General features: G+C 63.7%; 193 protein-coding genes, 1 tRNA gene, 1 pseudogene and 1 riboswitch (2 of these 196 cut by a window edge). Of the genes and pseudogenes, 90 read left to right on the plus strand and 105 right to left on the minus strand.

The window, feature by feature from the left end:
* Positions 1-911, minus strand: partial view of an NAD-dependent DNA ligase LigB gene (gene ligB, locus OU800_RS02050; protein ID WP_268180791.1) — the 5' portion only. Its footprint begins 832 nt before the window's first position; only the first 911 of its 1743 coding nucleotides appear in the window; it begins with the start codon at positions 909-911; the stop codon falls past the left edge of the window.
* A gap of 97 nt (positions 912-1008) precedes the next feature.
* On the opposite strand from ligB, the gene OU800_RS02055 reads away from it, so the two are divergent.
* Complete coding sequence (locus tag OU800_RS02055; RefSeq protein WP_268180793.1) at positions 1009-1227, plus strand: hypothetical protein; 219 nt, start codon at positions 1009-1011, stop codon at positions 1225-1227.
* A 248-nt stretch (positions 1228-1475) separates the two neighbouring features.
* Here the strand turns inward: OU800_RS02055 and metK are convergent, their stop codons facing one another.
* From metK to OU800_RS02070, 3 genes are all read right to left on the minus strand, one after another.
* Positions 1476-2666, minus strand: coding sequence for a methionine adenosyltransferase (gene metK, locus OU800_RS02060; RefSeq protein WP_268180795.1), 1191 nt, complete (start codon positions 2664-2666; stop codon positions 1476-1478).
* The gene (locus OU800_RS02065) at positions 2663-3670 is read right to left on the minus strand and encodes an ArsR/SmtB family transcription factor (RefSeq protein ID WP_268180797.1); all 1008 of its coding nucleotides are present in this window, start codon (positions 3668-3670) and stop codon (positions 2663-2665) included. Before OU800_RS02065 ends, metK begins: the two co-directional genes overlap by 4 nt.
* Before the next feature lie 74 nt (positions 3671-3744).
* Positions 3745-4626: a LysR family transcriptional regulator gene (locus OU800_RS02070; RefSeq protein WP_268180799.1), complete on the minus strand. Its 882-nt coding sequence runs from the start codon at positions 4624-4626 to the stop codon at positions 3745-3747.
* A 111-nt stretch (positions 4627-4737) separates the two neighbouring features.
* Here OU800_RS02070 and OU800_RS02075 point away from each other — a divergent pair, with 111 nt between their 5' ends.
* From OU800_RS02075 to fba, 7 genes are all read left to right on the plus strand, one after another.
* Positions 4738-5892 carry a TDT family transporter gene (locus OU800_RS02075; protein ID WP_268180801.1) on the plus strand — a complete coding sequence of 385 codons (1155 nt, stop codon included), beginning with the start codon at positions 4738-4740 and terminating at the stop codon, positions 5890-5892.
* A gap of 110 nt (positions 5893-6002) precedes the next feature.
* Positions 6003-8003 carry a transketolase gene (gene tkt / locus OU800_RS02080; RefSeq protein ID WP_268180803.1) on the plus strand — a complete coding sequence of 667 codons (2001 nt, stop codon included), beginning with the start codon at positions 6003-6005 and terminating at the stop codon, positions 8001-8003.
* An 85-nt stretch (positions 8004-8088) separates the two neighbouring features.
* The gene (gene epd, locus OU800_RS02085) at positions 8089-9135 is read left to right on the plus strand and encodes an erythrose-4-phosphate dehydrogenase (protein ID WP_268180805.1); all 1047 of its coding nucleotides are present in this window, start codon (positions 8089-8091) and stop codon (positions 9133-9135) included.
* 11 nt (positions 9136-9146) lie between these two features.
* On the plus strand, positions 9147-10307 hold the full coding sequence (locus tag OU800_RS02090; protein ID WP_268180807.1) for a phosphoglycerate kinase: 1161 nt from the start codon (positions 9147-9149) through the stop codon (positions 10305-10307).
* Between the two features lie 99 nt (positions 10308-10406).
* Entirely contained in the window at positions 10407-10592 is a 186-nt protein-coding gene (locus OU800_RS02095) for a hypothetical protein (protein WP_268180809.1), read from the plus strand.
* Between the two features lie 25 nt (positions 10593-10617).
* Positions 10618-10929, plus strand: a complete 312-nt coding sequence (locus OU800_RS02100; protein WP_442964753.1) for an MliC family protein — start codon at positions 10618-10620, stop codon at positions 10927-10929.
* A gap of 167 nt (positions 10930-11096) precedes the next feature.
* A complete protein-coding gene (gene fba / locus OU800_RS02105; RefSeq protein ID WP_268180811.1) occupies positions 11097-12161 on the plus strand; it encodes a class II fructose-bisphosphate aldolase in 1065 nt (354 codons plus the stop codon).
* Positions 12162-12247: 86 nt separating this feature from the next.
* Here the strand turns inward: fba and OU800_RS02110 are convergent, their stop codons facing one another.
* Positions 12248-12931, minus strand: coding sequence for a polysaccharide lyase family 7 protein (locus tag OU800_RS02110; protein WP_268180813.1), 684 nt, complete (start codon positions 12929-12931; stop codon positions 12248-12250).
* Between the two features lie 358 nt (positions 12932-13289).
* Here OU800_RS02110 and OU800_RS02115 point away from each other — a divergent pair, with 358 nt between their 5' ends.
* The 3 genes from OU800_RS02115 to OU800_RS02125 are packed head-to-tail and all read left to right on the plus strand — an operon-like array spanning position 13290 to position 15418.
* Positions 13290-13766 carry a hypothetical protein gene (locus OU800_RS02115; protein ID WP_268180814.1) on the plus strand — a complete coding sequence of 159 codons (477 nt, stop codon included), beginning with the start codon at positions 13290-13292 and terminating at the stop codon, positions 13764-13766.
* Between the two features lie 13 nt (positions 13767-13779).
* Positions 13780-14880, plus strand: coding sequence for a PQQ-dependent sugar dehydrogenase (locus OU800_RS02120; RefSeq protein ID WP_268180815.1), 1101 nt, complete (start codon positions 13780-13782; stop codon positions 14878-14880).
* A gap of 46 nt (positions 14881-14926) precedes the next feature.
* Entirely contained in the window at positions 14927-15418 is a 492-nt protein-coding gene (locus OU800_RS02125; protein WP_268180817.1) for a YgjP-like metallopeptidase domain-containing protein, read from the plus strand.
* 76 nt (positions 15419-15494) lie between these two features.
* On the opposite strand, the gene OU800_RS02130 is transcribed toward OU800_RS02125, so the two are convergent.
* The 4 genes from OU800_RS02130 to yccS all read right to left on the minus strand — a co-directional run bounded on the left by OU800_RS02130 (position 15495) and on the right by yccS (position 20417).
* A complete protein-coding gene (locus OU800_RS02130; protein WP_268180819.1) occupies positions 15495-15728 on the minus strand; it encodes a DUF2789 domain-containing protein in 234 nt (77 codons plus the stop codon).
* A gap of 61 nt (positions 15729-15789) precedes the next feature.
* Positions 15790-16272: a GreA/GreB family elongation factor gene (locus tag OU800_RS02135; protein ID WP_268180821.1), complete on the minus strand. Its 483-nt coding sequence runs from the start codon at positions 16270-16272 to the stop codon at positions 15790-15792.
* Between the two features lie 62 nt (positions 16273-16334).
* On the minus strand, positions 16335-18041 hold the full coding sequence (locus OU800_RS02140) for a diguanylate cyclase (protein WP_268180823.1): 1707 nt from the start codon (positions 18039-18041) through the stop codon (positions 16335-16337).
* Positions 18042-18239: 198 nt separating this feature from the next.
* Positions 18240-20417, minus strand: a complete 2178-nt coding sequence (yccS, locus tag OU800_RS02145; RefSeq protein WP_268180825.1) for a YccS family putative transporter — start codon at positions 20415-20417, stop codon at positions 18240-18242.
* Between the two features lie 1045 nt (positions 20418-21462).
* On the opposite strand from yccS, the gene OU800_RS02150 reads away from it, so the two are divergent.
* Positions 21463-22197, plus strand: coding sequence for a glutathione S-transferase family protein (locus OU800_RS02150; RefSeq protein WP_268180827.1), 735 nt, complete (start codon positions 21463-21465; stop codon positions 22195-22197).
* 27 nt (positions 22198-22224) lie between these two features.
* Here the strand turns inward: OU800_RS02150 and OU800_RS02155 are convergent, their stop codons facing one another.
* Together OU800_RS02155 and OU800_RS02160 are read right to left on the minus strand one after the other, a co-directional pair.
* Positions 22225-24036: an SLC13 family permease gene (locus OU800_RS02155; RefSeq protein WP_268180829.1), complete on the minus strand. Its 1812-nt coding sequence runs from the start codon at positions 24034-24036 to the stop codon at positions 22225-22227.
* A gap of 111 nt (positions 24037-24147) precedes the next feature.
* Positions 24148-25284, minus strand: a complete 1137-nt coding sequence (locus OU800_RS02160; protein WP_268184168.1) for an NAD(P)/FAD-dependent oxidoreductase — start codon at positions 25282-25284, stop codon at positions 24148-24150.
* 225 nt (positions 25285-25509) lie between these two features.
* On the opposite strand from OU800_RS02160, the gene OU800_RS02165 reads away from it, so the two are divergent.
* Complete coding sequence (locus OU800_RS02165) at positions 25510-26247, plus strand: substrate-binding periplasmic protein (protein WP_268184170.1); 738 nt, start codon at positions 25510-25512, stop codon at positions 26245-26247.
* A 294-nt stretch (positions 26248-26541) separates the two neighbouring features.
* Here OU800_RS02165 and OU800_RS02170 read toward each other — a convergent pair whose 3' ends face one another.
* From OU800_RS02170 to OU800_RS02220, 11 genes are all read right to left on the minus strand, one after another.
* A complete protein-coding gene (locus tag OU800_RS02170) occupies positions 26542-27777 on the minus strand; it encodes a diguanylate cyclase domain-containing protein (RefSeq protein WP_268180830.1) in 1236 nt (411 codons plus the stop codon).
* A gap of 346 nt (positions 27778-28123) precedes the next feature.
* Positions 28124-29497, minus strand: coding sequence for an ATP-dependent RNA helicase DbpA (dbpA, locus tag OU800_RS02175; RefSeq protein WP_268180832.1), 1374 nt, complete (start codon positions 29495-29497; stop codon positions 28124-28126).
* Positions 29498-29547: 50 nt separating this feature from the next.
* Positions 29548-30963 carry a multidrug transporter subunit MdtD gene (mdtD, locus tag OU800_RS02180; RefSeq protein ID WP_268180834.1) on the minus strand — a complete coding sequence of 472 codons (1416 nt, stop codon included), beginning with the start codon at positions 30961-30963 and terminating at the stop codon, positions 29548-29550.
* Between the two features lie 175 nt (positions 30964-31138).
* Positions 31139-32830: a choline dehydrogenase gene (gene betA, locus OU800_RS02185; protein WP_268180836.1), complete on the minus strand. Its 1692-nt coding sequence runs from the start codon at positions 32828-32830 to the stop codon at positions 31139-31141.
* A gap of 95 nt (positions 32831-32925) precedes the next feature.
* The gene (gene betB / locus OU800_RS02190) at positions 32926-34398 is read right to left on the minus strand and encodes a betaine-aldehyde dehydrogenase (protein ID WP_268180838.1); all 1473 of its coding nucleotides are present in this window, start codon (positions 34396-34398) and stop codon (positions 32926-32928) included.
* Positions 34399-34659: 261 nt separating this feature from the next.
* Positions 34660-35250, minus strand: a complete 591-nt coding sequence (gene betI, locus OU800_RS02195; protein WP_268180840.1) for a transcriptional regulator BetI — start codon at positions 35248-35250, stop codon at positions 34660-34662.
* 135 nt (positions 35251-35385) lie between these two features.
* The gene (locus OU800_RS02200) at positions 35386-36237 is read right to left on the minus strand and encodes a glycine betaine ABC transporter substrate-binding protein (RefSeq protein WP_268180842.1); all 852 of its coding nucleotides are present in this window, start codon (positions 36235-36237) and stop codon (positions 35386-35388) included.
* Positions 36238-36447: 210 nt separating this feature from the next.
* Positions 36448-37392 (minus strand): choline ABC transporter substrate-binding protein, encoded by a 945-nt coding sequence (locus OU800_RS02205; RefSeq protein ID WP_268180843.1) that lies wholly within the window; start codon positions 37390-37392, stop codon positions 36448-36450.
* A 28-nt stretch (positions 37393-37420) separates the two neighbouring features.
* On the minus strand, positions 37421-38305 hold the full coding sequence (locus OU800_RS02210; RefSeq protein WP_268180844.1) for an ABC transporter permease: 885 nt from the start codon (positions 38303-38305) through the stop codon (positions 37421-37423).
* Positions 38298-39503 (minus strand): quaternary amine ABC transporter ATP-binding protein, encoded by a 1206-nt coding sequence (locus tag OU800_RS02215; protein ID WP_268180845.1) that lies wholly within the window; start codon positions 39501-39503, stop codon positions 38298-38300. Before OU800_RS02215 ends, OU800_RS02210 begins: the two co-directional genes overlap by 8 nt.
* Before the next feature lie 943 nt (positions 39504-40446).
* Positions 40447-41343, minus strand: coding sequence for a glycine betaine ABC transporter substrate-binding protein (locus tag OU800_RS02220; RefSeq protein ID WP_268180846.1), 897 nt, complete (start codon positions 41341-41343; stop codon positions 40447-40449).
* 671 nt (positions 41344-42014) lie between these two features.
* Here OU800_RS02220 and OU800_RS02225 point away from each other — a divergent pair.
* Entirely contained in the window at positions 42015-43106 is a 1092-nt protein-coding gene (locus OU800_RS02225) for a GlxA family transcriptional regulator (protein ID WP_268180848.1), read from the plus strand.
* A gap of 157 nt (positions 43107-43263) precedes the next feature.
* On the opposite strand, the gene OU800_RS02230 is transcribed toward OU800_RS02225, so the two are convergent.
* The 7 genes from OU800_RS02230 to OU800_RS02260 all read right to left on the minus strand — a co-directional run bounded on the left by OU800_RS02230 (position 43264) and on the right by OU800_RS02260 (position 51698).
* Positions 43264-43515 carry a hypothetical protein gene (locus tag OU800_RS02230; RefSeq protein ID WP_268180850.1) on the minus strand — a complete coding sequence of 84 codons (252 nt, stop codon included), beginning with the start codon at positions 43513-43515 and terminating at the stop codon, positions 43264-43266.
* A gap of 163 nt (positions 43516-43678) precedes the next feature.
* Entirely contained in the window at positions 43679-44452 is a 774-nt protein-coding gene (gene etfB, locus OU800_RS02235; protein ID WP_268180851.1) for an electron transfer flavoprotein subunit beta, read from the minus strand.
* A gap of 74 nt (positions 44453-44526) precedes the next feature.
* The gene (gene etfA / locus OU800_RS02240) at positions 44527-45759 is read right to left on the minus strand and encodes an electron transfer flavoprotein subunit alpha (RefSeq protein ID WP_268180852.1); all 1233 of its coding nucleotides are present in this window, start codon (positions 45757-45759) and stop codon (positions 44527-44529) included.
* Between the two features lie 37 nt (positions 45760-45796).
* A complete protein-coding gene (gene dgcB, locus OU800_RS02245) occupies positions 45797-47758 on the minus strand; it encodes a dimethylglycine demethylation protein DgcB (RefSeq protein ID WP_268180853.1) in 1962 nt (653 codons plus the stop codon).
* 101 nt (positions 47759-47859) lie between these two features.
* Positions 47860-49920 carry a dimethylglycine demethylation protein DgcA gene (gene dgcA, locus OU800_RS02250; RefSeq protein ID WP_268180854.1) on the minus strand — a complete coding sequence of 687 codons (2061 nt, stop codon included), beginning with the start codon at positions 49918-49920 and terminating at the stop codon, positions 47860-47862.
* Positions 49921-50020: 100 nt separating this feature from the next.
* A complete protein-coding gene (locus OU800_RS02255; protein ID WP_268180855.1) occupies positions 50021-50551 on the minus strand; it encodes a 4-vinyl reductase in 531 nt (176 codons plus the stop codon).
* A gap of 169 nt (positions 50552-50720) precedes the next feature.
* Complete coding sequence (locus tag OU800_RS02260; RefSeq protein ID WP_013713683.1) at positions 50721-51698, minus strand: dipeptidase; 978 nt, start codon at positions 51696-51698, stop codon at positions 50721-50723.
* A gap of 488 nt (positions 51699-52186) precedes the next feature.
* Between OU800_RS02260 and OU800_RS02265 the strand changes: the two genes are divergently transcribed.
* The 4 genes from OU800_RS02265 to OU800_RS02280 are packed head-to-tail and all read left to right on the plus strand — an operon-like array spanning position 52187 to position 57313.
* Positions 52187-52669, plus strand: a complete 483-nt coding sequence (locus tag OU800_RS02265) for a formate dehydrogenase subunit gamma (protein ID WP_268180856.1) — start codon at positions 52187-52189, stop codon at positions 52667-52669.
* The gene (locus tag OU800_RS02270; RefSeq protein WP_268180857.1) at positions 52663-54222 is read left to right on the plus strand and encodes a formate dehydrogenase beta subunit; all 1560 of its coding nucleotides are present in this window, start codon (positions 52663-52665) and stop codon (positions 54220-54222) included. Before OU800_RS02265 ends, OU800_RS02270 begins: the two co-directional genes overlap by 7 nt.
* Complete coding sequence (gene fdhF / locus OU800_RS02275; protein WP_268180858.1) at positions 54219-57095, plus strand: formate dehydrogenase subunit alpha; 2877 nt, start codon at positions 54219-54221, stop codon at positions 57093-57095. Before OU800_RS02270 ends, fdhF begins: the two co-directional genes overlap by 4 nt.
* Positions 57092-57313: a formate dehydrogenase subunit delta gene (locus OU800_RS02280; RefSeq protein WP_268180859.1), complete on the plus strand. Its 222-nt coding sequence runs from the start codon at positions 57092-57094 to the stop codon at positions 57311-57313. Before fdhF ends, OU800_RS02280 begins: the two co-directional genes overlap by 4 nt.
* A gap of 34 nt (positions 57314-57347) precedes the next feature.
* On the opposite strand, the gene OU800_RS02285 is transcribed toward OU800_RS02280, so the two are convergent.
* Positions 57348-58298, minus strand: coding sequence for a GlxA family transcriptional regulator (locus OU800_RS02285; protein ID WP_268180860.1), 951 nt, complete (start codon positions 58296-58298; stop codon positions 57348-57350).
* Between the two features lie 276 nt (positions 58299-58574).
* Here OU800_RS02285 and choX point away from each other — a divergent pair, with 276 nt between their 5' ends.
* The 4 genes from choX to OU800_RS02305 all read left to right on the plus strand — a co-directional run bounded on the left by choX (position 58575) and on the right by OU800_RS02305 (position 62171).
* On the plus strand, positions 58575-59507 hold the full coding sequence (choX, locus tag OU800_RS02290) for a choline ABC transporter substrate-binding protein (RefSeq protein ID WP_268180861.1): 933 nt from the start codon (positions 58575-58577) through the stop codon (positions 59505-59507).
* 96 nt (positions 59508-59603) lie between these two features.
* Entirely contained in the window at positions 59604-60488 is an 885-nt protein-coding gene (locus OU800_RS02295) for a 3-keto-5-aminohexanoate cleavage protein (protein WP_268180862.1), read from the plus strand.
* A gap of 118 nt (positions 60489-60606) precedes the next feature.
* Positions 60607-61572, plus strand: coding sequence for an L-carnitine dehydrogenase (locus OU800_RS02300; RefSeq protein WP_268180863.1), 966 nt, complete (start codon positions 60607-60609; stop codon positions 61570-61572).
* A gap of 122 nt (positions 61573-61694) precedes the next feature.
* Complete coding sequence (locus OU800_RS02305) at positions 61695-62171, plus strand: thioesterase family protein (RefSeq protein ID WP_268180864.1); 477 nt, start codon at positions 61695-61697, stop codon at positions 62169-62171.
* Positions 62172-62174: 3 nt separating this feature from the next.
* On the opposite strand, the gene OU800_RS02310 is transcribed toward OU800_RS02305, so the two are convergent.
* On the minus strand, positions 62175-62570 hold the full coding sequence (locus OU800_RS02310) for a YkgJ family cysteine cluster protein (RefSeq protein WP_268180865.1): 396 nt from the start codon (positions 62568-62570) through the stop codon (positions 62175-62177).
* Positions 62571-62796: 226 nt separating this feature from the next.
* On the opposite strand from OU800_RS02310, the gene OU800_RS02315 reads away from it, so the two are divergent.
* The 7 genes from OU800_RS02315 to OU800_RS02345 all read left to right on the plus strand — a co-directional run bounded on the left by OU800_RS02315 (position 62797) and on the right by OU800_RS02345 (position 72190).
* Complete coding sequence (locus OU800_RS02315) at positions 62797-66405, plus strand: DUF2339 domain-containing protein (RefSeq protein ID WP_268180866.1); 3609 nt, start codon at positions 62797-62799, stop codon at positions 66403-66405.
* Positions 66402-67751 carry a DUF3999 domain-containing protein gene (locus OU800_RS02320; protein ID WP_268180867.1) on the plus strand — a complete coding sequence of 450 codons (1350 nt, stop codon included), beginning with the start codon at positions 66402-66404 and terminating at the stop codon, positions 67749-67751. Before OU800_RS02315 ends, OU800_RS02320 begins: the two co-directional genes overlap by 4 nt.
* A gap of 217 nt (positions 67752-67968) precedes the next feature.
* Positions 67969-69669 (plus strand): histidine kinase N-terminal 7TM domain-containing diguanylate cyclase, encoded by a 1701-nt coding sequence (locus OU800_RS02325; RefSeq protein WP_268180868.1) that lies wholly within the window; start codon positions 67969-67971, stop codon positions 69667-69669.
* 34 nt (positions 69670-69703) lie between these two features.
* Positions 69704-70714: a class 1 fructose-bisphosphatase gene (locus OU800_RS02330; RefSeq protein ID WP_268180869.1), complete on the plus strand. Its 1011-nt coding sequence runs from the start codon at positions 69704-69706 to the stop codon at positions 70712-70714.
* Positions 70714-71316 carry a DUF924 family protein gene (locus OU800_RS02335; protein ID WP_268180870.1) on the plus strand — a complete coding sequence of 201 codons (603 nt, stop codon included), beginning with the start codon at positions 70714-70716 and terminating at the stop codon, positions 71314-71316. The genes OU800_RS02330 and OU800_RS02335 overlap by 1 nt, the downstream gene beginning before the upstream one ends.
* A gap of 68 nt (positions 71317-71384) precedes the next feature.
* Complete coding sequence (gene bamE, locus OU800_RS02340; RefSeq protein WP_268180871.1) at positions 71385-71636, plus strand: outer membrane protein assembly factor BamE domain-containing protein; 252 nt, start codon at positions 71385-71387, stop codon at positions 71634-71636.
* Between the two features lie 11 nt (positions 71637-71647).
* On the plus strand, positions 71648-72190 hold the full coding sequence (locus tag OU800_RS02345; RefSeq protein WP_268180872.1) for a lipocalin family protein: 543 nt from the start codon (positions 71648-71650) through the stop codon (positions 72188-72190).
* Positions 72191-72250: 60 nt separating this feature from the next.
* Here the strand turns inward: OU800_RS02345 and OU800_RS02350 are convergent, their stop codons facing one another.
* The gene (locus tag OU800_RS02350) at positions 72251-72688 is read right to left on the minus strand and encodes a hypothetical protein (RefSeq protein WP_268180873.1); all 438 of its coding nucleotides are present in this window, start codon (positions 72686-72688) and stop codon (positions 72251-72253) included.
* Between the two features lie 79 nt (positions 72689-72767).
* Between OU800_RS02350 and pip the strand changes: the two genes are divergently transcribed.
* Positions 72768-73739: a prolyl aminopeptidase gene (pip, locus tag OU800_RS02355; RefSeq protein ID WP_268180874.1), complete on the plus strand. Its 972-nt coding sequence runs from the start codon at positions 72768-72770 to the stop codon at positions 73737-73739.
* Positions 73736-74173 carry a D-aminoacyl-tRNA deacylase gene (gene dtd / locus OU800_RS02360; RefSeq protein WP_268180875.1) on the plus strand — a complete coding sequence of 146 codons (438 nt, stop codon included), beginning with the start codon at positions 73736-73738 and terminating at the stop codon, positions 74171-74173. Before pip ends, dtd begins: the two co-directional genes overlap by 4 nt.
* 6 nt (positions 74174-74179) lie before the next feature.
* Here the strand turns inward: dtd and OU800_RS02365 are convergent, their stop codons facing one another.
* The 9 genes from OU800_RS02365 to ubiE form a co-directional block, all read right to left on the minus strand.
* Complete coding sequence (locus tag OU800_RS02365; RefSeq protein ID WP_268180876.1) at positions 74180-74890, minus strand: 16S rRNA (uracil(1498)-N(3))-methyltransferase; 711 nt, start codon at positions 74888-74890, stop codon at positions 74180-74182.
* Entirely contained in the window at positions 74887-75681 is a 795-nt protein-coding gene (gene tatC / locus OU800_RS02370) for a twin-arginine translocase subunit TatC (RefSeq protein ID WP_268180877.1), read from the minus strand. Before tatC ends, OU800_RS02365 begins: the two co-directional genes overlap by 4 nt.
* The gene (gene tatB / locus OU800_RS02375; protein ID WP_268180878.1) at positions 75678-76016 is read right to left on the minus strand and encodes a Sec-independent protein translocase protein TatB; all 339 of its coding nucleotides are present in this window, start codon (positions 76014-76016) and stop codon (positions 75678-75680) included. The genes tatC and tatB overlap by 4 nt, the downstream gene beginning before the upstream one ends.
* A gap of 3 nt (positions 76017-76019) precedes the next feature.
* Positions 76020-76253, minus strand: a complete 234-nt coding sequence (gene tatA, locus OU800_RS02380; RefSeq protein WP_268180879.1) for a twin-arginine translocase TatA/TatE family subunit — start codon at positions 76251-76253, stop codon at positions 76020-76022.
* A 22-nt stretch (positions 76254-76275) separates the two neighbouring features.
* A complete protein-coding gene (locus OU800_RS02385) occupies positions 76276-76611 on the minus strand; it encodes a phosphoribosyl-ATP diphosphatase (RefSeq protein WP_268180880.1) in 336 nt (111 codons plus the stop codon).
* Positions 76604-77002, minus strand: coding sequence for a phosphoribosyl-AMP cyclohydrolase (gene hisI, locus OU800_RS02390; RefSeq protein ID WP_268180881.1), 399 nt, complete (start codon positions 77000-77002; stop codon positions 76604-76606). The genes OU800_RS02385 and hisI overlap by 8 nt, the downstream gene beginning before the upstream one ends.
* Before the next feature lie 70 nt (positions 77003-77072).
* Positions 77073-78656 (minus strand): ubiquinone biosynthesis regulatory protein kinase UbiB, encoded by a 1584-nt coding sequence (gene ubiB / locus OU800_RS02395; protein WP_268180883.1) that lies wholly within the window; start codon positions 78654-78656, stop codon positions 77073-77075.
* Positions 78653-79270 (minus strand): ubiquinone biosynthesis accessory factor UbiJ, encoded by a 618-nt coding sequence (locus OU800_RS02400; RefSeq protein ID WP_268180885.1) that lies wholly within the window; start codon positions 79268-79270, stop codon positions 78653-78655. Before OU800_RS02400 ends, ubiB begins: the two co-directional genes overlap by 4 nt.
* Positions 79270-80040 carry a bifunctional demethylmenaquinone methyltransferase/2-methoxy-6-polyprenyl-1,4-benzoquinol methylase UbiE gene (gene ubiE, locus OU800_RS02405; protein WP_268180887.1) on the minus strand — a complete coding sequence of 257 codons (771 nt, stop codon included), beginning with the start codon at positions 80038-80040 and terminating at the stop codon, positions 79270-79272. The genes OU800_RS02400 and ubiE overlap by 1 nt, the downstream gene beginning before the upstream one ends.
* A 147-nt stretch (positions 80041-80187) precedes the next feature.
* On the opposite strand from ubiE, the gene OU800_RS02410 reads away from it, so the two are divergent.
* From OU800_RS02410 to OU800_RS02420, 3 genes are all read left to right on the plus strand, one after another.
* The gene (locus OU800_RS02410) at positions 80188-80463 is read left to right on the plus strand and encodes a polyhydroxyalkanoic acid system family protein (RefSeq protein WP_268180888.1); all 276 of its coding nucleotides are present in this window, start codon (positions 80188-80190) and stop codon (positions 80461-80463) included.
* A gap of 228 nt (positions 80464-80691) precedes the next feature.
* Positions 80692-81138, plus strand: coding sequence for a phasin family protein (locus OU800_RS02415; RefSeq protein WP_268180889.1), 447 nt, complete (start codon positions 80692-80694; stop codon positions 81136-81138).
* Between the two features lie 10 nt (positions 81139-81148).
* On the plus strand, positions 81149-81997 hold the full coding sequence (locus OU800_RS02420) for a phasin family protein (RefSeq protein ID WP_268180890.1): 849 nt from the start codon (positions 81149-81151) through the stop codon (positions 81995-81997).
* A gap of 90 nt (positions 81998-82087) precedes the next feature.
* On the opposite strand, the gene OU800_RS02425 is transcribed toward OU800_RS02420, so the two are convergent.
* The 10 genes from OU800_RS02425 to OU800_RS02470 form a co-directional block, all read right to left on the minus strand.
* Positions 82088-82702: a TetR/AcrR family transcriptional regulator gene (locus tag OU800_RS02425; RefSeq protein WP_268180892.1), complete on the minus strand. Its 615-nt coding sequence runs from the start codon at positions 82700-82702 to the stop codon at positions 82088-82090.
* A 69-nt stretch (positions 82703-82771) separates the two neighbouring features.
* Complete coding sequence (phaC, locus tag OU800_RS02430) at positions 82772-84454, minus strand: class II poly(R)-hydroxyalkanoic acid synthase (protein ID WP_268180894.1); 1683 nt, start codon at positions 84452-84454, stop codon at positions 82772-82774.
* A 220-nt stretch (positions 84455-84674) separates the two neighbouring features.
* Positions 84675-85529, minus strand: a complete 855-nt coding sequence (phaZ, locus tag OU800_RS02435; RefSeq protein ID WP_268180896.1) for a poly(3-hydroxyalkanoate) depolymerase — start codon at positions 85527-85529, stop codon at positions 84675-84677.
* 153 nt (positions 85530-85682) lie between these two features.
* Positions 85683-87362, minus strand: a complete 1680-nt coding sequence (phaC, locus tag OU800_RS02440; protein WP_268180898.1) for a class II poly(R)-hydroxyalkanoic acid synthase — start codon at positions 87360-87362, stop codon at positions 85683-85685.
* 292 nt (positions 87363-87654) lie between these two features.
* Complete coding sequence (locus OU800_RS02445) at positions 87655-88026, minus strand: DUF971 domain-containing protein (protein ID WP_268180899.1); 372 nt, start codon at positions 88024-88026, stop codon at positions 87655-87657.
* Positions 88027-88109: 83 nt separating this feature from the next.
* The gene (gene hslU, locus OU800_RS02450) at positions 88110-89450 is read right to left on the minus strand and encodes an HslU--HslV peptidase ATPase subunit (protein ID WP_268180901.1); all 1341 of its coding nucleotides are present in this window, start codon (positions 89448-89450) and stop codon (positions 88110-88112) included.
* 48 nt (positions 89451-89498) lie between these two features.
* Positions 89499-90029 (minus strand): ATP-dependent protease subunit HslV, encoded by a 531-nt coding sequence (gene hslV, locus OU800_RS02455; RefSeq protein ID WP_024306625.1) that lies wholly within the window; start codon positions 90027-90029, stop codon positions 89499-89501.
* A gap of 395 nt (positions 90030-90424) precedes the next feature.
* Positions 90425-91105, minus strand: a complete 681-nt coding sequence (locus tag OU800_RS02460) for an SPOR domain-containing protein (RefSeq protein WP_268180903.1) — start codon at positions 91103-91105, stop codon at positions 90425-90427.
* Between the two features lie 6 nt (positions 91106-91111).
* Positions 91112-92851, minus strand: coding sequence for an arginine--tRNA ligase (argS, locus tag OU800_RS02465; protein ID WP_268180905.1), 1740 nt, complete (start codon positions 92849-92851; stop codon positions 91112-91114).
* A gap of 132 nt (positions 92852-92983) precedes the next feature.
* The gene (locus OU800_RS02470) at positions 92984-95203 is read right to left on the minus strand and encodes a primosomal protein N' (RefSeq protein WP_268180907.1); all 2220 of its coding nucleotides are present in this window, start codon (positions 95201-95203) and stop codon (positions 92984-92986) included.
* Positions 95204-95363: 160 nt separating this feature from the next.
* Between OU800_RS02470 and rpmE the strand changes: the two genes are divergently transcribed.
* The 4 genes from rpmE (at position 95364) to OU800_RS02490 (ending at position 99207) form a co-directional block, all read left to right on the plus strand.
* Positions 95364-95576, plus strand: a complete 213-nt coding sequence (rpmE, locus tag OU800_RS02475; protein WP_003459015.1) for a 50S ribosomal protein L31 — start codon at positions 95364-95366, stop codon at positions 95574-95576.
* A 26-nt stretch (positions 95577-95602) separates the two neighbouring features.
* Positions 95603-96403 carry a thermonuclease family protein gene (locus OU800_RS02480; RefSeq protein WP_268180910.1) on the plus strand — a complete coding sequence of 267 codons (801 nt, stop codon included), beginning with the start codon at positions 95603-95605 and terminating at the stop codon, positions 96401-96403.
* Positions 96403-97836, plus strand: coding sequence for a M48 family metalloprotease (locus OU800_RS02485; RefSeq protein WP_442964754.1), 1434 nt, complete (start codon positions 96403-96405; stop codon positions 97834-97836). Before OU800_RS02480 ends, OU800_RS02485 begins: the two co-directional genes overlap by 1 nt.
* Before the next feature lie 102 nt (positions 97837-97938).
* Positions 97939-99207 (plus strand): malic enzyme-like NAD(P)-binding protein, encoded by a 1269-nt coding sequence (locus tag OU800_RS02490; RefSeq protein WP_268180915.1) that lies wholly within the window; start codon positions 97939-97941, stop codon positions 99205-99207.
* 60 nt (positions 99208-99267) lie between these two features.
* On the opposite strand, the gene OU800_RS02495 is transcribed toward OU800_RS02490, so the two are convergent.
* Positions 99268-101679, minus strand: a complete 2412-nt coding sequence (locus OU800_RS02495; RefSeq protein ID WP_268180917.1) for a penicillin-binding protein 1A — start codon at positions 101677-101679, stop codon at positions 99268-99270.
* A gap of 181 nt (positions 101680-101860) precedes the next feature.
* Here OU800_RS02495 and OU800_RS02500 point away from each other — a divergent pair, with 181 nt between their 5' ends.
* The 11 genes from OU800_RS02500 to hemE all read left to right on the plus strand — a co-directional run bounded on the left by OU800_RS02500 (position 101861) and on the right by hemE (position 117601).
* Entirely contained in the window at positions 101861-102925 is a 1065-nt protein-coding gene (locus tag OU800_RS02500) for a pilus assembly protein PilM (protein WP_268180919.1), read from the plus strand.
* The gene (gene pilN / locus OU800_RS02505) at positions 102925-103497 is read left to right on the plus strand and encodes a type 4a pilus biogenesis protein PilN (RefSeq protein WP_268180921.1); all 573 of its coding nucleotides are present in this window, start codon (positions 102925-102927) and stop codon (positions 103495-103497) included. Before OU800_RS02500 ends, pilN begins: the two co-directional genes overlap by 1 nt.
* A complete protein-coding gene (pilO, locus tag OU800_RS02510; RefSeq protein ID WP_268180922.1) occupies positions 103494-104114 on the plus strand; it encodes a type 4a pilus biogenesis protein PilO in 621 nt (206 codons plus the stop codon). The genes pilN and pilO overlap by 4 nt, the downstream gene beginning before the upstream one ends.
* The gene (gene pilP, locus OU800_RS02515) at positions 104114-104638 is read left to right on the plus strand and encodes a type 4a pilus biogenesis lipoprotein PilP (protein ID WP_268180924.1); all 525 of its coding nucleotides are present in this window, start codon (positions 104114-104116) and stop codon (positions 104636-104638) included. Before pilO ends, pilP begins: the two co-directional genes overlap by 1 nt.
* A 57-nt stretch (positions 104639-104695) precedes the next feature.
* Positions 104696-106816: a type IV pilus secretin PilQ gene (gene pilQ / locus OU800_RS02520; RefSeq protein ID WP_268180926.1), complete on the plus strand. Its 2121-nt coding sequence runs from the start codon at positions 104696-104698 to the stop codon at positions 106814-106816.
* Between the two features lie 5 nt (positions 106817-106821).
* Positions 106822-107340: a shikimate kinase AroK gene (gene aroK / locus OU800_RS02525; RefSeq protein WP_268180928.1), complete on the plus strand. Its 519-nt coding sequence runs from the start codon at positions 106822-106824 to the stop codon at positions 107338-107340.
* A 51-nt stretch (positions 107341-107391) separates the two neighbouring features.
* Entirely contained in the window at positions 107392-108495 is a 1104-nt protein-coding gene (gene aroB, locus OU800_RS02530; protein ID WP_268180930.1) for a 3-dehydroquinate synthase, read from the plus strand.
* Positions 108496-108505: 10 nt separating this feature from the next.
* Complete coding sequence (locus tag OU800_RS02535) at positions 108506-110074, plus strand: AAA family ATPase (RefSeq protein WP_268180932.1); 1569 nt, start codon at positions 108506-108508, stop codon at positions 110072-110074.
* A gap of 357 nt (positions 110075-110431) precedes the next feature.
* Positions 110432-114880: a glutamate synthase large subunit gene (gene gltB, locus OU800_RS02540; RefSeq protein WP_268180934.1), complete on the plus strand. Its 4449-nt coding sequence runs from the start codon at positions 110432-110434 to the stop codon at positions 114878-114880.
* A 118-nt stretch (positions 114881-114998) separates the two neighbouring features.
* Positions 114999-116417 (plus strand): FAD-dependent oxidoreductase, encoded by a 1419-nt coding sequence (locus tag OU800_RS02545; protein ID WP_268180936.1) that lies wholly within the window; start codon positions 114999-115001, stop codon positions 116415-116417.
* A 119-nt stretch (positions 116418-116536) separates the two neighbouring features.
* Positions 116537-117601 (plus strand): uroporphyrinogen decarboxylase, encoded by a 1065-nt coding sequence (gene hemE / locus OU800_RS02550; RefSeq protein ID WP_268180938.1) that lies wholly within the window; start codon positions 116537-116539, stop codon positions 117599-117601.
* 34 nt (positions 117602-117635) lie between these two features.
* Here hemE and OU800_RS02555 read toward each other — a convergent pair whose 3' ends face one another.
* Positions 117636-118067, minus strand: coding sequence for a hypothetical protein (locus OU800_RS02555; RefSeq protein ID WP_268180940.1), 432 nt, complete (start codon positions 118065-118067; stop codon positions 117636-117638).
* 163 nt (positions 118068-118230) lie between these two features.
* Here OU800_RS02555 and OU800_RS02560 point away from each other — a divergent pair, with 163 nt between their 5' ends.
* Positions 118231-119001 carry a ParA family protein gene (locus tag OU800_RS02560; RefSeq protein WP_268180942.1) on the plus strand — a complete coding sequence of 257 codons (771 nt, stop codon included), beginning with the start codon at positions 118231-118233 and terminating at the stop codon, positions 118999-119001.
* A 65-nt stretch (positions 119002-119066) separates the two neighbouring features.
* Here the strand turns inward: OU800_RS02560 and OU800_RS02565 are convergent, their stop codons facing one another.
* From OU800_RS02565 to OU800_RS02610, 10 genes are all read right to left on the minus strand, one after another.
* On the minus strand, positions 119067-119864 hold the full coding sequence (locus OU800_RS02565) for a universal stress protein (protein ID WP_268180944.1): 798 nt from the start codon (positions 119862-119864) through the stop codon (positions 119067-119069).
* Positions 119865-119986: 122 nt separating this feature from the next.
* Complete coding sequence (locus OU800_RS02570; protein WP_268180946.1) at positions 119987-120430, minus strand: PaaI family thioesterase; 444 nt, start codon at positions 120428-120430, stop codon at positions 119987-119989.
* Between the two features lie 173 nt (positions 120431-120603).
* The gene (trxC, locus tag OU800_RS02575) at positions 120604-121038 is read right to left on the minus strand and encodes a thioredoxin TrxC (RefSeq protein ID WP_268180948.1); all 435 of its coding nucleotides are present in this window, start codon (positions 121036-121038) and stop codon (positions 120604-120606) included.
* Between the two features lie 322 nt (positions 121039-121360).
* Positions 121361-122638 (minus strand): bifunctional O-acetylhomoserine aminocarboxypropyltransferase/cysteine synthase, encoded by a 1278-nt coding sequence (locus tag OU800_RS02580; protein WP_268180950.1) that lies wholly within the window; start codon positions 122636-122638, stop codon positions 121361-121363.
* A gap of 124 nt (positions 122639-122762) precedes the next feature.
* Positions 122763-124553, minus strand: coding sequence for an SLC13 family permease (locus OU800_RS02585; RefSeq protein WP_268180952.1), 1791 nt, complete (start codon positions 124551-124553; stop codon positions 122763-122765).
* 181 nt (positions 124554-124734) lie between these two features.
* Complete coding sequence (gene selO, locus OU800_RS02590) at positions 124735-126198, minus strand: protein adenylyltransferase SelO (protein WP_268180954.1); 1464 nt, start codon at positions 126196-126198, stop codon at positions 124735-124737.
* Positions 126199-126216: 18 nt separating this feature from the next.
* A complete protein-coding gene (gene mscK, locus OU800_RS02595) occupies positions 126217-129564 on the minus strand; it encodes a mechanosensitive channel MscK (protein ID WP_268180955.1) in 3348 nt (1115 codons plus the stop codon).
* A gap of 103 nt (positions 129565-129667) precedes the next feature.
* Positions 129668-131413 carry a potassium/proton antiporter gene (locus OU800_RS02600; RefSeq protein ID WP_268180956.1) on the minus strand — a complete coding sequence of 582 codons (1746 nt, stop codon included), beginning with the start codon at positions 131411-131413 and terminating at the stop codon, positions 129668-129670.
* Positions 131414-131602: 189 nt separating this feature from the next.
* The gene (locus OU800_RS02605) at positions 131603-133408 is read right to left on the minus strand and encodes an acyl-CoA dehydrogenase (RefSeq protein ID WP_268180958.1); all 1806 of its coding nucleotides are present in this window, start codon (positions 133406-133408) and stop codon (positions 131603-131605) included.
* A 98-nt stretch (positions 133409-133506) separates the two neighbouring features.
* Positions 133507-134547, minus strand: a complete 1041-nt coding sequence (locus tag OU800_RS02610) for an NAD(P)H-dependent flavin oxidoreductase (RefSeq protein ID WP_268180960.1) — start codon at positions 134545-134547, stop codon at positions 133507-133509.
* Positions 134548-134669: 122 nt separating this feature from the next.
* On the opposite strand from OU800_RS02610, the gene OU800_RS02615 reads away from it, so the two are divergent.
* The gene (locus tag OU800_RS02615; protein ID WP_268180962.1) at positions 134670-135524 is read left to right on the plus strand and encodes a 23S rRNA (adenine(2030)-N(6))-methyltransferase RlmJ; all 855 of its coding nucleotides are present in this window, start codon (positions 134670-134672) and stop codon (positions 135522-135524) included.
* Between the two features lie 83 nt (positions 135525-135607).
* On the opposite strand, the gene OU800_RS02620 is transcribed toward OU800_RS02615, so the two are convergent.
* From OU800_RS02620 to OU800_RS02635, 4 genes are all read right to left on the minus strand, one after another.
* A complete protein-coding gene (locus OU800_RS02620; protein ID WP_268180963.1) occupies positions 135608-136861 on the minus strand; it encodes an HD-GYP domain-containing protein in 1254 nt (417 codons plus the stop codon).
* 87 nt (positions 136862-136948) lie between these two features.
* Positions 136949-137146 (minus strand): putative motility protein, encoded by a 198-nt coding sequence (locus OU800_RS02625; protein WP_268180965.1) that lies wholly within the window; start codon positions 137144-137146, stop codon positions 136949-136951.
* Positions 137147-137156: 10 nt separating this feature from the next.
* Positions 137157-137816: a peptide-methionine (S)-S-oxide reductase MsrA gene (gene msrA / locus OU800_RS02630; protein ID WP_268180966.1), complete on the minus strand. Its 660-nt coding sequence runs from the start codon at positions 137814-137816 to the stop codon at positions 137157-137159.
* A 51-nt stretch (positions 137817-137867) separates the two neighbouring features.
* Entirely contained in the window at positions 137868-140579 is a 2712-nt protein-coding gene (locus OU800_RS02635; RefSeq protein WP_268184172.1) for a putative bifunctional diguanylate cyclase/phosphodiesterase, read from the minus strand.
* 165 nt (positions 140580-140744) lie between these two features.
* On the opposite strand from OU800_RS02635, the gene OU800_RS02640 reads away from it, so the two are divergent.
* Entirely contained in the window at positions 140745-141245 is a 501-nt protein-coding gene (locus OU800_RS02640; RefSeq protein WP_268180968.1) for a hypothetical protein, read from the plus strand.
* Between the two features lie 95 nt (positions 141246-141340).
* Here OU800_RS02640 and aceF read toward each other — a convergent pair whose 3' ends face one another.
* Entirely contained in the window at positions 141341-143314 is a 1974-nt protein-coding gene (aceF, locus tag OU800_RS02645) for a dihydrolipoyllysine-residue acetyltransferase (protein WP_268180970.1), read from the minus strand.
* Between the two features lie 11 nt (positions 143315-143325).
* Entirely contained in the window at positions 143326-145971 is a 2646-nt protein-coding gene (gene aceE, locus OU800_RS02650; RefSeq protein WP_268180972.1) for a pyruvate dehydrogenase (acetyl-transferring), homodimeric type, read from the minus strand.
* 269 nt (positions 145972-146240) lie between these two features.
* On the opposite strand from aceE, the gene glnE reads away from it, so the two are divergent.
* The 16 genes from glnE (at position 146241) to OU800_RS02730 (ending at position 165242) form a co-directional block, all read left to right on the plus strand.
* Positions 146241-149183: a bifunctional [glutamate--ammonia ligase]-adenylyl-L-tyrosine phosphorylase/[glutamate--ammonia-ligase] adenylyltransferase gene (gene glnE, locus OU800_RS02655; RefSeq protein ID WP_268180973.1), complete on the plus strand. Its 2943-nt coding sequence runs from the start codon at positions 146241-146243 to the stop codon at positions 149181-149183.
* A gap of 60 nt (positions 149184-149243) precedes the next feature.
* Positions 149244-150167, plus strand: coding sequence for a branched-chain amino acid transaminase (locus OU800_RS02660; protein WP_268180975.1), 924 nt, complete (start codon positions 149244-149246; stop codon positions 150165-150167).
* An 84-nt stretch (positions 150168-150251) separates the two neighbouring features.
* A complete protein-coding gene (gene waaF / locus OU800_RS02665; RefSeq protein WP_268180976.1) occupies positions 150252-151295 on the plus strand; it encodes a lipopolysaccharide heptosyltransferase II in 1044 nt (347 codons plus the stop codon).
* Positions 151296-151297: 2 nt separating this feature from the next.
* Entirely contained in the window at positions 151298-152302 is a 1005-nt protein-coding gene (waaC, locus tag OU800_RS02670; RefSeq protein ID WP_268180978.1) for a lipopolysaccharide heptosyltransferase I, read from the plus strand.
* 9 nt (positions 152303-152311) lie between these two features.
* A complete protein-coding gene (locus tag OU800_RS02675) occupies positions 152312-153436 on the plus strand; it encodes a glycosyltransferase family 4 protein (protein WP_268180980.1) in 1125 nt (374 codons plus the stop codon).
* On the plus strand, positions 153433-154239 hold the full coding sequence (rfaP, locus tag OU800_RS02680) for a lipopolysaccharide core heptose(I) kinase RfaP (protein WP_268180982.1): 807 nt from the start codon (positions 153433-153435) through the stop codon (positions 154237-154239). Before OU800_RS02675 ends, rfaP begins: the two co-directional genes overlap by 4 nt.
* Complete coding sequence (locus tag OU800_RS02685; RefSeq protein ID WP_268180984.1) at positions 154240-155205, plus strand: glycosyltransferase family 9 protein; 966 nt, start codon at positions 154240-154242, stop codon at positions 155203-155205.
* Entirely contained in the window at positions 155202-155936 is a 735-nt protein-coding gene (locus OU800_RS02690) for a lipopolysaccharide kinase InaA family protein (RefSeq protein ID WP_268180986.1), read from the plus strand. The genes OU800_RS02685 and OU800_RS02690 overlap by 4 nt, the downstream gene beginning before the upstream one ends.
* Entirely contained in the window at positions 155933-156676 is a 744-nt protein-coding gene (locus OU800_RS02695) for a lipopolysaccharide kinase InaA family protein (RefSeq protein WP_268180988.1), read from the plus strand. Before OU800_RS02690 ends, OU800_RS02695 begins: the two co-directional genes overlap by 4 nt.
* Positions 156676-158121, plus strand: a complete 1446-nt coding sequence (locus OU800_RS02700) for a lipopolysaccharide kinase InaA family protein (RefSeq protein ID WP_268180990.1) — start codon at positions 156676-156678, stop codon at positions 158119-158121. Before OU800_RS02695 ends, OU800_RS02700 begins: the two co-directional genes overlap by 1 nt.
* A 12-nt stretch (positions 158122-158133) precedes the next feature.
* Positions 158134-159888, plus strand: a complete 1755-nt coding sequence (locus tag OU800_RS02705; RefSeq protein WP_268180991.1) for a carbamoyltransferase family protein — start codon at positions 158134-158136, stop codon at positions 159886-159888.
* Positions 159875-161005, plus strand: coding sequence for a glycosyltransferase (locus OU800_RS02710; protein ID WP_268180992.1), 1131 nt, complete (start codon positions 159875-159877; stop codon positions 161003-161005). Before OU800_RS02705 ends, OU800_RS02710 begins: the two co-directional genes overlap by 14 nt.
* Complete coding sequence (locus tag OU800_RS02715) at positions 161005-162051, plus strand: hypothetical protein (protein ID WP_268180993.1); 1047 nt, start codon at positions 161005-161007, stop codon at positions 162049-162051. The genes OU800_RS02710 and OU800_RS02715 overlap by 1 nt, the downstream gene beginning before the upstream one ends.
* A gap of 31 nt (positions 162052-162082) precedes the next feature.
* On the plus strand, positions 162083-163033 hold the full coding sequence (locus OU800_RS02720) for a glycosyltransferase (protein WP_268180994.1): 951 nt from the start codon (positions 162083-162085) through the stop codon (positions 163031-163033).
* An 82-nt stretch (positions 163034-163115) separates the two neighbouring features.
* Complete coding sequence (locus OU800_RS02725; protein ID WP_330221400.1) at positions 163116-164021, plus strand: glycosyltransferase family 2 protein; 906 nt, start codon at positions 163116-163118, stop codon at positions 164019-164021.
* Positions 164022-164057: 36 nt separating this feature from the next.
* Positions 164058-165242 (plus strand): O-antigen ligase family protein, encoded by a 1185-nt coding sequence (locus tag OU800_RS02730; RefSeq protein ID WP_268180995.1) that lies wholly within the window; start codon positions 164058-164060, stop codon positions 165240-165242.
* Here the strand turns inward: OU800_RS02730 and OU800_RS02735 are convergent.
* Together OU800_RS02735 and OU800_RS02740 are read right to left on the minus strand one after the other, a co-directional pair.
* Positions 165239-165853 carry a lipopolysaccharide kinase InaA family protein gene (locus OU800_RS02735; RefSeq protein WP_268180996.1) on the minus strand — a complete coding sequence of 205 codons (615 nt, stop codon included), beginning with the start codon at positions 165851-165853 and terminating at the stop codon, positions 165239-165241. The two genes, OU800_RS02730 and OU800_RS02735, sit on opposite strands and share 4 nt — an antisense overlap.
* 38 nt (positions 165854-165891) lie before the next feature.
* On the minus strand, positions 165892-166947 hold the full coding sequence (locus OU800_RS02740) for a hypothetical protein (protein ID WP_268180997.1): 1056 nt from the start codon (positions 166945-166947) through the stop codon (positions 165892-165894).
* 266 nt (positions 166948-167213) lie between these two features.
* Between OU800_RS02740 and msbA the strand changes: the two genes are divergently transcribed.
* The 6 genes from msbA to OU800_RS02770 all read left to right on the plus strand — a co-directional run bounded on the left by msbA (position 167214) and on the right by OU800_RS02770 (position 175459).
* Complete coding sequence (gene msbA / locus OU800_RS02745) at positions 167214-169043, plus strand: lipid A export permease/ATP-binding protein MsbA (RefSeq protein WP_268180999.1); 1830 nt, start codon at positions 167214-167216, stop codon at positions 169041-169043.
* On the plus strand, positions 169043-169939 hold the full coding sequence (locus OU800_RS02750; protein WP_268181000.1) for a GNAT family N-acetyltransferase: 897 nt from the start codon (positions 169043-169045) through the stop codon (positions 169937-169939). The genes msbA and OU800_RS02750 overlap by 1 nt, the downstream gene beginning before the upstream one ends.
* A 4-nt stretch (positions 169940-169943) precedes the next feature.
* Entirely contained in the window at positions 169944-171326 is a 1383-nt protein-coding gene (locus OU800_RS02755; RefSeq protein WP_268181002.1) for a PIG-L deacetylase family protein, read from the plus strand.
* Between the two features lie 61 nt (positions 171327-171387).
* A complete protein-coding gene (gene hldE / locus OU800_RS02760) occupies positions 171388-172809 on the plus strand; it encodes a bifunctional D-glycero-beta-D-manno-heptose-7-phosphate kinase/D-glycero-beta-D-manno-heptose 1-phosphate adenylyltransferase HldE (protein ID WP_268181004.1) in 1422 nt (473 codons plus the stop codon).
* Positions 172810-172953: 144 nt separating this feature from the next.
* A complete protein-coding gene (locus OU800_RS02765) occupies positions 172954-174234 on the plus strand; it encodes an acyl-CoA dehydrogenase family protein (RefSeq protein WP_268181005.1) in 1281 nt (426 codons plus the stop codon).
* Between the two features lie 13 nt (positions 174235-174247).
* Positions 174248-175459: an acyl-CoA dehydrogenase family protein gene (locus OU800_RS02770; RefSeq protein WP_268181007.1), complete on the plus strand. Its 1212-nt coding sequence runs from the start codon at positions 174248-174250 to the stop codon at positions 175457-175459.
* A gap of 330 nt (positions 175460-175789) precedes the next feature.
* Here OU800_RS02770 and OU800_RS02775 read toward each other — a convergent pair whose 3' ends face one another.
* The 10 genes from OU800_RS02775 to thiC all read right to left on the minus strand — a co-directional run bounded on the left by OU800_RS02775 (position 175790) and on the right by thiC (position 187142).
* On the minus strand, positions 175790-176509 hold the full coding sequence (locus OU800_RS02775; protein ID WP_268181009.1) for a PqiC family protein: 720 nt from the start codon (positions 176507-176509) through the stop codon (positions 175790-175792).
* 164 nt (positions 176510-176673) lie between these two features.
* Positions 176674-178923 (minus strand): DNA topoisomerase IV subunit A, encoded by a 2250-nt coding sequence (gene parC, locus OU800_RS02780; protein WP_268181011.1) that lies wholly within the window; start codon positions 178921-178923, stop codon positions 176674-176676.
* A 7-nt stretch (positions 178924-178930) separates the two neighbouring features.
* A complete protein-coding gene (locus tag OU800_RS02785; RefSeq protein ID WP_442964755.1) occupies positions 178931-179416 on the minus strand; it encodes a retropepsin-like aspartic protease family protein in 486 nt (161 codons plus the stop codon).
* Between the two features lie 35 nt (positions 179417-179451).
* Positions 179452-180435 (minus strand): esterase-like activity of phytase family protein, encoded by a 984-nt coding sequence (locus tag OU800_RS02790; RefSeq protein WP_268181015.1) that lies wholly within the window; start codon positions 180433-180435, stop codon positions 179452-179454.
* Positions 180435-182333, minus strand: a complete 1899-nt coding sequence (gene parE / locus OU800_RS02795) for a DNA topoisomerase IV subunit B (protein WP_268181017.1) — start codon at positions 182331-182333, stop codon at positions 180435-180437. Before parE ends, OU800_RS02790 begins: the two co-directional genes overlap by 1 nt.
* 15 nt (positions 182334-182348) lie before the next feature.
* A complete protein-coding gene (locus OU800_RS02800; RefSeq protein ID WP_268181018.1) occupies positions 182349-182960 on the minus strand; it encodes a YqiA/YcfP family alpha/beta fold hydrolase in 612 nt (203 codons plus the stop codon).
* 119 nt (positions 182961-183079) lie between these two features.
* Entirely contained in the window at positions 183080-183895 is an 816-nt protein-coding gene (gene cpdA / locus OU800_RS02805; protein ID WP_268181020.1) for a 3',5'-cyclic-AMP phosphodiesterase, read from the minus strand.
* Positions 183896-184104: 209 nt separating this feature from the next.
* On the minus strand, positions 184105-184557 hold the full coding sequence (locus OU800_RS02810; protein ID WP_268181022.1) for a DUF1249 domain-containing protein: 453 nt from the start codon (positions 184555-184557) through the stop codon (positions 184105-184107).
* Complete coding sequence (locus tag OU800_RS02815; RefSeq protein ID WP_268181023.1) at positions 184548-185147, minus strand: NUDIX domain-containing protein; 600 nt, start codon at positions 185145-185147, stop codon at positions 184548-184550. The genes OU800_RS02810 and OU800_RS02815 overlap by 10 nt, the downstream gene beginning before the upstream one ends.
* Before the next feature lie 96 nt (positions 185148-185243).
* Positions 185244-187142 carry a phosphomethylpyrimidine synthase ThiC gene (thiC, locus tag OU800_RS02820; protein ID WP_268181025.1) on the minus strand — a complete coding sequence of 633 codons (1899 nt, stop codon included), beginning with the start codon at positions 187140-187142 and terminating at the stop codon, positions 185244-185246.
* A gap of 99 nt (positions 187143-187241) precedes the next feature.
* A riboswitch (TPP riboswitch) is annotated at positions 187242-187348 on the minus strand.
* Positions 187349-187566: 218 nt separating this feature from the next.
* Here thiC and OU800_RS02825 point away from each other — a divergent pair.
* Positions 187567-189009 (plus strand): TolC family outer membrane protein, encoded by a 1443-nt coding sequence (locus OU800_RS02825; RefSeq protein ID WP_268181027.1) that lies wholly within the window; start codon positions 187567-187569, stop codon positions 189007-189009.
* A 142-nt stretch (positions 189010-189151) separates the two neighbouring features.
* Here OU800_RS02825 and waaA read toward each other — a convergent pair whose 3' ends face one another.
* Together waaA and OU800_RS02835 are read right to left on the minus strand one after the other, a co-directional pair.
* Positions 189152-190417 (minus strand): lipid IV(A) 3-deoxy-D-manno-octulosonic acid transferase, encoded by a 1266-nt coding sequence (gene waaA / locus OU800_RS02830; RefSeq protein ID WP_268181028.1) that lies wholly within the window; start codon positions 190415-190417, stop codon positions 189152-189154.
* Positions 190418-190460: 43 nt separating this feature from the next.
* Entirely contained in the window at positions 190461-191348 is an 888-nt protein-coding gene (locus OU800_RS02835) for a LysR family transcriptional regulator (protein ID WP_268181030.1), read from the minus strand.
* An 85-nt stretch (positions 191349-191433) separates the two neighbouring features.
* Between OU800_RS02835 and OU800_RS02840 the strand changes: the two genes are divergently transcribed.
* From OU800_RS02840 to OU800_RS02855, 4 genes and pseudogenes are all read left to right on the plus strand, one after another.
* Complete coding sequence (locus OU800_RS02840; protein WP_268181032.1) at positions 191434-191766, plus strand: DMT family transporter; 333 nt, start codon at positions 191434-191436, stop codon at positions 191764-191766.
* 79 nt (positions 191767-191845) lie between these two features.
* Positions 191846-193021, plus strand: a complete 1176-nt coding sequence (locus OU800_RS02845) for an NAD(P)/FAD-dependent oxidoreductase (RefSeq protein WP_268181034.1) — start codon at positions 191846-191848, stop codon at positions 193019-193021.
* Positions 193018-193824, plus strand: a complete 807-nt coding sequence (locus OU800_RS02850; RefSeq protein ID WP_268181036.1) for an aldo/keto reductase — start codon at positions 193018-193020, stop codon at positions 193822-193824. The genes OU800_RS02845 and OU800_RS02850 overlap by 4 nt, the downstream gene beginning before the upstream one ends.
* Positions 193825-193949: 125 nt before the next feature.
* Positions 193950-194923 (plus strand): annotated as a pseudogene (locus tag OU800_RS02855) (metal ABC transporter ATPase).
* On the opposite strand, the gene OU800_RS02860 reads toward OU800_RS02855, so the two are convergent.
* Entirely contained in the window at positions 194863-196383 is a 1521-nt protein-coding gene (locus OU800_RS02860; protein WP_268181040.1) for an AhpA/YtjB family protein, read from the minus strand. The pseudogene OU800_RS02855 and the gene OU800_RS02860 sit on opposite strands and share 61 nt — an antisense overlap.
* 174 nt (positions 196384-196557) lie before the next feature.
* Here OU800_RS02860 and serB point away from each other — a divergent pair, with 174 nt between their 5' ends.
* Positions 196558-197772 (plus strand): phosphoserine phosphatase SerB, encoded by a 1215-nt coding sequence (serB, locus tag OU800_RS02865; RefSeq protein ID WP_268181042.1) that lies wholly within the window; start codon positions 196558-196560, stop codon positions 197770-197772.
* Here serB and OU800_RS02870 read toward each other — a convergent pair.
* The 7 genes from OU800_RS02870 to rpsU form a co-directional block, all read right to left on the minus strand.
* Positions 197763-198158, minus strand: coding sequence for a DUF7079 family protein (locus OU800_RS02870; protein WP_442964756.1), 396 nt, complete (start codon positions 198156-198158; stop codon positions 197763-197765). The two genes, serB and OU800_RS02870, sit on opposite strands and share 10 nt — an antisense overlap.
* On the minus strand, positions 198155-198937 hold the full coding sequence (locus OU800_RS02875; protein ID WP_268181045.1) for a hypothetical protein: 783 nt from the start codon (positions 198935-198937) through the stop codon (positions 198155-198157). Before OU800_RS02875 ends, OU800_RS02870 begins: the two co-directional genes overlap by 4 nt.
* On the minus strand, positions 198934-199491 hold the full coding sequence (locus OU800_RS02880; protein WP_268181046.1) for a PAAR domain-containing protein: 558 nt from the start codon (positions 199489-199491) through the stop codon (positions 198934-198936). The genes OU800_RS02875 and OU800_RS02880 overlap by 4 nt, the downstream gene beginning before the upstream one ends.
* A 220-nt stretch (positions 199492-199711) precedes the next feature.
* Positions 199712-199788, minus strand: a tRNA-Ile gene (locus tag OU800_RS02885).
* A 112-nt stretch (positions 199789-199900) separates the two neighbouring features.
* On the minus strand, positions 199901-201754 hold the full coding sequence (gene rpoD / locus OU800_RS02890; protein WP_268181048.1) for an RNA polymerase sigma factor RpoD: 1854 nt from the start codon (positions 201752-201754) through the stop codon (positions 199901-199903).
* A gap of 67 nt (positions 201755-201821) precedes the next feature.
* Complete coding sequence (dnaG, locus tag OU800_RS02895) at positions 201822-203810, minus strand: DNA primase (RefSeq protein ID WP_268181049.1); 1989 nt, start codon at positions 203808-203810, stop codon at positions 201822-201824.
* A gap of 131 nt (positions 203811-203941) precedes the next feature.
* Positions 203942-204157 carry a 30S ribosomal protein S21 gene (gene rpsU / locus OU800_RS02900; protein ID WP_003290642.1) on the minus strand — a complete coding sequence of 72 codons (216 nt, stop codon included), beginning with the start codon at positions 204155-204157 and terminating at the stop codon, positions 203942-203944.
* Between the two features lie 204 nt (positions 204158-204361).
* On the opposite strand from rpsU, the gene tsaD reads away from it, so the two are divergent.
* Positions 204362-205393, plus strand: coding sequence for a tRNA (adenosine(37)-N6)-threonylcarbamoyltransferase complex transferase subunit TsaD (gene tsaD / locus OU800_RS02905; RefSeq protein ID WP_268181050.1), 1032 nt, complete (start codon positions 204362-204364; stop codon positions 205391-205393).
* Between the two features lie 56 nt (positions 205394-205449).
* On the opposite strand, the gene plsY is transcribed toward tsaD, so the two are convergent.
* Entirely contained in the window at positions 205450-206019 is a 570-nt protein-coding gene (gene plsY / locus OU800_RS02910) for a glycerol-3-phosphate 1-O-acyltransferase PlsY (protein ID WP_268181052.1), read from the minus strand.
* 74 nt (positions 206020-206093) lie between these two features.
* On the opposite strand from plsY, the gene folB reads away from it, so the two are divergent.
* Positions 206094-206450 carry a dihydroneopterin aldolase gene (gene folB, locus OU800_RS02915; RefSeq protein ID WP_268181054.1) on the plus strand — a complete coding sequence of 119 codons (357 nt, stop codon included), beginning with the start codon at positions 206094-206096 and terminating at the stop codon, positions 206448-206450.
* Positions 206441-206974 (plus strand): 2-amino-4-hydroxy-6-hydroxymethyldihydropteridine diphosphokinase, encoded by a 534-nt coding sequence (gene folK / locus OU800_RS02920; RefSeq protein WP_268181056.1) that lies wholly within the window; start codon positions 206441-206443, stop codon positions 206972-206974. Before folB ends, folK begins: the two co-directional genes overlap by 10 nt.
* Before the next feature lie 140 nt (positions 206975-207114).
* Here the strand turns inward: folK and OU800_RS02925 are convergent, their stop codons facing one another.
* The 12 genes from OU800_RS02925 to OU800_RS02980 form a co-directional block, all read right to left on the minus strand.
* Positions 207115-208344, minus strand: a complete 1230-nt coding sequence (locus OU800_RS02925) for a multifunctional CCA addition/repair protein (protein WP_268181057.1) — start codon at positions 208342-208344, stop codon at positions 207115-207117.
* 105 nt (positions 208345-208449) lie between these two features.
* Positions 208450-208956 carry a hypothetical protein gene (locus OU800_RS02930; RefSeq protein WP_268181059.1) on the minus strand — a complete coding sequence of 169 codons (507 nt, stop codon included), beginning with the start codon at positions 208954-208956 and terminating at the stop codon, positions 208450-208452.
* Positions 208957-209018: 62 nt separating this feature from the next.
* Entirely contained in the window at positions 209019-210584 is a 1566-nt protein-coding gene (locus OU800_RS02935) for a SpoVR family protein (protein ID WP_268181061.1), read from the minus strand.
* Between the two features lie 9 nt (positions 210585-210593).
* On the minus strand, positions 210594-211865 hold the full coding sequence (locus tag OU800_RS02940; protein ID WP_268181062.1) for a YeaH/YhbH family protein: 1272 nt from the start codon (positions 211863-211865) through the stop codon (positions 210594-210596).
* Between the two features lie 109 nt (positions 211866-211974).
* Complete coding sequence (locus OU800_RS02945) at positions 211975-213897, minus strand: PrkA family serine protein kinase (protein WP_268181064.1); 1923 nt, start codon at positions 213895-213897, stop codon at positions 211975-211977.
* A 289-nt stretch (positions 213898-214186) separates the two neighbouring features.
* Positions 214187-214516 (minus strand): thiosulfate sulfurtransferase GlpE, encoded by a 330-nt coding sequence (gene glpE / locus OU800_RS02950; protein WP_268181065.1) that lies wholly within the window; start codon positions 214514-214516, stop codon positions 214187-214189.
* Between the two features lie 23 nt (positions 214517-214539).
* Positions 214540-215358: a symmetrical bis(5'-nucleosyl)-tetraphosphatase gene (locus tag OU800_RS02955; RefSeq protein ID WP_268181067.1), complete on the minus strand. Its 819-nt coding sequence runs from the start codon at positions 215356-215358 to the stop codon at positions 214540-214542.
* On the minus strand, positions 215358-215738 hold the full coding sequence (apaG, locus tag OU800_RS02960) for a Co2+/Mg2+ efflux protein ApaG (protein WP_268181069.1): 381 nt from the start codon (positions 215736-215738) through the stop codon (positions 215358-215360). The genes OU800_RS02955 and apaG overlap by 1 nt, the downstream gene beginning before the upstream one ends.
* A 29-nt stretch (positions 215739-215767) precedes the next feature.
* Positions 215768-216577: a 16S rRNA (adenine(1518)-N(6)/adenine(1519)-N(6))-dimethyltransferase RsmA gene (gene rsmA, locus OU800_RS02965; RefSeq protein WP_268181071.1), complete on the minus strand. Its 810-nt coding sequence runs from the start codon at positions 216575-216577 to the stop codon at positions 215768-215770.
* A 173-nt stretch (positions 216578-216750) separates the two neighbouring features.
* On the minus strand, positions 216751-217761 hold the full coding sequence (gene pdxA, locus OU800_RS02970; protein WP_268181073.1) for a 4-hydroxythreonine-4-phosphate dehydrogenase PdxA: 1011 nt from the start codon (positions 217759-217761) through the stop codon (positions 216751-216753).
* A gap of 150 nt (positions 217762-217911) precedes the next feature.
* Positions 217912-219204 (minus strand): peptidylprolyl isomerase SurA, encoded by a 1293-nt coding sequence (surA, locus tag OU800_RS02975; protein WP_268181075.1) that lies wholly within the window; start codon positions 219202-219204, stop codon positions 217912-217914.
* The gene (locus tag OU800_RS02980) at positions 219185-221950 is read right to left on the minus strand and encodes an LPS-assembly protein LptD (protein WP_268181076.1); all 2766 of its coding nucleotides are present in this window, start codon (positions 221948-221950) and stop codon (positions 219185-219187) included. Before OU800_RS02980 ends, surA begins: the two co-directional genes overlap by 20 nt.
* 124 nt (positions 221951-222074) lie before the next feature.
* Between OU800_RS02980 and OU800_RS02985 the strand changes: the two genes are divergently transcribed.
* The 3 genes from OU800_RS02985 to OU800_RS02995 are packed head-to-tail and all read left to right on the plus strand — an operon-like array spanning position 222075 to position 224530.
* On the plus strand, positions 222075-223100 hold the full coding sequence (locus tag OU800_RS02985; RefSeq protein WP_268181078.1) for an aminoglycoside phosphotransferase family protein: 1026 nt from the start codon (positions 222075-222077) through the stop codon (positions 223098-223100).
* Positions 223097-223768 (plus strand): N-acetylmuramate alpha-1-phosphate uridylyltransferase MurU, encoded by a 672-nt coding sequence (gene murU / locus OU800_RS02990; RefSeq protein WP_268181080.1) that lies wholly within the window; start codon positions 223097-223099, stop codon positions 223766-223768. The genes OU800_RS02985 and murU overlap by 4 nt, the downstream gene beginning before the upstream one ends.
* Positions 223769-224530 (plus strand): DnaJ domain-containing protein, encoded by a 762-nt coding sequence (locus OU800_RS02995; RefSeq protein WP_268181082.1) that lies wholly within the window; start codon positions 223769-223771, stop codon positions 224528-224530. It begins immediately after the preceding gene.
* Positions 224531-224715: 185 nt separating this feature from the next.
* Here the strand turns inward: OU800_RS02995 and OU800_RS03000 are convergent, their stop codons facing one another.
* Entirely contained in the window at positions 224716-225705 is a 990-nt protein-coding gene (locus tag OU800_RS03000) for an alpha/beta hydrolase family protein (RefSeq protein WP_268181084.1), read from the minus strand.
* 116 nt (positions 225706-225821) lie between these two features.
* On the opposite strand from OU800_RS03000, the gene OU800_RS03005 reads away from it, so the two are divergent.
* The 4 genes from OU800_RS03005 to OU800_RS03020 form a co-directional block, all read left to right on the plus strand.
* Entirely contained in the window at positions 225822-228215 is a 2394-nt protein-coding gene (locus tag OU800_RS03005; protein ID WP_268181086.1) for a PAS domain-containing sensor histidine kinase, read from the plus strand.
* A 233-nt stretch (positions 228216-228448) separates the two neighbouring features.
* Complete coding sequence (locus OU800_RS03010; protein WP_268181088.1) at positions 228449-229078, plus strand: response regulator; 630 nt, start codon at positions 228449-228451, stop codon at positions 229076-229078.
* A gap of 246 nt (positions 229079-229324) precedes the next feature.
* A complete protein-coding gene (locus tag OU800_RS03015) occupies positions 229325-230422 on the plus strand; it encodes an ABC transporter ATP-binding protein (RefSeq protein ID WP_268181089.1) in 1098 nt (365 codons plus the stop codon).
* A gap of 53 nt (positions 230423-230475) precedes the next feature.
* Positions 230476-230686: the 5' end (the start) of an ABC transporter substrate-binding protein gene (locus OU800_RS03020; RefSeq protein ID WP_268181091.1), read on the plus strand. It continues 821 nt past the right edge of the window; the window shows 211 of its 1032 coding nt (coding positions 1-211); its start codon is at positions 230476-230478; its stop codon lies off the right edge, out of view.

Here is a 230686-nt window from a genome sequence, read left to right on the forward strand (position 1 = left end):
CAGGCCACCGCCCAGTGCGGCGGTGCAGCCTGCCAGCGCTGACCGCTTGGCCGCTGGCCCTGGCGCAGCACCACGCCATCGCTGGCGAAGGGCAGGGCGCTGCGATACCAGTGCTGGCGCCAGCGCCTGGCCTGTGCCAGGTCGGCGAGTGGCTGGGTGTAGCGACTGCTGTCGGCAAAGCCCAGACGCTGCAGGCCGGCCAGGCGCTGTGGCATGTCTGGCGGGCCATCCGGCCAGTCCCAGACGAACAGGCCGACCTGGGCGGCCTCATCAGGGGTGATGCTTTGCCGTGCCATCAGGCCGGCGACCTTGCCACGTGCCCCCGCGCTGCCGTCACGTGCCTGTTGGTGGCCGTCCAGGCGCCAGTACAGCTCACCCTGCAAGGTGGCATCCAGCGCTTGTGGTAGATCTTCAGGAATGGCGGGTAACTGCCGAGCACGGGCCGTCCAGTCCTGCCCGCTGTGTCCGTTGCCACGGCTGATGGCCTGCTGCAGACGTCCTTGCAGGTAGACCAGGGTGACGGCGACGCCGTCGACCTTGGGCTGGATCCACAGGTCGTCGCGACCGACTATCCATTGGCCGATGGCGGCTTCGTCGAGCTTGCGCAGGCCGGTCTGGGCAAAGGGATGGGCCAGCTCGGTAACGGCGCCGGTCAGGGCGCTGGCGGGATCCTGCTGAGGGGTGCCAAAGCAGCTCTGCCAGTCGCTCAGGCGAGCAAGCGCCTGGTCGTACAGCTCATCGGCCACCGGGCTGTGGCCGTGATTGTGGTAGGCGTCGTCCCAGGTGGCGATCTGGGTTTGCAGCGTGGCCAGCTCGTTGGCGGCCCTGGCTTCAGGCCAGTCGGGGCAGGGGGAATTGGCGTGGCACCAGAGAGGAGCGGCCAGGATGAAGAGTGCGAGCGGATTGCGCATGGTTCCTCCGTGAACCTTGGGGAGCTTTTTGGCTAGTCAGCGGGCTGCTATTGTCTCGCGTCATTTTTACTCTTTTACTCTAGCCAAGGAGCGGTAAATGGTCATCGTCGGATTCTTCATCGCCTTGGGAGCCTGGGTCTGGTCGGTGGCGCGTGGCATCCAAGTGTCCTTGATCTGCGTCGTGCTCAACTTCATGTTCCCGCCTGTCTCGCAGGGTATCTTCGCTCTGTATGAGCCGCCCATGCGTGCTCCGTTGCTGTTCATGGCGATTGGGTTGGGGATGATGTACCTCGGCGGCGGCCTCAAGATTTCCTGAGGCTCTGTGCGAAGTGCCTGCGCCCGGCGATGCTTCGTTAAAAACGGGCTGGAGCGCCAGCCCGGTCAAATGCTCATTTACAGCTCGTAAACTCGAATGCGAGCCCAGTCTGTTCCTCACCCGTTTTTGCGGGGCCGCCATCGGTATCGCCTGACCTTCGCTCGACGACTTTTCGTACAGAGCCTGAGGCGTATAAGCGCAAAAGCCCCGCACAGCTCGCGCTGGCGGGGCTTTTTTGCGGGCGGCGGTTACAGGCCGGCGGCTGCGCGCAGGGCTTCGACCTTATCGGTCTTCTCCCAGGTGAAGGTGGTGAAGCTGTCGTCGCCGACGGTCTTCTGTACCGGGTTGCGGCCGAAGTGGCCATAGGCGGCGGTGTCGCGGTACATCGGGTGGAGCAGGTCGAGCATCTTGGTGATGGCGTAGGGGCGCAGGTCGAACACCTCGCGTACCAGCTTGATGATCTTGTCTTCGGCGATCTTGTGGGTGCCAAAGGTGTTGATCGAGATGGAGGTGGGCTGGGCCACGCCGATGGCGTAGGACACCTGGATCTCGCAGCGCTCGGCCAGGCCGGCGGCAACGATGTTCTTGGCCACGTAGCGGCCGGCATAGGCGGCGCTGCGGTCGACCTTGGACGGATCCTTGCCGGAGAAGGCACCGCCGCCGTGACGGGCCATGCCGCCGTAGCTGTCGACGATGATCTTGCGCCCGGTCAGGCCGCAGTCGCCTACCGGGCCGCCGATGACGAAGTTGCCGGTCGGGTTGATGTGGAACTGGGTGTCCTTGTGCAGCAGCTCGGCCGGCAGGCTGTGCTTGATGATCAGCTCCATCACGGCTTCACGCAGGTCTTTCAGCGACACGTCCGGGTTGTGCTGGGTGGACAGCACCACGGCGTCGATGCCGGCGACCTTGCCATTCTCGTAGCGGCAGGTGACCTGGGATTTGGCATCCGGGCGCAGCCAGGGCAGCAGGCCGGACTTGCGCGCCTCGGCCTGGCGCTCGACCAGGGCGTGGGAGAAGCGGATCGGCGCCGGCATCAGCACGTCGGTTTCGTTGCTGGCGTAGCCGAACATCAGGCCCTGGTCGCCGGCGCCCTGGTCTTCCGGCTTGGAGCGGTCGACGCCCTGGGCGATGTCCACCGATTGCTTGCCGATGATGTTGATGACGCCGCAGGTGGCGCCGTCGAAGCCGACATCGCTGCTGGTGTAGCCGATGTCGTTGATCACGTCACGGACGATCTGCTCCAGGTCGACCCAGGCGCTGGTGGTCACTTCCCCGGCGACGATGGCCACACCGGTCTTGACCAGGGTTTCCACGGCCACGCGGGCGTGCTTGTCCTGGGTGATGATGGCGTCGAGCACCGCATCGGAAATCTGGTCGGCGATCTTGTCCGGATGCCCTTCGGACACGGACTCGGAGGTGAACAGGGAGTATTCGCTCATGGGTGGGTTCCTTGTGTGCCGTAACGTGGAGCGCTTCGCTCGCCAGGCTGGGCGAAGTGCCGTAACTGAATCTGAAAACCGTTCTTCAGACCGATATAGAGGCTTTCCCCGGGGATCAGCCCGGCGGCGCTGGCCCAGCGCGACAGGTCGTCCTGCTCGAAGCCTAGCCAAAGATCGCCGCAGGCTTCGCGCGCCCAGCTCTGGTCGTGGCTGCACAGCTCGCTGATCAACAGGCTGCCGCCGGGTTCGACGTGCCGCGCCAGTTGCCGGAAGGCTTCGGCCGGGGTGGCGAAATGGTGCAGCACCATGTTCAGCACCACGCAGTCGGCGCGGCTCGGCTGCGCCTCGTCGAGGGCATCGGCCAGGCGCAGTTCGACGTTGCTCAGGCCTTCGGCCTGGCAGCGCTGGCGCGCCAGCTCAAGCATCGCCTCGCTGTTGTCCAGCGCGGTGACGCGGGCAAAGCGCCGGGCCAGCTCGGGCAGGAAGGCGCCATCGCCGGGACCGATTTCCAGGGCGCTGGCCGAGGCCGGCAGGTGCAGGGCGTCGAGCAGGGTGAGCAGGCTGTCGCGGTACTGCGGCAAGCCGGCGATCAGATCCTGCTGGGCCTGGAAGTTGTCTGCGATGCGGGCGAAGAAGTCGCGGCTGACCGCTGCGCGATGACGATGTACGGCAGCGATGCGCGCCTGCAGGGCATCGGCCAGCGGCAGGCCGTCGATCTCTTCCAGCAGTGCAACGTGCAGCGCACCTACAGGCAGCGCGCGGCGATAGAAGATGGCATTGCCTTCACGGCGGGTGGCCACCAGGCCGGCCTGGGCCAGTACCTTGAGGTGATGGCTCATGCCTGACTGGCCCATGGCGAAGATCTGCGCCAGCTCCAGCACGCCGAACGAATCGTTGCTCAGCACGCGCAGCACATTCAGGCGCAGCGGATCGCCGCCGGCCTTGCACAGGGCGGCGAGCGTGTCGCAGGGGTCGAATGCCAACTCGGGTGCGCGTAAGGTCATGGAGGCGCAGTCTAGTCGGTCATTTTTCATACAGCAAGGCCAATATCAAAAAGTTTTGATATTGGCCTTGCTGGCTAGTCGAGCGCCTCGCTCAACGCCAGGAAGGCTGCGGGGGCGGGGCTGAGGCTGGCACCCTGGCGCCACAGCACGTGCAGCTCGCGCTCGATCTGTAGATCCTGCACTGGCAGGTGATGCAGCTCGCCACTGGCCAGTTCGCGCTCCACCACCCGCTGTGACAGCCAGGCGATGCCCTGGCCGTCGGCGAGCAGGCGCTTGAGCGTCTCGGTGCTGCCGATGGCCATGCCGGCGCAAGGTTCCAGGCCGTGGTCGCGGTAGGCCTGTTCGATGCTGTTGCGCGCCCCGGAGCCGGGTTCGCGCATATACAGCGGGTAGGCCTGCAACTGCGCGGCGTCGAGCCGGTCGAGGCAGGCCAGCGGGTGACTCGGGGCGACCACCGGCAGCAGGGCATCGCGGGCCAGCAGGCGATGGGCGTAGGCCTCCTGGGCGAAGGGGCCTTCGACGAAGCCGAGGCTGATGCGGCCCTCGTCCAGTTGCCGGGTCACCACGTCGGTGTTGCTCACCTCCAGGCTGATGAAGATGTGCGGATGCTCGCGGCGAAAGCGGCTGATCAAGGGCGGTAGCAGGTAGGCGCCCAGGGTGGCGCTGGCGCCCATGTGCAATTCCCCTTGTTCCACCTGGGCGAAGTCGCGCAGGTCGCGCTCGGCGGCGCTTTCCAGGGTGAAGATGCGTTGTGCGTAGTCCAGCAGGCGCAGGCCACCTTCGGTCAGTTGTACGCCGCGCGGCAGGCGGTCGAACAGGCGCAGGTCGAGGCTGGCTTCGAGGTCGCGAATCTCCCGCGTCACCGCTGGCTGGCTGATGTGCAGGCGCTCGGCGCCAGCGCTGATGCTGCCGGCCTCGGCCACGGCGAGAAAGACCTTGAGGTGATGAAGGTTCATGCTGCTCTTGTATAAATGAAAGGCATGCTTTGGATGCTGAATATGTATTTTAAATATGGCAAGGCGCTTCTTAACCTGTGCGCGTCATCCATGCCACGGGATCACCCGACCATGCCGCGCCCTTTCAGCCGTTTGCCAGAGCCATTGGCCTTCATTCGCCACTTCACGCCCAACTGGTTCGCCGCGACCATGGGCACGGGTGTGCTGGCGCTGGTCATCGCTCACTTGCCCTGGCAGTTACCGGGGCTGTTCTTGCTGGCCGAGGGCTTGTGGTTGTTCGGTGTGTTGCAGTTCGCCCTGTTCAGCTTGCTGTTCGTGATGCGCCTGGTGCTGTTCCGCGACACCCTGTGGCCCATGCTGCTGCATCCGGTGCAGTCGATGTTCCTGGGCGCCATTCCCATGGGGCTGGCGGTGTTGGTCAAGGGGCTGCTGCTGTTTGGTGTGCCGCGCTGGGGCGAGGGTGTCTACGCGCTGGCCCATCTGCTGTGGTGGCTGGATGCGGCGCTGGCGCTGCTCGGCGCATTGCTGGTGCCCTATCTGATGTTCACCCGACAGGATCATGCGCTGGAAAAACTCACTGCCGTCTGGCTGCTACCCATAGTCGCTCCGGAGGTGGCGGCCAGCACGGCCGGTGCCCTGGCGCCCCATCTGCCCGTCGAGGCCGCGCGGCAGTTGCTGGTCGCCGGCTTCGTGCTCTGGGGGCTGTCGCTGTCGCTGGTGTTTCCCCTGATCACCCTGGTGCTGCTGCGCCTGGCCCTGCACAAACTGCCGGATACCGATTTCGCCGCCACTAGCTGGCTGCCGTTGGGGCCTGTGGCCACGGGCTGCCTGGGCCTGCTGAGCCTAGGGCAGGCAGCGCCTGCTGCCTTCGCCGGCACCGCCTTGGCTGGCGCCGCCGAACTGGCTCAGAATTTCGGCCTGGTCGGTGGCCTGGCGCTATGGGGCGCCGGGCTGTGGTGGTTGGTGATCGCCATTCTGTTCACCCGCCACTACATTCGCGACAACATGCCGTTCAACCTGGGCTGGTGGGGCTTCATCTTCCCTCTGGGTGTGTTCACCCTGGCCACCTTCGAGCTGCAGCACCTGACCGGGCTGGCCATGTTCGGGCTGATCGGCCTGGTACTGGCGGTACAGCTTGCGGCGGTCTGGTCGCTGGTGTTCAGCCGCACCCTGGCCGGGGTCTGGCACGGTGAGCTGTTCCGGGCGCCTTGTCTGGGCAATCCGGCAAGCCCGGCGGTGAGCGTATTGAGCGAGCAAGCCGGTTGATTCGCCTTCTGCGACTATCTGTCATTGCTCCAGGGGGGCCGGCTGGGCGAAAATGACCGCCTTTTTCGCCCCCATCATTCGTGAAGCAGCCCCCGTAGGAGATTTCAGCGATGCCCAGCCGTCGTGAGCGAGCCAATGCCATTCGTGCCCTCAGCATGGATGCCGTGCAGAAAGCCAACAGCGGCCACCCCGGTGCCCCCATGGGCATGGCGGACATCGCCGAGGTGCTGTGGCGCGACTACCTCAAGCACAATCCGAGCAATCCGAGCTTCGCCGACCGTGACCGCTTCGTGCTGTCCAACGGTCATGGCTCGATGCTGATCTATTCGCTGCTGCACCTGACCGGCTACGACCTGTCCATCGACGACCTGAAGAACTTCCGTCAACTGCACAGCAAGACGCCGGGCCATCCGGAATACGGCTACACCCCGGGCGTGGAGACCACCACCGGCCCGCTCGGCCAGGGCATCGCCAACGCCGTCGGCTTCGCCATCGCCGAAAAGGTGCTGGGCGCGCAGTTCAACCGCGAAGGCCACGACATCGTCGACCATCACACCTACGTGTTCCTCGGCGACGGCTGCATGATGGAAGGCATCAGCCATGAGGTCTGCTCCCTGGCCGGCACCCTGGGCCTGGGCAAGCTGATCGCCTTCTACGACGACAACGGCATCTCCATCGACGGCGAGGTCGAGGGCTGGTTCACCGACGACACCCCGCAGCGCTTCGAGGCTTATGGCTGGCAGGTGATCCGCAATGTCGACGGGCACGACGCCGAAGAGATCAAGATCGCCATCGAGACCGCGCGCAAGACCCTGGATCAGCCCACCCTGATCTGCTGCAAGACCACAATCGGCTTCGGTTCGCCGAACAAGCAGGGCAAGGAAGAGTGCCACGGCGCGCCGCTGGGCAATGACGAGATCGCCCTGACCCGCGCCGCGCTGGGCTGGAACCATGGCCCGTTCGAGATTCCCGCCGAGATCTACGCCGAGTGGGACGCCAAGGCTGCCGGCGCTGCCGCCGAAGCCGCCTGGAACGACAAGTTTGCCGTTTACGCCGCCGCCTTCCCCGAGCTGGCTGCCGAGTTCAAACGCCGCATCGCCGGCGAGCTGCCGGCCGACTTCGCCGAGAAGGCCGCCGCCTACGTGCGTGAAGTGGCCGAGAAGGGCGAGACCATCGCCAGCCGCAAGGCCAGCCAGAACACCCTCAACGCATTTGGCCCGCTGCTGCCGGAATTCCTCGGCGGTTCGGCGGATCTCGCCGGCTCCAACCTGACCCTGTGGAAGGGTTGCAAGGGCGTTTCGGAAGCGGACGCTGCCGGTAACTACCTGTTCTACGGTGTGCGCGAGTTCGGCATGAGCGCCATCATGAACGGTATCGCCCTGCACGGCGGCTTCGTGCCTTACGGCGCCACCTTCCTGATCTTCATGGAATACGCGCGCAACGCCGTGCGCATGTCCGCGCTGATGAAGAAGCGCGTGCTCTACGTGTTCACCCACGACTCCATTGGCCTCGGCGAGGATGGCCCGACCCACCAGCCGATCGAGCAACTGGCCAGCCTGCGTGGCACGCCGAACCTCGACACCTGGCGTCCCTGCGACGCCGTGGAATCGGCCGTGGCCTGGAAGCATGCCATCGAGCGTGCAGATGGCCCCAGCGCCCTGGTGTTTAGCCGCCAGAACCTGCCGCACCAGAGCCGCGACGCCCAGCAACTGGCGGATGTGGCCCGTGGCGGCTACGTGCTCAAGGACAGCGCCGGCGAGCCGGAACTGATCCTGATTGCCACCGGCTCGGAAGTCGGCCTGGCCATGCAGGCAGCGGCCAAGCTGGAAGAGAAGGGGCGCAAGGTGCGCGTGGTGTCCATGCCGTCCACCAGCGTGTTCGACCAGCAGGACGCCGCCTACAAGCAGGCCGTGTTGCCGCTGGAAGTGGGGGCGCGCATCGCCATCGAAGCCTCGCACGCCGACTACTGGTACAAGTACGTCGGTCTGGAAGGGCGCATCATCGGCATGACCTCCTTCGGCGAGTCGGCGCCGGCTGCCGCGCTGTTCGAGGAGTTCGGCTTCACCGTCGACAACGTCGTTGCCACTGCCGAAGACCTGCTGGAGGACTGACGCCAGCCACGAGCTGCAAGCCGCAAGCAGGGATGTGCTCTGCCTGCGGCTGTTACTTGCAGCTTGAAGCTTGCGGCTTGCCGCTATGCCACGACGCCCCTATCGCGTTGCCCTCAACGGCTACGGCCGCATCGGTCGGTGCGTGCTGCGTGCCTTGCACGAGCGTGGCGCCGGGGCACGCCTGGAAATCGTTGCGCTGAACGATCTGGCCGACCAGGCCAGTCTCGAATACCTGACCCGCTTCGACTCCACCCACGGGCGCTTTCCCGGCGAGGTGAAGGTCGATGGCGACTGCCTGCACATCAACGGCGATTGCGTGAAGGTGTTGCGTCAGAGCGAGCCGGAAGCCATCGACTGGGCAGCGCTGAATATCGACCTGCTGCTGGAATGCTCCGGGCAGTACACCACGCGCGCCGAGGCCGAGCGTTTCATCGCCGCCGGTGCGCCGCGCGTATTGCTGTCGCAGCCGATGGCCAGCGAGGCGGATATCGACGCCACCATCGTCTACGGCGTCAACCAGAATTGCCTGACGGGCAGCGAGCGCCTGGTGTCGAATGCTTCCTGCACCACCAACTGCGGCGTGCCGCTGTTGAAACTTCTCGATGAGGTGGTGGGTCTGGAGTACGTCTCCATTACCACCATCCACTCGGCGATGAACGACCAACCGGTGATCGATGCCTACCACCACGAAGACCTGCGTCGCACGCGCTCGGCCTTCCAGTCGGTGATTCCGGTGTCCACCGGCCTGGCGCGCGGTATCGAGCGCCTGCTGCCGGAGCTGGCCGGGCGCATCCAGGCCAAGGCCATCCGCGTGCCGACGGTGAACGTCTCGTGTCTGGACATCACTCTGCAGACCGCCCGTGACACCAGTGCCGCCGAGATCAATCAGGTGCTGCGCCAGGCGGCGCAAAGCGGGCCGCTCAAGGGCCTGCTGGCTTACACTGAGCTGCCGCACGCCAGTTGCGATTTCAACCACGACCCGCATTCGGCCATCGTCGACGGCAGCCAGACCCGCGTGTCCGGCCCGCGTCTGGTCAACCTGTTGGCCTGGTTCGACAACGAGTGGGGCTTCGCCAACCGCATGCTCGATGTCGCTGAACATTTCTTACACAAAGCCAATCCAGCCCCTTGAAGGACTGAACTATGACCGTTCTGAAGATGACCGATCTCGACCTCGCCGGTAAGCGTGTGCTGATCCGCGAAGACCTCAACGTTCCGGTGAAGGACGGTGTGGTCAAGAGCGACGCGCGCATCCTCGCATCCTTGCCGACCATCAAGCTGGCGCTGGAAAAAGGCGCTGCGGTGCTGGTCTGCTCGCACCTGGGGCGCCCGGAAGAGGGCGTCTACAGCGAGGAAGACAGCCTGGCGCCGGTGGCGGCCTACCTGAGCAAGGCCCTCGGCCGCGACGTGCCGCTGGTCAAGGACTACCTTGGCGGTGTCGAGGTCAAGGCCGGCGAGCTGGTGTTGCTGGAGAACGTGCGCTTCAACAAGGGCGAGAAGAAGAACACTGACGAGCTGGCTCAGCAGTACGCCGCGCTGTGCGATGTGTTCGTCATGGACGCCTTCGGCACCGCCCACCGCGCCCAGGGCTCGACCCATGGCGTGGCCAAGTTCGCCAAGGTGGCCTGCGCCGGCCCGCTGCTGGCCGCCGAGCTGGATGCCCTGGGCAAGGCCCTGGACAAGCCGGCTCGCCCGATGTTGGCCATCGTCGCCGGTTCCAAGGTGTCCACCAAGCTGGACGTGCTCAACTCCCTGGCCGATATCTGCGACTCGCTGATCGTCGGCGGCGGCATCGCCAACACCTTCCTCGCCGCAGCCGGCCTGCCGGTGGGCAAGTCGCTGTACGAGGCCGACCTGGTCGACACCGCCAAGGCCATCGCCGCCAAGGTCAGCGTGCCGCTGCCGGTGGACGTGGTGGTGGCCAAGGCCTTCGCCGAGGACGCCGAAGCCACCGTCAAGGCAGTCAAGGACGTGGCCGAGGACGACATGATCCTCGACATCGGGCCGCAGACCGCCAAGCAGTTCGCCGAGATGCTCAAGGCTTCGCAGACCATCCTGTGGAACGGCCCGGTCGGCGTGTTCGAGTTCGACCAGTTCGGCAACGGCACCCAGGCCCTGGCCCAGGCCATCGCCGAAAGCCCGGCGTTCTCCATTGCCGGCGGTGGTGACACCCTGGCGGCCATCGACAAGTACGGCGTGGCCGAGCAGATCTCCTACATTTCCACGGGCGGTGGTGCCTTCCTCGAGTTCGTCGAAGGCAAGGTGCTGCCGGCGGTCGAGGTGCTGGAGCAGCGCGCCAAGTGACTAGTGAGGCGAAGGGCGCAGGTCTTTCGCCTCGTGCATAAAACCCTGGCGTGATCGAGTGGTCTGTTGAAACTGAACCCCCGAACAAGGAGTCATGTCATGGGCAAGCTAGCAGCGTTGGGATGCATCACCCTGGTACTGGCCGGTTGTGCCGGTGGCGCACGGGAGTCGGCCTGCGAGGTATTCAGCCCCGCGCAGATCGAAACCCCGGCCACGCAGAACGACCAGCAGATCGAACAGAACAGCGGCCAGCCGACGGGTGAGCCCGCAGAGCAGCGTTGCTGACAAGGAGTACTGAATGATTGCAAGACTGACGGCGCTGACCGCCATGACGCTGCTGCTGGGGGCGTGCAGCCAGCAGCAGACGGCGCCTGAGCAGTGGACCCGCTGGGTCTGCGACAGCCAGGCCGAGGTGTTCTGGCGCCTGGCTGACAGCGAGGGCGAGCAGGTCGATGTGCGCCTGGGTGGCGACGACGTCGTGCACCGCCTGAAGCTGGAGCCGGCTGCTTCCGGTGCGCTGTACAGTGACGGCAATCTGTCCTTCCACACCAAGGGTGACGAAGGGCTGGTGTACTGGACGGCCACTGACGACCTGATCGGCCGGGGCTGCAAGGCACAATAGAGTAGCTACCAGCTCCAAGCCTCAAGCTGCAAGAAAAGCGTGGGGTGCTGCTCGCGCTTCTACTTGTCGTTTGCAGCTTGTAGCTTGCGGCTGTTTTCCAGGCTTGAACCGAGCCTGCCCCTGCGGCAGGCTTGCATATCAAACAACCCATATCGGGAGCTTCAAAGATGGCACTTATCAGCATGCGCCAGATGCTCGACCACGCCGCTGAGTTCGGCTACGGCGTGCCGGCCTTCAACGTCAACAACCTCGAGCAGATGCGCGCGATCATGGAAGCCGCCGACAAGACCGATTCGCCGGTCATCGTCCAGGCTTCCGCCGGTGCCCGTAAGTACGCTGGCGCACCCTTCCTGCGCCACCTGATCCTTGCCGCGATCGAAGAATTCCCGCATATCCCGGTGTGCATGCACCAGGATCACGGTACCAGCCCGGACGTGTGCCAGCGCTCCATCCAACTGGGTTTTTCCTCGGTGATGATGGATGGCTCGCTGAAGGAAGACGGCAAGACTCCAGCCGATTACGACTACAACGTGCGCGTCACCCAGCAGACCGTGGCCTTCGCCCATGCCTGCGGCGTGTCCGTGGAAGGTGAGCTGGGTTGCCTGGGTAGCCTGGAAACCGGTATGGCCGGTGAAGAAGACGGCGTCGGCGCCGAAGGCGTGCTGGATCACAGCCAACTGCTGACCGACCCGGAAGAAGCCGCAGCCTTCGTCAAGGCCACCCAGGTCGACGCCCTGGCCATCGCCATCGGCACCAGCCATGGCGCCTACAAGTTCACCAAGCCGCCGACCGGCGACGTGCTCTCCATCGAGCGTATCAAGGAAATCCACAAGCGCATCCCCAACACCCACCTGGTGATGCACGGCTCCAGCTCGGTGCCGCAGGACTGGCTGGCGATCATCAACGAGTACGGTGGTGACATCAAGGAAACCTACGGCGTGCCGGTCGAAGAGATCGTCGAAGGCATCAAGCACGGCGTGCGCAAGGTCAACATCGACACCGACCTGCGTCTGGCCTCCACTGGCGCCATCCGTCGTTTCATGGCGCAGAACCCGGCCGAGTTCGACCCGCGCAAGTACTTCGCCAAAACCATCGAAGCCATGCGCGACATCTGCATCGCCCGCTACGAGGCCTTCGGCACCGCCGGCAATGCCTCGAAGATCAAGCCGATCTCCCTGGAAGGCATGTTCAAGCGTTACGCCAGCGGCGAACTGACCGCCAAGGTCAACTGATCGACTGCGGGCAGACGCCCGCCGCGTCCGCCCGAAAGCCGCGACTGCGCAAGCGTCGCGGCTTTTTCATGCCTGCCGTTTGCTCCTCAAGGTGCGCTGCTGACCAGCGCGCGATGCTCGATGCTTAGCTGATCGAAGCGCGCGGCCCCTGCTTCGGTCTCGTAGCCGGTGTTGTCCTGGGTGTAGACGCCGGCCTTGAAGTACAGCGGCTTGGCGGCCCAGGAGGTGTCCAGGTGGGTGCTCCAGCTCTTGTTGTTGAGCTGGATCGCCAGGGTGCCATCAGGCTTGAGGTTGATCGCATAGCTGAACGCCTGATTGAGCAGGATGCCACTGGCCACGGTCACCGTCTGGATTTCGGCGTCCGGCGTCATGCGCACCTTGGCGACGATATTGCCGGTAGCCGTCTTGGTCTTGTACTGGTACTCCAGCTTGAGCAGCGGCATCGAGCTCTTGTAGGCATGGATCTGGCCAATGACGATCTTGCCGGTGGACGGCACCTGGCTGACGCTCAGCGCGGCGCGCAGGAAGTGATCGGCGCCGGGGTAGGTCCAGTTGCGCAGGTTGCCGTCGGGGTAAGTCTCACGCAGCTCGCTGCGCGGGTACTTGGCGCTCTCGGTGGTGGTGCCGTTGACCGGTGACCAGAAGAAGATGGCGCCATCCTTGGATTGGAAATAGTGATCCTGATAACCACCGGCCAGTATGCGGGTCTCGATGGTGGTGGCGGGTACGCCGACTGGAATGCTGAGATTCCACATGGCGAGTTCGATCATACTCAAAGCTCCTGAAAGAGGAAACTTCAGTCGGGGGGCACATCTCGTCCAGGAGTCAGTAACGGCTTACTTGGCGTTCCAGCGGGTGACACGCGAGCTAGAAGGTGGCAGGGCTGCCTGTCACGAGCGCTGGCTGCGCTCGTGGCGCGCTTTATAACGGCAATTCTGGCCAATGCGTGAGCACCGTTCGTCGTTTTATTGGCGTCAATAAAAAGTCTCTTCTGAAGTGGAGAATCATCCTTATCTGGCCGTGCGTGAAGCGGCAACGAACCCTAGGTAAAACCCTGTAAAACACCCAGGCCGTGGCGAACGGCGGCCTACGCCATAATCCGGGCATTACCGCTCGGAACTGCCTTTCATGCACAGCCTGCCGCGCCTGCTGTCCGCCTTCGTCCTTGCCGTGTTGCTGGCTAGCAGCTTCGCCTCGATCTTTCAGACGCAAAGCAACCTCGCTGCCCTGCAGGCGCTGGGCGCACCGGTTCCGTTCGGTGTGCGCTTGGGTACCACCGGCCTGGATCTGCTCGGTTTTGCCCCCACCTTCGCACTGCTGGCCAGTGCCGGCTTCGTCATCGCCCTGCCGCTGGCGCTCTGGCTGGCGCGGCACTTGCGCCATCTGCGCTGGGTCATCTTTCTGGTGGCAGGCGCCAGTGCGATCTGGCTGGCGCTGGCCCTGGCCAATGCCCTGGCGCCGATGCCGACGTTGATCGCCGCCGACCGTGAACCCCTGGGCACTCTGGGGCTGATGGCCTGCGGCAGTGCCGGCGCGCTGCTCTTCGGTCAGCTCGCACGGCGCGCGCGCTACAGAACGCAGCCAACCCATTCCGATTCGCCGTGACAAGGTCGCTGCCATGTTGAAACCCTTTCTCGCCGCACTGGGCGCTGCACTCGTGCTCAGCCTTTCGGTGCAAGCCGAGGATTACCGTATCGAGACCCTTACCGAGGGGCTGGAGTACCCCTGGTCGCTGGCCTTCCTGCCGGATGGGCGCATGCTGGTCACCGAGCGGGTCGGGCGTCTACGCCTGATCGAGGCGGATGGTCGCCTGGCGCAGGACCCCATCGCCGGGCTGCCGGAGGCCTTCTTCGCGGCCCAGGCGGGGCTGATGGAGGTGGCGCTGGATCCGGACTATGCGGACAATCGCTGGCTGTACCTGAGTTACGCCCATGGTGATAGCGAGGCCAACAACACTCGGCTGGTTCGTGCGCGTCTGGTCGGCGACGAGCTGCAGGATCTCGAGGTACTGTTCACCGCGCAGCCGCTCAAGGCTGGCGCTGCTCACTATGGCGGGCGCATCGCCTTTCTCGCCGACAAGACTCTGGTGCTGACCCTGGGCGATGGCTTCGACTGGCGTGAGCAAGCGCAGAACCCGGGCAATCATCTGGGCAAGATCGTGCGCCTGAACCGCGACGGTAGCGTGCCGCCGGACAATCCGTTGCTGGCCCAGCGAGGCGCGGCAGCGGAGATCTACAGCCTCGGCCACCGCAACGTGCAGGGCATCGTCTTCGATGCCAAGAGCGGGCGGCTGTACAGCCATGAGCATGGCCCGCGCGGCGGCGACGAATTGAACCTGATCCAGGCCGGGCAGAATTATGGCTGGCCGCTGGCGACCTTCGGTGTCGACTACACCGGCGCGCGGGTCAGCCCCTATACCGAACTGCCGGGCCTGAGCGCGCCCTTGCTGCACTGGACGCCCTCGGTCGCACCGGCGAGCCTGACCCTTTACCACGGTGCGCTGTTCCCCGCCTGGCAGGGTGACCTGTTCGCCGCCACCCTGGCCGAACGCAGCGTGCGGCGTATCCGCGTACAGGACAACATGCTGGCCGGTGAGGAAATCCTCTTCGAGGAGTTGGGTGAGCGTATCCGCGATGTGCGCAGCGGGCCGGATGGCGCCCTCTACCTGCTTACCGACAATGCCGAGGGGCGGCTGCTACGGGTCGTACCGGCCGACTGAGGCGCGTTACACTGCAGGCTCGTTCCTTCAGCATGGATCCGTTTCGTTGAAATACCTTCAGGGCTACCCTGTGGCCATCCAGCAGCAGGTGCGCCAGTTGATCGCCGACGACCTTCTGGACGACTACCTGGCGCAGCGCTATCCGGGCCGTCACGAGGTGCAGAGCGACAAGGCGCTGTATGCCTACGTGATGGCACTCAAGCAGGAGCACTTGAAGAACGCGCCGGCCATCGACAAAGTGCTCTACGACAACCGCCTCGATCTCACCCATCGTGCCCTCGGGTTGCATACGGCGATTTCGCGGGTGCAGGGCGGCAAGCTCAAGGCGAAGAAGGAGATTCGCGTTGCCTCGCTGTTTCGTGATGCAGCGCCGGCCTTCCTGCAGATGATCGTGGTGCACGAGCTGGCTCACCTGAAGGAGGCCGAGCACAACAAGGCCTTCTACAAGCTCTGCGAGCACATGCTGCCGGGTTATGTGCAGATCGAGTTCGACCTGCGCATGTACCTGACCTGGCGCGAGATGACGGGCTCGGCCTGATAGCGTGCAAGAGCAAGGGCACGACGCGATCCGTAGGGTGCGCTATGCGCACCACGGACAGGCGCACCCTGCATGCTCAGCCGTGCAAGCGCAGGTTGAGCTGGTCGACCACCGGCGCCCAGTCGGCGTCTTCGAGAATTTCCTCGCGCAGTAGCGCGGCCTGGGCCGGCGTCCAGAACGGCGCCTCCGACAGCTTGCAGGCGTCTGGCAGCGGCGAATGGGTGCTGATGAAAGCATTGATGCTGGCGGCATCGTCAGGCAGGCCGAGCTGCTTGAACAGCGCAGGCAGGCTGTGGACGGGCTTTTCCATGGTAGTTTCTCCAAACGTAACGCTTATCCCTAAGTACCAACCCCGGTTCAGATAGTTCCGCTCAATCGACCGTCAATATCTCGAAGGCCTGCAGCCGCTGGCCCATCGACAGGGTAATTTCATCGCCAGGGTGTTTGCCGAGCAGCAGGCGCCCCAGCGGTGTGGCATTGCTCAGTACCTGAATGCTCTGCCCGGCGTGCTGCAGTTTCATGCTGGCGCCCTGCGGGCCGAGAAACAGCCACTGCTCGTGGCCGTCTTCGCTGGCCAGCAGAATCAATGCGCCCAGTTCGATGCCATGGGCGTCGTCGAACGGTCGTGGCCTTAGCTGGCGCCAGGTGATCAGGGTCTGGCGCAGTTCTTCGACGCGGCGCGCCTGGCCGCTGGCCAGGTAGGCGGCTTCCAGGCCGAGGGTGTCGTACTTGTTCTCGGCGACGTTCTCTTCGTGGGTTGCCGTTTCATGGGCGCTGAGCGCCGCCTGATGGGCCTGATCGAGGTCGGCTTGCAGGTGCTGCAAGACCTGCTGCAGGAGCTGGTGCTTGTCCATGGTCGGTGTCGCGAGCGGGAAAGCCGCGTTTATCCCAGGCCGGCGTGCCGCTGTCCAGCCCGTCAGGCCTGTTCCTGGCACAGGCGCACGCGATTGCGGCCCTCGGCCTTGGCCTGGTACATCGCCTTGTCGGCGCGGCGGATCAGGCGGGTGGCGTCGTCCGCACCATAGCTCAGGGCGATGCCGATGCTGGCACCGACGCGTACCGTGCGGCCTTCGATATGCATGGGCGTGTCCAGCCCTTCCAGCAAGCGCTTGGCCAGATCCTGTGCGTCTTCGGCCGACAGCACGCGTTCGCAGACGGCGACGAACTCATCGCCACCCAGGCGCGCCGGCAGATCCACCTCGCGCAGGTAGTGGCGCAGGCGTCGGGCGACCTCGGCCAGCACCAGATCGCCGAAGGCATGGCCGTGCTGGTCGTTGATGGGCTTGAAGCCATCGAGATCGATCAGCATGACTGCCAGCAACTCATGGCCGCGCAGGCTGCGTTGCAGGGCCTGATCGAGATGCTGCTGCAGGGCGTTGCGGTTGGCCAGGCCGGTCAACGGATCCAGCAGGGCCAGTTCGCTGAGGCGTCGGTTGGCATTCTCCAGCGCCTGGGTGCGCTCGTAAACGCGCTTTTCCAGGCTGCGCTCGTTCATCTGCAGGGAGGCTTCGCGTTGCCGTTTGAGCTCGATGAAGCGTGCCGCCAGGGCGAACGACAGCAGGATCATCTCCAGTGCGGAGCCGATCTGCATGGCATACAGGGTGAAGAAGTTCGAGGGCAGCAGGGCGAAGTTGCGCAGTGCCAGAGTCACTGCGCCGCCGAGCAGCATCAGCCAGGCCAGGGCGAACAGGCGTGCCCCTGGCACGCGGTAGCCGATGCAGACGAAGCTGGTGAGCAAGAGGGTCAGGGTCACGCTCAGGCCAGTCAGGGACATGGTCTGCAGGGCGCGTTGCACGGGCAGCAGCAGGGTGGCCAGGCAGGCCAGGGCGGTGGCTGCGCAGAGGATCTGCAGCACGCGGTCCCAGCGCGGCAGCCATTTGCGCGTATCCAGAAAGCTGCGAGCGAACACCGCTGCCAGCAGCGCCGCCAGGGTCAGGCTGAAGGGCAGCATGCGGTTGGTCCAGGGCGCGGCGTGCGGCCACAGGTATTGTGCGCCGAAGCCGTTGAGCGAAAGCACGGCTAGGGCGAAGACGGCCATGAACAGCACGTAGTTGAGGAAAGGCCGCTCGTGCAGGGCGAGAAACAGCAGCAGGTTGTACAGGGCCAGGGCAATCAGTACGCCGCAGTAGATGGCGTGCACCAGATAGCCGTTCTGGCTGTGCTGCTCGAAGTCGTGTTCCGACATCAGCCCACCACTGAGTGTCATGCTGCCGCGGGTGTCGACGCGCAGGTAGAGGGTGCGCTGCTCGCCCGGTTGCAGGGTGATCTCGAACACCGGGTAGCGATGGCCGATGGCGCGCTCGGGATAGGGCACGGTATCCCCGCTGCGCGCGTGCCGTACACCGTCAGTGCCGACATCGTAGAGGCGCACTTCGTCCAGCGAGGCGTAGTTCAGCTCCAGGCGCCAGTGGCGTATTTCATGGGCACTGGATTGCAACTCGAGGCGCAGCCAGATCACCCCAGGTACGTAGCCAAAGCCGAGATCATGACGCTCGCTGGCTGGGCGGAAGGGGGCAGTGGCGGCCTGTACGTCGGCCAGGCTGAGGTTGGCCTGTGGGTCGGCGAGGTAATAGGCGACCGCTTGCAGGTCGATGGGCGGGGTGTCATCGCCGAGGCGGGTCATGGCATGGGCGTCAGGCAGCAGCAGGCACAGAACCAGTAACGACCATAGCAGTGTCGGATATGCCGGAGGGCGGGCTGCAGACATCGGGATAAGGCCGAATCATTGACGTGCTCCGCATACTGGCAGAAAGCTGCCTTGTGTCGCTAGCGTGCAGCGAAAAAACGCTATGTGCCGGCTAAATGGCGCCAAGATTCGGCTTCAGCGCCGATTGCGTTCTTTCTGCAGATGGTTGCCTAGGGTGCGAAGTGGCCCTAGCTGGCGGCTGATCAGGGCCAGTTGCGTCTGCACCAGACGCTGGCGCTCGTCGGCGTCTTCCGGAATCTGCTCCAGTTCCTCGGCCAGGTGCTCTTCGCTGTCGCTATGGATGGCCAATGGTCGCTGGTCGCGCAGGCACGCAGCGATCTCGTCGAGGCTGCAGGCGATGCGTTCGGCGTGTTCCAGCAGGCGGGCCTGTTCGGTCTCGGGCAGGCGTTCGCCACGGTGCGCACCCAGTGCCGAGAGGTAGCTGAGCAGGGTGTGTGACAGTACCAGGAAGCGGAAGCCCAGGTCGGCGTCCTTACGAAAGTGCCCGGGCTCCATCAGCATATTGCCAAGGGTGGTGGACAGCGCGGCATCTGCATTGTGCGCATTACGCCGGGCCAGGCGGTAGCCGAGATCGTCGCGCTTGCCCTGAGCGTACTGGGTCATGATCTGGCGCAGGTAGGCGCTGTTGCAGCTCAGGGTGCCGGCGAGCATGCGCCCCAGGCGCCGGCCCTGCCAGTCCGGCAGGATCAGGAATACCGCCAGGCCGGCGATCAGACCGCCGAGCAGGGTATCGACCAGGCGTGGGATGAACAGGCTGTAGCCATTGCCGACCTGGTTGAAGCAGAACAGCACCAGCAGGGTGATGGCGGCGGTGGCCAGGGTATAGCGGGTGGCGCGGGTGGTGAAGAAGACCACCCCGGCGACCACCGCGAACAGTGCCTGCACGCGCGGATCGGGGAACAGGTCGAACAGCGCCCAGCCCAGGCCCAGGCCCAGCAGGGTACCGGCGATACGTTGCACCAGCTTGAGGCGGGTGGCGCCGTAGTTGGGCTGGCAGACGAACAGCGTGGTCAGCAGGATCCAGTAACCCTGCGCCGGGTGGATCAGATGCAGCAGGCCGTAGCCGGCGGCCAGGGCGATGGACAGGCGCAGGGCGTGGCGAAACAGCAGCGAGGTCGGGGTGAGCTGCTGGCCGATGCGCTCGACCACTTCGCGCAGCGAATGCGGCTCGCGGTCGAGCAGCGTATTGTCCTGCTCCTCGGCCAGGGCGTCGGGATTGCTGGCGTTGCTCAGCAACTGATCGAGCCTGGCCAGGTTGCCGGCCAGGGCGCCGAGCGAGCGCAGCAGGCTGCGCCAGGCCGGGTTGCTCTGCAGGTGCAGGTGATCGAGCGAGGCGTGCAGATCCTCCAGCGCCTGACTGCACAGCTCGCGGTACTCGAACGGCTGGCGCAGCTCGATGGCGCCGGCCAGGCGCTCGCAGGCCTCGCCATGCAGGCGCAGCAGGCGTTGGCAGCGAAACAGCACGTCACTGTGGAAGAAGGCTTCGGCCAGCTCGTTGTAGGGGTAGTGCGAGGAACTGGCGCGCTCGTGAATGTCCTGAGCGAGGAAGTACAGTTTGAGGTAGCGATTGACCTTCGGCCCGGGGCGGGCATTGCCGACCCGGTGCAAAATGATCTCCTTGGTCGCATTGAGCGCCGACACCACCCGGCCGTTCTGTTGCGCCAGGGCCAGGCGCCGGGGCTCCACGTCGAGCTGGCGCAGGGGCTCGAACAGCGCGGCCTTGAGCTTGAGATAGCGGCCCAGTTCGCGAAACAGGCGGGCCAGCGCCAGTTGCACCGGCTGGTGGGTGAACAGACCGTGCCAGATCACCGACAGCAGCCCGTACCAGGCCGCGCCGGCCACCAGCAGCAAGGGCTCCAGCCACAGGCCGGCGACGCCGCCGCGCTGTTCGACGCCGATCATGCTGTACACGGCGAGGATCAGCGTGCCCGAGCCAAGGGTGGCGAAGCGTTCGCCCAGGGCGCCGAGCATGACCAGGGCGAAGGTGGACAGCGCCAGGGCGATGACGAACAGCCAGGGATAGGGAAAGAGGAACTCCACCGCATAAGCCGCCGCACTGAAGCACAGCAGGGTCACCAGCACGGTGCCCAGGCGGCCTTGCCAGCTATCGTCGGTCTCGGTCAGGGCGCAGGCGATCACCCCGAGAAACAAGGGGATCAGGTCGTGGGTCCAGCCCTGCCACCAGCACAGCGCGAGGGCGCCGGCCAGGGCGATGAACACCCGCAGGCCACTGCTGAACTTGTCCAGTGCCCAGAGGCGACGAAGGGATTGGCGAAGGCTGGGGCGGGGCATACGAGGCCTTGTTTGAAACGATGCGAGCAGACTACCCGAGTCGGGCGCCTCTAAGAACTACCTGCGTAGTCATCGGGGCGTTTAAAACAGGCTCAAGATAGAGGCCCTCTAGGCAGTCAGGCTTGATATCGGATTGGCAAGTTTGTGTTGTCTTGTTGGCCTGTGTTGGTGTTCTGGACGCCGCTTCGGTGTTTGCTGGGGCTTCTTGTTTCGCCCCCTCGGGCGACTCGCTTTTCTTTGAAATGCGCAAAGAAAAGTAAGCAAAAGAAACGCACCCCCGCCATCCGGGTCTCGCTTCGCTCGACTCCCCTCACTCCGGCACCGCTCCGGGGTCGGCGTACATGGGCCATCCCTGGCCCATTACGCCTCTCGCGGCATCCATGCCGCTCGCTCCCTGCGCAATGCCTACGCTCGGCCTCCTGAAGGGGGAATTTGCGCGCCTGAACGTACATCGGTTCCGGGCATGCCCGGCTTGCTCTGGTAGCTGTGGAGCCGCGATTTGGCTGCCGAATTAAACTAAAACTTTCATTCGCATAGTTTCATTCGCTTGAACAGCTTGCCGGCTTGTAGCCGGCATTCAGGTCAGCCCTAAGGCTGACCCATGTTCAAGCACTCCACGCTACTTCTGGGTTACCGCAGGTTCAGGCGCGTGCAGAGCCCGCCCAGGAGGGCGAACGCAATCGTCGTGGAAGAGGTTGAGCGACATGGATGTCGCGAGAGCCGCGATGGGCCATGGATGGCCCTTCGCGGCGGGCCTCTGGAACGGCGATGGAGTGAGCGAACCCTCGCGCAGCGAGGGCCGGATGACCGGGCGGAGGGTTTTGGTTACTTTTGCCCGTCAAAAGTGACTCGCCCGGGAGGGCGAAACCAGAAACATCAGCAAAAACGCGGCAATTAGGAACAAGCACCCGAACAACCAACACGCCAACACAAACTTGCCCGTCCGCTATCAAGACTCCGAGCGTTTTGACTCACCGCGTTCGCCCTTTGGGAAAGCCTGGTCGAGGTGGTGATGGCGGCGTTGGTTGCACGATGAGCCTGCGCTATGTTCTTTGCCAAAGAAGAGCCGTTCGCGCTGGATATCGAGGAGAAGACCATGCGAGAGCTGTATGAACTGTGCGGTGCCGATCGCGAACTGCTGTTTTCCCCTTATTGCTGGCGGGTGCGCCTGGCCCTGGCGCACAAGGGGCTGGATTTCCACAGTCGGCCGATCCGCTTCGGCGAGAAGGCGCTGATCGAATTCTCCGGGCAGAAGCTGGTACCGGTACTGGTGGATGACGGCCAGTCGGTACATGACAGCCTGGCCATCTTCGCCTACCTGGATCAGCGCTACCCAGAGCGGCCACTGCTCGGCGATGGGCTGGCGGCCGAGCGCGCACGCCTGGTGGAGCGCCTGAGCTTTCACATGGTGCGCATACCGCTGCTGAAAATCCTGCTCCCGCGGATCGGGCAGGTGATCGACCCGGCTGACCGCGAGTATTTCCGCAGCAGCCGCGAACAGATGCTGGGCATGCGTCTGGAAGACTTTGCCGACCCGCAGGGCGGCGAACGGCTGTTCCGCGAAGGCGTTGCGTCGCTGGAAATGTGGCTGCGTGATCAGCCCTTCCTCGAAGGCCAGGCCCCCGGTGCTTGCGACTACCTGCTGGCCGGTATGCTGCTCTGGGCCTGGTGCCTGGGCGCGCAGCCCTGGGCCGAGGATTCGGCCTTGGCTGCCTGGTTCACGCGTATCCGCCAGGCCTATGAGCGCGAGCATGGCCCGATCAGGCGGGCCTCGTTCTGAGTGCAGCAGGCAAGGTAATGCGCCGCTTCAAAGCGGCCATACCCACAGCAACAGCGGCACGCTGACCAGCACCACGAGTATTTCCAGGGGCAGCCCCAGGCGCCAGTAATCACCGAAGCGGAAGCCGCCCGGGCTGAGAATCAGGGTGTTGTTCTGGTGGCCGATGGGCGTGAGGAACGAACAGGATGCGCCGATGGCCACCGCCATCAGCAGCGCATCCGGGCTGACGCCGAGTTGGTTGGCGGCGCTCAGGGCGATGGGGCACATCACTGCGGCGGTCGCCGCGTTGTTCATGAAATCCGACAGGGTCATGGTGACGATCAGCAGCAGGGTCAGGGTGATGGTGGCGTTGCCCTGTGCCAGGTTTTCCATCAGCACCCGTGCCAGCAGGTCGGCCGCGCCGGTGGTGGACATCGCCCCGGCCACCGGGATCAAGGCACCGAGCAGCACGATCACCGGCCAGTCGATGGATTCGTAAACAGCGCGCAACGGCACCAGGCGCAGCAGCATGTAGGCCAGTACCCCACAAGCGAAGGCGATCGCCGTGGACAGCAGGCCAAAGGCCGCGGCGACGATGGCCAGGATCATGATGCCGAGCGCGAGGTTGGCCTGGCGTGGGTCGGGAATGTTGATCGCGCGGGCGGCCAGCGGTACGCAATCGTAGTCGTTGGCGAACTCGCCGATATCCTCGGCGCTGCCCTGCATCAGCAGTACGTCGCCGCTCTGGAACGGGGTCGAGCGCAGGCGTTTGATCGAACGGTGACTCTGCCTGGAAATAGCCAGCAGGTTGATGGAATAGCGGCTGCGCAGGCGCGTGCTGCTGGCGGAGCGGCCGATCAGCGAGGAGTCGGGCTTGACCAGCAACTCCTGCATGGCGCGGTCTTCGCTGTGGCTGGCCTTCTTCTCGGTTTCGCCGTCCTTGTCTTCCTTCTGTTCGGCCTCCTTGGCTTCACGTTCGGCCTCCAGTAACAGATCCAGCTGGCCGAGCACTTCACCCAGCTCCTGCGGGTCGGCCTCGATCACCAGCACGTCGTCGGCCTGCAGTACGCGCCGTGGGTTGGGCGCGGTCAGGCGCAGCTTGTTGCGCACCATGGCCACCACCTGGGCGTCGGCCTCATCGAGCAGTTGTTCGATCTCGCGCAGGGTCTTGCCCTGGGCCTTGCCGCCTTCCTTGACGCGCGCCTCGGTCAGGTAATGGCCGGTGTCGAAGCTGGCGGCGTTGCCCACTTCGCGCCTGGGTACCAGACGCCAGCCCAGCAGACTGATGAATAGCACACCCGTCAGCGCCACGGCGACGCCGACCGGGCTGAAATCGAACATGGCAAAGGCGCCGCCGCCATGCTGGGCGCGGAAGCTGGACACGATCAGATTCGGCGGCGTGCCGATCAAGGTGGTCATCCCGCCGAGAATGGTGCCGAAGGCCAGTGGCATCAGCACGCGCCCCGGTGGCAACTCCAGGCGTGCGGCAATCTGCAGGGCAATGGGCATCAGCAGGGCTAGCGCGCCGACGTTGTTCATGAACGCCGAGAGCAGGGCGCCAAGGCTGGTCAGCGCAGCGATGGACAGCAGTTTGCCTGCGCCGCTGGGCAGCAGGCGCTGCGCCAGTCGGCTGACCGCGCCGGTGCGCTGCAGACCGTGACTGAGCACCAGCACGCAGGCGACGGTGATCACCGCCGGGTGGCCGAAACCGGCGAAGGCCTCGCGTTCGGGCACCAGGCCGGCGATGACGCAGGCCAGCAATGCGCCGAGCGCCACGACGTCATGACGCCAGCGCCCCCAGATGAACAAGCCCATGCTGGCAACGAGAATGAGGAATATCTGGCCTTGCTCGAAGGTCATGAGGCGGGGCGTCCTTGTTGTACGCAGCTTCGCGTCTGCTGTTCATAGCAGAGTCTGCGCCGCGTCGGCAGTTCCAGCTACGTTATCGGCTGGGGCGCACCATTTTCGGTTTCAGACGTATTGCGCGGCTGCGTAACCGGACGCCCAGGCCCACTGGAAGTTGAAGCCGCCCAGATGACCGGTGACGTCCAGCACCTCGCCGATGAAATACAGCCCAGGCACCTTGAGCGATTCCATGGTCTTGGATGACACCTCGTCGCTGTTCACCCCGCCCAGGGTGACCTCGGCGGTGCGGTAGCCCTCGGTGCCGGCTGGCACCAGTTGCCAGTCGCCCAGACGTTCGGCGATGGCCTTCAACTCGCCCGGGGTGTACTGCTTGAGCGGTTTGTTGGTGAACCAGGCGTCCACCAGCAGGGCCGCCATCTTTTTGGTGAACAGTTCGGCCAGCAGCGTTTTCAGCTCGCTGTTGCCGCGCTCGCGCTGCTGCGAGGCCAGCCACTCGGGCAGGTCGATATGCGGCAGCAGATCGATATGCACGGTATCGCCCGGTTGCCAGTAGGAGGAAATCTGCAGGATCGCCGGGCCGGAAAGACCGCGGTGGGTGAACAGGATGTTCTCCACGAAGCTCTGGCCATTGCAGCTCACCCGGCAGTCCTCCACCGAAGTGCCGGAGAGCTCCGTGCACAGCGCCTTGAGCTGCGGATCGGTAAGGGTGAAGGGCACCAGGCCTGCGCGGGTCGGCAGCACCTCGTGGCCGAACTGCCTGGCCACCTGGTAACCGAAACCGGTGGCGCCGAGGGTCGGAATCGACAGCCCGCCTGTGGCAATCACCAGCGACTGACAGTCGAGCTCGCCGATGTCGCTGCTCAGATGAAAGCCGTCTGCGGTTTTCTCGATGCCGTGCACCGCCGTGTTCAGGCGAAGCTCGGCGCCGGCCTCGGCACATTCGGCCAGCAGCAGTTCGAGGATGTCACTGGACTTGTTGTCGCAGAACAGTTGACCGAGTTTCTTCTCGTGATAGGGCACGCCGTGCTTGGCCACCAGACCGATGAAATCCCACTGGGTGAAGCGCGCCAATGCCGATTTGCAGAAGTGCGGATTGCCGGAGAGGAAGTTGCCCGGTTCGCAATACAGGTTGGTGAAGTTGCAGCGCCCGCCGCCGGACATGAGGATTTTCTTGCCCGCCTTGTTGGCATGATCCAGCACCAGCACGGAGCGCCCACGCGCCGCTGCGTTGGCGGCGCACATCAGGCCGGCGGCGCCGGCACCGATGATCAGTACGTCGGTTTGCAACGGATGGACTCCCCGAGGGTTCGATCTGGGCTAAAGTGCGCGCATCTTAACCTAGGGTCTGTTGCCGTTTCGACGCGGCCGTGCGTGAAACGGCAACAGCCCCTAGGCTGGATATGACTTGTGGCACAGCACCTGCTATGAGTTAAAGACCCTGCCATGGAAAAAGGAACCGCTCCGGACATGTTCAGCGTGCGTGCCCTGTTTCTGCTGGCGCTGCTGTCGCCACCGCTGGTCGCCGGTGAGTTGCTACGTCTGGTGGCCGACCCCTGGCCGCCATTCAACGATCACAGCTTGCCGCAAAATGGCCTGGCCAGTGATCTGGTGCAGCAGGCGCTGCACCAGGCCGGTTACCGCACGGTCTACAGCGAGGCACCCTGGCAGCGAGCCGTGCTGGGCCTCAAGCGTGGTGAGCACGATGTGCTGATCAATGCCTGGTTCAGCGACGAGCGCACCTTGTTCGGCCACTTCTCCCAGCCCTACCTGCTCAATCGTATTCGGCTGATCCAGCGCAAGGGGGCGAATATCGCCTTTACCCGGCTTGTCGACCTCTATCCCTATCGCATTGCCGTAGTGCGTGGCTATGCCTATTCGCCAGAGTTCGACCACGACGAGCATTTGCAACGCGTCGGCGTCAGTGGCTTCGAGAGTGCTGCGCGCATGTTGCATGCCGGGCGTGTGCAGCTAGCCCTGGAGGACGAATGGGTGGCGCGTTATCACCTGGGGCGTGAGTTGGCCCCCCTGCGCGATGAGCTGGAGTTTCTGCCCACACCATTGAGCGAGAACGGTCTGCGGATTCTGGTGCGCCTCAGCCACCCGCGGCATGCCGAGATCACCACGCGTTTCGATCAGGCGATCCAGGCCATGCAGGCCGACGGCCGTTACGCCGAAACCTTTCGCCGTCATGGTATGGGCCTCTGATCAGGGCACCTCTAAAAACGTAGGCGAGGTAGTCAGCGCAATACCGATGGCGGCCCCGCAAAAACGGCCGCAACGACCAGCGGGAGTAACAGCCGAAGGCTGGCCCGAAGGGCGAACGCAGTGAGTCAAAAAGCACTGGGCCCGCACTCGGGTTTACGTGTTGTAAATGAGCATTTTGATCGGACTCGCGCACGAGACTGTTTTTAACGCAGCGATGGCAACGCACGACTGCATGGATGCAGGAGGTATAGCGACGCAGGAAGCCAAAGCCGAGGTAGTTTTTAGAGGTGCCCATCAGTCGGTGACGGTGCGCGCCCGGCCAAGCTGCTTGGCTTTGTAAAGGCGCTGGTCGGCCTCGTGCAGCATGCTTTCCAGATCCTCGGTCGGGCCGTGATAAAGGCCGGCGCTGAAGGATAGCGGCGGTGCTTCCTTGGCATAGTGCAGGGCAGCGCAGCGCTGGCGTAATTGTTCGAGCATCTCGCAGAGCCTGGCCGTATCGAGCTGGCTGAGCAGGGCGAACTCCTCGCCACCCAGGCGCCCCGTGAGCGCATCGGGAAAGATACTGACGAAGGCCTTGGCGAACACCACCAGGGCGCTGTCGCCGCTGGCGTGGCCAAAGCCGTCGTTGATGTGCTTGAAGTGATCGATGTCGAGCATGGCCACGCTCAGAGGCTGCCCAGCCTGCTGTGCTTGCTGGATCATGCGCACGCCGCGCTCGTAGAAGGAGCGGCGATTGCGCAGGCCGGTGAGGGCATCGTACTCGGCGGCCTTCTTCAGGGCCTGCAGCAGGTCACGGCGCTCCAGAGTGTTCATCACCCGGCAGTTCAGCTCCTCGGGGCAGAACGGCTTGCGCAGGAAATCGTCGGCGCCATGCTTGATGAACTGCGCGCTGAGCGAGCCCTTGGGGTCGGCCGAGACGCCAATGATGATCAGCTCGCTGAGCCTGAGTTTCTGCCGCAGCATCTTCACCAGATCGAAACCGCTGACACCGGGCATGGCATGGTCGAGGATCAGCAGGTCGATGTCCGGCTGCTCGGCGAGCAGGCGCAGGGTCTCCTGGCCATCGGTGGCTTCGAGTATCTGGTAATGGTGCGGTTCGATGATATGGCGGATATAGCGACGCTGGGCGTTGGAATCGTCAGCAATGAGAATCTTGATATGGCTGTTGTGATCCAGCCGGTGCAGCAGACGGAAAGCGTACTCGTAGGAGTGCTGGCTTTCCTTGAGCACGTAGTCGACCACGCCTTTCATCAGCAGCTCGTCGCGGCGCTGCTCGTTGTAGCTGCCGCTGAGCACGATGCACGGCAGGCGGTAGCGCATCACCAGGTCGACGCTCTCGCCATCGGGGGCGTCCGGCAGGTGCAGGTCGACGATGGCGGCGAAGAACAGCCCAGCCGAGGTTTCCAGCATCACTTCGGCTTCGGCCAGCGAGGCACAGAAGACCGGCTCCAGATCCGGTTCGTGGCGGAACAGGTGGGCGAGGATCTTCAGTACCAGCGGGCTGTCCTCGATAACCAGGATATTGCGCATTGAGTGGATCCTGCCCCTTCTTGGCGTGGTGCTGGCCAGTGATTGTTACAGATTAGCAGGCCGTTGAAGAACGTAGGCGAGGCAGCCAGTGCAATACCGATGGCGGCCCCGCAAAAACGGCCGCAACGACCAGCGGGAGTAACAGCCGAAGGCTGGCCCGAAGGGCGAACGCAGTGAGTCAAAAAGCACTGGGCCCGCACTCGGGTTTACGAGTTGTAAATGAGCATTTTGATCGGACTCGCGCACGAGCCTGTTTTTAACGCAGCAATGGCAACGCACGACTGCATGGATGCAGGAGGTAGAGCGACGCAGGAAGCCAAAGCCGAGGTAGTTTTTCAACAGCCTGCTAGATCATGCGCACCCTGAGCGAGCGGCCTTTGATTTTGCCTTCTGTGAGGCGCTGCAAGGCTTTTTTCGCGGCGTCGCGTTGTACCGCGACATAGGCCTGGTGCTCGAACAGGGCGATCTTGCCCACCTGCTCGCCACTCAGGCCGGCGTCGCCGGTCAGCGCACCGAGAATGTCGCCGGGGCGCAGCTTGTCCTTGCGCCCGGCGCCGATGCACAGCATGTGCATCGGCGGCAGCAGGCTGACGGCGGGGTTGTCCGCTGGCAGCGGATACCAGGCCAGCGTCTGACCCTGCAGGGCTTCGATGGCTTGCGCGCGCCCTGCCTCGGCCGGTGCCACCAGGCTTACCGCCAGACCCTTCTCGCCCGCGCGACCGCTGCGGCCGATGCGATGGATATGCACCTCGGCGTCACGCGCCAGCTCGACGTTGATCACCAGTTCCAGCCCGGCAATATCCAGGCCACGGGCGGCCACGTCGGTAGCCACCAGCACGCTCAGGCTGCGCCCGGCGAACAGCGCCAGCACCTGGTCGCGCTCGCGCTGCTCCAGGTCACCATGCAGCGCGGCGGCGGAAATCTTCTCGGCTTCCAGGCGTTCCACCAGTTCGCTGCACTGCTGGCGCGTGGCGCAGAAGGCCACCGCCGGCTGCTTGCGAAAGTGCCGCAAGAGGGCCGCGACGGCGTCCAGGCGCTGTGCTGGGGCAATCTCGTAGAAGCGCTGCTCGATCTGCCCATCGTCGTGCAGAGCCTGCACTTCCACCCGTTCCGGGCTGCGCAGAAAGCGTGCGGCGAGCTGTTCGATGCTGGCTGGATAGGTGGCGGAGAACAGCAGGGTCTGGCGGCGCGCCGGGGTCTGCTCGATGATCTCGGCGATGCTGTCGATGAAGCCCATATCGAGCATGCGGTCGGCCTCGTCGAGCACCAGGGTGTTGAGGCCGTCCACCTTCAGCGTGCCCTTGCGCAGGTGTTCCTGCACCCGCCCGGGCGTGCCGACGATGACGTGGGCGCCATGCTCCAGCGAGCCGATCTGCGGGCCGAAGGGCACGCCACCGCAGAGGGTCAGCACCTTGATGTTGTCGGCGGCGCGGGCCAGGCGGCGTAACTCCTTGGCCACCTGGTCGGCCAGTTCGCGGGTCGGGCACAGCACCAGCGCCTGGCAGCCGAAATAACGCGGGTTGAGCGGGTGCAGCAGGCCGATGCCGAAGGCGGCGGTCTTGCCGCTGCCGGTCTTGGCCTGGGCGATCAGGTCGCGGCCCTTGAGGATCAGCGGCAGGCTGGCGGCCTGGATGGCGGTCATCTCGCTGTAGCCGAGGGCGGCGAGATTGGCCTGCATGGCGGCGGACAGGGGCAGGCTGGAAAAGGCGGTGGCGCTCACGACTGGGGTGTCCGGCTGGAAGGATTGGGGCGGCAGTGTAGCAGGCCGCCTCAGTCTTCCGGTGGCACCTCGACCAGACGGCTGCGCCGGCCATCCATCGGGTCGAGCTGGAGAAAGATCGCCGCCGCCAGCATCGACAGCAGCCCCACGCACAGGTAGGTGGCCTGGAAGGCCTGCTGTACCTCGCTCAATTCACGGCTGAAACCACTGAGCAGCGCAGCCGCCGAAGCCACCCCAAGGCCCATGGCCAATTGCACCACCACCGAGAGCAGGCTGTTGCCGCTGCTGGCTTCGTCGTTGCCCAGGTCGATCAGGGTGACGGTGTTCATCGCGGTGAACTGCAGCGAGTTGCAGGCACCGATCAGGCTCAGTTGCACGATCAGTTGCAGCATCGAGGTGTCCTTGTCGACCAGCGCCAGGCTGGCGATCAGGGCGCCGAGCAGCAGGGTGTTGCTGGTCAGGATGCGGCGATAGCCGAGGCGGTCTATCAACGGCTTGGCCAGGGGTTTGGCAGCCATGGCGGCCAGCGCCAGGGGAATCAGGCTCATGCCGGCCTGAGCCGGCGAGTAGCCCATGGCCACCTGCAGCAGCAGTGGGGTGAGAAACGGCAGGGCGCCGCTGCCCAGGCGGGCGAACAGGTTGCCGAGGATGCCGGTGGCAAAAGTACGGGTGGCGAACAGGTTGGGCGAGAACAGCGGCTCGGCGATGCGCGCCGCGCGCAGCCAGTACACCGCCAGGCAGGCCAGGCCGCCGACCAGCAGCAGGGTCACGCGCAGGGTGGGCAGGTTCAGCTCGCCGAGGCCTTCCAGGGCTATGGTGATCAGCAGCATGGCGGCGCCGAACAGCAGGAAGCCCTGGGTATCGAAGCGGCTGCGCTGTGAGCCGCGCAGATCCGGCATATAGTGCATGGCCGCCCAGCAGCCGAGCAGGCCGACCGGCAGGTTGATCAGGAAGATCCAGTGCCAGCTCGCCACCTCCACCAGCCAGCCACCCAGGGTGGGGCCGATCAGCGGACCGAGCAAGCCAGGCAGGGTGATGAAACTCATGATTCGCACCAGCTCGGTTCGCGGGTAGGCACGCAGCACCACCAGACGCCCCACCGGCATCATCAGGGCGCCGCCGAGGCCCTGGATGACCCGCGCGCCGACCAGCATGGCGAGCGAGTCGGACAGCGCACACAGCAGCGAGCCGAGGCTGAACAGGGCGATGGCGCCGTAAAAGATGCGCCGGGTGCCGAAGCGGTCTGCGATCCAGCCCGAGGCGGGGATCAGCAGGGCCACGGTGAGCATGTAGGCGATCACCACCGACTGCATGCGCAGCGGGTTCTCGCCGAGATCGGCGGCCATGGCCGGCAGGGCGGTATTGAGGATGGTGCCGTCCAGCGTCTGCATGAAGAAGGCGATGGCGACGATCCAGGGCAACAGGCGAGCGGTGCGTGGGTCGAGTTGAGGGAGGGTGGTCTGCATGAGGCGTCCGGCAGTGGTTGGCGACTATGGCCTGTGCGCCATTATCACGGGCAATGCTCTGCTTCGACGACGCCAGCGGGAATAAATTCGCTCCTACCGCCCCTGCCCCAGCGGCACGAGCCCTGCGTGTAGGAGCGAATTCATTCGCGATAGGGGGCACGTGCCCCCGCCACTGTCAGGCCGCCGAGACTTCTCGCTGCGGTTGCCCACGCACTGGTCGCTCGCCAGCGACGAAGTAGGGCGCGGTGCTGCGTGGCAGCGGCTGGCGCCCGCGAATCCGGTCGGCGATCTTCTCGGCCATCATGATGGTGGTGGCGTTGAGGTTGCCGGTGATGATCTCCGGCATGATCGAGGCATCCACCACGCGCAGGCCCTGCACACCGTGTACGCGACCCTGGCCGTCGACCACCGCCATGTCGTCCTCGCCCATCTTGCACGAGCAGGATGGGTGAAAGGCGGTTTCGGCGTGTTCGCGGATGAAGGCGTCCAGCTCGGCATCGCTCTGGCAGTCGATGCCGGGGCTGATCTCGCGCCCACGGTAAGGGTCGAGGGCTGGCTGCGCCATGATCTCGCGGGTGATGCGGATGGCGTCGCGGAATTCCTGCCAGTCCTGCTCATGGCTCATGTAGTTGAACAGAATGCTCGGGTGCTGGCGCGGGTTCTTGGACTTGAGCTGGATACGGCCTCGGCTGGGCGAGCGCATGGAGCCGACATGGGCCTGGAAGCCGTGCTCGTTCACCGCGTTGCTGCCGTTGTAGTTGATCGCCACCGGCAGGAAGTGGAACTGGATATTGGGCCAGGCGAACTCGGGGCGGGTGCGGATGAAACCACCGGCCTCGAACTGGTTGCTGGCGCCGATGCCGTTGCCGGCGAACAGCCACTGCGCGCCGATGCCGGGCTGGTTGAGCAGCTTGAGCGCCGGGTACAGCGACACCGGCTGGGTGCAGGCGTACTGCAGGTACATTTCCAGGTGATCCTGCAGGTTCTGGCCGACGCCGGGCAGCTCGTGCACCAGGGCGATGTCCAGCTCGCGCAGCAGTGCGGCGGGGCCGACGCCGGAGCGCTGGAGGATCTGCGGCGAGGCGATGGCGCCGGCACACAACAGCACTTCACGACGGGCGTGAGCGATGGTCGCGTCATTGGCCTTGCCGAGCAGGTAGCTCACCCCGCTGGCGCGCTTGCCGTCGAACAGGATGCGGTCGGTTGTGGCGTGGGTGACGATGGTCAGGTTGGGCCGCGCCCGCGCCTGATCCAGGTAGCCACGGGCGGTGCTGGCGCGGCGACCTTCCGGGGTCACGGTGCGATCCATCGGCCCGAAGCCTTCCTGCTGGTAGCCGTTGAGGTCATCCGTGCGCGGATAACCGGCCTGCACGCCAGCCTCGACCATGGCGTGGAACAGCGGATTGTTGCCGACCTTGGGCGTGGTCACGCTGACCGGGCCGTCGCCGCCGTGGTAGTCGTTGGGGCCGATGTCGCGGCTCTCGGCCTTGCGGAAGTACGGCAGGCAGTCGTGGTAGGTCCAGTCTTCCAGGCCCTTGGCCTTGGCCCAGTTGTCGAAATCCAGCGCGTTGCCACGGATGTAGCACATGCCGTTGATCAAGGATGAGCCGCCCAGGCCCTTGCCGCGCCCGCATTCCATGCGGCGGTTGTTCATGTAGGGCTCGGGGTCGGTTTCATAGGCCCAGTTGTAGCGCCGGCCCTGCAGCGGAAAGGCCAGGGCGGCGGGCATCTGGGTGCGGAAATCCAGGCGATAGTCAGGGCCACCGGCTTCCAGCAGCAATACGCTGACGTCTGCGTCCTCGGTCAGACGGGTGGCCAGGACATTACCGGCCGAGCCGGCACCGATGATGATGTAGTCGTATTCCATAAGAGCAGCACCCTCCGGGTGAAAGCGGCAAGCTTCAAGCTGCAAGTAGAAGCAAGTGCCGCTTTGGTTTTTCTTGCCGCTTGTGGCTGTTTTCGTCAGAACACCGAGGCGTAATCGCCCATCTCCAGTTGCACCGACTTGATGCGGGTGTAGTGGCCGAGGGTGACCAGGCCGTTTTCGCGGCCGACGCCGGACTGCTTGTAGCCGCCCACCGGCATCTCGGCTGGCGATTCGCCCCAGGTGTTGATCCAGCAGATGCCGGCTTCCAGCTTGTGGATCACCCGGTGTGCACGGTTCAGGTCACGGGTCACCACACCGGCGGCCAGGCCGTAGGTGGTGTCGTTGGCGCGGCGGATCACTTCCGCTTCGTCGTCGTAGATCAGAATGCTCATCACCGGGCCGAAGATCTCCTCGCGGGTAATGGTCATGTCGTCCCGGCAGTCGGTGAACACGGTCGGCGCTACGTAGGCGCCCTTGGCGTAGTCGCCCTCGGTAACGCGCGCGCCGCCGATCAGCAGGCGCGCGCCTTCGCTGCGGCCTTTTTCGATGTAACCGAGCACCCGCTCCATATGGGCGAAGCTCACCAGCGGGCCGAAATTGGTGGCGTCATCCAGCGGGTCGCCGAGGCGGATGCGTTTGACCCGCTCCAGCACCTTGCTCTCGAAACGCGCCTGCAGCATGCGCGGCACGAACACGCGGGTGCCGTTGGTGCACACCTGGCCGGAGCTGTAGAAATTGGCCATCAGCGCGATGTCGGCGGCGCGATCCAGGTCGGCGTCCTCGAAGATGATCAAGGGCGATTTGCCGCCCAGCTCCATGGTCACTTCCTTGAGACTGGAGCTGGAGGCGCTGGCCATCACCTTCTTGCCGGTGACGGTGCCGCCGGTGAAGGAAATCTTCTCGATGCCCGGATGCTCGGTCAGCCACTGGCCCACTTCGGCGCCGCTGCCGGTGAGCACGTTGAACACCCCGGCGGGCAGGCCAGCCTCGGTGTAGATCTCGGCCAGTTTCAGCGCGCTCAGCGAGGTGACCTCGCTGGGCTTGAAGATCATCGCGTTGCCGGCAGCCAGGGCCGGTGCGGATTTCCACAGGGCAATCTGGATCGGGTAGTTCCAGGCGCCGATGCCGGCGACCACGCCCAGCGGTTCGCGACGGGTGTAGGCGAAGGCGGTTTCGCGCAGCGGAATCTGCTCGCCCTCGATGGCCGGGATCAGGCCGGCGTAGTACTCCAGCACGTCGGCCCCGGTGACGATGTCGACGTAGCGGGTTTCGCTCAAGGGCTTGCCGGTGTCGAGGGTTTCCAGCTCGGCCAGCTCATCGTTGCGCGCACGGAGGATATCCACCGCCTTGCGCAGGATGCGTGAGCGCTGCATGGCGGTCATCGCCGCCCACACCTTCTGCCCCTCGGTAGCGCTGGCCACCGCGCGATCCACGTCTGCCTGGCTGGCGCATTGCACCTTGGCCAGCACCTCGCCGGTGGCCGGGTTGATGCTGTCGAAGGTGGCTCCACTGCTTGCGGCGACGTACTGGCCACCGATGTAGAGCTGCTGTTCGGCGAAACGGGGCATGGGTTGTCCTCTGCATTCGGTTATCTGCTTGGAGAGCAGCCTATTTTATTTAAGTTGAACGATCAATCAATAAAAACGACAGCCCACAGTCAATCGCGACATGGCGTGCGATCTGGGATGATTCGGCGCGCGGACGTCAGCGCCTGGGCGCAGGCATCGGAGATTGATACGAGAGGGAGAGCAGTCCGTAGGGTGCGCTGTGCGCACCGAGCGATCTAAATGATCAGAGAAAGGAGTTGTACGCGGTGCGCACAGCGCACCCTACGACGCCTTGGCCAACTGCAGGTCGAGATAGTCGTAGGCGATGCGGCGCGCCTGTTCGGTGTCGAAGGCTTCGCCGGACAGCGCGCCGCGTAGCCAGAGACCATCGATCAGCGAGGCCAGGCCACGGGCGGCAAGGCGCGCCTGATCCTGCGGCAGGGTACGACGGAACTGGCCGCAGAGATTGGAGTAAAGGCGATGATCGTTGACCCGCTGCAGGCGCCGTAGCGCTGGCTGGTGCATGCTGCTGGCCCAGAATGCCAGCCAGGTCTTCATCGCCGGGCCGCTGACCTGGCTGTCGTCGAAGTTGCCATCGATCATGGCGCGCAGATGGGCGCGCGGACTGTCCTCGACCAGCTCCTGGCGGCGTTCAGCCACGGCATCGCGCAGCGCTTGCATGAGGTGGCGCATGGTGGCTTCGAGCAGGCCGTTCTTGTCCTTGAAGTAGTGGCTGATGATGCCATTGGAGACACCGGCCAGACGGGCGATGTAGGCGATGCTGGCATCGGCCATGCCGACCTGGTCAACGGCTTCCAGGGTGGCGGCGATCAGTTGCGAACGACGAATGGGCTGCATGCCGACCTTGGGCATGGGGCTCTCCATGGGAAACAGGAGGGCGCAGTCTAGGCGGTTTTTGATCGCCTGATCAATTAAACGAGGCGCTTGTTCTGGCAGCAGAAACGACGAAGCGGGCCGCAGCCCGCTTCGTCTGGATACCGGATGACCTTATTTCAGCCAGCTTTCCACGCGCTCCGGGTTCTTGGCGATCCAGTCCTTGGCGGCCTGATCCGGCTTGGCGCCTTCGCGGATGGCGAGCATGACCGAGCCGACTTCCTCACCGCTCCAGGAGATCTTGCTGAGGAAGGCAGCAGCGTCGGCGGCCTTGGTCTTCAGGTCGGGGTTGGCCACGGTGTCGACATGCTCGTCGTCACCGAAGACCTTCTTCGGATCTTCGAGGAAGCGCAGTTTCCACTTGGCGAACATCCAGTGCGGAATCCAGCCGGTGACCACGATCGCCTTCTGGCCTTTCTCGGCGCGGGTCAGGGCGGTGGCCATGGCCGGGCCGGAACTCGGCATCAGCTTGATGCTGGACAGGTTGTATTGCTTGATGGCGTCTTCGGTGCGGCGCATCACGCCGGCACCGGCGTCGATGCCGGTGATCTTGCCGTCGAAGTCCTTGGCGTATTTCTCCAGGTCTTCGATGCTCTTGGCCTGCACGTAGTCCGGCACGATCAGGCCGATCTTGGCGCCCGCATAGTTGGTGCCGAGGATTTCCACCTTGTCCTTGAGCTTCTCGTAGTACTCGCCGTGGGTGGCCGGCAGCCAGGCGGAGAGGGTGACATCGAGGTCGCCGCGGGCCACGCCCTGCCACATGATGGCGGGTTCGACCGGCTTGAGCTCGACCTTGTAGCCGAGTTTGCTTTGCAGGATTTCACCGGCGACATAGGTGACGGCGACGCTATCGTCCCAGCCATTCACGTAACCGATCTTCAGAGTGGGTTTGTCGGCAGCCAGGGCGCTGCCCATGCCGATGGCCAGGGCTGCAGCGCCAAGGCAGAGGTGTTTGAGTACGCGCATATTGTTGATGCTCCGTCAGTTGAGTGGCAGTTGCAAAATCGTTGACTGGCTCGTTCTCATTGCGGGCCTTGCGAAACCCGGTTGCGCAGCAGTTTGTGGGTTCGCGGGCAAGGTCTCCCCCGTCACGGCCGGAAATCGGCCGCTAGCGTCAAGCGAGGAGGTTTCCGGGCTCGCACCCTGGGGTACGCGCCCGAATCGGGTCGTGGCTTCTTACAGCCCGACGTATTTCTTCACGGCGGCGATGCCATCCTGACCATCGAAGGTAGTCACGCCGCTCAGCCATTTGTCCAGCACCGCCGGGTTGGCCTTGATCCAGGCCTTGGCGACGTCCTGCGGATTTTCCTTCTCCAGTACCTTCTCCATCAGTTGGCTTTCCATTTCGACGGTGAACTGCAGGTTGTTCAGCAGTTTGCCGACGTTCTCGCAGCGTGCTTCGTAATCCGGCGGTACCACGGTGTAGACCTTGGCTGCGCCGTAATCGGGGCCGAACACGTCATCGCCACCGGCCAGGTAGGTGATGTCGTACTGGGTGTTCATCGGGTGCGGTGCCCAGCCAAGGAAGACCACCGGCTCCTTCTTCTTGATGGCGCGCGACACCTGTACCAGCATGCCGGCCTCGCTGGACTCGACCATGCGGAAGTCGCCGAGGCCGAACTGATTCTTCTTGATCATGCCGTCGATCAGCAGGTTGCCGTCGTTACCCGGCTCGATGGCGTAGATCTTGCCGCCCAGTTGATCCTTGAACTTGGCGATGTCCTCGAAGCTCTTGAGGCCAGCCTCGGCAGCGTAGGTGGGCACGGCCAGGGTGTACTTGGCCCCTTCGAGGTTGGCCTTGGGCAGTACCTTGACCCCGTCGTTCTTGAGGAAGGGCTCGATCACCGAGTCCATCGAGGGGGCCCAGTAACCGAGGAATACATCGACCTGGCCACTTTTCACGCCCGTAAAGGCGATGGGCACCGATGCCATGATCTTGCGCGGCTGATAGCCCAGGCCTTCGGTCAGGGTCATGGCCACGCCGGTGGTGGCGGCGATGTCGGCCCAGCCGATCTCGGCGAAACGCACCTGCTTGCAGCTCGCCGGCTCTGCGGCCATGGCGCCCTGCATCAGTGCGCACGACAGCAGGCCGATGGCGGCGGTGGTCTTGAACGATTTCATCTTGCGGTTCCCTGTGAAGTGAAACGAATTAGGTGGACTGGCGCTGCAGCTTGCCGCTGAACCAAGCGAACACGCCACGCTTGGCAGGCTGCTTGGTGCCGAAACTCTCGGTGATGCGGTCGAGGATGATCGCCAGCAACACCACGGCCATGCCGCTCTCGAAGCCTAGACCGATATCCAGACGCTGGATACTCGCCAGTACGTCGTTACCCAGACCGCCAGCACCGACCATGGAGGCGATGATCACCATGGACAGGGCCATCATGATGGTCTGGTTGACCCCGGCCATGATCGACGGCATGGCGTTGGGCAGTTGCACCTTGAACAGCAACTGGCGACTGGTGCAGCCGAAGGATTGGCCGGCCTCGACGATCTCCTTGTTCACCTGGCGAATCCCCAGGCTGGTCAGGCGCACGGCCGGCGGCATGGCGAAGATCACCGTGGCGATGATGCCGGGCACGCGGCCCAGGCCGAAGAGCATGGCGGCCGGGATCAGGTAGACGAACGCCGGCATGGTCTGCATGAAGTCGAGAATCGGCCGGATGATGGTGGCCACGCGCTCGCTGCGCGCGGCCCAGATGCCCAGGGGGATGCCCAGCAGCAGGCTGATCAACGTCGAGGAGAAGGTCAGCCCCAGGGTCACCACCGTCTGCTCCCAGAAACCGGTCATGACGATGAGGATGAACGCAACTGCGGTGAAGACCGCGAAGCGCACGCCAATGCGCCACAGGCCAAGGCCGACGAAAATGGCGATGAGCAACCAGGCTGGCGGCAGCATCAGCAGGCTTTCGATGCCTTCGGAGAAGCCACTGACTACCTTGCCGATGTTGTCGAACACACCGCTGTAGTTGTCCAGCAGGTGCTGGACGACGTCGTTGACCCAGCTACCCAGGTCGAGTTTGCTGTCATTCATAGGATTCTCCCTGCAGGCGGGTCAGCAGACGGCCCTTGCTGATGGCTCCGCAGTAATGACCTTCGGCGTCCACCACCGGGATCGGCCCTTCGTTGTCCACCAGGCGGCTGATGACGTCTTCCAGCGGCATGTCTTCGGGTACCGGGATGACCTGCTTGAGGGCGTCGTTCTCGAGTGGCCGGGGTTCGTCGCCATCGACCATCAGGGCGATCTTCTCCAGGCTGATGGAGCCCTGGAAGTGATTGTTCTCGTCGACGATGAAAGCATAGTGCTTGTCCAGTGCCTGCAATTCCTTGCAGATGCGCGTGGCATCCGGCGCCTTGCCGTTGTACACGTAGGTGGGCACGCTGTCGGCCTTGAGCTGGCCAGCAGTGAGGTAGCGGCTGGTGTCGACGGTATCGAAGAAGTTGCGCACGTATTCGTTGGCGGGCTTCTCGATCAGCTCCTGCGGGGTGCCGACCTGGATCAGCCGGCCGCCTTCCATGATGCCGATACGGCTACCGATGCGCATGGCCTCTTCGATGTCGTGGGAGACGAAGATGATGGTGCGGCGATGGGTCTTCTGCAGCTCCAGCAGCACGTCCTGCATCTCGCGGCGCTTGAGTGGGTCGAGAGCGGAGAAGGCCTCGTCCATGATGATCATCGACGGGTTCACCGCCAGGGCGCGCGCCAGGCCGACACGCTGCTGCATGCCACCGGAGAGTTCGTTCGGGTATTTGTGGGCGAAGGTGTCGAGGCCGACCTGCTTGAGCACTTCCATCGCGCGTTGCTCGCGTTCCTTGCGCCCGACGCCGGCCACTTCCAGGCCGAAGGCGGCATTGTCCAGCACACTGCGCGAGGGCATCAGGGCGAAGGACTGGAAGACCATGCTCATGTCGCGGCGGCGCAGATCGATCAATTGCGACTGCGGCAGCTTGGCCACGTTCTGCCCGTCGATGTAGACGTCGCCGGCGCTGGGCTCGACCAGGCGATTGATCAGGCGGATGAGTGTGGATTTACCAGAGCCGGACAGGCCCATGAGGACGAATATCTCGCCCTCTTCGACGCTGAACGACACGTCGCTGACACCAATCACCGCGCCTTTCTCGGCAAGGATCTTCTCCTTGCTCCAGCCTTCCTTGAGCAGGTCGATGGCTTCTTGTGGGTTGGAGCCGAAAACCTTGTACAGGTGCTCGACCACGATCTTTCCAGACTGCATGGGACGTTTCCCCTTCAGGCGATAGTCTTTCGGCGCCGGCACGGCTGGGCACGCGTCATCTGAGCGTAGAACAGCTATGACAGGCCTCTGATATCTGTGGGTGTTTTCTGAAAGTCGAGGTTGGCGAACGTTTCGCTGCGCTGGCGGGGAGCTGATACTCGAACACACGCGGTCGGCACGCTGGCGGCTGCTACTGCAGTCCGTCGCGCCGTTGAATCGTGTCGATGAGTGATGGTTGCCTTGCCGTGCTGCAAACCGCTTTCCAAACCCTCTGGCAGTGTTTCGAAATCCAGTCCCTTGGGGTTTCACGCTTCTTCCTGAAGCATGCGTACATCCGAAATTTCTTGTTGGGCTGGCGCCGCATGGGTGCTGGGCCAGCGCTTGTATTCTTCGGTCCAGGGTAGTGGGCCCTGGTCTGCTGCTCCTCTTCGGGAGTCGGCAGTGACGTAGTCGGCTGACTCAACGATATAGCCTTGGAGGCTGCGCAATTATCGAATTACGACTCTGACGTAGTGGGCGACGACATGACGCTGTTCACTGCGTATCTGCCTTTTCGCCGCTGAGGAGCCGTCGGCAGGCGACCGCTCCAGGACGCCGGATGCCTCTTGTACCTGAGACCGAATGAGTGGTTCTGATGAACACCTTAAAAACCTTAACAGATTTTTTTACCCCCAGGTCAAGCCTGGAAGCCCCGTGCGGCGCGGTTCGGAGGCCGCTAGTGGGGCTGCAGGCGCCGTCTCATGGGGGCTGCGCTTGTGTTGAAAAAAATTGACAGTGACACGCCGAAGAAGGTCATCTCGCCCCGGAAAAGTTCTGCCTCCAGTGCATTGTCAGGGTGGCGAGTTCAGGTGCCCGCTGACACGGCCCCAGTGAAAAACGGGCTCAGCAAAGGCGGCCTTCGTTCGCACTTGGGAGCGTGTTTGCCGTCTTGCAATGTCATTCATCAGGGCCGTCGCTGCACGCCTTCGAGCCAAGTGCTGACCATCGCGGGATTGTTCTCCAGCCACTCCTTGGCCACCCGGCGGCGGTTGGTATTGCCCTCCAACACGCCGCTCATCAACTGATTTTCCGCCGCGATGGTGAAGGTCATGTTGCGAAACAAGCGGGCCAGGTTCGGGCATTCGCTGCTGAAACCGCCACGCGCCACGGTGTTGACCTGAGCGGCCCCGTAGTTAGGGCCGAAATACTGGTCACCACCGGAAAGGTAGAACATGCGCAGGCGGTCGTTCATCGGGTGCGGCTCCCAGCCGAGGAACACGGCCGATTTGCCTAGCTGCTGGGCGCGTTCGACATGGTTGAGCATGCCTTTCTCGCTGCTTTCCACCAGGGTGAAACCACCCAGGCCGAAGACGTTGTCGCGGATCATATTCTTGACCATCTGGTTGCCCTCGTTACCGGGTTCGATGCCGAAGATCTGCCCGCTCAACTCGTCCTTGAAGCGCTGGATGTCGGCGAAATCATGCAGGCCGGCGTTGTAGGCCGGTTCCAGTACGGCGAGGGTGTAGCGAACGGTTGGCAGATTGGTGTGCAGCTTTTCGATGCGACCGCTTTGCAGGTGGGGTTCTATCAGCTGCGCCTGTGCCGGCATCCAGTTACCGAGAAATACATCGATCTGGCCGTCCGAAAGCGCCTGGTAGGTCTGCGGAAGGAGCATGCGCTTCACCCTGGTGCGATAGCCCAGGTCGTTGAGCACCAGGCGGGCGACGGCGGTGGTCATGGTGATATCGGTCCAGCCGACATCGGCGAAGGTGATCAGTTCGCAGCGCTCGGCTTCGGCGGCCTGCAGGTGAGCGACATACAGCAGAGCAAACGCGAACAACCAATGAGCGAATCTTTGCATGGAGCACTCCTGCCTGGTTCGAGAGGACGTGAGTCGAAGGCTGACTGCAAAGCAATTGATGGGCCGTCTGTCGGGCGAAAAACGACCTCCACATATCCAGGACAGACGTTCTGTATCGCTTGCGTGGAGTAATCGATCGAAGCGGGTGCAGTTCGGCTGGTTTGGCGTCGTCTGGCAGGGATGCCGGGCGGCTTGGGCTCGGGAGCCTGTCGTGGCTTGATGGTCGATCCGCCGCAGCGCAGCTCAGGCTGTCTAGACCGGGCCTTGCAGTGATGGCAGAACGCTCGCGCAGTTGAGTCTTACTGGGGCGAGTGGAGCTTTTTCCGCCAGTTTTTGGTGCGTGACGAATGCGCCTGCGCGCAGTGTGTAACACCATCTGTTACCGCTCATCCGTTACTGCCCCTGAGTGCCCATGCAGGGGATACCTTTGGCAGTGCTACCGAAATGCACAAGGCTCTCTGAAATGGGCCATTGCATGTCCGTGGCAGGCGTCTTTTCGACGCCTTGGAAAGCCCGAGTGGCGCGACTCTGATTTTTTATTGAAGGCATGATCAATTTAGGCACGAGCTTTGCCTGTTAGTCATGACTAGCTGGTCTAGAATCAGCGCCATAACAAAACAACGACCCGCCCCTGGCGGGTCGATACCGTGCTTAGCGTGAGGGCTACACCGATGTCGCAGTTCAGCCAAGGGGCGCAGCCCCAAAACCGTGTGCAATCCGTCGGCTTTCTGCTGCTGGACAATTTCACTCTGATCTCGCTCGCCTCGGCGGTAGAACCCCTGCGCATGGCCAACCAGCTTTCCGGCAAGGAGCTGTATCGCTGGCATACCCTCACCCACGATGGCCAGCCGGTGGTGGCCAGCGACGGTCTGCAGATCACTCCGGATGCCGCCATGAGCAACGCGCCGGCGCTGGATGCGGTGATCGTCTGTGGCGGCGTGGACATCCAGCATGCGGTCAAGCGTGAGCATGTCAGCTGGCTGCAGTTGCAGGCGCGTCAAGGCCGTCAACTGGGCGCAGTGTGCACCGGTAGCTGGGCGCTGGCCAAGGCCGGTCTGCTCGACGGTTACGACTGCAGCGTGCACTGGGAGTGTCTGGCCTCGATGCAGGAAGCCTTCCCGCGTGCGGCCATCACCACCCGTCTGTTCTCCATCGACCGCAATCGCAACACCTCGTCCGGCGGCACTGCGCCGATGGACATGATGCTGCATCTGATCGGCCAGCAGCATGGCCGCGAACTGGCCGCCGGCATCTCCGAGATGTTCATCTACGAGCGCATCCGCAACGAGCAGGATCACCAACGCGTGCCGCTCAAGCACATGCTTGGCAGCAACCAGCCGAAGCTGCAGGAGATCGTCGCGCTGATGGAGGCCAACCTCGAAGAGCCGATCGACCTCGACGAGCTGGCCTGCTTCGTCGACATCTCCCGGCGCCAGCTCGAGCGCTTGTTCCAGAAGTACCTGCACTGCTCGCCGTCGCGCTACTACCTCAAGCTGCGCTTGATCCGTGCGCGCCAACTGCTCAAGCAGACCAGCATGTCGATCATCGAAGTGGCTTCGGTGTGTGGCTTCGTCTCCACGCCGCACTTCTCCAAGTGCTACCGCGAATACTTCGGCATTCCGCCACGCGACGAGCGTGCCGGGCAGCAGGGCAACAATCTGGTGATGCTGCTGCCGATTCCCGAGCATCAGGTCAACTCCAGCGCCGTGCTGGCGCTCAGCCGTGCCCAGGGCGAGTCGACCTTTGCCAGTGTGCGGATCTGAGTCGAGCCGCAATGAAAACGGGGCGCCAGTGGCGCCCCGTTTGCTTTTGAGGTGAAACCCAGCTTGTAGCCCGGATACAATCCGGGGTAACGAGATCGGAGTCACCGGCTCTGCTCAGGCTCGTAGGGTGTGCTGCGCGCACCGAGAACACTATCGCTCAGGCAGGCTTGGGCACCAGCGCTGGCAGCAGATGACGGCTGATGGCCTCGCGCACGTTGGGCAGCAAGGTGGCGCTGCCGCCGAGCAGTTCTTCCACCAACTGGCGCAGGGCCATGGCGCGTTCGGCGCTGAGGCCGCTGACGGCGAGTTCGCAGGCCTGCTCCGGCGAGGTGCCCGGAGGAATGCTAAGGCCCAGCGCCACCAGGCGCTCGCGGAAGTCTTCCTGGTCGATCAGGTCGGCATGCATCATGGTCGTGGCTCCTTATGACAAGGCAAGCGTTTGAAAACCCAGGCGAGTCGACAGGGTATCCAGGATATTACGCGTTTCGTTCGCTCGGTGGTCGGCTCGAAGCCTTGGCTTCGAGCGAACCCCTGTTCTAGCCTGTCAGGACTGGCTGTCTTCCTGGCATCTGTTAGCGCAGCACGCCTTCTTCGACCAGCAACTTGAAGATGGCCTCCGCGCCTTCCTGCGGCGAGACGTCCTTGAGCACCTTGCCGCCGCCGCCACTGGCCTTGGCCGTGGCGGCTTTCATACGCTCAGCGCCGGTCTTGGCCTTGATCACCTTGAGGCGCTTGGGCCGTGGTTTGGCCGGTTGCAGGCTGGCCTCGGCCAGCAGCGGGTCGTCCACCACGGTTACCTCGTGCGCTTCGATCTGCCCGCGGCGGGCCGGGCCGAAGGCGCTCTGGCGGGCGACAGGGGCGGCGTTGTCGACACTGGCGACGCACGGCAGGCGTACCTTGAGGCGGCGCCGCTGACCACGTGGCAGGGCTTGCAGCACCTGGGCCACGCCGTTTTCCACCTTTTCCACCTCGGCCAGGCCGACCACCATGGGCCAGCCCAGGCGTTCGGCCAGGAGGAACGGCAACATGCCGGAGCCTTCGCCGGTTTCCGCCTGGCTGCCGGTGAGCACCAACTGGGTGCGACTGCCCTGCAGGTAGTCCACCAGCAGTGGCAGGGCGTCGGCCCCTTCGGGTTGTTCCAGTACGTCGAGCTGATCCAGGCCCATGCCCAGGTAGCCACGCAGGGCTTCGGCCTGCGGGTCGCCGGCGTGCAGCAGTTGCAGGTTCTGCCCGCTCAGGCGCAGGCCCAGCTCCACGGCGCGGGCGTCCTGTTCGGCACGACGCGGACGGCCCGAGGTCGGGTGGGCGCCGACCGAGATCAGGGCAACGATATTCAGATCAGTCATGGCTCCCCCGTAGCCCGGATGCAATCCGGGAGTGGGTGTTGAGGAGGGCGCGGTGCAGCCGCGCCGTGCAGGGTTCAGGCCGCTTCACGCTTGCCCTCCTGGCGCCAGGCGGCGACACGCTCCATCAGGGCCGCAAGGATGGCCGCCGAGTCGCCGATCACCGAGAGGTCGGCGCGTTTGATCATGTCGCAGCCGGGATCCATGTTCACCGCCACCACCTTGTCGCAGGCACCGATGCCTTGCAGGTGCTGGATGGCGCCGGAAATGCCGACGGCCAGGTAGACGCGGGCGGTGACCCAGGTGCCGGTGGCGCCAACCTGGCGATCACGCGGCATGAAGCCATCGTCCACCGCCACGCGCGAGGCGCCTTCGGTGGCGCCGAGGGCGACGGCGGCCTGGTGGAACAGGTTCCAGTCCTTCACACCGTTGCCGCCGGAGAGGATGAACTCGGCCTCGGCCATGGGAATCTGGGCCGGATCCACGGCCACCGGGCCGAGATCCTCGATGCGCGGCAGGCTGTGGGCGACTTTCGCCTCCAATTCCAGTGGCCGTACTTCGTGACGTGTCTCGCTGACCGGCTCGGCGCACTCGACTGCGGCGAGAATCAGCCGCGGCAGGGCACGCTGGATGTCCTGCTGGCCACTGCCGGCACGGCCGATGGCCTGCTCGCCGGCCACCTGCCAGACGCGCGTGGCCGGGCGTTCGCCAAGCTTGGCGGCCAGGCGCCGGCCCAGTTCGCCGCCACCGGTGCGGCTGTCGGGCAGCAGCCAGTGGCGCGGTGCCAGTTGGCTTTCCACGGCGCTCAAGGCCAGCACGCGGGTTTCCGGGGCGTAGCCGTCGAAGGCTTCGCCGCTGATACGTAGCAGGCGGTCGACGCCTGCCGTGTCGAAGGCGCTTTCCTTGTCCTCGCCGAACACCACGGCCACCACGGCACCGCTGGCGCCGGCCAGGTTGCGGGCCAGGCCGAGCAGATCCTTGTCATGGCTGGACAGGCGTCCGCCAACCATGTCCGGCACCACGCAGACGTGGAAGGCTGGTTGCTCGACCACGTGCAGCGGCAATTGCACCTCGGTGCTGGCACTGCTGCGCTTGCCGCCGGTGCCTTGCTGGGCGCCACTGCGGTCGATGCGCTTGAGCCCGGCCGGGCCGACGAAGCCGGCGGCGATGGCGTGTGGGTTCTTGCGGATGATGCCGTTGGGCCCCATCCAGCTGGTCTGGTTCTGGCTCTGCATGGCCGCGTGCAGCGGGTGCAGACGGTTGCGGGCGATCCACTCGGCACGAGGGTCGCGGCGGATGATATCGCTCATGCCTGGGCCTCCTGAATGGACTGGGAGCGTCGTTTCATCACTGCACCTCCGCCAGTTCGCGCTTGGTGGCCGGGCGCTTGGCTGGCACCTCGGTGGCTTCGATCAGCACCTCGGCCACCAGCTCGGCGATGTCCTTGATTTCCGGGCGCGGTGCGACCACGCCTTCGAGCATCGCGGTGCACTGCGGGCAGCCTACGGCCACCACCTCGGCGCCGGTTTCCTTGATGTCCACCATGCGCATGTCGGGAATCCGCTGCTTGCCGGGGATGTCGGTGATCGGTGCGCCGCCACCGCCGCCACAGCAGCGCGAACGGAAGCCCGAACGTTCCATCTCCTTGACCTCGATGCCGATGGCCTTGAGCACGGCGCGGGGCGCCTCGTACTCGCCGTTGTAACGGCCGAGGTAGCAGGGGTCGTGATAGGTCACGCTGGCGGCCTTGCTCTGGCCGAGATTCAGCGAACCCTTGCGCACCAGCTCGTCGATGAAGGTGCTGTGGTGCAGCACCTGATAGTGGCCGCCGAGGGCGCCGTACTCGTTCTTCAGCACATGGAAGCTGTGCGGGTCGCAGCTGACGATGCGCTTGAAGCGGTACTTGGCCAGGGTGGCGATATTGCGCTTGGCCAGGTGCTGGAAGGTCGCTTCGTCACCCAGACGGCGAGCCACGTCGCCGCTGTCGCGCTCTTCTAGGCCGAGTACGGCGAAGTCGACGTCAGCAGCCTTGAGGATCTTCACGAAGGCACGCAGAGTGCGCTGGTTGCGCATGTCGAAGGCGCCGTCGCCGACCCAGAACAGCACATCGGTTTCGCCCTTGTCGGCCAGCAACGGCAGGTTCAGGTCGGCGGCCCAGTTCAGGCGACCGCCGGGGTTGAAGCCGCCCGGGTTGTCGGTGGCGATCAGGTTGTCCAGCACCTCGGCACCCTTGTTCGGGGTGGCGCCCTTTTCCAGGGTGAGGTGACGGCGCATATCGACGATGGCATCGACGTGCTCGATCATCATCGGGCACTCCTCGACGCAGGCGCGGCAGGTGGTGCACGACCACAGGGTCTCGGCATCCACCAGGGCCTTGCCGTTCAGGTCGACGATCGGCTGATGCGGGCCGCCGCTGTGTTCGCCCAGCGGTTTGCCCGGGTAGGGGCTGCCGGCGAACTTGGCGTCATTGCCACCGGCCAGGCCGATGACCATGTCCTGGATCAGCTTCTTCGGGTTCAGCGGCTGGCCGGCGGCGAAGGCGGGGCACATGGCCTCGCACTTGCCGCACTGCACGCAGGCGTCGAAGCCGAGCAACTGGTTCCAGGTGAAGTCGGTGGGTTTTTCCACGCCCAGCGGGGCTTTCGGGTCATCCAGATCCAGCGCTTTCAGGCCAGTCGAGCGGCCACCGCCGAAGCGTTCGGCGCGGCGGTGCCAGGCCAGGTGCAGGGCGCCGGCGAAGGCGTGCTTCATCGGCCCGTCCCAGGTCATGCCGAAGAACAGCTCGGACACACCCCAGGCCACACCAACGGCGAGAATCGCCGCGAGCACCCAGCCACCGAAACCAACCGGCAGAATCCCGGCCACCGGCAAGGTGGCGATGAAGAAGCTGGCGGCGAACATCAGCAGGCTTTTCGGCAGGCGCATCCACGGGCCTTTCGACAGGCGCGATGGCGGGTCGAGGCGGCGCTTGGCGACGAACAGGGCGCCGACGAACATCAGCACGGTGGCCGCCAGCAAGGCGAAACCGAGGATGCGGTTATGCAGGCCGAAACCGTGCACGACGATGGCCAGCACGGCCGCCAGGACGAAACCGCCGGCGGTGGCCACGTGGGTCTTGGACATGTACTTGTCGCGCTCGACCACATGGTGCAGATCCACCAGATAGCGGCGCGGCATCTTCAGCAGGCCGCCTATCCAGTCGACCTTGGCAGGACGACCGCGACGCCACATGAAGAAGCGCTTGGCCGCGCCAATGACCGCAAGGGCCAGGGCGGCGAAGAGCAGGATTGGCAGAATGGTGTTTAGCATGAGAGCCCCCGAGGGGCAGCTACAAGCTTCAAGCTGCAAGCCTCAAGCTGAAAGCGACGGGCGCCTCTGCTTGCAGCTTGCAGCTTGCGGCTTACGGCTGCTTAAAAGTCCTTGCACAGGCGCAAGGCGTCGTAGATCGCCGCGTGGGTGTTGCGCTGGGCCACGCAGTCACCGATGCGGAACAGCAGGTAGCCGTCGCCCGACTCGGAGAGGCAGGGCTGCGGCTTGATCGCGAACAGCGCCTCGACGTCGATCTGACCCTTGTTGCGCGAACCGTCCTTGAGTGCGTAGTACAGCGATTCGTCAGGACGCACGCCGTTCTCCACCACCACCTGGTCGACCACCCGTTCTTCCTTGGCCCCGGTGTATTCGTTCTCCAGCACGGCGACCAGCTTGTCGCCTTCGCGGTAGACCTTCTCCAGCATCAGGTCGCCGGTCATGATCACTTCTTTCGGGTACAGGCTGCGGTAGTAGGTGGGGAAGGTGGTACCGCCCATGGCCACGCCCGGCTTGATGTCGTCGGTGACGATCTCCACCTGAGAACCCTTGTCGGCGAGGAAGTCGGCGACCGACATGCCGGTGAATTCGCAGATGGTGTCGTACACCAGCACGTTCTTGCCCGGTGCCACCTTGCCGGCCAGCACGTCCCAACTGCTCACCACCAGACCTTCGGCGGCGCCCCAGTGCTCGTTCTGCTCGATGAAGGAGTGACCCCCGTTGGCCAGCACCACGATGCCGGGCTTGAGGTCGAGGATGGTGGCTTCATCGGCCGCGGTGCCCAGGCGCAGGTCGACGCCCAGGCGCGCCAGTTCTAGCTGGTACCAGCGGGTGATACCGGCGATCTGGTCGCGTTGCGGCGCCTTGGAGGCCAGGGTGATCTGCCCGCCCAGTTGCTCCTGCTTCTCGAACAGGGTCACGTCGTGGCCACGTTCGGCGGCGACGCGAGCCGCTTCCATACCTGCAGGGCCACCGCCGACGATCACCACCTTGCGCTTGACGCCGGTGGTTTTCTCGATGATGTGCGGCACGCCCATGTATTCACGGCTGGTGGCGGCGTTCTGGATGCACAGCACGTCCAGGCCCTGGTACTGGCGGTCGATGCAGTAATTGGCGCCGACGCACTGCTTGATCTGGTCGATCTGGCCCATCTTGATCTTGGCGATCAGGTGCGGGTCGGCCATGTGGGCACGGGTCATGCCGACCATGTCCACGTAGCCGCCTTCGAGGATACGGGTGGCCTGGTTCGGGTCCTTGATGTTCTGCGCGTGCAGCACCGGTACCTTGACCACTTCCTTGATGCCGGCCGCCAGGTGCAGGAAGGGCTCCGGCGGGAAGCTCATGTTGGGGATGACGTTGGCCAGGGTGTTGTGGGTGTCGCAGCCCGAACCCACCACACCGATGAAGTCGAGCATGCCGGTGGCGTCGTAGTAGGCGGCGATCTGCTTCATGTCCTCGTGGGACAGGCCGTCCGGGTGGAACTCGTCACCGGTGATGCGCATGCCCACGCAGAAGTCGTCGCCGACTTCCTTGCGCACGGCCTTGAGCACTTCCAGGCCGAACTTCATGCGGCCCTCGAAGGTGCCGCCCCATTCGTCGGTACGCTTGTTCACGCGCGGTGACCAGAACTGGTCGATCAGGTGCTGGTGCACGGCGGACAGCTCGACGCCGTCCAGACCGCCTTCCTTGGCCCGGCGCGCAGCCTGGGCATAGTTGCCGATGATGCGCCAGATTTCCTCCACCTCGATGGTCTTGCAGGTGGCGCGGTGCACGGGTTCGCGGATGCCCGACGGCGACATCAGGGTCGGCCAGTTGAAGCCGTCCCAGCGCGAGCGGCGGCCCATGTGGGTAATCTGGATCATGATCTTGGCGCCGTGCTTGTGCATGGCGTCAGCGAGATTCTGGAAGTGCGGGATGATGCGGTCGGTGGACAGGTTGACCGAACTCCACCATTCCTGCGGGCTGTCGATGGCGACCACGGACGAACCGCCGCAGATGGCCAGGCCGATGCCGCCCTTGGCCTTCTCTTCGTAATACTTGACGTAGCGCTCGGTGGTCATGCCGCCGTCGGTGGCGTAGACCTCGGCGTGCGCAGTGGAGAGCACGCGGTTGCGGATGGTCAGTTTGCCGATCTGGATCGGCTGGAACATTGCTTCGAAAGCCATTGCGGCACCCTCACGGAAAAGCGGCCTGGGGCCTTTTGTCGAGAGGGGCTTCAGTGGCGATTGGGTCGCGGCTGAAGCCCTCGCGAATACCTTTTATTGTTTACAGCGGTTTGACGCGGAACAGGCCATGGTCGTGGCCTTCCTGCGAGGCACCGTAGACCTGCTCGGCCACGGTGCGGATGCTGCTGCCCTGGGCCTGCAGAATCTGATCCATGGCGCCGGCGAACCAGCCGGTGAACATGTAGTCGACCGGACGCCCGCACTTGCCGTAGACGTAGACGAAGGCCGAGTGATCCAGGCGCACTTCGCAGGTGCCGGCGTCGAGGTCGATGGACTGGATCTTGAACAGACCCCAGCCGCGCTGCGACAGACGCTTCATGTAGTGCTCGAACACCGCCACGCCGGACAGGCCATGGCACTCGGCTTCCTTCTCGCACCAGTGCCAGGCGGACTTGTAGCCAGCCTTGTAGAGAATCTCGGCGTATTTCTCGGCGCCGAGCACTTCCTCGATGCCGATATGGTTGTTGACGAAGAAATGCCGTGGCACGTAGAGCATCGGCAGGGCGTCGGTGGTCCATACGCCGGTTTCGTCGTCGACCAGGATGGGCATTTCGGGGGCGTGGGTGGCCATGTGTGCAAACTCCAGAATTCGTTGGTTTTTTTGCCCTCTCCCCAACCCTCTCCCGCAAGCGGGAGAGGGGGCTGTCCGTGCATGCATGACTTCAAATGCATGCCGGCCGCTTTGCTCCCCTCTCCCATTTATGGGAGAGGGGCCGGGGGAGAGGGGCTGTTAAAAAGGCTTACTCGCCCCAGACGTCGGCCAGTACGCGCACCCAGTTCTCGCCCATGATCTTGCGTACAACGCGCTCGGAATGGCCGCGTTTGAGCAGGGTCTCGGTGAGGTTGGGGAACTCGCCTACGGTACGGATACCCAGCGGGTTGATGATCTTGCCGAAGTTGGTCAGGCGACGGGCGTAGCCCTTGTCATGGGTCAGGTACTCGAAGAATTCCTTGCCGTGACCCTGGGTGAAGTCGGTACCGATGCCGATGGCGTCTTCACCGACGATGTTCATCACGTACTCGATGGCTTCGGCGTAGTCGTCGATGGTCGAGTCGATGCCCTTGGCCAGGAAGGGGGCGAACATGGTCACGCCGACGAAGCCGCCGTGGTCGGCGATGAACTTCAGCTCCTCGTCGGACTTGTTGCGCGGGTGCTCTTTCAGGCCGGAAGGCAGGCAGTGGGAGTAGGTCACCGGCTTCTTCGATTCGAGAATCACTTCCTCGGAAGTCTTCGAGCCGACATGCGACAGGTCGCACATGATGCCGACGCGGTTCATCTCGGCGACGATCTCGCGGCCGAAGCCGGACAGGCCGCCGTCACGCTCGTAGCAGCCGGTGCCGATCAGGTTCTGGGTGTTGTAGCACATCTGCACGATGCCCACGCCGAGCTGCTTGAACACCTCGACGTAGCCGATCTGGTCCTCGAACGCGTGGGCGTTCTGGAAGCCATAGATGATGCCGGTCTTGCCCAGCTCCTTGGCCTTGCGGATGTCGGCGGTGGTACGTACCGGCATCACCAGGTCGCTGTTCTCGCGGATCAGCTTGCTGCTGGCAGCAATGCTGTTGACGGTGGCCTGGAAACCCTCCCACACGGACACGGTGCAGTTGGCGGCGGTCAGGCCGCCTTTGCGCATGTCCTCGAAGAGTTCGCGGTTCCACTTGGCAATGATCAGACCGTCGATGACGATGCTGTCGGCGTGCAATTCGGCTGGGCTCATCAGGCTGTCCCCTTGGGTTCTGCTGCGCCGAATCGGCTGTCGGCGCTTTGGGGGGAGCATATCCCTGGGGATTTGGCCGCTATCGCGCAAAAACGACTGGGGGATTGCCGAAAACGTCAAGCCGGTCGCGGATGGACATGTGGGCTTCGGTACGTCGCTTTCGTGCCCGCTCAGGGTACGCAGGCTGCCTGTCATTTGGGCGAAGCGGGGCACCGAGGCGGTGAGTCGAAGCGCAAGGGTCTATAAAGAATGAAGGGGGCGCTGTTCGTCTGCGGCGTCGGTTTCAGTATGCATGGCGTCGCTGGAGTGCAATTTCTCTGGCGCGGGAATGGCAAGCTCCGCTAATGCCCAGGTACGTGCGCGCAGACGCCCGGCTTTGGCCTTTCTAGTTGGTGATCGCGCTGCTGCCGTGGCAAGCCGGATCGCCACAGCCGAAACCTCCAGGCTGCGATGACGCCACGCATGGCCTGTGACCGAGGAACGCTGTAATGCCTGATGAGACGCTTCACCTGCCTTTGATTCGAGGCGTGCTGGACGAACACAAGGACACCCCCGGTGCCCTGCTGCCCGTCCTGCATGCCATCCAGGAAGGCATCGGCTACGTACCCGATGTCGCCATCGCCGAAATCGCCCATGCCCTCAACCTGACCCAGGCCGAAGTGCGTGGGGTGATCAGCTTCTACCATGACTTCCGCACCAGTGAGCCGGCCAAGCACATCCTGCGCCTGTGTCTGGCCGAGTCGTGCCAGAGTCGCGGTGCCAAGCAACTGGCCGCACAGGTGCGCGAGCACCTCGGGCTGGATGACCACGGCACCAGCGAGGACGGCCAGATCAGCCTGCGCCCGGTCTATTGCCTGGGCGCCTGCGCCTGCTCGCCGGCGCTGGAACTGGACGGCCAACTGCATGCCCGGGTAACCCCCGAGCGCCTGCAGCAACTGGTCGAGGGCTGCCTGGAGAAAACGCCATGCTGAAGCTCTATGTACCTTGCGACTCCATCGCCCGCGCCGTGGGTGCCGATCAACTGGCCGACGCCCTGCGTGACGAGGCCGAACGTCGGCAACTGGCAGTCGAGATCCAACGCACCAGCTCGCGCGGCATGTACTGGCTGGAGCCCCTGCTGGAAGTCGACAGCGGCGAAGGCCGTCTCGGTTTCGGCCCGCTGAGCGCCGACCAGGCCGGTAGCCTGCTCGATGCGCTGCAAAGTGGTGGCAATCAGCATCCGAGCGCCGTCGGCCTGGTGGAGGAACTGCCCTTCATCAAGAGCCAGCAGCGGCTGATCTTCGCCCGCGCTGGCATCACTCGGCCCACCGCGCTGGACGATTACCGCGCCACTGGCGGCTTCGAGGGGCTGACCCGCGCCATCGGCATGGAGGGTGACGCCATCGTCGCCGAAGTGCTGGAGTCCGGCCTGCGTGGCCGTGGCGGCGCTGCCTTCCCGGCTGGCATCAAGTGGCGCACCGTGCGCGGCGCCCAGGCCGCGCAGAAATACGTGGTGTGCAACGCCGACGAAGGCGACTCCGGCACCTTCGCCGACCGCATGCTGATGGAAGGCGACCCCTTCGTGCTGATCGAGGGCATGGCGATCGCCGGCCTAGCGGTCGAAGCCACCATGGGTTACGTCTACGTGCGTTCCGAATACCCGCAGGCCGTGCAGGCGCTGCGCGAAGCCATCGAGGTCGCCCGCGCGGCCGGCTGGCTCGGCACCAACGTGGCCGGCAGTGGCCGCGCCTTCGACATGGAAGTGCGGGTCGGTGCCGGCGCCTACATCTGCGGTGAGGAAACCTCGCTGCTGGAATCGCTCGAAGGCAAGCGCGGCACCGTGCGCGCCAAGCCGCCGCTGCCGGCGTTGCAAGGCCTGTTCGGCCAGCCGACGCTGGTGCACAACGTGCTCACCCTGGCCTCGATGCCGGTGATCCTGGCGCGTGGCGCGGCGTTCTACCGCGACTTCGGCATGGGTCGCTCGCTGGGCACCATGCCCTTCCAACTGGCCGGCAACATCCGCCAGGGCGGCCTGGTGGAGCGCGCCTTCGGCCTGACCCTGCGCGAGCTGGTGGAAGAGTACGGCGGCGGTACCGCCAGCGGCCGGCCGATCAAGGCGGCGCAGGTCGGTGGCCCGCTGGGCGCCTGGGTGCCGCCGACGCAGTTCGACACCCCGCTGGACTACGAAGCCTTCGCCGCCATGGGCGCGATGCTCGGCCACGGCGGCGTGGTGCTGGCCGACGACAGCCTGGACATGGCGCAGATGGCGCGCTTCGCCCTGGAGTTCTGCGCCGAGGAATCCTGTGGCAAGTGCACGCCCTGCCGCATCGGCTCGACCCGTGGCGTCGAGGTGGTCGACCGCCTGCTGGCGGCGACCGACGACGCCGCGCGCGACGAGCAGGTGATCATCCTCAAGGATCTCTGCGACACCCTGACCCATGGCTCGCTGTGCGCACTCGGCGGCATGACCGCCTTCCCCGTCAGCAGTGCACTCAAGCACTTCCCTGGCGACTTCGGGCTCAAGACCTCGGAGGCAGAACAATGATCAGCTACTTCGACCCCGCCACTGACACCGACTTCGGCACCCCCGCCCGCGAGAGCGAGGTGCAGGTCAGCCTGAGCATCGACGGGCGCAGCATCAGCGTGCCAGCCGGCACCTCGGTGATGCGCGCCGCCGCCATGCTCGGCACCACCATTCCCAAGCTCTGTGCCACCGACAGCCTGGAAGCCTTCGGCTCCTGCCGCATGTGCCTGGTGGAGATCGACGGCATGCGCGGCTACCCGGCCTCCTGCACCACGCCGGTCAGCGAAGGCATGGTGGTGCGCACCCAGACCTCCAAGCTGGCGACCCTGCGCCGCAACGTGATGGAACTGTACATTTCCGACCACCCGCTGGACTGCCTGACCTGCTCGGCCAACGGCAACTGCGAACTGCAGACCGTCGCTGGCCAGGTCGGTTTGCGTGAGGTGCGTTACGGTTACGACGGCGCCAACCACCTGAGCGAAGCCAAGGACACCTCCAACCCCTACTTCGACTACGACCCGAGCAAGTGCATCGTCTGCAACCGCTGCGTGCGCGCCTGTGAGGAAACCCAGGGCACCTTCGCCCTGACCATCGAAGGCCGTGGCTTCGAGTCGCGCGTGGCGGCTGCCGGCGGCGACGACTTCCTCAGCTCCGAGTGCGTGTCCTGCGGTGCTTGCGTGCAGGCCTGCCCGACCGCCACGCTGATGGAAAAGAGCGTGGTCGAGAAGGGCCAGCCCGAGCGCAGCGTGATCACCACCTGCGCCTACTGTGGCGTCGGCTGCTCGTTCCGTGCCGAGATGAAGGGCAATGAACTGGTGCGCATGGTGCCGGACAAGAACGGCCAGGCCAACCATGGCCACTCCTGCGTCAAGGGCCGCTTCGCTTGGGGCTATGCCACCCACCCGGATCGCATCACCAAGCCGATGATCCGCAAGAGCATCCACGACCCCTGGCAGGAAGTTAGCTGGGACGAGGCGGTGACCTACGCCGCCAGCGAGTTCCGTCGTATCCAGCTCAAATACGGGCGCGATTCCATCGGCGGTATCACCTCCAGCCGTTGCACCAACGAAGAGGTCTACCTGGTGCAGAAACTGGTGCGTGCCGGCTTCGGCAACAACAACGTCGACACCTGCGCCCGCGTCTGCCACTCGCCGACCGGCTACGGCCTCAAGCAGACCCTGGGTGAGTCCGCCGGAACCCAGAGCTTCGACTCGGTGATGCAGGCCGACGTGATCCTGGTGATGGGTGCCAACCCCACCGACGCCCACCCGGTATTCGGCTCCCAGCTCAAGCGCCGCCTGCGCCAGGGGGCGCGGCTGATCGTCATCGACCCGCGCCGCATCGACCTGGTGGATTCGCCGCACGCCCGTGCCGACTACCACCTGGCACTGCGTCCGGGCACCAACGTGGCCATGCTCAATGCCCTGGCCCATGTCATCGTCACCGAGGGCCTGGTCAACCAGCCGTTCGTCGACGAGCGCTGCGAGGCGGCGGATTTCGCCCGCTGGAGTACCTTCGTCAGCCAGGCAGAGAACTCGCCGGAAGTGCTCGGGCCGATCTGCGGCGTCGACCCGCAACTGATCCGCGAGGCAGCACGCCTCTACGCCACCGGTGGCAACGCGGCCATCTACTACGGCCTGGGCGTCACCGAGCACAGCCAGGGCAGTACCACGGTCATGGGTATCGCCAACCTGGCCATGGCCACCGGCAACATCGGCCGCGAAGGTGTGGGCGTCAACCCGCTGCGCGGACAGAACAACGTGCAGGGCTCCTGCGACATGGGCTCCTTCCCGCACGAGCTGCCGGGCTACCGTCACGTGTCCAACAACGAGGTACGTGCCCAGTTCGAGCAGGCCTGGGGCGTGACCCTGCAGCCCGATCCGGGCCTGCGCATCCCCAACATGTTCGAGGCGGCGCTCGGCGGCACCTTCAAGGCGCTGTACTGCCAGGGCGAGGACATCGCCCAGAGCGACCCCAACACCCAGCACGTCACTGCTGCGCTGTCGGCGATGGAATGCGTGGTGGTGCAGGACATCTTCCTCAACGAAACCGCCAAGTTCGCCCACGTGTTCCTGCCGGGCAGCTCCTTCCTCGAGAAGGACGGTACCTTCACCAACGCCGAACGGCGCATCTCACGCGTGCGCAAGGTGATGGAGCCGCTGGCCGGCAAGTCCGACTGGGAAGCCACCATCGCCCTGGCCGAAGCGCTGGGCTACAAGATGGATTACCAGCACCCGTCGCAGATCATGGACGAGATCGCCAGCCTGACGCCCACCTTCACCCGCGTCAGCTACGACAAGCTGGATCGCCACGGCAGCCTGCAGTGGCCGTGCAACGACGAGGCGCCGGACGGCACGCCGACCATGCACATCGAAGAGTTCGTGCGTGGCAAGGGGCGTTTCATGCTCACTGGGTACGTGCCGACCGAGGAGAAGGTCAACAGCCGCTTCCCGCTGCTGCTCACCACCGGCCGCATCCTCAGCCAGTACAACGTCGGCGCGCAGACACGGCGTACCGATAACGTCGCCTGGCACGAGGAGGATCGCCTGGAGATCCACCCGACCGACGCCGAAAGCCGCGGCATCGCCGACGGTGATTGGGTCGGCGTGGGCAGCCGCTCCGGGCAGACCGTGCTGCGCGCCAAGGTCAGCGAGCGGGTGGCGCCGGGGGTGGTGTACACCACCTTCCACTTCCCCGAGTCCGGTGCCAACGTGATCACCACCGACAACTCCGACTGGGCGACCAACTGCCCCGAGTACAAGGTCACGGCGGTGGAAGTGACGCGGGTGTACCAGCCGTCGGAATGGCAGAAACGCTACCAGGCCTTCAGCGACGAGCAGCAGCGCCTGCTCAGCGAGCGCCGTAAACGAGAGAAAGCCGAGGTGCGTCGATGAGTGCGGAAAACCTGGTCAAGATGGCCAACCAGATCGCCCAGTTCTTCGCCACCGAGCCGGACCAGGAACAGGCGGTCAAGGGCGTTCAGCAGCACATTCAGAGCTTCTGGACGCCAGCGATGCGCATCGAGCTGATGGCCTGGCAACTGGAGCGCCGGGGGGAGAACCTGCACCCTCTGGTGCAGTCGGCACTTACCGAGATGGGCCGCTCGGCCTGATACCAGTGCGTGCCCGGTTCTGGGCACGCTTCTTTCAGCCGTGGGGCAGGCGTTCGTGCCTGTCCTCGCTCGGCGTCACGTCGAAATGCGCCTTGTAGCAGCGCGAGAAATAACTCGACGACTCGAAGCCGCAGGCCAGGCTCACCTCCAGCACGCTCAGATCGCTCTGCCGTAGCAACTGGCGCGCCTTGTCCAGGCGCAGGCCGAGGTAGAAGGCCGATGGTGTGGTATGCAGATGATGACGGAACAGCCGCTCCAGTTGGCGCAGGCTGATGCCGACCTTGTTGGCCAGGGCCTCACTGGACAGCGGTTGCTCGCACTCGCGCTCCATCTCGCCGATCACCCGTACCAGCTTCTTGTTGTGCAGGTCGTAGCGGCTGGCCACCTGCATGCGCTGGTGATCCAGGCGCGTGCGGATGCGGCCGACCACGAACTGCTCGGACACCTGCACCGCCAGTGATTCGCCGTGCGCCTGGCCGATCAGCCCCAGCATCAGATCCAGGCTGCTGGTGCCGCCGGCGCTGGTGATGCGCTTGCCATCGATCTCGAACAGCTCCTGGGTGACCAGCAGCGCCGGGTAGCGCTCGCGAAAGGCCTCGATGGCCTCCCAGTGCAGGGTTAGGCGCTGGTGCTGGAACAGCCCGGCCTCAGCCAGCACGAAGCTGCCGGTATCGATACCGCCGAGCACGGCCAGCTCGGCCTCGCGCCGCTGCAGCCAATGCGCCAGGTGGTGGTCGTAGTGCGCCAGCGGCTCGAAACCGGCCATCACGAACAGCGCATAGGTGTCATCCGGCAGTTGCAGCCTGTCGTCGACATTGAGCGACATGCCGTTGCTGGCCTGCACGGCGTTGCCGTCCTGGCTGAGCAGGCGCCAGCGATACAGCTCACCGCGAAAACGGTTGGCCACGCGCAGCGGCTCGATGGCCGACATCAGGCCCATCATCGAGAAGCCGGGTAATAGCAGAAAGCAGAAGGTCTGAGGCATACAAATACGACACCGTTGCAGGGGGCGGGTAGCCCGGATGCAATCCGGGAGCATGATTCCCGGATTGCATCCGGGCTACGCATACCGAGACATGGCTTTCATCTAAGCAGAAAGTCGGTATAGGTCAACGAATGGTCGAAAAAGTGCGAATCAGGCGTCGAGGCGAGGCGTAAGGTGTTTTTATCGCGGGACGAAAATCCCCGAGCACGGTGGGGGCTCTCAAGAGCCTCTAGAAGAACGAAATAAAACCGCTGTGACACGATGAGGAGCACCCAGATGAAAGGCCTTACCACGTTGGTCGTGTGCTGCACCCTGAGCCTGTTCAGTACCTCCCTGCTGGCCGACGACGCCAGTTGCAAGACAGTTCGCCTCGGCGCCGTCGGCTGGACCGATGTGGTCGCCACCACCGCCGTGGCCAGCGCCCTGCTGCAGGGCCTGGGCTATGAAACCAAGCAGACACAGGCGTCGCAGCAGATCATCTTCGCCGGTATCCAGAAAGGCCAGGTCGATGCCTTCCTCGGCTACTGGAAGCCGATCATGGACGACAACATCAAGCCCTTCCTCGACGCCGGTGCGGTCAAGGTCGCTGCCGAGCCGTCGCTGAGCGATGCCGTGGCGGTGCTCGCGGTGCCCAGCTACACCGCCGACAAGGGCCTGAAGACTCTGGCCGACATCGCCAGGTTCAAGGACGAGCTGGGTGGCAAGATCTACGGCATCGAAGCCGGCTCCGGCGCCAATACGGCGATCCAGAAGATGATCGACAGCAACCAGTTCGGCCTTGGCGGCTTCAAGCTGGTCGAGTCCAGCGAGGCCGGCATGCTCGCCGCCGTCGGCCGCGCCGTGCGCAATCAGAAGCCGGTGGTGTTCTTCGGTTGGAAGCCGCACCCGATGAACCTGTCGATGCCCATTACCTACCTGACCGGCACCGAGGACGTGTTCGGCCCCAACGATGGTGCCGCCACCGTGTCCACCGTCACCGCGCCGGACTATGCCCAGCGCTGCCCCAACGCCAACCGCCTGCTCACCGGCCTGCGCTTCACCAGCGAGCAGGAAGCCGTGCTGATGCAGCCGATCATGGAGCGCAAGGCACCCGCGCAGGTGGCGCGTGACTGGATCAAGGCCAACCCGCAGGTGGTCGAGGCCTGGCTCGATGGCGTGACCACCTTCGACGGCAAGCCGGCCAACGCGGCGCTGCTCGCCGGCAACTGACAGCGGGGCGCCGGGCGAGCCGGCGCCGACTCCCCCGATTCAAGGTCTGCGGCCACGCCGTCGGCCCCCGTTCGCCCCTGGAAAGGAAAGTCGAAGATGAATTACGAAGTGATCGTCACCTGCGCGGTGACCGGCGCCGGCGACACCGTTGGCAAGCACCCGGCGATTCCGGTCACCCCCAAGGAAATCGCCGCTGCTGCCATCGAGGCGGCCAGGGCCGGGGCCACCGTTGCCCACTGCCACGTGCGTGACCCGCACACCGGCAAGCCGAGCCGCGACGTGGCGCTGTATCGTGAAGTGGTCGAGCGCATTCGCGAGAGCGACACCGACGTGATCATCAACCTCACCGCCGGCATGGGTGGCGATCTGGAAATCGGCCGCGGCGAGCAGCCGCTGGAGTTCGGCGCCGGCACCGACCTGGTCGGGCCGCTCACCCGCCTGGCCCATGTCGAGGAGCTGCTGCCGGAAATCTGCACCCTGGACTGCGGCACGCTGAATTTCGGCGACGGCGACTTCATCTACGTCTCCACCCCGGCGCAACTGCGCGCTGGCGCCAAGCGCATCACCGAGCTGGGGGTGAAGGCCGAACTGGAGATTTTCGACACCGGTCACCTGTGGTTCGCCAAACAGATGATCAAGGAAGGTCTGCTGGACGACCCGCTGATCCAGCTATGCCTGGGTATTCCCTGGGGCGCACCGGCCGACACCACCACCATGAAGGCCATGGCCGACAACCTGCCGCCGGGCATCACCTGGGCCGGCTTCGGTATCGGCCGCATGCAGATGCCCATGGTGGCCCAGGCCATGCTGCTTGGCGGCCATGTGCGGGTCGGGCTGGAGGACAACATCTGGCTGGATCGCGGCGTGCACGCCAGCAACGGCCAGTTGGTCGAGCGCGCCATCGAGATCATCGAACGCCTCGGCGGCCGCGCCCTGACCCCGGCCGAGGGGCGGGAAAAGATGAAGCTCAAGCGTCGCTAGCGATTTTCTCTTCCCTTTATGGGAGAGGGCCCGTTCCCGTAGCCCGGATGAAATCCGGGGATTGGCAGGTGAAATTCTCCCGGATTGCCTCCGGGCCATAGTCAGCAAGGAACCCGAGATGAGCTTCGTTACCGATATCAAGACCTTCGCCGCCCTCGGCACCGGCGTGATCGGCGCCGGCTGGATCGCCCGCGCCCTGGCCCATGGCCTCGACGTCATCGCCTGGGACCCGGCCCCCGGCGCCGAGCAGGCGCTGCGCACGCGCCTGGCCAATGCCTGGCCGGCGCTGCAAGAACAGGGGCTGGCGCCCGGCGCCTCGCTTGAGCGCCTGCGCTTCGTCAGCAGCATCGAAGACTGCGTGCGTGATGCCGACTTCATTCAGGAGAGCGCCCCCGAGCGACTCGACCTCAAGTGCGAGCTGCACGCCAAGATCAGCGCCGCCGCACGCCCGGACGTGCTGATCGGCTCCAGCACCTCGGGCCTGCTGCCCAGCGAGTTCTACGCAGATGCCACGCATCCCGAGCGCTGCGTGGTCGGCCATCCGTTCAACCCGGTGTACCTGTTGCCGCTGGTGGAGGTGGTGGGCGGGGCGAAGACTTCGCCCGAGGCGGTGCAGGCGGCCATGCAGGTCTACGAGGGCCTGGGCATGCGCCCGCTGCACGTGCGTAAGGAGGTGCCGGGTTTCATCGCCGACCGCCTGCTCGAAGCGCTATGGCGTGAGGCGCTGCACCTGGTCAACGACGGCGTGGCCACCACCGGTGAGATCGACGATGCGATCCGCTTTGGCGCTGGCTTGCGCTGGTCGTTCATGGGCAGCTTCCTGACCTACACCCTGGCCGGCGGCCCGGCCGGCATGCGCCACTTCATGGCCCAGTTCGGCCCCGCGCTGAAGCTGCCCTGGACATACCTAGAGGCACCGGAGCTGACCGAAGGACTGATCGACGCGGTGGTCGAAGGCACGGCCGAGCAGCAGGGCGAGCGCAGCCTGTATGCCCTGGAGCGCTACCGTGACGACTGCCTGCTGGCGGTGCTGGAGGCGATCCGCCAGACCAAGGCCAGGCATGGTTTCGCCTTCGCCGAGTAACCGAGCCACTCCCGGTGCGCACGGCGCACCCTACGCGGAGATATCCAACGGCTCCGAACCGCCCCCCTCTCCCGCTTGCGGGAGAGGGGCTGGGGGAGAGGGGCATTTCAGGAGTCGCCTGTATGCCAGCCAAGCCGCTGACCAGCTACCAAACCACCATCTCCATCGACTGGGTCGACTACAACGGCCATCTGCGCGATGCCTTCTACCTGCTGATCTTCAGCCATGCCACCGATGCGCTGATGGATGCGCTGGGCCTGGACGAGGCCGGTCGAGCCCGTACCGGGCACACGTTGTACACCCTGGAGTGCCACCTCAACTTCCTGGCGGAGGTGAAGGAGGGCGAGCCGGTCGAGGTGCGCACCCAATTGCTGGCGCACGACACCAAGCGTTTGCATATCCATCATGGCCTGTATCGGCCGGGCGAAGACGCCAGCCTGGCGGAAAGTGAGCAGATGCTCATGAACATCGACAGCGCCGCCGGCCGTGGCGCGCCATTCGATGAACAGGTAGCGGCTAGCGTGGCGCAATTGGCCCGCGAGCATCAGGGGTTGGCGCAACCCGCCTGCGTGGGGCGGGTCATCGGCTTGCGGCGCTGAGCCTCACTTTGGCTTGTAGGCGCAGTACCCCGGCCGTGGGCCAACCTTGGGGTGATGACGGCAGGTGTCCGGGCGCTTCTCGTAGACGGTGCACAGGCGCGTCTTGCGGTCGAGGAACAGGCAGTCGTTGTTGGACATGCGCGTCAGGGTGAAGATGCCCGACTTCTGGTTGAAGCGCTCGACGATGCCATCCTTCTGCAGGCGCTTGGCGATGTTCTTCGGCGGTTCGCTACGCTCGAACTCGTCCACCAGTTCCAGGCGGATCAGGTCGTTCAGGCGCACTTCCACCGGCAGGGTGCAGCAGCTAGAGATGCAGCTATGGCACATGTCGGCCGTGTATTTGGCCCAGGTCTCCAGGCGGTCGATTTCTGCAGCGGCTATCAGGCGGGGCTTGAGCATGGTGGGCTTGGGGCGGTCTATGCCGCGTCGATCACGGGGCGGCGATGATAGCGGGCGCAGGGCGTTTGTGAAGCACCGGCTGGCGGTTGACCACTTTGCGTTGTGCCTGTGAACGGCTTGGCAGTCGTCTCTCTGGGTGTTGGTCGGTGCGACTCCTATACTGGGTGCCCGTCTCGGCCTGCTAGGAACGCGAGGCGACCTCTTTCTCAGGGTAGGGACATAACGCATGCAATGGATCTTCATGCTGGTCGGTTTGGTGCTCGGGGCGGGTGCCGGTGAATCGATCACCGGCGCGCTGCTCGGCGGTTTGCTCGGCCTCGTTCTGGGCCAGGCGCTACGCCTGCAAGGGCTGGAAGCTCAGAACGCGCAACTGGCCGCGCAGCTCAAGGGCTTCGCCGAGCGCTTCGAGCGCGGCACCCAGGCCATTCACGAGCGCCTGCTCAAGGTGGAGCAGGGCGAGCGCCGTGAGCCTGAACCCGAACCGGTTGCTGCGCCTGCCGAGCCCGCCGTCGATCTGGCCGCCGAATCGCAGTCCGAACCCGTCGTTACCGAAGAGCCCGTGCCGGAGTTGGATTGGACGCTGGAGCCGTTGCCGGAAGTCGAGACCCCAGCGCCTGCCGATGAGCCGGAACCGCTGGCTGCCCAGGTTGCACATCAGCCCCAGCCCGCCCCACAACAGAGCCCCTGGCGCGAGCAAGTGCCACGAGAACCGAATCTTATCGAGCGCGGTATCGCGGCGGCCAAGGCCTGGCTGCTGGGTGGCAACACCGTGCTGCGGGTCGGCGTGGTGCTGCTGTTTCTCGGCCTGGCCTTCCTCCTGCGTTACGCCACCGAAGGGGTCGAAGTGCCGGTGGAGCTGCGCTATATGGGCGTTGCCGCCAGTGCCCTGGCGTTGCTCGGTCTGGGCTGGTGGCTGCGTCTGCGCAACCGCGGTTATGCCCTGGTGCTGCAGGGTACCGGCATTGCCGTGCTGTACCTGACGGTATTCGCCGCCATGCGTCTGCATCCGTTGCTCGATCCCGGCATGGCCCTCGGCCTGCTGGTGGCTGTGACGGCGTTCTCGGCCATTCTCGCCGTGCAGCAGAATGCCCTCGGCCTGGCCGCTGCGGCGGCGTTGGGCGGTTTCGCCGCGCCGATCCTCACCTCCACCGGCAGCGGCAACCATGTCGCGCTGTTTTCCTACTTCGCCCTGCTCAACGCCGGCATCTTTGCCATCGCCTGGTTCAAGGCCTGGCGCTTGCTCAACCTGATCGGTTTCGTCGGTACCTTCGGCATCGGCTTTGCCTGGGGGATGCGCTCCTACACGCCGGAGCTGCTGTGGAGCACCGAGCCGTTCCTGCTGTTGTTCTTGCTGATGTACGTGGCCATCGGCCTGCTGTTCGCCCGCCGCACCCTGCGCGACGCGGCGGATGCACCCGAGGCGCGTGACGAGTTGCTGCGCTGGTCTGTGCGACGGGGTGATTACGTCGATGCCACCACGCTGTTCGGCCCACCGCTGGTGGGCTTCGGCCTGCAGGTGGCGTTGGTGCGGCATGTCGAGTTCGCCGCTGCCTTCAGTGCTCTGGGTCTCGGGTTGTTCTATCTGCTGCTGGCGCGAGTGCTCAAGGCACGCGCAGGCGAACGCGCGCTGTTGCTGGTGGAAACCTGCCTGGCACTCGGCGTGGTATTCGCCAGCCTGGCCATCCCGCTCGGCCTCGATGCGCGCTGGACCAGTGCCGCCTGGGCCGTGGAAGGCGCCGGCATCTTCTGGCTTGGCCTGCGCCAGGGGCGGCCGCTGGCGCGTGCGTTCGCCCTGTTGCTGCAGGTGGGGGCGGCGCTGGCTTTCATGGTTGGTCTGGATTTCGGCTACGACAGCCTGTTCGACGGCTCGCCGCTGGGCGCACTGATGCTCGGTATGGCCTTGCTGTTCAGCTACTGGCAACTGCGTCAGGCGCCGCAGTTCGCCAGCGCCTGGGAAAACCGATTGCTGCCCTGGCTGGGGCTGGTCGGGTTGGCGTTTCTCTATCTGATCGCTCCGCTGCTGTTCCAGGCGCCCGGTACCACGATTGCCTGGGCGCTGGCCGGGTTGGCGACACTGTTCGTCGGGTTGCGCCTGGCCGCGCCGAGCTTCGTCTATTGCGCCTTCGCCATCCAGCTCCTGGGCGGGCTGCTGTTTCTCGGCCAGATGGCGCTGGATTCGCTGTTCGGCCGTGGTGGTTTCAGCGCCGGCTGGTTCGGCCTGCTGGCGGCGTCGATGGTTGGCCTGGCGCTGATCGCCGGCATGCTGCTGGCGGCGCGTGATCCGCAGATTCGCCAGAATCGCCGCCTGCTCGGCGCCTTGTCGATGGTGATGCTGGTGGGCCTGGTGTTCATCAACCTGGCTGTGTTGTTCGTGCTGCCCTGGGTGGCGGCTGCCGCCGTGTGGGGCGGTACGGGCCTGCTGATTCTCTGGCTGGCGCTTTACCTGCAGCAGCGTGCGGCTTTCCTGTTCAGCCTGGTGCTGCAGGTTTTCGCCGGGCTGGCCTTCCTTGCGGCCGGGCCATTACTGCTGGCGGGTATCAGTGGCGAGGGGCTGTCGCCGTTGGCGCATACCGGCTTCTGGACGCCCGCGGTGCTTGGTCTGGCCGCGCAGATTGGCGCCTGGCGCCTGCACCGCCTGGCGCGCAGCGGGCGCGAGACGGGGATCGATGGCGTCAGCCTGCAGCGCCTGGGCCAGTTGCTGTTGGCTTGGGGCGCCAGTTGGTGGGCGTTGGCTGTGAGCAGCGAAGTGCTGCGCTTCGTGGCGCCGGAGCTGCAGGCCAGCGCGTTGCTACTGCTGGCGGCAGTGTCGGCTCTGATCTGGATGCTGCTGGCCCTGCGCAGCCGCTGGCGCGAGCTGGCAGTGCTGTGCAGCCTGCTGGCGCCCGTGGCAGGGGCGATTCTGGCCTATGCCTGGCATCTGTACTACCACCCGCTGGCGAACCTTGGCTGGCTGGGTTGGGCTGCCGTGCTGGCCGTGCACCTGCTGGTATTGAAGCGACTCACTGATGTGCTGCCGAGCACCGCGGCCAGTGTCGCCCATGTGCTTGGCTGCTGGTTGCTGATTGGCGTGCTGGCGCTGGAGCTGCGCTATCTGCTGCTGAGCCTGGCCGAACACTACAACGCCTGGCGCTGGTTGGGTTGGGCGCTGCTGCCGACCGCCTATCTGTGGACGATGGCGCAGGCCCGCCGGCTACCTTGGCCGGTGGCCAGCTTCGAGCGTGAATACCGGCTGTGGGCGGCGGCACCGCCGGCGGCGCTGATGCTCGCCTGGTTCTGGCTGGCCAATGCCAACAGCGCCGGTGACAGCGATCCGCTGCCTTACCTGCCGCTGTTCAATCCACTGGAACTCGGCCTGTTACTGTGCCTTGGTGCGCTGCTGGCCTGGGGCCGCTTCGCCCTGCCACATTTTGGTCTGCAGCCGAGTCGCGCGCTGCAGGCGGTGCAGGTCGTGGCCGGGGCGTCGCTGTTCGCCCTGCTTACGGTGATGGTGATGCGTACCGCCCACCATTGGGGCGGCGTGCCCTGGCAGCGTTCCGCACTGTTCGACTCGATGCTGGTGCAGGCCGGGTTGTCCATCGTCTGGACGCTGATCGCCCTGGCGCTGATGCTCTTCGGCCACCTGCGTGCACGCCGCGAGATGTGGCTGGTCGGTGCAGCGCTGATCGCCCTGGTGGTGGCCAAGCTGTTCTTCGTCGAGCTGGGCAATCGCGGTGGCCTGGAGCGCATCGTGTCGTTCATCGGTGTTGGCGTACTGCTGCTGGTGGTGGGCTATTTCGCGCCGCTGCCGCCACGTGGTCATGAGCAAACCACCCGGAACGAGGAGTCGCTATCGTGAGAGTCGTCATCGCCCTGTTGACCCTGCTGGCCATGACCGGCGCAGGGCAGGCCCAGGAGCGTCAGGAGGATTATCGGCAGAGGCTGCCGTTGAGCCTGAGCGGTGAAGGCCCCTGGTATCGGCTGCAATTACCTATCAGCGTGTATTTCGCCGCCCGCCATGCCGACCTACGCGATGTACGCGTGTTCGATGGCCAGGGGCAGGCGCAGGCCTACGCCTTGCTGCCTGGGCAGGCGCACACGCAGGAGCGATTGCAGGAACATGGCGTGCGCTGGTTCCCCCTGTATGCCGAGGATGAGCCCGGCGTCGCGCCGCGGTTACGGGTGCAGCGCAGCAGCGACGGTACATTGATCGAGCTGAGCGATCAGGCACCGACAGCGGCCGAGCGGCAACTGCGTGGCTGGCTGCTCGACGCCAGCAGCATCGAGGCGCCCTTGGTACGCTTGAGTTTGAGCTGGAGTGGTGCCGAAGAAGGTTTTCAGCGCTTCAGCATCGAGGCCAGCGATGATCTGCAGCACTGGCGCAGTTGGGGGGAAGGGCAGGTGGCACGGCTGAGCTTTGCCGGCGAGCGCATCGACCAGCGCCAGGTCGAGCTGCCGGGGCAACGCGCCCGCTATCTGCGTATGCTCTGGCAGAGCCCGCGGCAGGCGCCCACGCTGGACGTGGTGACCCTGCGCAGCCGCCAGCAGGCCAACCAGGCTGCGCCATTGTCATGGTCATCGGTGCTGCCGGCACGGGCCCTGGGCAAGGATCAGTACCAGTGGCAATTGCCCCAGGCCATGCCATTGGAGCGCTTGCGAATGACCCTGGATGCCCCCAATACCCTGGCGCCAGTGCGTTTCGAGGGGCGTGCCAGTGAGCAGGCGGGCTGGCAGCCCCTGGCCACCGGGCTGTTCTATCGCTTGAGCGATGGTGCCCGTGAGCTACGCCAGGACGAGCTGGCATTGCCAGGCTGGCCGGTCAGCCAGTTGCGCCTGCAGGTGGATGCCCGTGGCGGTGGGCTGGGCCAGCAGCCACCAAGGTTGCAGATTGCCCTGCGCGCCAGCGAGTTGGTGTTCCTGGCCCGTGGCGAGCCGCCGTTTACCCTGGCTGTGGGTAACGCCGAGGCCAGCTCGGCCGCCTTGCCGCTAACCACGCTGATTCCGGGTTACCGCCCCGAGCGCCTGGCGACGCTGGGCACGGCCGAGGCCGACGACAGCCACGCAGCCGTGTCGGAGACGGCCAGCCAGGCCGATGTCCACGCGGGCGACCTGCGCCGCTGGGGGCTTTGGGGTCTGCTCCTGGCAGGGGTCGCTCTGCTGGCGGGCATGGCCTTCAGTCTGCTCAGGCGTGCGCCCGATAGCTGAACTGTCGATGGCAAACAGCACCTGCCTGGCCGGCGCTTTTGCAGTATCTTAGGCGGCGTTCGCGATCATGCTTGCAGGTCGTCGCTACAGGCGCTGATCCGGGAACCCGTTCCGGGCATTTCGCCCCTTATCCTTCGGTCTGGAAAGCCAGCTTGTCCACGTTGATTCGCACCGTCGCTCGCACCGCTGGCCGCTGCCATTTCGCAGAGGTGCGCTGATGTACGCCTGCATGACCTCGGGCTGGTCGCCTTCACCCCCCGTTCTGGTCACCTCGCTGGTGTGCTTCGGCGTCATCCTGCTGGCGCACTGGATGAGTCGCCAGCGCGATTTTCCTGGGCGCGACAGTTTCATCCTGCTGCACCTTTCCAGCCTCTGGTGGATGGCCTGCGCATCGCTGGAACTGAGCATGATGGCCGCCGATTGCAAGATGTTCTGGGCCTCTGTTGCCTGGCTGGGGATTCTCTTCACGCCCACCTTCTGGGCGGTGTTCCTCTGGCAGTACGTCAACAGCGTGCGCCGGCCGATGCCGCGCCTGGGCATGCTGGCGCTGAGCCTGGTGCCGCTGCTGGTATGGGGCGCGGCATTGAGCAACCCCTGGCATGGCCTGTTCTACCTCGCCGACAGCGCCCCCATCGACGATACGCCAGGCGCGCCGGTGCGCTACGTGCACGGCCCGCTGTTCTATGCCACCGCCGCCTACGTCTACCTGCTGATGGCCTTCTGCATGGGCGTGGTGGTGCGCGCGGCGCTACTCAGCAAGGGCCTGCATCGCCGTCATTATCTGGGCTTCGTGCTGGTCACCGCCGCGCCTTGGGCGGCCAATATCGCCTACGTGGTGTTCGGCTGGACGGTCTTCGGCATCGACCCCACCTCGTTCTGCTTCGCCTTCACCCTGGTCGCCTTCGCCTGGCTGATCGTCGGTGCGCGCCTGTTCGACCTATTGCCGGTGGCACGCCATCTGCTGCTGGAGGCGCTGATCGACCCGGTGCTGGTGATCGACCCGCGCGGGCGGGTAATCGAGGCCAACCCGGCCGCGCTGAAACTGGCTAGCCTGACACAGGGTTGGCAGGGCCGGTCTCTGGCCGACTGGCCCGTGTTCGGCAGTGACCTGCATCATCTGCTGCAAGCGCAGGGCAACGAGGCCGGCGAGCAGATGCTGACCCTGACCAGCGCCGCACGCTATTACGAAGTGCGGGTGCGCGGCATCGAGCGCATCACCCGCCATGGCCCTGTGCTGCTGGGGCGCATGCTCTACGTGCGCGATGTGACCCAGCGCCACCTGGCCAAGCTCAAGCTGGCCGAGGCACTGGCGCTGAGCGAGGAGCGCCTGCGCACCATCTCGCTGCTGCACGAACAACTGCGCGAACAGGCCCTGTGCGACCCCCTGACCGGCCTCTACAACCGCCGCTACCTGGACGAGTTCTTCGACCGTGAACACGCCCGGGTGCAGCGCGAGAACCTGCCCCTGGCGCTGGCGCTGATCGACCTCGATCACTTCAAGCGTCTCAATGACGAATGTGGTCACCTGGTTGGCGACGACGTACTCAAGGCTGTCGCCCAGCATCTGCTGGAGAACCTGCGCAGCACCGACGCGGTCTTTCGCATTGGTGGCGAGGAGTTCCTGCTGATCATGCCAGGGGTCGATAGCAGCGAGGCTCGCTCGCGTCTGCAGGCGCTCTGCGCGCAACTGGCCAGCCGAGCGCTGCCCACCCGGGGCGGCGATCAGCGTGTCACCCTGTCTGCCGGCTTGGCGCACTGGCCATTGCAGGGGCAGCGTCTGGACGAGCTGTTGCAGGTGGCCGATGCGGCCTTGTACGAGGCCAAGCGCAGCGGGCGCAACCGGGTCTGCTGCCAGTTGTCGAGCAGCGAATCCCACCATCCATCCCAGCAGGCAGCATTGCCCGGCGACTCGGGTTAAACTGCGCGGGTTTTTTCCCTTTCCGGAGCCATCCATGTCCCGTGTCACCCTCAGCCGCTACCTGATCGAGCAGACTCGCAGCCACAACACCCCGGCCGACCTGCGTTTCCTTATCGAAGTCGTGGCGCGGGCCTGCAAGGCGATCAGCCACCAGGTTTCCAAGGGGGCCCTCGGCGGCGTACTGGGCAGCCTGGACAGCGAGAACGTGCAGGGTGAGGTGCAGAAGAAGCTCGACGTGATCTCCAACGAGATCCTCCTCGAAGCCAACGAGTGGGGCGGCCACCTGGCCGGCATGGCCTCCGAGGAAATGGACAACGCCTACCAGATTCCCGGCAAGTATCCGAAAGGTGCCTACCTGCTGGTGTTTGACCCGCTGGACGGCTCCAGCAACATCGACGTCAACGTCTCGGTGGGTACCATCTTCTCCGTGCTGCGCTGCCCGGATAATCTGCAAGGCGAAAGCGGCGACCTGGGCGAAGAAGCCTTCCTGCAGCCGGGCACCGAGCAGGTCTGTGCCGGTTATGCCATCTACGGCCCGCAGACCATGCTGATGCTGACCCTGGGTAATGGTGTCAAAGGCTTTACCCTGGATCGCGAGTTGGGCAGCTTCGTGCTCACCCACGACAACATCAAGGTGCCGGAATCCACCAAGGAATTCGCCATCAACATGTCCAACCAGCGCCACTGGGAAGCGCCAGTGCAGCGTTACGTCTCCGAACTGCTGGCCGGCGAAACCGGCCCGCTGGGGCGCAACTACAACATGCGCTGGATCGCCTCGATGGTGGCTGACGTGCACCGTATCCTCACCCGTGGCGGCATCTTCATGTACCCGTGGGATGCCCGTGAGCCGGACAAACCGGGCAAGCTGCGCCTGATGTACGAGGCCAACCCGATGTCGATGATCATCGAACAGGCCGGTGGTGCCGCCACCGATGGCAGCCAGCGCATCCTCGATATTCAGCCCACTTCCCTGCACCAGCGGGTGCCGGTTTTCCTCGGCTCCAAGGAAGAAGTGCTGCGCATCACCGCCTACCATCGCAGCTAATGAACGCTTGGCAGCCGCTGCTCGACTGGTGGTTCGGTGCTGCTGATGCCCCGGCCAGCGAGGTGGCGGCAGCGCGCCGAGGCCTGTGGTTCGGCAAGCGCGACAGCCAGGATCGTGAGGCCAGCGAGCGCTTCGGCGCCTGGGTCGAGCTGGCGCTGGCCGGTGAGCTGCACGGCTGGGACGAGAATCCGCAGGGCTGGCTGGCGCAGTTGATCCTGCTCGACCAGCTCCCACGCATGATCTTTCGCGACACGCCACGGGCCTTTGCCGGCGACGCCCTGGCCCGCCCCTTGTTGCAGGCCGGGCTGGCGCAAGGCTGGGATGGCAGGCTGGCGCCGATCCAGCGGGTGTTCGCCTATCTGGTGTTCGAGCATGCCGAAGACTTGCATCTGCAGCAGCGCGCGGTCGGGCTGTTCCGCGCCCTCCTGGAACAGGCCGAGGGAGCGGAGCAGGCCACCTTCGCGGATTTTCTCGATTATGCCGAGCGCCATCTGCGTGTGATCGAGCGTTTTGGCCGCTTCCCCCATCGCAATGCCATTCTCGGTCGCCCCTCCACGGACGCGGAACTGGCTTTCCTGCGGGAACCCGGTTCGAGTTTCTAACTCCAAGCGGGCAAGTCGTCTTCGGCTATGCCAAGCTTGCTGGCATCTTCCCATCAGGAGTTTCACTCATGTCCAAGCGTGCTTTCGTCTTGCTCACCTGCTGTCTGCTCGCTGCCTGCAACAAGATCAATCAGGAAAACTACGCCAAGCTCGAGGCCGGCATGAGCAAGGCCGAGGTGGAAAGCCTTCTCGGTGCGCCCGGGGAGTGCGCCGGGGCGCTGGGAATGACTAGCTGCACCTGGGGCGACGACAAGGCCTATATCAGCGTCCAGTACGCCGGAGACAAGGTGATGATGTTCTCCGGCAAGGGGCTCAAGTAACAGGAGATCTCATGCGTTCCATCCTCATTGCCGGCGCCATGCTGGCCCTCGTCGGCTGCGCCAATTCCGGCACCGGCCCGGCGGCCGTCGAGCCACCCGAAACCGTGCAGGTCGACCTGCAGCGCTACCAGGGCACCTGGTACGAGCTGGCGCGGCTGCCGATGTTCTTCCAGCGCAATTGCGTGCAGTCCGAGGCGCACTATGGCCTGCGCGACGATGGCGGCATCGACGTCACCAACCGCTGCCGCGACAAGGACGGCGAGTGGATCGAAGCCAAGGGCACGGCCGAGCCGCAGGTTCCGGGCCGTACCGACAAGCTCTGGGTACGTTTCGACAACTGGGTCAGCAAGATCCTGCCGATCAAGGGCGATTACTGGGTGCTGTACCACGACGATGACTACCGCGTGGCGCTGGTCGGCCACCCGGAGCGCAAGTACCTGTGGTTGCTGTCACGCACCCCCGAAGTGGATCAGGCGACTCGCGACAAACTGCTCAGCGTGGCCCGCGAGCAGGGCTACGACACCTCGGAGCTGATCTGGCGCAAGGCCGATTGAGAGCTGGGTAGCCCGGATGCAATCCGGGAACGATCCCCGGATTGCATCCGGGCTACGTGGTCACTCCCAATTCAGACGCGCCAGCTTCCATTCGCCGTCATCGAGCCACCATTCCAGCCTCGCCGAGTAGTGCCGCGCGCTGTCTGGGATCAAACCTTCCGCACCGGTCAGGCCGACCTGCGCCTCGGTGTGGCCCTTGCTGCTCATGGCCGGGTCGATCCAGCTATTCTTGCCCAGGGCGATCACCTTGACGTTCTTGTGACGCAGGAATAGCAGGGTCATGGTGCGCTTGGCCCAGTCGCGGTCGAGTTCCTGCTGGGCCTTGAAGTCAGGGTGCAACTGCTCCAGCACCGCCCCGTTGCGCTTGGCTTCGAGGTTGTCCTGGAGCTGTTGAACGGCTGCTTCCAGGGCGGCTTGTGGGTCGTCTTTGGCGCCGCAGGCGACAAGCAAAAATGTGCAGAAAAGCAGCAGAGGGGCGAGTAGAAGTCTGGCTGACATGCTGAACGTCCTTTTCATGGTTATGATGCCTGGCAGAGTGCAATACGGTTGTCGCCGCCCACCTGCCAGGAGCCTAACCATGCAGACTTTGTATCCGGAGATCAAACCCTATGCCCGCCACGAGTTGGCGGTCGAGCCGCCTCATGTGCTCTACGTCGACGAGAGCGGCTCGGCGGACGGGTTGCCGGTGCTGTTCATCCATGGTGGCCCGGGCGCTGGTTGCGATGCCGCCAGCCGGCGTTATTTCGACCCCAATCTCTACCGCATCGTCACCTTCGACCAGCGCGGTTGTGGTCGCTCCACGCCACACGCCAGCCTGGAGAACAACACCACCCAGGCGCTGATCGCCGATATCGAGCGCATCCGCGAGCACCTGGGGATAGACCGCTTCGTGCTGTTCGGCGGCTCCTGGGGTTCGACCCTGGCGCTGGCCTACGCCCAGGCGCACCCGCAGCGCGTACTTGGCTTGATCCTGCGTGGCATCTTTCTGTGCCGGCCGCAGGAGTTTCACTGGTTCTACCAGGAGGGCGCCAGCCGCCTGTTTCCCGATTACTGGGAGGACTATGTGGCGCCCATTCCGGCGGAGGAGCGCGGCGACCTGATGCAGGCTTTCTACAAGCGCCTGACCGGCGCCGACCAGATTGCCCAGATGCACGCGGCCAAGGCCTGGTCGACCTGGGAAGGCCGCACGGCCACCCTACGCCCCAACCCGCAGGTGGTCGACCGTTTCAGCGAGGCGCACCGGGCGCTGTCCATCGCCCGGATCGAGTGTCACTACTTCGTCAACAACGCCTTCCTCGAACCCGACCAGTTGCTCCGCGATATGCCTAAGATTGCCCATCTGCCGGGCATCATCGTGCATGGCCGTTACGACGTGATCTGCCCCCTGGACAATGCCTGGGCGCTGCACCAGGCCTGGCCCAACAGCGAGCTGCAGATCATCCGCGATGCCGGCCACTCGGCAGCCGAGCCGGGCATCACCGATGCCCTGGTGCGCGCCGCCGAACAAATGGCCAGACGCCTGCTCGACCTGCCGCCGGAGGATGCATGAAGCTGCTGATCCAGCGCGTCAGTGCTGCCAGGGTTGAAGTCGAAGAGGAGGTGGTGGGCAGCATCGACCAGGGCCTGCTGGCGCTGGTCGGCATCGAGCCACAGGACGATCAGGCCAGCCTGACGCGCGCTCTGCACAAGCTGCTCAACTACCGGGTGTTCAGTGACGAAGCGGGCAAGATGAACCTTTCGCTCAAGGATGTTGGCGGCGGCCTGCTGCTGGTCTCGCAGTTCACCCTCGCGGCGGATACCAAAAGCGGCATGCGCCCCAGCTTCTCCAGTGCCGCGTCACCGGCGCAGGGGGCGGCGCTGTTCGACGGGTTGGTCGAGCTGGCGCGCGCTCAGCACCCGCAGGTTGCGACCGGGCGCTTTGGCGCCCATATGCAGGTGTATCTGGTCAATGACGGGCCGGTAACCTTCCTGCTGGAGGTGTAGGAGTGTTTAGAACAACCTGGCCAGCAACACCGGCACGGCGGTTTCCACTCTTAGAATGCGTTCACCGAGCTGCACCGGCTGCAGGCCTGCGGCTTCGCGCAGCAGTTCGACTTCATAGGGAATCCAGCCACCTTCCGGGCCGATGGCCAGGGTCACGGGCTCCTCGAGCGCGCGCGGGCAGGCCGGGTAGTCGCCGGGGTGACCGACCAGGCCGAGGGTGCCCGCCGCCAGCGCCGGCAGGCGATCCTCGACGAAGGGCTTGAAGCGTTTTTCGATGCTCACTTCGGGCAGAACGGTATCGCGCGCCTGCTCCAGGCCGAGGATCAACTGCTCGCGGATTTCCTCGGGGTGCAGGAAGGGCGTCTGCCAGAAGCTTTTCTCCACCCGGTAACTGTTGACCAGTACGAGGCGCGGCACGCCCATGCTGGCGATGGTCTGCAGGGTGCGCTTGAGCATCTTCGGGCGGGGCAGGGCGAGGATCAGGGTCAGCGGCAGCTTGGCCGGCGGCGCCTGGGTCAGTTCGACCGCCAGTTCGGCGCTGTCGGCATCCAGGCTGAGCAAGTGCCCTTCGCCCATCAGGCCACCAAGGCGACCGACCCGCAGGCGGTCGCCGGCCTCGGCCCGATGCACCTCATGCAGATGCTTGAGGCGCCGGCCACTGAGACGCACGCGATCGACGCCGATGAAGTCGGCGTCTTCCAGCAGCAGCAGGTTCACGATAGCGGCGCGGGTGGCTGGTCTTCGGGCTTGGCTTCTTCCTCGGCCTCTTGCTCATCGCGCTTGCGTTTGACCAGCGCGCCAGCCAGCAGGCCGCTCTCGAACAGCAACCACATGGGTACGGCCAGCAGCGTCTGCGAGAACACGTCCGGCGGTGTCAGCAGCATGCCGACCACGAAGCAGCCGACGATCACGTAGGGACGGCTCTTGCGCAGGGTGGCCACGTCGACCAGGCCGATCCAGATCACCAGGAAGGTGGCAATGGGAATCTCGAAGGCCACGCCGAAGGCGAAGAATAGGGTGAGGACGAAATCCAGGTACTGACCGATGTCGGTCATCATCGCCACCCCTTCCGGGGTCACGCTGGCGAAGAAGCCGAACATGATCGGGAACACCACGAAATAGGCGAAGGCCATGCCGGCGTAGAACAGGAAGATGCTGGAGATCAGCAGCGGCACGGCGATGCGCTTTTCATGGGTGTACAGCCCCGGCGCGATGAAGCCCCAGGCCTGGTGCAGGATTACCGGCATGCCGAGGAACAGTGCGCACATCAGCGTCAGTTTGAAGGGCGTGAGGAAGGGTGAGGCGACGCCCGTGGCGATCATCGTCGCGCCTGCCGGCAGGTAGGCGCGTAGCGGCGCCGCCACCAGGGCGTAGATGTCCTGGGCGAAGTAGAACAGGCCGGCGAAGATCAGCAGGATGATCACCACGCAGCGCAACAGGCGCGTGCGCAGTTCGGTCAGGTGGGAGACCAGGGGCATTTCCTGGTCGGCGTCCGTATGTCGGCTCATGGCTGGGGCGTCTTGTCCTGGGGCGGCTGAGGCGTGTCGGCAGAGGGCTGGCTGGCCTGTTGATCAGGCTTGTCGACCAGCGAGCCGGTCAACCCCTGTTTCATTGCCTGCATCTCCCGCTCCAGTTCGAGAATCCGCTCGTTGTGCAACTGACGGCGAATCTCGTCGGCGCCGATCTCCCGTTCCACTTCGGCCTTGATCGAGTGGAAGCTGCGCTTGATTCGCCCCACCCATAGGCCGGCCGTGCGCACGGCCCCTGGTAAACGCTCGGGGCCCAGTACCACCAGAGCAACCAGGCCGACCAGCAGCAGTTCGGTGAAACCGATGTCGAACATGGCTCAGTCTTTCTTCGCTGGCTCTTCGACCTTGCGTGCCTGGGCGTCGATGGTCTGGCCCTTGGCGTCTTCCACACCCGGCTTGTCGGCCTCGGCGTTGTCCATCGACTTGCGGAAGCCCTTGATCGCATCACCCAGATCCGAGCCTAGATTCTTCAGGCGCTTGGTGCCGAACAGCATGACCACGATAAGCAGGATGATCAGGAGTTGCCAGATGCTGATACCGCCGAAACCCATGATGAGTTCTCCGTTGTGAAAGTTATTCGGATTGCGGGCGCGCGGCTTTTTCCGCGTGACCGGAGAGGCCGAAACGGCGATCCAGTTCGTCCAGCACGGCCTGCGGGTGCTGGCCGAGGGCGGCGAGCATGACCAGGCTATGGAACCACAGGTCGGCGGTTTCGTAGATCAGATCCTTGCAGTCACCGCTGGTGGCGGCGTCCTTGGCGGCGAGGATAGTTTCCACCGACTCCTCGCCGACCTTTTCCAGAATCTTGTTCAGGCCCTTGTGATAGAGGCTGGCGACATAGGAGCTGTCGGGGGCTGCGCCCTTGCGCGCCTCCAGCACGTCGGCCAGGCGGCTCAGGGTGTCACTCATGGCTGTGTCCTGCATAGATGGCGTGCGGGTCTTTGAGTACGGCGTCGACGGTCTTCCAGGCACCGTTCTCGTATACCCGGTAGAAGCAGCTCTCGCGCCCGGTGTGGCAGGCGATGCCGCCCAGTTGCTCGACCAACAGCACGATGACATCGGCGTCGCAGTCCAGGCGCAGTTCGTGCAGTTTCTGCACATGGCCGGACTCCTCGCCCTTGCGCCACAGCTTGCCACGCGAACGTGACCAGTAGATGGCACGCTGTTCGTTGACGGTGAGGGCGAGGGATTCACGGTTCATCCAGGCCATCATCAGGATGCGGCCGGTCTGGTGATCCTGGGCGATGGCCGGCACCAGGCCGTCTTCGTTCCAGTGGATTTCGTCGAGCCAATCGTTCATCGGTGTTCCAATTCTGCCGGCGTTGCCGGGCTGTCGATTCGCCAAGTGTGCCAGTGCTACGACCTACTGGCTATCGGCGCAGTACCAGATAGAGACCGCCGCCGAGCATCAACCAGGCAGGCCAGGCGGCCAGCAGTGGCGCCAGGCCTTGCACGGCGCCGGCACCGATCAGCGCGGCGCCGAGCAGGCGTAGTGGCCATTGTGCGCTCTGCGCCGGCGCCTGGACAGTGGGGGCCTGTTGCAGACGCTCCAGGGTATCGCGGGCGATCTGCGACAGATGGGGCACCTGTTCGGCCTGTTGCTGCAGGTTGCGCAGCAGGTGCAGGGGGCTGACGCGCTCGCGCATCCAGCGTTCGAGGAAGGGCTGCGCGGTGCTCCACAGGTCGAGATCCGGGTAGAGCTGGCGACCGAGGCCTTCGATATTGAGCAGGGTCTTCTGCAGCAGCACGAGTTGCGGCTGCACTTCCATGTTGAAGCGTCGCGCGGTCTGGAACAGACGCAGCAGCAACTGGCCGAAGGAGATGTCCTTCAACGGCTTCTCGAAGATCGGCTCGCACACGGTACGAATCGCCGCCTCGAACTCGTTGACCTTGGTTTCCGCCGGCACCCAGCCCGAGTCGATATGCAGTTGCGCCACCTTGCGGTAGTCGCGCTTGAAGAAGGCGATCAGGTTGCGCGCCAGGTAGTCCTGATCCTCGTCGGTGAGGCTGCCGACGATGCCGCAGTCGATGGCGATGTACTGCGGGCTCCAGGGCGTGCGGGTGCTGACGAAGATGTTGCCGGGGTGCATGTCGGCATGGAAGAAGCTGTCGCGGAACACCTGGGTGAAGAAGATCTCCACGCCGCGCTCGGCCAGCAGCTTCATGTCGGTGCGCTGGTCGGCCAGGGTGGCCAGGTCGGTGACCGGGATGCCGTAGATGCGCTCCATCACCAGCACCTGGTGGCGGCACAGATCCCAGTACACCTGAGGCACGTAGAGCAGGGGCGAGCCCTCGAAGTTGCGCCGCAACTGGCTGGCGTTGGCCGCCTCGCGCAGCAGGTCGAGTTCGTCGTAGATGGTCTTCTCGTAGTCGCTGACCACTTCCACCGGGCGCAAGCGGCGGGCGTCGGCCGACACCTTCTCAGCGATGCGGGCGAGCAGGAACAGCCAGGCCAGATCCTGGCGGATCACCGGCTTGAGGCCGGGACGTACCACCTTGACCACCACTTCTTCGCCGCTTTTCAGCCGTGCAGCGTGCACCTGGGCCACCGAGGCCGAGGCCAGCGGCTGGCTGTCGAAGCGGGCGAAGACTTCGCTGACCGGCGCGCCGAGCTGACGCTCGATCAGGGCGATGGCCTGATCTTCGGGGAAGGGCGGCACACGATCCTGCAGATGCGCCAACTCGTCGGCGATATCCGGCGGCAGCAGGTCACGACGGGTAGAGAGCAACTGGCCGAACTTGATGAAGATCGGCCCCAGATCCTCCAGCGCCAGGCGCAGGCGTGCACCGCGTGAGAGGGCGAGTGGCTTGCGCGGCAGCCAGCGCCAGGGCAGCAGCCAGGACAGCGCGCGGAGCCACACCGGCAACGGCAGTTCGAGGAGCAATTCATCCAGTTGGTAGCGGATGACTACACGTTGGATACGGAGCAGGCGGCGAACGGCGAGCAGCTTCATGCGTCGGGCTTATGGGCAGAAGTGAGGCGCTCGATGCGTGCTTCCAGGCGGTCGAGGGCGAGTTTGAGTTGATCCAGCTCGGCGAAGCGCACATCGGCCTCACGCTGGCCGACCAGGGTGCGCGATTCTTCGGCCAGGTAGTCGGCCAGATCCTGCTTGAGGCTGGCGGCGCCGTTCGTGGCCAGGTTCACGCGGCTGCGCAGGTGGCCGGCGAGCAGGGTGGTGGCCAGCGGGCCGAGCCAGCGCGAGACTTCGTATTCCCAGTCCAGTTCCAGATCCTGAAGGATGCCAGCCAGTTGCATGAGCACGCCACTGTCGCCATCGAGCGAGGCTTCGGGGGCGTGCAGCACGGCGGTCTTGTCGCGGTTGAGGGCCAGGCGAGCCAGGCTGGCGGCTGGCGCCGTGAGCGTGCAGTCGGCGGGTGCGTGCCACTGGGATGCCAGTTGCAGACCTTCGCCGCTGGGCAGGATGAACAGCTCCAGTGTCGGGCTCTGGCACTGCACGGCGATGACCTTGCCGGCCAGTGCGTGCAGGCGTGGCAACGCCGTGCCGTCGAGGCGCAGGACGCGGTTTAGCCCCATTTCGACGCCGGCCAGCAAGCCCGTCATCAGCATCAGGGTTTGATGCCGCGGTGCAGGGCGACGATGCCGCCGGTCATGTTGTGGTAGGTGACGCGCTCGAAGCCGGCGTCGACCATCATCGCCTTGAGGGTTTCCTGATCCGGATGCATGCGGATCGACTCGGCGAGGTAGCGGTAGCTGTCGGCATCGTTGGTGATTAGCTTGCCAGCCAGCGGCATGAAGCTGAACGAGTAGGTGTCATAGACCTTGGCCAGCAGCGGGTTGCCGGGCTTGGAGAACTCCAGCACCAGCAGGCGGCCGCCGGGCTTGAGCACGCGCAGCATGGAGCGCAGGGCGTCTTCCTTGTGGGTGACATTGCGCAGGCCGAAGGCGATGGTGACCACATCGAAGTGGTTGTCGGGGAACGGCAGCTTCTCGGCATCGGCCTGGACGAACTGCACATTGCCGGCTACACCCTTGTCCAGCAGGCGATCACGACCAACCTTGAGCATGGAGTCGTTGATATCGGCCAGCACCACTTGCCCGGTCGGGCCGACGATGCTGGAGAACTTGCGGGTCAGGTCGCCCGTGCCGCCGGCGATATCCAGCACGCGATTGCCTGGACGCACACCGGAGAGTTCGATGGTGAAGCGCTTCCACAGGCGATGCAGGCCGCCGGAGAGCACGTCGTTCATCAGGTCGTACTTGGCCGCCACCGAGTGGAAGACTTCGGCCACCTTCTCCGCCTTCTGGCTTTCCGGCACGTCCTGGAAGCCGAAGTGGGTGGTGGGTTCATGCTCCTGGGCCTTGCGTGGATCGCTCATGTCGCTCTCACCGGGTAGAAAACCGTCCCATTCTAAAGCCGCCTGCCGCCTTTGTCTTGCCTGGGTGCCAGGTGGGTTGGCGGGCTGGTAGAGTGCTGTGACTTCATGCCGCAGCGTTGCGGCGCCTGCCTGTTTCAAGGAGTTGTCATGTCCCGCATTCGTGTCGAACGATCCCATACCCTCGGTCGCGAGGCCGCCCGCGAAAAGGCCGAGCGCCTGGCCGAGCGCCTGGCCAGCGAGTACGACGTGCGCTACCGCTGGAATGGCGACACCCTGGAGTTCAAACGCAGTGGCGCCGATGGCCAGATCGAGGTGGGCGAAGACAGCGTGCGTGTCGAGGTCAAGCTCGGCCTGTTGCTGTCGGCCATGGGCGGGATGATCCAGCGCGAGATCGAACAGGCATTGGACAAATCACTGGCTTAGCAGCAGCTACAAGCTGCAAGCCACAAGTTTCAAGTAAGAGCAAAAGCGATACGGAGTTGTTGATAGGCTTCGGGCGGCTTGCAGCTATTTTGGCTTTTAACTTGAAACTTGCGGCTTGAAGCTTGCCGTTGCTCTTAGTATGCGATTTCTAATTTTTCTTCATAGGCTGTGCTCAAGCCTGCACTCCGTGGGCGTTTCCGCTAACTGTCACAGCGCGTGAGGTGCACCATGTCGAAAGTTGCCGTGAAGAAAAAAACCCAAGCCGTGGTCGAAGACAAGCCGGGTCTGTTCGACGACGTGAAGGGCTATGCCCGCAAGATCTACCTCGCCGGCCTGGGGGCCTACGCCAAGGCGGGTAGTGAAGGCGCCGAGTACTTCAAGGAGCTGGTGAAGGCCGGCGAAAGCGTCGAGACCAAGGGCAAGAAACTGGTTGACGATCAGGTCGAAGCGGCCAACAGCCAGATCGAGTCGGTCAAGCAGTCGGTCAACAGTAACGTGACCAGCGTCAAGGGTAAGGTCGAAGTTCAGCTCGACAAGATCGAGAAGGCTTTCGATACTCGGGTGGCTGCTGCGCTCAATCGCATCGGCATTCCCTCCAAGCAGGATGTCGAGCTGCTCTCTGCTAAGTTGGACGAGCTGAGTGCGTTGCTCGAACACGTCGCGCGTACCAAGTAAGGAGATCAGGATGGCTGTTAAGAAGAAAACCGAAAAGCAGACCAGCTCCTGGATCGGCGAGGTCGAGAAATACTCGCGCCAGATCTGGTTGGCAGGCCTGGGCGCCTATTCCAAGATCAGCAAGGACGGCACCAAGCTGTTCGATACGCTGGTCAAGGACGGCGAGAAGGCCGAGAAACAGGCCAAGACCGAAGTCGATAAGCAGGTGGATGCGGTGAAAACCAGCGTCGGCTCCCGTGTCGACACTGCCAGATCCAAGGTCGACGAGGTCAAGGGCAAGGCCTTCGGCAAGTGGAGCGAGCTGGAAGAGGCGTTTGACAAGCGTCTGAACAATGCCATCTCGCGTTTGGGCGTGCCCAGCCGTAACGAAGTGAAGGCGCTCAATGACAAGGTTGACAGCCTGACCAAGCAACTGGAGAAGCTGACCGGCGTTTCCGCCAAGTCGGTGGCCAAGCCTGCGCCGAAAGCTGCCGCCAAACCGGCTGCCAAAGCGGCCCCGAAAGCTACTGCCAAGGCTGCTCCGAAGGCGGCAGCCAAGCCTGCGGCGAAGGCACCGGCCAAGACCGCCGCCGCCAAACCCGCGGCCAAGGCTCCGGCCAAAGCGGCTGCGGCCAAGCCTGCTGCGAAGCCGGCCGCCAAGGCCGCAGCGAAACCCGCTGCCAAGCCAGCCGCTGCCGCCAAGCCGGCGACCGCAGCAGCCAAGCCTGCGGCCAAACCGGCTGCGAAGAAGCCAGCAGCGAAAAAACCTGCCGCGCCCAAGGCTGTCGCGCCGAAGCCGGCAGCCCCGGCTGCTGCTGCCACCCCGGCAGCAGCACCGGCTCCGGCTGCTTCTCCGGCCACTCCAGCCACGCCGTCCTGAGTTTCTCGGGACTGAAAACGTCCGGCCTAGTGCCGGGCGTTTGCGTTTCTATTTGTAGGGTGCGCCATGCGTACCAGCCGGCAAGGCGTCTCAGGCTTCCAGATAACGCTGTGCCAGTTGCTCGACGGTGCCGCGTGCAGGCTGCATGAGGTGGGGGGCGACCAGCATCATGATCTGGTAGACCACCAGGCGCACTTCACCTTCCTGGCCGAGAATGCGTTGGTAATCCAGCGAGAACAGCAGGGTCAGGGTGATCTGCTCCACCAGTTGCCCGAGGGCGCGGGTGTCGCTGGCTAATTGCCCTTCGGCCATCAACCGCGCCAGCAGCGCCGCCAGGGTGCGCTTGAGGGCGTTCAACCAGTGACGAATGCCGCGCGCCAGTTTTGGCAGGCGCCCGGCCAGGTTGGACAGATCCTGGAAAAGAAAGCGGTACTGCGCCAGGCGCTCGACGATCAGGTGCAGGAACAGCCAGTACTCCTCCACATCCAGGCGGGCATCGGCCGGCGGGTCGAGCAGCGGCGCCATCTCGGCTTGGAAGCGCTCGAACAGCTCCAGCACCAGCGGCTCCTTGCCATGGAAGTGGTAGTAGAGGTTACCGGGGCTGATCTCCAGTTCGTTGGCGATTTCCAGCGTGGAGACATTGGGCTCGCCCTGCTCGTTGAACAACTGCAGGGCGGTGTGCAGGATGCGCTCGCGGGTTTTCATCCGTCTCTTCTTGTTCTGTACGTCTGGGGGCTGACGCTAGCCTGGTCGGCCTGAGGCCGACCCTGAGTTTCAGCGGATATGCACGTAGTTGCCAGGGGCCGCTTCCATGGGGGGGTGCTTGGCGCCGCCCAGTATCAGCAGGGTATCGCGCTGTTCGCCGGAGCGCGCCTGGATCCATTCCAGCCACTGCGGCCACCAACTGCCTTGCTGGTGCTGGGCCTCATGGAGCCAGGCACGCGGATCCGAACTGAGCTTGGGGTTTTCGTAGTAATTGGCCTTGGGATTGCCCGGCGGGTTGAGAATGCTCTGGATATGGCCGCTGTTGGAGAGGATGAAGCGGCGATTGCCACCCAGTAGCAGGGTGGAGCGGTACACGGCGTCCCAGGGCGTGATGTGATCGTTGATGCCGGCCACGCTGAAGCTGTCGAGGTTGACCTTGCTCAGATCCACCGGCGTGCCGCACACCTCCAGGGCACCGGCGCGGGTCAGCGGGTTGTGCTTGAAGAAGTCGATCAGGTCGCCGTGCAGGGCCGCCGGCAGGCGGGTGCTGTCGTTGTTCCAGTAGAGGATGTCGAAGGCCGGCGGCTGCTTGCCGAGCAGGTAGTTGTTGATCCAGTAGTTCCAGATCAGGTCGTTGGGGCGCATCCAGGCGAACACGCGGGCCATGTCGCGGCCGTCTAGCACGCCGTTCTGGTAGGAGCGGCGCTTGGCTGATTCCAGGGTTTCCTCGTCAGCGAAGAGCATGGCCGGGCTGTCGATCTGGCTGTCCATCAGGCTGACCATGTAGGTGGCGCTGCTGACCTTGCGCAGTTGCCGGCGTGCCTGCAGATGCCCTTGCAGGGCGGCGATGGTCAGGCCGCCGGCACAGGCGCCGAGCAGGTTGACGTCCTTGCTGCCGGTGATGGCGCGGCAGGCGTCGATGGCCTCCTCGACGGCCTGCACGTAACTCGACAGCCCCCACTCGCGGTGGCGCGGGTCGGGGTTGCGCCAACTGATCATGAAGGTTTGCAGGCCGTTCTTCAGGGCGTACTGGACGAAGCTCTTGTCGCTGGAAAGGTCGAATATGTAGTACTTGTTGATCTGTGGCGGCACGATCAGCAGCGGGCGCAGGTACTGCTTCTCGCTCATCGGCTTGTACTGGATCAGCTCCAGCAGTTCGTTGCGAAATACCACGGCGCCCGGCGTGGCGGCCAGGTTGCGGCCCACCTCGAAGGCATGCTTGCTGACCTGGCTGGGCAGGCCGTCGTTGTGCAGCAGATCCTCGACCAGGTGGCGCAGGCCGCTGAACAGGCTGCTACCGCCAGTGTTGAACAACTCCTTGAGTGCCAGCGGGTTGAGCAGGCTATTGGACGGTGACAGGGCGTCGCTGAGCAGAGCGGCGAGAAAGCGCGCACGGGCGCGGTCATCGGCGGGTAGGTCGCTCTCCTCGATCCAGGCATTGAGCTGCTTCTGCCAGGCCAGGTAGGCCTGTAGGCCGCGCTTGTAGAAGGGGTTGAGGTGCCAGGTGGGGTCGGCGAAACGGGCATCGTGCGGATTGGGCTTGTGCAGGGTATCGCCGAGTAGAACACGACCCAGTTGACTGCCGAAGGCCAGTAGGTGGCGGGCGTTGTGCAACGGGTTGCGCAGGCTGTGGCCGGCCAGCAGGCGCACGGTGGAGAGCAGGTCGCGGCCGCGGATGCCGACCACTGCACTCTGGGCGTTGATGAAACTGGCGGGGGCGGGCAGACCACCAGTATTGTTTTTGTCTCGCATGGGGCAACACTCCGTCGTCAAACCGTCTAGAGACCTTCAGGGTGCCGGGGGCGCCGAACGCTCACCAGCTTGCCCAGCAAGCCTTGTACCAGACGCGCAGGAAGTGCATTCCAGACGGCCGCGTCGAAAATGCAAAAGGCCGCTGGCGGCCTTTGCGTCGAGCTGTCAGACCATCGCGCACTCCCGTGGTGCGGTCAAGTCATCCCGCTGCGCCCAGCGCTCAATGGCGGATGGGCGTTGGCTGCGGGTGCATCACCGCGCGATGCCGTTCCTCCTCGAGGAATTTCATGATGATCGGTGCCACGGCTTCGGCGCGCGTCACCAGGAACAGGTGGCCGTCGTCAATGATGTGCAGCTCGGCGTTGGGGATGCGCCAGGCCAGCAGGCGCATGTTGATCAGCGGGATCAAGGGGTCGTCGTCGCCGGCCATCACCAGGGTGGGTTGGCGAATCTTGTGCAGCCAGTGGATGCTGGTCCAGCCGAGGCCGGCGAACAGTTGCCAGTAGTAGCCCATCTTGCCGCCCGAGCGCACCTTGCTGGCATGCGCCATGGCCAGCTTGGGGTCACGACGGAAGGCACCGCCGTAGATGTCCGGGGCGATGCGCACACCGTAAGAGGGCTGTACGTAGCGCCGTGGACTGGCCATGCGCCAGAGCACCTTGGGTTTGCCCGGCACCATCACCGCGCCGGCCGAAGTGGCCGCGAGGATCAGCTTCTTGCAACGCTCCGGGTAGTCGTGAGCGAACTGCTGTGCCAGGGCTCCGCCCCAGGACACGCCGATGGCGTTGACCTGGCCATAGTCGAGGTAATCGAGCATGCGCGCCGCCAGCTTGGCCAGCCCCGGGAAGCGATAGGGTGTGGCCGGCGTAGAGGAGCCACCGACACCGGGCACATCGAAGGCAATCACTTCCATGTCCGGGTCGAGTGCCCGGACGAAGGGCATGACCAGCTCCAGGTTGGCGCCGATGCCGTTGAAGATCAGCAGCGGCACCAGTTGCCCGTTACCGGGGCGTACCGCGGTGCGGATGGTCTGCCCATCGAGGTCGATGGTGCGGAAGACGAATGGTTGCGGCATGGGCGCAGCCCCTATCGAGTTGAGCGCTGGAGCCGACCGTCCTGGCCGCTTCCAGAATGACCAGGCCAGGCCTGGTTCGCCGCGCCCGGCCAGGCCGTCGTGGCGTGCAGCACTCCCCTGTGCTGCGTGCAAGGTTGCACCGGGCGCGAGCGATCAGCGCTCGTGCACGTAGGTACCCGGCGAGGCTTCGCCGGCCGGGTATTTCTTGTTGCCCAGGCTGGTGGGGCTGCCCTTGATCTTGCCCGAGCGCTCGGCCAGCCACTTCTGCCAATGCAGCCACCAGGAGTCGGCATTCTTGGTCGCGTTCTCCTGCCAGGCTGCCGGGTCGTAAGGCATTTCACTGTTGGTCAGGTAGCGCGCCTTGGGGTTGCCGGGCGGGTTGAGGATGCTCTGGATATGGCCGCTGTTGGACAGGACAAACTCGCACTTGCCACCGAACAGCAGTGCCGACTTGTAGCAGGACTTCCACGGCGTGATGTGGTCGCTGGTGCCGGCTACGCAGAAGAAATCGCAGGTGACCTGCTTGAGGTCGATGGGCGTGCCGCAGACCTCCAGGGCGCCGCTGCGGGTCAACGGGTTGGTCTGGAACATCTCGATGAATTCGCCGTGCAGGGCGGCGGGCAGGCGCGTGGTGTCGTTGTTCCAATAGAGGATGTCGAACACCGGCGGTTCGTTGCCGAGCAGGTAGTTGTTGACCCAGTAGTTCCAGATCAGGTCGTTGGGGCGCATCCAGGCGAACACCTTGGCCATGTCGCTGCCTTCCAGCACACCGCTCTGATAGGAGCGGCGCTTGGCGACTTCCAGGGTCTTCTCGTCGGCGAACAGCGCGACCTGAGTGTCGAGTTGGGTGTCGAGCACGCTGACCAGCAGGGTCAGAGCATTGACCTTCTGCTCGCCGAGGGCGGCGTAATGGCCGAGCAGGGAGGCGGTGGTCAGGCCACCGGAGCAGGCACCGAGCATGTTGACGTCCTTGCTGCCGGTGATGGCGCAGACCACGTCGATGACCTCCTTGAGGGCCTCGATGTAGGTGGACAGGCCCCATTCGCGCTGCGCCTTGGTCGGGTTGCGCCAACTGACGATGAAGGTCTGCACCTGGCTGCGCAGGAGGAAGCGCGCCAGGCTCTTCTCCGGCGACAGGTCGAAGACATAGAACTTGTTGATCTGCGGTGGCACCACCAGCAACGGACGTTCATGCACGCTCTCGGTGATTGGCTGGTACTGGATCAGTTCCAGCACGTCGTTGCGAAACACCACTGCACCGTCGGTGGTGGCCAGGTTCTTGCCGACCTCGAAGGCCGCCATGTTCACCTGGCTGGGCATGCCGCCGTTGTGCACCAGATCCTTGGCCAGGTGCGAGAGGCCGTCGAGCAGGCTCTTGCCGCCGGTCTCGAAGAAGCGCTTGACCGCCGCCGGGTTGGCCATGCTGTTGGAGGGCGCCATGGCTTCGGTCATCAGGTTGATGACGAAGTGGCCGCGGCTGGCGTCCTGCTCCGACAGCGAACTGTGCTCGATCCAGTCGTGCAGCTCCTTGCGCCAGGCCAGGTAGGTCTGCAGGTAGCGACGGTACAGGGGGTTCTGGCTCCAGGCCGGATCACTGAAACGGCGGTCGCCTTCCTCGGGTGTGAGTTCGGACTGGCCGAGCAGCACGTTCTTCAGTTCGAGGCCGAAATGGGCGACATGCTTGACGCTATGGAAGGGTTGTTTGAGTGCTTGGGCGAGTACCATGCGGGCAGAGGTCAGAAGATCCTTACCGCGAATACCGATCACCGGGTTGAGTCCCAGTGTGTTTTCCGAAGCCTGGCGCTTCAGGTCTTCGTTGTTCTTGTCACTCATCTACGACGCTCCAATGTCCTGAGGCGCGTACTGGCCATGCGCTCGGCGAAGCAATGGCCAGGTACTGCTCGGGTTGCCGGGGGCGGATCGAGTCCGCGTCATTCGTTGCATCTGGTTGGGCCAAATGCAGGGAACCTGCCAGTTCCTTGGTTACCCGAGTTTGTGCCGTTAGGCAAGCCGGTCAATGGAGCGGAAGTGTGCCGTGATGGATTAGAAAATTCGCCCTAACTCACGTGATCGGCCCGCTGTCGAAGGGCGCGAAGGCTCTGTGGCGGGGCTTTGCGGTGGGCGTTCAGAGCATCAGGCGGACGACGGATTCGTCAGGGTCGCGCGACTGGCCGGCGGCGGCCAGTTGCGCCAGGTAGTCGGCCCAGAGCTGATCCTGGCGGGTGGCCAGCTCGTAGAGGTAGTCCCATGTGAACAGGCCGCTGTCATGGCCATCGTCGAAGCACAGTTTCAGTGCATAGTTGCCGGCCGGCTCGATACGCTCGAGGCCGACCTTGAGCTTGCCGGTCTGCAGGATCGGCTTGCCATGCCCTTGCACCTCGGCCGAGGGGGAGTGCACGCGGAGGAACTCGGCGCTGAGCGAATAGCTCTGCTCGCCGTAACGCAGCTCCAGGGTCTTCGATGCCTTGTGCAGTTTGATTGCGCTGGGGATGGGCATGGGGCAGCTCCAAGCTGCAAGCCTCAAGCTACAAGTTCAAGCGGATGGGCTTGCGGCTTGTAGCTTGCAGCTTGCGGCTGTTTTCAGAGGATATAACGCGACAGGTCTTCGTCCTGCGCCAGCTCGCCGAGATGGCCGTTGACGTAGGCGGCGTCGATGCGAATGGCTTGACCATCGTGCTGCGCGGCCAGGTCGGAGGCGGTGAAGGATACCTCTTCGAGCAGGCGTTCGAGCAGGGTGTGCAGGCGCCGCGCGCCGATGTTCTCGGTCTTCTCGTTGACCTGCCAGGCGATCTCGGCCAGGCGTTTGATGCCGTCCTCGGCGAACTCGATGTCCAGCCCCTCGGTCTTCAGCAGCGCGCTGTACTGCTCGGTGAGCGAGGCGTGCGGTTCGCTGAGGATGCGCTCGAAATCCTGCGGGCTCAGCGCCTTGAGCTCGACGCGGATCGGCAGGCGGCCTTGCAGTTCCGGCACCAGATCACTCGGCTTGCTCAGGTGAAACGCGCCACTGGCGATGAACAGGATATGGTCGGTCTTGACCATGCCCAGCTTGGTGTTGACCGTGCAGCCCTCGATCAGCGGCAGCAGGTCGCGCTGTACGCCTTCACGGGAGACGTCGGCACCGCCGGCATTGGCGCGCTTGGCCACCTTGTCGATCTCGTCGATGAAGACGATGCCGTGTTGTTCGACGGCTTCCAGGGCGCGGGCCTTGAGTTCTTCCTCGTTGACCAGGCGCGCGGCTTCTTCGTCACGTACCAGCTTGAGGGCGTCGGCGACCTTGAGCTTGCGGTTCTTCTTCTTGCCCTTGCCGAGGCCGGAGAAGAGGTTCTGCAACTGGCTGGTCATTTCCTCCATGCCCGGTGGGGTCATGATCTCCACGCCCATGGGGGACTCGGCCACCTCGATGTCGATTTCCTTGTCGTCGAGCTGGCCTTCGCGCAGGCGCTTGCGGAATAGCTGACGGGTGTTGGAATCCTCGTTGCGCGCCGGCTCGTCACCGAAACCCTGGCGCGCGGGCGGCAGCAAAGCGTCGAGGATGCGTTCCTCGGCGGCGTCCTCGGCGCGGTGGCGCACCTTGGTGATTTCCTGCTCGCGCAGCATCTTCACGGCGGCATCGGCCAGGTCGCGGATGATCGATTCGACATCGCGGCCGACATAGCCGACCTCGGTGAACTTGGTCGCCTCGACCTTGATGAAGGGTGCCCCTGCCAGCTTGGCCAGGCGCCGGGCGATTTCGGTCTTGCCCACGCCAGTGGGGCCGATCATCAGGATGTTCTTCGGCGTGACCTCCTGGCGCAGGTCGGCCGGCAGTTGCATGCGCCGCCAGCGGTTGCGCAGGGCAATGGCCACGGCGCGCTTGGCGTCGTCCTGGCCGATGATGTGGCGGTTGAGTTCGTGGACGATCTCGCGGGGCGTCATGGACATGGAATCGGGCTCGCTATCGAATCTATGAAAGAATTGGACGCTTGGGCCTCACTCGGGCGCGTCCAGTTCCTCGATGGTCTGGTGATGATTGGTGAAGACACAGATGTCGCCGGCGATACCTAGCGCAGTCTCGGCCACCTCGCGGGCGGACAGATCGGTCTTCATCAGCAGGGCGCGCGCGGCGGCCTGGGCGAAGTTGCCGCCGGAACCCATGGCGATCAGACCTTCCTCGGGCTCGACCACGTCGCCGTTGCCGGTGATGATCAGGGAGGCGTCCTTGTTGGCCACCGCCAGCATGGCTTCCAGGCGGCTCAGACTGCGGTCGGTACGCCAGTCCTTGGCCAGTTCGACGGCGGCGCGTACCAGGTGACCCTGGTGCTTTTCCAACTGGCCCTCGAAACGCTCGAACAGGGTGAAGGCATCGGCGGTGGCTCCGGCGAAGCCGGCCAGCACCTGACCGTGGTAGAGGCGACGCACCTTCTTGGCGTTGCCTTTCATCACGGTGTTGCCCAGGGATACCTGGCCGTCGCCAGCCATCACGACCTTGCCGTGGCGGCGTACTGAAACGATGGTGGTCAAGGGTGAATCTCCACGCTGCGGGGCCAATTGCCCGGATGAAGAATCAGATGGGGTGCTAGTCGCGGCTTTTCAACCAGCGACGGGCTTAACAGGCTGTTGAAAAACTACCTGCGTTGTCTGGCCGTTGTTAAAAACAGCCTCACAATCGAAGATTGAGCGCGCTTTAGCGCGGCCCCGCAGGGGTGAGCGAAGCGAATCAAATGCTCATTTACAGCACGTAAACCCGAGTGCGGGCCCAGTGCTTTTTTCGGCTGTTTTCGCCTCGGCCAGCCTGCCTCGGCTCGGGCTTCCTGCTTCGCTCTATCTCCTGCATCCATGCAGTCGTCGCCTACGTTTTTCAACGGCCTGTTGGGCGATCAGCGTACCGATCCATCCTTTTGCAGCTTGCAGCCGCTTCAACGGACTTGGCGTTGTTGTAACAGCAGGTTGCTGAAACCGCTGGCGGCGAGAGATTTCTGCGCACCGGCCAGTTGTTCACGGGTGGCGTAGGGACCGACCAGTACGCGATGCCAGGTTTCCTCGCGTACCTTGCCGGTTTCCACCTTGACGTTCTGCCCGAGGAGGATGATCTGCGCGCGCAGGGCGTCGGCGTCCTCGCGACGGCGGAACGAGCCAGCCTGGAGGAAAAACTGGGTGGTGACGGGGGCGCTGGCGATCACCTGCGGCGGCGGTGGCGGTACTTCGCCCTTGAGCGCGGCTTCGGCGCGGGCGGTGTCGATCTTCGCCGCTTCTTCCGGGGTTACCGGCTTTTGCTCTGGTGTCGGCGTGGGCGGTGGGGTCTCCTCCAGCGCCTGCGGCAGGATCACCTCGGATTCCGGCAACAGGGTATAGAAGTCGTACTTGGGCCTGGCAGGTTCGCTCGCCTGCGGCCTGGGCTCGGGCTTGTTGCTCTTGGCAGTCTGCTCGCCCTTGTCGCGGCGCACTTCGTCACGCCCCGGTTCGAGGCTGAACAGGAACATGAAGAAGCCGCCGACCACCAGGCCGCAGGCCAGCCAGATCCAGCCAGGTACCGGCTTCTTGGCGGGTGCCTGGTAGCGGCTCGCGCCGCGCTTGGGTGCGGGTTTCTTCTTCGCCATGGCGGGTTACATGCGCTCCAGGGTTTCCAGGCCGAGCAGTTCCAGGCCCTGCTTGAGGGTGCGTCCGGTGAGGGCGGTCAGGCGCAGGCGGCTGTTGCGAGTGGCCTCGTCTTCGGCATTCAGTATCGGGCAGTTCTCGTAGAAGCTGGAGAACAGGCCGGCAAGGTCATACAGGTAGGCGCAGAGCATGTGCGGCGTACCCTTTTCGGCGACGCTGCCCAGCAACTCATTGAACTGCGCCAGCTTGGCGGCCAGGGCCTGCTCCTGCTCGGCGACCAGGGTGATCTGCCCGCCGATCTCGTCCGCACCCTTGCCCAGCTTACGGAAAACGCCGGCCACGCGGGTGTAGGCATACAGCAGGTAGGGCGCAGTGTTGCCCTCGAAGCTGAGCATCAGGTCGAAGTTGAAGCTGTAGTCGCTGGTGCGATGCTTGGACAGGTCGGCGTATTTCACCGAGGCGATGCCCACCACGCGGGCAATCTGGCGCAACTCGTCGTCGCCCAGCTCCGGGTTCTTGCTCTTGACCAGTTCATAGGCCCGCTGCTCGGCCTCATCGAGCAGGTGCACCAGTTTCACGGTGCCGCCGTCGCGGGTCTTGAATGGGCGACCATCCGGGCCGTTCATGGTGCCGAAGCCCATGTGCTCCATTTCCATGCTGGCCGGCACGAAGTCGGCCAGGCGCGCGCAGGAGAAGACCATCTGGAAGTGCAGGGCCTGGCGCTGGTCGACGAAGTACAGCACGCGGTCGGCCTTGAGCGTGCCCGCGCGGTAGCGGGTGGCGGCCAGGTCGGTGGTGGCGTACAGGTAGCCGCCGCCGGCCTTCTGTACGATCAGCGGCAGCGGGTTGCCTTCGGCGTTCTTGAATTCCTCCATGAACACGCACTTCGCGCCGTTGTCTTCGGTGAGCAGGCCCTTGGCGGCGAGGTCGGCGACCACCTGCGGCAGGTCGTCGTTGTAGGCGCTCTCGCCCTTGACGTCTGCCATGCTCAGCTTGACGCCGAGGCGGTCGTACAGCGCCTGGCAGTGGCTCAGGGAGATGTCGTTGAACCGATTCCACAGGCGCAGGCATTCGGCGTCACCGGCCTGCAGCTTGACCACCAGCTCGCGGGCGCGGTCGGCGAACTCGGGGGATTCGTCGAAGCGCTTCTTGGCGGCACGGTAGAAGCCTTCCAGGTCGGCCAGCTCACTCTCGGCCGCCGCCGGGTTTTCCTGCATGTAGGCCAGCAGCATGCCGAACTGGGTGCCCCAGTCGCCAACATGGTTCTGGCGGATCACGCTGTCACCGAGGAACTCCAGCACACGGGCCACGCCGTCGCCGATGATGGTCGAGCGCAGGTGGCCTACGTGCATTTCCTTGGCCAGGTTGGGGGCCGACAGGTCGACCACCACGCGCTGCGTCGGGCCGTTCTTGCGCACGCCGAGCTTGGCATCGGCCAGCGCCGCTTCCAGGCGCTGCGCCAGGGCATCGCTGTTCTGGAAGAAGTTGAGGAAGCCCGGGCCGGCGATTTCCACCTTGGCGATCTGTTCATCGGCCGGCAGCGCTGCGATCAGCTTTTCGGCCAGGTCACGCGGTTTCATGCCGGCCGGTTTGGCCAGCATCATGGCGATATTGCTGGCGAAGTCGCCGTGGCTCTTGTCCTTGGTGTTCTCCACCTGGATGGCCGGCGTCAGGCCCGCTGGCAGCACGCCATCGGCGGTGAGGCGGTCAAGGGCTTGCTGGATCAGGTGGCGAATGCTGTCTTTCATGGTCGGCTCGGGTTGCCTTGGGTTTGGTCGAAAACTGCGCATTATAAGAGCAGCGACAAGCTGCAAGCCACAAGCGACAAGGAAAAGCACGCCGCCGCTCTTGCTTGAAGCTTGCAGCTTGTGGCTTGCAGCTTAGAAAAGATCGATCGGGTCGACGTCCAGCGACCAGCGCACCGCGCGGCCGCTGGGCATCTGCTCCAGTGCCAGAGACCAGGGGGTGAGCAGGCGGTGCAGGGGCGCGCGGGCATTGCCTTGCAGCAGCAGTTGCGCGCGGAAGCGCCCGGCGCGGCGCTCCATCGGCGCAGGCACCGGGCCGAGCAGTTCGATGCCGGTCAGGCCCAGCTCGCCCAGCAGGTGTTCGGCTTCGCTGCAGGCTTCATCGAGAAAGCTCTCGGCCTGGCCGGGTTTATGCGCTTCTGCGCGCAGCAGCGCCAGGTGGCAGAAGGGTGGCAGGCCGGCCGCGCGGCGCTCGCTCAGGGCCTGTTCGGCGAAGGCGAAGTAGCCCTGTTCGGTGAGCTGCACCAGCAGCGGATGGTCGGCCAGGTGGCTCTGGATGATCACCTTGCCGGGCTCTTCGGCGCGCCCGGCGCGGCCAGCCACCTGCACGATCAACTGGGCCATGCGCTCGCTGGCGCGGAAGTCGGCGGAGAACAGGCCGCCATCGGCATCGAGAATGGCCACCAGGGTGACGCGCGGGAAGTGGTGGCCCTTGGCGAGCATCTGGGTGCCGACCAGGATACACGGTTCGCCCTTGTTGATGGTGCTGAACAGGCGATCCATCGCGCCTTTTCGCGAGGTGCTGTCGCGGTCGATGCGCAGCACCGGATGATCGGGGAACAGCACGGCCAGGCGCTCTTCGGCTCGCTCGGTGCCGGCTCCTACCGGGCGCAGGTCGACGTGCTGGCACTTGGGGCAGTGGCTCGGCTGGCGCTCGACATGACCGCAGTGATGGCAGCGCAGTTCCTGGTAGCGCTGATGCACGGTCATGCGCGCATCGCAGCGAGGGCATTCCGACAGCCAGCCACAGTCGTGGCAGAGCAGGGTCGGGGCGAAGCCACGGCGGTTGAGGAACACCAGCACCTGCTGGCCAGCCGCCAGGGTCTGGGCGATGGCCTGCTGCATCGGCCCGGAGATGCCCGAGTCCAGCGGCCGGCTCTTCACGTCCAGGCGCAGGAAACGTGGCTGGCTGGCGCCGCCGGCGCGCTGGGTCAGCTTGAGCAGGGCGTAGCGGCCGCTATGGGCGTTGTGCAGGCTTTCCAGCGAAGGTGTGGCCGAGCCGAGGACGATGGGCACCTCTTCCTGATGGGCGCGCACCAGCGCCAGGTCGCGAGCGTGGTAGCGCAGGCCTTCCTGCTGTTTATAGGAGGCGTCGTGTTCTTCGTCGACGATGATCAGCCCTGGGTGCTTCATCGGCGTGAACAGCGCCGAGCGGGTGCCGATGATGATGTCGGCCTCGCCATCGCGCGCCGCCAACCAGGCATCGAGGCGGTCACGGTCGTTCACCGCCGAGTGCAACAGGGCGATGCGCGCGTTGAAGCGCCGGGCGAAGCGGTCGAAGGTCTGCGGGCCGAGGTTGATCTCCGGGATCAGCACCAGGGCCTGTTTGCCGGCTTGCAGGCACTGGTGGATCAGTTGCAGATAGACCTCGGTCTTGCCGCTGCCGGTCACGCCAGCCAGCAGATAGGCGTTGAACTGGTTCCAGCCCGAGGCCACGGCATTGACGGCGGCGCGCTGCTCGGCATTGAGCGGCAGTTCCGGTTGCGCCAGCCAATGTCCGGGCTTGGCATGCGGCAGGTTGCGCCGCAGTTCGACCGTGACCAGGCCCTTCTCATGCAGCAGTTGCAGGCTGTCGCGGTTGAGCTGCAACTGGCTGAGCAGGCTGTGGGCAACGCCGTGCGGATGCTGCGCCAAGGCCTTGAGGGCTTCGCGCTGGCGTGGCGCACGCTCCAGGCGTGGGTCGTCGACGCTGGCGCCCGTTTTGGCCAGCCAGTAGCGTTCCTGACGTACCTGCGCCGGTTCGCCCTGGCGCAGCAGCACCGGCAGCGCCCAGCTCAGGGTGTCGCCGAGGCTGTGCTGGTAGTACTGCGCCGTCCACAGGCACAGCTTGAACAGCGTCGCGGGCAGCGGCGGGCGCGTATCGAGCAGTTCCAGCGCGGGCTTGAGCTTGTCGGCGGGTACCTCGCTCTGGCTGTCGACTTCCACCAGGATGCCGACCAGTTCGCGTCGGCCGAACGGCACGCGCAGGCGTACACCTGGCTGCAAGGCGCTGCGCGACACGCCAGCGGGGGCAAGGTAGTCGAACAGGCGGCGCAGCGGCGAGGGTAGGGCGAGGCGCAGGATCAGGTCGGGCAAGCCATAAGCTCCATGGACAGGCCGGCGATCTTAGCACGCGACGGCCGGCGCGCTGCGCGCGCTTGCATCGCTCAGCGCGTCTGGTAAGATGCGCGGCCTATTTCCGTGCGGTGCCTGACGTTGGGTCGGGTGGCGGCACGACTACCCCGAGGAAAGCACCATGAAAGCCGATATCCATCCGAACTACGTCGAGATCGACGCTACCTGCTCCTGCGGCAACGTGATCAAGACTCGCTCCACCCTGGGCAAGAACCTGAGCCTCGACGTTTGCTCCGAGTGCCACCCGTTCTACACCGGCAAGCAGAAAGTGCTGGATACCGGCGGCCGTATCGACCGCTTCAAGCAGCGCTTCGGCGTGTTCGGCGCCAAGTAAGCGGCCGAGCGATAACGGAACGTGCCATGCACCTCTCCGTGAATCTGAAAAAGGCGTCCCTGGTGGGCGCCTTTTTCGTTTCTCTGTTGTGGCTGGAGTTCGCCCAGGCCTTCTGCCCGTTGCGCGCCGACCTGCCGCAGGTGGCCGTGCGCCAGGTGGTGGATGGCGATACCCTGCGCCTGGTCGACGGGCGCAGCGTGCGTCTTATCGGCATCAATACCCCGGAGCTGGGGCGCAAGGGCCGCAGTGACGAGCCCTATGCCGTGCAGGCCAGGCGCCGTCTGCAGGCACTGGTCGAGGCCAGTGGCGGCAAGCTGGGTGTGCAGATCGGCAAGCAGGGCAAGGATCATTATGGACGCACCCTGGCGCATCTGTATGGGCGTGACGGGCGCAATATCGAGGCGCAACTGCTCAGCGAGGGGTTGGGTTTCATGGTCGCCGTCGCGCCCAATACGCAACTGGTGCGTTGCCAGGGCGAGGCCGAGCGCGAAGCGCGCCAGCAGCGTCTGGGGTTGTGGCGGCAGGTGCAGGCGAAGCAGGCCGGCCAGTTGCGTAGCGGCGGTTTTGCCCTGATAACCGGGCGCGTCGCCGATGTGCAGCGCAATCGTGGTGGTCTATGGCTGGAGCTGGACGGCAACCGTGTATTGCGCGTGGCCCCCGAGTTGCTCGCTGCGTTCGGCGATCGCGCCCTGATGCGTCTGCAAGGGCGAAATGTCGAGGCTCGTGGCTGGGTGATCGACCGGCAGAGCCGCGGTGCTTTGAAATCCGGGCAGGCGCGCTGGATGTTGCCACTGACCCACCCGGCGATGTTGGAGGTGTTGCCATGATGCGTACTCTGGGGGTGTGCCTGCTGTGTGTCTGGCTCGCCGGCTGTGCGGTGAACCCGGCCACCGGACGCAACGATTTCGTGATGATGAGCGAGCGCCAGGAGCTGGACATGGGTGCGCGCTACAACCAGGAAATCCTCAAGCAATACCCGCGCTACGACGACGCCAAACTGCAGTCCTATATCCAGCGCGTCGGCGAGCGGGTGGCACGCAACAGCCACCGCAGCCAGCTCAAGTACGTCTTCACCCTGGTCGACAGCCCGGACGTCAACGCCTTCGCCCTGCCGGGGGGCTACATCTATATCCACCGTGGTTTGCTCGCCTACCTCAATTCCGAGGCGGAGCTGGCGGCCGTACTGGGGCATGAGGTCGGGCACGTGACGGCGCGCCACAGCGTGCGCCAGCAGAGCCAGTCCACAGCCTGGGGGCTGCTCGGTCAGGCGGCGGCCATCGGTACGGGCATCGGTGCGGTGGGGGATCTGACCAATGTCATGGGCAATGCCTTCGTGCGGGGCTACGGCCGTGACATGGAGCTGGAGGCCGATGGCCTCGGTGCGCAGTACCTGGCGCGCAGTGGCTACGATCCGCAGGCCATGATCGAGGTGGTCAAGGTGCTGAAGAACCAGGAAACCTTCGCCCGCGATGAGGCCGCCAAGCGTGGTGAGGCACCTGCTGTCGGTGGCTACCACGGCCTGTTCGACACCCATCCCGACAACGACCGCCGCCTGCAGCAAGTGCTCGGCCCGGCCCGTGCCCTGGCTGGCAGCAATCAGGAAGTCGGTCGCGATACCTTCCTGCAGATGCTCGACGGTCTGGTATTCGGCGACTCGGCGGCCAGTGGCATTCGGCGTGGCCAGAACTTCTATCACGGCCCCCTGGATTTCACCCTGAGCTATCCGCAGGGCTGGCAACTGGTCAATCGCCCGGACGTGTTGATCGGGCATGCCCCGGACGAGCAGGCATTCATCGCCATGACCCTCGAGCCGGCGGACAAACGCCTGACGCCCGCCGAGTTCCTGCGTCAGCGGGTGGGCGGCCAGCGCCTGTTGGCCGGCGAAGAGTTACGAGTCGGCTCGCTGCAAGGCTATACCGCCGTGCTGCCGGGGCAGTCGGCGCGTCGCGTTGCGGTGCTCTATCGCGGTGCCAACGCCTTCCTGTTCGTGGCGGTGGTCAAGGGGCGGGCCTCGCTGGAAACCGAGGATGCGCACTTTCTCGGCGTCATCCGCAGTTTCCGTGCCCTGACGGCCAAGGAGCGCAAGTTGGCCGAGCCGGTACGGCTCAAGCTGGTGCGCATCAGGGCGGGGCAGAGCATGGCCGCGCTGGCCAGGCAGGGGCCAGCGGGTGAAGGAGGCGAGGCGCGTCTGCGCCTGCTCAACAACCTTTATCCAAGCGGCGAGCCGCGTGCTGGTGACTGGGTGAAGACGCTTCGGTGAAGCGGCGGTTGCAGTGCGACCGAACAGTCTTGTCGAGCTGTATACAACTTGCGTATCCTCGGCCGCCTGCCCATTCAACAGCAACAAAAGCGGAACGCCACTATGTCTGATCTGAAAACTGCCGCTCTCGAATACCATGAGAAGCCCCGTCCGGGTAAGCTGAGCGTCGAGCTCACCAAGCCCACTGCCACTGCCCGTGACCTGTCGCTGGCCTACAGCCCGGGTGTCGCCGAGCCGGTGCGCGAGATCGCGCGCGATCCGGAGCTTGCCTACCGCTACACCGGTAAAGGCAACCTGGTAGCAGTCATTTCCGATGGCACCGCGATCCTCGGTCTGGGTGATCTCGGCCCGCTGGCCTCCAAGCCGGTCATGGAAGGCAAGGGCGTGCTGTTCAAGCGTTTCGCCGGCGTCGATGTGTTCGACATCGAAGTCGATGCCGAGAGCCCGCAGGCTTTCATCGACACCGTGAAGCGCATCTCCATCACCTTCGGCGGCATCAACTTGGAAGATATCAAGGCCCCCGAATGCTTCGAGATCGAGCGCGCGCTGATCGAACAGTGCGACATCCCTGTATTCCACGATGATCAGCATGGCACCGCCATCGTCACCGCCGCCGGCATGCTCAACGCCCTGGAAATCGCCGGCAAGACTCTGCCCGAAGCGAAGATCGTCTGCCTGGGCGCCGGTGCTGCTGCCATCTCCTGCATGAAGCTGCTGGTGAGCATGGGCGCCAAGGTCGAGAACATCTTCATGATCGACCGCAAAGGCGTGATCCACGCCGGTCGTGACGACCTGAACCAGTACAAGGCCGTGTTCGCCACCGAAACCGCCAAGCGCACCCTGTCCGAGGCGCTCGATGGCGCGGACGTGTTCGTCGGCCTGTCTGGGGCTAATCTGCTCAGCGCAGAAGACCTGGCCCGCATGGCACCCAACCCCATCGTGTTCGCCTGCTCCAACCCGGATCCGGAAATCAAGCCTGAACTGGCGCACGCCACCCGTAACGACGTGATCATGGCCACCGGCCGTTCCGATTACCCGAACCAGGTCAACAACGTGCTGGGCTTCCCCTTCATCTTCCGTGGTGCCTTGGACGTGCGTGCCACTCGCATCAACGAAGAGATGAAGATCGCTGCCGCCCTCGCCCTGCGCGACCTGGCCAAGCAGCCAGTGCCGCAGGACGTCTGTGATGCCTATGGTGTGCAGTCGCTCGAGTTCGGCCGTGAGTACATCATTCCGAAGCCGATGGACAAGCGCCTGATCACCATGGTCTCCGATGCCGTGGCCAAAGCCGCCATCGAGACCGGCGTGGCGACCTTGCCCTATCCGAAGCACTATCCGCTGAAGTCGGTGGACGAAGTGTTCAACGGCTAAGCTGCCGCCCAATAAAAAACCCGCTTCGGCGGGTTTTTTATTGAGCCTCAAGCTGCTCCTCTAGAACAGATCGATCGGTGCCATCTCGTCGGCCGGCAGCGGGCTGCCAGGGGCGCCCATGCCCGGCTCGAACTCGTTCATCGGCGGCGGCGAGTCTTCGCTCTTGAATACCTCGAAGTAGGCATCCGGCGTGCCGGGCGAGGCGGCGCGGCCGCTGACCGGGTCGACGCGCAGGGTGAGGATGCCCTTGGGTTCCTTGGGGGCGTGGCTCGGACGATCCTTGAGGGCGGGGCCCATGTAGTTCATCCATATCGGCAGGGCGACGGTGCCGCCGTATTCGTTGCGACCGAGGCTTTCCGGCTGGTCGAAACCAGCCCATACGGTGGTCACGTAGTCGGCGTTGTAGCCGGAGAACCAACTGTCCTTGGACTCGTTGGTGGTACCGGTCTTGCCTGCCAGGTCGTTGCGGCCAAGGGCCAGAGCGCGGCGGCCAGTACCGCGCTTGATCACGTCCTGCAGCATGCTGGTCATGATGTAGGCGGTGCGTTCGTCGATGATCCGTTCCGCGACCTTGGGCTCCTGTGGCGGCAGGTCGTCCGTCGCGTTCACGGCCAGATTCGCATTTTCCTGGTTCGGCTCGCTGCCCGGCACCCGCGCCGGATTGGCGCGGAACAGGGTCTTGCCGTTGCGATCCTCGACGCGCTGGATCAGGTAGGGCTCGATCTTGTAGCCGCCGTTGGCGAAGGTTGCCCAGCCTTCGGCGATTTCCATGGGGGTCAGGCTGGCGGTGCCCAGCGCCAGGGACAGGTTGCGCGGCAGGTCCTGTTCATCGAAACCGAAGCGTTGGATGTAGTCCAGGGTTCGCGGCACGCCCATGTCCTGCAGCAGGCGGATCGACACCAGGTTGCGCGACCTATACAGCGCTTCGCGCAGGCGAATCGGGCCGAGGAAGGTGTTGTTGTCGTTCTTCGGTCGCCATTTCTGCGAGAGGTAGTCGTCCGAGAGGATGATCGGTGCGTCGTTAACCAGGGTGGCGGCGGTGTAGCCACTATCCAGGGCCGCGCTATAGATGAAGGGTTTGAAGCTAGAGCCGGGCTGGCGCTTGGCTTGCACGGCGCGGTTGTAATTGCTCTGCTCGAAGGAGAAGCCGCCCACCAATGCCTCGATGGCGCCGCTGTTGGGGTCGAGGGATACCAGCGCGCTCTGGGCGGCCGGGATCTGCACGAAGCTCAGGCTGCCATCTTGCTGTTGCTGCACGCGCACCACGTCGCCAACCGCTGTGACATCCGCTGGTTGCTGTGGGCGTGGGCCGAGGCTGTTGGTATTGAGGAAGGGGCGCGCCCATTTCATGCTGTCCCAGGGTACGGCTTGTTCCTCGCCGTTGCGTCTGAGCACCAGAATGCCGCTCTTTTCCACTTGGGTGACGATCGCCGGCTCCAGGCCGCCGATGCTGCGGTACTTGCTCAACTCGGCCTGCCAGGCTTCACGCGTCATGCCGGGCAGGCGGCTTTCCGGGCCTCGGTAGCCATGGCGCTGGTCATAGCTGATCAGGCCCTGGCGCAATGCGTCGTTGGCGATTTCCTGCAGATGGCTGGGCACGGTGGTGGTGACGTTGTAGCCCTCGGTGTAGGCCTCGCTACCATAGCGCCCGACCATTTCGGCACGGGCCATTTCGGCGATGTAAGGGGCGTTCAGTTCGGGAGTGGGTACGTGGTAGCGCGCGTCCACTTCTTCGGCCAGGGCCGCTTCGTAGCGCGCCTGGTCGATACGCCCGAGGCGGTAGAGGCGACCAAGGATCCAGTCGCGGCGTTCCTTGGCGCGGGTTGGATTGACCAGGGGATTGTAGCGCGAAGGCGCTTTCGGCAAGCCGGCGATCATGGCCATCTGTGCCAGGGTCAGGTCGCGGATGGATTTGCCGTAGTAGACCTGGGCTGCCGCTTCGATGCCATAGGCGCGGTTGCCCAGATAGATCTTGTTCACGTAGAGCTCGAGGATCTCGTCCTTGCTCAGCTCGCGTTCGATCTGCAAGGCCAGGAGAATTTCGGTGGCCTTGCGCGAAAAACTGCGCTCGTTGGTGAGGAAGAAGTTCTTCGCCACCTGCATGGTAATGGTGCTGCCGCCACTCTGAATCTGACCGGTTTTCAATAATTGCGTGGCAGCGCGCATCAGGCTCGTCACATCGACGCCATAATGGTTCGCGAAATTATCGTCTTCCGCCGCCAGGAGGGCGCTGATGAAATCCTTGGGGATTTCGTCGAAGCGAATGGGGGAGCGGCGCATTTCGCCGAATTCGGCGATCAGCTTGGCGTCGCTGCTATAGACCCGCAGCGGGATCTGTAGCTGCACCTGGCGCAATGATTCGACGGAGGGAAGGGTCGGGCTAAGATAAAGGTATGCGCCGCTGAAACTGAGCAACAGTCCACAAAATACGGCAAGGCAAGACCAGCACAAGAACTTCAGCAGGCGCATCAAAATGTTCGGAATTCCAAGTAAAAGAATGAGTTAAGCAGTAGCCGAGGCTAAAAGGGAAAAATCGATCACATTATAAGCGTTTTTTCCTCGGGGTAGCCATTTGCGCTTCTGTCAAGACTGATATTTAATGTGGAAAAACATAAATAGTCCGTAAGTCGCGGATGCCAATAGGAAAACGGTCGTGCTAGGGCTCTTCACTAAGAAAGCGAATACGCTGCTGGGGATCGATATCAGCTCGACCTCGGTCAAGCTCCTCGAACTGAGTCGCTCGGGAAGCCGCTACAAGGTAGAGGCTTACGCAGTCGAGCCGCTCCCGCCAAATGCTGTCGTGGAAAAGAACATCGCCGAGCTGGAGGGGGTGGGGCAGGCGCTGTCGCGAGTGTTGAGCAAGGCCAAGACGAGCGTCAAATCAGCCGCGGTGGCCGTTGCCGGCTCCGCCGTGATCACCAAGAGCATCGAGATGGAGGCCGGGCTGTCGGACGACGAGCTGGAGAACCAGCTCAAGATCGAAGCCGACCAGTACATTCCTTATCCGCTCGAGGAAGTGGCGATCGATTTCGAGGTTCAGGGCCCGGCTGCACGCAATCCCGAGCGGGTCGAAGTGCTGCTGGCCGCCTGCCGCAAGGAGAACGTCGAAGTGCGTGAGGCCGCCCTCGCCCTGGCAGGACTGACCGCCAAGGTGGTGGATGTCGAAGCCTATGCCCTCGAGCGTGCTTACGCGCTGCTGGAGAGTCAGTTGGGCGCCGGTCATGACGAGCTCACCGTGGCCATCGTCGATATCGGTGCCACCATGACCACGCTGAGCGTGCTGCACAACGGTCGCACCATCTATACCCGCGAGCAGTTGTTCGGTGGCAAGCAGCTCACCGAAGAAATTCAGCGACGCTACGGGCTGTCCGTCGAGGAAGCCGGGTTGGCCAAGAAGCAGGGTGGCCTGCCGGACGACTACGATGCCGAAGTCCTGCAGCCATTCAAGGAAGCCGTGGTGCAGCAGGTGTCGCGCTCGCTGCAGTTCTTCTTCGCTGCCGGTCAGTTCAGTGATGTCGATTACGTCCTGCTGGCAGGCGGAACGGCTTCCATTCCCGACCTTGACCGTCTCATCCAGCAGAAAATCGGTACGCAAACTCTAGTGGCCAACCCTTTTGCCGATATGGCTCTGGGTAGCAAGGTCAACGCAGGTGCGTTGGCCAGTGATGCGCCGGCACTGATGATTGCCTGCGGTCTGGCGTTGAGGAGTTTCGACTGATGGCGCGTATCAACCTATTACCCTGGCGCGAGCAATTGCGCGAAGAGCGCAAGCAGCGCTTTCTGGTCAGCTTGCTTGGTGTTCTGGTCATCGGCGCGGGTTGTGTCTTCTTGGGTGATCAGATGCTGACGGCGGCTATCGATACTCAGAATGCGCGCAACAATTTCATCAAGAGCGAAATTGCCGTGCTCGATTCGCGTATCAAGGAAATCAGTGAGTTGAAGACTCGCCGCCAGCAATTGTTGGAGCGGATGAAGATCATTCAGGATCTGCAGGGCAATCGTCCGATCATCGGGCGTATCTTCGATCAGCTAGTGAGAACCTTGCCCGACGGCGTGTATTACACCAGCGTGAAGATGACGGGCAAGGAGATCGCCATAGTCGGTGCTGCCGAATCGAACAACCGCGTCTCCAATCTGATGCGTAATCTCGACGCCTCTGAATGGCTGACCGCACCCAATCTGACCGAGGTCAAGGCGGTTACCGCAGGTGCCGTCGATCAGGCTAATGTGTTTCAGTTGACGGTGCAGCAGACCCAGCCTCAAGCGGATCAAGTGGAGGCTGCGAAATGAGTTTGCGTGAATCGTTGGAAAGTCTGCGTAGTGTCGACCTCAATGATCTCGACCTGAACAACCTGGGGTCCTGGCCGGCACCCGTCAAGTTCATCGCGGGGCTGTTGCTGCTCATTGCTGTGTTATTCCTGGGCTATAACTTCCATCTCAAGGATCTACAGGCGCAGCTAGAACAGCAGCAGGGCGAAGAAGTGACGCTCAAGGATCAATTCTCCAACAAAGCATTCCAGGCGGCGAATCTCGAAGCCTACAAGGAGCAGATGAAGGAGATGGAAGTTTCCTTCGGCGAACTGCTCCGGCAATTGCCCAGTGATACCGAGGTGCCTGGATTGCTCGAGGATATCACCCGCACTGGCCTGGGCAGTGGCCTGGAGTTCGAGGAAATCAAGCTCCTGCCGGAGGTGACTCAGCAGTTCTATGTCGAGTTGCCGATTCAGATAAAGGTCACCGGTGGCTATCACGATCTGGCCACCTTCGTCAGTGGCGTGGCGAGCTTGCCACGCATCGTCACCTTGCATGACTTTCAGCTAGCGCCAGCGAGTGCTGGAAACTCCAGTCGCTTGAGCATGCAGATCATGGCCAAGACCTATCGCTACAACGACAAGGGGGCGCAGTGATGAAATTCTCTCGCCTTGCTTTGTTAGTGGGTTTCTCCGTGCTCGCAGGTTGCGGTGCCAGTAGCGACTTCTCCGATCTACGCACCTATATGGATGAGGTGCGTGCCAGACCCAAGGGTTCCATCGAGCCGTTGCCGACCTTTCAGCCTTATGAAAGCTTCACCTATCGGGCCGCATCGCTGCGCAGCCCGTTCCAGCCGCCGATCAAGATCGATGTGGTGGCCCGGCAGAAGGGCTCCAAGGAAATCAAGCCTGATGAGAGCCGGGTCAAGCAGTTCCTCGAAGGTTTCAATATCGAAACCTTCGAGATGGTGGGAACCCTGCGTAATGACCATGAGCTCTTCGCACTGGTCAGTGGGGCGGGCGGCGTTCACCGTGTGAAGGTGGGTGATTATCTGGGGCGTAATAACGGCAAGATAATCGCGATCGACGATTCCAAGATCGAGGTGATGGAAATTGTTCCGGATGGCGAAGGTGGCTGGCTTGAGCGGCCGCGCAGCCTTCCCTTGAAGGAGCGCTCCTGATAGGGGCGAAGTGAAGAGATGAATATAACTAATCGGTCTGCCAAACAGGGTACTAACATGAATGGCTCTCTTTCTTGCTTGAGTGCCGCCTTATTGATGGCGTTCTTATCGTCCTCGGCTTTGGCGGCTAATCTTCAAGGTATGGATGTCGCGAGCTTGCCGGGTGATCGGGTCGAGCTGAAATTGTCCTTCGACGAGCCTGTGGCAGTGCCGCGTGGCTATACCATCGAGCAGCCTGCGCGTATCGCCCTGGATCTGCCAGGCGTTGCCAACAAGCTCGGCGCGAAGAACCGGGAGCTTGGCGCTGGCAATGCCCGTAGCGTGACCATAGTCGAGGCCAAGGATCGCACGCGATTGATCGTCAATCTCGGCACCCTGGCGCCCTACAGTACGCGTGTGGAGGGTAACGATCTCTACGTGCTGGTCGGTGAATCCACTGCTGCCCCGGCCAGCCGACCGGCCGTGGCGGCCACCCCGGTCGCTCCAGCTCCGAGCAAGAAGGTCTATGGCGCACCGACCAGGGCCGTGAAGAACATCGATTTCCAGCGTGGTGAACAAGGTGAGGGAAATGTCGTCATCACGCTTTCCGATCCCTCCGTCAGTCCTGATATTCAGGAGCAGGGTGGCAAGATTCGTCTGGACTTCGCCAAGACCGAACTGCCCGAGTCCCTGCGCGTAAAGCTCGATGTGAAGGACTTCGCTACGCCGGTGCAGTTCGTCAGTGCGACCGGCACAGCCGACAAGACCAGCATCCTGATCGAGCCGGTGGGGCAGTACGATTATCTCGCCTATCAGACGGACGACAAGCTCACCCTGAGCGTCAAGCCGTTGACCCAGGAAGATACCGAGCGTCGCAGTGCCGAGCGCTTCGTCTACAAGGGCGAGAAGCTGTCGCTGAACTTCCAGGACATCGACGTGCGCTCCGTGCTGCAGTTGATCGCGGACTTCACCAACTTGAACCTGGTTGCCAGTGATACCGTTTCCGGCAACATCACCCTGCGTTTGCAGAACGTGCCCTGGGATCAGGCGTTGGATCTGGTGCTCAAGACCAAGGGGCTCGACAAGCGTCAGGTCGGCAACGTGTTGTTGGTTGCACCGGCGGATGAAATTGCCGCGCGCGAGCGCCAGGAGCTGGAAGCGCAGAAGCAGATTGCCGAACTGGCACCGCTGCGTCGTGAGTTGATCCAGGTGAATTATGCCAAGGCGAGCGATATGGCCAAGCTATTCCAGTCGGTGACCAGTGCCGATGGTGCAGCCGATGATCGTGGTTCCATTACGGTCGATGACCGAACCAACAGCATCATTGCCTACCAGACTCAGGAGCGTCTGGACGAACTGCGGCGCATCATTGCCCAGCTCGATATCCCGGTGCGTCAGGTGATGATCGAGGCGCGCATCGTCGAGGCCAATGTCGATTATGACAAGGCGTTGGGTGTGCGCTGGGGAGGCAGTGTGCGCAATGGCCGCTGGGATGTCAGTGGCAAGGACGGCGTGCAGGCTTTCGATGAAGATACTGGTCAGCGGGCTGGCTTTGTCGGTACGGACGAGATTGGTCGCACGACCTTGGATGATGGCTTGGCTCGACTTCCATTCGTTGACATGGGAGCACAGAACAGCACTTCCGGTATTGCGATAGGCTACTTGGGAAGTAGTATCGTCCTGGATCTTCAGCTCTCGGCCATGGAGAAGACGGGGAACGGCGAGATCGTCTCTCAGCCCAAGGTAGTCACCTCCGATAAGGAAACGGCCAAGATTCTCAAAGGCCAGGAAGTTCCCTACCAAGAGGCCAGCTCCAGCGGTGCTACCAGCACTTCGTTCAAGGAGGCGGCGCTTTCCCTTGAGGTCACCCCACAGATTACCCCTGATAACCGCATCATCATGGAGGTCAAGGTCACCAAGGATGCGCCGGATTTTGCCAGGGCGATCAATGGCGTACCGCCCATCAACAAGAACGAAGTGAATGCGAAGGTTCTGGTTAACGACGGTGAAACCATCGTGATTGGTGGGGTGTTCTCCAATACCCAGACCCGATCCGTCGAGAAAGTCCCTTTCCTGGGGGATCTGCCTTTCATCGGCCGTGTTTTCCGGCGCGATGTCGTCGCTGACAACAAAGCCGAGTTGCTGGTTTTCATCACTCCGCGCATCATGAACAACCAAGCCATTGCCGTGAATCGATGACCTAAGTGCGGAATGTAATCCTTGTTGGCCCGATGGGCGCTGGAAAGAGCACCATCGGGCGTTTGCTCGCCAAAGAACTGCGTTTGCCCTTCAAGGACTCCGACAAGGAGATCGAACAGCGCACCGGTGCCAATATCCCCTGGATCTTCGATGTGGAAGGTGAGCAGGGTTTTCGTGAGCGCGAGCAATCGGTCATCGCCGAGTTGTCCCGGCAGGATGGTCTGGTGCTGGCCACTGGTGGTGGTGCGGTGATGCGTGTCGAGAATCGCCAGGCGTTGCATGCGGGGGGGCGTGTGGTCTATCTGCATGCCTCGGTTGAACAGCAGATCGAGCGCACGGCGCGTGACCGCAATCGCCCCCTGTTGCGCAATGCTAATCCGGCACAGGTGCTGCGTGATCTGATGGCGGTGCGTGACCCGCTGTACCGTGAACTCGCCGATATCGTCATCGAGACGGACGAGCGCCCACCGCGGATGGTCGTGCAGGAGATTCTGGCTCGGCTGGATATGCTACCGCCCCGTTAAAGCCCAGGGCGAACTGCGCTATCCTAGTCGCCTTTTTATCCTGGGGGCGTCATGCAGACACTTCACGTTGATCTCGGCGAGCGCAGCTATCCCATCTACATCGGTCAGGGGCTGCTGTCTCGTCCCGAATTGCTGGCGCAGCATATCGCCGGGCGGCAGGTGGCGGTGGTCACCAACGAGACCGTCGCACCCTTGTACCTGCAAGCGCTGCTGCAGGTGCTCGAGGGTTACAGCGTTGCCTCGGTGGTATTGCCGGACGGCGAAGCCTTCAAGAACTGGGAAACCCTGCAACTGATCTTCGATGGGTTGTTGAGCGCTCGGCATGATCGTCGCACCACGGTCGTGGCTCTGGGCGGCGGCGTGATCGGCGACATGGCAGGCTTCGCCGCCGCTTGCTATCAGCGTGGCGTCGATTTCATCCAGGTGCCGACGACCTTGCTCTCCCAGGTGGATTCCTCGGTGGGCGGCAAGACCGGCATCAATCACCCGTTGGGCAAGAACATGGTCGGGGCGTTCTACCAGCCCAAGGCCGTGGTGATCGATACCTGCAGCCTGAATACCCTGCCCGTGCGCGAGTTGTCGGCGGGGCTGGCCGAGGTGATCAAGTATGGCCTGATCTGCGATGAGCCCTTCCTGGCCTGGCTGGAGCAGAACATGCCGGCCTTGCGTGCGCTCGATCAGCAGGTGCTGACCGAGGCTATCGAGCGCTCCTGTGCAGCCAAGGCGCGCGTGGTCGGTGCCGATGAGCGTGAGTCGGGGGTGCGCGCCACCCTGAATCTCGGTCATACCTTCGGCCATGCCATCGAGACCGAGCAGGGCTATGGCGTCTGGCTGCATGGCGAGGCGGTCGCGGCTGGCACGGTGATGGCGCTGGAAATGTCCCATCGCCTTGGCTGGCTGTCGGCGGCCGATCGTGATCGAGGCGTGCGCCTGCTGCAGGCTGCCGGGTTGCCGGTAGTACCGCCGCAGAACATGACTCCGGAGCAGTTCCTGCAGCACATGGCGGTAGACAAGAAGGTGCTGGATGGTCAGTTGCGCCTGGTGCTGCTCAAGCGCCTGGGCGAGGCCGTTGTGACGGCCGACTATCCGCGTGAAATTCTCGAGGCCACGCTGCGTTGCGACTATGCAGCGCTGGCTCGCTCGATCAACGCTTGAAGAGTGATTCATGACCAGTTTGCATGCTGACGAAGCGTTTCTGGCGCACTACCAGTTCAGTCACGACCCCTTCGCGCCCAGGGTGCCGGGCTTCAAGTTCTTCCCTGCACAGCGCAAGCCCGTGCTGGGGCAATTGCATCATCTGGCGCGATACAGCCAATTGTTGCTGGTGGTAACCGGGCCTGAGGGTAGTGGCAAAACGCTGCTGCGTCAGGCGCTGGTTGCCAGCACCAACAAACAGGCTGTGCAGAGCGTGGTCATTGCCCAGGGCATCACCGGGGGTGAGGCACTGCTGCGCCAGGTGGCCCAGGGGCTGTCGCTGGCGACGGCCGATACCCGCTCGATTCTCAACCAGGTTTCGCAACTGGCCTTGACCGGACAGGAAGTCTACCTGTTGATCGACGATGCCGATCAGCTTGACGATGCGGCGTTGCAGGTGGTGCTGACCCTGGCGGCCGGCGATGGCGAGGGGCGCCCGCATGTCTTCCTGTTCGCCGAGCAGGCACTGCTGGAGCGCCTCGAAGCATTGGCCAGCGGTGAGGAGTGCTATCACGCCATCGAGCTGCAGCCTTATACCGAGGAGGAGACTCGTGACTACCTCGCTCAGCGCCTGGAAGGGGCGGGGCAGGGTATCGAGGTATTGAGCGAGGAGCAGGTCGAGGAGATTCACCAGCGCTCCGGCGGCTGGCCGGGTGCAATTAACGGCGAGGCGCGCGAGTTGCTGATCGAGCAGATGCTGGCGCAGCGTTCTGGCGCGCGTCGAGGCGGTTTCTCCTTCTCCCTACCGAAGAAACATCTGTTGGCGCTGGCCGTGGTGCTGGTGGGGGTGGCGGCTGCCTGGGTGATGCAGGGTCGCGACAGCCAGCCTGCCAGCGAGCCTGAGCTTAGTGCCACGCTGCCCCTGCAGCCTTCTGCAGCGCCTGCCGACGGAAAGGCGCCAGAGCCGCAGGCTGCCAGTGGCGCGCCTGCCATCGAGTTCGCGGGCAGCAGCCAGCCGCTGCCCTTGCCCTTGGTCGGTCAACCGCAAGCCGTGATCCGTCAGCCCCTGGCCGAAGCCGCGGGCGAGGAACTGGACAACTTCGAGCCGCCTGCTGCGCCAGATCCCTCGACCGTCACCGTACCGCCTGCGCCAATCGCTGCTGCACCTGCACCTGCACCTGCACCTGCAGCGCCAAAGCCTGCTACGCAGCAGCAACTGAAGCAGACAGAGACCAAACAGGCGGAGCCCGCCGTTGCAGCCAAGCCGGCTCCAGCGCCTTCGCCAGCAACCGCCAAGCCGGCAACACCCAGCCCGGCAGGTGGTAATTGGTATGCTCAGCAGCCGGCATCACGCTATGCGCTGCAAGTGGTGGGGTCGCGTTCCGAGGCGAATATTCAGGCCATGGTGCGCGAAGGGGGCAGTGAGTACCGCTACTTCAAGAAAATCCATCAGGGCCAGCCGCTGTACGTGCTGACCTATGGCAGCTTCGCCAGCCGGGCGGCCGCCCAGGCGGCAGTGAAAACCTTACCGGCCAAGCTGCAGGCTGGTAAGCCCTGGCCGCGCACGATTGGCAGTATTCAGCAGGAAATGAGTCGCTAGGTGAATACCTGGTAGCTGCTCGGCGGGGTGCCTGTGCGTCCCGCTTGCAGGATGTCTTCATAACGCTTTCAATCTGACGGGCTACAGGGGGGCGCCTACCTGTGGCGTCGCTGTGTGCAAGCGTGTTCCATGTCGTGACTCGTTGGTCGCTATCATGGCTGGATGTTCATATCCTTCGTTTTTGCGACATAATTTTTCACCCCTTCGTCACGAAAATTTGTGACGGGGTGGGTGGATATGTACAATGACCTCCCTTTTGCCTGCGCAAAGCTGGCCCGTGCCCGCTTTTCGGGTTTAAGACATTGAATTAGAAAGTAATTTGCCTGGAGTACAGGCAGCCTGGTGAGAGTTTCCCCTATGAAAGCAGGTTTGTACCGTCCTGATGAGTTCAAGGATAACTGCGGCTTCGGCTTGATCGCCCATATGCAAGGTGAGGCTAGCCATCACCTGCTCAAGACCGCCATTGAGGCCCTCACCTGCATGACTCACCGCGGCGGTATCAACGCCGACGGCAAGACCGGTGATGGCTGCGGCCTGCTGATCCAGAAGCCCGATCGATTCCTGCGCGCCATCGCCCAGGAGCAGTTCGGCGTCGAACTGCCTGGGCAATATGCCGTGGGCATGGTGTTCTTCAATCAGGACCCGGCCAAGGCCGAGGTCGCGCGCGAGAACATGAACCGCGAAATCCTTGCGGCAGGCCTGCAACTGGTGGGCTGGCGCAAGGTGCCGATCGACACTAGCGTGCTCGGCCAACTGGCGCTGGAACGCCTGCCGCAGATCGAGCAGGTGTTCATCGGCGGTGATGGCCTGTCCGACCAGGAATTCGCCATCAAGCTGTTCAGCGCCCGCCGGCGCTCGTCGGTGGCCAATGCCGACGACAGCGATCACTACATCTGCAGCTTCTCGCACAAGACCATCATCTACAAAGGCCTGATGATGCCGGCGGACCTGCAGCAGTTCTACCCGGATCTGGGTGACGAGCGCCTGCAGACCGCCATCGCGGTCTTCCACCAGCGTTTCTCCACCAACACCCTGCCGAAGTGGCCGCTGGCGCAGCCCTTCCGCTTCCTCGCGCACAACGGCGAGATCAACACCATCACCGGCAACCGCAACTGGGCGCAGGCCCGTCGCACCAAGTTCGCCAACGAGCTGATCCCCGATCTCGACGAGCTGGGCCCGCTGGTCAACCGTGTTGGCTCCGACTCCTCGAGCATGGACAACATGCTCGAGCTGATGGTCACCGGCGGCATCGACCTGTTCCGCGGCCTGCGCATGATCATTCCGCCGGCCTGGCAGAACGTCGAGACCATGGACGCAGACCTGCGCGCGTTCTACGAATACAACTCCATGCACATGGAGCCCTGGGATGGCCCGGCCGGCGTGGTGCTGACCGATGGTCGCCATGCCGTATGCCTGCTCGACCGTAACGGTCTGCGCCCGGCGCGCTGGGTCACCACCAAGAACGGCTACATCACCCTGGCGTCGGAAATCGGCGTGTGGGACTACCAGCCCGAAGACGTCATCGCCAAGGGCCGTGTCGGCCCGGGGCAGATCCTCGCCGTCGACACCGAGACCGGCCAGGTGCTGGACACCGAGTCCATCGACAGCCGCCTGAAGTCACGCCACCCCTACAAGCTGTGGCTGCGCAAGCATGCCCAGCGTATCAAAGCGACTCTGGAAGACCGCGACCATGGTTCGGCCTTCTACGACCCGGATCAGCTCAAGCAGTACATGAAGATGTTCCAGGTCACCTTCGAGGAGCGTGACCAAGTGCTGCGTCCGCTCGGCGAGCAGGGCCAGGAAGCCGTCGGCTCCATGGGTGACGACACGCCGATGGCCGTGCTCAGCCAGCGCGTGCGTTCGCCGTACGATTATTTCCGTCAGCAGTTCGCGCAGGTTACCAACCCGCCGATCGACCCGCTGCGCGAAGCGATCGTCATGTCCCTGGAAATCTGCCTGGGCGCCGAACGCAACATCTTCAGTGAGTCGCCGGAGCACGCTACCCGCGTGATCCTCAGCAGCCCGGTGATTTCGCCAGCCAAGTGGCGTGCGCTGATGAATCTGGATCGCCCGGGCTTCGACCGTCATGTCATCGACATGAACTATGACGAGTCGCTGGGTCTGGAGGCTGCCGTGCGCAACATGGCCGACCAGGCGGAGGAAGCCGTGCGTGCCGGCAAGGTGCTGTTGGTACTGACCGACCGTCACATCGCTCCGGGCAAGCTGCCGGCGCATGCCGCGCTGGTTACCGGCGCCGTGCATCACCGCCTTACCGAGAAAGGCCTGCGCTGCGACTGCAACATCCTGGTGGAAACCGCCACCGCGCGTGACCCGCACCACTATGCCGTGCTGCTGGGCTTCGGTGCCTCGGCGGTGTATCCGTTCCTGGCCTACGAAGTGCTGGGCGACCTGATCCGCACCGGTGAAGTGCTGGGCGATCTGTACGAAGTGTTCAAGTACTACCGCAAGGGCATCTCAAAGGGCTTGCTGAAGATCCTGTCGAAGATGGGCATCTCCACGGTCGCGTCCTACCGCGGTGCGCAGCTATTCGAGGCGGTCGGCCTGGCCGATGAAGTCACCGAACTGTGCTTTCGTGGTGTGGCCAGCCGTATCCAGGGTGCGCGTTTCGTTGACATTGAAAGCGAGCAGAAGCTGCTGTCCCAGGAGGCCTGGAACAACCGCAAGTCGATCCAGCAGGGCGGCTTGCTCAAGTTCGTCTACGGCGGCGAATACCACGCCTACAACCCGGACGTGGTGCGCACGCTGCAGGAAGCCGTGCAGCAGGGCAACTACGCCAAGTACAAGGAATACTCGACGCTGGTCGACACCCGTCCGGTGTCGATGATCCGTGACCTGCTCAAGGTCAAGGAGTCCGCCACGCCGATCAGCCTCGACGAAGTCGAGCCGCTGCAGTCGATCTTCAAGCGCTTCGACGCCGCCGGTATCTCCCTCGGCGCGCTGTCGCCGGAGGCGCACGAGGCGCTGGCCGAGGCGATGAACCGCCTGGGTGGTCGCTCCAACTCCGGCGAGGGCGGCGAAGACCCGGCCCGCTACGGCACCATCAAGAGCTCCAAGATCAAGCAGGTGGCCACCGGCCGCTTTGGCGTGACCCCGGAATACCTGGTCAACGCCGAAGTGCTGCAGATCAAGGTGGCCCAGGGCGCCAAGCCCGGTGAGGGCGGCCAGTTGCCGGGCGGCAAGGTCAACGGCCTGATCGCCAAGCTGCGCTACGCGGTGCCGGGCGTGACCCTGATCTCGCCGCCGCCGCACCACGACATCTACTCGATCGAAGACCTGGCGCAGCTGATCTATGACCTCAAGCAGGTCAACCCGAAGGCGCTGGTGTCGGTCAAGCTGGTGGCGGAAGCCGGTGTCGGTACCATCGCCGCCGGTGTGGCCAAGGCCTATGCCGACCTGATCACTATTTCCGGCTACGACGGCGGTACCGGCGCATCGCCGCTGACCTCCATCCGCTACGCCGGTGCGCCCTGGGAACTGGGCCTGGCCGAAACCCACCAGACCCTGCGCGGCAACGACCTGCGCGGTAAGGTGCGGGTACAGACCGACGGTGGTCTGAAAACCGGTCTGGACGTGATCAAGGCGGCCATCCTCGGCGCCGAGAGCTTCGGCTTCGGCACCGCGCCGATGGTGGCCCTAGGTTGCAAATACCTGCGCATCTGCCACTTGAACAACTGCGCCACCGGCGTGGCCACGCAGAACGACAAGCTGCGCAAGGATCACTTCATCGGCACCGTCGAGATGGTGATGAACTTCTTCACCTACGTCGCCGAGGAAACCCGCGAGTGGCTGGCCAAGTTGGGCGTGCGCAGCCTGGAAGAGCTGATCGGCCGTACCGACCTGCTCGAAGTGCTGCCGGGTGAAACCGCCAAGCAGGGCAACCTGGATCTGTCGCCGCTGCTGGCCAGCGCGCATATCCCGGCCGACAAGCCGCAGTTCTGCCAGGTGCCGAAGAACCCGCCGTTCGACGAAGGCCTGCTGGCCGAGAAGATGGTGGAGCTGGCCAAGGACGCCATCGCCGGCAAGAGCGGTGGTGAGTTCGAGCTGAACATCGGCAACTGCGACCGCTCCATTGGTGCGCGCATTTCCGGCGAGATCGCCCGTGTGCACGGCAACCAGGGCATGAATGATGCGCCGATCACCTTCCGCTTCAAAGGCACTGCCGGGCAGAGCTTCGGCGTGTGGAACGCCGGTGGTCTGCACCTGCGCCTGGAAGGCGACGCCAACGACTACGTGGGCAAGGGCATGACTGGTGGCAAGATCGTTATCACTCCGCCTGCCGGCAGCCCGTTCGCCACCGAGGACAGTGCCATCATCGGCAACACCTGCCTGTACGGCGCCACTGGCGGCAAGCTGTTCGCCACCGGCACTGCGGGTGAGCGTTTCGCCGTGCGCAACTCCGGCGCCCACGCCGTGGTGGAGGGCACTGGCGACCACTGCTGCGAGTACATGACCGGCGGTTTCGTCTGTGTGCTGGGCAAGACCGGCTACAACTTCGGCTCGGGCATGACTGGCGGTTTCGCTTATGTGCTCGACCTGGACAACGGCTTCTACGATCGCGTCAACCACGAGCTGGTGGAAATCCAACGCATCAACAATGAAGCGATGGAGGCCTACCGCAGCCACCTGGAAAGCGTGCTCGCCGAATACGTCGAAGAGACCGGCAGCGAGTGGGGGCAGAATCTGCTGGAAAACCTGGACGATTACCTGCGCAAGTTCTGGCTGGTGAAACCGAAAGCGGCCAGTCTGAAGTCGCTGCTGTCCAGCACCCGTGCCAACCCACAGTAAAGCCGCAAGCGGCAAGCCCCAAGCTGCAAGTCATAAGCAGCTCCGGGCTTGTCGATCCAACGTGATTGTCTTGCAGCTTGCAGCTTGATGCTTGCCGCTGCTGTTATGAGGTAATGCAATGACTGAACGTCTGAATAACGACTTCCAGTTCATCGAAGTCGGGCGCAAAGACCCGAAGAAGAAACTGCTGCGTCAGCGCAAGAAGGAATTCGTCGAGATCTACGACAACTTCAAGCCGGCGCAAGCTGCAGACCAGGCGCATCGCTGCCTGGGCTGCGGCAACCCCTACTGCGAGTGGAAGTGCCCGGTGCACAACTTCATTCCGAACTGGCTCAAGCTGGTGTCGGAAGGCAACATCCTGGCCGCCGCCGAACTCTCGCACCAGACCAACACCCTGCCGGAAGTCTGCGGCCGCGTGTGCCCGCAGGATCGCCTCTGCGAAGGTGCGTGCACCCTCAATGACGGCTTCGGCGCGGTGACCATCGGCTCGGTGGAGAAGTACATCACCGACACCGCCTTCGCCATGGGCTGGCGCCCGGACATGTCCAAGGTCAAACCGACCGGCAAGCGCGTTGCGGTAATCGGTGCCGGCCCGGCCGGCCTGGGCTGCGCCGACGTGCTGGTGCGCAACGGCGTGACCCCCGTGGTGTTCGACAAGAACCCGGAAATCGGTGGCCTGCTGACCTTCGGCATCCCCGAGTTCAAGCTGGAGAAGACCGTGCTCAGCCGCCGCCGTGAAGTCTTCACCGGCATGGGTATCGAGTTCCGCCTGAACACCGAGATCGGCAAGGACGTGACCATGCAGCAACTGCTGGATGAGTACGATGCCGTGTTCATGGGCATGGGCACCTACACCTACATGAAGGGTGGCTTCCCGGGCGAGGATCTGCCGGGCGTCTACGACGCGCTGGACTTCCTCATCGCCAACGTCAATCGCAACCTGGGTTTCGAGAAGTCGCCGGAAGACTTCATCGACATGAAGGGCAAGCGCGTCGTGGTGCTGGGCGGTGGCGACACCGCGATGGACTGTAACCGCACCTCGATCCGTCAGGGCGCCAAGGCCGTGACCTGTGCCTACCGCCGTGACGAAGAGAACATGCCCGGCTCGCGCAAGGAAGTGAAGAACGCCAAGGAAGAGGGCGTGAAGTTCCTCTTCAACCGCCAGCCCATCGCCATCGTCGGCGACGGCAAGGTGGAAGGCATCAAGGTGGTCGAGACCCGTCTCGGCGAGCCGGATGCCCGTGGCCGCCGCAGCCCCGAGCCGATTCCGGGCTCCGAGGAAGTCATTCCGGCGGAAGCTGTGCTGATCGCCTTCGGTTTCCGTCCGAGCCCGGCGCCCTGGTTCGAGCAGTTCGAGATCCAGACCGACAGCCAGGGTCGCGTCGTGGCGCCGGAGAAAAACACCTTCAAGCACCAGACTAGCAACCCGAAGATTTTCGCCGGTGGCGACATGGTGCGTGGTTCCGACCTGGTGGTGACGGCGATCTTCGAGGGCAGGAACGCCGCCGAAGGCATCCTCGACTACCTGGGCGTTTGATGACGCAGGGCAAGTAAAGGCGAGACAAATCGTCGCGATGGACAAAAGGCATGGCACTCGCCGTGCCTTTTGTTTTGTGCTCTGCGAAAATGCCCGCACTTTTTTCGCTGGATGCTGCCATGACCGCCCTGAAGAACGACCGTTTCCTTCGTGCCCTGCTCAAGCAACCCGTGGATGTCACGCCTGTCTGGATGATGCGCCAGGCTGGCCGATATCTGCCGGAATACCGCGGGACCCGGGCCAAGGCCGGCGACTTCGTGAGCCTGATGAAGAATCCCGCGCTTGCCTGCGAGGTCACCATCCAGCCGCTGGATCGCTACCCGCAACTGGATGCCGCGATCCTCTTCTCCGACATCCTCACCATCCCCGATGCCATGGGTCAGGGCCTGTACTTCGAGACGGGTGAGGGCCCGCGCTTCAAGAAGGTGATCAGCAGCCTGGCCGATATCGAGGCGCTACCGGTGACGGATGCCGAGAAGGATCTGGGCTACGTGATGGACGCCGTGCGCACCATCCGCCGCGAGCTCAATGGTCGTGTGCCGCTGATCGGTTTCTCCGGCAGCCCCTGGACACTGGCCACCTACATGGTCGAAGGCGGCTCGTCGAAAGACTTCCGCAAGACCAAGGCGATGCTCTACGACAATCCCCAGGCCTTGCACGCGCTGCTCGACAAGCTGGCGCAGTCGGTCACGGCGTATCTGAACGGGCAGATCCTGGCCGGGGCGCAGGCGGTACAGATCTTCGATTCCTGGGGTGGCGCGCTGTCGGCGGCGGCCTACCAAGAGTTCTCCCTGCGCTACATGAAGCAGATCGTCGACGGCCTGATTCGCGAGCATGACGGGCGTCGCGTTCCGGTGATCCTGTTCACCAAGGGCGGCGGTCTGTGGCTGGAATCCCTGGCCGATAGTGGCGCAGAAGCGTTGGGCCTGGACTGGACCTGCGACATCGGCAGCGCTCGCACCCGTGTCGGTGACAAGGTCGCCCTGCAGGGCAACATGGATCCGGCGGTGCTCTACGCCAAGCCGGAAGCGATTCGTGCTGAGGTGGCGCGTATCCTGGCGGCCTACGGTGCCGGCAGCGGCCATGTGTTCAATCTGGGCCACGGCATCACCCCGGAGGTCGACCCGGCCAACGCAGGGGCTTTCTTCGAGGCGGTGCATGAGCTTTCGGCACAGTATCACTGACGCAACAAAAAGCCCGGCACTGCCGGGCTTTTTGTTAGAAGCCTGCTCGGTACTTGGTATCGACCTTGCGCTTTTCCAGCGTGTATTGAGCGATATCGAGTTGACCACTGCCTAGCTGATCATCCAGCTCTTGCATGTCGCGTTCATGAAGCTTGGCAACATGCGCCTTGGTTACGTTGTAGTTGATGGCGCGTGCTGCATCGTAGCCGCTGATAGGGTCCCATAGGATAGACAAAGGCCAGAGCAGCAGATTGGCTACTCCAAATCCGTATTCACGTCCGTAGAAGGAACCGCCGCCAGGCAAGAGCCCCAGTGCTGCGCCAGCACCAGGGCTTTTTTCCTGAATGGCCAGACCACGGGCCTCATAGGCATCGAGTTCAGCTTTCTGTACGGAGTTGAGCCCGCTGGCGCAGCCAGTGGTAATGACCAGAAGGCTACCGAGCAGGAGTGTGCGTAGGTACTGCATTGCATTTCCTTGTTTTGCGTGTTGTCCTGATGCGCCATTTGGCGCGGGCGCAAACTAGCATGCATGATGGCTTTGAGCTATTGCTTGGCATGACTTTTTGAAAGCTTTGATTGTCATGGCCTTTGCATAGAGTTTGGAAAACCAATATCGGGGGAGGTTCGTGATGCGACGTGTGGTATTCAACCAGAAGGGTGGCGTGGGCAAGTCCAGCATCGCCTGCAATCTCGCGGCGGTGAGTGCGGCGCAGGGCTATCGCACCTTGCTGGTCGACCTGGACGCCCAGGCCAACTCGACCCATTACCTCACTGGTTTGACCGGCGACGAGATTCCGGTGGGCATCGCCGACTTCTTCAAGCAGACGCTGTCATCCGGCCCCTTCGCCAAGAAGGGCAAGGTGGATATCTACGAGACGCCCTTCGACAACCTGCACGTGATCACGGCCACGGCCGAACTGGCAGAGCTGCAGCCCAAGCTGGAACAGAAGCACAAGATCAACAAGCTGCGCAAACTGCTCGACGAGTTGAGCGAAGACTACGACCACATCTATCTGGACACGCCGCCGGCTCTGAATTTCTACACCGTATCGGCGCTGATCGCGGCTGACCGCGTGCTGATTCCCTTCGACTGCGACAGCTTTTCGCGCAATGCCCTGTACGGGCTGCTGGCCGAGCTCGAAGAGCTCAAGGAAGACCACAACGAGAAGCTGGAAGTGGAAGGCATCGTGGTCAACCAGTTTCAGCCGCGTGCCGTGCTGCCTCAGCAACTGCTCGACGAGCTGATCGCAGAAGGGCTGCCGGTGCTGCCGGTGAACCTGATGAGCTCGGTGAGGATGCGCGAATCGCACCAGGCGTGCACGCCGCTGATCCATCTGGATGCACGGCACAAGCTGACCCAGCAGTTCGTCGAGCTGCACGATCTGCTCAACGCCGTTTGAACAGCTGAGCCTGCAAAAACGCCGTGGCTGCCTCAGGCGTACCACGGCGTTTGCATTTCAGACGTTCAGCGCACCACGAACACGTCGCACGGCGCCTTGTGCAGGAAGTGTTGCGCCAGGCTGCCCAGCAAGGCCTGGGAAAAGGCGCTACGACCGTGACTGCCGAGCACCAGCAATTCGCTACGGCGAGTTTTGATCTGTTCCTGCAGGCTGCGCAGGATGCCACCTTGCAGCACTTCATGGCTCAGCGTTGGGCCGCCCGGGGGCAGCATCAGCGCTTCGTCGTGCAGCAACTGGCTGATCAGCGCCCGCTGGGTTTCGAGCTGCTCGGCGATCTGCTTGGGCGTGCCCTTGTCCGGCTCGAATACATGCAGGGCATGCAGCTCGGCGCTGCCGGGCAGCAGCCGGTAAGCCTGACCCAGAGCGCTGCAGGCGCACAGAGAAAAATCCAGGGCAGCCACGGCGCGTTGGTAGGGGGCTGAGTCGTTGCGGGCCACCAGTAGCAGCGGCACGCTGCAACGCCGCGCGATACGATCCAGGCTGGTGCCGGAGAAAAAATCATGGCGCTGTTGATGGCTGCCGAGCACCAGCAGATCACAACCTGTCTCCTGCACTTGCTGCAGCACCACCTCCGAAGGTTTGCCGCTGAGCATGCGCAGCTCGGTACCGGGCGGTGCGTATTGGGTCAGGCTGCGATCCAATGCCAGGCGGGCTTTCTCGTGCTGTTCGCTGTTCTGGCTCGGGTCGAGCACGTGCAGGATCGTGAGGCGCGCATCGTGCTGCTTGGCGAGTTGGCTGGCGCGGCACAAGGCCATGTCAGCGGTGTCGCGCAAGTCATGGGCGATGAGAATGTGGTGAAACATGATGACGGCTCTCCTGCCGATACCCGTCGGCAATTTTATTGTGTCTGTTCAGATAGCCGCTCTTTTGATTTATAGCAAGGTCAGGGACTGTTACCGATTGCGAATGCAGGCAGCGGCTGCCCTCAGCGTAAGCGCAATTGGTACTGGCCGCGACTTTCCGCGACCACTTCCGCGTTGCCGTCGGTCAGTTGCAGCTCCAGTAGGTAGTCCGCCTTGCCGTGCAGGCAAGCTTGCTCCTGCAGTCGCACGACGTCGTCAGGCGACAGGCGTGCTTCGACGCGGATGTCGCCCATGGCCGGGCGACGAAAGCGCAGGTTCATTTCCTTGATCACGGGGTAAAAGCGCTTGGCGTCGAAGCTGGTGAGGAACAGCGCGCCGCCGGGAATTTCCGCGAGGGTGAACAGCGCGCCGGCGTACATGCTGCCGATATGGTTCTGGTTGCCTTGTAGCGGCATGCACAGGCGCACGAAACCGGGCTCCAGCACCTCGGCCTTGAGGCCGCTGCGTTTGACGAAGGCGATCTGTTGCTCGGTGAGTTGGCGAGCGATTTCCATGGGCAGCGGCATGAGCGGATTCTCGAATGTCGACCCTGCCAGCCTATAAGGATGCTGAGCTTACGCAAGTGCCCCGAACGCCCACGGTGACTGACCGAAGCGCTCAAGAGCCCTGGCACGTAGCCCGGATGCAATCCGGGGATAACCGGCACGCAATTTCCCGGATTGCATCCGGGCTACAGACCCTAGATACCCTGCTGGCGCAACCAGGCCTGCAGTTGTGGCAGTGGCATGGCACCGCTCTGGCGAGCGACCTCGACGCCACCCTTGAACAGGATCAGGCTGGGGATGGAGCGGATACCCAGTTGCCCGGCCAGATTGGGGTTGGCTTCGCTATCGAGTTTGCCCAGGCGGCAGCGTCCCTGTAGCTGTGCGGCGGCCTGCTGGAAGGTCGGCGCGAAGGCTTTGCAGGGGCCGCACCAACTGGCCCAGACATCCACCAGCAAGGGCAGGTCGCCCTTGAGCTGGCTGGCGAAGTTGCCTTGCGTCAGGGGGATGGGGGCGCCGGGTAGCACCTCGCTTTTGCAACGCCCGCAGCGCGGGGCATCGCCCAGGCGTTCGGCGGGAATGCGGTTGAGCCCATTGCAGTGCGGGCAGGGGATTAGCAGGGGATCGCTCATGATTCGGCTCCAGGGCACCTCTAAAAACTACCTCGGCTTTGGCTTCCTGCGTCGCTCTACCTCCTGCATCCATGCAGTCGTACGTTGCCATCACTGCGTTAAAAACAGACTCGGAGGCCGCTTGCGGCCAACGCACTTCAGTGCGGCTCCGAAGGGGCGAGCGGAGCGAGTCATGCTCATGTACAAAAGTACAGTCGACCGCGACTCCGAGCGTTCCTCGCCTGTTTTTGCGGGGCCGCCATCTGCCTCGCCTACGTTTTTAGAAGTGCCCTCCAGTGGTTATGACCGCTATCTGGAGCCGAAGCATCGGCTTTTCAAGCGCTCAGACGCGCGCCGCTTCGAGCGCCTGGGTCAGGTCAGCTAGGATATCGTCGATATGCTCGATGCCGATGGACAGGCGCACCATGTCTCGCGGTACGCCGGCCTTCTGCAGTTCCTCGGCGCTGAGCTGGCGGTGGGTGGTGGACGCGGGGTGGCAGGCCAGCGACTTGGCGTCGCCGATGTTGACCAGGCGCACCACCAGTTGCAGCGCATCGATGAAGCGCGCTCCGGCCTCCTGTCCGCCTTGAATGCCGAAGGACAGGATCGCCGCCGGCTTACCGCCGAAATAGCGTTGGGCCAGTTCATGCTCGGGATGGTCGGCCAGACCGGCGTACTTCACCCAGGCCACCTGCGGATGCTTCTGCAGGTACTGCGCCACTTTCAGCGCGTTGTCGGTGTGGCGCTCCATGCGCAGGGCCAGGGTTTCCAAGCCTTGCAGGATAAGGAAGGCGTTGAAGGGCGACAGTGCTGCGCCGGTGTTGCGCAGTGGCACTACGCGGCAGCGGCCGATAAAGGCGGCCGGGCCGAAGGCTTCGGTGTAGGTGACGCCGTGGTAGGACGGATCGGGCGTGTTGAGCAGCGGGAAGCGCGCCTTGTTATCGGCCCAGGGGAATTTGCCAGAGTCGACCACGATGCCACCGATGCTGGTGCCGTGACCACCGATGTACTTGGTCAGCGAGTGCACGACGATATCCGCGCCATGCTCGAAGGGGCGGCAGAGAATTGGCGTGGCCACGGTATTGTCGACGATCAGCGGCACGCCATGGCGGTGAGCGGCGTCGGCCAGTGCCTGGAGGTCGACGATGTTGCCGGCTGGGTTGCCGATGGATTCGCAGAACACCGCCTTGGTGCGCTCGTCGATCAGCGCTTCCAGCGCGGTGATGTCATCGTGCGCGGCGAAGCGGGTCTGGATGCCGAAGCGCGGCAGGGTATGGGCCAGCAGGTTGTAGGTGCCGCCGTAGAGTTTGGCCACCGAGACGATGTTGTCGCCGGCCTCGGCCAGGGTCTGGATGGCATAGGTGATGGCGGCCATGCCGGAGGCCACGGCCAGCGCTCCGACGCCGCCTTCCAGCGCCGCCACGCGCTCTTCCAGCACGGCGTTGGTGGGGTTCATGATGCGCGAGTAGATGTTGCCGGCCACCTTCAGGTCGAACAGGTCGGCACCATGCTGGGTGTCGTCGAAGGCGAAGGAGCTGGTCTGGTAGATCGGCACCGCCACCGCCTTGGTGGTGGGATCCGGGTCGTAGCCAGCGTGAATGGCCAGGGTTTCCAGTTTCATGCGCATGTTCCTTCAAGGGCAGATTGAAAGATTCGCAGCATGGATAAGGCCCGGGGCCCGGTCAATGCACGGAGGCGGCGAAAACGCTTCCCGGATTAGAACATTGCGTTCGCAGCTTATGCCGTCACACCGGAGTCAGCGGGAAGAACCAGGGAATGACCAGCGTGGCCACGCCCCACAGCAGCAGGTTCAAAGGGATGCCCACCTTCATGAAATCGGTGAAGCGATAACCGCCGGCGTTGTAAACGAAGGTGTTGGTCTGATAGCCGATGGGGGTGGCGAAGCTGGCGCTGGCGGCGAACATCACGGCCACCACGAAGGCGCGCGGGTCGATGCCCAGGTGCTGAGCCATGCCGATGGCGATAGGCGTCACCAATACGGCCACGGCATTGTTCGACAGCACCTCGGTGAGGATCGATGTGAACAGGTAGATGAAACTCAGCATCAGCAGCGGTCCGGCCCAGGGCAGCCAGCCCATGACATTCTCCACCATCAACCTGACCAGGCCCACCTTGTCCATGGCGATGCTGATGGCCAGCATGCCGAAGATCAGGCTGAGGATCTTCCAGTCCACCGCCTTGTAGGCATCCTCTACGTCCAGGCAGCGGGTGGCCAGTACGGTCACCGCGCCGATGATCGCCAGGCCTTCGATGGGCATGACGCCGAAGGCGGCCAGCAGCATCACCGCCAGAGTGGCGAGGATGGCGATGGGCGCCTTATCACGGCGAAAGGCGCGCTCCTGCACGGCGTTGAGGCTGATCAGCTCGCCGTTGTCGGCGAAGCGCTTGATCTGCGCTGGGGTGCCCTCCACCAGCATCACGTCACCGAACTGCAACTGGAAGTTGTCGAGATTGCCCTGCACGTTCTCGTCCTGGCGGTGAATGGCCAGCACGGCTATGCCGTAACGTGCGGTGAGGTCGAGGTCGCGCATTGGGCGGTGGCTGTAGCGCGAGTTACGCCCGACGATGGCTTCGGCAAGGATCACGTCATGGCTGCTGAGGGTCTCGAAGGCATTGCCGCGGTTGAAGCTCAGGTGGCCGCTCTCGCGCAACTCCACCACGTCCTTGACCTGGCCGTGCAGCATCAGGCGGTCGCCACTGGCCAGCAGGGTATCGGCGCCGGGCTCGGTCAGCTCCTGTTCGTCGCGAAACAGCTTGAGTACCTGCAGGCCGCTGCCACCGTTGAGATTGGCCTCGTGCAGGGTCTTGCCGATCATCGGCGAGTCATGCGGTACCAGCAGCTCGGTCATGAAGGTGCGCGACAGGTCGGGGCGTAGCTGGCGCGACAGGGTTTCCCGCTCGGGCAGCAGGCGATGACCGATGGTCAGCAGGTAGAGCATGCCGAAGGCCGCCATGACCAGGCCCACCCCGGTGATCTCGAAGATGCCGAACGGCGCCATGCCTGCCTTGCGCGCGACGCCGTCGACGAGAATGTTGGTCGAGGTGCCGATCATGGTCAGGGTGCCGCCGAGGATGGTGGCATAGGACAGCGGAATCAGCAGCTTGGAGGGCAGGGTGCCGGCGCGGCGCGCCAGGGCGATGGCCACCGGGGTGAGGATGGCCACCACCGGCGTGTTGTTCAGGCAGGCGGACACCACCAGCGCAGTGACGGTGAGACCGGTGAGTACGCGAATCGGGCTGGTGCCGACCAGATCTCCCAACCAGTTGCCGAGGGCGTCGATGCAGCCGGTGCGCTCCAGTGCGGCGGAGAGCACGAACATGCAGGCAATGGTCACCGGCGCCGAGTTGGACAGCACGCTGAGCACTTCGCCCGGGGTCAGCAACTGGCTGACCAGCAAGGCGGCCACGGCGATGGCCGCGACGATGTCCGGGCTCCACTTTTCGCGGACGAAGGCATAGAGCACCCAGATCAGCAGGGCGCCGACGAAAAAGAGGGGGAGGGAGTCCCAGGGCATGAAAATCCTTGGCAGCGAATCTCGTATGAGGTATCGGCGCGCACCGGGGCGGCCTGGCTGGGCGCCAAGATAGAGGGCTTCTTATAGATAGTCTAAGAATGTTTGGGCAGATTGATATGCCTTTTCGGTTTAACAGATAAGGGGTGGCCGGATGCTTGAGGCCCCTCCGTCCACGGCTGACTTACGACGAACAACTGATCTCCAGGTGCTTGCCCCATTCCGGCGGGCGCTCGGCGTAGCGCTCCTTGCCCGGCTGCTCGTCGAACGGGCGGGACAATACCGCGTGCAGTTCGCGCAATGGGCCATGATCGCCGGCCTCGGCCGCTTCGATGGCCTGTTGCGCCAGGTAGTTGCGCAGGATGTACTTGGGGTTGACCGCGTGCATGCGCACCTGGCGGTCGGCCTGCTCGCCACCTTCGCGTTGGCAGCGCGCCAGATAGTCCTGGCCCCAGGCATCGAAGCCGGCGAGATCGACGAAATCGTCGCGCACCACCTGCAAGGCTTCGGCGGGCGCCTGCTCGCCGAGGCGGCGGAAGAACAGCGTGTAGTCGGTGGATTTGCCCGCCTGCATCAGTTGCAGCAGGCGCTGGATCAGTGCTTCGTCGTCGTCCTCGGTGCTGGTGAAGCCCAGGCGTTTACGCATCAGGTCGAGGTAATGCGCCTGGTACAGCGGCAGGAACAGATCCAGCGCCTCGCGCAGGCTGTCGACGGTGGCGAAGGGCGTTAGCGCCTGGGCCAGGGCGGCGAGGTTCCAATGGGCAATGGGCACCTGATTGCTGAAGCTGTAGCGGCCGGTGTCATCGGAGTGGTTGCAGATATGGTTGGCGTCGAAGTCGTCGAGAAAGGCGTAGGGGCCGTAGTCGAAGGTGATGCCGAGGATGGACATGTTGTCGGTGTTCATCACCCCATGGCAGAAGCCGTAGGCCTGCCAGTGGGCGATCATCGCGGCTGTGCGTTCGATCACTTCGCCCAGCAGCGCCACCCAGGGCTCGTCCTGCTCCAGGCAATGTGGGAAGTGACAGGCCATGACGTGCTCGCCGAGGGTTTTCAGGTGCTCGTGCTGGCGCGTGTAGTAGAAATATTCAAAGTGGCCGAAGCGCACGTGGCTCTGCGCCAGGCGCAGCACCATCGCCGCGCTTTCCTTCTTCTCGCGCCAGACCGGGGTGTCGGAGGCGGTGACGCACAGTGCCCGTGAACTGGGTATGCCGAGGGCATGCAGGTGTTCGCTGGCGAGAAATTCGCGGATCGACGAGCGTAGCACCGCGCGACCGTCGCCCATGCGCGAGTAGGGCGTCATGCCGGCGCCCTTGAGGTGCAGGTCCCAGTGCTCGCCGGCCTCGTTCAGTACCTCGCCCAGCAGCAGGCCGCGGCCGTCACCGAGGCGTGGCGTGTAGCCGCCGAACTGGTGGCCGGAGTAGACCATGGCGCGTGGCTCGGCCTCCTCCCAGAGTTTGTGCCCGGCGAACAGTTCGGCGAACTCGGGGCGCTGCGCCTCGGCAGGATCGAGGTCGAGCAGGGCCATGGCTGCTTCGCTGGCGACCACCAGCCTCGGCTGCTCGATGGGCTCGGGCAGTACCTCGGTGGAGAAGGCATCACCGAGGCGGGCGAAGCGGTTGTCGAAGGTCAGCTCATCGAGGCGTTTCACCATGGACTCCTCGGACGCTCAGGGCGTGGTCGGCGGTGGCGGTGTTTGGATGTCCGTTGCGCTAGCCGCAGCGATTTTCGCGATCTCTTTCTGATCGAGTTTCTGTTCGCCATGTTCCAGATTCTTCACGTACACCTCGACCTGGCGGAAGGCGATGTTGATACCGTTCTTCGGGAACTCGCGGTCGATGAAACGGTTGATCTCGTCGGTGGCCGGGTTGCGGTCGCCGAGATCGCGGACATGGATACGCAGCTCGTGGTCCAGCGTGCTCTCACCGAAATTGAGGAAATACACCAGCGGTGCCGGTTCTTTGAGCACGCGGGGATTTTCCTGCGCGGCCTGCAGCAGCAGCTTGCGCACCAGGTCGAGATCCGAACCGTAACCGACGCCGACCTTGAGGGTGACGCGAGTCACCGTGTCACTCAACGACCAATTGATCAACTGGCCGGTGATGAAGGTCTTGTTCGGGACGATGATTTCCTTGTGGTCGAAATCGGTGATGGTCGTGGCGCGGATGCGGATCTTGCTCACGGTGCCGGACAGATTGCCGATGGTCACCACGTCACCGATGCGCACCGGGCGCTCGAAGAGAATGATCAGACCGGAGATGAAGTTGGCGAAGATTTCCTGCAGGCCGAAACCCAGCCCCACCGACAACGCCGCCACCAGCCATTGCAGTTTGTCCCAGCTCACCCCGAGGGTGGACAGGGTGGTGACGATGCCGATGCCCACCAGGGCGTAGGACAGCAGCGTGGTGGTGGCATAGGCACTGCCTTGCGCCAGGTTCATGCGTGACAGCACCAGCACTTCCAGCAGGCCGGGCAGGTTGCGCGCCAGGGCCACGGTGATGGCGATGATGAGCAAGGCGCCGAGCACATCCAGCAGGCTGATGGGCACCAGTGTCGCGGCATTGCCGGTGCCGCTGCTGTATTCGTAGAGGTTGACGGTTTCCAGGTAAGTGAACACGCCGATCAGATCGGCCCAGACCCAGTACAGGCAGACCAGGAAGCCGCCGAGCAGGGCCAGGCGAATCAGGCGCAGGGACTGCTGGTTGACCTGTTCGATGTCCAGCGTGGGTTCTTCCAGGGTGGCTTCGCCATCGACACCTTCCTTGCTCTGTGCCTGGCGCTTGGCCAGGGCGCGCTGATAGGCCAGGCGTTTGGCGGCGACGCTCAGGCCGCGCACCAGCGCCGCCTCGACGATGAGCAGGATGATCAGCAGGTAAAGCGTGTCGATCAGGCGGTCGGTGAGCTTGAGCGCGGTGTAGTAATAACCGAAGGCGACCGCGCCTATCAATGCCAGCGGCAGCAGGTTGAACAGCACGCCGAGCGTGGTGCGCAGCCCCGAGGCGTTCTCACGCAAGGGCGCATTGAACAGCAGGTTGAACAGCATCCAGGCCATCAGGGCATAGCAGGTGATCACCACGGCAATGCCGATCACGTCGCTGGCCAGGCTCTCGGGTTGGTGCTCGGCGATGCTCACCACCGCGACCAGCGCCATCACCACCAGGCCCAGGCGGCGCATGTGCTGGCGGAAGAACGCGACGTTGGCAGGTGGCCAATGGAAATGCAGGACGGCCACGCCATCGGGGGCCAGGATGCGGTGCAGGGTGTAGAAGACCAGCCAGGCCTCGGCCATCTCGTACAACGCGCCGCCCAGGTAGAGGTTCTGCCCACGCGCATCGTGCAGCAGGGCATAGCCGCACAGCGCCAGCAGCAGCGCGACCGGCAGCGCCAGGATCAGGTTGAGCCCCAAGGCCAGCGGGGTGTGCAACTGGCTGTCGTGCTTGTAGTGGCCTATATCGGCATGCAGTTCGCCGAGCTTGCCGAACAGGTACTGGCGGCGCCAGAGAATCACGGCGCAGAGCAGGATCAGCGGCAGGAACACCAGCGGGCGCTCGATCAGGCCGGCCCCCAGCTCGCTGATGGCTATGGCCCAGGGGATTTCCGCGAGCTGCCGCTCTAGCTGGTAGGGCACCAGTTTGAGCCACTCCAGATCGAGAGGCTTGTTGCTGGGAATCCAGAACATCTGCTCGTCGATGGTGGCGCGCAGGCTGCTGGCGGTGCTCTGCAGTTCCTTCTGGTTGATCTGCAGGGTGATCGATTCGTTGAGCAGGGCGTTGAGCGAGCGACTCAGCTTTTCCAGCAACTCGCGGCGGGTGGCCAACTGATCGAGCAGCGCCTTGCGCAGTGCCGGGGTGATTTCCTCGCTGGGTTGGTCAGCCAGCAGCGTGTCCACGTAGGCGTTGGGGTCGCTGATCTCGTCGCGCTGCTTGTTGAGGTCGAACTGGTACAGGCGGATATCGGCAATGTCGTCGGCCAGCGAGCCATCCTCGTGTTTGAGTTGTGGCAGCGCCTGCTTCTGCTGATAGAGAATCTTCGACAGCAGCAGGCTGCCTTGCAGCACGCGAATCTGCTCGTCCAGGGCCTGGTTGGCTTGATTCAGATTGTCCAGTTGCTGGCGTGCTCTGAGGTTCTCTTCCGTGCGGCTGTTGAGGCGTTCGGTGGAGCGCAGCAGGTAGTCGGAAAGCTTGAGGTTGAGCGAGCTTTCCTTGGCCAGCAGCTTGTCCGAGCTGGTGCGCGCGGCCTCGCGCGACTGTTCGGCGACGGTTTGCTCGGAATCTTCACGACGGCGCTCGTTGATCAGGCCCTGCAGATCCTGGCGTTCCTGCTCGGCGCGGCGGATACGCTCGTCGAGCAGGGCGCGCTGCGCGCTGCCGAGATCCTGCAATAGGCTGTTGCTAGCCAGTTCCTGGCGGCGTAGCTGGGTTTGCACCGTGAGCATGGCCAATTCGGCATTGAGCTGGTCGCGGCGCTCCTGGCTCAGTGGCTTGCCATCCACACGGCCGCTCTTGAGGCTGTTGTTGATGTCCTGGCTGCGTGTCTGATTCTGGCTGATCTCGGTCTGGGCGCGTTCGGGGCGGTTCTGCGCGCTGATGATCAGGCTGTTGGCGTCGATGATCGCCTTGTTCCAGTCACTGATCTGGTTGGAGCGTTCGCTCAGGAGCTGATCGAGCTGATCCAGAGACAGGCGCCCATAGCGTTGCGCCACCGGCACCTCGGGGCTGGCTTTGAGCCGGTTCAGCTCACGCTGCGCTTCGTTGATCTGCCGCGGGGCCTTGTCGATCTGCTGACGCAGGTCGTCCAGGCGCTGTTCGGCGTTGTCGCGGTCCTGAAGCATTTGCAGCGTCTGCTCCAGAGTCTGCTTGAGGGCCAGTTGATCGGCCTCGGGCAGCTTGCGGTCGGCCAGGCTGTCCAGGCTCTGCTGGACATCTGCTTCCTTGGGCGGCTCATCGGCCTGCGCAGCGCTCAGACCGAAACACAGAAGAAAGAGGGTGACTGCTAGAGAAAGGCGCAGCTTGGGCATGATGATCCGGTGACCGAGGAAATGTGGATGTGCTCAGTATGCAGCAGAGGTGACGACGCCGATCATGAATGATCGGCGTCAGGTGCACGATCCTAGCAAAGTCTCAGAGAAACAGGCCGGGACCGGGGCGACTGCCTTCGGGGAATCTGACGCCGACCTTGCGTACCTTGTTCCCTTCCATGGCCGCCACCGTCCAGGTCAAGCCTTGCCACTCCACCTGGTCGCCGACCACCGGCTCGCCGCCGATCTTGTGGGCGATGAAACGCCCCAGCGCCTGGTTGCCCTCGACATCCCCGAGCTTGAGCCCATAGAGCGCGACGATGGCGTTCAGTTCGGCGTCGCCTTCCAGCACGAAGTCACCGAAGAAGCGCAGATCCTGGCCGCGCTTGGGCGCCTGGCTGAACAGCTTGCCGAGTGCCGGCAGGTCATGTTCGTGGCCGATCACGCAGAGCAGGTCGCCGGCCTCCAGGCGGGTACTGCCGGAGGGGTGCAGCAGTTCACGGCCACGGAACAGAGCGGCTATACGGGTGCCATCGGGCATGTTCAGTTCGCGCAGGGCGGCGCCGATGCACCATTTCTCCGCTCCCAGGCGGTAGACGAACAACTCCCACTGGCTGGTGGGGTGCACCTCCAGCCCGGCTCGTGAGATCGGTGCTGGCTCCGGCGGTACGGTGACGCGCATCAGCTTGGCGGCCAACGGCAGGCTGGTGCCTTGCACCAGCAGGGAGATGATCACGATGAAGAAGGCCACGTTGAAGAACAACTGCGCATTGGGCAGGCCGGCCATCAGCGGGAACACGGCGAGGATGATGGGCACCGCGCCGCGCAGGCCGACCCAGGCGATGAATATGCGCTCACGGTCATGGAAGGCGCGGAACGGCAGCAGACCGAGGAAGATCGACAGTGGCCGCGCGAACAGAATCATCCACAGCGCTAGGGCCAGGGCCGGCAGAGCAACGGGCAGCAGCTCGTGCGGCGTGACCAGCAGACCGAGCACCAGGAACATGCCGATCTGCGCCAGCCAGGTGAGGCCATCGAGCATATGCAGGATGCCGTGGCGCGAGCGGATCGGCCGGTTGCCCAGCAGCAGACCGCACAGGTAGATGGCGAGGATGCCACTGCCGCCCACGGCAGTGGTGATGGCGAAGATGATCAGGCCGCCGCTGACCACCAGCAGGGAATACAGCCCGCTGGCCAGCTCCATGCGGTTGACCAGCTTGAGCAGCAGCCAGCCGCCGCCGAGGCCGAGGATCATGCCGAGGCCGAACTGCTGCACTAGCTGGATTGGCAGATCCCAGCTAAAGCCGGTCTGGCCGCTGGCGAGCATGGCGATCAGGGTGACGGTGAGGAACACAGCCATCGGGTCGTTGCTACCGGACTCGATCTCCAGGGTGGAACTGACCCGTTCGTTGAGCCCGCGCCCGCCAAGCAGGGAGAACACCGCCGCGGCGTCGGTGGAGCCGACGATGGCACCGATCAGCAGGCCTTCCAGCAGGCTCAGATCGAACAGCCAGGCCGCGGCCAGGCCGGTGAGCCCGGCGGTGATCATTACCCCGACCGTGGCCAGGGACAGCGACGGCCACAAGGCCACGCGGAAGGTCGAGACTCGGGTGCGCATGCCGCCATCGAGCAGGATCACCGCCAGTGCCAGGTTGCCCACCAGGTAGGCCAGAGGATAATTGTCGAAGACGATGCCGACGGGGCCGTCGACGCCGGCAATCATGCCGACACCGAGGAAGATCACCAGAATGGGGATGCCGAAACGCGTACCGAAGGCGCTGACCAGAATGCTGGCCGCTACCAGTGAGGCGCCGATCAAGAACAGATTGTTGATGGCGCTTGCGTCCAACGGCTTACTCCCTGGTCCGATTAAGGAAAGGCACCATCATGCATGGTGCGTGCCAGGGGATTCTAACCGTAGCCTTCGTATCACTGTCAAAAAAGGTATTACATTTTTCGAGCTTCAAGCCGCAAGCTTGGGCTGAGGCGCCTTGCTGCTTTCTCTTGCCGCTTGAAGCTTGCAGCTTGTGGCTGCTCCTCAGAACCAGGCGCCCTGCATACCCAGGCAGGTGTCGTCGCGGGCTTCGAGAATGGCCAGGTCATGATGGCAGCTCGGCACCTCCCAGGTCAGGAAGTAGCGCGCGGCCTGCAGCTTGCCCCGATAGAAGGCCTGCTCCTCGGCATTGTCCGTGCGAGACAGGCCTTTTTCGGCGCGAATCGCCTGCTCCAGCCAGCGCCAGCCGATCACCGTGTGGCCGAACACCTTGAGGTACAGCGCCGAGTTGGCCAGGCCCTGGTTGATCTTGCCACTCATCAGATCACCCAGCAGGGCCAGGGTCACCGCTTGCAGGCGCGCCAGCAATTGCTCCAGTGGTTGGCGCAGGCCGTCGAGTGATTCATGCGCACTGGCGCGCTGGCAACAGGCGTTGATCAGCTTGAGCAGTTGCTTGAGCGCCGCGCCCCCATTCATCGACACCTTGCGCCCGAGCAGGTCGAGCGACTGGATGCCATGAGTGCCCTCGTGGATCGGATTGAGGCGGTTGTCGCGGTAGTACTGCTCCACCGGGTACTCGCGGGTATAACCGTGGCCGCCGAGAATCTGGATGGCCAGCTCGTTGGCCTTGAGGCAGAACTCCGACGGCCAGGACTTGACGATGGGGGTGAGCAGGTCGAGCAGCTCCAGGGCTTGCTGGCGCTCTTCGGCGGTCGCCAGGGTCTGGGTGTCGTCGAACAGCCTCGCGGCATACAGGCCAAGGTCGAAGGCACCTTCGACGTAGGCTTTCTGCGTCAGCAGCATGCGCCGCACGTCGGCGTGCTCGATGATCGAGATTTGCGGGCTGGTCGGATCCTTGCCATCCGGCTGGCGACCCTGCGGGCGGTTGCGCGCATAGTCCAGCGAATACAGGTAGCCGGCGTAGCCGAGCATGATCGCGCCCATGCCAACGCCGATGCGCGCCTCGTTCATCATCTGGAACATGTAGGAAAGGCCGGCGTGCGGCTTGCCCACCAGATAGCCGACGCACTCACCGTTGTCGCCAAAGTTCAGCGCCGTGGAGGTGGTGCCGCGCCAGCCCATCTTGTGGAACAGGCCGGCCAGGGTCACGTCATTGCGTGCGCCCAGACTGCCGTCGTCATTGACATGGAACTTGGGCACCAGGAACAGGCTGATGCCCTTCACCCCGGGCGGTGCGTCCGGCAGCTTGGCCAGCACCATGTGCACGATGTTCTCCGAGATCGGTTGATCACCGCCGGAGATAAAGATCTTGTTGCCCTTGATCCGGTAGCTGCCGTCGGCGTGAGGTTCGGCCTTGGTGCGGATATCCGACAGCGACGAGCCGGCATGCGGCTCGGTCAACGCCATGGTGCCGAAGAAGCGGCCGTCGATGATCGGCTGCAGGTAGCGGGCCTTCTGCTCCTCGCTGCCGAAGGCCTCGATCAGATTGGCCACGCCCATGGTCAGCATGGAATAGGAACTGGTGGCGATATTGGCCGATTGGAAATGGGCGAAGCAGGCCTGCGACAGCAGATTGGGCAGTTGCATGCCGCCGTGCTCGAAATCGCGGGTGGCATTGAGAAAACCGGCTTCGTGGAAAGCGCGTAACGCCGGCTCCACTTCGGGGATCAGCACCGCGCCGCCGTCGACGTACTGCGGTTCGTGTTCGTCGTTCTTGCGGTTGTGCGGGGCGAACAGTTCCTCGGCGATGCCGCGTGCGGTGCCGATCGCCGCGTCGAAGGTTTCGCGGTTGTGGTCGGCGAAGCGCGGACGCTGGGTCAGGGCTTCGGCGTCGAGCACCTCGTAGAGTTCAAACGCCAGGTTGCGGGAGCTGAGCAGGGTCTCGGACATGGAACGGGCCTCCAGATGATCAACCGAGTCTAGGCAGCCTGCCGCCCGGCTGCCCAGCATCATCATTGGCCGTGATAAAGCGCTACATCTGTCTTGCGTCAGGCAAGCCCTCGGGCTAGCTCACGGGTCAGTTCCGCCGCAGGCATCGGTCGGCAGTTGGTGACGTTCTGCCCGGCCCATAGCGGCGAGAAATCGCCGCTACCCTTTGCTTCGGCCGCTGCGCGCAGTGGGGCGATGGCGGCGGTGGCCAGGGGGAATTCCGGCGCTTGCGTGCTGAGTGGCCCCAGTTCGCGCATCAGGCGATTGACGATGCCCCGTGCCGGGCGACCGCTGAACAGGTTGGTCAGGGCGGTATGGCACGCGGCTGGGCTTTGCAGGGCGGCGCGGTGGATAGGGCTAGTGCTGGCTTCCGGGCACAGCAGGTAAGCGCTGCCCACCTGCACGCCGGCGGCGCCGAGGGCCATGGCGGCGGCCACGCCACGGGCGTCGGCGATACCGCCAGCGGCGATTACCGGCACCGAGAGTGCATCCGCCAGTTGCGGCAGCAGGGCGAAGGTGCCGAGCTGGAAGCTCAGATCATGATCGAGAAAGTGCCCGCGGTGGCCGCCGGCTTCCAGCCCTTGGGCGATCACCGCGTCGACGCCGCGCGCTTGCAGCCACAGGGCCTCCTCCAGGGTAGTGGCGCTGGAGAGAATCTTCGCGCCACTGCGGCGTACCCGCTCCAGCAAGGTGTCCTCTGGCAGACCGAAATGGAAACTCACCACGGCTGGGCGGAGTTCCTCCACCAGCTCGGCAGCCTCGTCATTGAACGGCAGGCGTCCAGGCCCGCTGGCAATATTCGCCACATCCACACCTAGCTCGTCATAGTAAGGCGCTAGCGCTTCGCGCCAGAGTGCTTCGCGAGCGGCGTCCGGTTCTGGCGGCACATGGCTGAAGAAGTTCAGGTTGAACGGGCCAGCCGTCAGGCTGCGCATCGCTTCCAGCTCCTGGCGCAGGGCGGCAGGTGTGAGCATGGCGCAGGGAATCGAACCAAGGCCACCGGCCTGGCATACGGCAGCGGCCAGGCGATGATTCTGCGAGCCGGCCATCGGCGCCTGGATCAGGGGTAGTTCAGTGCCTAGCAAGTGTTGCAGAGACATGGCGATGTTCTCGCGATCCGAGGGAGGTCATCAGCCTAGGCGTTGCCGTTACTCTGGATCAAGCCGCGATGCGACGTGCCGGCAGCCTGTTAAACTGCGTGCCTGATTCGAGGACTCCCCCCATGAACTACCGCCACGCCTTCCATGCCGGCAATCACGCCGACGTGCTCAAGCATCTGCTGCTGACCCGCCTGATCGCCCTGCTGTCGAAAAAGGAGGCGCCATTCGCTTATCTCGACAGCCATGCAGGGCTTGGCCTGTACGATCTGCAAGGTGATCAGGCCAGCCGCACCGGCGAGTACCTGGAGGGCATCGGCCGGCTGTGGCAGGCCACGCAACTGCCGGATGCGGTGGAGGCCTATCTGGAGGTGGTGCGGGCGATGAACCCCGATGGTGAACTGCGCTACTACCCCGGCTCGCCGGAGTGGGCACGGCTGCTAAGCCGTGAGCAGGATCGCCTGCAGCTCAACGAGAAGCACCCTGAGGACGGCCGTCTGCTCAAGGACAATATGCGCGGCGACCGCCGCGTGGCTGTGCACCTGGGCGAGGGCTGGCACGTGCCACGGGCGCTGATGCCGACCCGTGAGAAGCGTGTGCTGCTGCTGATCGACCCACCCTTCGAGCAGGCCGACGAGCTGCAGCGCTGCGTCGAGGCGCTGAACGAGGCCCATGGGCGCATGCGCCAGGCCATCGTGGCGATTTGGTACCCGATCAAGGATGAGCGGCAACTGGCGCGCTTCTATCGCGACCTGCAGAAAAGTGCCGCGCCCAAGCTGTTGCGCGCCGAGTTGTACGTGCATGCACCGGACGATGCCACACGCCTGAGCGGCTCGGGCCTGGTGATCAGCAATCCGCCCTGGGGCCTGGAGGACGAACTCCGGCAACTGCTGCCGTGGTTGGCCGATGCGCTCGGCCAGAGCCAGGGCGACTGGCGCCTGGACTGGTTGATAGAAGAAGCCGCAAGCGGCAAGCCATAAGCGTAGCCCGGATGAAATCCGGGAGCCGTGGCCTCCGATCCCCGGATTGCAGGCCGGGCTACAAGCTGTCCTTGCTTGCAGCTTTAGCCCGGCTTGTGATTGGGCTCGATGTGATAGCTCAGGTTGCGTCGTGGGCTGAGGTATTCCAGCACGTCCAGCGGTAGCTGCGAGGGGCGCAGGCTGCGGGCGATGGCCAGTCTGGGTTCCTGGGTGAGGTCGACGATCAGCGCTTCTTCCTTGGCCACCTCGGCATCGTAGAGAATCAGCGTCGGTTTCAGCGCCTGAGTCGGGTTCACCCCCAGCACCAGGGCGTAGCGTTCGTCTTCGAGTTGCACCAGGCTGCCGGGCGGGTAGACGCCCATGACCCGGACGAAGGCCTTCAAGGCCACTTCGTCGAAGCGTTCGCGCTGTTGCTTGAACATCAGCGCCAGGGCCTCATGCGGGCTCAGCGCCTGACGCGGATCGAGCGGGTTGCACAGGCCGTCGAAATGATTGGTGATGGCCACCAGGCGGCTCAGACGGCCGATGGCGGCTTCGCGCAGGCCACGTGGATAACCGCTGCCGTCGCAGTGCTCGTGGTGCTCGTGGATGATGCGCAGCACTTCGTCGTCGAGCATCAGCTTTTGCCCCATGCGCAGGCCGAAGTCGGTATGCATCTGCAACAGTTGCTGCTCCGGGCGGGTCAGCGGTTCGGGCTTGAGCAGCACCTTGCTGGGTACTTCCAGCTTGCCGATGTCATGCAACAGCGCACCGAGGCCGAGGCTGTGGCAGGCCTCGCTGTCGAGGCCGAGCTGACGACCGAGCAGCAGGGACAGGACGGTAACGTTGAGGGCGTGGTAGTAGCTGTCTTCGGCGGCCTTGCCGGTGATGCCGTGCAGCACCACGCCGGGGGCGCCGAGCAGGGTTTCGACCATCTCGCCGACGATGGCGCCGGCCTGGCGCATGGCGTCTTCGGGGCGGCTGCGCAGGGTTTGGTTGAGCGCCTTGATGCGCTGGCTGGCTTCGATGAAGCGGCGATCCACTTCGGCCAGGCGGGTGCGCAACTGGCGCAGCTTCTGCGCCCGCACTTGCCGGGCCTGGGTTTCGGGATCGAGCTGCGGTTCTTCGATGGGTGCCGGTGGCGGTTCCTCACCCAGTGGCAGCGGCGGGCAGTCGCTGCGTGCCGGGTCATAGCGCAGTTGCTTGAGCTTGAGGGCGCGCAAGGCGCGGATCTGCGCTTCGTCCTTGATCTTGAAATTGCTGAAGGCGAAGTCATGTTCCCACCAGCTCAGATCCAACTGCACATAGAGGCCGACACAGAGCTGTTCTGGCGTGATGTAGGAAGGGCTGGCGGACATGTTTTGTTTTTACAGACTAATGGCTGTTTGCCGGCATTCTAGTCCGGCGCATGCCAGGCTGCGTAGCCTTTCTTCCGATGAGCAGGCTCAGGCCATCACGTCGATGCTGTTACCCAGGTTGGGCGGGTTGCTCGCCAGGCTGGTCGGTGCCGCCGCCTGCACCAGCCCGGTGATGCTGGAGGCCTGCAGCTCCAGGGTCTTGCGCAGCAGCAGAAGCGACATCTGCGCGGCGATCTGCGAAGAGGCCTGGCTGGATACCTGGCTGGGTAGGCTGCTCAGTTCCACGGTGCTGCACTCATGCTGGGGTGTCAGGGGGTAGACATACGCCTGTTCCGCCCAGGCCGCAATAGCCATTGGGGTTCTTCGCCAGATATTGCTGGTGGTAGGTCTCGGCGTAGTAGAAGGTCGGTGCTTTGGCGATTTCGGTGGTGATGGCGCCTATACTGGCCTTGTCCAGCTCGCTCTGGAAGCGGGCCTGGCTGGCCAGTGCTGCCTTCAGTTGCGCTTCGTCCTGGCAGTAGATCGCCGAGCGGTACTGGGTGCCCCGGTCGTTGCCTTGACGCATGCCCTGGGTGGGGTCGTGCGCTTCCCAGAACACCTTGAGCAGTTTCTCGAAACTGGTCTGGCCTGGGTCGAACACCACCAGCACCACTTCGCTGTGCCCGGTGAGGCCGGAGCAGACCTCATCGTAGGTCGGGTTGGGGGTGAAACCGCCGGCATAGCCGACTGCCGTGCTGAACACGCCAGGCTGTTGCCAGAAGCGTCGCTCGGCACCCCAGAAGCAGCCCAGGCCGAATACCGCCTGCTGCAGGCCGGCCGGGAAGGGCGGCTTGATCGGGTTGCCATTGACGTGGTGGGTGTCGGCCACCGGCAAGGCTTCGGCGCGGCCGGGCAGCGCTTGCTCGGGTGTCGGCAGGGCGAGCTTGTGGGCGAGAATCTGGGAGCGCAGAACCATGGGGTGTCCTCCTGTGTCGGTCTGGCAATGGACAACGCCTAAGGCGGCGTATTACACGCGCTGCTCTGTCGCAGTCGCTGGCCGACAAGGATAGCGGCGCAGGCTTTCGACCAGTTCGCGGCCAGGAATCGGCTTGTCGAACAGGTAGCCCTGGCCGACGTCGCACTTCTGCCGGCGCAGGAAGCCGAGCTGGGCGCCGGTCTCGATGCCCTCGGCCACTACCTTGAGCTTGAGATTATGGGCCATGGCGATCACCGCCGAGGTGATTTCCATATCGTCCTGGTTGTCCGGGATGTCCTTGATGAAGCTGCGATCGATCTTGATCACGTCGATGGGGAATTTCTTCAGGTAGCTGAGCGAGGAATAGCCGGTGCCGAAGTCGTCCATGGCCAGGGTCAGGCCCAGGCTCTTCAGGCGGCTGAGCTGGTGGCGGGTGTCGTCGGTGGCTTCCAGCAGCAGGCTTTCGGTCAGCTCCAGCTCCAGCAGCCTGGGGTCGAGCTGTTCCTCGTGCAGGATGGCGGCAATGGAGCCGACCAGATCCGGGTCGGAAAACTGTTTGGGTGACAGGTTGATCGCCACCTGCAGGTTGCCCAGACCAATCGCCTTGATCTGCCGGCTCATGCGGCAGGCCTGGCGTACCACCCACTTGCCGATGGGGATGATCAGGCCGGTTTCCTCGGCGACGCTGATGAACTGATCCGGGCGGATCATGCCTTTTTCCGGGTGCTGCCAGCGCAGCAGGGCTTCCATGCCGAGCAACTGACCCGTCTTGAGGCACAGCTTGGGTTGGTAGAAGACCTCCAGCTCGCTCTGAGTCAGGGCTCGGCGCAGGTTGTTCTCGACGAAAAGCTTGTAGTTGGCCTCGGCATTGAGCGCCTCGGTGAACATTTGCACCTGGTGTTTGCCATTGGCCTTGGCCTTGTGCAACGCGAGGCCGGCATGCTTCATCAGTGTCTGCGGGTCGCCGCCATGAGCCGGGGCGAGCGCCAGGCCCACCGAGCCGGTGATGCTGATTAGCTGGTTGTCGACGAACAGGGGCTTGTCCAGGGTTTGCAGCACCTGGTGGGCGACGCTATAGGCGCTGTCCTGATCACAGCCATCGAGGAGAATGGCGAATTCGTTGCTGGCGAAACGGGCCAGTGTGCCTTGCGTACCCAAGCTGTTGCGCAGGCGCCGAGCCAGGGCCGAGAGCAGCTTGTCGCCGGTCTGGTGGCCGAGGCTGTCGTTGATCCGCTTGAAGTTGTCGATGTCCACCAGCAGCAGCCCGAGCGATTGCTGCGAGCCGCGAGCAAAGCGCTCTTCCAGGCCGCGAATGAAGGACGGGCGGTTGCCCAGGTTGGTCAGGTTGTCGGTATAGGCCAGGCGCTCGATGCGCTGCTGAGCCAGCTTGGCCTCGGTGATGTCTTCATAGATGCCGATGTAGTGGGTCAGTTCGCCGTCGTCGCCATACACCTTGGAGATCGACAGGTGCCCCCAGTAGGGCTCCTGATTCTTGCGACGGCTGCGGAACTCGCCCTGCCAGCTATTGTGTTCGGCCAGGCTGGATTCGGCGTTGAACAACAGATCACTGATGTTGCTCATGGCCGACAGCTCGGACAGGCGATAACCGCAGACCTCTTCGCTGCTGTACAGGGTAATGGCGGTGAAGCTCGGGTTGACGTACTCCACCCGGCCATCGCGGTCGACCAGCAAGAAGGCGCTGGCGCTCTGTTCCACGGCGCGCTGGAACAGGTGCAGGGCCTGAGTGGCATCGCGCTTCTGCTGATTGACCAGCACCTGAGCGTACTGGTCGGCCAGCTCGCCGGCGAAGGCCACTTCATCGGCCTGCCAGATACGCTCGGAGCCAGTGTGCTCGAGACACAGGATGCCGACCACTTCCCCCTCGACGCGTATGCTGGCGTCGAGCAGCGAGGTGATGCCGCTGGGCAGCAGGTAGGACGCTTTCAGCTCGTCGGTACGCGGATCTTGCTGGGCGTTGTAGGCATCGATGGCACGCCCGCTGCGCAGCGCCGCAAGGTACTTGGGAAAGTGACGTGCATCGATCGGCGCGGGTTGCTCGTGCCTGGCCAGATCACTGCGATAGAAGGCAACGGGTTCGAGGTGATGGTGATTGAGCCGCCAGATACTGGCTCTGGCCACGCCATACAGCTCGCAGGCAGCCTTGGTGATCAGTTCGGCTGCTTCGATCAGGGGGGTGGCAGATACGTAACGCTGCCTGGAAAGGCGCACGATCAGGCTCTGTTGTGTGCGTGAGCGAGCCAGGTGTTCGAGGTGCTCATGCTGCGTACGCTGATAGTGCTCCAGCGTGTCATGCAGGGCCAGGTCGGTCAGTTGCAGGGCCGGAGCCGTGGCAGGAGACAGGCGATCCGGTTCGCCGATGACCTGCAGGTAGCCACGTAACAACTGCCGGTTGCGTTGTTTGAAGGGTTCGCCAATTTCCAGCAGTTCGAGCGGGCCATGCGTGGTATGCAGGGTGTAGCGTACCTGGTAATGATGGTCGCGGAGCAATTGGCGCTGAATGTCGTCATGCAGGCTGTAGCGCGCTTCCGGTTCCATCAGGCTGGCGTAGGGCGCATCGACCAGCGCGCAGAGATCCGTGGCACTGACGCCGAAGACCTGCTCGCAGGTGGCGTCGAGAAACAGTAATGACCAACTAGGCTCGTTCAAGCGCTCGAAACGCAACATGCCGAGCCTCGAAGGCACTGGCAACTGCGTCACAACCTCGGCTACTGGGCGGTTGCCAGTATCGGGACGGCTTTTCATCAGGCGGTGGGCTTCCAGTATGCTGAACAGGCGAACAAAGGTTTCCGCATTGGGCATGGCTACTTCAGTAGCACTGACAACACGGATGATGACTTTGACTTGAGCCTACTTCTCTACAGCGTTCGACAAGGGTGCATGATGCAATCGTTACTTACAAGAAGACTCATGGTCTTGATGCTCTGGGGAGCGCTTTTTTCCACTGTCCATGCCCTTGCCGAAGACGATTCCGGCCTTCGCGGCGGTGAACGGCAGGTTTACCTCGACAACCTGAAACGTTTGTACCTGACTCAGAACGAGCGTCAGGCGCTGCTGCTGCACAGCAATGCCCTGCTCGACACCTATGCCTTGCGCGCGGCCTATCAGGTTGGCCAGCCGCAACGCCAGGATCTGCTTTACCAGTTGCGCCTCGGTGAGCCGGGCGAGCTGGTGCTACGTGAGGAAATTCGTAGCACCCAGGGTGTTACCCAGAGCGTGCATAACCGGCGTATCTCGCTGTTCGGTCTCGACCCTTTCATTGCCTACGAATGCCCCCCGGGTGGTATCCGCTGCATCCTGCGCAGCCCAGGGGATGGCCAGCCCTTGCTGACTATCCTGCGTGACCGTAATGGCGCGGCCGAGCTGGCCAAGGCCTTGAGCTTCCTGATTCGCAATCTGCAGAAAGGCTGACGCGCGCCGTTTCACCCAGTCTCCTCCAACGAAGCAAAAAAAACCCCGCCTTAATGGCGGGGTTGAGGATGCGAGCGTGGCGTGCTCGAAAGGGTTTACAGCAGGATGGTGCGGATATCGGCCAGCAACTGCGACAGGCGCAGGGTGAAGCGGGCGGCGGCTGCACCATTGATCACTCGGTGATCGTAGGACAGCGACAGCGGCAGCATCAGGCGCGGCTGGAAGGCCTTGCCGTCCCACACTGGCTGCATGCTCGCCTTGCTCACACCGAGGATCGCCACCTCCGGCGCGTTGACGATCGGCGTGAAGCCGGTGCCGCCAATGTGGCCGAGGCTGGAGATGGTGAAGCAGGCACCCTGCATGTCGTCAGCCGAAAGCTTCTTGTTGCGCGCTTTCTCGGCCAGTGCAGCGGCTTCGCCAGCCAACTGCAGCAGGCTCTTCTGATCGACGTTCTTGATCACCGGCACCAGCAGGCCGTCCGGGGTGTCCACGGCGAAGCCGATGTGCACGTACTTCTTGCGGATCAGCGCCTTGCCGCTCGGGGCCAGCGAACTGTTGAAGTCCGGCAGCTCCTTGAGCAGGTGGGCACAGGCCTTGAGCAGCAGCGGCAGCACGGTCAGCTTGACCCCGGCCTTCTCGGCCACGGCCTTCTGCGCGACGCGGAAGGCTTCGAGGTCGGTGATGTCGGCGGACTCGAACTGGGTCACGTGCGGCACGTTGAGCCAACTGCGATGCAGGTTGGCGGCGCCGACCTGCATCAGGCGGGTCATCGGCACTTCTTCGGTTTCACCGAACTTGCTGAAGTCCACGGTCGGAATCGGCGGGATGCCGGCACCGCCAGTGGCAGCAGCAGCGGCCTGCGGTGCAGCCTTGGCCTTCTGCATCATGGCCTTGACGTGCGCCTGCACGTCTTCCTTGAGGATGCGGCCTTTCGGGCCGGTGCCGGCGATCTCCGTCAGTTCCACACCGAAATCACGGGCCAGCTGACGCACGGCCGGGCCGGCATGCACCTTGGCGCCATCGCGCTTGGGCGCGTTGGCCACTTCTGCCGCGGCGGCGGACAGCGAGGCGATGGCGCGCACTTCGGCGGCCACTTCCGGTGCGGCGCCTTCCGGTACGCGGTGCACCGGTTGGCTGGCCTGAGCCGGAGCAGCGGCCGGTGCAGAACCGGCCACCTTGAGCTTGAGGATCAGGTCGCCGGTGCCGATCTCGTCGTCCAGCTTGACCAGCACTTGTTCCACCACGCCGGCTGCCGGTGAGGGGATTTCCATGGAGGCCTTGTCGGATTCCAGGGTCAGCAGGCTCTGGTCGACTTCGATACTGTCGCCGGGCTTGACCATGATCTCGATGACCTTGCCCTTGGCGCTGGAGCCGATGTCCGGCACGTGCACGTCCTGCACGCTGCTGCCGCTCGCTGCTGCGGCAGGTGCCGGGGCAGCCGCAGGAGTGGTTTCTGCCTTCGGTGCTGCCGCTTGAGCCGGAGCAGCAGCAGGTGCGGCCCCTTCGGTTTTCAGCTTGAGGATCAGGTCGCCGGTGCCGATCTCGTCATCCAGCTTGACCAGCAGCTCTTCCACCACGCCGGCGGCCGGAGCGGGGATTTCCATGGAAGCCTTGTCGGATTCCAGGGTCAGCAGGCTCTGGTCGGCTTCGATGCGATCACCGACCTTGACCATGATCTCGATGACCTTGCCCTTGGCGTCCGAACCGATGTCCGGTACGTGCACATCCTGCACGCTGCTGCTGGTGGTAGCTGCGGCGGGAGCAGCAGCCGGAGCAGCCGCTTTCGGCGCTTCGGCAGGAGCGGCCTCTGCTTTCGGCGCCGGTGCCGCCTCGGCGGCACCTTCGACGTCCAGCACCAGCAGCTCGTCGCCTTCCTTCAGGCGGTCACCGATCTTGACCTTCAGTTCCTTGATCACGCCGGTCTTGGGCGAGGGCACCTCCATGGAGGCCTTGTCGGACTCCAGGGTGAGGATGCTCTGGTCGGCTTCGACACGGTCGCCGACCTTGACCAGCAGTTCGATTACCTCGCCTTCACCGCCGAGGTCGGGTACGCGAATCAACTCACTCATCGCTACGCTCCTTAGCAGTCCAGGGGGTTGGCTTTATCGGCATCGATGCCGAACTTGGCGATGGCATCGGCCAGTACCTTGGCTTCGATCTCGCCACGGTCGACCAGTGCTTCCAGGGCGGCCAGCACGACCCACTTGCGATCCACCTCGAAGAAGTGGCGCAGTTGCTTGCGGCTGTCGCTGCGGCCGAAGCCGTCGGTGCCCAGCACCTTGTATTCCTTGCTCGGCACCCACTGGCGAATCTGCTCGGCGAACAGCTTCATGTAGTCGGTGGAGGCGATGACTGGGCCCTTGCGACCGTTCAGGCACGCTTCGACGTAGGTCTGCTTGGGCTTCTGGCCCGGGTGCAGGCGGTTGCTACGCTCCACGGCTAGGCCGTCGCGGCGCAGTTCGTTGAAGCTGGTGACGCTCCACACATCGGCGCCGATGTTGTACTCGTCGCGGAGGATCTTCGCCGCCTCGCGCACTTCGCGCAGGATGGTGCCGCAACCCAGCAGTTGCACGTGGTGCGCGGCTTCCTTCTTGTCCTCTTCGAGCAGGTACATGCCCTTGATGATGCCTTCCTCGACACCCTTGGGCATGGCCGGCTGCTGGTAGGACTCGTTCATCACGGTGATGTAGTAAAAGACGTCCTGCTGCTCTTCGGTCATCTTCTTCATGCCGTCCTGGATGATCACCGCCAGCTCGTAGCCGTAGGTGGGGTCATAGGTGCGGCAGTTGGGGATGGTCGCGGCCATGATGTGGCTGTGGCCGTCCTCGTGCTGCAGACCTTCACCGTTGAGGGTAGTGCGGCCCGAGGTGCCACCGATGAGGAAGCCACGGGTACGGCTGTCGCCAGCGGCCCAGGCCAGGTCGCCGATACGCTGGAAGCCGAACATCGAGTAGAAGATGTAGAACGGCAGCATCGGCTGGTTGTGGCAGGAGTAGGAGGTACCTGCGGCGATGAAGGAGCTCATGGCGCCGGCTTCGTTGATGCCTTCTTCGAGGATCTGACCTTTCTTGTCCTCCTTGTAGAACATCACCTGGTCCTTATCCACCGGCTCGTAGAGCTGGCCGACCGAGGAGTAGATGCCGAGCTGGCGGAACATGCCTTCCATGCCGAAGGTACGGGCTTCGTCCGGGATGATCGGGACGATGCGCTGGCCGATGTCCTTGTCCTTGACCAGTTGCGCGAGGATACGCACGAAGGCCATGGTGGTGGAGATTTCGCGGTCGCCCGAGCCGTCGAGGATGGCCTTGAGGGTATCCAGCGGCGGCGTGGGGATGCTGAAGCTCTTCTGCCGGCGCTGCGGTACGAAACCGCCGAGGGCGGCGCGGCGCTCGTGCAGGTACTTGTGCTCAGGGCTGCCCGGCTCGGGGCGCACGAACGGCAGGTTTTCCAGGTCTTCGTCCTTGACCGGGATGTCGAAGCGGTCGCGGAACTGACGCAGGCTTTCCACGTCGACCTTCTTGGTGTTGTGCGCGGTGTTCTTCGCTTCACCGGCGCCGGTGCCGTAACCCTTGATGGTCTTGGCCAGGATCACGGTGGGTTGGCCGCTGTGGTTGACCGCCTGATGGTAGGCCGCATAGACCTTGTACGGGTCGTGGCCGCCGCGGTTGAGCTTCCAGATCTCGTCGTCGGAGAGATCCTTGACCATCTCCTTGAGTTCCGGGCTGTTGAAGAACTTCTCGCGCACGTAGGCGCCGTCCTTGGCCTTGTAGTTCTGGTACTCGCCGTCGACCACCTCGTCCATGCGACGCTGCAGGGCGCCGTCCTTGTCCTTGGCGAACAGCGGATCCCAGAAGCGACCCCAGACCACCTTGTTGACGTTCCACTGGGCGCCACGAAACACGCCTTCGAGTTCCTGGATGATCTTGCCGTTGCCGCGTACCGGGCCGTCGAGGCGCTGCAGGTTGCAGTTGATGACGAAGATCAGGTTGTCCAGCTTCTCGCGGCCGGCCAGGGCGATGGCGCCGAGGGATTCCGGCTCGTCGCACTCGCCGTCACCCATGAAGCACCAGACCTTCTGCTTGCCGGCGGGGATGAAGCCGCGCGCTTCCAGGTACTTCATGAAGCGCGCCTGGTAGATGGCCTGGATCGGGCCGAGGCCCATGGAAACCGTGGGGAACTGCCAGAAGTCCGGCATCAGCCAGGGGTGCGGGTAGGAAGAAAGGCCCTTGCCGTCGACTTCGCGACGGAAGTTCTGCATCTGGTCTTCGCTCAGGCGGCCTTCCATGAAGGCGCGAGCGTACACACCGGGGCTGGCGTGGCCCTGATAGAACACCAGGTCGCCGCCGTGCTCTTCGGTGGGCGCCTGGAAGAAGTAGTTGAAGCCGATGTCGTAGAGGGTCGCCGAGGAGGCGAAGCTGGAAATGTGGCCGCCCAGGTCCGGGTCTTCCAGGTTGGTACGCATCACCATGGCCAGGGCGTTCCAGCGCACCAGCGAGCGGATGCGGCGTTCCATGAACAGATCGCCGGGCATGCGCGCTTCGTGGGTGACCGGGATGGTGTTGCGGTACGGCGTGGTGATCGCGTAGGGCAGTTGCGCACCGCTACGGGTGGCCAGCTCGCCCAGACGGGTCATCAGGTAGTGGGCTCGGTCTTCACCCTCACGGTCGAGGACGGATTCAAGGGCGTCCAGCCATTCCTGGGTTTCGATCGGATCGAGGTCTTGCATGGCTTGCTCCAGGGCGGAAAGGCTTCCAGAATCGGAGGCCAGTGGGTCTCGCTGGCTTTTTGAGCGGGCGAGCTGAATTCTTGGATGTACCGGGGGTAGGACCGGCCGGTGTGTAGTTTTACTACATTTCGACGGCGGATTCAGCCCTCTGGGCACATTTGACCAGTAGTAAAACTACAGTGAGCTGTGCCGTATGCCGCGCACCTCGGGCGGCGCCAGGGTCTTGGAGACCCTGGCCTGCGGTTCGCAGCCCGCAAAAAGGATAGACCATGAGCCTGCCTGTGCTGCTCGATTTGCCTGCCTCTCTCGATCACCTTGGCGACCGCGCCGAGCAGTTTCTCAGTGCTGCGCTGGCCGAGCAGGCCGAGTTGCAGGCGCAGAGGCAGGGCTGGCCTGCAGAACGGCTGGCCAGTTGGCGCCGGGTGGCGACCCTCAGTGATTTCGTCGCCGAGCAGGCAGCCCGCGATCCGCACACCTTCGTGGCCCTGGCCAGCTCCGGTGAGCTGGAGCGCTCGCTGGCGCCGGGTGAGTTGCGCGCCCAGTTGGCCGAGCGTCTGGCCGAATGCCCTGACGAAGAGGCGCTGGGGCGCTGCCTGCGGCGTTTTCGCAATCGCCAGCAGGTGCGCATCATCTGGCGCGACATCAGCCGCCAGGCGACGCTGGCGGAAACCTGTCGCGACCTGTCCGATCTGGCCGATGCCTGCATCGACCTGGCCTATCACTGGCTCTACCCGCGCCATTGCGAGCAGTTCGGCACGCCCACCGGTCGGCGCAGCGGCCGGCCTCAGCACATGGTCATCCTCGGCATGGGCAAGCTCGGGGCGCACGAGCTGAACCTGTCCTCGGACATCGACCTGATCTTCGGCTACCCGGAAGGCGGCGAGACCGTGGGCGTCAAACGCCCGCTAGACAATCAGGAGTTCTTCATTCGCCTGGGGCAGAAGCTGATCAAGGCGCTGGATGCGATCACCGTCGATGGTTTCGTCTTTCGCACCGACATGCGTTTGCGCCCTTACGGTTCCTCCGGCGCGCTGGTGTTCAGCTTCAATGCTTTGGAGCAGTACTACCAGGATCAGGGCCGCGACTGGGAGCGCTACGCCATGATCAAGGCGCGGGTGGTCGGTGGCGATCAGGCCGCTGGCGCCGAATTGCTGGAGATGCTGCGGCCTTTCGTCTATCGCCGTTACCTGGATTTCTCCGCCATCGAGGCGCTGCGGGCGATGAAGCTGCTGATCCAGCAGGAGGTGCGGCGTAAGGGCATGAGCGAGAACATCAAGCTCGGGGCTGGCGGCATCCGCGAGATCGAGTTCATTGCTCAGGCCTTCCAGCTGATCCATGGCGGGCGTGATCTCAGTCTGCAGCAGCGCCCTCTGCTCAAGGTGCTGGCCACGCTGGAAGGGCAGGGTTATCTGCCGCCTGCGGTGGTGGCGGAAATGCGCGAAGGCTACGAATTCCTCCGTTACACCGAGCATGCCTTGCAGGGCATCGGCGACCGGCAGACGCAGATGCTGCCGGCCGACCCGCAGGATCAGGCGCGGGTGGCGGCGATCATGGGCTTCGCCGACTGGGCGAGCTTCCACGAGCGCCTGATGCATTGGCGTGGGCGCATCGAGTGGCATTTCCAGCAGGTGATCGCCGACCCCGACGAGGAGGGCGGCGAATCTGGCGAGGCCGCTGTCGGTGCCGAATGGTTGCCGCTCTGGGAAGGCGCGCTGGACGAGGAGGCTGCCGTTCAACAATTGCAGGAGGCCGGTTTCAGCGAGGCCGTAGCGGCCAGTCGGCGCCTGGGTGATCTGCGCAACGGCCCGCAGGTGCGCGCCATGCAGCGTCTGGGGCGCGAGCGTCTGGACGCCTTCATTCCGCGCCTGCTGGCGCAGACCGTCGAGCATGAACAGCCGGATCTGGTGCTCGAGCGTGTGCTGCCATTGGTGGAGAAGGTGGCGCGGCGATCGGCCTACCTGGTGCTGCTGACCGAGAACCCCGGCGCGCTGGAGCGGCTGATTACCCTGTGCGCCGCCAGCCCCTGGATTGCCGAGCAGATCGCCCGCTACCCGCTATTGCTCGACGAACTGCTCAACGAGGGGCGGCTGTATTCGCCGCCGCTGGCGCCGGAGCTGGTGGCCGAGTTGCGCGAGCGGCTGGTGCGCATTCCCGAAGACGATCTGGAACAACAGATGGAGGCGCTGCGCCATTTCAAGCTGGCTCACAGCCTGCGTGTGGCGGCGTCGGAGATCGTCGGCACGCTGCCGCTGATGAAAGTGTCGGACTACCTCACCTGGCTGGCCGAGGCGATTCTCGATCAGGTGCTGGCGCTGGCCTGGCAGCATACGGTGCAGCGCCATGGCCGGCCGCAGCGTGCCGATGGTTCGCCCTGTGACCCGGATTTCATCATCGTCGGCTACGGCAAGGTGGGTGGCTTAGAATTCGGCCATGGGTCGGATCTGGATCTGGTGTTCATCCATGACGGCGATCCGCAGGCCGAGACCGATGGTGCCAAGCCCATCGACGGCGCGCAATTCTTTACCCGCCTGGGCCAGCGCATCATTCACCTGCTCACCACCCAGACCACGTCCGGCGCGCTCTACGAAGTGGATATGCGCCTGCGACCTTCGGGCGCGGCCGGCTTGCTGGTCAGCTCGCTCGGTGCCTTCCAGCGCTATCAGGAAAACGAGGCCTGGACCTGGGAGCATCAGGCTCTGGTGCGCGCGCGGGTGCTGGTCGGCTGCCAGCGCCTGGCCGGGGAGTTTGCCCGGGTGCGCGCCGAGGTACTGGGGCGCCAGCGCGACGTGGCGGCCCTGCGCAGCGAAGTCAGCGAGATGCGGGCGAAGATGCGCGACAACCTCGGCACCCGTGCGACCGCTGCCGGCACCGGGGTGAACGCCTTCGACGCCGCGGCCTCCTTCGATCTGAAGCAGGACGCCGGTGGTATCGTCGATATCGAATTTATGGTGCAATACGCGGCCCTGGCCTGGTCGTGGCAATACCCGCAACTGCTCGAATTCACCGACAACATCCGCATCCTGGAAGGCCTGGAGCGGGTCGGCCTGATGACGGCGGAAGATGCCGGCTTGCTGCGCGAGGTCTACAAGGTTTACCGCTCGGCTGCCCATCGCCAGGCGCTGCAGAAGCAGCCCGGGGTGGTGCCGGGCGATCAGTTCCAGGACGAGCGCCGCGCCGTGATGCGGTTGTGGCGCCAGTTGGAACTGAGTTGAACGAGAGGGGCCAAGCCCCGAGCATGACCGAACCGCGAAGCGAATTGAGGAGCAGGCAAGATGTCGATGTCCGACCGTGATGGCGTGATCTGGTACGACGGCGAACTGGTACCGTGGCGCGATGCGACCACCCATGTGCTGACCCACACCCTGCACTACGGCATGGGCGTGTTCGAGGGCGTGCGGGCCTACAACACCCCGGACGGCACCTCGATCTTCCGCCTGCAGGCGCACACCGACCGCCTGTTCGACTCCGCGCACATCTTCAACATGCAGATCCCCTTCTCCAAGGACGAGATCAACGAAGCACAGCGCGCCGCCGTGCGTGAAAATGGCCTGGAAAGCGCCTACCTGCGCCCGATGGTGTTCTTCGGCAGCGAAGGCATGGGCCTGCGCGCTGCCGGGCTGAAGGTGCACGTGATCGTCGCCGCCTGGCACTGGGGTGCCTACATGGGTGAAGAGGCGCTGGAAGCCGGTATCAAGGTGCGCACCAGCTCCTATACCCGCCACCACGTCAACATTGCCATGACTCGCGCCAAGGCCAACGGCAACTACATCAACTCCATGCTGGCCTTGCAGGAAGCCATCTCCGGCGGCGCCGACGAGGCCATGCTGCTGGATCCGGAAGGCTACGTGGCCGAGGGCTCGGGTGAGAACATCTTCCTGGTCAAGGACGGCGTGGTGTACACCCCGGAAGTGACCTCCTGCCTCAATGGCATCACCCGCAGCACCGTGCTGACCCTGGCTGCCGAGCACGGTATCAAAGTGGTGGAGAAGCGCATTACCCGCGACGAGGTGTATATCGCCGACGAGGCCTTCTTCACAGGTACCGCCGCCGAAGTTACGCCGATCCGCGAAGTCGACGGTCGTCGGATCGGTGCCGGCCGCCGTGGCCCGGTCACCGAGAAGCTGCAGAAGGCCTATTTCGACCTGGTCACCGGCAAGACCAGCGCGCACGCCGAATGGCGTACGCCGGTTAAATAAGCCGCAAGCCTCAAGCAACAAGCTTCAAGTGGCCCGAGCTGCTGTGGCTTGCAGCTTGTGGTTTGGCGTTTGAGGTTGTCCTTGATGAAGATACTGATCGTTGGGCCGAGCTGGGTAGGCGACATGGTGATGGCGCAGACCCTGTTCCAGTGCCTGAAGCAACGCCACCCCGCGTGCGAGATCGACGTGCTGGCCCCGGACTGGAGTCGGCCGCTCCTCGAACGCATGCCCGAAGTGCGCGCCGCGCTGAGCCTGCCGTTGGGCCATGGCGTGCTCGACCTGGCCACGCGCCGACGCATCGGCAAGTCGCTGGTCGGCCAGTACGACCAGGCCATCCTGCTGCCCAACTCGCTCAAGTCCGCCCTGGTGCCCTGGTTCGCTGGCATCCCCCAGCGCACCGGCTGGAAGGGCGAGATGCGCTATGGCCTGCTCAATGACATCCGTACCCTGGACAAGGCGCGCTACCCGCTGATGATCGAGCGTTTCATGGCGCTGGCCTTCGAGCCTGGGGCGATTTTGCCGCAACCTTATCCACAGCCGCGCCTGCAGATCGACGAGGCCAGCCGTGACGCTGCGCTGGCCAAGTTCGACCTGCAACTGGATCGCCCGGTGCTGGCGCTGTGCCCGGGCGCCGAGTTCGGCGAGGCCAAGCGCTGGCCGGCCGAGCATTACGCCAAGGTAGCCGAGGCCAAGATTCGCGAGGGCTGGCAGGTCTGGCTGTTCGGCTCGAAGAACGACCATGCCGGCGGCGAGGATATCCGCCTGCGCCTGATCCCGGGCCTGCGCGAGGAGGTCAGCAACCTCTCCGGGCAGACCAGTCTGGCCGAGGCGATCGACCTGATGTCGGCGGCTACTGCGGTGGTGTCCAACGATTCTGGCCTGATGCATGTGGCAGCGGCGTTGAATCGTCCGCTGGTGGCGGTCTACGGCTCTACCTCGCCGGGCTTCACCCCGCCGTTGGCTGATCGCGTCGAAATCGTCCGCCTGGGCCTGGAATGCAGTCCCTGCTTCGAGCGCACCTGCCGTTACGGGCATTACAACTGCCTGCGTGAACTGAAGCCGCAGCCGGTGATCGAGGCGCTGGAGCGGCTGGTTGGCGATGCCCTGATCCTGGCCGAGGACGACTGACTTTGCGGGTGCTGATCATCAAGACCTCGTCGCTCGGCGACGTGGTGCATACCCTGCCGGCGTTGACCGATGCGGCGCGCGCCATCCCTGGCATCCGCTTCGACTGGGTGGTGGAGGAAGGCTTCGCCGAGATTCCGGCCTGGCACCCGGCGGTGTCCCAAGTGATTCCCGTGGCTATTCGCCGTTGGCGCAAGCATCCGTTGCGTACCTGGCGCAGTGGTGAGTGGGCGCGCTTCAAGAAGCGCCTGCGGGAAACTCGCTACGACCTGGTGATCGATGCTCAGGGCCTGCTCAAGAGCGCCTGGCTGACGCGCTATGTGTCGGCGCCGGTGGCCGGGCTGGATCGCGACTCGGCCCGCGAGCCGCTGGCCAGTCGCTTCTATGACCGCTGCTACGCGGTGCCTAAGGATCAGCACGCGCTGGAGCGGGTGCGCCAGTTGTTCGCTCAGGCGCTGGATTACTCCCTGCCGTCCGGCACTGGTGATTATGGGCTGAACCGTGCGGCAATGATGGACGCGACGGCGCAGCCCTATCTGGTGTTCCTGCATGGCACCACCTGGGCCAGCAAGCACTGGCCGGAAGCCGACTGGCGTGCCCTGGCCGAGCGCATGGACGAGCTGGGTTGGGCCGTACGCCTGCCCTGGGGCAACGAGACGGAAAAGGCTCGCGCCGAGCGCATCGCTGCCGGCCTGACACATGCCGCGGTGCTGCCGAAGCTGAACCTGGCCGGTGTGGCCAAGGTGATCGCCGGGGCCAGTGCCTGCGTCTCTGTCGATACCGGCCTCGGCCATCTGGCTGCTGCGCTGGATGTGCCGAACATCTCTCTCTACGGCCCGACCCTGCCTGGCAAGGTGGGCGCCTACGGCCGTAGCCAGATTCACCTGTGCGCCAGTGGTCCGAACGCCGGCAGCGGTGACCGTGACAAGCCCTGCTTCGATGGCCTCGGCGCCGAGCGCGTCGGCCTGGAACTGGAGGCGCTGCTGTTGGCGCCTCCCGGCACCCTTTAAGGAGCGGCTATGCAACTGGCCTTCGTTCTCTACAAGTACTTCCCGTTCGGCGGGCTGCAGCGCGATTTCATGCGCATCGCCCTGGAGTGCCAGGCGCGTGGCCATGCCATCCGCGTCTACACACCGATCTGGGAAGGGGAAAACCCCGGTGGCTTCGACGTGCGCGTGGCGCCGGTGCGGGCGCTGTTCAACCATCGCCGCAACGAGAAATTCACGGCCTGGCTGCAGGCCGATCTGGCGCGCGACCCGGTCGACCGGGTGATCGGCTTCAACAAGATGCCGGGGCTGGACTTCTACTACGCCGCCGATGGCTGTTTCGAGGACAAGGCGCAGACCCTGCGCAACCCGATCTATCGCCGCTGGGGCCGCTACAAGCATTTTGCCGAGTACGAGCGCGCGGTGTTCGCCCCGGACTCGAAGACCGAGATTCTGATGATCTCCGAGGTGCAGCAGCCGTTGTTCATCAAGCACTACAAGACCCCGTTGCAGCGTTTCCACCTGCTGCCGCCAGGCATTGCCCAGGATCGCCGTGCGCCGGCCAATGCTGCCGAGATTCGTGCCGAATTCCGTCGCGAGTTCGAGCTGGGCGAGGATGATCTCCTGCTGGTGCAGATCGGCTCCGGTTTCAAGACCAAGGGCCTGGATCGCAGCCTCAAGGCGCTGGCGTCCTTGCCGCGTGAGTTGCGCAAGCGCACGCGCCTGATCGCCATTGGCCAGGACGATCCCAAACCCTTCCTGTTGCAGGTCAAGGCACTGGGGCTGTCGGATCAGGTGCAGATTCTCAAGGGGCGCAGCGATATCCCACGCTTTCTGCTCGGCGCCGACCTGCTGATCCATCCTGCCTACAACGAGAACACCGGCACCGTACTGCTGGAGGCGCTGGTATCTGGCCTGCCGGTGCTGGTCACCGATGTCTGCGGCTACGCCCATTACATCGCCGATGCCGACTGCGGCCGGGTCGTGCCCAGCCCCTTCGCGCAGGAGCAGCTCAACCGCACCCTGGCCGATATGCTTGCCGACCCCCAACGTCGTGCGTTCTGGGGGCGCAACGGCCTCGCCTATGCCGACAGTGCCGACCTGTATTCAATGCCGAAGAAGGCTGCCGACGTGATCCTCGCGGAGAAGCACGCGTGAAGCTGATCCTTGCCGAGCCCTTCAAGAGCCTGTGGGCGAACCGCGATGCCTTCGAGGCCGTCGAGGCGCTCGAAGGCCAGGTCTACCGTGAGCTGGAGGGTCGCCGCACCCTGCGCACCGAGGTCGACGGGCGCGGCTATTTCGTCAAGATCCATCGCGGTATCGGCTGGGGCGAGATCGTCAAGAACCTGCTCAGCGCCAAGGCACCCGTCTTGGGGGCAGGGCAGGAATGGCAGGCCATTCAGCGTCTGACCGAGGCCGGTGTGCCGACCATGACCGCGGTGGCCTATGGTGAGCGTGGCAGCAATCCGGCGCAGCAGCACTCCTTCATCGTCACCGAAGAGTTGGCGCCGACCGTGGATCTGGAGCAGCTCAGCCTGAACTGGGCGCAGCAGCCGCCCAAGCCTGCGCTCAAGTGGGCGTTGATCGAGCGCGTGGCGCAAATGACCGGCGGTATGCACCGGGCTGGGGTCAATCACCGCGACTGCTATATCTGCCACTTCCTCCTGCACACCGACCGACCGATCCAGGCCAGCGACCTGCGCCTGTCGGTCATCGATCTACACCGCGCCCAGGTGCGCGACGCAGTGCCCCGCCGCTGGCGCGACAAGGATCTGGCCGCGCTGTATTTCTCGGCACTGGACATCGGCCTGACCCGTCGCGACAAGCTGCGCTTCCTGCGCATCTACTTCCATCGCCCCCTGCGCCAGGTGCTGCGCGAAGAGGCAAGCCTGCTGGCCTGGCTGGAGCGCAAGGCGGCGAAACTGTATGAGCGTAAGCAGCGTTATGGAGATCGACTGTAGATGTCGGAGAACAAGACATTGATCATCCCGGGTATGAAGATCGCGCTCGTCCCTTGCCCGGCGCTCGGGGATACCACGCTGTTCCTGCGCCTTGCCTGGCGCCTGCAAGCTGCCGGCGCGCAGGTCACCCTGGCTTCGGTCTCGTTGGCATCGGTGCGCGACTATTTGCCGGGCCTGGCTATAGTGGGCGGTACTCCCGATGTGATGGGGCTGGCAGCGTGCAGTGATCTGGTGATCTGCGCCATCGACTGGCAGGTCGAGGCGCCGTTGAGCAATGTGGCTTATTTGGCGGGCAAGAAGCTGCCACGCGGGTTCAAGCCCGAGCAGCAGCCCGTTTCGCTGCAGGGGCGTGAGATCGCTGGAGCACATAATGTGATCTGTCGTGACCCCAAGGCCGGCAAGACCATGGTGCAGTGGATCGACCTGTACGCGCAGGAGGTGCTGGGGCTCGATGCGGCGCAGCCTGTTGCAGGCTTGCAGGCATTACCTGCGCTGGCCAATGACGCAGATCGACGTGTGGCCATCTTTCCGACGACGCCCCATGCCAGCAAGAACTATTCACCCTCCGGGTTTCGCCGTCTGGCGCGTCGTCTCGTTGCCAGGGGGTGGTTGGTCGAATTCGTCGGTATTCCGTCTGAACAGCAAATGTTGAGTGACGAGTATCCCGGTTATCCAGTGCATGCATTCAGCGATCTGAAAGGGCTGATCGACTTTCTGCGCACCTGCTCGGTGGTCGTCAGCAACGACTCCGGCGGTGGTCATCTCGGCTCTCTCATGGGGCTGCGCACCTTCACAGTGACCCGGCGTCGTAGCGATTTCACCTGGCGCCCGGGGTTCAATGAACTCAATTGCGTGATCAACCCGGTGCTGAGTTTCAAGTGGCTCGGCAAGACGGTGTGGCGTCCTTTCATTCCGCTACGCCGGATCGTACAGGCCTTGCCGAACTGGAAAGGAAGACAGGCATGACGGCCTGGCGGCAAGAGCTGCAGGATCCGCAGTTGCTCAAGGCGTTCGGTACGCTCGAGGCGGTGTTCGCCCTCGAGGGTGAGCGCTTGACATCCGACCCTCTGTCCGAGGTTATTCGGGTTGATATCCAGGGTGTGCGTTATTACGTCAAGCGCTATTGGGGGGCAGGCAAGGGCTTGCGACGCTATCTCGGGCGGCCCAGGGTCAAGGCCGAGTGGCAGAATCTCAAGTTGTTCGCCAAGTGGGGCATCCCCACTGCGCCGATAGTGGCCTATGGGCTCGAGCGCAAGGTTGGCGCGTTCGTGCGGGGGGCGTTGGTGACCCGCGAACTCCAGGGCACGCTGGATCTGGCGGAGATGGCGAACAGGCGCGACACGCGCCTGGCCGATGCGCGTTGGGTCGACCGGATCAGCCAGCAACTGGCCGATGGCACCCGTACCCTGCACGATCACCACTTCACCCATAACGACCTCAAGTGGCGCAATCTGCTGGTCAACGACAACGCCGAGCTGTTCTTCATCGATTGCCCCACTGGTAGTTTCTGGTGGGGGCCGTTGCTGCGTTACCGCATCGTCAAGGATCTGGCCTGCCTGGACAAGGTGGCCAAGTATCATCTGTCGCGCACGCAGCGCCTGCGCTTCTATCTGCAGTATCGAGGGCGCCGGCGCCTGAGTGAGGGCGACAAGCGGCGTGTGCGGCAAATTCTCAAGTTCTTCGAGGGCCGCGAATGAGCGACTTCATCGCGGCGCAGGATCGCGCTCTGCTCGAGCGTCACGGCCTGGCCAGTTTCGACGCGCTGTGGGCGCTGAAGCTGGAGGCGGTGGACGAGCCCAATACCGAGCGTGGTGGCTGGAGCACGGTGTATCGCCTGGAGCTGGGCGAGCGCGCCTTCTACCTCAAGCGGCAGAGCAATCACCTGACCCGCAGTCTGCTACACCCCTTCGGTGAGCCCACCTTCGCCCGCGAGTTTCGCAATATCCGCCGTTATGCCGACCTGGCCATACCCGCCTTGCAGGCCGCCTTCTTTGCCCAACGCCGCCTGCCGGGCGAGCGGCGCGCGGTGCTGCTCACGCGCGCGCTGGATGGCTGGCTGGAGCTCGAACACTGGCTGATGCAATGGTCTGGCCTCGATGGCGCCAGGCGTCTGGCCATCCTGCGTGCCTGTGGTGAGCTTGCGCGCTGTCTGCATCGAGCCGGGCAGATGCATGGCTGCTTCTATCCCAAGCACATCTTTCTCCGTGAGCAGGATGGCCATTTCGAGGCGAAACTGATCGATCTGGAGAAGACTCGCCCGCTGCTGCTGGGACAACGTGACCGTATCAAGGATCTCGAACCGCTGTTGCGCCGCGCCAGGGTCTGGAACGAGGCCGAGGTACGTGAACTGTTGGCGGCCTATCTGGGCAGTGCGGGGGATGTCGACACCTGGTGGCGTCTGCTCGGTGCACGCCAGCGTTACAAGGAGGCACGTTGATGGGCTTGAGCGAGCTGAGCCAGGCTGGGCGCGCACCCGCGCTACCACTGACGCTGGATATCGCCGGCGAAACGCTGGTGCTGGAGCGCCTGCTGCGTGTGCTGCCTGGGCAGCGTTATGTCGCGCTGGCTCACTGGCGGGAGCGTCAGGTGCTGGCCAAGTTGCTGGTGGGCAGCAAGGCGCAGCGTCACTATCAGCGCGAGCTGGAGGGCGCCGAGCTGCTGGCCGGTCAGGGGCTAACCACACCCGAGCTGCTGGCGCAGGGCTTTGTCGCGGGTCAGGGCGGTTGGTTGCTGTTCGACTATCTGGAAGGTGCGCAGAGCCTCTGGGATGCCTGGCGTCAGGCAGCGCGCGAGCCGCTGTTGAGCGATGCCCAGCAGGCGGTGCTGGCCGAGGCACTGGGCGCCATCGGGCAGATGCATGCTCAGGGTCTGTGGCAGGCCGACCTGCATCTGGACAACCTGCTGCGGCATGACGGCCACCTCTGCCTGATCGACGGTGGTGGTGTGCGCTGCGAAACACCTGGGCAGCCGCTGTCGCGGGCAAAGGTGCTGGAGAATCTCGGGGTCTTCTTCGCCCAGCTACCGGCCGAGCTGGATGCCGTTCTTGAAGAGCTGCTGATCCACTATTTACTGGCCAACGGCGAGCATGCCTTGCCGTTGGAGATGCTCCAGGCCGAGATAGCCAAGGTGCGGCGCTGGCGCCTGCGCGACTACCTGAAAAAGGCGGCACGAGACTGCAGCCTGTTCGCCGCACGTATCGGTGCCTTCGGCCTGCGCGTAGTACGCCGCGAGGCCGAGCCGGCCTTGCAACCGTTGTTGGCTGACCTGGACGCCCGGATCGACGCCGGACATATCTACAAGACCGGTGGCGCCGCTACTGTTGCGCGGGTCGAGCTCGACGGCCGGCCGCTGGTGATCAAGCGCTATAACGTGAAGAACTGGCTGCATTGGCTCAAGCGCTTCTGGCGGCCGAGCCGCGCCTGGCATAGCTGGCTCGAGGGCAATCGCCTGCAACTGCTGGGCATCGCCACGCCGACGCCGCTGGCCGTGATCGAGCGGCGCTGGTGCTGGCTGCGCGGTCGCGCCTACCTGATTACCGACTATTGCGGCGGGCAGGATATAATCGCGCGTTTTGAAGCATACAAGCAGGCAATGCCCCCGGAAAACGAACTGCTGGCGCTGGATCGTCTGTTCGCAGCCCTGTTGCGTGAACGCATCAGCCATGGTGATTTCAAGGGGCACAACCTGTTCTGGGATGATGCGCAGGGCGCCTGGTCGCTGATCGATCTGGATGCCATGCGCCAGCATCGCAGTGCGCGCAGTTTCGCCCGGGCCTATGCCCGCGACCGTGCCCGTTTTCTGCGCAACTGGCCGGCGGACTGCGCCTTGCACCAGTTGCTCGACCAACGTTTACCGCAGGTGCCCGGCACCTGCCCGAATTAGAGGCTCAAACCTGTGGCACTGACCATTCTCGGCCTGTCCGGCGCCCTCAGTCACGATCCGTCCGCCGCGCTCTATATCGACGGCAAGCTGATCGCGGCGGTGGAAGAGGAGCGCTTCGTGCGCGACAAGCACGCGAAGAACCGCATGCCCTACGAATCGGCCAAGTTCTGCCTGGAGCAGGCGGGCATCAAGCCGGCGGACGTCGATGTGGTGGCCATTCCCTTCGCCCCCATCAGCATTTTCGAGAAGGCTCGCTGGCAGTACGCCAAGCGCTACGCCTATGCGCCGGATCGTGCCCTGGATGCCATCCTGTTCGGCAATCGTCGCTACAAGCGCTACAAGAAGCGTATCGAGTGGTGCCTGGTGCAACTCGGTTTCGACCTGAAGAAGGTCAAGATCGAGCCGGTCGAACACCACTTGGCGCACGCCTCCAGCGCCTATCACTGCTCGGGATTCAAGGAAAAGACCGCGATCCTTGGTATCGACGGCAAGGGCGAGTACGCCACCACTTTCTTCGGCTGGGGTGAGAACGGCAAGATCCACAAGATCAAGGAGTTCTACGACCCGGATTCGCTCGGTGGCCTGTACGGTGCGATCACCGAATACCTGGGCTTCGAGATGCTCGACGGCGAGTTCAAGGTCATGGGCATGGCGCCCTATGGTGATGCCGCCAAGTACGATTTCTCGCGCCTGGCCAAGTTCGAGAACGGCGAGCTGATCATCAACACCGAGTACGCCAATGTCATCGGTTTCCGTCGCTACAAGGAAAACGGCAAGGGTTACTACTTCTCGCCCAAGCTGATCGAGTGGCTGGGGCCGAAGCGCGAGGGTGACATCGCCGACGACCCCTATATCCATTACGCGGCCAGCATGCAGGCGCTGTTCGAGAAGCTGGCGCTGCAGATGATGGAGTACTACCTCGGCGACATCCTCAAGGAAACCGGCAAGATCGCCTTCGCCGGCGGTTGCGCGCTGAACGTCAAACTCAACCAGAAGATCATCGCCCGCGATGACGTCAAGGAGCTGTTCGTGCAGCCGGCCTCCGGCGACGCCGGCACAGCGGTTGGCGCCGCCGCCTACGTCTCGCACCAGCGCGGCGTACCGGTGGAGAAGATGGAGCACGTCTACCTCGGCCCCTCGTACAGCAACGAGGAGGTCATCGCTGCCTGCGCCAAACACCCGAACAAACCGGTGTTCAAACGCATCGACAACACGGCCGAGCGCATCGCCAGGATCATGGTCGACGGCAACCCGGTGGCCTGGTTCCAGGGACGCATGGAGTTCGGCCCGCGTGCCCTGGGTGGCCGTTCCATCATCGGCTGCCCGAGCGTGCCGGGTGTGGCCGACCGCATCAACGAGCAGATCAAGTTCCGCGAACGCTGGAGACCCTTCTGCCCGTCCATGCTCGACACCGTGGCGCCGAAGATGCTCAAGGTGGATCACCCGAGCCCGTTCATGACCTTCACCTTCGAGGTGAACGAGGAGTGGAAGGAGCGCGTCGGCGAAGTGGTGCACGAGGATGGCACCTCGCGCGCCCAGGTGCTGGAGCGCCAGTACAACCCGCGCTGGTACGACCTGATGCTGGAACTGGAGAAGCTCACCGGCAATGGCGTGTCGCTGAACACCTCGCTCAACCGCCGCGGCGAGCCGATGATCTGCTCGCCCACCGATGCGCTGAACATGTTCTACGGCTCGGATCTGCAGTACCTGATCATGGAAGACATCCTCGTGGTCAAGGACGGCAAGGACTGGTATGACGGCGTCTGAGCAGGCCGCTGGCCAGGCGCAGCGCTGGGTGCTGCAGTTCTGCCACGGCTACGACGGCCCCTTTCTGGACTGCGCGCGGCAGTACGCCGTGCTGTTCAAGGGCACGCCTTACAAGGTCTGCACCGTCTACCTGACGGGTAAGCCGTCGGCGGAGGTCGAGCGTGGCTCGGCTTCCGACGAGGTGATCTTCCTCGATTATTCCAGCGCCCAGGTACGCGGCCTGAAACTGGGGGCCGTCCGCGATTTCCGCCGGATCGCCGCCTCGCGCGACTTCGCCCTGTGCATCGCCCACCGCTTCAAGCCGATCTACGTCGCCTTGCTGGGCAGCGATCTGCCGGTGATCGGCGTGCATCATGCTTTCGGCGACTACAAGCGCCGTTCCCGCCAACTGTTCGCCAATTTTTTCCGCAAGCGCCTGGCGCTGCTTGGGGTGTCCAATGCAGTGCGTGACGATATGCGCGCCTGTCTGCCTAGTTGGCCGGCCGAGCGTATCGAGACCCTGTACAACCGCATCGATGTCGAGGCCGTGCAGGCCGAGCAGGTATCCCGCGAGGCTGCGCGCGAGCATCTAGGGCTGCCGCAGGATGCCTGGGTGGTCGGCAACGTTGGCCGTCTACACCCGGACAAGGATCAGGCCACGCTGATTCGCGGCTTCGCCCAGGCCCTGCCGCAACTGCCAGCCGGGAGTCTGCTGGCGATCATGGGCAGTGGTCGCCTGGAGGCGCAACTCAAGGCTCTGGCGGTGGAGTTGGGCATTAGCGAGTCGGTGCGCTTTCTCGGCCAGGTGCCGCATGCGCGTCGCTACTTCAAGGCGTTCGATGTGTTTGCCCTGACCTCTGATCATGAGCCGTTTGGCATGGTGCTGTTGGAGGCGATGGCGGCAGGGGTGCCGGTGATCTGCAGCGATTGTGGTGGGGCACCAGAGGTGGTGGATAAGGCTGATGCTTTGTTTGCCTTTGCCGATGATGCGGCGCTCTGTGTTTGTCTGCTGAGCGTAGCCAATGCAGATACTCAACCGAGTATGCAGAGTGTGCAGGCCCGTTTCAGCGATGCAGGCGCCTATGCCCGTTTCTGGTCGCTGCCGATGGTGCGCTTCATGCAGTCGAGGGTGTCGTGATGCCTGAGCGCGTATCAAGGCAACTGGTCTATCTGGTCTACGGCGGCAAGGTCGAGTATCACCAGGAGGCCAAATACAGCATTCTTTCTGCATTGCACCATGCGCAGGGCGCTTGCCCTCGCATCCTGCTCTACACCGATGAGCCGGCGCAATTCATCGGTTGGCCGGTCGATGTGATCACGCTCGATGATCAGATCTTGAGGGCTTGGACAGGGCCTGCGACCTATCTGCACAGGCGCAAGGCTGCAGCTATCCGCGATGCGTTGCAGTATGCCGAGCAAAGCATTTTCATCGACACGGATACCTTTTTCCTGGCCTCGCCGGTGAAACTTTTCGAGCGTCTTGCAAAGGCGCCTTGGCTGGTCGATGAAATCGAGGGCGTCTGGAAGGAGTACGAAGGCGATGAACTGCATACGGTGCTCGCGCCTTACTTGGCCGAACAGCACGGCATCGATCAGCGAATGTTGCTGATCAACTCCGGGGTTCTGGGCTTTCAGGGTGATGCCTCTCAGCTAATGGATGAAACGCTGAACCTCATCGACATCATGCACCCGATGGTTCCCAAGATTCATATCATCGAGCAGTTCGCCGTGAGCGTCGCTGCCAGGCACCTCGGGCGGCCAGCGGAGTCCCGTGGGGTAATCAAGCACTACTTCTCTGGAAAGAACTACTGGCGTCATATGGTCGCTGCATTCTTTCTGCGTCATGGTGAGAGTTTCTCTGCGCAAGCCATAGAGGCCGTTCGAGAGGTTCCAACGGATAAACCCAGGCCTGTCTGGTGGCACCGTCTGAACTTTCGTTTGCGTAGTGTCTTTCTCTCCTCTCGGATGCGTTCACATGCCAAGTTGGCATATTACGCAACGGTGCTATGCGCTGATCCTTATGCCAAGGCTTGTGGTCAGGGCTATGCACAGGAGTTGCGGCGAAAGGCCATTCCCGAGGGTGAAAGCCTGAGCATACAGCCTTGGAGTAGGGTGCTGACCCGGCAGCAGAAGCAACGTCTGGCCAAGTTGCTGGGCGAGTCAGCTACAGGTCACATCCCGTGATTCTTCCTAGTGCCGTTTTCGAGGTGACCCTGTGAAGGTGCTTTTTCTGGTTCAGGCCGAGCAGCGAGCGATACTGGATCGGTTGTATGAAGGCATTGCCGAGGCGTGCGAGAGTTGCGACATTCGCTGGCTAAGCAGCGATGAACAGGCCAATCTGAAGCGTTATTTCCGCGATCATGTCGATCTGTCTCGCTACGACAGAATTCTTTTCTTTCTGCGCTTCAAGAAAGAGATGCGTCAATGGCGTTTCATTCGCACTTTGCCCAACCTGATGATTTTGGAGCATGACGCCTATCAGAACTATATCCCGTGCAAGTACACGGGAAAGTTCAGTGCGCATTACCGGCGCATGCCCTGGGTGCGCATCATCAGCTCTGGTGCTCAGGTCAGCCAGCGTCTGCGTGACGAGGGCTTCGATGCATGCTTCGTGCCCAAGGGCTACGACCAGGCCTTGCTCTCTTACCAAGGGCGAGAGCGTGATATCGAGCTGGCCTTCGTTGGCAGCACCAAGAGCGTGGCCTACAGTGGGCGCAAGGCATTGCTCGACGAGTTGGGACGCCATGAGAACCTGCTCGTGACCAAGACCAATTCAGGTGAGGAGTACTGCGAGACTCTCAACCGTATTCGTTTTTTCGTCAGTGCAGACGTGGGAATGGGCGAATACATGATCAAGAACTTCGAGGCGATGGCCTGTGGTTGTGTGCTGCTGGCTTATGACCAGGGTGAGGTCGAGAACTCGGCACTGGGTTTCGTGGATATGCACAATCTGGTTCTGTATCGAACGGTGGCTGAGCTGAGGGAAAAACTGGCCCTGCTGAGAGCTGAGCCTGAGCGGGCACAGCGTATCGCCCAGGCTGGGCGGCTTCTGGTCGAAGAAAAATATGCCTTCAATCGTATTGGTCAGCAAATAGCTGACGCTATGCGCGCAGCGCCTCGAGCCCCTCAGCGTAGGGCGAGCTGGCTGGCGTGGTTTGGTCTTTGAGCGAGGCAGCTTCTCAGTTCTATCAGAACTTTTTGAATGGCCAGTGATGCGAGATGGCTCTTATTCTTCAAGGTGAGTGTTGGTGAAAGAAGTTAATGAAGAGAAATGTATTGGTGAGGAGGATTCTTTACCGCTCATTTCCGTGATTATTGCATCCTATAATCATGCTCCTTACATAGAGGCCAGCATTCGTAGTGTCATGCAGCAGACATACTCGAATTTTGAGCTGCTGGTCATCGATGATGGTTCCAGTGATGATAGTGTCGAGTGCATCACCCGCTTGCAGGCGGAGTATGCTTTTGACTTTCAGATTCAGCAGAACTGCGGTCTGAGCCGAACACTCAATGCGGCCATCGCACGGAGCAAAGGGAGTCTTATCGTTCCTTTTGGCTCCGATGATATCATGCGTCCTCAGCGGCTTGCCGTTCAGGCCGAATACATGCAGGGCAAGCCTGAGGTGGGTATCTGCTCGGCCAACATCGATATTATCGACAGCAATGGAAAACCTCTTCCTGAGAAAGAGCAAAAACAGCGTCATTTGCCTTTTCGGCGTCTGGATTTCGATGATCTTTTCCTTGATCTCAAGCCGGGCCCGCAAGCTGCGACCTTGATGTTCAGGCGTGAGGCGTTGGCGGCCGTCGGGGGGTTCAATCCTGAGATTCGTCTCGAGGACGTTTATATCTGTCTGAGCGTTCTCAGGGCTGGATATTATATCGATATTCTTCCGGATGTTTTGGCTGACTACAGGAAGCACGAAAGCAATACCTACAAGCGCTTGCGCTTCATGGTGGAAAACATGCTGAAGACCTATGAGGTTTTCTCGGATCATCCCGCTTATGAGCAAGTCAAGGAAAAATACTTGTGCTCTATGTTCTTGAAGTCTGCTGGGCGTGATAAGGAACTGGCACGTGAATTATTAGGTGAGTTACCCTTGCGTAGTTGGAATGCCAAGGTGCTGCGCGGTATTGGCCGTTTGTTGTTTTCTTGATGGGTCTTCGTGTGATTTTGTTGTGGGAACTGGTTGATGTGGCGTGAAAGACTATATGGAGGCTATGTTCGCTACTGGTTGCCAGTGGCGCTCGTGCTGTTTCTAACGGGTATGTTCTGGGTGGGTGATCGCTCTCTGTATCACAAGCTCTATTATGCCTCTCTGGCTTTTCCCACGTTGGTAGTTCTGGCCACCTGTACCGCGCGATTCACATTTTTGCGGCGAGAGCCTCTGTTTTTGTTGGTCTTGATCTTCTCTGCCTACGTTATCCTGTCTCTTGCATGGGCAGTGGGGAAGATCGATTTCTCGAAGATCAAGCATCCGCTTTATATCGTCATGTTGATATTGGCGGTGGCGGCGTTGGCCGAGCACGATATGCGGCGGCTCATTCAAGTCGTTGGTCTTGCCGGTGTCGCTGCTGCATTGTCTGCGGTCATAACCATGATCCTCTATTTCAAGGTTAGTGGGCCGCCATCACGGCTGGAAGGATTCGGGGCGTTGTACAACCCTCTGCTGACCTCGCATGTCTATGGTTTTTTTGCCGCCTTGTGGCTGGCAGCTTTCATGAGTTCTTCAAGGGTATGGGCTGGTAAGTTGATCATGCTCATGACTCTGGTGCTTTTGTTATTTTTTACCGGCTCACGAACACCCTTCATGGCCTTAGGCGTCTGTTTCGTCTGGTTGGTGGTCATGGTTGCGGATCGGCGTATTGTTTGGCTGCTCATGCTTGCTGCCATAAGCACTGGGCTCGGATTATGGTTCTTTGGGGCCGAGTTACTTGCCCGAGGACTTTCTTATCGGCCGCTGATCTGGGCTGAAACCTGGCGCCAGATCATGCCTGCACTCTGGTTTGGCCATGGTTACGATACGAGTATCGACATCTTTGTTCCAGGGCTGAATCGGCTGCTGGCGGATCCACACAACCTGACCTTGGGAGTGATTTACCAAACAGGATTGTTTGGTGGGCTGATGTGGCTAGCGATTTATCTATATGGGTTCTTGCAGTCGTGGAAGATGAGGCGCTCTGGACTGGTGCTGATAAGCTCCACTCTTTTGATGTACGGATTTGTCGCTGGAATGACCGAGGGCTCCTCATTCATGTCGCGACCCAAGGAACACTGGTTCCTGATATGGATACCTATTGCAATCCATCTTGCCGTGTTACGTAAGGTTTCTATTAAGCACAAGGCAACGAAGAAAGAGACTGTGGCTGCTGGTTAAGGAGCCATGACCTTTTCATGTAGCGTCTTGAAGGGGAATTCGGCCATAAGACCTTTGTGCTTTAGATAGCGCTCGAAGTGGGCCAGGTTCCTTCGGGCCTTATGGCGTGAAAGGGGGCGTGACTGAAAACTCAGGTCGGCGATATCGATTAGGCCTAATTGATTGTCCGGTGTCAGCACGATATTGCCCAGATGCATCGAGCGGAAGTAGATACCCATTCGATGCAGCGTTCTAAAAAGCTCAGCGAGTTGCTCCAGGAGAGAGGTGCTGATTCGTTGCTCTCTTTCATACAACGAGCTGAGTGTCGTGCCGGCCAGGGCCCGATAGCGAATGGCAGTCCATCCTGCTTTGGGGAGCTTGAAGAGTTCCAGGGGGACTACCGTTGGTATGCCACGCCGATGGAGCTGTTCAGCATTTCGCCAGAAACGCACCGAGTAGGGCGTCAATAACGCAGAAGACAGGAGGCGCTTGCGCCTGAACAGTTTCAGGTAGTCGCCATTCTCAAGGAGATAGACCTTGGTTCCATAGCTATCCTCTTCAATGCTTCTGGCGTTGGCCACGAGCTTATCGATGATGGCTTGCGATATCGGCTTTACGATGGGCGTGGTCATGTCGGGGGAATACTGCACCTTGGTGCTAGGCGCGCTCTTCAGGCATCAGAGTTCATGGCTGTCGCGCGCAAATTGCCGAGGTGTTGTTTGAGGTCTTGATGAAATTGGCCCGCCAGAGTACGCAAAATCGGCTGGTTCAGCCATAGATTTAAGGTGGCAGCATCGAGTCGGCGGCTCAGGCGTCGCTCTGTATTCTCCAGAGCTTTTTCCCACCATACCGCCGAGCAGGCACGATCAAATTCGTTAGGGTATCGGTAGCAGCCGTAGAGCACTTCTCGCATGAACTGACGCTGCTCTGCCGGTGCAGCCAGAGTGAAGAACTTCTGCAGGCTGCGCAATGGCAATGGTGGGCGAGGCAGGTGCGCCTTGATAGAGGTGCTATCCTTGAGTGCCTGGCTGCTCAATGGCGCCTGACCGTGCTTGTCGTGCCAGGCCATTATCTTGGCTCTGAACTGCGCCTTGCGGCTCCAGTAATGGTGCAGCAAATCTGGACACTCGCGTAGCCGGACCTTCTCATGCGCCGCCAGAGCGAGGCATATCTCCTCAAAGGTATAGACTTCGCCCGCTTCTTCGTGGAGTTCGTCCATCAGTCGTATCGAGTGTTCAAGTATATGAGCATCGGTTTTATGCAGTCCTATCACCCCAGAATTGGTCTGGCGTAGCGATTGGCTCAGGAGCCCTTGCCGCGCGATAGCATCCTTGAATGTCTGCGGATGATCGCTGTCGATGAGGCGCTGACCAATGCTGTTGCACAGCAAATGTCCAGGTCTGATTCGTGTAAAGAGATCGTCGACGCAGTGGTGAAAGAAAGTATCAGTATCTACCAGGGCTGCAATCTCGTGATGACGTAACACCTCGCGCAGCACTGCATGCTTGATGCGAAAGTGGTAACGATGGGGGCCAGCCCATTGCTCATCGATGATCTGCGTTTTCACGGGTAGGCCGACATATCGCTCTGGAGCATCCGTGAAAACTTGTATGTCCCATCCGCGGGTTGAGCTTCGAGATAGTGCAGAGACAAGGCTGAATATGGCCTCGAGCTGATAAATCTCGGCACCAAAGGCGAGGTAGACGAGTTGGGGGCGGTTGTTCATATCGCTCCAGAATTAAGCCGTGTATCCAGGCCGCTACAGGATTTCGTTGCGTAATGCATTGCTTATAGAGCGGGAGTTTTTCGTCTTCCGCCGCTCACGGTGGCAAGATCGTGCATTGTAGTGGCTAAATGATTTCATTTCTGCGTTGCGATGATCCTGACTGCCCGGTGGCTACCAAAACTTCCAAGGGCGTCGTGAGTGTTTAACTCGACAGTGCTGGTACAATCCGCCTCTTGCTAACCCTGCCAGCGCATGAGGCAAGCCGAATGGCCAATTCCAACCAGCAATCCAGTCTGAAGGTGTATCTGCGATTGCTGCGCTACGTGGTTCCTTATTGGGGCCTGTTCACCATCAGTCTCCTTGGCTTCCTGATCTTCGCCTCCACCCAGCCGATGCTGGGCTACATCCTCAAGTACTTCGTCGATGGCCTGTCCAACCCAGAGGCCAGCCTGTTCGCGGGCGTGCCATGGTTGCTGGAGCACGCCCCCTGGCTGGCGCACCTCAAGCTGCTGCAGGCCGTGCCACTGCTGATCGTGCTGATCGCCCTATGGCAGGGCATCGGTTCGTTCCTTGGTAACTACTATCTGGCCAAGGTCTCCATGGGGTTGGTGCAGGATCTGCGTATCGCGCTGTTCAACAACCTGCTGACCCTCCCCAATCGCTACTTCGACAACCACAACTCCGGCCACCTGATCTCGCGTATCACCTATAACGTGACCATGGTCACCGGCGCCGCGACCGATGCCATCAAGGTGGTGGTGCGTGAGGGCATGACGGTGGTATTCCTCTTCGCCACGCTGCTGTGGATGAACTGGAAGCTGACCCTGGTGATGCTGGCGATTCTGCCGATCATCGGCTTGATGGTCACGAGTACCAGCAAGAAATTCCGCAAGCAGAGCAAGAAGATCCAGACCAGCATGGGTGATGTTACCCACGTTACGTCCGAGAGTATCCAGGGTTATCGCGTGGTACGCAGTTTCGGTGGGGAAGACTACGAGAAGCAGCGTTTCTTCGACGCCAGCGAGGAGAACAAGAACAAGCAGTTGAAGATGGTGCGCACCGGTGCGGTGTACACGCCTTCGCTGCAATTGGTGATTTACAGCGCTATGGCTGTGCTGATGTTCCTCGTGCTGTGGCTGCGGGGTGATGCCTCGGCGGGTGATCTGGTGGCCTATATCACCCTGGCCGGCCTGCTGCCCAAGCCGATTCGCCAGTTGTCCGAAGTCAGTTCCACCATCCAGAAGGGCCTTGCTGGTGCCGAGAGCATTTTCGAGCAGCTCGATGAAGCGCCTGAAGTGGATAACGGTACTCAGGAACGCGAGCGCATCAATGGCCGACTGGAGGTGCGGGATCTGAGCTTCAGCTATCCCGGTTCGGAAAAGCCGGTGCTGAACGATATTTCCTTCGTCGCCGAGCCAGGGCAGATGGTGGCGCTGGTCGGTCGTTCCGGCAGCGGCAAGTCGACACTGGCCAACCTGATCCCGCGTTTCTACCACCATGAGCAGGGGCAGATCCTGCTCGATGGCGTGGATGTCGAGGATTACACCCTGCGTAACTTGCGCCGCCATATCGCCCTGGTGACTCAACACGTCACGCTGTTCAATGACAGCGTGCGCAACAATATCGCCTACGGCGACCTGGCTGATGCGCCGCTCGAAGCCGTGCAGCAGGCTGCCGCCGATGCCTATGCCGCCGAGTTCATCGAGAGGATGCCGCAGGGCTACGACACCCTGGTGGGCGAGAACGGCGTGTTGCTCTCCGGCGGTCAACGCCAGCGTCTGGCCATTGCCCGCGCGCTGCTCAAGGATGCGCCCGTACTGATTCTCGACGAAGCTACTTCGGCACTGGATACCGAGTCCGAGCGGCATATCCAGGCGGCGCTGGATCAGGTGATGCAGGGGCGTACCACGCTGGTGATCGCGCACCGCCTGACCACCATCGAGAAAGCCGATCTGATCCTGGTGATGGATCAGGGGCAGATCGTCGAGCGAGGCAACCATGCCGAACTGCTGGCGCAGAACGGCTACTATGCGCGGCTGCATGCCAAGCAGTTCGAGGAAGGCGACGAGTCCATCGTGGTCGAGCAGGACGCCTGATGCTGAGTCGTCTGCAATGCTGGCGTGAGCGTGGCTGGGTGCCGATATCCGCCAGCGACTATGCCGAGGCCTGGGCGCGTTTCGGTGGCAGCGTCGCCACTCATCCCGAGGTGGTTGCGCGCCTGGCTGACCTGGCCGCTATCCCGGTGCGCTACCTGGGTTGGCAAGTTGATGGCGAGCTGCAAGCTGCGATCCCGACCTGGGGGCGGCACCTGGCCCTGTCCAAGGATGTGCTCAAGCAGCAGGGCAAGCGTGGCCTGTTCGACCTGGGCAATGCCGAGATCATCCTGCCGCTTTCCGCCGAGGTACGTGTGCCGCTGCGCCATCGCGCCCGCTATCTCTCCGAACTCAATGCTGCCCAGCTCATGGGTACCCGCGAGCAGCCCGAGGGGCTGGCATTGGCCCGCGAGCCGGAGCAGTACAGCAAGAAGTTTCGCTACAACCAGCGCCGCGAACAGCGCTTGCTGGAAGAGGTAGGCGGGGTGATCCGGCCGATGCTGGAACTGGCGCCCGAGGAGCAGGCGCGCATCTACGCCGATCTGTTCCAACGTCGCTGGGGCTTCGAGGCCACTGGCAAGGCGTATCTGGCCGAGGTGTTCGGCCGTCTACGCGAGTTCATGACCGGCTCGCTGATCTATCTGAACGATGAGCCGGTGGCGATCCAGGTGCTCTATCGGGTCGAGGCGCCGCAATGGATCAGCCTGGAGTACATCAACGGCGGGGTCGACCCACAGCAGCGCGAATTCAGCCCCGGCAGCGTGCTCAGCTTCGTCAACACCCAGAGCGAATGGGCGCACGCCCGGGCGCTGGGCAAGCCGCTGCGCTATTCCTTCGGCCGGGCCGACCGCGAATACAAGGACCGCTGGTGCAACCGGGTGCCGGTCTATCAGGTGTGAGCACATGAACGGACGCAAGCAACAACTGCTCAAGCGCCACCGGCGCAACAAGCGCATCGCTCTGCTGTTGGCCCTGCTGGTGCTGGTGGCGCTGGGTGTGCTCGTTGCCTGGTGGCTGCCGCCGTTGCTCCTGGTACTGGGCTGGGTGGCGCATGAGGCCTGGTTCGCCGACCACCTGTTCTATTCGCCGCGCGACGATTACCGCTACGACTTCTCCGATGACTGCCTCAGCCTGCCGGCGCGTATCGAGCAGGGGGTGCTGCAGGTCGAGGCCGAGTTGGATGGCTACGACACCCTGATTCTCGAACTGCGGCTCAAGGCCACCTGGCTGGGGCGCTGGCTCGACCCGCATGTGCGTATCGGTGAGGATCGGCAGGATTTCGAGCGCGGTGTAGACGGGCGGCGTTACCTCAATCTGTCCGGGCAGCAGGCCAATGGTTTGCGCATCGTGCCGCGTTTCTGCCGCATCCATGGCGACTTGCGCCTGCATGCCATGCACAATCCTGATTTCGCCGCGCAGCGCATGCTGATCATCGCGCCGCATGCCGACGATGCCGAGCTGGCGGCCTTTGGTCAGTACAGCCGCTCGTCCGAGACGGCCATCGTCACCCTCACTCAGGGTGAGATCGAGGCCGAGCATTACCAGCGTCTGGGCCTGGACAAGGCCGCTGCCGCCCGTCTGAAAGGCCGGCTGCGCGCCTGGGACAGCCTGGCCGCGCCGCTCTGGGGTGGCGTATCGCAGCAATGCTGTGTGCAACTGGGCTATTACTGTCTGCAACTGCCAGCCATGGCTGAGCAGCCGCAAACCGCATTTGGCTCCCGAGAGTCGGGCGAGTGCGATGTGCGTAACGTGCGTCGCCACAATCCCCTGAGCCTGCCGGCCGATGCCGACGGACTGCCGACCTGGGACAACCTGATCGCCGACCTGGCCGCCGTGATCGAGCATTACCGCCCCGAGGTGCTGGTGACGCCGCACCCGCAGCTCGACCCGCACCACGACCATGTCGCCAGCACCCGTGCCCTGCTCGAGGCTTGTGAACGCAGCGGCTGGCAGCCGCAGACCCTGTTGCTCTACGCCAATCACCTGCATGACAACGACCGCTGGCCCATGGGCCCGGCGGGCTGTGGCATCGCTCTGCCGCCGGCGCTCACGCCTTTGCCGGCTGATCGCCTGTGGAGCCCGACGTTGGATGCCGAGCGGCAACTGGACAAGGCCATGGCGCTGGGGCTGCAGCATGATCTGCAAGGCCCCTTGCCACTGAAGAAGCGCCTGCGTCGGTTGATCCAGTTTGCCTTGGCCGGGCGTCGCTGGCCTGCCACCGGCGAGGACGAGTTCTTCCGCAAGGCGGTGCGTCGCCATGAGCTGTTCTGGGTGCGGCCACTCTGAGCCGTGCGTCACATGCCCCATGCTATGATTTTTCCCGTTTTTCTCCCTTTCTGGAGCTGCCATGAAACTGACCATGCCCCGCTATGACCAAGCCGCCGTTCTGGTGGTGGGCGACGTGATGCTCGATCGCTACTGGCATGGCGGCACTTCGCGGATTTCCCCGGAGGCGCCGGTGCCCGTGGTTCGTGTCGACCAGATCGAGGATCGTCCCGGTGGTGCCGCCAACGTCGCCCTGAACATCGCCGCGCTCGGTGCCCGTGCCCTGCTGGTGGGTGTCACCGGTGAAGACGAGGCGGCCGCAAGCCTCAGCGACAGCCTGCGTGGTGCGGGTGTGGAAAGCCACTTCCAGCGCCTCGACGACCAGCCCACCATCGTCAAGCTGCGGGTGATGAGCCGTCACCAGCAACTGCTGCGCATGGACTTCGAGGAGCCCTTCGCCACCGATACCGCCGCTCTGGCGCGTGAGGTCGAGACCTTGCTCGACGGGGTCAAGGTGCTGGTGCTGTCGGACTACGGCAAGGGCGCACTGCAGAATCACCAGGTGCTGATCCAGGCGGCGCGCAGCAAGGGCATCGCAGTGCTGGCCGACCCCAAGGGCAAGGATTTCTCCATTTACCGTGGTGCCAGCCTGATCACCCCCAACCTGCACGAATTCGAGCTCATCGTCGGTGGTTGCGCCGACGAAGCCGAGCTGGTCAGCAAGGGTGCCAAGCTGATGACCGATCTCGAGCTGGGCGCGCTGCTGGTGACCCGTGGCGAGCACGGCATGACCCTGCTGCGCCCGCAGCACGCGCCGTTGCATTTGCCGGCGCGTGCCCGTGAAGTGTTCGATGTCACCGGCGCCGGTGATACGGTGATCTCCACCCTGGCGGCTTCCATTGCGGCTGGCGAGGAACTGCCGAACGCCGTGGCCCTGGCCAACCTGGCGGCCGGTATCGTGGTAGGCAAGCTGGGCACGGCGGCCATCAGCGCGCCGGAGCTGCGCCGCGCGGTACAGCGTGAGGAGGGCTCCGAGCGCGGCGTTTTGAGCCTGGATCAGCTCCTCATCGCCATCGAGGATGCGCGTGCCCATGGCGAGAAGATCGTCTTCACCAATGGCTGCTTCGACATTCTCCATGCCGGCCATGTCACCTATCTGGAACAGGCCCGTGCCCAGGGTGATCGCCTGATCGTGGCGATCAACGACGATGCCTCGGTCAGCCGCCTGAAAGGCCCGGGTCGCCCGATCAACGCCGTCGACCGGCGTATGGCGGTGCTCGCCGGCCTGGGCGCGGTGGACTGGGTAGTGAGTTTCGGCGAAGACACCCCTGAGCGCCTGCTCAAGCAGGTGCAGCCGGACGTGCTGGTCAAGGGCGGCGACTATGGCATCGACCAGGTGGTCGGCGCCGATATCGTCCAGGCCTATGGCGGCGAAGTGCGGGTGCTCGGCTTGGTGGAGAACAGCTCCACTACTGCCATCGTCGAGAAAATTCGCAGCAAATGACGTGCTCGGCGAGCGTGGTGCCAGCCATGCTCGCCGAGTGCAGGCCTTGACCGGGCTGACGCGAACTCACGTCTGGAGAGTCATAGGCGCTCCTTGATCGGCAGCGCATCATCGATGGCATCACCCCGCGAGGAGCGAGATGCCATGAGTGTCGATGTACAGGGTCCTGCCCTGAGCGTATTGAGCAAGGTGGCCCAGGCTGACTGGCCGGATCGCCTCAACCTGCGCAAACCCTTCGAGAAATTCATCTATACCGGCAGCCGTGCCAGCTTCCGCATGATGGCCGAGCGTTCGGCCAGCAAGCCGCGCAGCGATCGGCCGCGTACCGACGACCTGTTCGACCTGTCGCTTTCCGAAGAGCAGCAGATGCTGGTGGACATGCTCCAAGGCTTTGCCCTGGAGGTGCTGCGCCCGGCTGCCCATGAAGCCGATGCCCAGGCCCTGGTGCCGGCGGCATTGCTCAACCAGGCCAGCGAACTGGGCCTGGCCTTCTATGGCGTCGGCGAGGCGCAGGGGGGAATGGCCGGTGAGCGTACCGTGCTGAGCAATGCGCTGATCACCGAGAGCCTGGCGCAAGGTGATTTCTCTCTGGCAGCCGCGCTGCTGTTGCCGCTCTCGGCGGCCAACTGCATCCGTCGCTGGGGTTCGCCGGCACAACAGGCCGAGTGGTTGCCGGCATTCGTTGGCGAAACCGGAGCCCCGGCCTATGCCTTGGCGGTGACCGAGCCAGCCATGCTGGCTGATCCCAAGTCGCCGGCTACCCGTGCCCGCAAACGTGGCAAGCATTACATCCTCGATGGCGAGAAGGCCTTGGTGCTCGGTGGTTTGCAGGCCAGCCGTATGATCGTTGCGGCCAAGGCGAGCGATGGGCCGGCACTTTTCGTGGTCGAGGCCTCGAGCAAGGGTGTGAGCCGCCGCGCCGAACCAGCCATGGGACTCAAGGCCTGTGGCCTGGCGCGCATCCAGTTGAAAGGCGTGAAGGTTCCGGCCAGCCAGCGCCTGGCAGGCGCGGATTTCAATTTTCAGGCTTTCCTCGATTACTCGGCGTTGGCCTTCTGCGCGCTGGCGGTGGGCACCGGGCAGGCGGCGCTGGATTACGTGGTGCCTTACTGCAACGAGCGTCAGGCCTTCGGTGAGCCGATCAGTCATCGCCAGGGCGTGGCCTTCATGATTGCCGACATCGCCATCGAGCTGGAGTCCATGCGCATGCTGCTCTGGCGCGCTTGTGCACTGGCCGAGAGCGGCAAGCCGTTTCATCGCGAGGCCTATCTGGCGCGCCTGTTATGCGCGGAAAAGGCGATGAAAATCGGCTGCGATGCGGTGCAACTGCTCGGCGGTCATGGTTTCACTCAAGAACATCCGGTCGAGCGCTGGTACCGAGATTTGCGCAGTGTCGCCGTGCTCGCCGGCGGTCTGCACCTTTGAAAGGAATACCTTCATGAATCTGGAAACACCGAAGAAATTCCGTGGCCTGCAGAACCAGGCTCATCAGGTCGCCGAGCGTTACCTGCGACCCATCTCGCGCAAGTACGACAAGGCCGAGCACGCCTATCCCAAGGAGCTGGACATGCTCGCCGCGCTGCTCGACGGCATGAACGAGGGCTCGCCCGATGCCGTCGGCGCCGGCTCGGCCAGCAAGCGCGGGGCATCCCGTGAACAGTATGAGGGCGTGCGCAACGGCGGCAACATGGCGGCGCTGCTCGGCGTGATGGAGCTGTGCTGGGGCGATGTCGGTCTGCTCCTGGCCATGCCGCGCCAGGGCTTGGGCAACGCGGCCATCGCCGCCGTGGCCAACGATGAACAACTGGCCCGCTTCGGCAAGACCTGGGCGGCCATGGCCATCACCGAGCCGAGCTGCGGTTCGGACTCGGCGGCGATTCGCACCACGGCGGTCAAGGACGGTGATCATTACGTGATCAATGGCGAGAAGATCTACGTCACCTCCGGCGAGCGTGCTGATGCCGTGGTGGTCTGGGCCAGCCTCGACCGCAGCCTGGGGCGGGCGGCGATCAAGTCCTTCGTGGTGGAGAAGGGCACGCCGGGCATGACCGTCACCCGTCTGGAGAAGAAGCTCGGCATCAAGGCCTCCGATACCGCCTCGATCAGTTTCAGCGACTGCCGGGTGCCGGCTGCCAACCTGCTCGGCAATGCCGAAGTGGATGTGCAGAAAGGCTTTGCCGGGGTCATGGAAACCTTCGACAACACCCGACCGCTGGTCGCCGGTATGGCCGTGGGCGTGGCCAAGGCGGCGCTGGATCGTACCCGTACGCTGCTGCGCAAGGCGGGTATGCGCCTGGATTACAACAAGCCGCTATTGAGCGTCAGTCACGCCGAAGCCACCCTCTATCGCCTCGAGGCCGAGTGGGAGGCTGCGCGCCTGCTCACCCTCAAGGCCGCCTGGATGGCCGACAACAAGTTGCCCAACTCCAAGGAGGCGTCCATGGCCAAGGCCAAGGCCGGTCGCGTGGCCAGTGAGGTGACGCTCAAGTGCGTGGAACTGGCGGGGGCCATGGGTTATGGCGAGGACGAACTGCTGGAGAAATGGTCGCGTGACTCGAAGATCCTCGACATCTTCGAGGGCACCCAGCAGATCCAGTTGCTGATCGTCGCTCGTCGCCTGCTGGGCAAGGGATCCAGCGAACTGAAGTAAAGGCTGTCACGGAAAACAAAACGCCGCGTGCCCTTTCGGAGCGCGGCGTTTTCGTTAGCAGGCTGTTGAAAAACTACCTCGGCTTTGGCTTCCTGCGTCGCTCTACCTCATGCATCCATGCAGTCGTGCGTTGGCAATACTGCGTTAAAAACAGCCTCGCGTGCGAGCCCAGTCAAAATGCTCATTTACAGCACGTAAACTGCGCTTTTTCGGCTGTTTGATTCGCTGGCGCTCACCCTTCGGGCCAGCCTTTGGCTGTTACTCCCGTTGGTCGTTGCGCCTTGTCTTGGCTGCCTCGCCTACGTTTTTCAACGGCCTGTTAGAAGCCGTTTAGAAGCGGAACACTTCCGTATCGATCCTGATCGGCTCCGCTACCGGGATGCGCGGCACCGCAGGGGGGGCTTGCACATCGCTCTTGGTCGATGGCGCCTTCTTGCGCGCCGGTGGTGCGGGGGGCTCGGCCAGGGCCACGACCGGCTGGATGGCGGTTGCCAGCTCCGCGGCCAGGCGCTGCAGCACCACGCTCTGCGCCTTGACCTGCTCGCCCAGGCTGCCGTCGTGCTTCTCTTCCAGGTGGATCAGGCGGCTGTCGCGCAGTTGCCCGCGACGATCGAGCAGTCGCCACTGGGCCTCGAGCACGGCCGGCTGGTTGGGGCCGGAGTCGAGACGGGTGATGTTCAGCATCACCTGAGCGTCGGCGCTGAAACCGGGTGCCGGGGCCAGCACCAGACGCTGGCTGTTCAGACGCCAGGCGAGCTGGCGCAGCAGTTGTTGGTCGATGTCATTGGCCAGGCCGCTGGCCCAGCGCGCATTCGGCGCGGCCACCAGGCTGCCATCGGCCTGACGCTGCAACAGATTGCCGTTGCGCAGATAGTCAGCGACGCTGACTGGGCCAACCAGAACCGCGACGCCGTTCTGTTGGGTCGGTGCCACGGCTTCGCCGGCATCGAGTTGATAGAGCGGAACCGGCTTGGGCTGCAGCAGGCTGCAACCACCCAAGCTCAGTAATGTGGTCAAAAGTAGAGCCAGTGGGCGTACTACGGTCATCATAAGATCCCCGCAGCCATGAGGAGGCTGCGTATCAAGAGCATGTCGTGCCGATGGGCGGCCAGAGAAAGGGCCCGAGCGGCGTATCATCCGTCAAACCGCGTCACGACTCCAGTCCCTGTCTGCCAGCCGGTCAGCGCCAAAGCGCTGACGGCTGCTTCTTCAGGTCATTCCACCAGCAGTTGATCGACGCGCTGGAAGCCGCGCGGCAGCTTGTTGCCACGCCGGCCACGCTCGAACTTGTAGTGCTCCAGGTCTTCTGGTTTGAGGGTGTAGGGGCGTTTGCCGGCGTGTAGTACCAGTCGGGCATCGGGTGGCAACACCACGAGATCGACCACGTATTCTTCATGCGCCGCGGCGCGGTCGGAGGGAATACTGATGATCTTGTTGCCCTTACCCTTGCCTAGCTGTGGCAGGTCGCGTACGGGGAACAGCAACAGCCGGCCTTCGGACGTCACCACTGCCAGCCAGTCTTCTTCCAGCTTGCTCACGGGCTTGGGCGCTATCACTCGGGCGCCATTGGGCAATGTGAGCAGCGCCTTGCCGGCCTTGTTCTTGGCCTGCAGATCCTCACCCTTGACCACGAAGCCGTAACCGGCGTCCGAGGCGATCACGTACAGGGCATTGTCCTCGGGCAGCAGCACGCACTCGAAGCTGACCCCAGGCGGTGGTGTCAGGCGGCCGGTGAGCGGCTCGCCCTGGCCACGGGCCGACGGCAGCGAATGGGCCGCCAGCGAGTAGCTGCGCCCGCTGGAGTCGATGAACACGGCGTACTGGTTCGAGCGCCCGGGCGCGGCCGCCTTGAAGCCGTCGCCGGCCTTGTAGGACAGGCCCGTGGCGTCGATGTCATGACCCTTGGCGCAACGCACCCAGCCCTTCTCCGAGAGCACCACGGTGACCGGCTCAGTGGGCATCAGCTCGGTTTCCGACAGGGCCTTGGCTTCGGCGCGTTCGACCAGCGGCGAGCGGCGTGCATCGCCGTACTTCTCGGCATCTTCGAGGATTTCCTTGCGCACCAGCTTCTTCAGCTTGGCTTCGCTGCCGAGCAGGGCCAGGAGCTTTTCGCGTTCCTTGGCCAGTTCGTCCTGCTCGCCGCGGATCTTCATTTCTTCCAGGCGGGCCAGTTGGCGCAGGCGAGTGTCGAGGATGTAGTCGGCCTGTAAATCGGTGAGGCCGAAGCGCTCCATCAGCACCGGCTTGGGATGATCCTCGCTGCGGATGATGCGGATGACTTCGTCGAGGTTGAGGAAGGCGATCAGCAAGCCTTCCAACAGGTGCAGGCGCTTCTCCACCTTGTCCAGGCGGAACTGCAGGCGGCGGCGCACGGTGCCGACGCGGTACTGCAGCCACTCGGTCAGCAGCGTGCGCAGATCCTTGACCTGCGGCTTGCCGTCGAGGCCGATGACGTTGGTGTTGACCCGATAGCTGGACTCCAGATCGGTGGTGGCGAACAGGTGGGTCATCAGCTCTTCGGCATCGACCCGGTTGGAGCGCGGGATGATGACGATGCGGCAGGGGTTCTCGTGGTCGGACTCGTCGCGCAGGTCGGCCACCATCGGCAGCTTCTTGGCCTGCATCTGCGCGGCGATCTGCTCCAGCACCTTGGCCCCGGACACCTGATGGGGCAGGGCGGTAACGACGATATCGCCATCCTCGACGCGGTACACGGCGCGCATGCGCACCGAGCCGCGGCCGGTCTGGTAGATCTTCAGCAGGTCGGCCTTGGGCGTGATGATCTCCGCCTCGGTGGGGAAGTCCGGGCCGGGTACGTGTTCGGTGAGCTGTTCCACCGTGGCGCCCGGCTCGTCCAGCAGGCGCACGCAGGCGGCGGCGACTTCGCGCAGGTTGTGCGGCGGCACGTCGGTGGCCATGCCCACGGCGATGCCGGTGGTGCCATTGAGCAGCAGGTTGGGCAGGCGCGCGGGCAGGGTGGCCGGCTCGTTCATGGTGCCGTCGAAGTTCGGCACCCAGTCGACGGTGCCCTGGCCCAGTTCATCGAGCAGCAGCTCCGAGTAGCGCGACAGGCGCGCCTCGGTGTAACGCATGGCGGCGAAGGATTTGGGATCGTCCGGCGCACCCCAGTTGCCCTGGCCGTCCACCAGGGTGTAGCGATAGCTGAACGGCTGCGCCATCAGCACCATGGCTTCGTAGCAGGCGCTGTCGCCGTGCGGGTGGTACTTACCGAGTACGTCACCGACGGTGCGCGCCGACTTCTTGTGCTTGGCGTCGGCGTCCAGACCCAGCTCGCTCATGGCATAGACGATGCGCCGCTGCACCGGCTTGAGACCGTCGCCGATATGCGGCAGGGCGCGATCCATGATCACATACATGGAGTAGTTCAGGTAGGCCTGTTCGGTGAAATCGGCCAGCGACCGACGCTCCACGCCTTCCAGGCTCAAATCGAGGGATTCGCTCATGCGGGCCTCATTGCAGGGTTGATTGGCGCAGCACCAGGGTGCCGCCCTTCTGAGTGAATTCGAGTTGTTTCAGGGCGCTCATGCCCAGCAGTACTTCGTCACCGTCCATGCCGGGGGCGATCAGCGCGGCCACGTCGTGCAGGAGGATGTCACCCAGGCGCAGGTTGTCCAGGCGCGTGCGGTGCCCTGTGGTGCGGCCATTGGCGGTGCTCAGGGTGATCGGCGCACCGCGCTTGAGGCCGAGCCTGCGCGCCAGCGTCTCGGGAATGGCCACGGCGGTGGCGCCTGTATCGAGCAGGAAGGTCACCGGCTGGTCATTGATCTGCCCGTCCAGCAGGTAATGGCCCTGGCGGTTGCCGGCCAGGCTGACTTCCACGTAGCCCTGGCCATGTACCGAATGCGGCACCTGGTTGGGGTTGCGCTGGCGCTCTTCCCAGTCGCCGAAGAAATGCGTTGCCAACAGCAGGCCGGCGCCCCAGGCGAGCACCCACATTACTCGCCCGGCGCGTTTGCCAGGAGTCTGCTCGCTCACGGGCGCTGGCTCCAGCCGCCGTTGGGTGCCTTGAAGCGCCAGACGATGGGGCGTGTTTCGCCATCGGCACGGGTCAGGCCGCCGTTGTCGACACCTATCCAGGCGCCGTCCTTGTCGATCCACAAGGCTTCGGCCACACCGTATGCCACGGGGTAACGACGTGGCTCGGCCAAGGCTTCGGCGGCGAACGACCAGCACCGCTCCAGCACACCATCGCTCAGGGCGCGGCGGCAGATGCGATGCGCCTGGCGCTCGAGTGTGAAGAGCTTGTCGTCGAAGTAGGCCAGGCCGGCGAAATCACGTGCGGCGGGCTGCCCGCCCAGAGCAGCGGGGGAGGGCTCCTTGCCCCCTTCGCTGAACAGTACGCAGCCACCGGTGCAGCGCCAGGCACTGTTCTGCCGGTGCAGCACGGTAAGGCCACGGCGACGCTGTTCGGCGGCCATCCACAGGCGGCTGCCGTCCGGGTCGATGGCGATGCCCTCGAAGCCCTGGTTGAAGTGCAGCAGCATGCCGCTGGCGCGTGCCTGGCGCACCAGGCCGTTGGGCAGGCGCAGCCACTGAGCGTCGCCATTACTGGCGAGTTGCAGCACGGCGGACTGGGTTTCGCTGGCCAGGTAGCGGTTGCCCCGAGCGTCGCAGCTCAGCCCCTCGAAGTCGAAACGCCCACCGCGCACCAGGCTGGCCGCCCAGTTGCGCATGCGCAGGCCCCACGGCTGTTGACTCTCCGGCGGTTCAGGGGCGACGAAGGTTTCCGCTTCGGCCTGCAGGTGATCGCCGATAAGGTTGAGGAGGAAGACACGGTCGTCGTCGCGATCCGAGAGGCCCCATAGGCTTTCGCCGCATTTGGCCAGACCGGAGAGATTGCCATTGGCCATGCCCTCGACCGGGTATTCGGCGCTCAGGTGCAGCTCTTCCAGCGGTGCTTGCTCGGCCTGCACCAGGCCCGCCAGCAGGCTGGCTGTCAGTAGCAGCCTGCGCATCAGGCCAGTACCTCGGCCAGGTTGCCCTTGGACTCCAGCCAGTTCTTGCGGTCGCTGGCGCGCTTCTTCGCCAGCAGCATGTCCATCACCTCGCGCGTGCCCTCGAAATCATCCAGCGTGAGCTGTACCAGGCGGCGGGTGTTGGGATCCATGGTGGTTTCACGCAACTGCGGCGGGTTCATCTCGCCGAGGCCCTTGAAGCGCGTGACCTGAGGCTTGCCGCGACGCTTCTCGGCCACCAGGCGGTCGAGGATGCCATCGCGCTCGGCCTCGTCCAGGGCATAGAAGATTTCCTTGCCCAGGTCGATGCGGTACAGCGGCGGCATGGCCACGTAGACGTGCCCGGCATCCACCAGCGGGCGGAAATGACGGACGAACAGGGCGCAGAGCAGGGTGGCGATGTGCAGTCCGTCGGAGTCGGCGTCGGCGAGGATGCAGATCTTGCCGTAGCGCAGCCCAGAGAGATCGTTGGAGCCGGGGTCGATACCGATGGCCACGGCGATGTCGTGTACTTCCTGGGAAGCCAGCACCTCACTGCCATCCACTTCCCAGGTATTCAGGATCTTGCCGCGCAACGGCATGATGGCCTGGTATTCCTTGTCACGTGCCTGCTTGGCACTACCGCCGGCCGAGTCGCCCTCGACCAGGAAGAGTTCGGCACGCATCGGCTCCTGGCCGGCGCAGTCGGCCAGCTTGCCGGGCAGCGCCGGGCCCTGGGTGATCTTCTTGCGTTCTACCTTCTTGCCGGCCTTGAGGCGGCGACCGGCGTTGCTGATGGCCAGTTCGGCCAGCGCCAGGCCGGTTTCCGGGTGAGCGTTGAGCCACAGGCTGAAGGCGTCCTTGACCACACCAGAGACGAACGCCGCCGCTTCGCGGGATGACAGGCGCTCCTTGGTCTGCCCGGAGAACTGCGCATCCTGCATCTTCATCGAGAGAACGAAGGCGATGCGCTCCCAGACGTCTTCCGGGGCCAGCTTGACCCCCCGTGGCAGCAGGTTGCGGAACTCGCAGAACTCGCGCATGGCGTCCAGCAGGCCCTGGCGCAGGCCGTTGACGTGGGTACCGCCCTGCGCGGTGGGGATCAGGTTGACGTAGCTTTCCTGTACCGCGTCGCCGCCTTCGGGTAGCCACAGCAGGGCCCAGTCCACCGCTTCCTTGTTGCCGGCCAGGCTGCCGCAGAAGGGCTCGGCAGGCAGGCGCTCGAATTCGCTGACGGCATCCACCAGGTAGGAGCGCAGGCCGTCTTCATACAGCCACTCGACTTTCTCGCCGGCGGCCTTGTCCTCGAAGGTGACGCTCAGGCCCGGGCACAGCACGGCCTTGGCCTTGAGCACGTGCTTGAGGCGGCTGACCGAGAACTTGAAGGAGTCGAAGTACTTGGCGTCCGGCCAGAAATGCACGCTGGTGCCGGTGTTACGCTTGCCCACCGTGCCGATCACTTCCAGATCGCTGGCCTTGAAGCCATCGGCGAAGCTCATCTGATATTCGTTGCCGTCACGCTTGACGGTGACCACCACACGGGTCGACAGGGCGTTGACCACGCTGATGCCGACGCCGTGCAGGCCGCCGGAGAACTGGTAGTTCTTGTTGCTGAACTTGCCGCCGGCATGCAGCTTGGTGAGGATCAGCTCGACGCCCGGCACGCCTTCTTCCGGGTGGATGTCCACCGGCATGCCGCGTCCGTCGTCGATCACTTCCAGCGAATTGTCCTCATGGAGGATCACCTGGATCGACTTGGCGTGCCCGGCCAGGGCTTCGTCGACGCTGTTGTCGATGACTTCCTGGGCCAGGTGGTTGGGGCGTGTGGTGTCGGTGTACATGCCCGGGCGCTTGCGCACCGGGTCGAGGCCGGAGAGGACTTCGATAGCGTCGGCGTTATAGGCGTTCTGCTGGGCCATGGGCTCTCTTAATCGTCAATTGAAGGCGGAAAAGTCGGTATCGCGCCAGAGTGTGGCGCCAATGTCGGCAAAAGCGAAGAGTGCCGGCAAGCGTTCGCTGAAGCCCTGGAAACCATGGTCGCCACCAGCCTGGACGCGCAGGGCGCAGGCGCGGTAGTAGCGCTCGGCGTCACGGTAGTCGAGGGTATCGTCGCCGGTCTGCAGCCACACCTGATAGCGGCTGGCGTCCTGTGGCGGCGGTACTTCCAGCTCGGCCAGTGCCTGGATGTGATCCTCGGTGAGTTCCCAGGTCTCGTCGCTGTAGTGGTTCTGCTGCGGGCCGAGGTAGCCGTCGAAGCGCAGGTGCGGACGCACTGCCGGGTTGATCAGCAAGGCTTTGAGATTGTGGCGCTCGGCCAGGTAAGTGGCGTAATAGCCGCCCAGCGAGCTGCCCACCAGCAGTGGCGCGCCCAGTTCGGCGACCAGCGCCTCGAGCTGGGCCATGGCCTGGCGCGGGTGATGATGCAACGCCGGCACGCGCAACTGCTCGCCGATTTGCAGGTGAGTCATGGCGCGGCTCAACTGCCTGGCCTTGTGCGAGGCGGGTGAACTGTTGAGACCGTGGATATAAAGGATGGTGGCAATCATGGAGCGGGAGGCTACTACAAAAAGCGGCTATAAGCTGCAAGCGGCAAGCTACAAGAAAATGCAGCAAGGTGTCTGCTGGGGCTGCGCGTTTTGCTTGCAGCTTGAGGCTTGCCGCTGCTTCAGTAGCCCTTGACGCTGTAGTCGATCTCGAAGCTGATGCCGGTGACGCGCGAGACGCCGGTTTCCAGCCTGCCGTCGGTATGCAGGCGCAGCCAGCGGTAGCCGGGGGCTTCGCTGCCGACCTGGAAGTCTTCGCTGCCGGGAGCGAACTGCACGCAGGTCGAGGGCGAGGCGAGCAGGCGCAGGTCGCCGCGTTGCTGGTCGAACTCCTGGTGGATATGGCCCCAGAGCAGGGCGCGGGCCTGAGCATGGCGTTCGAGGATGGCGAACAGGGCATCGGGGTTGCGTAGGCCGATGGGTTCCATCCATTTGCAGCCGATGGACACCGGGTGATGGTGCAGGCAGATCAGGTGATGGCGCTCGGGGGCTTCGCTCAGGGCGCGCTCCAGCAGTTCTAGCTGGCTGTCGGCAAGAAAACCGGGCACGGCACCGGGGATCGACGAGTCGAGCAAGGTCACGCGCCAGGCACCGATGTCGAACACTGGCTCCAGCAAGTGCGTGCCAGCGCAGGTCACTTGCATGGGGGAGGCCTCGTCATGATTGCCGGCCAGCCAGCGTACCGGCGCACCGAGCCCATCGGTGAGGCTGCGAAAGCGTTCGTAGGAAGCCAGGCTGCCGTCCTGCGACAGGTCGCCGGTGGCCAGGATCAGGTCGATGCCGGGTTGCTCCTGCTGCATCTTTTCGATCACGCGGCACAGGCTGTCGCAGGTGTCCATGCCCAGCAGCTTGCCATCCGCTTCGGCGAACAGATGGCTGTCGGACAACTGCACCAGCAGAACCGAGGAATCGGCGGCGAGGGGGGCGTGACTCGACAAGACGGTCTCCAGGGGCGCGAATGAATGAATTATGGTAGCTGCTGCAGCGAAAGGGGAAACCCCGGGAAGCGGAAGCAGGTCACAGAAAAACGCCAGGAGCGTTTTTGACGTCGCCTGCGACGGCCCGCAGGGTGGCCGCCAGGGATGGCGGGCCATGAACACAGCGCGCTGAGTCTATCGGCGGGCTGGGTAAAAGCTTGATCGGGAGGTCAGAGTACCGGTTGCGCTTCGTGCCCACAGGCCAGGCAATGGTTCAGCCACTCACCGAGGAACAGGTTGAGCTGGCTCTTCTCGTCCGGCTGGTGCATGGCTGCGTTCGGATAGGGATAGCGGATGTGCAGGCGTCGGGCATTCTCGGCACTGACCACTTCCGCCATGCGCGCATCATGGTAGACCCGCACCTCCAGTTGCGGCACCGGCAGCCAGGGCAGGCTGTGTTCCTGGCGCACGCGCAGGCTGGTGGTATAGGGGCAGCTCTCCAGCACTTCCAGGTGCAGGATGCCCAGCAGATGATCGCCCTGGCTCAGCGCCACGCGCCGCGTCTGATGCTCGCTACGCATGCTCGGCAACAGGCGCATCAGGCGCGCGTAGTTGGCCTCGCAAGCGGTCTGCAGCTCGACCAGATCGACCCGGTAGCGCTCGCGCAGCAGGTTCACGACCACATGCCCCGCACTTCGTCGCGGTTCAGCGCCAGCCATTGCAGGGCGATGATGCTTGCGGCGTTGTTGATGCGCCCGTCACGCACGGCGGCCAGGGCATCGGCCAGGGCCATCACGTGCACACGGATATCCTCGCCTTCCTCGGGCAGGCCATGCACGCCGCCGGCTCCGGCGCTGTCGCAGCGGCCGAGGAACAGGTGGACGAACTCGTCGGAGCCGCCAGGGGAGGGGAAATACTGGGTGATCGGCCACAGCGGGCCGAGGATCAGATCGGCTTCTTCGACCGCTTCGCGGCGGGCGACTTCCTCGGGCTCTTCGTCCTTGTCGATCAGCCCGGCGACCAGCTCCAGCAGCCAGGGATTGGCCGCCTTGTCCATGGCTCCGACGCGGAACTGCTCGATCAGCACCACTTCGTCGCGCTGCGGGTCGTAAGGCAATACGCAGACGGCATCGTGGCGCACGAACAGCTCACGGGTGATGGACGGGCCCATGTCACCGGAGAATTGCCGGTGACGCAGCGTGAGCCGGTCGAGCCGGTAGAAGCCGCGAAAGCACTCCTCGCGGGCGAGGATGTCGATGTCGTCTTTACCCATAGAAACTCCAGATGGTCGTAACGGGCCAAACAGCGGCCCGTTACCCGTCACACTAGCGAGCATAGTGCCGCCAGATCAAGCTTGCATGACGGCCTTTCACACAGGCTGATAGAGCTGGCTGCCCTGCGCCTTGAACTCCTCGGCCTTGGCCTGCATGCCCTGTTCGGCCTCCAGGTCTATGGCGTCGATGCGTTGTTCCTTGGCGTAGTCGCGCACTTCCTGGGTGATCTTCATCGAGCAGAACTTCGGCCCGCACATGGAGCAGAAGTGCGCCACCTTGGCCGAGTCCTTGGGCAGGGTCTCGTCGTGGTAGGCGCGCGCGGTGTCCGGGTCGAGGCCGAGGTTGAACTGATCCTCCCAGCGGAACTCGAAACGCGCCTTGGAGAGGGCGTTGTCGCGGATCTGCGCGCCGGGGTGGCCTTTGGCGAGGTCGGCGGCATGGGCGGCGATCTTGTAGGTGATGATGCCGGTCTTCACGTCATCCTTGTTCGGCAGGCCCAGGTGCTCCTTGGGGGTGACGTAGCAGAGCATGGCGCAGCCGAACCAGCCGATCATCGCCGCGCCGATGCCGCTGGTGATGTGGTCGTAGCCGGGGGCGATGTCTGTGGTCAGCGGGCCGAGGGTATAGAACGGCGCCTCGTCGCAGCACTCCAGTTGCTTGTCCATGTTCTCCTTGATCAGATGCATGGGTACGTGGCCAGGGCCTTCGATCATGCACTGTACGTCGTGCTTCCAGGCCACCTTGGTCAGCTCACCGAGGGTCTCCAGCTCGCCGAACTGTGCGGCGTCGTTGGCATCGGCGATGGAACCGGGGCGCAGGCCATCACCCAGGGAGAAGGACACATCGTAGGCCTTCATGATTTCGCAGATGTCGTCGAAATGGGTGTAGAGGAAGTTTTCCTTGTGATGCGCCAGGCACCACTTGGCCATGATCGAACCACCACGGCTGACGATGCCGGTGACGCGCTTGGCGGTCAACGGCACGTAACGCAGCAAGACGCCTGCGTGGATGGTGAAGTAGTCCACGCCCTGTTCGGCCTGTTCGATCAGGGTGTCGCGGAACAGCTCCCAGGTCAGATCCTCGGCGATGCCGCCGACCTTTTCCAGGGCCTGGTAGATCGGCACGGTACCGATGGGTACCGGCGAGTTGCGGATGATCCATTCGCGGGTTTCATGGATGTGCTTGCCGGTGGACAGATCCATCACCGTGTCCGAGCCCCAGCGGATGCCCCAGGTCAGCTTGGCCACTTCTTCCTCGATGGAAGAGCCCAGGGCGCTGTTGCCGATATTGCCGTTGATCTTCACCAGGAAGTTGCGGCCGATGATCATCGGCTCCAGCTCCACGTGGTTGATGTTGGCCGGGATGATGGCGCGGCCGCGGGCGACCTCGCTGCGCACGAACTCAGGGGTGATTTCCTTGGGGATGGCGGCACCGAAGCTGTGCCCCGGGTGCTGCTCGCCGAGCAGGCCGGCTTCGCGGGCCTCGGCCAGCTTCATGTTCTCGCGGATGGCGACGTATTCCATTTCCGGAGTGATGATGCCTTTCTTGGCGTAGTGCATCTGGCTGACGTTGTGCCCGGCCTTGGCCCGGCGCGGATTGCGCACATGGGCGAAGCGCATCTTGGTCAGCTCTTCGTCGGCGAGGCGGCGCTGACCGAACTCGGAGGACAGGCCCGGCAGTTTCTCGGTATCGCCACGATCTTCGATCCAGGCGCTGCGCACGTCGGCCAGGCCTTTGCGTACGTCGATGGTCACGTTCGGGTCGGTGTAGGGGCCAGAGGTGTCGTAGACGGTGACCGGAGCGTTGATCTCGCCGCCGTTCTTCGTTTCAGAGAAAGCGGTCGGCGTCACGTCCAGGCTGATCTCGCGCATCGGCACGCGGATATCCGGGCGCGAACCCTGCACGTAAATCTTCTGCGAACGGGGGAAGGGCTGTACGGACTGCAGGTCGACCTGGGCGCTTTCGCTCAGGTGCCGTTGTTGTTCTGTGCTCATCAAGGCTCTCTCCGGGATAGATGTCGGAGTTGGAACCTGAGCGGACGAAGGGCGCGAGATACACCGGGGCGGTGCAGAGGACTCGCCACGCATGATGCGTGGCGAGGACATCTTGTTCCCTACGCAGGCCTTAACCTGATCAGGTTCAACGGGATCCGGCAGTTGCCAATCTCAGCCCCTCAGATGGGGCACCCCGACAAGAACCCTGGCAGTCTAATCAAGCCCTGCCGCTAAACCAACCTGCACGCGGAAATAAGTCGACCCATGCGTCGGAAAGCGACGCTCGGGCAGGGCCTTCGGTATTGTTGCGATGGGGCAACAATGCTTCTTGCAAACTAGACTGAAGCTTGGGCTCGGGTGCTTGACCCTGGCCTGTGGCCAGCCGTAGCCTTGCCGATTACCGCCTATTCAAGGATCGACCTCCATGTTGCGCAGACTCTCCCTGGCTGTTGCCGTGGCCGCCGCGTCGGTGGGCCTGGTGCAGGCCGCCGAGGCACCGCTTTCCAGCAAGACCGACCTGATGACCGTGTATCAGGAAGCCGCCCAGAACAATGCCGATATCGCCGCTGCCCGAGCCGACTACCAGGCACGTCGCGAAGTGGTACCGCAGGCCCGTGCCGGATTGCTGCCCAACCTCTCGGCAGGCGCCAATTATGGCGACACTCGCACCGAGATCGATTCGCCCAGCGCCACCCTTTCGCGCAGCGGTCTGGTCTATCAGGCCAATCTGAGTCAGCCGCTGTTCCGCGCCGACCGCTGGTTCCAGTTGCAGGCCGCTGAGGCCACCAGCGAGCAGGCCGCGCTGGAATTGTCCGCCACCGAGCAGAACCTCATCCTGCAGAGTGCCGAGACCTACTTCACCGTGCTGCGTGCCCAGGACAACCTGGCCTCGACCCGCGCCGAGGAGGCCGCCTTCAAGCGCCAGCTCGACCAGGCCAACGAGCGTTTTGATGTCGGCCTCTCCGACAAGACCGACGTGCTCGAGGCCCAGGCCGGTTTCGATACCGCCCGGGCCAACCGCCTGCTCGCCGAGCGCGCCGTGGACGATGCCTTCGAGGCCCTGGTGGCACTGACCAACCGCGACTACGTGGCCGTGGAAGGCATCGTGCATTCCCTGCCGGTGCTGGTGCCGACGCCCAACGATGCCAAGGCCTGGGTCGATACTGCCGCCGCGCAGAACCTCAATCTGCAGGCCAGTCTCTATGCAGTCACCGCCGCCGAGGAGAACCTGCGCCAGCGCAAGGCCGGTCATGCGCCGACCCTGGATGCCGTGGCCAGCTACCAGAAAGGCGACAACGACAGCCTGGGCTTCACCAATTCGGGGTCGCCGCTGTCGCCGCGTTACAGCGGTGACGTGTCGCAGCGCAGCATCGGCCTGCAGCTAAACATCCCGTTGTACAGCGGCGGCCTGACCAGCTCACAGGTACGCGAGGCCTACCAGCGCCTGGGGCAGACCGAGCAACTGCGCGAGAGCCTGCGTCGCCAGGTGGTGCAGAACACCCGCAACCTGTTCCGCGCGGTGAATACCGACGTGGAAACCGTGCAGGCGCGGCGCCAGTCGATCATCTCCAACCAGAGCGCGCTGGAAGCCACCGAGATCGGCTATCAGGTCGGCACCCGCAATATCGTCGACGTGCTCGATGCCCAGCGTCAGCTCTACAGCGCCGTGCGCAACTACAACGACGCGCGTTACGACTACATCCTCAACAACCTGCGCCTCAAGCAGGCCGCCGGCACCCTCAGCCCGGCCGACCTCGAAGCCCTGGGCCGTTTTCTCAAGCCGGACTACAACCCGGACAAGGACTTCCTGCCGCCGGATCTGGCCTCGGCTGCCGAGGAGCGCTTGAAGAACAATCAGGGGTATTGACACCCCCGATATACAAAAGCCCGACGCAAGGTCGGGCTTTTTGTTTTTAGGCACTGCAACCGCAGCATGCCCTGTGATCGAGCAAGCGTAGCCCGGATGCAATCCGGGAGAGCATCGCAACATCCTCCAGATTGCATCCGGGCTACAGCAGCCGCTGCAGCCCTGCCAGCAGCCGCTCCAGGGCGCCCTGGTTGGCCTGGAGCACGGCCAGGCCAGCCTTGCTCATACGCTGAGCCTCGTCAGGCTCGCCCAGCAGCGTCGCAACCCGGCCAGCCAGTTGATCGGCGTTTTCCACTTCGCTCAAGGCGCCGGCCTCGCGCAGTTGCGCAGCGATTTCCAGAAAGTTGAACAGGTGCGGGCCGCTTAGCACGGGTTTGCCCAGCGCGGCTGGCTCCAGCAGGTTATGTCCGCCATTGGCCACCAGGCTGCCGCCGACGAAGGCGATATCGGCCAGCGCATAGAGAAACAGCAGTTCGCCCATGGTGTCGCCCAGCAGCACCTGGTCGCCAGCGTGCACCGCCTCGCCGGTGGAGCGGCGGCGTGTGGCCATGCCCTGGCTCAGGCACAGCTCATGCACCGCGCCAAAGCGTTCCGGGTGCCGGGGCACGAGGATCAGCAGGGCATCCGGCCTGGACGCCAGTAGCTGGCGATGGGCGTCCAGGACGATCTCGTCTTCGCCAGCATGGGTGCTGGCAGCTATCCAGACCGGGCGCTGCTCGGCCTGCCATTGCCGGCGCAGGTTGGCAGCGCGCCTCGGCAGATCGGCATCGATTTTCAGATCGAACTTGATCGAGCCGGTCACTTCGACGCATTCAGGGCGTGCGCCCAGGGCCAGGAATCGCTGCGCCTCTGTCTGGGTCTGCACGGCGAGCAGCGACAGCTCGGCGAGCATCGGTGCGGTGAGCCTGGCAAAACGCGCATAGCCGCGTGCCGAGCGCTCGGACAGCCGAGCGTTGGCCAGTGCCACGGGAATGCCGCGCCTGGCGCACTGGTGGATATGGTTCGGCCACAGCTCGGTTTCCATCACCACCGCCAGGCGTGGACGAGCACGTTCGAGAAAGCGTGCCGCCGCCCAGGGCAGGTCATAGGGCAGGTAGCAATGCTGTACGCTGTCGCCGAACAGCGCCTGGATGCGCTCGGAGCCGGTGGGGGTCATGCAGGTGACGGTGATCGGCAGCTCTGGGTGGCGTGCTTGCAGAGCGCGGATCATGGGGGCGGCGGCGATGCTCTCGCCAACCGATACGGCGTGCACCCAGATGCCGCCAGGTTGCAGCGGCGGCAGACCGAAGGAGAAACGCTCCCGGATGCGCCGCGCGTAAGCCGGCGCCTTGCGCGCCCGCAAGGCCAGACGCAGGGCGATCAGGGGTAGGGCCAGATGCAGCAGCAGGGTATAGAGGTGTCTGTTCATGGGGGCGCAGCTTATCGCCGCAGGCCGAGCGCTGGAAGGGCGATCAGGCTTGCGGACGCAGCAACTCCTGCGCCAGGCAGTCGGCCAGCCAGCTCGCCGCCGGGCCGAGCGCGCCGTCGCGGCGCCAGACCAGTTCCACCACCAGGGGCAATGGCGCCCAGTCGCTGCGCAGTTCCTGCAAGTGGCCCTGGTAGGTGGGGTACTGCGCCACATGGCGCGGCAACCAGGCCCAGCCCAGGCCGCGGATCACCAGCTCGGCCATGACGTAGAAGCTGTCGGCGCGCCACAGCAACGGACTGATCTGTTCGCCCCCTGGGTAATGGCTGTCCTGCGGGGTCATCAGCAACTGGCGATGTTCGGCCAGGTCGCGCCTTTCCACACTGGCACGCCCGGCCAGGGGATGCATAGGGCTGCACACCGTGACCATTTCGATGGTGCCCAGGCGCTGGCTTTCCAGCTCGGCGGGCATCTGCTCGTGATGGAACAGCAGGCCGAGATCGGCCTGGCGCTGCACCAGCTTGCGCGCCACGTCGCCCTGCGCCCCACTGGACAGTTGCACTTCGAGCTGGGGAAAGGCTTCCGCCAGCGCCTGCAGGCTGGCCAGCACCGGCTGGTAGGGCATGGCTTCGTCCTGCGCCAGGCGCAGACGGGCTTCTTCGCCACGGGCCAGACCGAGGGCGCGGCCATCTAGGCGCTGGCACTGCTGTAGCACGCTGCGCGCCTCCTCCAGCAAGGCGCGGCCGGCTTCGGTGAGTGCTGGCTGGCGACCGCTGCTGCGCTCGAACAGGCTGACCCCGAGATCCGCCTCGAGCAGGGCGATGGCGCTGCTCACCGCCGATTGCGCACGTCCGGTTTCACGGGCCACGGCGGAGAAGGAGCGGCGCTCGGCGGTGCGCACGAACAGGTGCAGTTGATCGAGGTTCCAATTCACAGTCTATCTCCAAAGCAGATAGGTAATCACTTTATCCCATCGCTGCGACGACTAGAATCGGCGGCATCGTTCAGGAGTCGCCGCCATGCCCGGATACCTCTACCTCGCTATTGCCATCGCCGCCGAAGTCATCGCCACCACCTCGATGAAAGCCATCGACGGCTTCAACAAGCCCTTGCCATTGCTGCTGGTGATCGGTGGCTACGCCATCGCCTTCTGGATGCTGATTCTGGTAGTGCGCACCATCCCGGTGGGCATCGCCTACGCCATCTGGGCGGGGCTCGGCATCGTCCTGGTGAGCATCGCCGCGCTGGTGCTCTACCAGCAGAAGCTAGATCTACCGGCCATGCTCGGCATGGGCCTGATCGTCAGCGGTGTGGTGGTCATCCAACTATTCTCGCACTCCACGGGGCATTAAGACGGACAGGCTTGAAGCTTGCCGCTTGTAGCTGCCCCGAGGGTTATACTGCGCCCCTGTTTTTCTGCGAGGCCCGTTCATGTCCCAAGCTCTCAGCACCGATGTCCTGATCGTCGGCGGCGGTATCGCCGGCCTCTGGCTCAATGCGCGCCTGCGTCAGCAGGGGTTCGCCACTTTGCTGGTGGAGTCGGCGAGCCTCGGCGGCGGGCAGAGCCTGAAGTCGCAGGGCATCATCCATGGTGGCGCCAAGTACGCGCTGCACGGCGCGCTGACCGGCTCGGCCGAGGCCATCGGCGATATGCCACGGCGCTGGCGCGAGGCGCTGGCCGGTGACGGCGAGCTGGATCTGCGCGGCGTGCGCCTGCTCTCCGACGCGCATTACCTGTGGTCGCCGGGCACTCTGGCGGGCAATCTGACCAGCTTCTTCGCCAGCAAGGCCATGCGTACACGGGTCGATGCGGTCAAGGGTGAGCAACTGCCGCCAGCGCTGCGCGATCCGAAGTTCAAGGGCAAGGTCTATCGCCTCAACGAGCTGGTGCTGGACGTGCCCAGCCTGATCGCGCGCCTGGCCGAACTGGCCGGCGACGGCCTGCTGGCCGGTGAGCGTATCGAGCCGCTGCGCGAGGCGGGTGAGCTGGTCGGCCTGGTCGTCGACGGCCGCGAGATCCGTGCTCAGCGCGTGGTGCTCAGTGCCGGCGCCGGTAATGCCGAGCTGTTGGCGGCGTTGGGTATCGAACAGCCGCGCCAGCAATTGCGCCCGCTGCACATGGTGCTGGCCAAGGGGCCGGCCTTGAAACCGCTGTATGCCCATTGCCTGGGCGGCGGGCCGAAGCCACGGGTGACCGTGACCACCCATCCAGCGGCCGATGGCCAGTGGGTCTGGTATCTCGGCGGTGACCTGGCCGAGGCCGATGGCGTGGCGCGTGACGAGGCCGCGCAGATCAAGGCGGCGCAGAAGGAAGTCGCCGCGCTGCTGCCTTGGGTCGATCAGAGCCAGACCCGCTGGGCCACCCTGCGGGTGGATCGTGCCGAGCCGGCGCAATCGGGCCTGGTGCGCCCGGACAGCGCTTTCCTGGCCGATCAGGGCCATCTGCTGGTGGGCTGGCCGACCAAGCTGGCGCTGTCGCCGGACTTCGCCGACCGCGTGCTGCAAGCTTTGGCCCGCGATGGCGTGCAACCTGGCGCTCATGCGCCGTTGCCCGAACTGCCACGTCCGCCCGTTGCCCAGCCGGTATGGGAGACCCTGCTGCCATGAGTCTGCACGATCTGCATCGTCCGCTCGGCAGTACCGGTCTGCTGGTGTCGCCTCTGGGCCTGGGCACGGTCAAGCTGGGCCGCGACCAGGGGGTCAAATACCCCAGCGGCTTCACCATCCCCGACGACGCTCAGGCTGCGGCCTTGCTGCGCCAGGCGCGTGAGCTGGGTATCAACCTGATCGACACCGCCCCGGCCTATGGCGTCAGCGAGCAGCGCCTCGGCCCCTTGCTGCGTGGCCAGCGCGACCAGTGGGTGATCGTCAGCAAGACCGGCGAGGAGTTCGACCAGGGCCTGTCGCACTTCGATTTCTCGCCAGCGCACACCCGCCTGTCGGTAGAGCGCAGCCTCAAACGCCTGGAAACTGACCGTATCGACCTGCTGCTGGTGCACTCCGATGGCAATGATCTGGCCGTGCTGCGCGACAGCGGCGTCTACGAGGCGCTTGAGGCGCTCAAGCGCGAGGGCAAGATTCTCGCCTATGGCCTGTCCGGCAAGACCGTCGAAGGTGGCCTGCTGGCACTGCAGCAAGGGGATTGCGCCATGGTCACCTACAACCTCGCCGGGCAGGGCGAAAAGCCGGTTATCGACTACGCTGCCAGTCACGGCAAGGGCATCCTGATCAAGAAGGCCCTGGCCAGCGGGCATGCCTGCCTGGCCGATGGTGTCGATCCGGTGCGCGCCAGCTTCGAGCTGATTTTTGCGCATCCTGGTGTCAGCAGTGCCATCGTTGGCACCATCAATCCGCTGCACCTGGCTGCCAATGTGGCCACGGCAGCGGCGGTGATCCGCCAACGGGGCTGAGTTCGTCACGTTCCTTTACAGGATCGGGTTGTGTCCGTTGTCTGGCCTGAGGCAGCCTAGCCGTCTGTTTCGCCCTGAACCTCGCCGGGTGCTTGCTGCCTGGCACGAGTCAATGAGGAGCCGAGATGCCGCGTACGCTGATTCGCAAGGACCCGAGTCGCTTCAAGACCCTGCCATTGTTCGTCGAGGCCAGTCCTGACGGGCTGCGCTACCAGAGCCTTGGCCAGCCGCTGAATTTTCGCCAGATGCTGGAGCGGCGGCGTCCGCTAATGGTTGCCGACAACCAGCGCTTCGCGGTCGAACTGGCCAACCTGGGCGTGTCGGTGCGCCTGACCTTGCGCTTGCAGGGGCGCGATTACTGGGTACTGGTGCGTCAGCGCCGGCCGGATCGCGGCGATACCGTGCTCAAGCTGATTTCCGGTTATGTGCCGGCCCACGAGCTCAACCTGCCGCTGCTCACGGCGATCCAGGAGGTGGCCGAAGAGTGCCTGATCGAGAGCGAGGGCGGTTGGCTCAGCGGGCGTTTCGGCGATACCTGGCTACCCACACCCTACCAGGGCGCCTTGCGCTATCGCGAAACCAGCCATTTTCGTCTCAGCCCGCTTTCCGGCGCCGCGCGGCCGGTGCAGTGCGGCAACCTGACCCTGCTCGAGCGCCCACGGGCCTACGTGCACCTGCCGACCGCCTCGTTGCAACTGGTCTACGACCTCAATCTGGAGCTGCCGCGCGATGTGCGCGAACCCAGCCTGTTCCATGTCGACGAATGTCTCGAAGAGGGGCTTCTGGTGGCACGCCTGGAGCGCCGACGTCCTGATCTTTACCTGGTGGCCTTGCACAATGGCCAGCCCAATGGCGGATTGTTCACCCTGCGCGGCGGCGAGCTGACGGCGGCCAGCACCCGTGGCCTGTGGTTGTCGGAGAGTTTCGCCGAGCAGCAGGGCTGGCTGGTGAACGAGGAGCGGGTGCGCTGGAAGGACTGGCTGCAACGTTATGGGGTGCAGCCGGCACGACGCACCACGGTGGGCGCGTAAGCGGGACTCAGGCGCGGCCTTCGTGGTCGTGCATGCGCGCCAGTTGCCGCTCCAGTAGCGCCGGGTAGGGGTCGAGCAGACGTTCGACGCAGCTCGCGCCCTCGGGGCTGGCGATGGGGCGGATGCGCGCACGCTGTTTGGCCAGTTCGTCCTGGGCGATGCGCTTTTCCACCAGTAGCAGGTTGCGGCTGTGTTGCGACAGGGCCAGGGCGTCCAGCGCGCTGTCGCTGAGCAGCAGCTCGGCCTGGCCGAGGCCTTCCAGACCGTTGCCCAGGGTCAGGCCCAGTTGCAGTTGCAGGGTGATGCCGCTGTCGGCCACCTCGATCTGCAGGGCATGGCCGAGAGCGCGCATCAGCTCGCCGCAGCAGATGGCGTGGGTCAGGTAGTCCTCGGCGCAATCGCGCTCGTGGAACAGCATCAGGCTGCTGCCATCCTTGAGCGTGTGCAGCTCGCCCTGGTAGAGCGAGGCGGCTTGCTCCAGGCAATCGCGGTAGTGCTGCAGTAGGTCGAGCAGGCGCGTGCGCGGCAGGCGGCGCAGTTGTTCCTGGCCGCCTAGCTGGATGGCCAGCACGGCAGTGGCCTGCGAAGGGTTGGCCGTTGCAGGCGCTGCCGTCGGCTGTGGCTCGTTGGCCAGGTCGGCGAAAGGATCGGTGTCGTCTTCGTCCCAGGGCAGGTTGACCTTGGCTGCCTGGCGCGGCTGCGCGGAGGCAGCCAGAGGTTCTGCACTGTGCTGACGTGGCGCCTCGTCCTCAGTGGTGAGGTCATCTTCCGGCACGCTGTCGGAGAAGGCTTCTTCCTCGGGGAAGTCGTCTTCTTCCGGCTCCAACTCTGGCTTCGGCGGCACCAGGCGGGCCTGTAGCTGCCGTGCCAGGTCGCCGAGTTCGTCATTGCGCCCGGCACCCGGTGCGGGGTCGTCCGGGTCACGCAACCACAGGCGCAACTGCAGCAGGGGGGTGGAGATGTGCCGGCCCAGGCGCATGCTCAGCGACAGGGTCAGGGCCAGCAGGATCAGGCTGAGAATGCCCATGCTCTGCAGGCTGATGGTCATGGGTTGCTGGAACTGGCGCATGTCCAGGCTGATGCTCAGTTGCCCGGCCATCACTTCCTGGAAGTTGATGGGCGTTGAGTACAGCCCCGAGCTTTCGCCGAGCATGCTGCGCGTCGGCCGCGAGCCCGCCTCGGCGAGGATGCGGTTGTCCACACTGTAGATGGCGGCATGCGCCACCAGTGGATTCTTCGCCAGATTGCCCAGCAGCACGTTGAGGCTAAGGATGTCGTTGGACACTAGCAGCTCGGTGGCCGAGGCTGCCGTCTGGGTGATCAGCGCCTGGCCGAGGGCATCGGCCTGTTGCTGCATGGCCTGCTTGAACTGCATGCCCATCACCCAGGCATAGATGACCATGGCCAGGGCCACCAGCAGCAGGCTGTGGCTGGCGATGCGCAGCACCAGGGGCACCCGCCGCTGGCGCAGCGCGTGGAAGATCATGATGAAGAAATTATCGGGTTTGACGGGCGCGGGCCGGTTCACAGAGCACGGCTCTTGTCGACTGAAGTTGCCGCGCAGTATAGCGAGCGACCCCGCATGGGCAAAGCGCGTGGCTGCCCGAAGTGGCAGGAAACTGGGTAGAATGTCGGCCTTTTCGCTGGGCGGTGGCTCATCTACCGCGTTCCGTCATCAATCATCTGCCTCGGAGGGTGCGCCTTGCGCGAAATCGTCCTGATCAATATCACCGGCGAAGATCGCCCTGGGCTCACCGCAGCCATCACCGGCGTCCTGGCTCAGGGCGGGGTGAATATCCTCGACATCGGCCAGGCGGTGATCCATGACACCCTGTCGTTCGGCATCCTCATCGAGATTCCCGACAACGGCCGTTCCCAATCCGTGCTCAAGGATCTGCTGTTCACCGCCTACGAGCTGGATCAGCAGGTGCGCTTCACCCCGGTGTCAGAAGCTGACTATCGCCATTGGGTCGGCGGCCAGGGCAAGGCCCGGCATATCGTCACCTTGCTGACGCGCAAGGTCACCGCCGAGCAGTTGCAGCGCGTCAGCGCCATCACCGCTCGCTACGGCCTGAACATCGACCATATCGACCGCCTCTCCGGACGCATGCCGCTGGACACGCCGAGCGAACGTAGCAAGGGTTGCATCGAATTCTCGGTACGCGGCGAACCGGGCGATCCGGCGGCATTGCGCGCCGAGTTCCTTAGCGTGGCGCAGGAGCTGAATGTCGATATCGCCTTCCAGCGTGATTCGGTTTTCCGCCGCAATCGCCGCCTGGCGGTATTCGACATGGACTCGACGCTGATCGAGGCCGAGGTTATCGACGAACTGGCCAAGGCCGCTGGTGTCGGCGAGCAGGTCGCCGAGATCACCGAGCGTGCCATGCGCGGCGAGCTGGATTTCCGCGCCAGCTTCAAGGAGCGCCTGAGTCTGCTGCAGGGGCTGTCGGAAGACGTGCTGGCGGAGATCGGCGCCTCGCTGCGCCTGACCGAGGGCGCCGAGACCCTCTTCGCCGAACTCAAGCGCCTGGGCTACAAGACCGCGATTCTCTCTGGTGGCTTCACCTACTTCGCCCGGCAGTTGCAGGCCAAGCTGGGCATCGATTACGTGTTCGCCAACGAGCTGCAGATCGTCGATGGCAAGGTCACCGGCGTCGCTGTCGAGCCCATCGTCGATGCGCAACGCAAGGCCGATCTGCTGCGTGAGCTGGCGGAAAAGGAAGGGTTGCAACTGGAGCAGACCATTGCCGTCGGCGATGGCGCCAACGACCTGCCCATGCTCGGCCTGGCCGGCCTTGGCGTGGCCTTCCGCGCCAAGCCGCTGGTCAAACAATCGGCCAAACAGGCGATTTCCACCCTGGGCCTGGACGGCATCCTCTACCTGCTGGGCTACCGTGACCGTGAGGGTCAGGAGTGAGGGACGTCCTGGTCAGCTTGGCTGCTCTCGCTGTCTGCCCGATCCAGGTGTCTGACGATCTCCTGCCACTCGGGCTTGAGTCTGTAGCGTAGGTAAGCGATCTTGGCGCTATCGAGCAGGCGCCTTAGTGCTGAGGCGTTTCGTGCCTGGTGGAGATTGTCGATGGTGGTGGCAAGCCAGGTGCTGTCGAAGGCAGTCCAGATTGGTGGAACAGGTGTCTGCAGATTGGAATGGCAGGCGGGGGCCACGTCTTCAAAGAAGGCCCGCTCCACCGTGACGCGCTCGAAGTCGCGTACCTTGCGAGCAATACTGGCGTAGTCAACGCTGTTGTCGACGAACACATCCGATAACGCCGACCATAGCCGAATGCGCTCATCGCGGCTCAGAACACGTCCCACTTGGAAAACTCCTCGAGTTCATCATCCAGGGCATCCGCCGCCAGGCTGCCTGCAATGCCGCCAGCGGCGCTACCTGCCAGCACCAGGGCTATGGCACAGACTGGGGCTCCGGGGCCGCAAATGAGCGAGACTCCCAGGCCGGCGAGAAAGCCGCCAGCCGCACCGCCACCGATGATCATTCCCTGGCGTGCTGTCTCCTTCACCTTATTGTCTGCATTGAGAATTTCGTAAGTCGCGAATGCAGCAGTGACCACGATGCCAACTTTGCCGAGAACGCGTAGGCGTTGCGTGCCTTTGGTAAATTTTGCGTTATCTCTGCCGGAGGCTTCGATGATTTCGTAATGGATCAATTTCCTCTGTTCGGCTGTCAGGGTGTCGTAGGCTTTGCCGAACTTCTCGTTTGCGTATTTTTCGAACAGCTTCGGCAGGGTGGGGGGCGTTTTCTTGTACTGCTCTGCTTTGGCTAGGCCAACGGCAGAGGTGATCTTGCGATGCTCTGCCATGATCTTGTTGCGCATTTCATAGCAAAACTCGACACCCGCCTGGCTGGTGATCTTCCCGGATGCTACCTCCGTGCGAACCTGGGCAGAGATACGTTTGATATTGGCTGCATAGCTGGCTCGGGTTTTGGCGTCGCTGATGGCGTCGAGAGAAAATCGCGTGGCCATTGCCTCCATGCTGGCTATGGCCTCATCGAGCGGGGAGCGGGGTAGCGAATGCTCGCTCTGAGTCTGGTACTGGCCCCGTATTTCAATGCTGGAGGTCATTGCTCATGGCCTCCGGTGATCATGCTCAGGAGTTGTTCGGTTACCGAGGGCTGCTCGGTTTCTGCTGGAACAGGGAGTTCAAGTCTTGTGCAGATCGATCCCGAGGGGTTGGAAAACAGCACCTTGTTGTCACTGTCGAAGTTACTGGTCAGGGACGTTCCGTCATCGAAATGAGCAGTGCATTGCCAGCCCGTATAGCGCTCGGTGGCTGGAATCTGAAAGCTGATCCATCTATTGATGGCCAAAGGGGCTGGCGCGCTGAAGGCTGCCGTCACGACCGTATCGCCGATCAGTACATCGCCTGATCCACTGATGATCACGCCGCCGTGGCTAAGAGTGCTGCCTAAGGTCGCGGCGTTCTGGCCATTGATGAATACGCTTGCTGAAAATGCCCCCGATACGGCCTGGCCGCAGCCTGCCGTATCGCCCAGGCGGGCTGCGGGCAAGTTGTTGAACTGTACATTGGGGGAGCCGGTTTGTATCGGAGTTACGCCATGTCCAGGGACGGGGCAGGTCGTGGAGTCGCTGAGGCGAGCGGCAGGTTTACCAGGCATATAGAATCCTTCTTCCCTCTTCCTTCCGAACGCTAGATTTAGCCTCTTGCCATGGTTCATGGCTGTGAACGGAGTCAAGTTCTTAGCGCTTCAGGTCGCAGCTCATCTGAGACTCGGGAATCGACGCTGGGTTTCGTTGTATCAGAGAGGGTTCGCGAGCTGTCTCACGATGCAGCTTGCTGCAGAAACGAAAAAGCCGCGCAGTGCGCGGCTTCGGAGATGGTGGGCCCAGCAGGACTTGAACCTGCGACCAATCGATTATGAGTCGACTGCTCTAACCAACTGAGCTATAGGCCCGAAACGACGGCGGATTATAACGAGGCGTTGTAGCTAGCGCCAACTGCCTGAGTTATCTGGGAAAAACTCCCTGCAGAAACGACGACCCCGGCCTAGGCCGGGGTCGTTTGCATCACTCGTCGAGGAAGGAGCGCAGGTGCTCGCTTCGTGTCGGGTGACGCAGTTTGCGCAGCGCCTTGGCTTCGATCTGGCGGATACGCTCACGGGTGACATCGAACTGTTTGCCCACTTCCTCGAGGGTGTGGTCGGTGTTCATGTCGATGCCGAAGCGCATGCGCAGTACCTTGGCTTCACGGGCGGTGAGGCCGGCCAGGACTTCGCGGGTAGCTTCCTTGAGGCTTTCGACCGTGGCCACGTCGATCGGGGACTGCATGGTGCTGTCCTCGATGAAGTCGCCCAGGTGCGAATCCTCGTCGTCGCCGATCGGGGTTTCCATGGAGATCGGCTCTTTGGCGATCTTCAATACCTTGCGGATCTTGTCCTCGGGCATTTCCATGCGCTCACCGAGCTCTTCTGGAGTGGGCTCGCGACCCATTTCCTGGAGCATCTGACGGGAGATGCGGTTGAGCTTGTTGATGGTCTCGATCATGTGCACCGGAATACGGATGGTGCGCGCCTGGTCGGCAATCGAGCGGGTGATCGCCTGGCGGATCCACCAGGTGGCGTAGGTCGAGAACTTGTAGCCGCGACGGTACTCGAACTTGTCCACCGCCTTCATCAGGCCGATGTTGCCTTCCTGAATCAGGTCGAGGAACTGCAAGCCGCGGTTGGTGTACTTCTTGGCGATGGAGATGACCAGGCGCAGGTTGGCCTCGACCATTTCCTTCTTGGCGCGACGAGCCTTGGCTTCACCGATCGACATGCGACGGTTGATGTCCTTGATCTCGGCCAGGCTCAGGTTGCACTCGGCTTCCAGTTCCACCAGCTTCTGCTGGCAGCTCTTGATATCGCTCTGCAGATTACCCAGGGCCTCGGCGTACTTGGCCTTGCCCTTGGCCAGGTCGGCAGCCCAGTCCATGTCCACTTCGTTGCCTGGGAACAGGCGCAGGAAGTCGGCACGCGGCATGCGCGCGTCACGCACGCACAGTTGCATGATGGCGCGTTCCTGGGCGCGCAGGCGGTCGAGGGCGCCGCGCACCTGGTTGACCAGGGCGTCGTACTGCTTGGGTACCAGCTTGATCGGCATGAACAGCTCGGCCAGCGCGGCCAGCTCTTCGGTGGCCTGCTTGCTGCCACGGCCATGCTTCTTCAGGGCTTTCTGAACCTTGTCCTGCTGCTCGGCGACGGCGGTGAATCGGCGTGCGGCCTCTTCCGGATCCGGGCCACCATCGCCATCGGATTCTTCATCGTCGCCGCTTTCGCTTTCTTCGTCCTCGTCTTCTTCGTCATCCTTGGCGTTGGCGCCGTCCTGTACCGGAACGGGGGCGGCGGCTTCGTCCGGGACGCTGCCGTCATCCGGGTCGATGTAGCCGCTCAACACCTCGGCCAGGCGGCCGCCTTCGGTGGTGACGCGGTTGTACTCGGAGAGGATGTTGTCGACGGTGCCGGGGAAGTGGGCGATGGCGCTCATCACCTCGCGGATGCCTTCCTCGATGCGCTTGGCGATTTCGATTTCGCCTTCGCGGGTCAGCAGTTCCACGGTACCCATTTCACGCATGTACATGCGCACCGGATCGGTGGTGCGGCCGATATCGGTCTCAACGGCGGCGAGGGCGGCGGCGGCTTCTTCGGCTGCGGCTTCGTCGGTGTCGGCTTCGGCCAACAACAGGGCGTCCGCATCCGGAGCGCTCTCGAATACGTTGATCCCCATGTCGTTGATCATGCGGATGATGTCTTCCACCTGTTCCGGATCGGAAATATCTTCCGGCAGGTGGTCGTTGACCTCCGCATACGTCAGGTAACCCTGCTCGCGACCACGGCTGATCAATTCTTTCAAACGAGATTGCTGTTGCGCTTTTACGGACATAACACCCTATCCACTGAAGGTCTTGGCGGGCTGAAAACAAGCCGAGGATTATACCTGACAAACAGCCTTACGCGCCAGTTGAAGAGGGACTGACTGATGAGGTGCTGCGGCTTAGTAATGTGCGCAGTTGATCTTTTTCCTCTGCGCTTAGTTCACTCTGGCGCGCCTTGCGCAGCAATTGTTCAAGGCTGCGTTCCCGCTGGCGGGCTGCAAGAGTAGTTATAGTGTCGAAAAACTGTTGTTCAAGGTTGTCGGCCGAAATCAGCCATTCCTTTTCCGCCAGGGCGCGCAACAGACGACCTTGCTCAGTGCCGTGCCAGCGAGCGATTAGCTGCAGCGAGCGCAGGTTGGGGCTTTTCTGCAGGGCGCCGACCAGTGCCACCAGTAGCTGAGCGTAGGTGTCCTCTTCGTCGGCGAAGTGGCTGACATCTTCCACTTTCTGCGCCAGTTGTGGGTGGTGTAGCAGGGTGCGCAGGGCGCTCAGGTGGGGTGACTCCACCTTGACCGCAGTGCGTGGCGGGTAGTCCTTGCCCTGGCCTTTCTTCTGCCACTTGCCGCCATCCTTCTTCCAGTTGCCCTTGCTCTTGCTGGGGGTGCTCTCGTAGCTGGGCTGGCTGGGGGGCGGGTGTTCATAGCCGCCCAGGTCAGGTAGGGCATCGTAATAATCGCCGCTGGGGACGTCGGCATAGTCCGGGTAGGCCTGATCCTGGCTCGCTGGGGTGTGGCGCTGGCTCGGTGTCGGGCTGCGCGGTGTGTTGCCGATCTGGCTGAGGGCTTCGCCGGACAGCCCGGTGATCTCGCTCAGGCGCTGGCGCATCAGGGCGCGCAGGTTGTTGCCGGGGATCTTGTCGATCAGCGGTGCGGCCAGGGTGACCAGGTGCGCCTTGCCTTCCAGGGAGCGCGGATCGGCCTCTTCGCACAGTTGCTGGAAGAAGTAGTCGGCCAGTGGTTGCGCATGCTGGTTGATGCGTGCGCGGAAGGCATCGGTGCCTTCGGCGCGTACCAGGGTGTCGGGGTCTTCGCCTTCGGGCAGGAACAGAAAGCGCGCGCGGCGACCGTCCTGCAGGCTTGGCAGGGTGGACTCCAAGGCGCGCCAGGCGGCATTGCGCCCGGCGGCGTCGCCGTCAAAGCAGAACAGCACGCTGGGCACGATGCGGAACAGGCGCTTGAGGTGTTCCTCGCTGGTGGCCGTGCCCAGGGTTGCCACGGCATTGCGCAGGCCTTGCTGGGCCAGGGCGATGACGTCCATGTAGCCTTCGACCACCATGATCTCGTCGAGATCGCGGTTGTGCTTGCGCGCCTCGTACAGGCCGTAGAGTTCCTGGCCCTTGTGGAACACCGGGGTTTCCGGCGAGTTCAGGTACTTGGGCTTGTCGTCTCCCAGCACGCGGCCGCCGAAGGCGATCACCCGGCCGCGGCTGTCGCGGATGGGGAACATGATGCGATCGCGGAAGCGGTCATAGCGCTTGCCGGTGTCGGCATTCTCGATCAGCAGGCCGGCGTCGATCATGGCCTTCTGCTGCAGGGCGTCGCCACCCAGTTGCTTGAGCAGGTTGTCCCAGCCCGGCGGGGCGAAGCCCAGGCCGAAGTCGCGGGCGATTTCCCCGGTCAGGCCGCGGCCCTTGAGGTAGTCCACGGCGTACTTGCGCTGTGGGTGGCTTTTCAGTGCCTGGCGATAATGCTCGGCGGCGGCTTCCAGCAGCGGGTAGAGGGGCGAGTCCACTGGCTGTCTGGGTTTGTGCCCGCGCCCGCTGTCCTCGCGGGGCACGTCCATGCCGGCGCGCTTGGCCAGTTCCTCGACCGCCTGGGGGAAATCCAGTTGATCGTGATCCATGACGAAGCCGAGGGCGTTGCCGCCGGCGCCGCAGCCGAAGCAGTAGTAGAACTGCTTGTCCGGGCTGACGGTGAAGGAGGGGGTCTTTTCCTTGTGGAAGGGGCAGCAGGCGCTGTAGTTCTTGCCGGTCTTCTTCAGTTGGACGCGCGAACTCACCACATCGACGATGTCGGTGCGGTTGAGCAGGTCATCGATGAAGGACTGCGGGATCAGGCCGGCCATAGGTGCTCAGCATAGTCGCCCATGCGGGCACTCAGAAAGCAGAAAACTCCGCCCTGCACCCGAGGTGAGGCGGAGTTCCTAAAAAGCAATGCCCGACCAGGGTCGGGCATTCGGGCGTCACGCGTACTGAATTAGTACAGGCGGACGCTGCGACGCTGCTCGCGCTGCACTTTCTTGGCGTGACGCTTGACGGCGGCAGCGGCCTTGCGCTTACGCTCAGCGGTCGGCTTTTCGTAGAATTCGCGGCTACGGACTTCAGCCAGTACACCGGCTTTCTCGCAGGAGCGCTTGAAACGACGCAGGGCTACGTCGAAGGGTTCGTTCTCTTTAACTTTGACGGCTGGCATCCAGGTCGTACCTATCTTTAATTACCGGGTTTAACGCGTGCCCGGCAAATATGGCTCGGGGTGCGTCGGTTTTTAAGGGTTGCGGATGTTACCGCCTCCCTGCAAGGAATGCAAAGCCCTTAGGTCGAAAAGCGCTGGTCGGGTGGCCGGGCGGCGCTTATCATGCGCGCCTTCGTTCCACGCCGCAAACCAAGGCCTCGCTCCATGCTCGTACTGGGATTGGAAACCTCCTGCGATGAAACCGGCGTCGCGCTCTATGACAGTGAGCGTGGCCTGCTGGCTGACGCGCTGTTCAGCCAGATCGACCTGCACCGCGTCTATGGTGGAGTGGTGCCCGAATTGGCCTCGCGCGATCACGTCAAACGCATGTTGCCGTTGATCCGTCAGGTGCTGGATGAAGCCGGCAAGCAGGCCAGCGATATCGATGCCCTGGCCTACACGGCCGGGCCCGGCCTGGTCGGCGCCCTGCTGGTCGGGGCTTCCTGCGCCCAGGCTCTGGCGTTTGCCTGGGGCGTGCCGGCAGTCGGCGTGCATCATATGGAAGGCCACCTGCTGGCGCCGATGCTGGAAGAGCAGCCGCCACAGTTTCCGTTCGTCGCCTTGCTGGTCTCCGGCGGCCACACCCAGTTGGTGCGGGTCGATGGCATCGGTCAGTACCAGTTGCTTGGCGAGTCGTTGGACGATGCGGCCGGTGAGGCCTTCGACAAGACCGCCAAGCTGATGGGGCTGAATTATCCCGGTGGCCCGGAGATCGCTAGGCTGGCCGAACAGGGTACCCCAGGGCGTTTCGTCTTCCCACGGCCGATGACCGATCGCCCCGGCCTGGATTTCAGTTTCAGCGGGCTCAAGACCTTCGCTCTGAATACCTGGCAGCACTGCAAGGACAGTGGGGGCGACCTCGAACAAGCCCGTCGCGACATTGCGCTGGCCTTCCAGCAGGCGGTGGTTGAGACTTTGACCATCAAGTGCAAGCGGGCGCTCAAGCAGACGGGGCTGAACAACCTGGTGATCGCCGGCGGGGTGAGCGCCAACAGGTCGCTGCGCGAGCATCTGCAGCGTATGTTGGGCGAGCTGAAAGGCCAGGTGTTCTACGCGAGGCCCAAATTCTGCACCGACAATGGCGCGATGATCGCCTACGCCGGTTGCCAGCGCTTGCTGGCCGGGCAGCACGAAGACCTGGCGATCAAGGTGCAGGCGCGTTGGCCGATGGAAAACTTGCCGAGTTGCAAGCCGTAAGCCGCAAGTGAGCGCGGCTTCTTGCTTGAGGCCTGTAGCTTGAGGCTTGTCGCTGCTTAGAAGCGGCGCTCGTGGCCGGCGAACAGGTCGCGCAGATTGCCCCGGTGGCGCCAGACGATCAAGCCGGTCAGCACGCACATCGGCAGCAAGGCGGCCGGTTGTTGCCAGGCCAGCAGTGGCAGGGTCAGCGGGGTGGCGATCAGCGAGGCCAGGGAGCTGGTACGGGTCAGGCGGAAGACCACGGTCCAGGTCGTCAGCGCCAGCAGAGCGGCGGGCGGGTAGAGGCCGAGGAGCATGCCGGCGGCCGTCGCCACGCCCTTGCCGCCACGGAAGCGGAAGTACAATGGGTAAAGATGGCCGACGACTGCGGCCAGGCCGATCCAGGCCTGCTGTTGCAGGCTCAGGCCGAGCAGCTTGGCGATGAGGATGGGCAGCAGACCCTTGCACAGGTCGCCGACCAGCGTCATCACGGCGAGTTTCTTGCCGGCCAGGCGCAGCATGTTGGTGGCGCCAGGGTTGCCCGAGCCGCTGCCACGCGGATCCGGCCTGCCGCTCAGGCGGCTGAGCAGGATGGCGAAGGACAGTGAGCCGAGCAGGTAGGCAAGGATTGCCAGAAGCCAGAACATGGTGGCCATTCCAGAGCTTGGGGTGGCCCGATTCTAACGAGGTGCGGCGCCCTTGTCGTGGCGCGGAGAGGGTGGTGGACAGAGTATTTATCGAAGGGCTGGAAGTCGATACGGTAATCGGCGCCTACGACTGGGAGCGTGAGATTCGCCAGTGCCTGCGCCTGGATCTGCAGATGGCCTGGGACAACCGCCCGGCTGCTGCTGGCGATGAGCTGGACAAGGCGCTCGACTATGCCAGCGTATCGGCGCGTATCCAGGCCTTTGCCGCCGAGGCGCAGTTCATCCTGGTGGAAACCTTCGCCGAGCGCCTGGTGCAGACGCTGATGGCCGAATTCGACATTCCCTGGATACGCCTGAAACTGACCAAGCCCGGCGCGGTGCCGGCTGCCCGTGGTGGTGTCGGTGTGGAGATCGAGCGCGGATGTCTCTGACGCGGATCTACCTGGGGCTCGGCAGCAACGTCCAGCGCGAGACCCACTTGAGCGCCGGGCTCGATGCGCTGGCTAGCTTTCTCCATGACCTGCAGTGCTCGCCGGTGTTCGAGAGCCACGCCGTGGGTATCAAGAGTGGCAACTTCTTCAATCTGGTGGTCACCGCCATGACCGATCTGCCGCTGGCGGAGCTGGATCGCCGGCTGAAGTTCATCGAGGCCGACAACGGCCGCTATGCGCCGGATCGCAAGGGCCTGCCACTGGATATCGACGTGCTGCTGTATGGCGAGCAGGTGGGTAACTTCAACGGCCTGGTGTTGCCGCGTGCGGAAATCCTCAAGAACGCCTTCGTGCTCTGGCCGCTGGCGCTGCTGGCGCCGCAGTTGCAGCATCCGCTCGATGGGCGCTCGTTCGCCGAACTCTGGGCTTCGGCGCAGATCGACCAGCAACTATGGCCGGCGGCCTTCCAGTGGCGCGGGGCCGAGCTGACGCCGGCAGAGTTGCTGCAGGCGCATTCGGTCTAGTTGGCTGCGGCCAGGCCTTTGTAGGGTGCGCCGCGCGCACCACGGTTACCAGTAGCGCGCACGGCCCCCGACACCCTGTGGTTGTCGCCCGGATGAAACCCAGGACTTGTGTCGGGTACTACCCCCGGATCTCATCCGGGCTACGTTGTCTGCTGTTCCTTATGGGCCTTGATTGCATTCAGGCGCTCGCGGTTGAGGGCCTCGCCCAGCTCGGCACCCTTGAATCCCTTCTCCAGCAGCGGTTTGACCGGCACTTGCCGTGCAGCCTCGGCGGCGCCCAGCAGGTAAGCAGCCTGCGGATAGTCGCGCTGCTCCAGCCCCTGGCGACCGCGCGCATCCATCTCGCAGGCGGCGACGAATTCGGCGAAACGTTGCGGACGGCGGAACACGTCGAAACGTTGCAGCAGTTCCAATAGCGTCGAGGGGCGCAGTTCCAGTGCGCGATGGCCTTGAGTATGGAATTCACCCACCAGCGCGGCCATTTCGGCGCAGTCGCGGGGCACCTTGCAGCGTGCGTTGATCGCTTCGATCAGGCGCAGCCCCTTGTGTTCATGGGCGATATGTCGCGGCCACTCGACTTCTGGCGTCAGCCCCTTGCCCACGTCGTGCAGCAGGCTGGCCCAGCGTACGTTCAGCGGCTGCTGGTGTTCGGCGCATTGGCGTAGTACGGCAAGCACATGCACGCCGGTGTCGATCTCGGGATGGTGCGCCTCGGGCTGCGGGACGCCGAACAGGACGTCCACTTCTGGCAGCAAAGCGGCCAGGGCGCCGCAGTCGCGTAGTACCTGCACGAATACGTCCGGGCGTGGCTCCATGAGTGCGCGGGAGATTTCCTTCCAACTGCGCTCCGGCGTGAGATCGGCCAGTTCACCGGACTCGGCCAACTGGCGCATCAGCGCCTGGGTTTCCGGCGCCACGGCAAACCCCAGGGGCGCATAGCGGGCGGCGAAGCGGGCGACACGCAACACGCGCAGCGGATCCTCGGCAAAGGCAGGCGATACATGGCGCAGCAGACGCGCGGCAAGATCCTGCTGGCCGCCGTAGGGGTCGACAAGATTGCCCTGCTCGTCCTCGGCCATGGCGTTGACGGTGAGGTCGCGGCGGATCAGGTCTTCTTCCAGGGTGACTTCAGGGCTGGCATGGAAGGTGAAGCCGCCATAGCCGCGGCCACTCTTGCGCTCGGTGCGGGCCAGGGCATATTCCTCGCCCGTTTGCGGGTGTAGGAACACCGGAAAGTCGGCGCCTACCGGGCGGTAACCGAGCTCCAGCATCTGTTCGGCACTGGCGCCCACCACCACCCAGTCCACTTCGCTGATGGGGCGGCCGAGCAGGCGGTCGCGCACTGCGCCGCCGACTTTGTAGATCTGCATGGGTATCCTCCGTCGAGTGTGGAGGATAACGGCTGCTCGTGCAGGCGCGGTAGCGTGGATGCACTTCGGGGGGCAGCAGGGGCAAGATCCCGGATTGCAGCCGGGCTACGGTGTGGCCTTGGGGAGCTGTTCGGTCAGCACGTGCACGGCGCGTTCCAGCAGCTCGGCGCTATCGCGAGCCGGGCTCAGGCCTGTGCTGATCAGGCCTTCCCAGAGGGTGACGTCGTTCAGGTCGGTAATGCGTAGGCGCAGCGTGCCGGTTTCGTCGCGCAGCCGGTGGATGGCCTGGTAGGGGCCGAGGCTGCCGGCTGCATCGACCTTGAAGGTCAGCGGTTTGTCCTGCACGGCGAGCCAGTAATAGACGCGCGTTTGCGGCGGCTGGCTCTCGTGGTAACCGCGGGCGGACAAGCCCTGGCGCAGCAACTGGGGCAGTTGCGCGTAGCGCTCGGGAAAGGGTGGCGTGTCTGCCAGGCTGCTCTGTGGGTCGACCAGTTGAAAGCTGTGTCGGCCCTGCAAGGCATCGTCGGCTGGCGTGATGATGCGCGCATGGGGGATGGGGCTGGCGCAGGTGGCGAGCCCCAGACACAGCAGGATTACCAGGAACAGACGCATGCAGGCAGCCTCGCGAAATATGCCTGTCATGCTGCTGGGCGCCAGCATCGAGCGACAACCGATCAAATGGGTGGAATGACCAGATCCAGGCGCGGGTATTCGCCTTCTCCTTCCGCGGTGTTACGTGGCGGTACATGCTGTGTGGTGATCAGTTGGTCGCCCTGCAGGGTTTCCAGATGAATGTCGAAGCCCCAGAGGCGGTGCAGGTGCTTGAGCACTTCGCCAGTGGATTCGCCCAGGGGTTTGCGGTCGTGCTGCTGGTGGCGCAGGGTCAGCGAGCGGTCGCCACGGCGGTCGACGTTCCAGATCTGGATATTGGGCTCGCGGTTGCCCAGGTTGTACTGGGCAGCGAGCAGTTCGCGAATGGTGCGGTAGCCGGATTCGTCATGGATGGCCGGCACCAGCAGTTCATCCTTCTGGTCGTCGTCGAGAATGCCGAACAGCTTGAAGTCGCGGATCACCTTGGGCGAGAGGAACTGCAGGATGAAACTCTCGTCCTTGAAGCTGGTCATGGCGAACTTGAGGGTGGTCAGCCAGTCGCTGCCGGCGATGTCCGGGAACCAGCGCTTGTCCTCCTCGGTGGGAGCTTCGCAGATGCGGCGGATGTCGCGGTACATGGCGAAACCCAGGGCATAGGGGTTGATGCCGCTGTAGTAGGGGCTGTCGAAGGACGGCTGATAGACCACGCTGGTGTGCGACTGCAGGAACTCCATCATAAAGCCGTCGGTGACCAGGCCTTCGTCGTACAGGTCGTTCATCAGGGTGTAGTGCCAGAAGGTGGCCCAGCCTTCGTTCATCACCTGGGTCTGGCGCTGCGGGTAGAAGTACTGGGCGATCTTGCGCACGATGCGGATCACCTCGCGCTGCCAGGGCTCCAGCAGGGGCGCGTGTTTTTCCAGGAAGTAGAGGATGTTCTCCTGCGGTTCGGCCGGGAAGCGCTTGCTGTCCTTCTCGCCGCCCTTGCCTGCCCCCTTGGGAATGGTGCGCCAGAGGTCGTTGATCTGCTTCTGCAGGTGTTCCTCTCGATCCTTCTGGCGGCGGCGCTCCTCTTCGGCGGAGATTGGATAAGGCCGCTTGTAGCGGTCGACACCGTAGTTCATCAGGGCATGGCAGGAGTCGAGCAGCTCTTCTACGGCATCGATACCGTAACGCTCCTCGCACTGCATGATGTACTGCTTGGCGAATACTAGGTAATCGATGATCGAGCTGGCATCGGTCCAGGTGCGGAACAGGTAGTTGCCCTTGAAGAAGCTATTGTGGCCGTAGCAGGCATGGGCGATCACCAGCGCCTGCATGCAGATGGTGTTTTCCTCCATCAGGTAGGCGATGCACGGGTCGGAGTTGATCACGATCTCGTAGGCCAGGCCCATCTGGCCGCGCTTGTAGCCCTTTTCGGTGGCGAGGAAGTGCTTGCCGTATGACCAGTGGTGGTAGCCCAGCGGCATGCCCACCGAGGCGTAGGCGTCCATCATCTGCTCGGCAGTGATCACCTCGATCTGGTTGGGGTAGGTGTCCAGCGCATAGCGCTCGGCGATGCGGGCGATCTCACGGTCGTAGGTGCGGATCAGCTCGAAGGTCCATTCCGAACCGGTGGAGATCGGCTGGCGTTTCTTCTCGGCAGGACTCATGGCAACTCCTCAACTTACCAGGCGACGCTGGAACAGCTCGCGGAACACCGGGTAGATGTCCGCCGCCGACACCAGTTGTTGCTGGGCGAAGCTGTCGGCGAAGGCTTCGGCCACCTGCTCGTACTCGAACCACAGCGCCTGGTGCTCGCGTGGGGTGATTTCGACGTAGGTGAAGTACTGCACGAAGGGCATGATCTGGTTGACCAGGATGTCGCGGCAGACCGGTGAATCATCGTTCCAGTTGTCGCCATCGGAGGCCTGGGCAGCGTAGATGTTCCATTCGTTGATCGGGTAGCGCTCGGCCATGATCTCCTGCATCAGCTTGAGTGCGCTGGAGACGATGGTGCCGCCGGTTTCGCGGGAGTAGAAGAATTCTTCCTCGTCCACTTCCTTGGCACTGGTGTGGTGGCGGATGAAGACCACGTCGATCTTGTCGTAATTGCGCTTGAGGAACAGGTACAGCAGGATGAAGAAGCGCTTGGCCACGTCCTTGGTGGCCTGGGTCATGGAGCCGGAGACGTCCATCAGGCAGAACATCACCGCCTTGGAGCTGGGGTTGGGCTGCTTGGTCAGCAGGTTGTACTTGAGGTCGAAGGTATCGAGGAAGGGCACGCGGTGGATGCGTGCACTGAGGCGTTCGATTTCCTCCTGAATGGCCTGGATATCACCGAAGTTGTCTGGCTCTTCCCGTCGCAGGCGTTCCAACTCGGCCTTGGCTTCACGCAGTTTGGCGCGGCTGGAGCCAGACAGCGCGATGCGCCGGGCATGGGCCGAACGCAGGGTACGGATGATATTGATGCGCGAGGGGTTGCCTTCGCTGCTGATGCCGGCGCGTACCGTCTTGAAGGTGTCGGCGCCGGTGAGGTGACGCTTGACCAGATTGGGCAGCTCCAGATCCTCGAACATGAAGTCGAGAAATTCCTCCTGGGTGATCTGGAAGACGAACTCGTCCATGCCTTCGCCGGAATTGCTTGCCTTGCCACTGCCGCGTCCGCCACCACCGCCTTGCGGACGTGGGATGCGTTCACCAGTGGTGAACTCCTTGTTGCCGGGATGGACGATGGTCTGCTTGCCGCCACGGCCATGGTGCAGCACCGGCTCGTCGATATCGCGGCCGGGAATGCTGATCTGTTCGCCGTGCTCCATGTCGGTGATGGAGCGCCGGCTGACGGCTTCCTCCACTGCCTTCTTGATGTGCTCACGGTAACGCCGCAGGAAGCGCTGGCGGTTCACCGTGCTCTTGTTCTTGCCATTCAGGCGCCGGTCGATCACATAACTCATAGCCCCTCCGGGGCAGCTTCAAGCCACAAGCCACAAGCTGCAAATGAGCGGCGGAGTTGTGTGCCCCTGCTCTTTCTTGCAGCTTGCCGCTTGCAGCTCGTGGCTGCTGTCACTGCGATTTACGTACCCGCAGGTACCACTCGGACAGCAGGCGTACCTGCTTCTCGGTGTAGCCGCGCTCGACCATGCGTTTGACGAAGTCGTTGTGCTTCTGTTGCTCCTCTTTGCTGCCCTTGGCGTTGAAACTGATGACCGGGAGCAGATCCTCGGTGTTGGAGAACATTTTCTTCTCGATCACCACGCGCAGCTTCTCGTAGCTGAGCCAGGTGGGGTTCTTGCCGTTGTTGTTGGCGCGGGCGCGCAGGACGAAGTTGACGATCTCGTTGCGGAAGTCCTTCGGGTTGCTGATGCCGGCCGGCTTCTCGATCTTCTCCAGCTCCTCGTTGAGGGCCACGCGGTTGAGGATTTCGCCGGTTTCCGGGTCGCGGTACTCCTGATCCTGAATCCAGAAGTCGGCGTACAGCACGTAGCGGTCGAAGATGTTCTGCCCATACTCGCTGTAGGACTCCAGGTAGGCGGTCTGGATTTCCTTGCCGATGAATTCGATGTAGCGCGGCGCCAGGTATTCCTTGATGTAGCGCAGGTAGCGCTCGCGCACTTCGGCGGGGAACTGTTCCTGCTCGATCTGCTGCTCCAGCACGTAGAGCAGGTGCACCGGGTTGGCGGCCACTTCGTGCGGGTCGAAGTTGAACACCTTGGACAGGATCTTGAAGGCGAAACGGGTGGACAGGCCATTCATGCCTTCGTCGACGCCAGCGCTGTCGCGGTACTCCTGGATCGACTTGGCTTTCGGGTCGGTATCCTTGAGGTTCTCGCCGTCGTAGACGCGCATCTTCGAGTAGATATTGGAGTTCTCCGGCTCCTTGAGGCGGCTCAGCACGCTGAACTGGGCGAGCATCTTCAGGGTGTCCGGCGCGCAGTGCGCCTTGGCCAGCGAGCTGTTGATCAGCAGCTTGTCGTAGATGCGGATTTCATCGGTGACGCGCAGGCAGTAGGGCACCTTGACGATGTAGATGCGGTCGATGAAGGCTTCGTTGTTCTTGTTGTTGCGGAAGCTGTGCCATTCCGATTCGTTGGAGTGAGCCAGCAGGATGCCGCTGTAGGGAATGGCGCCGAGGCCTTCGGTGCTGTTGTAGTTGCCCTCCTGGGTGGCGGTCAGCAGCGGGTGCAGCACCTTGATCGGCGCCTTGAACATCTCGACGAACTCCATCAGGCCCTGGTTGGCCCGGCACAGCGCGCCCGAGTAGCTGTAGGCGTCGGCGTCGTTCTGCGGGAATTCCTCCAGCTTGCGGATATCCACCTTGCCCACCAGGGCGGAGATGTCCTGGTTGTTCTCGTCGCCCGGCTCGGTCTTGGCCACGGCGATCTGGTTGAGAATCGAGGGGTAGAGCTTGACCACGCGGAATTGGCTGATGTCGCCGCCGAACTCTTGCAGGCGCTTGGTGGCCCAGGGCGACATGATGGAGTTGAGGTAGCGGCGCGGGATGCCGTAGTCCTCCTCGAGGATGGCGCCATCCTCGGCGGCATTGAACAGCCCCAGCGGCGACTCGAATACCGGCGAGCCCTTGATGGCGTAGAAGGGCACCTTCTCCATCAGTTGCTTGAGCTTTTCCGCCAGCGAGGATTTACCGCCGCCCACCGGGCCCAGCAGGTAGAGGATCTGTTTCTTCTCCTCCAGGCCCTGCGCCGCATGGCGGAAGTAGGAGACGATCTGGTCGATGCACTCTTCCATGCCATGGAAGTCGGCGAACGCCGGGTACCGGCGGATCACCTTGTTGGAGAAGATGCGCGACAGGCGTGGGTCGCTGGAGGTATCCAGCAGTTCCGGTTCGCCAATGGCCATCAGCAGACGTTCGGCTGCAGAGGCATAGGCGCTACGGTCCTGCTTGCACAGTTCGAGGTACTCCTGCAGCGAGTACTCCTCCTGGCGGGTCGCCTCGAAACGTTGTTGGAAGTGACTGAAAATGCTCATGACTTCACCTCGCTCGATGCTGGATGCTGGATGCTGGGCGTGGGTCGTCGGGCGAGTAGGTGCTGGGAGGCTCCGGCCGGAGAGCGCCGGGGATCAATCCCCCAAATCCTAACGATCGTTACCGATGGCCCTGTGCCGGTTGGCCGGCTCTATCTTGCTATGGATGGCCTGAGTAAGAGAATAGTTCTTTCTGGCGGGGGTCAAGGAGCGCGCAACGATAAGTGGGTGTTGCCGTCTGTCGGAAGAGGGCTGCAGGCCAGCGGTAGCGCGGCCTGCGGCTCACGAAAAATTATTCTTCGGCGCTCTGTGCAGTCTCATCCGGATAGGTGGCGCGCCATAGCTCGAAACCGCCGTCGAGGCTGTAGACGTCGGCAAAGCCCTGGCCCACCAGATAGGCAGCAGCGCTCTGGCTGGAGTTGCCGTGGTAACAGGCCACGATCAGCGGGGCGTCGAGATCGGCCTGGGTAATGAAGTCATGCAGGGAGTGGTTGTCCAGATGACGGGAGCCGACGATATGACCGTTGGCGAAACTCTGTGGGTCGCGGATATCGACAACGACGGCACCTTGTTCACGTAGTGCCTGGGCCTGTTGCGGGGAAATACGCTTGAATTCGCTCATGGTTGGGCCTTCGGGTTGAGGTGCTAAGCCTGTGGGCAGGTGCAGCGATGCAGCTCGCCAGTGTCGACATCGAGCAGGGTCATGGCGCCGCCCCATACGCAGCCGGTGTCCAGTGCGTACAGGCCAGGTTCCTGGCATTTGCCCTCCAGGGCCGCCCAATGACCGAAGATGATCTTTTCGCCGCGCATCTTGCGCTGTGGGTGGCTGAACCAGGGGGCGAAGCCGACCGGCGCACTGCCGATGCCTTCCTTGCTCTTGAGGTCGAGGGTACCGTCCGCGCTGCAGAAACGCATGCGGGTGAAGTAGTTGGTGATCACGCGCAGGCGCGTCACACCGTGCAACTCCTTGCTCCACTTGGCCGGCTCGTTGCCATACATGCCATCGAGAAACAGCGGCAGGCGAGCATCGTCGCGCAGAACCTCCTCGACCTCGGCGGCGCGACGCAAGGCCTTGCTCAGCGTCCACTGCGGCGGAATGCCGGCATGCACCAGGGTGACCTTGCGCTCGGCATCGTGATGCACCAGCTTCTGCAGGCGCAGCCAGTCGAGCAGGTCGGCGCGATCCGGGGCGTCGAGAATTTCCTGCAGGGTGTCGCCCTTCTTCATGCGCTCGATATTGTGCGCCACGGCCAGCAGGTGCAGGTCGTGATTGCCCAGCACGCAGGTCACCGCATGGCGGATGGAATAGAGGAAACGCAGGGTTTCCAGCGATTGCGGGCCACGGTTGACCAGATCGCCCACCAGCCACAGCCGGTCGTGCGTCGGGTCGAAAGACACCTGCTCGAGCAGGCACTGGAGTGGCTTCAGGCAGCCCTGCAGGTCGCCGACGGCATACACCGCCATCAGTGCAACGCCCCGGGTACTGCCAGGCGGAAGGGGGCAATGGGCGCATCGAAGCGCTCGCCGTCCTCGGCGAGCATCTGGTAACTGCCCTGCATGGTGCCGACCTGGGTGGTCATCACCGTGCCGCTGCTGTAGGTGTGACTGGCGCCTGGCTCGATATGCGGTTGCTGGCCGACCACGCCAGCGCCACGAACCTCCTGCACACGGCCATCGCCGTCGGTGATGATCCAGTGCCGCGACAGCAGTTGGGCGGCCAGCTCACCCTGGTTGACGATGGTGATGGTGTAGGAGAAGGCGTAACGGTTCTGCTCCGGCTGCGATTGCGCAGCCAGGTATTCGGTGGTGACGCTGACGTCGATCTGATAACGAGGGTCGGACATGCAGGAAACTCTTCGAGCCTGTTGGCAGTTTAGACCTGGCTGGCGGCCTGGTGCGTGGCGAGTTGATCGGCCAGGCGCACGAAGGCAGCCAGATCGAGTTGTTCCGGGCGCAGGCTGCCATCGACGCAGGCGGCCTCGATGGCTTCTGCCGGCAACAATTGCTTGAGGGTGTTGCGCAGGGTCTTGCGCCGCTGATTGAAGGCCTCGCGCACCACCCGCTCGAGCAGGCGTGAGTCCTGCGCGGGATGCGGCAGTGTCTCGTGCGGCACAAGGCGGACGATGGCCGAGTCCACCTTGGGTGGCGGGTTGAAGGCGCCTGGGCCGACGTTGAACAGGTGCTCCACCCGGCAGTGGTATTGCACCATGATCGACAGGCGGCCCCAGTCGCCGCCGCCGGGCTCGGCAGCCAGGCGCTCGACCACTTCCTTCTGCAGCATGAAGTGCATGTCACGGATCAGCGGCGCATTGTCCAGCAGGTGGAAAATCAGCGGGGTGGAGATGTTGTACGGCAGGTTGCCGACCACGCGCAGGCTGCGCGGTGCTGCGTTGAGGCGAGCAAAGTCGAATTTCAGCGCATCGCCCTGGTTGAGTGCAAAGCGCGGGTTATCGCCGAACTTGGCCTGCAGGATGGGGATGAGGTCGAGATCCAGTTCGATCACATCGAGCTGTGCACCGCTGCCCAGCAGGCCTTCGGTCAGGGCGCCCTGGCCTGGACCGATCTCCAGCAGGCGCTCACCTTCCTTGGCGCGAATGGCGCGCAGGATACGGTCGATCACGCCAGCGTCGTGGAGAAAGTTCTGACCGAAACGCTTGCGCGCGCGGTGTTGGTATTCGGACATGGAGCAGCTCCAGGCTTCAAGCTGCAAGCGCCAAGCAAGAGCATAAAGCGAAAAGGTAAAGGCGAGGATTCTATCAGGTGAGGTCGTCCTAGGCATCCATACAGGACGGGCGTGTCAGTTTGGGGTTTGAAGTGCCTGCATCTAGGCTACATCCCTCCTTCGGCCACCCGCTCTTAACGTGCCGCGTGTGGCGTGCAGCTTGTGGCTTGCACCATCTGGTAGGCCGTTTCCAGGGCCACCTGCAGGCTGCCAGTGTCGATCCGCCCCGTGCCCGCCAGGTCGAGAGCGGTGCCGTGATCGACCGAGGTACGGATGATCGGCAGGCCCAGGGTGACGTTCAGCGCCGCGCCGAACCCCTTGAACTTGAGCACCGGCAGGCCTTGGTCGTGATACATGGCCAGCACGGCGTCGGCCTGTTCGAGATACTTCGGCGTGAACAGGGTATCGGCTGGCAGCGGGCCGATTAGCTGCATGCCTTCGGCGCGCAAGCGTTGCAGTGTCGGGGTGATGACTTCGATCTCTTCGCGGCCCAGGTGCCCCCCTTCGCCAGCATGGGGGTTGAGCCCGCAAACCAGGATGCGTGGCGCAGCGATGCCAAACTTGCTCTGCAGATCGCCATGCAGAATGCGTGTGACTCGTTCCAGGCGCTCGGCGGTTATGGCCGACGCCACGTCCTTGAGGGGCAGGTGGGTGGTCACCAGAGCCACGCGCAAGCCATGGGTGGCCAGCATCATCACCACCTGCTCGGTGGCGGTCAGTTCGGCGAGGAACTCGGTATGCCCGGAGAAGGCAATGCCCGCTTCATTGATAACGCCCTTGTGCACCGGCGCGGTGATCATCGCGGCGAATGTGCCATTCAGACAGCCCTGGCCAGCACGGGTCAGGGTTTGCAGCACGTAGTGGGCGTTGGCCGGGCTCAGTTGGCCGGGCATACACGCTGCGCCCAGTGGCGTATCCCAGACGTACAGGCTGCCAGCTGGAGCTGGCGCTTGCGGCCAATGACCGGGGCCGACTTCGTGCAACACGATGGCGAGCCCCAGTCGCTCGGCGCGTTCGCGCAGCAGTTGACGGCTGGCAATCGTGACCAGGGCGGCAGGCTGCGCCTCGCGGGCCAGCAGCAGGCACAGGTCGGGGCCGATGCCGGCGGGCTCGCCTGGGGTCAGGGCAAAGAGGGGCTGGGTCATCGCGCTTTCTCGGTGAAGGCAGGGTGGCTAGGGTCTGTTGCCGTTTCGTCGCGGCCGTGCGCGAGACGGCAACAGACCCTAGTGTAAGCGCCTTTGGCTCGGGATGAAAAAGCCCGGCACTGGGCCGGGCTCTCTCGTTGCATGATGTGCTTACAGCTTGATCTCGACGTAGGCTTCGTCGCGGATCTGGCGCAGCCAGGTCTGCAGTTCCTCGTCGTACTTGCGATTGCGCAGCACGTTGGCGGCCTGTTGCTTGCGGAACTCTTCGCTGTTGTCGGTAGCGCGGCGTCCCAGCACCTGCAATACATGCCAACCGTAAGGGCTCTTGAACGGCTTGGAAACCTCGCCGCTCGGCGTGTTGTTCATGACTTCGCGGAACTCGGGTACCAGCGCGTTCGGGTCGATCCAATTGAGGTCGCCACCATTGAGCGCAGAACCCGGATCTTCGGAGAAATTCTTCGCCAGCTCAGCGAAGTCTTCCCCAGCGAGGATGCGTTGATAGAGACGTTCTACCAGGCGGCGGGTTTCCGCTTCGCTGCGAATCTCGCTGGGCTTGATCAGGATATGGCGAACGTGCACCTCATCGCGCACCTGGGTGTCGCCACCCCGTTTCTCGATCAGCTTGAGGATGATGAAACCGCCTGGCGTACGTACCGGCTCGGTGACTTCGCCGGGTTTCAGTGCGCTGATCATGGTGTCGAAGGGGGGCGGCAGTTGCCCGGCCTTGCGCCAACCCATTTCACCGCCTTCCAGGGCGTTCTCGCTGGCCGAGCGGGCCACCGCGAGCTGGGCGAAATCGGCGCCTTGCTGCAGTTGCTGATACAGCTCCTGTGCCTGACGTTCGGCGGCTTGAATCTCGCTGGAGGAGGCGCCTTCAGCCACCGGAATGAGGATATTGGCCAGACGGTATTCCTCCGAGAGTTGCATCTTGCCGAGATCGGAGGCGAGGAAGTTCTGCACTTCCTGATCGGTGACCTGGATGCGTTCGGCGACACGGCGCTGACGCACGCGGCTGATGATCATCTCGCGGCGCACCTGATCGCGGGCGTCGGCATAGGACAGACCGTCGCGTGCCAGCGCTTCACGGAACTGCTCCAGGCTCATGCCATTGCGTTGGGCGATGGTGCCCATGGCCTGGTTCAGCTCCTCGTCGCTGATGCGAACGCCGGAGCGTTCGCCGATCTGCAACTGGATGTTCTCGATGATCAGGCGTTCGAGCACCTGCTGTTTCAGGACATGCTCTGGCGGCAGGGCCGCACCGCGTTTGGTGATGGTTTGCTGCACTTCGCGCAGGCGCGCATCGAGTTGGCTCTGCATGACCACGTCGTTGTCGACGATGGCCACGATACGATCCAGCGGGCGCACTTCGGCATGTGCCGTCGCTGCCAGCAGCGCTGCGCCCAGCAGCAGGGAGCGCAGGCAATCAGTAAGCTTGGTCTTCACGTTCACGGTAACCTTGAATGCCTTGGTCGAGGAAAGTTTCCACCTTGTTGCCGACAACGCCGCCGAGGCCCTTGAGGACGATCTGCAGGAAGATGCCGCGGTCGGCTTCATCGTTGAGCGACGGGTTGAGGCTGACTTCGTCGTAGTCGACCCAGTAACGGTTGATCAGGCGCAGCTTCCAGCAGCAACTGTCATACTCGAAGCCAGCGAAGGCCTCCAGGGTGCGGTTGCGGTTGTAGTCGTACTGCCAGCGCGAGATCACGCTCCACTGCGGCACCAGCGGCCAGATGACGGAGAAGTCATGCTGGCTGATCTTGTAGTAGTCCTTGATGTAGCCTGGGGTGCCTGGGGTGCCGTAGTCACCACCACCGACCAGCCACTTGCCGCTCGCCTGGTCATAACGAACGGTATCGTTACGGTAGCGATAGCCCAGGTTGACCACCTTGTTCGGGTTGTCTTCGGGCTGGTAATGGAACATGGCGCTGCCGGAACTGGTCTTGCGTTGATCCGGATCCCAGTTGAAGGTGGAGTTCAGGCGCCAGTCGCGGTTGAAACGGTACTGGTATGCGAGTGCGTAGGGAGACACATCTGCCGTGGCATCCTCGCGATCGCGGTAGTCGATGCCGGGCATCTGTACCTTGCGATCCTCGAAGTAGAAGGCCTGGCCGATGCTGAAACGTTGACGCTCGAAACCGTTCGGCTCGATCCAGCGGCTGGTCACGCCCAGCGACAGCTTGTTCTCGTCGCCGATGCGATCCTTGCCGCTGAAGCGATTTTCACGCCACAGCGAGTAATAGCTGAAGCTGCTCTCGCCGGTGTCGAACACCGGAATATCGGTCTGATCTTCTTCCGGTACGTACAGGTAAAAGGCGCGGGGCTCCAGGGTCTGGCGGTAGTTCTTGCCGAACAGTTGGGTATTGCGGTCGAAGTACAGGCCACTGTCGACGCTGAACAGGCCCAGACCGCGGTTCTGGCTGCTGCTGTACTGCTGTTCTTGCAGCAGAGTCGCCTTGCCTTGGCTGTCCAGGGTCAGGTCATAGTGGGTCTGCATGTACTTGATCTGCGGCTTGATGAAGCCCCAGCTCGAGTTCATCGGCAGGCTCACCGAGGGCTCCAGATGCAGGCGCTCGCCATTGGCGCGATCCAGGCCCACGACACGGGTGTCATACCAGGGTTGTTCGACGACGCCGTCCTCGTTGATGAAGTTGCCCGAGCGCAGATCACGGTCGAACTTCACGTACTCGGTGGCGTAGGCGAAGTTCAGACCGCCCGGCTCGAAGGGCAGCTTGCCGTCCAGAGTGAGCTGCGGCAGGCGGTCATAGGGCGTGATGTCGGTGATGTTCGCCAGCTCGTAGGCATGCAGGTTCAACCGGGCGGTGTAGCTGTCGCCACGGTAGGTCAGCGTACCGCGCTGGTTGACGTAAGAATCGTAGGATATGCCCAGGTCGCTGCGCAGATCCTGGAAGTAGTAAGGATCGCTGATGTCGGTGTAGTCGACTTCGGCGAACAGACGCGAGTCGAGCCCCTGCTTGTGCTGCCAGCTATACATCCAGCGCTGGTCTTCGTATTCGGACTGCAGCTTGCGCTCGTCTTCCTTGTCGTTGAGCCAGGCACCGCCGATCTGACCTTCGCTGCTCTTGGTCAGGTAGCGGAACTCGCCTTCCATGAGCAGGCCGCGCTTGGCCATGTAGGTGGGGTAGAGCGTGGCATCGTAGTTCGGCGCCAGGTTGAAGTAGTAGGGCGTCTGCAGCGAGAAGCCGGTATCGCTCGAGGTGCTGAAACTCGGCGGCAGGAAGCCGGACTGGCGGCGGTCGTCGATCGGGAAATAGATGTACGGGGTATAGAAGACGGGGAAGTCCTTGACCCGCAGCGTCACGTTGGTGGCGGTGCCGAAGCCGGTGGCCGGGTTCAGGGTGACGTTGTTGCCCTTCAGGTGCCAGGCGTTGTCGCCCGGCTCGCAACGGGTGTAGGTGCCGTCCTTGAGTCGTACGATGGCGGTTTCTTCGCGCTTGGCGTAGAGCGCACTGCCGCGCACGTGAGCCTTGTGCAGCACGTACTCGGCGTTGTCGATCTTGGCTTCGCCGTTGTCCAGTTGCAGTTCGGCGCGGTCACCGACCACCAGCATGCCCTTGTCGCGCAGGCGCACATTGCCGACCAGCTCGCCACGGTTCTCGGCCTGGTGCAGGCTGGCCTCGTCGGCCTCGACCTGCATGCCGGACTGGCGCAGCACCACGTCACCGGCCAGCGTGGCGACCTGTTGCTCCTGCTCGTAGCGCGAGGCCTTGGCGGACACGAACATTGGCGACTCGTCCAGAGGCGTGGTGTCGTCCATGCCCGGGCGCAGCGGCTCAACATAGGCTCCGGCGCAGTAAGGGCCGGCTTCGGCCAGTTGCGCGGCGGTCAGCTTGTCGCGTGGCACCCAGTCGAGGTGGCTGTAGTCGGCGCTGCGCGAGGCGAGGGCGCGGCCCTTGCTCTCGGTCACCAGGGTGGGAGCGGCTTCCTGCTTGGCGCTTGCGGTTGTCTGCGTAGTGCCGGTGCTCACACTGCTCTGGCTGTGCACAGGGCGTGGCGGCAGGGAACTGGCGGCGGTTTTAGGCGCACAGGCCCAGCCACCGCTCGGCGAGGCCGAGCAATCGTACTGCTCGGCAGCGAACGTCTGTAAGCTGAAGGCAGGCTGTAAGGCCAGGAGGCTGCCGGTCACCAGCAGCGGGAACTTCTTGCGGAACGCGGGGTGTTTTACTGCCATCTTGTTAGTCCGGGCTTCCTGCGCGCTACCGGCCCAGGGGCCGCACGCCTCTCGATGGGCTGAAAAAGATGCTGGATAATAAAGCATGACCCGCGCAACGGCTAGCGCCGTCGGAGACCCCTTGATGTCCGAACACGATCTACGTCTGCAACAGCTACGAACCTGGCTCGCCAAGCAACTGCCCGCGCTCTTCGCCGCACGCGGTTGGGGCGAGGTGCCGCAGGCCGAACTGACGGCGGCCAGCAGCGATGCCAGTTTTCGCCGTTATTTTCGTTGGCAGGCTGGTGAACGCAGCCTGATCCTCATGGATGCGCCGCCGCCGCAGGAGAACTGCGCGCCCTTCGTGCGTATCGCCGCGTTGCTGGCGAGTGCCGGGGTGCACGTACCACAGGTTCTGGCTGCCGATCTCGAGCGAGGCTTTCTGATTCTCGATGATCTGGGGCGCCAGACCTACCTGGAGGTGATCGACGAACGCAATGCCGATGAGCTGTTCGGCGACGCTATCGAAGCCTTGCTGATGCAGCAACGCCTGCCGCTGGACGACGATCTACCGCATTACGACGAGGCCTTGTTGCGCCGCGAGCTGCAGCTATTTCCCGAGTGGTACGTGCAACGCCATCTGGGCCGCACCTTCACCCCTGAGCAGGAGGCCGCCTGGCAGCGTGTCAGCCGTCTGTTGATCGACAGCGCCCTGGCTCAGCCCAAGGTGCTGGTGCACCGCGACTTCATGCCGCGCAACCTGATGCACAGCACGCCCAATCCCGGTGTGCTGGATTTTCAGGATGCCGTCTACGGTCCGGTCACCTACGACATCACTTGTCTATTCAAGGATGCCTTCCTCAGTTGGCCCGAAGCGCGTGTGCAGGGTTGGCTGCAAGGGTATTGGAGGCGGGCGCAGGCAGCCGGCATTCCGGTACAGGCAGGGCTGGAGGATTTCCTGCGCGCCAGCGACCTGATGGGCGTGCAACGCCACTTGAAGGTGATCGGCATCTTCGCGCGCATCTGTCATCGCGACGGCAAGCCCAGGTACCTGGGCGACGTGCCGCGTTTCTTCTCTTATATCCAGGCGGTGCTGGCGCGCCGGCCGGAGCTGGCCGAGCTGGGTGAACTGTTCGCCAGCCTGGCAATAGACGAAGGGGCTCGGGTATGAAGGCGATGATTCTCGCCGCCGGCAAGGGCGAGCGTCTGCGCCCGCTGACCCTGCATACGCCGAAGCCGCTGGTACAGGCGGCTGGCACGCCCCTGATCGAATATCACGTTCGCGCGCTGGCCGCCGCGGGTTTTACCGAGCTGGTGATCAATCACGCCTGGCTCGGTCAGCAGATCGAGGATTATCTGGGAGACGGCGCGCGCTTCGGCCTGCGTATCGCCTATTCGTCCGAAGGGGAGCCGCTGGAAACCGGTGGCGGCATCTTCAAGGCCTTGCCTTTGTTGGGTGACGAACCTTTCGCGGTGATCAACGGCGATATCTTCACCGATTACCCCTTCGCCGAGCTGCGCAAGCCACTGAACGGCCTGGCCCATCTGGTGTTGGTGAACAACCCGGCACATCACCCGCAGGGCGATTTCATCCTGCAGCAGGGCCAGGTTCATGACGCAGCGGCAGACGGCGAGCGCCTGACTTACAGCGGTATCGCCGTCCTGCACCCACGGCTGTTCGCCGCCTGCCAGCCCGGTGCCTTCAAGCTGGCGCCGTTGCTGCGCGAGGCGATGGCGGCAGGGCAGGTCAGTGGCGAGCGGCACGGCGGTTGCTGGATCGACGTCGGCACCCACGAGCGCCTGGCGGAAGTCGAGCGCCTGCTGCAGGAGGCGCGCTAGGTGTTGTGGCCGGCGACCCTGCTGGGGGCCGCGGCCGGGCTGGCGCTGGCCAGCATTCCCGGCGCGCTGCTGGGCTGCCTGCTCGGCCAGGTGCTGGATCGGCGCCTGCGTCTGCATGGCTGGGCCAACCTGCGCGAGCGCCTGGGCTGGCGTCCGGCGCCGACGGATGATGACCTGTTGTTCCTGATGCTCGGGCGCCTGGCCAAGAGCAATGGTCGAGTGCTGCAGAGCCATATCCAGCAGGCCCGTTCGGAAATGCAGCGCCTGGGACTGAATGTCGACGCGCAGCGTCGTGCCATCGACGCCTTCGCCCGTGGCAAGACCGCGCGTGACAACCTGCGCGTGCCCTTGCAGCGCCAACGCGAGCGAGCCGAGGCATTGCTGCGTGCCTGCTGGCGCATGGCCTGGGTCGATGGCCGGGTAGCGCCCGACGAGCATGAGCTGATCCTGCTCTGGGGCAAGTGGCTGGGTTGGGAGACGGCCGCGCTGGAACGCCTGAACGAGGAGTACGCGCCCAAGCGCAGTCAGCAGCCGGCACCCTCGGGGGGCAGCTATCAGCAGGCCCTGCAGTTGCTGGGGGTCAGCGAGAGCAGCGAGCCCGAGCAGATCAAGCGTGCCTACCGGCGCTTGCTCAGCCGCCATCACCCGGACAAGCTGGCCGGCTCGGGTGCCTCGGCCGAGCGCATTCGCGAGGCGACCGAAACTACGCGGCAACTGCATCAGGCCTATGCGCTGATTCGGCAGCGCCGGGGTATGCGTTAGCAGGCCGTTGAAAAACGTAGGCGAGGCAGGCAAGGCAAGGCAAGGCAAAAACAGCCGAAAAAGCGCAGTTTACGCGCTGTAAATGAGCATTTTGAGGCTGTTTTTAACGCAGTATTGCCAACGCAGGTAGTTTTTCAACAGCCTGTTAGAGGTCGCGCCGACCTGGCTACGGGGCAATAGTTGCGCTAGCTGCCACTGGCGCGGATATGCAGTTTCAGCCAGCCGCGCAGGCGCCGGAAGAGTTGTTCCTCCTGCACCGGCAGGTTGCCCGGCAAGGCTTTCATCGCTACCTGTATATAGACGGGCAGCTTGGCACGCTTGCTGGCATTCAGGCGGCGTCCGGCTGCCTGGCGGTCGTCGGCGCGTTCCTCGTAGTAGAAGTCGCCGGTGGCCACCGGCAATTTCGCCACCAGTTCATCCAGAGGCGGAGTGAAGCCAGCCGGTACTTCGGAAGAAACCAGCAGCAGATTGTGCAGGTTATCCGGCTTGCGCTCGTTGAGATAGCGCATGGCCCAGTAGGCGCCGCTGCCATGGCCCAGCAGGACGATCTCCTTGGCTTGCCGCTCGGCGGCAAAGGCGACGGCTGCCTCGATGCGCGCCATCACCCGTTGCGCGTGGGCCTCGCGACGTTGTTCCGGGCTGGGCACGGCAGGCTCGTCTGCTGCTGGCGTTGCGGGCGCGTCCTGTGCTGGCGCTTCTTGGGTGGCGGGCGTTTCCTCGGCAGGCTGCGCCGTTGCCGGGGACGTTTCGGCGGGCGCTGTGCTGCGCGGTGGCAGTGGGTCGCCATCCGGGTCGGGCAGGGTCAGGCTCAGGCTGTGCCAGCCGGCGTCGGGCAGTTTGCGTCGCAGTGGGCCGATGACAGTGGCTTCGTCGGCATTCTCCACATCACCGGGCAGGAGAATCACCACGCCCTCGGGATCGCCGACATTGGCTGGCAGCCACAGGGCGAGGAAGCTTTCATCCTGAGCCTTGAGCATCTGCTGTTCGCGCTTGTCCAGGCGCTGCTCCAGCGCCTGCGCTTCGAGCACGCTACGCTCGGGTAGCCCTGGGCGCTCCTCGCTGGTCGGCGCTGGGTTCTCGCTGGCTGGCGCAGTGGTGTCGGCAGGCTCTTCGGCCCAGGCCATGGCCGCGAGCAGCAGGCTGAAGCCGAACAGGGCAGCAGAGGTGGGGCGCATCGGCAGCATCTCCAGAGGCGAATGCCATGAGCCTAATGCGAGACGATGTTTTTGTCAGGCGTACAGACCCCGACTGGGGTAACTTAGCGCGTCGCATCAGCAGAACCCTTTCGCGCATGAAATTGCTCGTCCGTCTCCTTGGCTGTCTTTTCCTGCTGCTGGTCAGCCAGCCTGGCTGGGCCGAGAGCGAGCGCATGGTGTTGCGTCCGGCGTTCGATGCCGAGCAGCAGGCCTGGCTGGCTGCGCACCCGACGCTGCGCGTCGGCCTGGTGTTGCGGGCACCTTGGGCACAGGTGGAGCGCAACCGGCATCTGGCCGGCGCCAATGTCGAGTTGATGCAACGCTTGCTCGAGGCCATGGGGGTAAAGCCGGATTGGCGCCTGTATCCCTCGCAGGATGCGCTGGACAAGGCCGTGCAGGCCGGTGAGGTGGATCTCGCGCCTGGTCTGCAGCAAACCCCTGCCGGCTTGCGCCTGTGGCATTACTCCATGCCTTATCTGCGCGTGCCGCATCTGGTGGTGGGCGAGCGCAATGGCAATGGCGCGGTGGATCTGGATCAGCTCGCGCTGGAGCAGTTGGTGGCGGTGCGCGCGCCCAGTCAGGCCGAGGAGTATCTGGAACGCACCCACACCAACCTGCGCCTGCTGAAGGTCGGCTCCGAGCGCGCGGCGCTACAGCGGGTGCTCAACCAGGACGCCGATTACGCCGTGGTCGATGAGGCAATGCTGAGCCTGCTGCTGCGCGAGTCGCGTTTCGCCGGCCTGCACATAGTCGGTGATATCGGCTTGCCGCAGTTGCTGCGCCTGGCCACGCGGGTCGATGCCCCGGAGTTGGCGGCCATCGTCGATCGCACCCTGGAAGCCTTGCCGGCCCGTGAGCTGGAGGATCTGCGTGAGCGCTGGCTGCCCCTGCGTTATCCGCAGCTCGGTGATTTCGTCGGTTTCTGGAAGACCCTGAGCCTGTTTCTCTGCCTGTCGTTGCTGATTGCCGGCACGGTGCTGTATCGCCAGCGTCAGCAGACCCGCCTGCTCGAGCGAGGCTTGCTCGATGCGCGTGCTGAGCTGGATCGTCACCAGCAGGCAGCCGAGGCGTTGCGCCTGAGCCAGTTCTCCATCGATCACAGCACCGTCGGCATTCTCTGGGTCAACTGGGACAGCCATCTGCGCTACGCCAACCGCGCCGCCGAACGCATGCTCGGTTATGCCGCTGGTGAGCTGGTGGACAAGCCGCTGAGCCGCCTCGAGCCGAGCCTGGACATGGATCGCTGGCTTGGCATATGGAAACGTGTGCGCGAGCAGGACGGGGGCTCGACGAGCTTCGAGATCGATTGCCTGCGTGCCGACGGCAGTCGTATGCCGGCCGACGTTTCTCTGAGTTTTCTGCGCTACCGTCAGGCCGAGTACCTGGTGGTGTTCCTCAGTGACGTCACCGAGCGCCGGCGCGCGCATGCGGCTCTGGAGGAGAGCGAGGCACGCTTCAAGGGCATCGCCGGTAACGTACCGGGTCTGGTGTTTCGCCTGGAGCGCGCCGGGCTGGGCGCGGTGGTCAACTTCGCCTATATCAGCGAGGCCAGCCAGGAAATGGTCGGCTGGCCGGCACATGAGCTGCAGCGTGAGGATCGTGGCATCCGCAGCCTGGTGCATCCGCAGGATCTACCCAGTTATCTCAATAGTCAGACGCTGGCGCTGGAGAGCGAAAGTGACTGGTACTGGCAGGGACGCATTCTCACCGCCGAGCAGGAGGTGCTGTGGGCTGACATCCGCACCACCGCGCGCCCGCTCGGCGGTGGCCGGGTGGTCTGGGACGGGATTCTCTGGGACATCACCGAGAACAAGCTGGCCGAACTGGCGCTGGCCGATTCGCGGGCACGTCTGCGTGAGCTGTCGGCGCATCTGGAAAGTGTGCGCGAGGAAGAGAAGGCGCGTATCGCCCGTGAGGTGCACGACGAGCTGGGCCAGGTGCTGACCGTGCTCAAGCTGGAGACCGCCATGTGCGAACTGGCCTGCGCCGGGCAGATTCCCGAACTGGATGAGCGCCTGGCCAGCATGAAGCGCCTGATCGCCCAGCTGTTCCAACTGGTACGGGACGTGGCCACGGCCCTGCGTCCGCCGATTCTCGATGCCGGCATCGCCTCGGCCATCGAATGGCAGGTGCGTCGTTTTGAGGAGCGTACGCAGATCCCCTGCCTGGTCGAAGTGCCTGAGCATCTTCCACACTTGCCCGATGCTCAGGCCATCGGCCTGTTCCGCATCCTTCAGGAGGCGCTGACCAATGTCATGCGCCATGCCGGTGCGCACAGTGTCGTGGTACGCCTGTGGCAGGAGGCGGGCAGCCTGTGCCTGTCTGTGAGCGATGACGGTAAGGGCTTCGATCCGTCGTTGCGCAAGCCGGGGCAATCCTTCGGCCTGGTTGGCATGCAAGAGCGCATGTTGATGCTCGGTGGCCAGTTGCAGATTGACAGCCAGCCCGGTGAGGGCACTACCCTGTGCGCGCGCATAGCAGGCCGTTGAAAAACATAGGCGACGACTGCATGGATGCAGGAGGTAGAGCGAAGCAGGAAGCCCGAGCCTATACCGATGGCGGCCCCGCAAAACAGCCGAAAAGCGCAGTTTACGAGTTGTAAATGAGCATTTTTGACGGGGGCGCCTAGCCTGGGCTCGCACGCGAGGCTGTTTTTAACAACGGCCAGGCAACGCAGGTAGTTTTTCAACAGCTTGATAAGCCTGGATGAGGAGATCATTGCGTGATTCGGGTACTGGTGGCTGAAGACCACACCATAGTGCGGGAAGGCATCAAGCAACTGATCGGCATGGCCCGCGACCTCGAGGTGGCCGGCGAGGCCTGCAACGGCGAGCAACTGCTCGAGGTGCTGCGCCGCACGCCCTGCGACGTGGTGCTGCTGGATATCTCCATGCCTGGCGTCAATGGTCTGGAGGCGATTCCGCGTATCCGTGCGCTGAACGAGGCACCGGCGATCCTGGTGTTGTCGATGCACGACGAGGCGCAGATGGCCGCGCGTGCGCTCAAGGCAGGGGCCGCCGGCTACGCCACCAAGGACAGCGATCCGGCCCTGCTGATCACCGCGATTCGCAAGGTGGCCAGTGGTGGGCGCTATATCGACCCGGCCCTGGCCGACCGCATGGTCTTCGAGGTGGGCCTGACCGACTCGCGCCCGCCCCATGCGCAACTGTCCGAACGCGAGTTTTCGGTATTCGAGCGCCTGGTGCGCGGCGAGGGCGTCAACGATATCGCCCTGCACCTGGCCGTGAGCAACAAGACCGTGAGCACCCACAAGGCGCGCCTGATGCAGAAGCTCGGCGCGCATTCGGTAGCCGACCTGGTGCGCTATGCCATGGAGCACCGACTGCTGTAGGGTGCGCCGTGCGCACCAATGGCCTGGGTGCCGGAAGAATAGCGCGCGCAGCCTAGGCGGCCCCGCGACACCCTACGGGCTGACCGATCCGTCAAAACAGAGTTTTCCAGTGGGAATTTGTAGGGCGATCCCTACACGAGATTTTCCTCGCGCCTGATATCAGCTTGTCATCCCGCCCGATTTTTTCGCCCATTGTCACCGGCTTACTCTTGGTCATCGGCCTGAGACAAGAACAAGGGTGTGGTGATGGCAAACGATGTACTGGTGAGCTTCCGCGGCGTGCAGAAGAGCTATGACGGCGAGACGCTGATCGTCAAAGACCTCAACCTGGATATCCGCAAGGGCGAGTTTCTGACCCTGCTCGGCCCGTCCGGTTCCGGCAAGACCACCAGCCTGATGATGCTGGCCGGCTTCGAGACCCCCACCGCTGGCGAGATCCTCCTCGACGGCCGCTCGCTGAACAAACTGCCGCCGCACAAGCGCGACATCGGCATGGTGTTCCAGAACTATGCGCTGTTCCCGCACATGACCGTGGCCGAGAACCTGGCCTTCCCCCTGAGCGTGCGCGGCATGTCGCGCACCGACATCAGTGAGCGGGTCAAGCGCGCACTGTCCATGGTGCAACTCGACAGCTTCCGCAACCGCTATCCGGGTCAGCTTTCCGGCGGTCAGCAGCAGCGCGTGGCTTTGGCCCGTGCACTGGTGTTCGAGCCGCAACTGGTGCTGATGGACGAACCGCTCGGCGCGCTGGACAAGCAACTGCGCGAGCACATGCAGATGGAGATCAAGCATCTGCACCAGAGCCTGGGCGTGACCGTGGTCTACGTGACCCACGACCAGGGCGAGGCACTGACCATGTCCGACCGCGTGGCCGTGTTCCACCAGGGCGAGATCCAGCAGATCGCGCCGCCGCGCGAGCTTTACGAAACCCCGCAGAACACTTTCGTCGCGCAGTTCATCGGCGAGAACAATCGCCTGCCGGGTGAACTGCTCAGCCGTGATGGCGAACAGTGCGTGGTGCGTCTGGCGCGTGGCGAGGAGATCAAGGCCACGGCGGTCAACGTTGGCGCTGTCGGCGAGCCGGTCAGCCTGTCGATCCGCCCCGAACGCGTTCGTCTCAATGGCCACAGCGAAGCCTGTCCCAATCGTTTCTCCGGGCGCATCGCCGAGTTCATCTACCTGGGCGACCACGTGCGCATTCGCATGGAGGTCTGCGGCCAATCCGATTTCTACGTCAAGCAACCCGTGGCCGAGCTGGACTCGACTCTGGCGGTTGGTGACCTGGTTCCGCTCGGCTGGTCTGTCGAGCATGTCCGCGCGCTGGATCCACTCCAAGCCGAGTGAGCCTTGCGTGCAGTGCTGCACCTTTACCCCGTAACACAGAGGAGCTGATAAGAATGACGAAATCCCTGAAGCTCGCGGCGTTGGCCCTGGGCGTTAGCTGTGCCATGCCGGCACTGGCGGTGGACCTGACGGCGGTTTCCTTCGGCGGCGCGAACAAGGCGGCGCAGGTCAAGGCGTTCTACGAACCTTTCGAGAAGGCAACCGGCAACAAGGTTCTGGGCGGCGAATACAACGGTGAAATGGCCAAGGTCAAAGCCATGGTCG

The organism is Pseudomonas sp. GOM7 (assembly GCF_026723825.1).
GTDB lineage: Bacteria > Pseudomonadota > Gammaproteobacteria > Pseudomonadales > Pseudomonadaceae > Aquipseudomonas.

What these genes read in the sequence shown, in the direction of transcription:
- OU800_RS02055 (WP_268180793.1), top strand. Translation starts at nt 1,009, where the DNA reads ATGGTCATCGTCGGATTCTTCATCGCCTTGGGAGCCTGGGTCTGGTCG.
- metK (WP_268180795.1), bottom strand. Translation starts at nt 2,666, where the DNA reads ATGAGCGAATACTCCCTGTTCACCTCCGAGTCCGTGTCCGAAGGGCAT.
- OU800_RS02065 (WP_268180797.1), bottom strand. Translation starts at nt 3,670, where the DNA reads ATGACCTTACGCGCACCCGAGTTGGCATTCGACCCCTGCGACACGCTC.
- OU800_RS02070 (WP_268180799.1), bottom strand. Translation starts at nt 4,626, where the DNA reads ATGAACCTTCATCACCTCAAGGTCTTTCTCGCCGTGGCCGAGGCCGGC.
- OU800_RS02075 (WP_268180801.1), top strand. Translation starts at nt 4,738, where the DNA reads ATGCCGCGCCCTTTCAGCCGTTTGCCAGAGCCATTGGCCTTCATTCGC.
- tkt (WP_268180803.1), top strand. Translation starts at nt 6,003, where the DNA reads ATGCCCAGCCGTCGTGAGCGAGCCAATGCCATTCGTGCCCTCAGCATG.
- epd (WP_268180805.1), top strand. Translation starts at nt 8,089, where the DNA reads ATGCCACGACGCCCCTATCGCGTTGCCCTCAACGGCTACGGCCGCATC.
- OU800_RS02090 (WP_268180807.1), top strand. Translation starts at nt 9,147, where the DNA reads ATGACCGTTCTGAAGATGACCGATCTCGACCTCGCCGGTAAGCGTGTG.
- OU800_RS02095 (WP_268180809.1), top strand. Translation starts at nt 10,407, where the DNA reads ATGGGCAAGCTAGCAGCGTTGGGATGCATCACCCTGGTACTGGCCGGT.
- fba (WP_268180811.1), top strand. Translation starts at nt 11,097, where the DNA reads ATGGCACTTATCAGCATGCGCCAGATGCTCGACCACGCCGCTGAGTTC.
- OU800_RS02110 (WP_268180813.1), bottom strand. Translation starts at nt 12,931, where the DNA reads ATGATCGAACTCGCCATGTGGAATCTCAGCATTCCAGTCGGCGTACCC.
- OU800_RS02115 (WP_268180814.1), top strand. Translation starts at nt 13,290, where the DNA reads ATGCACAGCCTGCCGCGCCTGCTGTCCGCCTTCGTCCTTGCCGTGTTG.
- OU800_RS02120 (WP_268180815.1), top strand. Translation starts at nt 13,780, where the DNA reads ATGTTGAAACCCTTTCTCGCCGCACTGGGCGCTGCACTCGTGCTCAGC.
- OU800_RS02130 (WP_268180819.1), bottom strand. Translation starts at nt 15,728, where the DNA reads ATGGAAAAGCCCGTCCACAGCCTGCCTGCGCTGTTCAAGCAGCTCGGC.
- OU800_RS02135 (WP_268180821.1), bottom strand. Translation starts at nt 16,272, where the DNA reads ATGGACAAGCACCAGCTCCTGCAGCAGGTCTTGCAGCACCTGCAAGCC.
- OU800_RS02140 (WP_268180823.1), bottom strand. Translation starts at nt 18,041, where the DNA reads ATGACCCGCCTCGGCGATGACACCCCGCCCATCGACCTGCAAGCGGTC.
- yccS (WP_268180825.1), bottom strand. Translation starts at nt 20,417, where the DNA reads ATGCCCCGCCCCAGCCTTCGCCAATCCCTTCGTCGCCTCTGGGCACTG.
- OU800_RS02150 (WP_268180827.1), top strand. Translation starts at nt 21,463, where the DNA reads ATGTTCTTTGCCAAAGAAGAGCCGTTCGCGCTGGATATCGAGGAGAAG.
- OU800_RS02155 (WP_268180829.1), bottom strand. Translation starts at nt 24,036, where the DNA reads ATGACCTTCGAGCAAGGCCAGATATTCCTCATTCTCGTTGCCAGCATG.
- OU800_RS02160 (WP_268184168.1), bottom strand. Translation starts at nt 25,284, where the DNA reads ATGTGCGCCGCCAACGCAGCGGCGCGTGGGCGCTCCGTGCTGGTGCTG.
- OU800_RS02165 (WP_268184170.1), top strand. Translation starts at nt 25,510, where the DNA reads ATGTTCAGCGTGCGTGCCCTGTTTCTGCTGGCGCTGCTGTCGCCACCG.
- OU800_RS02170 (WP_268180830.1), bottom strand. Translation starts at nt 27,777, where the DNA reads ATGCGCAATATCCTGGTTATCGAGGACAGCCCGCTGGTACTGAAGATC.
- mdtD (WP_268180834.1), bottom strand. Translation starts at nt 30,963, where the DNA reads ATGCAGACCACCCTCCCTCAACTCGACCCACGCACCGCTCGCCTGTTG.
- betA (WP_268180836.1), bottom strand. Translation starts at nt 32,830, where the DNA reads ATGGAATACGACTACATCATCATCGGTGCCGGCTCGGCCGGTAATGTC.
- betB (WP_268180838.1), bottom strand. Translation starts at nt 34,398, where the DNA reads ATGCCCCGTTTCGCCGAACAGCAGCTCTACATCGGTGGCCAGTACGTC.
- betI (WP_268180840.1), bottom strand. Translation starts at nt 35,250, where the DNA reads ATGCCCAAGGTCGGCATGCAGCCCATTCGTCGTTCGCAACTGATCGCC.
- OU800_RS02200 (WP_268180842.1), bottom strand. Translation starts at nt 36,237, where the DNA reads ATGCGCGTACTCAAACACCTCTGCCTTGGCGCTGCAGCCCTGGCCATC.
- OU800_RS02205 (WP_268180843.1), bottom strand. Translation starts at nt 37,392, where the DNA reads ATGAAATCGTTCAAGACCACCGCCGCCATCGGCCTGCTGTCGTGCGCA.
- OU800_RS02210 (WP_268180844.1), bottom strand. Translation starts at nt 38,305, where the DNA reads ATGAATGACAGCAAACTCGACCTGGGTAGCTGGGTCAACGACGTCGTC.
- OU800_RS02215 (WP_268180845.1), bottom strand. Translation starts at nt 39,503, where the DNA reads ATGCAGTCTGGAAAGATCGTGGTCGAGCACCTGTACAAGGTTTTCGGC.
- OU800_RS02220 (WP_268180846.1), bottom strand. Translation starts at nt 41,343, where the DNA reads ATGCAAAGATTCGCTCATTGGTTGTTCGCGTTTGCTCTGCTGTATGTC.
- OU800_RS02225 (WP_268180848.1), top strand. Translation starts at nt 42,015, where the DNA reads ATGTCGCAGTTCAGCCAAGGGGCGCAGCCCCAAAACCGTGTGCAATCC.
- OU800_RS02230 (WP_268180850.1), bottom strand. Translation starts at nt 43,515, where the DNA reads ATGATGCATGCCGACCTGATCGACCAGGAAGACTTCCGCGAGCGCCTG.
- etfB (WP_268180851.1), bottom strand. Translation starts at nt 44,452, where the DNA reads ATGACTGATCTGAATATCGTTGCCCTGATCTCGGTCGGCGCCCACCCG.
- etfA (WP_268180852.1), bottom strand. Translation starts at nt 45,759, where the DNA reads ATGAGCGATATCATCCGCCGCGACCCTCGTGCCGAGTGGATCGCCCGC.
- dgcB (WP_268180853.1), bottom strand. Translation starts at nt 47,758, where the DNA reads ATGCTAAACACCATTCTGCCAATCCTGCTCTTCGCCGCCCTGGCCCTT.
- dgcA (WP_268180854.1), bottom strand. Translation starts at nt 49,920, where the DNA reads ATGGCTTTCGAAGCAATGTTCCAGCCGATCCAGATCGGCAAACTGACC.
- OU800_RS02255 (WP_268180855.1), bottom strand. Translation starts at nt 50,551, where the DNA reads ATGGCCACCCACGCCCCCGAAATGCCCATCCTGGTCGACGACGAAACC.
- OU800_RS02260 (WP_013713683.1), bottom strand. Translation starts at nt 51,698, where the DNA reads ATGAGCCCAGCCGAATTGCACGCCGACAGCATCGTCATCGACGGTCTG.
- OU800_RS02265 (WP_268180856.1), top strand. Translation starts at nt 52,187, where the DNA reads ATGCCTGATGAGACGCTTCACCTGCCTTTGATTCGAGGCGTGCTGGAC.
- OU800_RS02270 (WP_268180857.1), top strand. Translation starts at nt 52,663, where the DNA reads ATGCTGAAGCTCTATGTACCTTGCGACTCCATCGCCCGCGCCGTGGGT.
- fdhF (WP_268180858.1), top strand. Translation starts at nt 54,219, where the DNA reads ATGATCAGCTACTTCGACCCCGCCACTGACACCGACTTCGGCACCCCC.
- OU800_RS02280 (WP_268180859.1), top strand. Translation starts at nt 57,092, where the DNA reads ATGAGTGCGGAAAACCTGGTCAAGATGGCCAACCAGATCGCCCAGTTC.
- OU800_RS02285 (WP_268180860.1), bottom strand. Translation starts at nt 58,298, where the DNA reads ATGCCTCAGACCTTCTGCTTTCTGCTATTACCCGGCTTCTCGATGATG.
- choX (WP_268180861.1), top strand. Translation starts at nt 58,575, where the DNA reads ATGAAAGGCCTTACCACGTTGGTCGTGTGCTGCACCCTGAGCCTGTTC.
- OU800_RS02295 (WP_268180862.1), top strand. Translation starts at nt 59,604, where the DNA reads ATGAATTACGAAGTGATCGTCACCTGCGCGGTGACCGGCGCCGGCGAC.
- OU800_RS02300 (WP_268180863.1), top strand. Translation starts at nt 60,607, where the DNA reads ATGAGCTTCGTTACCGATATCAAGACCTTCGCCGCCCTCGGCACCGGC.
- OU800_RS02305 (WP_268180864.1), top strand. Translation starts at nt 61,695, where the DNA reads ATGCCAGCCAAGCCGCTGACCAGCTACCAAACCACCATCTCCATCGAC.
- OU800_RS02310 (WP_268180865.1), bottom strand. Translation starts at nt 62,570, where the DNA reads ATGCTCAAGCCCCGCCTGATAGCCGCTGCAGAAATCGACCGCCTGGAG.
- OU800_RS02315 (WP_268180866.1), top strand. Translation starts at nt 62,797, where the DNA reads ATGCAATGGATCTTCATGCTGGTCGGTTTGGTGCTCGGGGCGGGTGCC.
- OU800_RS02325 (WP_268180868.1), top strand. Translation starts at nt 67,969, where the DNA reads ATGTACGCCTGCATGACCTCGGGCTGGTCGCCTTCACCCCCCGTTCTG.
- OU800_RS02330 (WP_268180869.1), top strand. Translation starts at nt 69,704, where the DNA reads ATGTCCCGTGTCACCCTCAGCCGCTACCTGATCGAGCAGACTCGCAGC.
- OU800_RS02335 (WP_268180870.1), top strand. Translation starts at nt 70,714, where the DNA reads ATGAACGCTTGGCAGCCGCTGCTCGACTGGTGGTTCGGTGCTGCTGAT.
- bamE (WP_268180871.1), top strand. Translation starts at nt 71,385, where the DNA reads ATGTCCAAGCGTGCTTTCGTCTTGCTCACCTGCTGTCTGCTCGCTGCC.
- OU800_RS02345 (WP_268180872.1), top strand. Translation starts at nt 71,648, where the DNA reads ATGCGTTCCATCCTCATTGCCGGCGCCATGCTGGCCCTCGTCGGCTGC.
- OU800_RS02350 (WP_268180873.1), bottom strand. Translation starts at nt 72,688, where the DNA reads ATGTCAGCCAGACTTCTACTCGCCCCTCTGCTGCTTTTCTGCACATTT.
- pip (WP_268180874.1), top strand. Translation starts at nt 72,768, where the DNA reads ATGCAGACTTTGTATCCGGAGATCAAACCCTATGCCCGCCACGAGTTG.
- dtd (WP_268180875.1), top strand. Translation starts at nt 73,736, where the DNA reads ATGAAGCTGCTGATCCAGCGCGTCAGTGCTGCCAGGGTTGAAGTCGAA.
- tatC (WP_268180877.1), bottom strand. Translation starts at nt 75,681, where the DNA reads ATGAGCCGACATACGGACGCCGACCAGGAAATGCCCCTGGTCTCCCAC.
- tatB (WP_268180878.1), bottom strand. Translation starts at nt 76,016, where the DNA reads ATGTTCGACATCGGTTTCACCGAACTGCTGCTGGTCGGCCTGGTTGCT.
- tatA (WP_268180879.1), bottom strand. Translation starts at nt 76,253, where the DNA reads ATGGGTTTCGGCGGTATCAGCATCTGGCAACTCCTGATCATCCTGCTT.
- OU800_RS02385 (WP_268180880.1), bottom strand. Translation starts at nt 76,611, where the DNA reads ATGAGTGACACCCTGAGCCGCCTGGCCGACGTGCTGGAGGCGCGCAAG.
- hisI (WP_268180881.1), bottom strand. Translation starts at nt 77,002, where the DNA reads ATGAACGATTGGCTCGACGAAATCCACTGGAACGAAGACGGCCTGGTG.
- ubiB (WP_268180883.1), bottom strand. Translation starts at nt 78,656, where the DNA reads ATGAAGCTGCTCGCCGTTCGCCGCCTGCTCCGTATCCAACGTGTAGTC.
- OU800_RS02400 (WP_268180885.1), bottom strand. Translation starts at nt 79,270, where the DNA reads ATGCTGATGACGGGCTTGCTGGCCGGCGTCGAAATGGGGCTAAACCGC.
- ubiE (WP_268180887.1), bottom strand. Translation starts at nt 80,040, where the DNA reads ATGAGCGATCCACGCAAGGCCCAGGAGCATGAACCCACCACCCACTTC.
- OU800_RS02410 (WP_268180888.1), top strand. Translation starts at nt 80,188, where the DNA reads ATGTCCCGCATTCGTGTCGAACGATCCCATACCCTCGGTCGCGAGGCC.
- OU800_RS02415 (WP_268180889.1), top strand. Translation starts at nt 80,692, where the DNA reads ATGTCGAAAGTTGCCGTGAAGAAAAAAACCCAAGCCGTGGTCGAAGAC.
- OU800_RS02420 (WP_268180890.1), top strand. Translation starts at nt 81,149, where the DNA reads ATGGCTGTTAAGAAGAAAACCGAAAAGCAGACCAGCTCCTGGATCGGC.
- OU800_RS02425 (WP_268180892.1), bottom strand. Translation starts at nt 82,702, where the DNA reads ATGAAAACCCGCGAGCGCATCCTGCACACCGCCCTGCAGTTGTTCAAC.
- phaC (WP_268180894.1), bottom strand. Translation starts at nt 84,454, where the DNA reads ATGCGAGACAAAAACAATACTGGTGGTCTGCCCGCCCCCGCCAGTTTC.
- phaZ (WP_268180896.1), bottom strand. Translation starts at nt 85,529, where the DNA reads ATGCCGCAACCATTCGTCTTCCGCACCATCGACCTCGATGGGCAGACC.
- phaC (WP_268180898.1), bottom strand. Translation starts at nt 87,362, where the DNA reads ATGAGTGACAAGAACAACGAAGACCTGAAGCGCCAGGCTTCGGAAAAC.
- OU800_RS02445 (WP_268180899.1), bottom strand. Translation starts at nt 88,026, where the DNA reads ATGCCCATCCCCAGCGCAATCAAACTGCACAAGGCATCGAAGACCCTG.
- hslU (WP_268180901.1), bottom strand. Translation starts at nt 89,450, where the DNA reads ATGTCCATGACGCCCCGCGAGATCGTCCACGAACTCAACCGCCACATC.
- OU800_RS02460 (WP_268180903.1), bottom strand. Translation starts at nt 91,105, where the DNA reads ATGGCGAAGAAGAAACCCGCACCCAAGCGCGGCGCGAGCCGCTACCAG.
- argS (WP_268180905.1), bottom strand. Translation starts at nt 92,851, where the DNA reads ATGAAAGACAGCATTCGCCACCTGATCCAGCAAGCCCTTGACCGCCTC.
- rpmE (WP_003459015.1), top strand. Translation starts at nt 95,364, where the DNA reads ATGAAAGCCGATATCCATCCGAACTACGTCGAGATCGACGCTACCTGC.
- OU800_RS02480 (WP_268180910.1), top strand. Translation starts at nt 95,603, where the DNA reads ATGCACCTCTCCGTGAATCTGAAAAAGGCGTCCCTGGTGGGCGCCTTT.
- OU800_RS02485 (WP_442964754.1), top strand. Translation starts at nt 96,403, where the DNA reads ATGCGTACTCTGGGGGTGTGCCTGCTGTGTGTCTGGCTCGCCGGCTGT.
- OU800_RS02490 (WP_268180915.1), top strand. Translation starts at nt 97,939, where the DNA reads ATGTCTGATCTGAAAACTGCCGCTCTCGAATACCATGAGAAGCCCCGT.
- pilN (WP_268180921.1), top strand. Translation starts at nt 102,925, where the DNA reads ATGGCGCGTATCAACCTATTACCCTGGCGCGAGCAATTGCGCGAAGAG.
- pilO (WP_268180922.1), top strand. Translation starts at nt 103,494, where the DNA reads ATGAGTTTGCGTGAATCGTTGGAAAGTCTGCGTAGTGTCGACCTCAAT.
- pilP (WP_268180924.1), top strand. Translation starts at nt 104,114, where the DNA reads ATGAAATTCTCTCGCCTTGCTTTGTTAGTGGGTTTCTCCGTGCTCGCA.
- pilQ (WP_268180926.1), top strand. Translation starts at nt 104,696, where the DNA reads ATGAATGGCTCTCTTTCTTGCTTGAGTGCCGCCTTATTGATGGCGTTC.
- aroB (WP_268180930.1), top strand. Translation starts at nt 107,392, where the DNA reads ATGCAGACACTTCACGTTGATCTCGGCGAGCGCAGCTATCCCATCTAC.
- OU800_RS02535 (WP_268180932.1), top strand. Translation starts at nt 108,506, where the DNA reads ATGACCAGTTTGCATGCTGACGAAGCGTTTCTGGCGCACTACCAGTTC.
- gltB (WP_268180934.1), top strand. Translation starts at nt 110,432, where the DNA reads ATGAAAGCAGGTTTGTACCGTCCTGATGAGTTCAAGGATAACTGCGGC.
- OU800_RS02545 (WP_268180936.1), top strand. Translation starts at nt 114,999, where the DNA reads ATGACTGAACGTCTGAATAACGACTTCCAGTTCATCGAAGTCGGGCGC.
- hemE (WP_268180938.1), top strand. Translation starts at nt 116,537, where the DNA reads ATGACCGCCCTGAAGAACGACCGTTTCCTTCGTGCCCTGCTCAAGCAA.
- OU800_RS02555 (WP_268180940.1), bottom strand. Translation starts at nt 118,067, where the DNA reads ATGCAGTACCTACGCACACTCCTGCTCGGTAGCCTTCTGGTCATTACC.
- OU800_RS02560 (WP_268180942.1), top strand. Translation starts at nt 118,231, where the DNA reads ATGCGACGTGTGGTATTCAACCAGAAGGGTGGCGTGGGCAAGTCCAGC.
- OU800_RS02565 (WP_268180944.1), bottom strand. Translation starts at nt 119,864, where the DNA reads ATGTTTCACCACATTCTCATCGCCCATGACTTGCGCGACACCGCTGAC.
- OU800_RS02570 (WP_268180946.1), bottom strand. Translation starts at nt 120,430, where the DNA reads ATGCCGCTGCCCATGGAAATCGCTCGCCAACTCACCGAGCAACAGATC.
- trxC (WP_268180948.1), bottom strand. Translation starts at nt 121,038, where the DNA reads ATGAGCGATCCCCTGCTAATCCCCTGCCCGCACTGCAATGGGCTCAAC.
- OU800_RS02580 (WP_268180950.1), bottom strand. Translation starts at nt 122,638, where the DNA reads ATGAAACTGGAAACCCTGGCCATTCACGCTGGCTACGACCCGGATCCC.
- OU800_RS02585 (WP_268180952.1), bottom strand. Translation starts at nt 124,553, where the DNA reads ATGCCCTGGGACTCCCTCCCCCTCTTTTTCGTCGGCGCCCTGCTGATC.
- mscK (WP_268180955.1), bottom strand. Translation starts at nt 129,564, where the DNA reads ATGCCCAAGCTGCGCCTTTCTCTAGCAGTCACCCTCTTTCTTCTGTGT.
- OU800_RS02605 (WP_268180958.1), bottom strand. Translation starts at nt 133,408, where the DNA reads ATGTCCGAGACCCTGCTCAGCTCCCGCAACCTGGCGTTTGAACTCTAC.
- OU800_RS02610 (WP_268180960.1), bottom strand. Translation starts at nt 134,547, where the DNA reads ATGTCTCTGCAACACTTGCTAGGCACTGAACTACCCCTGATCCAGGCG.
- OU800_RS02615 (WP_268180962.1), top strand. Translation starts at nt 134,670, where the DNA reads ATGAACTACCGCCACGCCTTCCATGCCGGCAATCACGCCGACGTGCTC.
- OU800_RS02620 (WP_268180963.1), bottom strand. Translation starts at nt 136,861, where the DNA reads ATGTCCGCCAGCCCTTCCTACATCACGCCAGAACAGCTCTGTGTCGGC.
- msrA (WP_268180966.1), bottom strand. Translation starts at nt 137,816, where the DNA reads ATGGTTCTGCGCTCCCAGATTCTCGCCCACAAGCTCGCCCTGCCGACA.
- OU800_RS02635 (WP_268184172.1), bottom strand. Translation starts at nt 140,579, where the DNA reads ATGAAAAGCCGTCCCGATACTGGCAACCGCCCAGTAGCCGAGGTTGTG.
- OU800_RS02640 (WP_268180968.1), top strand. Translation starts at nt 140,745, where the DNA reads ATGGTCTTGATGCTCTGGGGAGCGCTTTTTTCCACTGTCCATGCCCTT.
- aceF (WP_268180970.1), bottom strand. Translation starts at nt 143,314, where the DNA reads ATGAGTGAGTTGATTCGCGTACCCGACCTCGGCGGTGAAGGCGAGGTA.
- aceE (WP_268180972.1), bottom strand. Translation starts at nt 145,971, where the DNA reads ATGCAAGACCTCGATCCGATCGAAACCCAGGAATGGCTGGACGCCCTT.
- glnE (WP_268180973.1), top strand. Translation starts at nt 146,241, where the DNA reads ATGAGCCTGCCTGTGCTGCTCGATTTGCCTGCCTCTCTCGATCACCTT.
- OU800_RS02660 (WP_268180975.1), top strand. Translation starts at nt 149,244, where the DNA reads ATGTCGATGTCCGACCGTGATGGCGTGATCTGGTACGACGGCGAACTG.
- waaF (WP_268180976.1), top strand. Translation starts at nt 150,252, where the DNA reads ATGAAGATACTGATCGTTGGGCCGAGCTGGGTAGGCGACATGGTGATG.
- OU800_RS02675 (WP_268180980.1), top strand. Translation starts at nt 152,312, where the DNA reads ATGCAACTGGCCTTCGTTCTCTACAAGTACTTCCCGTTCGGCGGGCTG.
- OU800_RS02685 (WP_268180984.1), top strand. Translation starts at nt 154,240, where the DNA reads ATGTCGGAGAACAAGACATTGATCATCCCGGGTATGAAGATCGCGCTC.
- OU800_RS02690 (WP_268180986.1), top strand. Translation starts at nt 155,202, where the DNA reads ATGACGGCCTGGCGGCAAGAGCTGCAGGATCCGCAGTTGCTCAAGGCG.
- OU800_RS02695 (WP_268180988.1), top strand. Translation starts at nt 155,933, where the DNA reads ATGAGCGACTTCATCGCGGCGCAGGATCGCGCTCTGCTCGAGCGTCAC.
- OU800_RS02700 (WP_268180990.1), top strand. Translation starts at nt 156,676, where the DNA reads ATGGGCTTGAGCGAGCTGAGCCAGGCTGGGCGCGCACCCGCGCTACCA.
- OU800_RS02710 (WP_268180992.1), top strand. Translation starts at nt 159,875, where the DNA reads ATGACGGCGTCTGAGCAGGCCGCTGGCCAGGCGCAGCGCTGGGTGCTG.
- OU800_RS02715 (WP_268180993.1), top strand. Translation starts at nt 161,005, where the DNA reads ATGCCTGAGCGCGTATCAAGGCAACTGGTCTATCTGGTCTACGGCGGC.
- OU800_RS02730 (WP_268180995.1), top strand. Translation starts at nt 164,058, where the DNA reads ATGTGGCGTGAAAGACTATATGGAGGCTATGTTCGCTACTGGTTGCCA.
- OU800_RS02735 (WP_268180996.1), bottom strand. Translation starts at nt 165,853, where the DNA reads ATGACCACGCCCATCGTAAAGCCGATATCGCAAGCCATCATCGATAAG.
- OU800_RS02740 (WP_268180997.1), bottom strand. Translation starts at nt 166,947, where the DNA reads ATGAACAACCGCCCCCAACTCGTCTACCTCGCCTTTGGTGCCGAGATT.
- msbA (WP_268180999.1), top strand. Translation starts at nt 167,214, where the DNA reads ATGGCCAATTCCAACCAGCAATCCAGTCTGAAGGTGTATCTGCGATTG.
- OU800_RS02750 (WP_268181000.1), top strand. Translation starts at nt 169,043, where the DNA reads ATGCTGAGTCGTCTGCAATGCTGGCGTGAGCGTGGCTGGGTGCCGATA.
- OU800_RS02755 (WP_268181002.1), top strand. Translation starts at nt 169,944, where the DNA reads ATGAACGGACGCAAGCAACAACTGCTCAAGCGCCACCGGCGCAACAAG.
- hldE (WP_268181004.1), top strand. Translation starts at nt 171,388, where the DNA reads ATGAAACTGACCATGCCCCGCTATGACCAAGCCGCCGTTCTGGTGGTG.
- OU800_RS02765 (WP_268181005.1), top strand. Translation starts at nt 172,954, where the DNA reads ATGAGTGTCGATGTACAGGGTCCTGCCCTGAGCGTATTGAGCAAGGTG.
- OU800_RS02770 (WP_268181007.1), top strand. Translation starts at nt 174,248, where the DNA reads ATGAATCTGGAAACACCGAAGAAATTCCGTGGCCTGCAGAACCAGGCT.
- OU800_RS02775 (WP_268181009.1), bottom strand. Translation starts at nt 176,509, where the DNA reads ATGATGACCGTAGTACGCCCACTGGCTCTACTTTTGACCACATTACTG.
- parC (WP_268181011.1), bottom strand. Translation starts at nt 178,923, where the DNA reads ATGAGCGAATCCCTCGATTTGAGCCTGGAAGGCGTGGAGCGTCGGTCG.
- OU800_RS02785 (WP_442964755.1), bottom strand. Translation starts at nt 179,416, where the DNA reads ATGTGGGTGCTCGCCTGGGGCGCCGGCCTGCTGTTGGCAACGCATTTC.
- OU800_RS02790 (WP_268181015.1), bottom strand. Translation starts at nt 180,435, where the DNA reads ATGCGCAGGCTGCTACTGACAGCCAGCCTGCTGGCGGGCCTGGTGCAG.
- parE (WP_268181017.1), bottom strand. Translation starts at nt 182,333, where the DNA reads ATGGCCCAGCAGAACGCCTATAACGCCGACGCTATCGAAGTCCTCTCC.
- OU800_RS02800 (WP_268181018.1), bottom strand. Translation starts at nt 182,960, where the DNA reads ATGATTGCCACCATCCTTTATATCCACGGTCTCAACAGTTCACCCGCC.
- OU800_RS02815 (WP_268181023.1), bottom strand. Translation starts at nt 185,147, where the DNA reads ATGGGTAAAGACGACATCGACATCCTCGCCCGCGAGGAGTGCTTTCGC.
- thiC (WP_268181025.1), bottom strand. Translation starts at nt 187,142, where the DNA reads ATGAGCACAGAACAACAACGGCACCTGAGCGAAAGCGCCCAGGTCGAC.
- OU800_RS02825 (WP_268181027.1), top strand. Translation starts at nt 187,567, where the DNA reads ATGTTGCGCAGACTCTCCCTGGCTGTTGCCGTGGCCGCCGCGTCGGTG.
- waaA (WP_268181028.1), bottom strand. Translation starts at nt 190,417, where the DNA reads ATGAACAGACACCTCTATACCCTGCTGCTGCATCTGGCCCTACCCCTG.
- OU800_RS02840 (WP_268181032.1), top strand. Translation starts at nt 191,434, where the DNA reads ATGCCCGGATACCTCTACCTCGCTATTGCCATCGCCGCCGAAGTCATC.
- OU800_RS02845 (WP_268181034.1), top strand. Translation starts at nt 191,846, where the DNA reads ATGTCCCAAGCTCTCAGCACCGATGTCCTGATCGTCGGCGGCGGTATC.
- OU800_RS02850 (WP_268181036.1), top strand. Translation starts at nt 193,018, where the DNA reads ATGAGTCTGCACGATCTGCATCGTCCGCTCGGCAGTACCGGTCTGCTG.
- OU800_RS02875 (WP_268181045.1), bottom strand. Translation starts at nt 198,937, where the DNA reads ATGACCTCCAGCATTGAAATACGGGGCCAGTACCAGACTCAGAGCGAG.
- OU800_RS02880 (WP_268181046.1), bottom strand. Translation starts at nt 199,491, where the DNA reads ATGCCTGGTAAACCTGCCGCTCGCCTCAGCGACTCCACGACCTGCCCC.
- rpoD (WP_268181048.1), bottom strand. Translation starts at nt 201,754, where the DNA reads ATGTCCGTAAAAGCGCAACAGCAATCTCGTTTGAAAGAATTGATCAGC.
- dnaG (WP_268181049.1), bottom strand. Translation starts at nt 203,810, where the DNA reads ATGGCCGGCCTGATCCCGCAGTCCTTCATCGATGACCTGCTCAACCGC.
- rpsU (WP_003290642.1), bottom strand. Translation starts at nt 204,157, where the DNA reads ATGCCAGCCGTCAAAGTTAAAGAGAACGAACCCTTCGACGTAGCCCTG.
- tsaD (WP_268181050.1), top strand. Translation starts at nt 204,362, where the DNA reads ATGCTCGTACTGGGATTGGAAACCTCCTGCGATGAAACCGGCGTCGCG.
- plsY (WP_268181052.1), bottom strand. Translation starts at nt 206,019, where the DNA reads ATGTTCTGGCTTCTGGCAATCCTTGCCTACCTGCTCGGCTCACTGTCC.
- folK (WP_268181056.1), top strand. Translation starts at nt 206,441, where the DNA reads ATGTCTCTGACGCGGATCTACCTGGGGCTCGGCAGCAACGTCCAGCGC.
- OU800_RS02925 (WP_268181057.1), bottom strand. Translation starts at nt 208,344, where the DNA reads ATGCAGATCTACAAAGTCGGCGGCGCAGTGCGCGACCGCCTGCTCGGC.
- OU800_RS02930 (WP_268181059.1), bottom strand. Translation starts at nt 208,956, where the DNA reads ATGCGTCTGTTCCTGGTAATCCTGCTGTGTCTGGGGCTCGCCACCTGC.
- OU800_RS02935 (WP_268181061.1), bottom strand. Translation starts at nt 210,584, where the DNA reads ATGAGTCCTGCCGAGAAGAAACGCCAGCCGATCTCCACCGGTTCGGAA.
- OU800_RS02940 (WP_268181062.1), bottom strand. Translation starts at nt 211,865, where the DNA reads ATGAGTTATGTGATCGACCGGCGCCTGAATGGCAAGAACAAGAGCACG.
- OU800_RS02945 (WP_268181064.1), bottom strand. Translation starts at nt 213,897, where the DNA reads ATGAGCATTTTCAGTCACTTCCAACAACGTTTCGAGGCGACCCGCCAG.
- glpE (WP_268181065.1), bottom strand. Translation starts at nt 214,516, where the DNA reads ATGAGCGAATTCAAGCGTATTTCCCCGCAACAGGCCCAGGCACTACGT.
- OU800_RS02955 (WP_268181067.1), bottom strand. Translation starts at nt 215,358, where the DNA reads ATGGCGGTGTATGCCGTCGGCGACCTGCAGGGCTGCCTGAAGCCACTC.
- apaG (WP_268181069.1), bottom strand. Translation starts at nt 215,738, where the DNA reads ATGTCCGACCCTCGTTATCAGATCGACGTCAGCGTCACCACCGAATAC.
- rsmA (WP_268181071.1), bottom strand. Translation starts at nt 216,577, where the DNA reads ATGTCCGAATACCAACACCGCGCGCGCAAGCGTTTCGGTCAGAACTTT.
- pdxA (WP_268181073.1), bottom strand. Translation starts at nt 217,761, where the DNA reads ATGACCCAGCCCCTCTTTGCCCTGACCCCAGGCGAGCCCGCCGGCATC.
- OU800_RS02980 (WP_268181076.1), bottom strand. Translation starts at nt 221,950, where the DNA reads ATGGCAGTAAAACACCCCGCGTTCCGCAAGAAGTTCCCGCTGCTGGTG.
- OU800_RS02985 (WP_268181078.1), top strand. Translation starts at nt 222,075, where the DNA reads ATGTCCGAACACGATCTACGTCTGCAACAGCTACGAACCTGGCTCGCC.
- murU (WP_268181080.1), top strand. Translation starts at nt 223,097, where the DNA reads ATGAAGGCGATGATTCTCGCCGCCGGCAAGGGCGAGCGTCTGCGCCCG.
- OU800_RS03000 (WP_268181084.1), bottom strand. Translation starts at nt 225,705, where the DNA reads ATGCGCCCCACCTCTGCTGCCCTGTTCGGCTTCAGCCTGCTGCTCGCG.
- OU800_RS03005 (WP_268181086.1), top strand. Translation starts at nt 225,822, where the DNA reads ATGAAATTGCTCGTCCGTCTCCTTGGCTGTCTTTTCCTGCTGCTGGTC.
- OU800_RS03015 (WP_268181089.1), top strand. Translation starts at nt 229,325, where the DNA reads ATGGCAAACGATGTACTGGTGAGCTTCCGCGGCGTGCAGAAGAGCTAT.